Here is a 225,097-nt window from a genome sequence, read left to right on the forward strand (position 1 = left end):
CTCGGGCACCAGCACCTCGCCCTCCTCGCCCAGCGTGCAGGTGAGCAGGGTGACCGAGGCCCCCTCGGCGACGTAGCGGGCCATCGTGGCGCCGCAGTTGATCGTCTCGTCGTCGGGGTGGGCGTGCACCAGCAGCAGCCGTCGATCGGAGGTCACCCGCAGATCTTCCCGGATCGCCGGAGACGCGGAACGGGGGGTCGGCCCGTTGGCCGACCCCCCGCTCCGTGGACTGCTGGTGCTACCAGGTCACTCGGTGAAGCCGATGTCCTGGTACTTCACCGAGGCGAACCCGAAGGCACCGAAGTTCGCCAGCTTCTCGTTCGCACCGATCAGGTCGGGGCGCTGGTAGAGGGTCAGCGAGTGCACCTCTTCCCAGATCAGGGCGTCGATCTCGTTGGCGGTCTCGCGGGCCGCCTCCGGGTCGAGCTCCTGGTTGACCTGGGTGTACAGGTCGTCGATCTCCTGCGAGCCGATCCGGGCGTAGTTCTGCTGGATGTCCTCGCCCTGCGGCTGCTCGTAGATCGAGGACGTCGAGCTGATCGGGAACTGGGTGCCCAGCCACGCGAAGACGGTGAAGTCGAAGTCACCGGTGTTCACGTACTGCTCGAAGAAGTCGCCGGAGGGGACGGTCTCGATCTCGACCCGGGCGCCGACCTGCTCCAGCATGCCCTGGATCAGCTGCGACTCCTGGGCGCTGGAGGCCACACCCGACGGGATCACCATGCGGACGACCAGCTCCTGGCCGTCCTTGGTGCGCGTCGCGTCGCCCTCGCGGGTCCAGCCGGCCTCGTCGAGCTGCGCGTTCGCGCCCTCGACGTCGACGCTCTCCAGGTCACCGGCGTTGCTCTGGTAGCCCTCCTGGTTGGACATGAAGATGTGGTTGTCCAGCTTCTGGGCGTTGCCGCCCAGCGGGCCGAGCAGCGCGTCGGCGATGGCCTGCCGGTCGATCGCCTTGGCCAGCGCCTGGCGGACGTTGACGTCGGAGAGCACCGGCGAGGTGCCGTTGATGGTGAGGTGCCGGAAGTTCGGCCCACCCGCACGGCGGATCTCCACGCCCGGGGTCGAGGACGCCCGCTGGTAGGTGTTCACGTCCGAGGAGATGTCCACGAAGTCGATCTCACCGTTGGCCAGCGCGTCGGCCTGGGCGTCGATGCTGATGACCCGGTAGATGATCCGGTCCAGCAGCGGCGCGTCGCCCCACCAGTCGGGGTTCGGCTCGAGGGTGATGGTCTGCGCCGTCCGGTCGATGCCCTCGAGCTGGAACGGGCCGGCGGTGACCTGCGGCTGCTCGGTCCAGCCGGTGTTGAACACGTTCGGGTCGGAGTTCGTCGACGCCGGGTACAGCGGGCTGAACAGCGCCTGCCAGTCGGCGTACGGCTGCGCGAAGGTGACGACGGCCTGCTTCTCGTCCTCGCCCTGCTCGACGGAGGCGATCTCCTCGTAACCGGTGGTCGAGGAGACGTTGTACTCGGTGTTGCTGCCGTTGAGCGCCTGCCACTGGGCGGCCATGTCCGCCACGGTGATCGGCGTCCCGTCGGACCAGGTGGCGTCCGGGTTGATCGTGTAGGTGATCGTCTGCGGGTCCTCGGACGTCAGCTCGATGCTGGTGAAGTAGTCCTCGTTCACCGTGGGGCTGGCGTCGGCGGCGAAGTCGTACGCCGCGGGCATCAGGGCCTCGATGACGTCGGCGTTGTCGGCCAGCGTGCCGTCGAGCTGGTGGTAGTTGAAGTTCGGCGGCAGCTCGCTCAGCGCCCAGCGGAGGTCGCCGCCCGGGGTCAGCTCGTCGCGGTCGACGGGGTTGAGGTCGTTCTCGGTGGCCGACTGCGGCTCACCACCACCCGAGCCGCCACCGGAGTCCGAGTTGCCACCACCGCAGCCGGACACGACGAGGGCGACTGCGGTGACTGCGGCAGCCGCGCTCAGTGAGCGAAGTCGTCTCAAGGGTTCACTCCGTAGGGGTGTAGGGCGGCCGCTCACCGGTCAGCGAACGGTCCGTGTCCCAGGGATGTACGTGAGGTTATGCAGCACGGCTAAAGATCGGATCACGCGCGGGTAACGATCGGCCACCGTCCGCAACCCCCTCTGGTCAGGAGGGGACGACGTGCCGTTCCTGGGCCCAGTGGCAGGCCGCCTGCAGCCCCGGGACGTGCTCCTCGAGCCGCGGGTCCAGGTCGATGCACTTCTGCTGCCGCGCCGGGTCGAGCTCGGCGAACAGCGGGCACCGCGACCGGAAGTGGCAGCCCGAGGGCAGGTTGGCCGGGTCGGGCAGGTCGCCGCGGACCAGGATCCGCTGGCGCTGCCGCTCGGCCACCGGGTCCGGGATCGGCACGGCCGACAGCAGCGCCTGGGTGTAGGGGTGCGTCGGGCGCTCGAAGACGTCGTCGGCCTCCCCCACCTCGACCAGCCGGCCCAGGTACATGACCGCCACCCGGTCGGCGATGTGCCGGACCACCGACAGGTCGTGCGCCACGAAGAGGTACGCCAGGCCCAGCCGGACCTTCAGCTCCTCCAGCAGGTTCAGCACGCCGGCCTGGATGGAGACGTCCAGCGCGGAGACCGGCTCGTCGAGCACCAGCAGCTTCGGCTCCAGGGCGAGCGCCCGGGCGATGCCGATCCGCTGGCGCTGACCGCCGGAGAAGTCCGCCGGGTAGCGGTTGGCGTGCTCGGGCGCGAGGCCGACCAGCTCCAGCAGCTCGCTGACCCGGTCCCGGCGCGCCTGCTCCTCGACCCCGAAGGCCCGCAGCGGCTCGTCGATGATGTCGCCGACGGGCAGCCGGGGGTCCAGCGAGGACAGCGGGTCCTGGAAGACCACCTGGATGTCGCGGCGGAGCTCCTTGCGCTGCTTGCGCCCCAGCGAGCCGACGTCCTTGCCGTGCACGGTGATCGAGCCCTCGGCCGGCGCCTCCAGGCTGAGCACCTGCATGATCGTCGTCGTCTTGCCCGAGCCGGACTCCCCGACCAGGCCCAGCGCCTCGCCCTCGCGGATGTCGAAGGTGACGCCGTCGACCGCGCTGACCGACCCGATCTTGCGCCGCATCACCACGCCCTTGGTGATGTCGAAGCGCTTGGTGAGGTCGCGGACCTCCAGCACGACCGGCCGGTCGGTGCGCTGCCGCACCGACCGCGCCTCGGGGAGCTGCGGGACCGGGAACACCGGGACGCCGTCGATCAGCCCGTGGTCGATCTCGGCGGCCCGGTGGCAGGCGGCCGCCGAGCCGCTGGCGGTCGGGATCAGCTCCGGCTCGATCTCCCGGCAGACCGGCAGGACGACGGGGCAGCGGCTGCTGAACGGGCAGCCCGGCGGGAGCTTGCTGACGTTGGGCGGCGAGCCCTCGATCGGGGTCAGCGCCTGGCCGGGCCGGTCCAGCCGCGGCACGGAGCCGAGCAGGCCGATCGTGTAGGGCATCCGCGGGTCGGCGTAGACCGGGCCGACCGCGCCGCGCTCGACCGCCTTGCCCGCGTACATGACGACGACCCGGTCGGCGATCCCGGCGACCACGCCGAGGTCGTGGGTGATCATCACCGTCGCGGCGTTGGTCAGCTGCCGCGCGGTCTCCAGCAGCTCGAGGACCTGGGCCTGGATGGTGACGTCCAGGGCGGTCGTCGGCTCGTCGGCGATGAGCACGTCGGGGTCGTTGGCGATCGCCATCGCGATCATCACCCGCTGGCGCATGCCACCGGAGAACTCGTGCGGGAACGCCTTGGCCCGCTGGGTGGCGTTGGGGATGCCGACGGCGTCCAGCAGCTCGACGGCGCGCGCACCGGCCGGCCCGGCCGCGAGGCCCTGGTGGATGCGGATGGTCTCGGCGATCTGGTCCCCGACGGTGTAGACGGGGGTCAGCGCGGACAGCGGATCCTGGAAGACCATCGCGATCTTGTTGCCGCGGATCCTCGCCAGCTCCCGGTCGGAGCGGCCCAGCAGCTCCTCGCCGTGCAGCCGCACGCTGCCGGTGACCCGCGCGGAGTCCGGCAGCAGGCCCATGACCGCCAGCGAGGAGACCGACTTGCCCGAGCCGGACTCGCCCACGATGCCCAGCACCTCGCCGGGGGCGAGGTCGTAGCTCACGCCGCGCACGGCCGGGACCGGGCCGTCCTCCCCGCCGGGGAAGACGACCGTCAGGTCGCGCACCGACAGCAGCGGTGCGGTGGGGTTCGCCGGGCGGCTGCCGGCGGTGGTGGAGATGTCGAACGAGCTCACTTGCTGCTCCCTGCCCGGCTGGAAGAGGGGTCGAGGGCGTCCCGCAGCCCGTCACCGACCACGCTGACCGCCAGGGTCGTCGCGACCAGCAGGCCACCGGCGAACATGAACAGCCACGGGAAGGTGAAGGCCGAGGCGGTGCCCGCGGCGATGAGGTTGCCCAGCGAGACGTCCGGCGGCTGGATGCCGAAGCCGAAGTAGGACAGCCCCGACTCGGCGATGATCGCGCTGGCCACGGCGATGGTCGCGTCGATGATCAGCAGCGAGGACATGTTCGGGATCAGGTGCCGGAAGATGATGCCGGCCGAGGAGACCCCGGAGAACTTGGCCGCCAGGACGAACTCGCGCTCCTTCAGGCTCAGCGTCATGCCGCGGATGATCCGGGCGGTGATCATCCAGGCGAAGACGGCGATGAGGAAGACCAGCACGATCCAGCCGGCGTCGCGGAAGGCCGGGCTGATGATCGCCACGATGAGGAACGACGGGATGACCAGCAGCAGGTCGACCATCCACATCAGCACCCGGTCGACCCACCCGCCGAAGTAGCCGGCGCAGGCGCCGACGACGGCGGCCAGGCCGGTGGAGATCAGCGCGACCAGCAGGCCGATCAGCAGCGACTTCTGCAGCCCGCGCATGGTCTGGGCGAACACGTCCTGGCCGATCTGGGTGGTGCCGAACCAGTGGCTGCCCGAGGGCGGCTGGAGGAACGCCGAGTAGTCCTGGTCGGTGTAGGTCCACCCGGTGATCGCCTTGTAGACGACCGGGCCGAGGAAGGCCAGCAGGAACATCAGCACCAGCACGGTGAGCCCGGCCATCGCGGCCTTGTTCCGGCGCACCCGGCGCAGCACCAGGCTGCGGCGGCCGCGCACCACGACGGCGCTGGGCGCCTTCTGCCCGGGCTCGCCGGAGACGGCGACGTCGTCGGCGACGACGAGCGGGTCGGCAGGGAGAGATGACATCTGGACCCCTCGCGTCAGACCCGCACGCGCGGGTCGAGGACGGCGTAGATGACGTCGGACAGGAAGCCGGAGATCAGGATGAACACGGCGGTGAACAACGTGACGGTGGCGACCACGTTGATGTCGTTGCGGGTGATCGAGTCGACGACCCACTCGCCCATGCCGTGCCAGCCGAAGATCTTCTCGGTGAAGGTGGCGCCGACGGCCAGGGTCCCGAAGGAGTAGGCCAGCAGCGTCGCCATCGGGATGAGCGCCGTCCGGAGCCCGTGCTTGTACAGCGCCTTGCGCCGGGTGAGCCCCTTGGCCTCCGCCGTCCGCAGGAAGTCGCTGTTCATCACGTCGAGCATCGCGTTGCGCTGGTAGCGGGAGAAGAAGGCGATCTGGCCCAGCGCGATCGACAGGGTGGGCAGGATCAGGTGCCCGATCTGGTCGGTGAGGTGGCCGAAGAAGCCGGCCTCCAGCCCCGGTGTCTCGTAGCCGGTGTAGTACAGCAGCGTCGAGCCGGCGGCGTTGTTCACCGACAGGGCGCCGTACTTCAGCAGCACGGCGGTGAAGAAGACCGGCGTCGCGATGAAGAAGAAGGCGTAGGCGGTGATCAGCCGGTCGGTGGGCCGGTACTTCTTGATCGCGCTCACCACCCCGGCCAGCACGCCGACGACCGCGCCGATGATCGACCCGACGATCAGCAGCCGCAGGCTGACCAGCGCCCGCGAGCCGAGCTCGTCGTTGATGTCACCGCCGGTGACGGTCTGGCCGAAGTCACCGTGCAGCAGCACCCCGCCGATCCAGTCGGCGTACCGGCCCAGCAGCGGGTCCTGGTCGTTGATGCCGTACTCGGTGAGCTGCTGGTCCACCACCGCGGCCGGCGGAGGGGGGTTGCGCCCCTCGTAGGCCGACCGCGGGTTGAGCACGAGCGACGCGACGATGTAGGCCAGGGTCGTCGCGACGACGACCAGCACCAGGTAGTTGGCCAGGCGCTTCAGCAGGAAACGACCCACGGTGGTCCACCTCTGCTCGGTGTCGGGACGGCATGCTGACGCCGGAGCGAGCGGGGCCGTACGGGTGGTGGTGCGAGGGCGGGCCGGTCTCAGAGGACCGGCATCGCCTCCGCGTAGTGGCAGGCGTTGAGGTGCCCGGCTCCGCGGTCGGCGAGGACCGGGTCGTCGGTCATGCACTTCTCCCGCTGCCCGTCGGTGAGGACGTTGGCGAACTTCTGGCAGCGTGTGCGGAACCGGCAGCCCGAGGGCGGGTTCGCGGGGCTGGGCACGTCTCCGGAGATGATGATGCGCTGCCTCGCGCGCTCGCGCCGCGGGTCCGGGAGTGGGATGGCCGACAGCAGCGCCTGGGTGTACGGGTGCGCCGGGCGGTCGAACAGCTCGTCGCGCTCGGCGATCTCGATGATCCGGCCCAGGTACATGACCGCGACCCGGTCGGAGATGTGCCGGACGACCGACAGGTCGTGGGCGATGAACAGGTAGCTCAGGCCGAGGGAGTTCTTCAGGTCCTCGAGCAGGTTGATGACGCCGGCCTGGATCGACACGTCCAGCGCGGACACCGGCTCGTCGAGCACCAGCACCTTGGGCTGCAGGGCCAGCGCGCGGGCGATGCCGATGCGCTGCCGCTGCCCGCCGGAGAACTCGGCCGGGTAGCGGTTGGTGTGCTCGGGGTTGAGCCCGACGGTCTCGACCAGCTCGCGGACCCGGGCGCGCAGCTCCTCGTTGTCCTTCGTCAGCCCGTGGATCACCAGCGGCTCGGCGACGATGTCGAACACCGGCAGCCGCGGGTTGAGCGAGGCGTAGGGGTCCTGGAAGACCAGCTGGATGTCCCGGCGCAGCGGGCGCATCTGCTTGCGGTTGAGCCCGACGATCTCCCGGCCCTGGAAGACGACCGACCCGCCGGTGGCCGGCTGCAGGTTGAGGATCGCCCGGCCGGTCGTGGACTTGCCGCAGCCGGACTCGCCGACCAGCCCGAGCACCTCGCCCGGGTAGAGGTCCAGGTCCACCCCGTCGACCGCCCGGACGGCGCCGACGGTCCGCTTGACCAGCCCCCCGCCCTTGATAGGGAAGTGCTTCTCCAGACCGCGGACGCTCAGGATCGGCTCGCCGCGCTGCGCGGCGCCGCCGGTGCGCTCGGTGGTGGGAGCGCTCATGCCCGGTCTCCGTCCGTGGGGTCGCGATGGGTGCTGAGGATGCTGCCGGTGTCGCGCTGGGCACCGGTGACCGGCTCGGTCTGGTCCGGCGGCGGGGCGTCGGCGGCGGTGGCGTCACCGGCGCCCTCGCCCAGCGCCAGGTCGGCCGGGAGGGCCTCCCCGGCCAGCACGGCGTCGGTCGCGGTCTCGCTGAACACCTCGGCCGCGTGCCCGTGGGCCCGCTCGACCTGCTCGGTGCGGATGCACGCGGCGTCGTGGCCGGGCCCGACCGTGAACAGCGGCGGCTCGGCCGCGTCGCACTCGGCGATGTGCAGCGGGCAGCGTGGCGCGAACGGGCAGCCCGGCGGCATGTTGACCAGCGAGGGCGGCGAGCCGGTGATGGGGGTGAGCCGCTCGCGGGTCGGGGCGTCCAGCCGCGGCAGCGAGCCGAGCAGGCCGAGCGTGTAGGGCATCCGCGGCTCGTAGTAGATGTCCTCGACGCTGCCGATCTCCACCGGCCGGCCGGCGTACATGACCAGCACCCGGTCGGCGATGCCGGCGACGACGCCGAGGTCGTGGGTGATCATCACCATCGCGGCGCCGGTCTCGGACAGCGCCGTCTGCAGCACCTCGAGGATCTGCGCCTGCACGGTGACGTCGAGGGCGGTCGTCGGCTCGTCGGCGATGATCACCTCGGGCTGGTTGGCCATCGCGATGGCGATGACGACGCGCTGCCGCATGCCGCCGGAGAACTCGTGCGGGTAGGAGTGCACCCGCTCGACGGCGTTCGGGATGCCGACCAGCTCCAGCAGCTCGACCGCGCGGGCCTCGGCGGCCTTGGACGACAGCTGCTTGTCGTGGATGCGCAGCGTCTCCTCGATCTGCGCGCCGACCTTGTAGACGGGGTCCAGCGAGGTCATCGGGTCCTGGAAGATCATCGACACGCCCTTGCCGCGGATCCGCGACATGCTGCGGTCGTTCTGCCCGAGCAGCTCCTGGCCGCGGTACTTGACCGAGCCGGTGACCCGGGCGTTGCTGGGCAGCAGGCCCATCACGGCCAGCGAGGTGACCGACTTGCCGGAACCGGACTCGCCGACGATGCCGAGCACCTCGCCCGAGCGCAGCGTGTAGTCGACGCCGCGGACGGCGTGCACCAGCCCGTCCTCGGTCGGGAAGCGGACGTTGAGGTCGGTGACCTGCAGCAGCGGCGCCGAGGCGTCGAAGCCGGGGAGGCTCTGCGTGCGGCCCCGGCTCAGCGTGCCGGAGGAGGACACGGCGGTGGCGCCGTTCGTGGACATGACGTTGCCTCTCAGGCCCGCACGCGGCGGTTGCTCGGGTCGAACGCATCGCGGATCCCGTCGCCGATCAGGTTGATCGACAGCACGATGACCAGCAGGACGATGCCGGGGAAGTAGAAGAGCCAGGGGCGGGTGCTCGCGGCCTGGACGCCGTCGGAGACCAGCCGGCCCAGCGAGGTCTCGTTGGTGCCGTTGACGCCGAAGCCCAGGTAGGTCAGCGAGGCCTCGAGGATGATCGCGTTGGCCGCGGCCAGCGTCGTCCAGACGATGAGCGAGCCCAGGGCGTTCGGGATCAGGTGCTTGAAGATGATCCGCGAGTTCGAGGCACCCAGCGAGTGCGCCGCCTCCACGTACTCCTTCTCGCGCAGCGACAGGAACTGGCTGCGCACGATCCGCGCCAGGTCCAGCCAGCCGAACAGGCCCAGGATGATGCCGACGCCCAGCGGGGTGCGGGAGCCGGGGAAGTTGCTGGCCACGACGATCAGCACGACCAGCAGCGGCACGGTCAGGATGAGGTCGACCAGGCGCATCAGCACGCTGTCGACCCACTTGCCGAAGTAGCCGGCCAGCGCGCCGACCAGCAGGCCCAGCGGCAGGGCGATGGCGATGAACAGCGCCACGATGAACAGCGACCGCTGGACGCCGGACATCAGCCCGGCCAGCAGGTCGCGGCCGATCGCGTCGCTGCCCAGCAGGTAGCCCTGGTTGCCCGGGGACACCGACTGCGCGCTGGAGTCCAGGTCGGAGTAGCTCTTGCCGTCCAGCAGCGGGCCGATGAAGCCGAAGACCAGCAGCGCGACGAAGATGACCAGGCCGGTCATCCCGACCTTGTTGTGCAGGAAGCGCCGGACGATCTGCTGCCGCTGGCTGCGGGCCTTGACGGTGAACTCGCGCTCGACGCCGCCGCTGCCCTGAGGGGTGCCCGGCACGGCCGGCTGGACCCCGCCGGCGGTGCCGGTGGTCGCCTGGGTGGTGGCCATGGTGGTGGTCCTTCTCTCTACGGGGAGCGGCCGCTCAGGACAGCCGGATCCGCGGGTCGAGGACCGCGTACAGGATGTCGGCGACGAGGTTGAAGAGGACGACGAAGACCGCGCTGACCAGCAGCCAGCCGAGCACCACGTTCACGTCCTGCTGACCGATGCCGTTCTCCAGCAGGTACTCGCCCATGCCGTGCCAGACGAAGACGGTCTCGGTGATGACCGCACCACCGAAGAGCGTGCCGATGCCCAGCGCGACGACGGTGGTCAGCGGGATCAGCGCGTTGCGCAGCCCGTGCTTGAGGACGGTGCGCCGGTAGGTGAGGCCCTTGGCCCGCGCCAGCCGCATGTAGTCCGACCCCAGCACGTCGAGCATCGAGGCGCGCTGGAACCGGCTCCAGGCCGCGAAGGACAGCAGCGCCAGGCTGACCGTGGGCAGCACGAGGTGCCCCAGCCGGTCCGACCACAGCTCCCAGCCGCCGGCGTACAGCGACAGGCCGGGGGTCTCCTCACCGATGGTGTAGAGCACCTGGCTGCCCAGCAGGTCGTTGATGCCGCCCGCCACGAACTCCTTCAGCAGCGCGGCGAACCAGAAGGTCGGCAGCGCGATCAGGATGTAGGCGATGAAGGTGAAGGTGTAGTCCGAGGGCTTGTACTGCCGCACCGCGCCGATCACGCCGACGATGACCGCCAGCAGCACCGCGATCACGATCGCCGCGAGGATCATCCGGCCGGTCACCATGAGGCGGCCGGGGAGCTGGTCGGCCACCGGGGTGCCGTCGACGGTCACGCCGAAGTCGCCGTGCAGGACGCCGGTCAGCCAGTTCCAGTAGCGGACGAGGAACGGGTCGTTGAGCCCGAACCGCTCGCGCAGCTGGTCGAAGAACTCCTGCGGCGGCCGGGGGTTGCGGCTGTAGTACTGGGCCAGCGGGTCGAAGCTCGCCGCGCAGAGCGCGAAGACCAGGAACGAGCTGACGACCAACACGAGGACCGACGCCAGGACGCGCCGGATCGTGAAGAAGAACATGCGGTGACCTTACGCCGACAGCGGAAGTCGTCCGGGTGGAACGACCAGTGCAGCGAGTTCTCCTGCGGGCCCCGCAGGGCCTGTCTCGCGGGCCCGCCGGAGGGGGCCGGGTGGGGGTGGCGACGGTGCGCACGGGAGCGTCACCGGGACGACACAGCGGTGTCACGTCGTCGCCGGACACAGCACGGCCCCCGGGGTGCTCCCAGGGGCCGTGGCTGCCGGGGCCGGCGCCGCCGGAGCGGCACCGGGCCGGTGTGCAGGTGGTGCCCCGCCGTACCGGGCAGGTGCCCGGTACGGCGGGTCGAGCTCAGTGCCGGAGGACCCGGCAGGTCACTGCTGGAGCGACCAGGTGGAGGCGTTCCAGAGCGGCCCGGCCTGCGTCGGGTTGTCCTCAGCGCCCTCGATCGTGCTGCTGTAGGCGATGAAGGTCGGCTTCTGGTACAGCGGCAGCGTGGCCATCTGGTCCCAGAGCAGCCGGTCGATCTCGTTGCCGGTGTCGGCGATCTCGCTGTCCTCGGTGAGGGTCAGCCACTCCGCGAACAGGGCGTCGATCTCCGGGGTGCCGATGCGGGCGTAGTTCTGCCCGATCGCGTCACCCTGCGGCGCCAGGTAGATCGGCGGGGTGCCCGAGATGAACGGGCTGCCGACCCAGGCGAAGAGGGCGACCTGGAAGCCCCCGGCCTCGAGGGAGGTCGGCTTGTCCGCACCGGCGAAGATGTCCGGGTTGGCGTTGAAGCTGGCCTCGATGCCGGCTTCCTTCAGCTGCGGGATCATGACGTTGATCGTCTGCTCGCGCAGCGGGTTGTTCGCCGTGGTGTCGATGCGCAGCGAGAGCCGCTGGCCGCCCTTGGCGTAGACGCCGTCCGAGCCGAGCGCCCAGCCGGCCTCCTCGAGGAGGGCCTTGGCACCCGCGACGTCAGCGCTCTTGTACTGCTCCGGGGCGGTGTCCTCGTACTGCGGCTGGGTGTTGAGCCAGATGCGGTTGTCGAGGACCTGCGCGTCGGAGGAGAACTGGCCGACGGTCTGGTCGACGATCTCCTGGCGGTCCAGCGCCATCGCGAACGCCTGGCGGACGCGGACGTCGGACAGCAGCGGGTCGGTGGTGTTGAAGTCCACGTGCTCGAAGCTCAGGCCGAAGTTCACGTCGCTGACGACGTTGGGCTCCAGGTCGGCGATCTGGTCGACCAGGTCCAGCTGCGGCTGCGGGTAGATCATGTTCAGCTCGCCGCTGGACAGACCCTGGACGGCGGTCGTCGGGTCGTTGCCGATGCCCTGGATGACCAGCTGCTCCAGCTTCGGCTTCTCGCCCCAGTAGTTCTCGTTCGGGGTGAGGACGACGATCTGCTGACCGTTGTTGATGTTCTCCTTCTTCAGCTGCCAGGGGCCGCCGGAGATGTCGCTGGGGATGCCCTCGGCGATCGGCCAGCCGGTGGTGATGGCCTCGCAGTTGGCGGCCGGGTCGCCCTTGTCCATGACGTGCGACGGGAAGACCGGGTTGTTGGAGCCGGAGAACAGCGCCTTCCAGTCGGCGAACGGGGTGCCGAGGGTGACGGTGACGGTCTTGCCGTCGTCCGCGCCCTCGACCCCGGTGACCTGGTCGTAGCCGGTGGTGCTGAGCAGCGAGGCGCAGCCGCCCTCGGCCGGGTCGGAGGACTTCTGCAGGTTCCAGCTGAACTCGAAGTCGTCAGCGGTGATCGGCTCGCCGTCGCTCCAGACCGCGTCCGGGTTGATCTTGTACGTGACGGTCTGGGTCTCGCCGGTGACCTCGGAGGTGGGCTCCTCGGTGAGCAGCTCGTCGTTGTACTCGAGGCTGAGGTCGGGCTGGACCAGGTAGGCCTGCGGGAAGAGCTGCGCCTCGATGTTGGCCACCGAGGTCGCGTTGCCCGCCGCGATGAGGGGCATCAGGTTCTCGGGCCAGTCGGTGGACTCGCCGTAGACGACGCGGCCTGAACCGCCGCCCGAGGCCTCGTCGTCGCCGCTGTCGCTGCCGCCGCCGCACGCCGTCAGTGCCATCGCACCGGTGACCCCGGTGGCGATGAGCACTGCGCTGCGCTTGCTCAACTTCACGTTCGAATGCCTCCTCGACCCGCGCGAGCGGGGGGAAAGTTCTCGTCTGACCGCCCCGGGATCGCCGGGCGGGCTGGCTGGCCTGCGTGAACGCGCCTTGTCCGGCAGCTGTCGGGACGCTGTCGGACAGGGTGCGACGGGCAGACCCTAGGCAGGACCCCGAGAGGCAGTCCACGGCCGTCATCATTTTGTGACCTGGGCTCAGAACCGCCTGATGACGCCCGAAACACGTCCGCAACGACGGGGCCTTGACGGCAACATTTCCGGTGTACCGACGGGTAGGCGGGAACAGTTGACCGGGCCGCGAGAACCCGGCGCCCGGATGGGTGTGCCCTGCCCCACCCCGGGTACCCCTCCCCCGAAGACGACGGACCGAGGAGGCCCACATGAGCGGTATGGACAAGCTCCAGAACAAGGCCCAGGAACTCGCCGGACAGGGCAAGGAGGCCGCAGGCAAGGCCACCGACGACAAGGACCTGCAGGCCGAGGGCCACAAGGACCAGGCCGCCGGGAACGCCAAGCAGGCCGGCGAGAAGGTCAAGGACATCTTCAAGTGACACCGCGCGGTGCGTGAGCACCGCGGTCGAGAGCGCCGCCCCCGCCTGCCGGGGGCGGCGCTCTCGTGCGTCCGGCCTCTTGTGACCACCTCCCGCGAGGCGCAGGATGCTGAGCATGGCTAATGACTGGGGCACTCCCCGTGGCTGATGCGCCCACCACCGTGGGCAGCACAGCCTTCGACGCCGCGGCCACCGCGGTCGAGGCGGCCCTCGCCGCCGGCGCCCGCTACGCCGACGCCCGGCTGGTCGACCGGCGGTACGAGTCGATGACCGCGCGCGACGGCGACGTCCGGGCGCTGAGCCAGACCACCGCCGCCGGGCTGGGCGTGCGCGCGCTGGTCGGCTCGTCCTGGGGCTTCGCCGCCCTCGGGGACCCGGCCGGCGACGCCGAGGCCCGCCGCACCGGTGCCCGGGCCACCGCGATCGCCCGGGCGTCCACCGCCGTCCCCGGCCCGCCGGTCGACCTGGTCGCCGTCCCCGCGGTGCAGGGCGGCTGGTCCAGCGAGTGCCTCGAGGACCCGTTCGCCGTCCCGCTGGCGGAGAAGGGCGACCTGCTCACCGGCGTCACCGCCACGATGCGGGCCGCCGGGGTCGCCGTCGCCGAGGCCTCGTCGCAGGCCTGGGACACCCGCACCGCGTTCGTCTCCAGCGAGGGTGCCCGGATCGGGCAGCACGTCGTCGAGTGCGGCGCGGGCATGCACTGCCTCACCGTGGGGGACGGCGAGACCCAGCGCCGCTCCTACCCCGCCTTCCGCGGCCAGTTCGGCACCCGGGGCTGGGAGCTGGTCCGGTCGCTGGACCTGCCCGGGCACGCCGAGCGGATCGCCGCCGAGGCCCAGGCGCTGCTGACCGCCCCGGCCTGCCCGTCGGAGGAGACGACCCTGCTGCTCGGCGGGGAGCAGATGTCGCTGCAGGTCCACGAGTCGGTCGGGCACGCCATCGAGCTGGACCGGATCCTCGGCTGGGAGGCCGCCTTCGCCGGCACCTCGTGGCTGGACCTGGACCAGCTCGGGTCGCTGCGCTTCGGCTCCGAGCTGATGAACATCACCATCGACCCGACCATCCCCGGCGCGCTCGGCTCGTTCGGCTACGACGACGAGGGCTCCCCGGCGGTCGCCCGCGACGCGGTGCGCGAGGGCATCTGGGTCGGCGTGCTGGCCGGCCGCGACTCCGCCGCCGTCGCCGGGCTCGACTACGCGGGCTCCGTGCGGGCCGACGGGTTCGCCCGGCTGCCCATGGTGCGGATGACCAACGTCGGGCTCGAGCCCGGGCCGCACACCCTGGAGGAGATGATCGCCGCCACCGACGACGGGGTGCTGATGGAGCACAACCGCTCCTGGTCCATCGACGACCGGCGGCTGAACTTCCAGTTCGGCTGCGAGATCGGCTGGGAGGTCAAGAACGGGCGCCGCGGCCGGATGCTGCGCAACCCCTCCTACACCGGCATCGGCCCGCGGTTCTGGTCGTCGCTGGACATGCTCGCCGGCCGGGACCCCGGCGAGTGGCGGGCGTGGGGCACACCGAACTGCGGCAAGGGCCAGCCCGGGCAGGTGGGGCACACCGGCCACGGCACCGCGCCGGCCCGGTTCTCCGGCGTCCGGGTGGGGGTGCGGGGATGAGCGACGCCCTCGACTCCCTCGTGTCGGCGGTGCTCGACCAGGTGCGCCGGCAGGCCGGTGCGGACGCCGCGGCCACGGTGCGCGCGGAGTCCACCGCGCTCGCGCTCACCCGGTTCGCCGCCTCCGCCGTGCACCAGAACGTGGCCGACGAGCGGGCGACGGTGCACCTGCAGCTGACCGTGGACGGCGGCCGGACGGCGAGCGCCTCGACCACCCGCGGCGACTCGGTCCCGGACCTGGTGGCCGCGACGCTGGCCGCGGCCCGGCTGCTCCCCCGCGACCCCTCCTGGCCCGGGCTGGGCACCCCCGCGCCGCTGCTGACCGCCGGCAACCCCGACCCGCCGACCGCGGAGGCCACCCCCGCCGAGCGGGCCGCCGCCGTCGCGGCGTTCGTCGAGGCCGCCGGCGGGCTGAGCACCGCCGGCTACGTGCAGACCTCGTCGATCACCGCCGTCCTGGCCGACACCGCCGGGCAGCACGTCCGGGGCGCGGCCACCTCCGCCGCGTGCGACGGCATCGCCCGGCTCTCCGGCGCCGACGGGGTGGCCCGGTCGGCGTCCCGCCGCTTCGCCGACCTGGACTGCGGGGCCCTCGGCGCCCGCGCGGCGGCGAAGGCCCGGGCCGGCGTGGACGCCGCACCGGTCGCGCCGGGCGGGTACCCCGTGGTGCTCGAACCGGCCGCGGTCAGCGACCTGGTCGCCGGGCTGGCGTCGGGCCAGTTCAACGGCAAGGCGGTCGTCGACGGCACCTCCGGGATCCGGCTGGGCGAGCAGCAGTTCGACCCCGCCGTCACCCTCGTCGACGACCCGGTGGGCCCGGACGCCACCGGGCTGCCGTTCGACAGCGAGGGCACGCCGGGCCGCCGCACCGAGCTGGTGCGCGACGGGGTGCCGGTCGGGCTGACCACCGACCGGCGGGTGGCCGCCGCGCTGGGCAGCCCGTCGACCGGGCACGCCTCCGACGTCTCGGCGACGTGGGGCCCGATCGCCGGCGACCCCGCCCTGGCGCCCGGGTCCGGCGGCACGGTCGAGGAGCTGGTGGCCGGCCTGGACCGCGGCCTGCTGGTGAGCGACCTCTGGTACACCCGCGTCGTCGACCCCAAGCGCTCGGTGTGGACCGGGCTGACCCGCAACGGCGTGTGGCTGGTCGAGGACGGGCAGGTGGTCGCGCCGGTGAGCACGCTGCGCTTCACCCAGTCCTACCTGGAGGCGCTGGCACCGGGGTCGGTGACCGTCGGCTCGGTCGTCGACCCGCAGCCGGCGCGGCTGACCATGGGCTACGCGGGCACCAACCGCTTCGCCGTCCCGGCGCTGCGGCTGGCGAGCTGGAACATCACCGGCAACGCCGCCGGCTGACCCTCACATGCCGCACTTTCGCGCGAACGAGTACGCGCGGTTTCGCGCGAACAAGTACGGCGGCTCAGTCGAGGACACCGGCATCGACGAGGGCCTCCCGAATGCGGACGACCACGGCGTCCAGGTCCCGGAGGTCAGCCGAACCCAGCCGGATGACCCGCCAGCCGGCTGTCGTCAGCCGGGCGTAGCGCTCGTCGTCCCTGACGATCTGCAGCCCCTCGAAGTGGTGCGCACCTTCGTACTCGACGACCAACTTCGCCTCGGGCCACGCGAGGTCCACCTGGCCGAGGAAACGGCCGTCGTCGTGGACGGCGTACTGCGGGACGGGGTGCGGCAGGCCGGCCAGGTGACAGGCGACCCGCACGCGTGACTCGGGCGGGCTCATCGCCCGGCCGTCCACGAGCGGTACCAACGACCCCGCCCGCCGGCTCCCCCACCGGCCGCGACGTCGGAGGAATTCCGACGCCAGCACCGCTTCGGTTAGACCGTGCTGCCGCTCCCGCCCGTCTCGGACCATGCCGTCGAGCAGGGCCACCGCCGCTGCGGTGGGTTCGAGCGTGGCGATGTCCCACGCCGTGCGTGCGGCTGTCGTGACGCGCAGCCCGTCCTCGGTCGTCCACGCCTCGTCCGGTCGGAGATCGGTCCGGTGCACCTGCACGCCGCTGGGCCCCTGCCACCGGCATCGATGCGGGACGACGACCACCACCGGCTCGGCGGCCAAGCTGAAGGGCGCACCGAACCAGGCAGCCGCCGAACGCCCGCCCAGCGCGGCGTCAGCCGGCATCAGCAGTGCAGCAGCCCGGGCTTTGAGCTCGTGGTCGTGGCGGCGTCCGGGGTCGGCGTAGACGTTCCGCAGCACGCGCCGGTAGCCGCCTGACTCGAGTTGCCGTTTGGTCAGCAGCCCCTCGGCCACGGCGTGGGAGCCGATGAAGAGGCCTCCGAGGAACTGGCGGGACGGCGTCACGGCCGCAGCGTGGCGCAGACGGCCCCGACCGCGCGCCCGTCGTCCACAGGCCGTACTTGATCGCGCGAAACCGCGCGTGGGAGCTGGAGAGGAGGGTCAGAGGTGGGTGAGGAGGGCGCGGACGGCGGGGAGGAGAGGGCGGTCGGCCGCGATCCAGTCCAGGTCCTCGAGCTCGTCGGCGCGCAGCCAGCGCAGCTCGGTGTGCTCGTGGGCGACCAGCTCGCCGCCGGTGATCCGCCCCCACCACAGCCGCATCGTCGAGGCCCCGGGGGTGCCGCCGGCCACGACGCCGTCCAGCGGCACCTCGCCCAGGAACGACTCGGGCCGCACCTGGACGCCGAGCTCCTCGGCGCACTCGCGCACCAGCGCCGACAGGTCGGCCTCCCCCGGCTCGACCTTGCCGCCGGGGAACTCCCACAGCCCGGCGAGCGACCCCGAGCCGCGCTGGGCCACCAGCACCCGGGCCCGGTCGTCGACCAGCGCTGCCCCCACCACCTGGACGACCTCCAGCGCCCGGCGGGCGGCGGCCGCGGAGTAGGCGTCGAGGTGGGCCTGCATCGCCCGGACGACGCGGCCGCGCAGCACCGCCCGGTCGAGCAGAACACCCAGCACGCCGGGCAGCCGGGGCTCCCACGAGACCTGCTCGTCGACGCGGGTGCCGGCGCTGGTGGCGGTGAAGTGGCGGGTGTGGGTCAGCGTCGGCCGGCCGCTGCGGGGTGCTGCCTGGTAGACGTCGCGGTACGGCCGCTCGGACTCCACCTCGCGCAGCGGCTGCGGCCAGGGGCGGCCCAGCGAGCGCGCGACGTCGAAGGCGACGGTGAGCGGAGCCTCCACCAACGTGGTGAAGCGCAGCTGGATCACGCGGTTCAGCTTCGCAGACACGGCAGGATGGCCTCCGTGCGCATCTCAGCCCGGGTCGACTACGCAGTGCGGGCGGCCGTCGAGCTGGCCGCCGTCGCCCCCGACTCGTTGACCTCCGACAAGATCGCGCAGGCGCAGGGGATCCCGGCCCGCTTCCTGCAGGCCATCCTCGGCGACCTGCAGCACGCCCGGCTGGTCACCAGCCAGCGCGGCCGCGAGGGCGGCTACCGGCTGGCCCTGCCGCCGTCAGAGGTGTCGATCGCCCGGGTCATGCGGGTCGAGCAGGGCTTCCTCGCCGAGGTGCACGGGCAGCGGCCCGAGGACGTCGAGTACCCCGGCGCCGCGGCACCGCTCGCGCAGGTCTGGGTCGCCGCCCGCGAGGCCTACCGCCGGGTGCTGGAGAACGTCACGCTCGCCGACGTCGTGGCCGGGACGATGCCCCCGCAGGTCGCGGAGATGATCGAGCTGGAGAGCGCCTGGCGTTCCTTCAGCAGCGTCGACACCGACTGAGCGGCTCGCATCCGGACGCGGTGTGGGACGATCGGGGAGTGACGGACTGCGGCGCTCTCCTCGTGGCGCGCCTGCACGTCGACCTGGCGCGGGTCTCCAGCGCCGCGTGTCGCGCTCAGCGCTGACCCCCGGCCCCCGCTCCCCTCGCAGCCACGCAGCGCTGCACCCAGCCCCGGCCGCGTCGCGCACGCCTCCCGTGCCGGCGCAGATGGAGAACCACTGACGTGTCGACCCCCACCCGCAGCAGCAGCCGGCCCCAGCGGGGCCAGGGCCAGTGGGCACTCGGCTACCGCGAGCCGCTGAACCCGAACGAGCGGATGAAGAAGGACTCCGACGGGCTCGACGTGCGGCAGCGGATCCTGGACATCTACGCGCACACCGGCTTCGACGGCATCGACCCGGGCGACCTGCGCGGGCGGATGCGGTGGATGGGCCTCTACACCCAGCGGGCGCAGGGCATCCCCGGCGGCAAGACCGCCGTGCTGGAGCCCGAGGAGCTCGAGGACTCCTACTTCATGCTGCGGGTGCGCATCGACGGCGGGCAGCTGAGCACCGAGCAGCTGCGGGTCATCGGTGGCATCAGCACCGAGTTCGGCCGGGACGTCGCCGACGTGACCGACCGGCAGAACGTGCAGCTGCACTGGATCCGGATCGAGGACGTGCCGGAGATCTGGCGCCGGCTGGAGCAGGTGGGCCTGTCCAGCACCGAGGCGTGCGGCGACGTCCCGCGCGTCATGCTGAACTGCCCGCTGGCCGGGGTCCTGGAGGACGAGATCGTCGACGCCTCCGCCGTCCTGGCCGAGACGGTGGAGAAGTACCTGGGCGACCGCGAGTTCAGCAACCTGCCGCGCAAGTGGAAGACGTCGATGTCCGGCTGCGTCGACCGCTGCACCGAGCCGGAGATCGACGACGTGTCGTTCAACGGCGTGGTCAACGCGGACGGCGAGGTGGGCTACGACCTGTGGGTCGGCGGCGGTCTGTCGACCAACCCGATGTTCGCCAAGCGGATCGGGGTCTTCGTCCGGCCCGAGCAGGTCTCCGACGTGTGGGCGGCCTGCACGTCGATCTTCCGCGACTACGGCTACCGCCGGTCGCGGAACCACGCCCGGATCAAGTTCCTGATGGCCGACTGGGGCCCGGAGAAGTTCCGCCAGGTGCTGGAGGACGAGTACCTGCACGCCAAGCTGCCCGACGGCCCCGCCGCCGCGCCGCCGAAGCACGAGGAGCGGGACCACGTCGGCGTCAGCAAGCAGAAGGACGGCGCCAACGCGCTGGGCTTCGCGCTGCGCACCGGCCGGCTCAGCGGCACCCTGCTCACCCGGATCGCCGACCTGGCCGAGGAGTTCGGCGGGCAGGGCGGGCGGATCCGGACGACGACGCAGCAGAAGCTGGTCATCCTCGACGTCCCCGACGAGCGGGTCGAGGAGCTGGTCGCGGCGCTGGCCGAGCACGACCTGCTGGTGCGGCCCAGCGCCTTCCGCCGCGGCACCATGGCCTGCACCGGGCTGGAGTTCTGCAAGCTGGCGATCGTCGAGACCAAGGCGCACGCCCAGGAGCTGTACGCCGAGCTCGAGCGCCGGCTGCCCGGCTTCGACGAGCCGATCGGCATCAACGTCAACGGCTGCCCGAACAGCTGCGCCCGGTTCCAGACCGCTGACATCGGCTTCAAGGGCATGATCGTCCGCAACGCCGCCGGCGAGAGCGTGGAGGGCTTCCAGGTGCACCTGGGCGGCCACCTCGGCGTCGAGGCCTCCTTCGGCCGCAAGTTCCGCGGCCACAAGATCACCAAGGAGGAGACGGCGGACTACTGCGAGCGGGTGCTCCGCGGCTACCTCGACCGGCGCACCGAGGGCGAGCGGTTCGCCTCCTACGTGGCCCGCGCCGAGGAGGAGTGGCTGCTGTGACCGACCCGGAGCCGGGTGGTGTGACCCAGCGCACGTCCGGAAGGACCCGCCAGCTGCCGGTGTTCCACTGCCCGTACTGCGGCGAGGAGGACCTCACGCCGCACGGCGAGGACCCGGACGGCTGGCACTGCGGTGCCTGCCTGCGCGCCTTCGCCGTCCGCCTGATCGGAACGGGGGTGCACCACCCATGACGATCGCCCTCACCACGGCGACGCCGGAGCTGGCGGCCGAGGCCGACGCGCGCTTCGAGGGGATCGCCGACCCGGTCGAGCAGGCCCTCGCGGTGCTCACCTGGGCCGGCGAGACCTTCGGCGACTCCTTCGCGATCACCTCGAGCATGGCCGACGGGCTGCTCGCCCACCTGGCCAGCCGCGCCGTCCCCGGCGTCAACGTGGTCTTCCTGGACACCGGCTACCACTTCGCCGAGACCGTCGGCACCCGCGACTGGATCACCAGCGTCCTGCCGATCACGCTGCACAACGTCCAGCCGCCGCGCACCGTCGCCGAGCAGGACCTCGAGCACGGCCCCCGGCTGTACGAGCGCGACCCCGACCTGTGCTGCTCGCTGCGCAAGGTGCAGCCGCTGGCGCAGGCGCTGGCCGGCTTCACCGCCTGGGGCTCCGGCGTCCGCCGCGACGAGGCCGTGACCCGGGCCGGCACGCGCGTCGTCGACTGGGACGCCAAGCGCGGCATGGTGAAGGTCAACCCGCTGGCCGCCTGGACCCAGGACGACGTGGACGCCTACATCGCCGAGCACCAGGTGCCGGTCAACCCGCTGCAGGAGATCGGCTACGCCTCCATCGGGTGCGAGCCGTGCACCCGCCCGGTCGCCCCGGGCGAGGACCCGCGGGCCGGTCGCTGGGCGGGCAAGAACAAGGTGGAGTGCGGCCTGCACCTGTGATGAAGGACCTCGTCCCACCCCACGACGCGCTTCGCACGCCGCGGGCCCCTGGGACGAGGCCGTTCCAGCAGGCATGATCAGCGCATGCCGCGTCCTCCGCGCCTGTCCCCCGACGACGTCGCCACCGCGCTCGCCGAGCTGCCGATGTGGTCCGGCGGCCCCGACGGGATCGAACGCACGCTGGAGCTCCCCTCCTTCCGGGCCGCCGTCGAGGCGGTCAGCGTGGTGGCCGACGTCGCCGAGCAGCTGGACCACCACCCGGACATGGACCTGCGCTGGACCAAGGTCCGGCTCGCCGTGGTCACCCACTCCGCCGGTGGCCTCACCGAGCTGGACCTGGAGCTGGCCCGCCGGGTCGACGCCCTCTTCCCCGCCCGGGACTGATCGCCACCCTCGGTGACGGCGCGCGGATCCCACTGCACGGCGTCCCCGGTGGACCGCCGCCCCTCGCGCCCGCGAGTAGCTTCCGGCGGGTGACCTCCACCGCCGCCGGCACCGCCGTCGACAGCTACGCCCGGGCCTGGCTGGAGACCGACCCGGCGGCCCGCCGGGCGCTGCTCGACCAGTGCTGGGCCGAGGACGGCGTCTACTGCGACCCGATCGGCCGGGCGACCGGGCGCGACGGGTTGTCCGACCACATCGGCGGGTTCCAGGCGGAGCAGCCGGGCGCCCGTCTCGAGGTGGTCAGCGGCGTCGACGAGCACGACGGCTACGTGCGGTTCGGCTGGCAGCTGCGGGCACCGGACGGCTCGGTGGCGCTGGAGGGCACGGACTTCGGGGAACTGGACGGCGACGGAGTGCTGCGCCGGATCATCGGCTTCTTCGGCCCCCTCCCCCCGGGTGGTCCGGCGAGCTGACCCCGACGCCGCCTCCACGGACGGAGGACGGCATGGCTGTGATCGTGGTGCTCGGCGGCGGTGTGTGTGGCCTGGCCACCGCCATGGTGCTGGCGCGGGACGGGCACGAGGTCCGCGTCCTGGAACGGGACGCCGGACCGGTCCCGGACTCCCCCACCGACGCGTGGCAGGGCTGGCACCGGCCCGGGGTGGCCCAGTTCGGCCAGGCGCACTACCTGCAGGCGAGGTCGACCCGGGTGCTCGACGCCGAGCTGCCCGACGTGCGGGACGCCCTGCTCGCCGCCGGCGCGCTGCGCTACGACCTGCTGGACAACGCCCCACCCACCGCCGGCGTGCTCGACCGGCGCCCGAACGACGACCGGTTCGTCAGCGTGACCGCGCGCCGGTCGACCCTGGAGCAGGTGGTCGCCCGCGCGGCGGCCGAGGAGCCGCGGGTCGAGGTGGAGCGCGGCGTGGAGGTCGACGGCCTGGTCACCCGCGCGCTGGACGGCGTCCCGCACGTGACGGGGGTGCACACCAGCACCGGCCGGCAGGTCGACGCCGACCTCGTGGTGGACGCCACCGGCCGCCGCTCCCCGGTGCCGGCGTGGCTGCGCGCGGCCGGTGGCCGGTCGCCGCACGAGGAGGCCACGGACTCCGGCTTCAGCTACTACACCCGCTTCTTCCGGTCCCGGGACGGCGGCGGCCTGCCACCGCTGCGGGGCGCGTTGCACACCGCGGTCGGCACCTTCTCGGTGCTGACCATCCCGGCCGACCTCGGCACCTGGTCGGTCACCCTCGTCGCCGACTCGCACGACCGCCCGCTGAAGGAGCTGCGCCACGAGGAGGTGTGGGCTGCCGTGCTGGCCGCCTGCCCCCAGCAGGCCCACTGGACGGACGGCGAGCCGATCACCGGCGTGCTGCCGATGTCGGGCGTGCTCGACCGGTACACCCGGGCGGTGGTCGACGGCGCACCGGTCGTCACCGGCCTGGTCTCCGTGTCCGACGCCTGGGCGTGCACCAACCCCTCGCTCGGCCGCGGCGTGAGCATGGGCTTCCTGCACGCGACCTGCCTGCGGGACCAGCTCCGGGAGGGGGTGGACGACGACCCGAGGACCTTCGCGCAGCGGTGGGACGACGGCGTCGAGCGCACGATGACGCCCTGGTACCAGGCGACCCTCGCGGTCGACCGGGCCCGGCTGGCCGAGATGCGGGCGCTCCGCGACGGCCAGGTACCCGAGCCCCCGCAGGGGCGGGCTGCGTTGGGCCCGGCGCTGCGCCAGGCCGCGCCGCACGACCTGGAGCTGTTCCGCGCGATGCTGGAGATCGTCGGCTGCCTGGCGCTGCCGGCCGAGGTGTTCAGCCGCCCGGGGCTGGCGGAGCGGGTGATGCGCACAGCGGCGGAGCACCCGTCTCCCGGCGCCCCCGGCCCGGACCGGGGGCAGCTGCTGGCGCTGCTGGCGGGCGTGCCGGTGCGCTGACCGGGGCGGTCAGCCGGGCGACGGCCCGGCGCAGGTCGGTGGCGGGCACGCCCACCGCGGAGATCTCCATGCGCGGGGTCTACTCCCGGCCACCGACAGGACGGCAGACTCGACGGGTGCGTCCCGTGCAGATCGTCATCGACGCCCAGGACACCCAGCGGCTGGCCGGCTTCTGGGCCGGCGCGCTGGCCGACCGGGGCTACCGGCTGCCCACCCCGCCCGACGGTGCCCCCGACTGGCCCTCCTGGCTGCGGGCCCAGGGTGTGCCGGAGGAGGAGTGGGGCGCCGGCTTCGCGCTGGACAACGACGACGAGACCCAGCCCCGGGTGTTCCTGCAGCGGGTGCCGGAGGCCAAGACCGCGAAGAACCGGGTGCACCTGGACCTGCAGGCCGGGGGTGGCCAGCGGGTGCCGCTGGCCGAGCAGGAGCAGCGGGTGGCGGCCGCCGTCGAGCGGCTCACCGCGCTGGGCGCGACGCACGTGGAGAGCAGGACCGAGCTGGGCACGCACTGGGCGGTGCTGCGCGACCCGGAGGGCAACGAGTTCTGCGCCTGATCAGCGCAGGCCCACCGCGTCGTGGCGCCAGAAGACGTCGGGGTACACGAAGGTCCCGGTCATCCACGGCTCGTGGGCCGGCAGCAGCACCGCCTGGAACGCCGGCTCGGGGATCCGCAGCGACGGCCGGCGGAACCCGAGCCCCGCACCGGCGACGAACCCCAGCCGGCCGTAGTACGCCGGGTCGCCCTCCAGGAAGACGGCCGGCACCCGCTCGCGGCGAGCTGCTCGAGGCCGGTCCGGACCAGGCTCGCGCCGAGCCCCTGCCGCTGCCGCTCGGGCAGCACCGCCAGCGGGCTGAGCGTCTGCACCGGCACGAGCTGCCGCGGTGCGTCGAGCAGCGCCGGGGAGAACCGCACGTGCCCGACGACGCGGCCGTCGTCCTCGGTCACCAGCGACAGACCCGGGGGCAGCTCGTCGAGCAGGCCGACCACCACGTCGCCGTGGTCGCCGAAGGCCGCGCGGTGCAGGGCGTGGAGCTCGGCGTGGTCGCCCAACCGCTCGGGGCGCAGCAGGACGGTCACGACGCCGCACCCTGCCAGCCGACGGGTCCCGCGTCGCGCGGGTTCTCAGTCGGTGACGGGCAGGACGAGCAGCCGCAGCAGGCGGTCGGCCTCGGCGTCGGGGTCGGCGGTGAGCCCGGTGTGCACCGGCCCGGGCTGGACGACGGTGCTCCGCGGGGCGGTGAGCCAGCGGAACCGCGACCCCAGCGCCTCCCGCCCGGCGGCACCCGCGACGACGGCGGCCGAGCACACGTCGGCGGCGGCCTGCAGCGCGGCGGTGATCGCGACCGGGTCGGCCGTGGGGTCCAGCGCGCGCAGCCGCTCGGGGTCCAGGTGCACCCGCGAGCCCAGGTAGTCGCGCTGCCGGCAGTACACGAGCACCCCGGCGTTCAGCGACTCCCCGCGCTCGACCCGCGGCACCACCCGGAGCACGGCGTACTCGAAGGTGTCCTTGGACGTCACAGCCCTCATCGCTGGGTCACCCCCTCCGGCGGGGGCGGGCCGAGCCAGGTCGGCCGGTTCTGCCCGCGGGGTGCGGTGCGCCGGCCGGCACCACCGGCGGCCGCCGCGGCCACCACGCCGGGCAGCCAGGAGTCGCGGGCGGCGAGCCGGTCCAGCAGCTGGGTGACGTAGCGCTCACGGACGTCGGCGGGGGCGTCGTCCGGCTCCGGGCCCTCCAGCCAGGCGTCGGGCACCTGGGCGAGCACGTCGGTCAGCGTCGCCCGGGTGACCAGCGGCGCGAGCGCGGCGTCGGCGGCCCGGACGTCGGGCTCGCACTCGATCAGCGCGTGCTGCACCGCGTCGTAGGCACGGGTCACCGCGGCGGCGGCGCCGGGCCAGCTGTGGTGGAAGGTCAGCGCGGCACCGTGGTCGATGAGGTGCAGCCGGCCGTGCCAGAAGAGCATGTTCGGGTTCCGCCACGACCGGTCGACGTTGCCGATCAGCGCGTCGAACCACAGCACCCGGCCGGCCAGCTCGGAGCCGACCTGCGCGGCGCCGGCCTCGAAGTCCAGCGCACCGGGGAGGTAGTCCATCCCCAGGTTCACCCCGGCGGAGTTGCGCAGCAGCTCCTGCACCTCCTGGTCGGGCTCGCCGACCGCCAGCTCGGGGGCGACGTCGACGGTGACCAGCGCGGGCACCGGCAGCGACAGCCGGCGGGCCAGCTCCCCGCAGACGACCTCGGCGGCCAGCACCTTCACGCCCTGGCCGGCCGCGCGCCACTTGACCACGTAGGTGCCGAGGTCGTCGGCCTCCATGAGCCCCGGCAGCGAGCCACCCTCGCGCAGCGGGGTGACGTAGCGGGTGGCGGTGACGGCGGCGAGCACAGTGGCCTGACCCTATGCGGTCCGCTGCGACTGGAGCTGCACCTCCACCGGGCAGACGTGCGCCGGCGTGCCGACGACCCAGCGGACGGCGTCGGCGACGTCCGCGGGCTGCAGCAGCCGCGCCGGCTCCACCCCGGGCGCCTGCAGCCCCGCGCCGGCCGCGACCAGCCCCGGGGACAGCAGCGTCACCGCGACGTCCCGGTCGCGGACGTCGAGGAAGACCGACCGCGCGAAGCCGGCCAGCCCGTGCTTGCTCGCCACGTAGGCCGGGTTGCCGGCGAACGCGGTGTGCGCGGCCGCCGACCCGAGGAGCACCAGCGACGACGGCGCCGCGGCCAGCAGGGCCGGCAGCACGCCGCGGGTCACCCGCATGGCCGCGGCCAGGTTCACCGCCAGCAGCTCGTCCCAGACGGCGGGGTCACCGGTGTCGGCCGGTGCCCAGTCGAACAGGCCGGCGGCGTAGACGACGACGGACAACCGGTCGGGCAGCTCGGCCAGCGCAGCGTCCACCTCGGCCGGCTCCCGCAGGTCGACCACCCGGGACCGGGCCGGCAGGCGCCGGGCGTCGCGGCCCCAGCCGAGGCAGTCGTGCGCCGCCGCCGTCAGCGCCCGGACGACGGCCGCCCCGATCTCACTGCTCGCACCCACCACCAGCGCCTGGCCCATCCGGCCCCGGTACCCCGCCCCGCGCACACTGACCCGGTGGGACTCCTCCGCCGCACGACGCTCCAGCAGCTGACCGACGCACCGTTCACCTACGACGAGCAGGGCGCCACCCGCGACGGCGTGCTGCCGGCCGGCTACGACCACGTCGAGCGTCAGCACGTCGTCGGCTCGGGGCGGGCGGACTTCGACCGGGCCTCGGCCGCGGTGTTCCGCTGGGCCGCCCAGCGCGGGGCGGGGCTGCGGATCCAGGCCGACGGCCCGGCCAGCACCCCGGGCACCGTGGTCCTGATGACCGCTGGGCTGCGCCGGCTCGGCCTCGACATCCCGTGCCGGGTGGTCTGGGTGGTCGACGAGCCCGACCGCCGCGGCTTCGGCTACGGCACCCTGCCCGGCCACCCGGAGAGCGGCGAGGAGTCCTTCGTCGTCTCGCTGCGCCCGGACGGCGACGTGGTCTACGAGCTGCGCGCGTTCTCCCGGCTGGCCACCCGGCTCGCCCGGCTCGGGGCGCCGGTGGCCCACCGGGTGCAGACGCTGGCGCTGGACCGCTACGTCGCGGCCATCCGCCGGGCCGCGGCCGGCTAGTCGTCGGCGCCGGCGGCCGCGCGCTCCCGCTGGATCATGTCCTTGCTGCGCACCAGCCGGAGCAGCGTGACCACCAGCAGCCCGCCGGCCATGTTCAGCAGCGTCGTGTACCAGAACCAGGCCAGCCAGTCGCCGTAGCCGAACGGCGCCCCGGCGTGCAGCGCCGCGAAGATGACCAGCGAGTCCAGGATCGAGTGGAACAGCTGCAGACCGGCGAGCACCAGGGCGCCGGCGAAGGCAGCGACGATCTTCGCCCCGTCCGACGTCGTCCCGTGCTGCATGCGGGTCATCAGCGTGATCGCGATGCCGGCGAGGAAGGCCAGCGCCGCGGACTCCAGGTCCAGCGGGGCGGTCACGAACGCCGTGGCGCTCTCGACCGCGGTGGCCCGCAGGTCGGGCAGCGCGTGGACGACCAGCCACATCAGCGCCCAGCCACCGATCAGGTTGCCGACCAGCGTGCCGCTCCACAGCTTGCCCAGCTGGCCGACGCTCGCCCGCCCGGCCACCACCGCGGTGACCGGCACCAGGAAGCCCTCGGTGAACAGCTCGCTGCGGGCCAGCAGCAGCGCGACGAAGCCGACGCCGAACGCCAGCCCGGCCAGCAGGTGGCTGCCGGTCTCGGCGTACACCGCGAACAGCACGACGACGCCGATGCCGATCTCCAGCCCGCCGGCGAGACCGGTGGTCAGCACCTCCCGCCAGGTGCGGTGCAGCCGCTGGGCCCCCTCGCTGACGATGGTGTCGAAGGCCTCCTGGAGCTGGTCCTCCGTCGGCCCCTCACTGTCCCCGAGCTCCTGCCGTGCGGTGTCCTGCCCCTGTGCCATGCGCCCCGGCGTACCCGGTCGGGCGCCGCGGAACCAGCGGCTCAGGGGTCGCGGCGGTCCAGCAGGACGGCGGCCAGCAGCCAGGTGCCGGCGGCCCAGGCGGCGGTCACCGCCAGCCCGACCGCCCAGCCGGGGCCGGCGACCAGGAACGGGTCGCCACCGACCCGCAGCAGCGGCAGCGCCTCGGCCAGCCGCTCGCCGGTGCGGCCGAACAGCGGCAGCAGCAGCGGGAGCAGGAAGACCAGCGCGGCGCCGGCACCGACCCCGCCGGCCGTCGAGCGCAGGAGCGCGCCCAGCGCCACCGCGAGCACCGCGGTCAGCGCGGCCGTGGCCACCTGGAGCAGCAGCGCCCGGCCCACCCCGGCGCCGACCAGCGGCACGCCGCCGTCGACCGCGGTCAGGGAGCGGGCGGCCAGCCAGCAGACCAGCGCCAGCACGCCGGTGAGCCCGGCGACCGCACCGGCGACCACCCCGGTCTTGGCGGCCAGCCACCGGACCCGCCGGGGCACCGCGGCGAGCGAGGCCAGCACCATCCCGGTGGCGAACTCGCCGGCGGCCGCCGTCACCCCGACGACGACCACGGCGAACTGGGCGAAGCCGAAGCCGATGAGGGCGATCCCCACCGCGTTGCCGGCGCTGTCGGCGGACGGCGTCGTCGAGGCCGCCAGCCAGCCGAACGCACCGGCGACCAGCACGTACACCGCCGCGGACCACCAGGTCGAACGCACCGAGACCAGCTTGGTCCACTCGCTGCGCAGCACGGCGGGGAACCGCACCGGGGCGCTCACCGCTCGCCCGTCCGGTACTCGACGTCCTCGCCGGTGAGCGCGTAGTACGCCGCCTCCAGCGAGGTGGTGGCCCGGGTCAGCTCGTGCAGCCGCACACCGGTGGCGAAGGCGACGTCGCCGACCTGCTCGGCGTCCAGCCCGCGCACCTGCAGGGTGCCGTCGGGGTCCCGCGCCACCCGGCCACCGGCCCGCTGCAGCGCAGCGGCGAGCGCCGCGGTCTGCGGGGTGCGCACCCGGACGACGGCGTCCGCGCCGAGCAGCTCGGCCATCGGCACGTCGGCCAGCAGGCGGCCGCGGCCGAGCACGACCAGGTGGTCGGCGGTGTCCTGCATCTCGCTCATCAGGTGGCTGGAGACCAGCACCGTTCGACCCTCGGCGGCCAGGTCGCGCACCAGCTCCCGCACCCAGCGGATGCCGTCGGGGTCCAGGCCGTTGACCGGCTCGTCGAACAGCAGCACCTCCGGGTCGCCGAGCAGCGCCACCGCGATCCCGAGCCGCTGCCCCATGCCGAGGGAGAAGCCGCGGACCCGCTCGTCGGCCACCGCCGCCAGCCCGACCAGCTCCACCACCTCGTCGACCCGGCTGCGGGGCAGGCCGTTGCTCTGCGCCAGCGCCAGCAGGTGGGCGTGCGCGGTGCGGCCGGGGTGCCGGGCGCGCGGGTCGACCAGCGCCCCCACCGCGCGCATCGGCGCGGGCAGCTGCGCGTACGGCACGCCGAGCACCGTCGCCGCCCCGGCGGTGGGCCGGGTCAGCCCGAGCACGCAGCGCATGGTCGTCGTCTTGCCCGAGCCGTTGGGCCCGAGGAAGCCGGTGACCCGGCCGGGCCGCACGGTGACCGTGAGGCCGTCGACCGCGGTCCGCGTCCGGTAGCGCTTGGTCAGCCCGACGAGCTCGATCACCGGCACCTCCGGCGGCCACCCCAGCAGATCCACGAGCCCCGGGGCCGCCGGACACGCGGTTCACACGGTGCGGATCGTCGCCATCATCGCCATGTCCTCGTGCTCGAGGTTGTGGCAGTGCACGACGTAGCGGCCGCGGTGGCCGGTGAACCGGACGGCGACCTCCACGACCTCCCGCGGCCGCACGTCGACGGTGTCCTTCCAACCGGCGTCGTAGGGGCCGGGGCCGCCCGGGCCGCGCCGCAGCACCTGGAAGCCGTCGAGGTGCACGTGCACCGGGTGGTGGACGTCGGTGCGGAAGCGCCAGGTCTCGGTCTCCCCGAGCGGCACGTCGGCCTGGGAGGCGTCCGGGTCGAACGGCAGGCCGTTGACCGTCCAGCCCGCGTGCCCGCCGACGCTGCCGCGCTCGAAGACGAACTCGCGGCGGACCCGCCCCGGCACCAGCGTCTCCACCTCCGCCAGCCGGTCGGGCACGCGGCTGTCGTCAGCGGCCCGGCGCACCACGCGGAAGCGCATGACCTCCCCGGTCCGCCCCTCCCCCAGCTCGTTCACCATCGTCACCTCCGTCCCGACCGGCACGGCCGAGAAGTCGACCAGGACGTCGAACCGCTCGGCCGGCGCCAGGGTGAGCGACCGGTGCTCGAGCGGCGCCGCCAGCAGCCCGAGGTCCGAGCCGATCTGGGTGAGCGGCAGGGCTCCCCCGCCCTCGACCCGGAGCGCCAGCTGGAACCGGCGGGCGTTGGCCGCGTTGAGCAGCCGCAGCCGGTACCGGGCGGCGTCGACCTCGTGCACCGGCCAGGCGGCCCCGTTGACCAGCACGACGTCGCCGAGCACGCCCTCCATCCACTCGTCGGCGACCCCCGGCTCGTGGCGCAGCGCCGGGTCCCGCGCGGGGTAGGCCAGCTCGCCGTCGGCGTCGAAGGCCCGGTCGCAGATCAGCAGCGGCAGCTCCCGGTCGCCGCGCGGGAGGGGCAGGGAGTCCTCGACGTCGTCCCGGACGAGGTGGAAGCCGGCCAGCCCGCGGTAGACCGCCGGGCCGGTGAAGTCCATCCGGTGGTCGTGGTACCAGAGCGTCGCGGCCCGCTGGTCGTGCGGGTAGCGGTGCTCGCGGACCCCGGCCGCGAGCGAGCCGGTGCCGTGGTGCGGCGTCCAGCCGGTCGTGTCGCCCACCGGGACGACGAGGTCCAGCGGCCAGCCGTCGTGCTCGGGCGAGGTGTGCCCACCGTGCAGGTGGACGACGGTGGGCACCGGCAGCTCGTTGCGGTGCCGGACGACGAGCGGGCGGCCCCGCCGCGCCTCGACCGTGGGGCCGGGGAAGACCCCGTCGTAGCCCCAGACCGTGGTCCGCACCCCCGGCAGCAGTTCTGCGGTGCCCCGGCGCTGGGTCAGCTCGACCAGGTCGGCGCCGTCCCGGGTGCCCACCACCCGGGCGACCGGGGGCACCGGCAGCGGCACCTGGAACGACCGGGGCAGCGGCACCGCGCTGGCCAGCTGCTCCCCCGTCTGCCCGGGCGGGGTGTCCAGGTCCAGCGCCCCGCAGCCGGCCACCGCGAGACCGGTCGCGCCGGCCAGGCCGAGGAAGCCGCGCCGGGAGAGCGCGCTCACCGCGCCCGCCGCGCGGCCGGGCTCCACGCCCAGCCGGTGAGCACCACCACGGCGGTCACCACGCCCGCACCGAGGGGCACGTGCACCGACAGGGTTCCGGCGTACCCGAACGTCAGCTGGACCACCTCGGCGGCGGCCGCCAGGACGGCGACCGGCAACACCCACCACCGGCCACGTCCGCCGAGCACGTAGGCCCCCGCGACCACGGCGGTGGTCACCCCGAGCAGCACGAGCAGGCCACCGGCGATGCCGTGCCAGACGACCGCGTCGACGTCGCCGCCCAGGAACAGCCCGGCCAGCACCGGCAGGGTCACCGCGGTGACCAGCTGCGCGGTGAGCGCGACCCGCAGCAGCCACAGCGAGACCCGGGGCCGGTGGGACCGGACCGGGGGCGCCGGCCGGAGAGCCAGGGAGTCCATGCCGCGAACGTAGGAGCGGGCAGCCGCCCCGGACATCGGGGAACACCCCGGTTCCCCGACGTCCGGCTACGCGTCTGGACGTACGCCGACCCGCCCGGGTCAGCGCTTGGGCAGCTCCAGCGCCGAGGGCCCGAAGCGCTCGACCCGCACCGAGGGCGCCGGGATGCCGAGCCCGACCAGCAGCTGGCTGGCGGCCTCGGCGAAACCGGCCGACCCGCAGACGAACGCGGTCTGGCCCTCCTCCCACAGCGGCAGCAGGTCCATCGCGGTCAGCCGGGCGGCCGGGCGGATGCCGTGCGCCTCCCGGGTGGTCACGACCAGCGCGCCGGCGTCGGCCAGCTCGTCGGCGTAGGGCAGCTCGGCCAGCGTGCGCGCCGACACCGCGACCCGGAGCAGGTCCAGCCGGCCGATGTCGCGGGCGTGCCGGACCATCGCCACCAGCGGGACGACGCCGGTGCCGCCGCCCACCAGCAGCGCGGGGGTGGTGCCGTCCCAGACGAACCACCCGCCGATCGGGCCGCGCACCTCCAGCTCGTCGCCGGGCTCGACGACGTCGGCCAGGTAGGTGGAGACCTCGCCGTCGTCCAGCCGCTCGACGAACAGCTCGACCAGCGGGTCGCCCGGCGCCGAGGCGACCGAGTACGACCGCTGCGCGGTGTAGCCGTCGTCGGCGGTCAGCCGGACGACGTAGTGCTGCCCCGGCAGGTGGTCGACCCGGTCGTGCACGTCGAGCCGGAGCTCGACCGAGCGCGCGATCGGACGGCGCAGCCCGGCCACCGTCGCGGTCGTCCACCCACCGGCCGGCGCCCGGCCCGGCTGCACGCCCGGCTCACCGATCGACGGCTCCACGGGGGCTGCCTCAGTCACCCTGGTACCGCTGCTGCTTCCACGGGTCGCCCCGGTCGTGGTAGCCGTTCTGCTCCCAGAAGCCCTGCTGGTCGCGCTTCAGGACGGTGATCCGGCTGATCCACTTGGCGCTCTTCCAGAAGTACAGGTGCGGCACCAGCATCCGCACCGGACCGCCGTGCTCGGCGGTGAGCGGCTTGCCGTCGAACTCCCAGACGATCCAGGCCTTGCCGCCGGTGACGTCCTCGATCGGCAGGTTCGTCGTGTAGCCGGTCTTGGAGGTGGCCATCACGAACCGGCCCTCCTCCTTCGGCTTCGCGACGTCGAGCAGCGAGTCGACGCTGATGCCGCCGAAGACGGTGTCGAACTTCGACCAGGTGGTCACGCAGTGGATGTCGCCGCGGTACTCGGCGCCGGGCAGCGCGTGCGCCTCGTCCCAGCTCCAGGTGGTCGGGTTCTCCACCTCGCCGTCGACGGTGATCGACCAGGTCTCCGGGGTGATCCGGGGGGTGGGCTCGGCGGTCAGCACCGGCCAGTCGCCGCCCACGTCGTACTGACCGGGGGGCAGCCGCGGGTCGCTGGCGGTGCGGCGGCGACCGAGGAAGCCGCGGGTGGGTCCAGGCACGTCGTCGTCCTCTCGGAGGCGCTCTCGGAGCACTCGACTGGGTCGCGGGCGATCTTCCTCCACCCCGGCCCCTGCTGTCAGCAGCGGGTGGCGAACGCCTCTCGACGGGCCCGGCGGGACGAACCCGCTGTTGAGGGTGCCCTTACATGAGGTGTGTCACGGCGGGTTCACCTGGGTGTCACGTGGGCAGTGGGCATACCGTGGCCCTGTGGCGACAGTGACGACGCAGCAGGCACCACGCAAGACCCCGAAGACCGGGAAGTTCAGCAACTCGGTCGTCAAGAAGGCCGTCATGGCCGTCAGCGGGATCATCATGATCCTCTACTTGCTGGCCCACATGATCGGCAACCTGCACGCCTTCGAGGGTGCCGACGAGTTCAACGAGTACTCGCACTGGATCCGCACGATCGGTGAGCCGGCCGTGCCCGAGGAGACGCTCCTCTGGATCATCCGGCTGGTGCTGCTGGTCTCGGTGGTCGCGCACTTCTGGGCGGCGATCTCGCTGTGGCGCCAGGCGCGCCGCGCCCGCCCGGTGCCCTACGTGACCAAGAAGCGGGTGCAGCAGAGCTTCGCCTCGCGCACCGTCCGCTGGGGCGGCCTGATCCTGGCGCTGTTCATCATCTGGCACATCCTCGACCTGACCTTCGGCGCGGTGAACCCGGCCGGCGGCGACTCGACGCCCTACGAGCGCCTCGTGGCCAGCTTCCAGAACATCCCGATCACGGCCTTCTACGTGGTCTCGATGGTGCTGCTGGGCCTGCACCTGCGGCACGGCATCTTCGCCGCCACCCAGACGCTGGGCCAGACCAACAAGCGCCGCGAGCGCGCCGTCAACGGGATCGCCTACGCCGTCTCGGGGCTGATCACCGTGGGCTTCCTGCTCGTGCCGCTGTCCATCGCCTTCGGCCTGATCGACTGACGGGAACCGCCATGACCCTCGAGCTCTTCACCGTCGGCGAGCCGATCGCCGACACCAAGGCCCCCCGCGACGTCCCCGTCCCGCAGATGTGGGAGGAGCGCAAGTTCCGCGCGCGGCTGGTCAACCCGGCCAACCGGCGCCGGCTGTCGGTCATCGTCGTCGGCACCGGCCTGGCCGGTGGCTCGGCCGCCGCCACGCTGGCCGAGGCCGGCTACCGGGTCAAGAACTTCTGGTTCCAGGACAGCCCCCGGCGGGCGCACAGCGTCGCCGCCCAGGGCGGGATCAACGCCGCGAAGAACTACCGCAACGACGGCGACAGCGTCCACCGGCTGTTCTACGACACGGTCAAGGGCGGCGACTTCCGCTCCCGGGAGAGCAACTCCTACCGGCTGGCCGAGGTCAGCGCGAACATCATCGACCAGGCCGTGGCCCAGGGTGTGCCGTTCGCGCGCGAGTACGGCGGCCTGCTGGACAACCGCTCCTTCGGTGGGGCCCAGGTGTCGCGCACCTTCTACGCGCGCGGCCAGACGGGCCAGCAGCTGCTGTACGGCGCCTACCAGGCCCTCGAGCGGCAGATCGGCCTCGGCAACGTCGAGACCCACGGCCGCACCGAGATGCTCGACCTGGTCGTCGTCGACGGCCGGGCCCGGGGCATCGTCGTCCGCGACCTGATCAGCGGCCAGATCAGCACGCACCTGGCCGACGCCGTCGTCCTCGCCTCCGGCGGGTACAGCAACGTCTTCTACCTGTCCACGAACGCCAAGGGCTCCAACGTCACGGCGGCCTGGCGGGCGCACAAGCGGGGCGCGTACTTCGCCAACCCCTGCTACACGCAGATCCACCCGACCTGCATCCCGGTCAGCGGCGACTACCAGTCGAAGCTGACGCTGATGAGCGAGTCGCTGCGCAACGACGGCCGCGTCTGGGTGCCCAAGGAGCGCGGCGACACCCGCGACCCGCGGGAGATCCCCGAGGACGAGCGCGACTACTTCCTCGAGCGCAAGTACCCCGCGTTCGGCAACCTGGTGCCCCGCGACATCGCCTCGCGCCAGGCGAAGAACGTCTGCGACGAGGGGCGTGGTGTGGGCCCGAACGGCCTCGGCGTCTACCTGGACTTCTCCGACGCCGTCCAGCGGCTGGGCCGCAGCACCATCGAGGCCAAGTACGGCAACCTCTTCGACATGTACAACCGGATCACCGGGGAGGACGCGTACGAGACCGGCATGCGGATCTACCCGGCGGTCCACTACACGATGGGCGGGCTGTGGGTCGACTACGACCTGGAGTCCAACATCCCCGGGCTGTTCGTGATCGGTGAGGCCAACTTCTCCGACCAGGGCGCCAACCGGCTGGGCGCCAGCGCGCTCATGCAGGGCCTGGCCGACGGCTACTTCGTGCTGCCGAACACGCTGGCCAACTACCTCGCCGACGGTCCGTTCCCCAAGGTCGAGGCCAGCCACCCGGCGGTGGTGGAGGCCGAGACGGCGGTGCGCGCGCAGACCGAGAAGCTGCTGTCGATCAACGGCACCCGCACGGTCGCCTCGTTCCACCGCGAGCTGGGCCGGCTGATGTGGGACCTGTGCGGCATGGAGCGCTCCGAGGAGGGCCTGCGCAAGGCGCTGGACCGGATCCCCGAGATCAAGCAGGAGTTCTGGACCAACGTCAAGGTCTCCGGCGAGCAGGGCATCTTCAACCAGAACCTCGAGCACGCCGGCCGGGTCGCGGACTTCATCGAGCTCGCCGAGCTGATGTGCGTCGACGCCCTGCACCGCAACGAGAGCTGCGGCGGCCACTTCCGGGCCGAGAGCCAGACCCCGGAGGGTGAGGCACTGCGCGACGACGAGGCCTTCGCCTACGTCGCCGCCTGGGAGCACACCCCGGACGGGACCCCGCCGGTGCTGCACCGCGAGGCCCTCGAGTACGAGTACATCCACCTCGCACAGCGGAGCTACAAGTGAATCTGACCCTGCGGGTCTGGCGGCAGAGGGACAAGACCAAGAAGGGCAAGATGGTGACGTACCACGTCACCGAGGTCTCGCCCGACATGTCCTTCCTCGAGATGCTCGACGTGCTCAACGAGAAGCTGATCCTCGAGGGCGACGACCCGATCGCGTTCGACCACGACTGCCGCGAGGGCATCTGCGGCTCCTGCGGTCTGATGATCGACGGCATCGCGCACGGCCCGGAGCAGGCGACGGTGTGCCAGCTGCACATGCGGTCGTTCAAGGACGGCGACACGATCGACATCGAGCCGTGGCGTTCCGGTGGCTTCCCGGTCGTGAAGGACCTGGTCGTCGACCGCTCCGCCCTGGACCGGATCATCTCCGCCGGCGGGTACATCAGCGTGCCCACCGGCACCGCGCCCGAGGCGCACGCCGTCCCGGTGCCGAAGAAGGACTCCGACGCGGCGTTCGACGCGGCCACCTGCATCGGCTGCGGTGCCTGCGTCGCGGCCTGCCCCAACGGCTCGGCGATGCTGTTCACCGCCGCCAAGGTGGCCCACCTCGGGCTGCTGCCGCAGGGCCAGCCGGAGCGCGACTCCCGGGTGCTGCGGATGGTCGGTCAGCAGGACGCCGAGGACTTCGGTGGCTGCACCAACATCGGCGAGTGCTCCGCGGTGTGCCCCAAGGGCATCTCGATGGAGACCATCTCCCGGCTCAACCACGACCTGCTCGGCGCGCTCCGGGCCGGAGCTGTCCCCGCCAGCTGACGAAGGACCCCCTGCCCCCCACTGCTCGCAGGCTCGCAGCGGGACCCTGCAGGGGGCCGCTCCAGCACGTCACCAGGTGACCGGGCCGGCACCCCTCGGGGGTGCCGGCCCGTTCGTCGTTCAGGTCGAGGGGACCTGGCTGCGCGAGCGCAGCCAGGCGGCGAGCTGCTCCGGCGGCAGCGGCCGGCTCACGTGGTAGCCCTGGACCAGGTCGCAGTCCAGGTCGCCGAGGGCCGCGACGGTCTCGGCGTCCTCCGCGCCCTCGGCGACGAGCACCAGGCCCAGCGACCGGGCCAGCTGCAGCGTCGAGGTGACGACCGCCTCCGCCCGCGGGCTGCTGGGCATGGAGGTGATGAAGGCGCGGTCGAGCTTGAGCTCGGTCACCGGCAGCGAGGCGAGGTAGGCCAGGCTGGAGTACCCGGTGCCGTAGTCGTCGATGGAGATGCCGACGCCGGTGTCCCGCAGCTGCTGCAGCACCCGGACGGCGCGCTCCCGGTCGGCCATCAGCAGGCTCTCGGTGACCTCCAGGACCAGCCGGGTGGGCGGCAGCCGGTGCAGGTGCAGCTGCCGGGCGACCTCGGCCGGGAAGGCCTCGTCCACCAGGTCGGTGGGGCTGATGTTGACCGAGACGTCGAGGACCAGCCCCGCGTCGGCCCACGCGCGGCACTGGGCCAGCGCCTGGTCCAGCACGGTGGCGGTGAGCCGCGACATCAGCCCGGCCGACTCGGCCAGGTCGATGAAGGAGTCCGGGGGCAGCAGCCCCCGCTCCGGGTGCTGCCAGCGGACCAGCGCCTCCACGCCGTCCACCTCGCCGGTGCGCAGGTCGAGCTTGGGCTGGTAGTGCAGCACGAGCTGCCCGGCGGAGATCCCGGTGCGCAGCTGCTCGACGGTCTCCAGCCGGTGCCGGCCCTCGCCGTCCCGGGTGTCGTCGTAGAGCGCGACCCCGCACCGGGAGCGCTTGGCCGAGTACATCGCCAGGTCGGCGAGCTGCAGCAGCTCCTCGGCCGAGGCCGAGTGCAGCGGGCCGATGGCGACGCCGACGCTGGCGTCGACGGTCAGCTCCATGCTGCCGAAGCGGAAGGGACGGCGGAGCTCGTCGCGGAGCCGGCCGGCCAGCGCGAGCGCGTCGGACGGCCGCACGTCGTGGGCGAGGACGACGAACTCGTCACCGCCCAGCCGGGCGAGCAGGTCGTCGCTGCGCAGGTGGGCGGCGAGCCGGGGCCCGACCTGCCGCAGCAGCTCGTCACCGGCGACGTGGCCGAGCGAGTCGTTGATCTCCTTGAACCGGTCCAGGTCGACCACCAGCACGGCGATCGGCTCACCGGCGGTCAGCCGGGCGTCGGCACGGGCCAGGGACTCGAAGACGCTGCGCCGGTTGGGCAGCCCGGTGAGCTCGTCGGTGCGTGCCTGCCGCCGGCTGTCGGCGAGCGCCCGCACCGCGCGGAAGGACAGCGACGCGCGGCCCAGCGCGGCCAGCACCGACCCCAGGGCCAGCGCACCGACGAGCGGGCCGCCGTCGTCCAGCGGCCCGTGGTCGAGGTAGCCGGCGTACATCAGCGCCAGCATCGCGACCGCGCAGGCCCCCGGCAGGGCGAGGCCGACCCGGCCGTCGACCCGGCTGGTGACCGCGGTGCGGGGGCGCTGGCAGGCGGCGGCGCCGAAGCTGATGAACGCCATGCCCCAGCCGAGGCCGAGCAGGCCGCTGAACGGGTCCGACCCGTCGGCCACCCGCAGGGCGTAGACGGCGTCGCTCGCGGCGAAGAACAGCAGGCCGAGGCTGAGCCACCACCAGGCGGCCCCGGCGCCGCGGCCGATCACGGCGAGCGCGCCGAGCAGCAGCACCAGCAGGAGGGTGTCCAGCAACGGGTAGGCGATGGCGGTCGCGACGGCGGCGGTGCTGCCCTCGGTGCCGCGCAGCACCCCGCCCACGGCGAACGCCGAGCCCAGGGTGGCGACGGTCAGGCCGACGACGACGCCGTCGAGCCAGGTCAGCGCGGACACCCGGGGCACCCGGGCACGCAGCATGGTCAGCAGCGCCAGGGCGGTGAGCGGGTAGAAGCCGAGCCAGCCCAGGTCGGCCCACGACGGCCGGTCGGCGCCGGTCGGCGAGCCGCCGCCGAGCGCGTCGACCAGGCCGCCGCAGAGGTAGCTCAGCAGCGCCAGGGCGACGAGCGCCCAGGCCCGCCGGTCCTCGCGGTACAGCCGGGCCCGCAGCAGGGTGACGACCACCAGGCCGCCGATGAAGGCGCTGTTGCCACCGGTCTGCAGGGCCTCGGACCACGAGGTCACGCCGGACCAGGCGACCAGGGTCGCCGAGACGTAGCCGACCGACAGCACCGCACCGGTCGCGCGCAGCGCGAGCAGTCGCCGGTCTCCCGGTGAGCGCTCGCGGAACGCGTCCGCGGCAGAGCGGATGGCTGCCATGCCCGGCGGATCGGCCCGGCGCACGCTGTGCTTGAGGCCACAGCGCGACCCACCCCTCGTCGGGGTGAGCCCGGCTCAGCCGGCGTTTATGCCGAGGCGCTCGGTGAGGAACAGGAAGGCGACGGCGAAGTCGTTGTCCGCCACCTCCTCGCGCAGCCGCTCCCAGTCCACCTGCTCGCGGACCGCGCGCACGTGCGGCAGCAACCGGCCGAAGTCGCAGTAGTGCTCGGTCATCGACCGCAGCTTGCTCGACAGCAGGTCGGTGGCGGGCAGCACCGGCAACCGGATGCCGATCAGGTCCATCTCGTCGGAGCGGTCGAGCATCTCCGAGCTGACCGGCTCCCCCACGATCCGGTGCAGCACGTCGACGACGACGCCGTCGGTGCAGGCCTTGAACAGCCAGTCCTCCGGCGGGCGGACCACCTCGAAACCGGCGTCGGCCAGCACGTTCGCGGCGCGCTCGGTGTCGTCCTCGGCGACGACGAAGTCGACGTCGTTCTCCGACTCCGGTGCGCCGTGCGCCCACAGCGCGTAGCCGCCGGCGAGGGCGAAGGGCACACCGTCGTGCTTGAGGGCGGACGCGGTGCGCTTGAGCGCGACCCGTAGGGCGTCCCGGTCGGCGGGCACGCGGTACTCCTCTGCTCGGGGATCGGGACCGGGTGTGGCACTACCCGAGCGGGTAGCGGTCACTCGTGCGACTCGCGACCTTCAACATCCTGCACGGACGCTCGCTGACCGACGACCAGGTGGACGTCGACCGCTTCGCCGCCGCGGTGCGGTCCCTGGACGCCGACGTCCTGGCCCTCCAGGAGGTGGACCGGGAGCAGCCCCGCTCGCACCACGCCGACCTCACCGCGGTGGCGGCCGAGGCGATGGGCGCGGTCGCGCACCGGTTCGTGGCGGCGATCGCCGGCACCCCGGGGGCCACCTGGATGGCGGCGACCGGGGAGGAGCAGCCCGGGACGGCGGAGTACGGCATCGCGCTGCTGTCCCGCTACCCGGTGAGCAGCTGGCAGGTCATCCGGCTGCCCCCGATCCCGTTCACCTTCCCGATGTGGCTGCCCGGCCCGCGCAAGGTGATCACGGTCCACGAGGAGCCGCGGGCGGCCGTCGTCGCGGTGGTGGAGACCCCGCACGGCCGGCTGACCGTGGTCAACACCCACCTGTCGTTCGTGCCCGGCTGGAACCGGCTGCAGCTGCGCCGGCTGCGCCGGGACCTCGCCGCGTTCCCCGGCCCGCTGGTGCTGATGGGCGACCTCAACATGACGCCGCCGACGCCGTCGTCGGTGACCGGCTGGCGGCCGCTGGCGGCCGGGGCGACGTTCCCGGTCGTCGAGCCCGACCGGCAGCTGGACCACGTGCTGCTGCGCGGGTCGCTCGGGCCCGTGACGGCGACGTCGGCCCCGGCGCTCCCGCTGTCGGACCACCGCGCGCTCACCGTCGACATCGGCGGGGCGGGGACGATGGGGGCGTGACCTCCGGAACGCTCGTCTTCGACGGCGACTGCGCCTTCTGCACCCGCTCGGCCGACCTCGCCCGGCGGGTGCTGCCGGCCGACTCCGACGTGGTCGCCTGGCAGCACCTCGACCTGGCCGCGGCCGGGGTGACGGCCGAGCGGGCGCAGCACGAGGTGCTCTGGATCGGCCGGGACGGCGCGGTCTCCGGCGGCGCTCCGGCGGTGGCGCAGCTGCTGCGGGCGGCCGGGCTGCCGTGGTCGCTGCTGGGGCGGGTGCTGTCGGCGCCGCCGGTGCGCTGGGTCGCCCCGGCCGTCTACCGGCTCGTCGCGGCGAACCGGTACCGGCTGCCCGGCGGCACCGCCGCCTGCCGTCTCCCGCCCCGCGACGCGGCCTGAGTCAGGCGGCGTCCTCGTCCGGTCGGCCGGCCAGCTCCAGCAGGTGCGGCGCCAGCGCGTCGGCGACCAGGGCGTAGCCGGCCGAGGACGGGTGGAACCGGTCGGCGGAGAACAGCGACGGGTCGGCGGCGAACCGCCGGGACACCTCGGCGGCGACCGGGGTCACGACGGCGCCCGCGGCCTCGGCGGCCAGGGTCTGCCGGGCCCGCTGCTGGTCGCAGATCGCGGCGACCACCGACCGGAACGCCGGCGGCACCCAGGCGACCGAGGACAGGTCGGGGGTCGGGACGACGAGCACCTCGGTGCCGCGCTCCCGCAGCTGCCGGACGGCGCTGCCCAGCGCCGCCGCGGCCTGCGCCGGCGGCACCTGGTGGGTGATGTCGTTGGCGCCGACCACCAGCAGGGCGACGTCGGCGGCGGGCGCGCGCCGGACCTGCGCGGCGAGGTCCAGCGACGTCGCGCCGGGGACGGCGACCACGTGCAGCTCGACGGTGCGGCCGGCGTCCTGCAGCACGCGGCCGAGCCGGGCGCCGAGGGTGTGCTGCGGGCTCGCGGCGCCGGTGCCGAAGGCCAGGGAGTCGCCGAGGACGAGGAAGCGGAGCGTCACACCGGGTGCAACGACACGACGCCGTCCGGTGTGCCGTGACGCGGCCCTCAACCGCCGACCTCAGCCGCCCTGGGCGAAGAGCGCGGCGGCTTGGGCGTCGTCCACGAACGGGTACTTGACCTTGAACTGGGCCAGCGCGTCCGGCACCGAGAGCACGTGGGTCTCCCGCCTCCCGGCGGCGTCGATCGTCTGGACGGTGACCATGTCGCCGTTGATGGGCACCCAGTGGGTCTCGGCGTAGTCGGTGAAGACGTTCACGCACCCATCCTCGCCCGAGCCGGCGGGTGCGCGTGGCCGTAGCGTCTGGGGATGGCCACCTGGGACGACGTCGCCCGGCTCGCGCTGGCGCTGCCGGAGGCGACCGAGGACCCCTCGCACGCGGCCACCCGCAGCTGGCGGGTGCGCGACAAGGCGTTCGCCTGGGAGCGGCCGCTGCGGCGGGCCGACGTGGCCGAGCTCGGCGACGCCGCACCGTCGGGCCCGGTGCTCGCCGTGCGGGTGCCGGACATCGGCGCCCGGGCCGCCCTCGTCGCCGACTCCCCCAGCGTCTACTTCGCCACCGCGCACTTCGCCGGGTACCCGGCCGTGCTGGTGTGGCTGGACGAGATCGGCGTGGACGAGCTGGCCGAGGTGCTGGACGAGGCCTGGGCGTGCCGGGCGCCGCGCCGGCTGGTCGCCGAGCACCGGGCCGGGCGCTGAGCTCAGCCCGCGTCGGCGGCGGCGACCGCCGCCAGGTGCCGGGCCTTGTCCGCGTCGGGCAGGAAGCTCGCCCGGAAGCCGTCCTCGGCCAGCTGTCGCCGCTGCGCGGCCGTGAGGCCGAGCGCGCGGCTGACCGCGGCGGTGTTGTCGTGCAGGTAGCCGCCGAAGTAGGCCGGGTCGTCCGAGTTGACCGAGACCCGGAGCCCCGCGTCGAGCATCCGGGCCAGCGGGTGGACCGCCAGGTCGGGCACGGCGCGCAGCGCCACGTTGGACAGCGGGCAGACCGTCAGGGGCACCTGCTCCTCGCGCAGCCGGGCCACCAGCGAGGGGTCCTCCAGGCTGCGGATGCCATGGTCGACCCGCTCGACGCCGAGGGCGTCCAGCGCCCCGGTGACGTAGGCGGGCGGCCCCTCCTCCCCCGCGTGCGCCACCCGGTGCAGCCCCTCGTCGGCCGCCAGCGCGTAGGCGCGCGCGAACGGCTCGGGCGGGAACCCGACCTCGGCGCTGTCCAGGCCGACACCGATCACCAGTCCGTGCCAGGGCCGCAGCCGCGGCACCAGCGCGTCGGCCTCCCGCGGGTCACGGTCGCGCAGGAAGCTGACGATCACCCGGGCGCTCAGCCCGTGCCGCTCCTCCGCCGTCCCGAACGCCTCGGCGAGCCCGTCCAGCACCACCTCCAGCGGGACGCCGCGGCTGGTGTGCGCCTGCGGGTCGACGAAGACCTCCGCGTGCCGCACTGCCTGCGCCGCGGCGCGCGCCAGGTACGCCTCGGCGAGGTCGGTGAAGTCCTGCGGCTCCCGGAGCACCGCGGTCAGCTCGTAGTAGAGATCGAGGAAGGACGGCAGGTCGGCGAAGGAGTAGGCGCGACGCAACGACGCCAGGTCGGGGTGGCGCAGCCGGACCCCGTTGCGCCGGGCGAGGTCGAGAGCCAGCTCCGGCTCGAGCGTGCCCTCGACGTGCACGTGCAGCTCGGCGGTGGGCAGGGCCGGGGGGTCGGAGCTGGGGTGCATGGCGGGCAAGGTAGCCGGGCGGTCAGTCCCCGGCCGGTCCGGGCACCGGACGACGGCGGACGTCCCGGACGGCGACGACCAGCGCCGCCGCGGCGAAGGCCACGCTGACCAGCAGGCTCACCGCGTAGCCGCGCCCGTGGTCGGCCTGCCGCACCGTGCCGCCGGCCGCCGCACCGGAGACCACGGCGTAGAAGACGGCGGTGATGACCGCCGCGCCGACGGCGTTGCCGATCCGCTGCGCCGTCTGCAGCACCCCGCCGGCCGTCGAGCCGCCGCGCACGTCGACGTCGGCCAGGGACAGCGCCTGGTTGGGGGTGATCACCGAGCCGCCACCGAGGCCGGCGACGAGCAGCGCCGGGGCCATCGCCAGCGCCACCGTCGCCGGCTCGGCGCTGCCGGCCAGCCGGTCGGCGAGCACCGCGGTGGCCGCGACCCCGACGGTGAACAGGCCGAGCGCGACGACCAGCACCCGCTGGCCCAGCCGGGGCACCAGCCTCCCGCCGACCGGGGCGGACACCGCGACCCCGACCGCGTAGGCCGACGCGGTGAGGCCGGACTGCAGCGGGGTGAACCCCAACCCGTCCTGCAGGAACAGGGCCAGCACCAGCGGCGTCCCGGTGTAGGCGCAGAAGAACAGGAAGGCGAGCACCGTGCCGTCGGAGAACGACCGGATCCGGAACAGGCCCAGGTCGACCAGCGGGTGGCCGCGGCGCCGGCCCGGCCCGCGCTCCCAGCCGACGAAACCGGCGAGCACGGCGAGGGCGGGCACCAGCAGCAGGAGCAGCCGCAGGTCGTGGTCGGCGTCGTACTGCACGAACGGGAACAGCAGCGCGAAGACGCCGACCGTGAGCAGGGCGGCACCGGGCAGGTCCAGCGGCCGGGGGCTGCCGCGGCGTGGCGCCGCGGGCAGCAGCCGGGCGCACAGCGCCAGCGCGGTCAGCCCGACCGGCAGGTTGACCAGGAAGCAGATCCGCCAGCCGAAGTCCTCGCCGCCGAGACCGATGAGCGCGCCACCCACGACCGGGCCGGCCGCCGTGGCGATGCCCACCGCGGCACCGAGGACGCCGAAGGCCCGGCCGCGCTCGTGCCGGGGGAACAACTGCTGGACCAGCCCGGCGACCTGCGGGTTGATCAGCCCGCCGGCGAGACCCTGCAGCACCCGGCCGGCGACCAGCACCGCGGGGGTCGGGGCCAGCCCGACCAGCGCGCTGCAGACGACGAACGCGCCGATGCCGACCAGCAGCACCCGCTTGCGGCCCCGGTCGTCACCCAGCCGCCCGCCGATGATCGGCACCATGCCGAAGGCCAGCGCGTAGCCGGAGACGACCCACTGCAGCTCCGAGGGGCCGGCGCCGGTGCTGGCACCGATCGAGGGCAGCGCCACCGCGACGATGCTGACGTCGAGCAGGGTCATGAAGACCGCCGAGACGCAGACCCCGAGCGCCAGCCAGCGCCGTGGGTCCAGCTGCTCGGTCTCCTCCCGGGCAGCGGTGGTCACGCCCGGCATCCTCCCTGGCCGTCACCGTCCCGCCGTCCGCGGGGTGGCGTCGTGTTGCTTTCTCCAACTCAGCGTCCGCCGGTGCTCAAGGAGTTCGCGCAGCGCGCCGACCTAGTGGTCGGGTCACCCGATCGGGTGACTGTCCAGCGGAAGGGACGCAGCGGAGATGGGCACCCAGGCAACCACCCGGCGGCAGGCCGCCGACCGGAGCACACGCCGGCTGGCCGGGCTCGTGGCGGCCGCCGCGGTCTGCCTCGTCGCGGTGCCGGCGACCGCCGCCGCGGCCCCGACCAGCCCGAGCGACACCCAGATCAGCCAGGCCCAGCAGGCGCAGGCCGACGCCGCCGCGCAGGTCGGCGCCATCTCCGCAGCCCTCGCCGACGCCCAGGTGCAGGTGGACGCTGCCCGTGCCCGGTCGGCGATCGCGCTGGACGCCTTCCAGGGCAAGCAGGCCGAGCACGAGGCGGCGCAGGTCGCCGCCCAGGCGGCCGCCGCCGCTGCGGAGCAGGCCCGCGCCGACCTGGCCGACGCCCGCGCCGACATCGCCGCCTTCGCCCGGCAGAGCTACCTGCAGGGCAGCACGTCCCCCACGCTCGAGGCGCTGATGACCGCCGACGGCCCAGCCCAGATGGTCGAGCGGGCCGCGCTGCTCGAGGCCGCCGGGTCGCACCAGGGCGACGTCGTCGTCCAGGTCACCGCCGCCGAGCAGTCGGCCACCGCCGCCGACGCGGCCGCGCAGACCGCCCTCGGTCAGGCAGCGGCGCTGGAGCAGGAGGCCGCGGACGCCCTCGCCGCCGCCGAGGCCCTCGAGGTCAGCGCCCGCTCGCTCGCCGCCGGGCTGGCCGGCCAGCAGGCCGCGATGCAGCAGCAGCTCCAGCAGGCCCAGCAGGCGCTGCTCGGCCTGGAGGGCGCCCGCGCGGCCGCCCAGCAGTACGCAACCCAGCAGTACACCGCGCAGCAGGCGGCCGCCTCCCGCGCGGCCACCGCCCAGCACCCGGTCACCTCCGGGTCGGCCGGCACCGCGACCACCGCGGGCGCCGGTCAGGCCTCCGCGGTGGAGACCGCCATCGCCGCGGCCCGCGAGCACCTCGGCACCATCTACGCCTGGGGCGGCGGCTCGCTGAGCGGGCCCAGCGTCGGCTGGGGCGTCGACGCCGGCATCGTCGGCTTCGACTGCTCCGGGCTGACCCGCTACGCCTACGCCCAGGCCGGCATCTCGATCCCCCGCAACAGCAGCGCGCAGTACTCGGCGCTGCCCAAGGTGTCCCGTACCGACCTGGAGCGCGGTGACCTGGTCTTCTGGGCCACCGACACGAGCCGCCCCTCGACCATCCACCACGTCGCGATCTACCTGGGCAACGGGCAGATCCTGGAGGCGCCGCAGAGCGGCTCGGTCATCCGGGTCACGTCGATGCGGTGGAGCGGCTTCATCGGCGGGGCGCGCCCCAGCGCCTGACGAAGGACCCTCCTGCCCCCCACGCCTCGCGAGCTCGGCGCGGGCCCCTGCAGGAGGGCCGATCAGGCCGCGACGGACTCCAGCGCCTCGGCGGTCAGGGTGACCGAGCGCAGCCGGCCCTCGGTGGTCGGCGACTGGTGGGCGACGATCAGCTCGTCGGCGTCCGCCTGCTGGCGGAAGCGCTCCAGGAAGTCGGCCACCTGGTGCGGCGTGCCGACGGCGGTGTGGGTCAGCATCGAGTGGACGTGGTGCCCGGCGCCCTGCTGCAGCAGCAGGTCGGCCTCGGCGTCGGTGAACGCCTGACCGCGGCCGAACAGCCCGACGGCCAGGTTCCGGCGCACCGCCTGCAGGGCCTCCTTCGCGGCCCCCTCGGTGTCGGCAGCGACGACGTTGACCCCGGCGATGACGTGGGGGGCGTCGAGCTCGGCGGAGGGCTTGAACTCCCGCCGGTAGGTGGCGACGGCGGACTCCAGGGCCTGCGGGGCGAAGTGGCTGGCGAACGCGTAGGGCAGCCCCAGCGCGGCGGCCAGGTGGGCACCGAAGAGCGACGAGCCCAGGATGTACAGCGGGACCCGGGAGCCCTTGCCGGGGATCGCGTCGACGCCGGGCACCCGCGACTCACCGGCCAGGTAGGCCTGCAGCTCCAGCACGTCCTGCGGGAAGGACTCAGCCGAGCCCGGGTCGCGGCGCAGGGCGTACATCGTGTTCTGGTCCGAGCCGGGCGCGCGGCCCAGGCCCAGGTCGATCCGCCCGGGGTACATCGCGTCCAGGGTGCCGAACTGCTCGGCGATCGTCAGCGGCGAGTGGTTGGGCAGCATGACCCCGCCGGCACCCAGCCGGATGGACGACGTCTGCGCTCCCACGTGCGAGATCAGCACGCTGGTCGCCGAGGAGGCGATGGTCGGCATGTTGTGGTGCTCGGCGTACCAGACGCGGCGGTAGCCGTGCTCCTCCGCCCGCTGGGCGAGGGCGACGCTGGCCGCGATGCTGCTGCTGACGGTCTCCCCGCGGGCGATCGGGGCGAGGTCGAGGACGGACAGCGGGATGCGCATGGAGGGGCCTTCCGGGTCGGTTGTCCAGGGCAACGCGCAGCGGCGGGCCACGCTTCCCGCTGCCCCGGTACGGCAGCTCTCGACGACGCGTGCCCGTGGTCGCGCGCCTCACCGCCGGTGCGCGGACGGCCGCATACAGTCCCGCCCGTGCCCGACCCGGAGATGACCGCGCTGGCCGGGGAGCCGTTGCCGGTCGAGTTCAGCCACGGCGACGTCTGGCACCCCGCCGTCCTGCTGGGCTGGCGGCACGCGGCCGACGGGACGTGCCAGCTGCGACTGCAGTTCGTCGTCGGCGGGCTCCGCCGGACCGCCTGGGTGCCGCTCCCCGACGCCCGGCTGCCCCGACCGGTCGGCCCGGTGCGGGCTCCCCGCCGGTCGACGGCGCCGCGCACCCGCCCGGACCTGCTGCTCCCGGACCGGGACCGGCCGCTCCCCTCGGTGCCGCGGCCGCGCGCCCACGACGACGACCTCAGCTGGGTCTGACTCCCTTCCGGAACCCTCCCGGGCGTGACAGGCTGGTCGGATCCCTCCCCGAGGAGCAGCCGTGTTGAGCCGGAGCACCTACGCGCAGGACTACATCGACCAGCGGCGCGCGGCCATCGACGCGCAGATCGCCGCCTACCGCGACCTCGCCGCCGCCGCCAGCTCCTCCCCCGGCGCGCTGCACGCCTTCGAGCCGGTCTTCTTCAACAACATGGTGGTCGCGCTGGAGAACGGCTTCGTCCACCGTGGCCGCGGGATCGAGGGCCGCGACGGCAACGCCCTCAACGAGGTCCGACTGATCACCGAGTCGCTCCAGCGCGGGACGACGCTGATCGTGGACCGGCAGATCCGGCTGGACCCCGAGCGCACCGTGCTGAAGTACCGGCCGGGTGACGAGATCGCCGTCCGCGAGGCCGACTTCACCGCCCTGGCCAAGGCGTTCTTCGCCGAGCTGGAGAGCCGGTACGGCTGACCTCCGGGTCGGCCTGGGGAGAGCTCAGCGCGCCGCTGCGGCCAGGCTGCCCTTCCGCTGCGCGCGGACCCGGTTGTCCAGCGCGCGGGACCAGGCACCCACCCAGCGCTCGGCGGTGTGCTCGGTCAGGTGACCGGCCAGCACCTTCTCCCGGGCGGCCGCCGCGACCTCGCGGCGGCGGTCGACGTCGGTGACCCCGGTGGCGATGAACTTGGCCCAGTCCTTGGGCGCGCGGGCCGGCATCCCCAGGCCCAGCCGCTCGTACTCGTCGGTGCGCGCCCGCACCGAGTAGACGCCGCGCGCCGCGTACTCCAGCGGCTTCAGCCAGCTCTTGCAGGTGTTGAACCGGTCGATCCGGAGCGGGGCGATCCCGACGTCGAACACCTCGCCGATCGCCGTCAGGTAGCCGTCGACGTCGTGGATGAACGGGATCTCGGTGGGCTCCTCGGACAGCCGCAGCCGCTCCCGGGCGTCCCACTTCTCCCCGATCACCACGAACTCGCTGCGGCCGCGGGTGCGGTCGAGCGCCTGCTGCAGGCCCGAGCCCATCTCCTGCAGGTCGTAGGGGTGCCCGAGCACGTTGCCGGTCCACCCGACCCGCACCACCTCCGGCTCCCGCTCGTAGGCGGGCGGCAGCTCCGCGATCCGGCGCGGGATCGCGTTCGGGACGACGACGCCCCGCCCGTGCGGCGCGTACTCCTCGAGCAGCGCCGGCGTGGTGGCCACCACCAGGTCGGCCTCCAGGGCGCAGGCCAGCGCCAGCTTGCCCAGCCCGGCCCCGACCAGGGCCTTGTGCGCCATGTGGCCGTACGGGACGCCGGACAGCAGGTCGTCGATCTCGACGACGACGGCCACGCCCTGCGCCTGCAGCACCCGGATGCACTGGAGCATCTGCAGCGTCCTGGGCAGCTGCAGCACGACGACGTCAGCACCCTGGGCGTCGACGGCGACGACCTCGGGCTCGGCGTCGGGCACCGGCGGCCGCATCGTCGTCGCCAGGCCCCGGCTGATCGTCACCGTGACGTCGGCACCGGACTCGCCCACGGCGCGGACCGGCTCGACGACGCGGTGGTAGTCCTGGGCCTTCTGGCCGGCGTTCATGATGAGCACGTGCATGGCTGTGGTGGCCTTTCGCGACTGCGCACCGCGATCCGGCGCCGCTGGCAGAGCTGGACCGGGCGGCCGACCGACGGAGACGAGGGACGTCCCCCTCACCATCGGCAGCTGTGAGCCCGGACCTGCCCCCCAGCCGCCGCTAGCTCACCGGCTCTGCAGCGCGTCGAGCGCGACGGCCATCGACGCCGCGACGCGGAAGTCCAGCCGCGGGTCGGGGACCGTCACGGTGTACCGGTCGCGGATGGCCTTCTGCCGCTCGCTGGTCAGCACCGGCTGCCCGGAGGCCTTGTCGGCGAAGTCGAAGTGGAAGACGAAGGGCACCCAGACGTCGCCGAGGTACGGGATCAGGTTCCACACCCGGCGCAGGACGGCGATGAAGAGGCGGCGCTCCTTGCCGACGGCCTCCAGCCCGGGAGCCGAGAGGTTCCAGGTCGACCGGAGCAGGCTGGCGCCGAACTCCTTCTTGAACATGCCCAGCGGCGTGCCGTGCTCGTCGAGGACGTCGTGCTCGGCGCTCACGTCCAGCCGCTGCCGCGCCTTGAAGGAGAAGACCTGCCGCGTCTTCGACTCGTCGGTGAAGAAGACGACCTCCTCCTTCAGCTTCATCCGCTTCTGCTCGGCGAAGGCGAGCAGCTGCCCCTCGGAGCCGTCGGGGTTGGCGGCGTAGACCTCGTAGCGGTTGACCATCACCGTGATCCGCTGCTTGACGAAGAACCGCGGCACCACCATCGGGGCGGGCGGCGGGAAGGAGGAGGGGTCGGTCACGGCTGTGCTCCCGTACTCGTCGGACGCTGCGGAGCGCCCATCCTGTCGCATCGCGGGGCCTGCGCCGCCCGCACGGTCCTGGGGACCGCTCAGCGGGCGTCGCAGTGGGTGACGTCTGCTGCCCCGCTACCGCTGCTGGCGGCGGGCGATGAGGACGAGGCTGCCGACCAGCACGACGAGCGGCGCCCAGGACGGCAGGTTGAACGGGCCGATGACGACCGCCACCAGGAAGAGTGCGAGCTGGAAGAGGAGCCAGAAGGCCACCGCGACCCCGATCCAGAAGAGCAGCGGCCGCTCGGTCCTCAGCTGGCGCAGGTAGTCCATGGCGTCTCCTCGGTCGTGCGGTCTCGATCAGCGGCCCGGTTCCCGGGTCGTCGGGCTCATCGGCAGTCGACGACCGTTCCTGGAGTGCAGTGTCCCCTCGCCCGCGCGCGGGTCAGACGTTGAAGCGGAACTCCACGACGTCGCCGTCCTGCATGACGTACTCCTTGCCCTCGATGCGCACCCAGCCCTTGGTCTTGGCCGCGGCCATCGACCCGGCCTCCATCAGCTGGTCGAAGCCGACGATCTCGGCCTTGATGAAGCCGCGCTGGAAGTCGGTGTGGATGACCCCGGCGGCCTCCGGCGCGGTGGCGCCGACCGGGATGGTCCAGGCCCGGGACTCCTTGGGGCCGGCGGTCAGGTACGTCTGCAGGCCCAGGGTGCGGAACCCCACCTGGGCGAGCTGGTCCAGGCCCGGCTCGTCCTGACCGATCGAGGCGAGCAGCTCAGCGGCCTCCTCGGCGGGCAGCTCGATCAGCTCGGACTCGGTCTGCGCGTCGAGGAAGATCGCCTCGGCCGGCGCGACCAGCGCGCGGAGCTCGTCCAGCTGCGCGGTGTTGGCCAGCTCGTCGGCGTCGACGTTGAAGACGTAGAGGAACGGCTTGGTCGTCAGCAGCGTCAGCTCGCGCAGCGGCTCCGGGTCGACGCCGGCGGCGAACAGCGTCTTCCCGGTGTTCAGCACCTCCTGCGCGGCGACGGCGGCGTCGTGCAGGACCTTGCGGTCCTTGTCCTTGCGCGACTCCTTCTCCAGCCGCGGGATCGCCTTCTCCAGCGTCTGCATGTCCGCGAGCACGAGCTCGGTGTTGATCGTCTCGATGTCGTCGGCCGGGTCGACCTTGCCCTCGACGTGGACGACGTCGGGGTCGGTGAACACCCGGATCACCTGGCAGATCGCGTCGCTCTCCCGGATGTTGGCCAGGAACTTGTTGCCCAGCCCCTGCCCCTCGGAGGCGCCGCGCACGATGCCGGCGATGTCGACGAAGGACACCGTGGCCGGGATGATCTTCTGCGAGCCGAAGACCTCGGCGAGCCTCGCCAGCCGTGGGTCGGGCACGCCCACCACGCCGACGTTGGGCTCGATCGTGGCGAACGGGTAGTTCGCGGCGAGCACGTCGTTCTTGGTCAGGGCGTTGAAGAGCGTCGACTTGCCGACGTTGGGCAGGCCGACGATCCCGATGGTGAGACTCACGGGAGACCAGCTTACGGGCGGCCGCCCGCTAGAGCGGTGGGCCGATCAGGATCTCGGTGCCGTCGGGCCGCCAGGTGCGCCACCGCCCGCCGGGATCTCGTTCGATGCGGAACCCGTGGTGGACCTTGGTGTGGTGGCGCTCGCAGAGCAGCGCTGAGTTGTGCAGCGAGGTGTCGCCGCCGTGCAGCCAGTGCACGAGGTGGTGGACGTCGCACCAGTGCGTGGGGGCGGTGCAGCCGGTGAACACGCAGTGCCCGTCGCGCTGCTCGACCGCCCGCCGGATGTGTGCGGGCACCACCCGGTGGGTGCGGCCGACGTCGAGTGGGAGCCCGTCGGGGCCCATCACGATCCGGGAGACGGTGCCGTCGCAGGCCAGCCAGCGGGCGCGGGCGGCAGAGATGCGTGCCCCGAACCCGGTCGCGGCCGCACCGGGGCCGGTGGTGGAGGTGTCGGCGAGGTCGTCGGCGTCGATGGTGACCACCACGTGCGGCTTCACCGTCCGCAGCGTCGGCAGGGTGCCGGCGGCCAGTTGGTTGTCGCACAGCTGGACGAGGGCGTCGGCGTTCTGCTGGCCGCGGGTCCGGGCGTCACCCTTCGGGCGGGAGGCCTGCACGATCGACTCGATCGCCGCCTGGACCTTCTCTCCACCGACCGCGTCCAGGTCGAACCGGCCGGTCACCGACCCGTCGGCGTGCCGGGCGATCGACAACCGCCGGCCCTCGGTCGGGTCCGGTTCGGGACCGTCGGGGTCGAGGGCGGCCGCGAAGGCCTGCACCGCGGTCTTCAGCACGTCGTGCGGTGCCTCGACCGCGATCGCGGTCCACGCCTGGTCGAACGGCGCCAGGTCGATGCCCTGCTGTTCGGCCCGCGCGACCTCGCCCGGGCCGACCGTGCGTGCGACGACGTCCACCTGATCGGCGGTGACCCCGCCGTCGGCGAACCCGGCCGCCAGTGCCGGGAATTGCTCCAGCGCCCGCCCTGACCGCACCACCTGGGACGCCTCCGCCGGCGCCAGCCGGGCGTGCCCGATCAGCCACGACCGCATGCTCTTGAGTCCGTCGTGCTCGGCCGCCTGGCGGACATCGGCATGCCGCACCGTGCGGGTCAGTTCTGCAGTCGCTTGGTTCACGACCGCCACCAGCAACGCAACCCGCTCGAGCACCTCACCGTCCGCCAGCTCGCCCAGGTCGTCGCCGGCCAGCGCGTCCAGGACCGACCGCAGCTCGCTCACAACACCTCCCGACCGACTCGAACACCTGTACGAAGTCTAGCCGAACAGGAGCGCCACAACCACCCATATCCGCAGGTCAGGCGCCTGTCCACAGATGCGAGAAGGGCCTTGACCTCAGCCGGCGGAGCCCGGGCCGGGGAGAAGCCCGCGTTCGACCGCCACCAGCACCGCGCGGGTCCGGTCGTCGACGCCGAGCTTGGCGAACACCCGCAGCAGGTGGGTCTTCACCGTCGCCTCGCCGATGAACAGCTCCCGGCCGATCTCGGCGTTGGTCAGCCCGCGCGCCACCCCGCCGAGCACCTGCAGCTCGCGCGCCGTCGGCGCCTCCACCGCCGGCGCCCGCATCCGGGACACCAGCCGCGCCGCGACCGGGGGCGCGAGCACGGTCTCCCCGCGCGCGGCGGCCCGCACCGCGTCGGCCAGCTGCGGCAGCGGGGTGTCCTTCAGCAGGTAGCCGGTCGCGCCGGCCTCCACGGCCCGCACGATGTCGGCGTCCGTGTCGTAGGTGGTCAGCACCAGCACCCGGACGCCGGGGTGTGCGGCAGCGATCCGGCCGGTCGCCGTCACGCCGTCCATCCGGGGCATCCGCAGGTCCATCAGGACGACGTCCGGCGAGTGCTCGGCCACCGCCGCCAGCGCCTCGAGCCCGTCGGCGGCCTCCGCGACGACGTCGATGTCCGGCTGGGCGGCCAGCCAGCCGACCAGCCCACCGCGCACCACCGGGTGGTCGTCCACCACGAGCACCCGGGTCATCGGTGCCACGGCTCGACTCCGGCCTCGATCCGCTCCTCGCTCGCTGGCGCTCGCTGCGATGCTGCCTCGGCCGTCGCCTTCGCGGCCGGCACCCGGACCGTCACGCGCGTCCCCCGCCCCGGCGCCGACGCGACGTCGACCGCCCCGCCGACCTGCTCGGCCCGGTCGCGCAGCCCGGCGAGCCCGACCCCCGCCGCGGTGGCCGGGTCGAAGCCCACCCCGTCGTCCTCCACGTGCACCGCGACGACGCCCCCCACCCGGCTCACCCGCAGCACCACCGCGCTCGCCGACGCGTGCCGCCGCACGTTGGCCAGGGCCTCCTGGGCGCCGCGCAGCAGCACGATCTCCTCGGTGCGGGTCAGGCCGCTGCCGCCGACGCCCAGCGCCGCGGTGTCCAGCCGGGTCGCCAGCCCGGTCTCCCGGCCGAACCGCTCGGTCAACCGCTGCAGGGCCTCGACCAGCGTCGCGGAGTCCAGCGCGACCGGGGCGAACGCCGCCACCATCGCCCGCGCCTCGGCCAGGTTCTCCCGGGCCACCTCCTCGATCAGCGCGACGCGCTCGGCGGCGGCGCCCGGATCGGTGGCCAGCTGGCCGGTCGCCGTCTGGGCCAGCACGACGATGCTGGTGTAGCCCTGCGCCAGGGTGTCGTGCACCTCGCGGGCCCAGCGCTCCCGCTCGGCGGTCACGCCCTGCTGGTGGTGGGCCTCGGCCAGCTCGGCGCGGGTCGCCTCCAGCTGCTGGATCAGGTCCGCCCGCTCCTGGCTCTTCGCCAGCAGGCCGTGCACCCACAGCCCCATCGCCAGGCTGAACACCATCCCGACCAGGGTCTCCCCCGGCCCCCACAGCGGTTCGTCGCCGCGCGCCCAGGCGAGGAACGGGCCGGCGGTGCTGGCGCCGGCCAGCACCACGGTCCACACCACGCCCGCCGGCACCGACGGGACGATGAACCACACCTGCGGATAGGCGAGGAACATCAGGAACAGCAGCGACGGCTCGATCCAGGCGACCACGCCGATCACCGCGACCAGCAGCGCGAGGTAGGCCGTCGCCCGGCGGGGGTCGCGGCTGGTCAGCGCCGGCGCACCCAGCGCGACCCAGCCCACCACCAGCGCCAGCAGGGCACCCACCAGCAGGGCCCGGGGGCCGCCGTCCGCGTCGACGACGACGGCAGCCCGGACCAGCGCCGTCCCGACCATCCCGGCGACGACGAGGTGCCAGACCACCACCGCCGTCCGCCAGCCGCGCTCGGACAGCGGCGGGCCGCCGTCGCCACCCCAGGAGGCGACGGCGGCGGCCCGCGACCGGGTCCTCACCCGTCGGCCCGGCGCCAGCGGAACGTGCGTGCGCAGATCACGAGGCCGATGATCACCCATGCGACCAGCACCACGGCAGTCCTGCCGTGCTCCCACCCGCCGGCCACCTCGAACGCGCCCGCCTCCTCGGGCAGGAACGCCGACCGCATCCCCTGGGTCAGCCACTTGAGCGGGAAGAGCGCGGCCAGCTGCTGCATCCAGCCGGGCAGCTCCGGGAAGGCGAAGAACACCCCGGAGAAGAACTGCAGCACGATCGCGAACGCCGAGACCGAGGTGGTCACCGAGCTCGCACTGCCGGGCAGCGCCGAGACGCCGATGCCCAGCACGGTGCCGGCCAGCGCACCGAGCACGGCGACCCAGAGGAAGGTCAGCCAGTGGCCGAGGTCGACCGGCAGCGGCACGTCGTACCCGTAGCGGGCCACCGGCAGCAGCACCGCCAGCTGCACGGCCGTGGTCACCAGCACCTGGCCGGCCTTGCCGGCGAAGTAGGCGGCCGGCGGGGTGCCCAGCAGCTGCAGCCGCTCCAGCTGACCGGCCTCCCGCTCGGCGGCGATCGCCGTCCCGACGGCCTGGAAGCTGCTGAGCATGATGCCGGTGGCGGCGATGCCGGCCAGGAAGTACTGAGGGAACGGCACCCCGCCGGGCAGCACGTCACCGCCGAGCACCGAGCCGAACACGACCATCATCACGACCGGGTAGGCGAAGGAGAACACCACCTGCTGCCGCTCGCGGGCGAACAGGCGCAGCTCCAGCGCCACCCTGGCCAGCGCGATGCGCGCGGCCGACGGCGGGGCGGGGCGGGAGGTTCCGACGGCGGTCATCGCAGCTCTCCTCCAGGGGTGGCGCCGACGAGGGCGAGGTAGACGTCCTCCAGGCCGGGGCGGGTGACGGTCAGGCCGGGCACCTCGTCGTGCGGTGTGGCCGCGAGCAGGTCGCGCAGCACGCCGGCCGGGGCGGCGGTGCGCACCTCGCGCCACCCGCCGTCCTCGCGCCAGCGGACGGTGGCCTCCCGGCGCAGCGCCGCGCCGAGCTCGGCCGGCGGGGCCACCTCGACCAACCGGCCACCGGCGATGACGCCGACCCGGTCGGCCAGCTCGGCGGCCTCGTCGAGGTAGTGGGTGGTGAGCAGCACCGTCGTCCCGCCGGCGCGAAGGTCCCGCACCAGCTGCCAGAACTGGCGGCGGGCGACCGGGTCCATCCCGGTCGTCGGCTCGTCGAGGAAGACCAGCTCCGGGTTGCCCTGCACGCCCAGGGCGACGGCCAGCCGGCGGCGCTGCCCGCCGGACAGCCGGCCGACCCGGGTGCTCGCCATCTCCTCCAGCCCCACGGCCGCCAGCAGCTCGTCGGTGGGCCGGGGCGTGGCGGTGTAGGCGGCGAAGTGGTCCAGCGCCTCGCGCACCGTCAGCGCCTGGGCAGCGCCCTCGCCCTGGCTGACGACGCCGATCCGGCCGCGCCAGCCGCGCCCCGCCGTCGCCGGGTCCTCGTCGAGCACGAGCACCGACCCGGCGTCGCGGCGGCGGACGCCCTCGAGCACCTCGATCGTCGTCGTCTTGCCCGCGCCGTTGGGGCCGAGCAGCGCGAAGCACTCCCCCCGGCGCACCTCGAGGTCGAGCCCGTCGAGGACGGCCCGCCCCCCGTAGCTCTTCCGCAGACCGCGGACGTGCACCGCCGGGGCGTCCCGGTCGGTGCCGGCGTCCGGCGGGGCCAGCTGTGTCGATGTCATGCACCGAGCCTGTCGGCGGGCGCAGCTGCCCGGGACCACCGGAGCGTGGGTCCGCCGTCCACCGATCGGTGGACGGCGGACCCCGGGGGCTCAGCCCGGCCCGGTCACCGGGACAGCGCCTGGAACCGGCGGACGCTCAGCGTCGCGAACACCACCGTGAGCACGACCGGCCAGCCGACGGCGAGCAGCGTCGCGTGCTCGGTCGCCCAGCCGCCCCCGGTGCCGACCGGCGAGCCGAACAGCTCGCGCACCGCGGTCACCGTGCCCGCCACCGGGTTCCACTCCGCCACCGACGACAGCCAGCCCGGCATGGACGAGGCGGCGACGAAGGCGTTGGAGAGGAAGGCGAACGGCCACACCAGGATCTGCACGGCCACCACCATCGACGGGTCCCGGGCCAGCAGGCCGAGGTGGATGCCGATCCAGAGGAACGCGAGCCGGAGCAGGAGGAGCAGCCCGACGGCGGCCAGCGACGAGCCCACGCCGGCCGGTCGCCAGCCGATGGCCAGCGCCGCCGCCATGAGCACCAGCAGCCCGACGAGCGAGGCGGCCATGTCGGCCAGGCAGCGGCCGGCGACCACCGCCGAGGGCGCCATCGGCAGCGACCGGAACCGGTCGGTGATGCCGCGGGCGGTGTCGGTGACGACCGCGGTCATCGTCGCCTCCACCCCGAAGACCATCGACAGCGCGAGCATCCCGGGCACCAGGAAGTCGCGGTAGTCGCCGCCGCCGGGCACCACCATCCCGCCACCCAGCAGGTAGGTGAACATCAGCAGCAGGAGCACCGGGAACAGCGCACCCACCAGGACGGCGGCCGGCTGCCGGCGCCAGTGGGCGACGTCCCGGCCGGCCACCGCGAGCGCGTCCGCGACCGCCCACCTCGCGCGGTCGGCGAGGCCCGGCTCGGCCGGCGACGGGTGCAGCGCGGTCATGCCGGCACCTCCGCGCGCTCGCCGGGCCGGCCGGTGATCCGCAGGTAGGCCTCGTCCAGCGTGGTGGGCCGGAGGACGACGTCGTCCACGGCGATCCCCGCATCGTCGAGCGCCCGCACCACGGCGCCCACCACCCCGTGCCGCCGGGCGACGGGCACCACCACGCGCTCCCCGCCACCTGGCTGCGCCGGCCCGGCCCCCGGACCCGCGACCCGCTCGGCCAGCCGCACCGCCTCCGCCGCCCGGGCGGGGTCGACCACCACGAGCTCCAGCCGGTCCCCGCCGATCGCCGCCGTCAGCTCGCCCGGCGTCCCCCGGGCCACCACCCGTCCGCCGTCCAGGACGCAGACGTCGTCGGCCAGCTGCTCGGCCTCCTCCAGGTGCTGGGTGGTGAGCAGCACCGTGGTGCCACCGGCCACCAGCGCGCGGACGGCGTCCCAGACGTCCCGGCGCCCGGCCGGGTCCAGCCCGGTCGTCGGCTCGTCGAGGAAGAGCACCTGCGGCGCGAGCACCAGCCCGGCGGCGATGTCCAGCCGCCGCCGCATCCCGCCGGAGAAGTCCCGCACGGGCTCGTCGCCGGTGCCGGTCAGGCCGACCTGGGCCAGCAGCGCCTCGGCCCGGGCGCGGGCGGCCCGCCGGTCGAGGTGGTGCAACCGGGCGAACAGCACCAGGTTCTGCCGCGCGCCCAGCACGTCGTCGACCGCCGGGTGCTGGCCGACCAGGCCGATCCGCCGCCGGACCGCCCGCGGGTCCCGCCGCACGTCGACCCCGGCCACCTCGACGCGGCCGCCGTCGGGCCGGACCAGCGTGGTCATGATCCGCACCGCCGTCGTCTTCCCCGCCCCGTTCGGGCCGAGCAGCGCGCACGTCGTCCCGCTCGCCACCTGCAGGTCGACGTCGTCCAGCACCACCTTCCCCCCGTACCTCTTGGTGAGCCCCACCACCGAGATCGCACTCGCCACGGTCGCCTCCGTACGCTGTACGCCATCACTGCCGACCGGCACCGTACGCCGTACGGAGACGATCCGCCACCACCGCTGCGGGAGAGTGAGGACATGGCCACCGAGTTCACCGGCACCGGCGACCCCGCCCGCAGCATGGCGCTGCTGTGGCGCACTCCCCCGGGCGGCGGGACCCGCCCCGGGCCGAGGCCGTCGCTGGACGTCGACCGGATCGTGGCCGCGGCGGTGCAGCTGGTCGACGCGGAGGGGCTGGCCGCGGTGTCGATGCGCCGGGTGGCCACCGAGCTCGGCGTCGGGGCCATGACCCTCTACGGCCACGTGCCGGGCAAGGGCGAGCTGGTCGACCTGATGCTCGACAGCGTCCTGGCCGAGCTCTACCCCGACGAGGCGGCGGTGACCTCGGGCAGCTGGCGGGACCGGCTCACCGCGGTCGCCCGGGCCAACTGGGACTTCTTCGTCCGGCACCCCTGGGCGCTGCACCTGGCCACCGGCCGGCCGCCGCTGGGGCCGCACCTGATGCGCAAGTACGAGCTGGAGCTGCGCGCCGTCGACGGGTTCGGCCTGCCCGAGGTGCAGATGGACCTGCTGGTGACGCTGGTCAACGGGTTCGTGCGCGGCACCGTGGGCGGGGTGCAGGAGAAGGCCGACGCCGAGCGGGCCACCGGCATCACCGAGGACCAGTGGTGGGCGGCGACCGAGCCCTACGTGGCCCGGGTCTTCGACGCCGAGCGCTTCCCGACCGCCGCCCGGGTGGGCCCGGTCGCCGGCGAGGAGCTGGGCGCCGGCGACCCGGCACGGTCGTTCGAGTTCGGGCTCGAGCGGCTGCTCGACGGCATCGGCGCGCTGATCGGCGACCCGCCCACCCGCTGATCACCACCGCGTCCGAAAACCGCCAGTCGCCGGCCCGGCACGGTGCCATGCTCGTGCCATGACGCAGACGCTGGAGCGCGGCCGGCTCGACGCGGAGCACTGCTACCGCGCCGTGGCCAGCAGGGACCCGCGCTTCGACGGGTGGTTCGTCACCGCCGTGCACAGCACCGGCATCTACTGCCGGCCCTCCTGCCCGGCGCGCACCCCGCTGCAGCGCAACGTCTCCTTCCACACCACCGCGGCCTCGGCGCAGTCGGCCGGCTTCCGCGCCTGCCGCCGCTGCCGCCCCGACGCCGTCCCCGGTTCCCCCGAGTGGGACGTGCGGGCCGACGTGGTCGCCCGGGCGATGCGGCTGATCGCCGACGGCGAGGTCGAGCGCGCCGGGGTCGGCGGGCTGGCCTCCCGGCTGGGCTACTCCGAGCGCCAGCTGCACCGGCTGCTCACCGCCGAGCTCGGCGTCGGCCCGCTCGCGCTGGCCCGGGCGCAGCGGGCGCAGACCGCCCGGCTGCTGATCGAGACGACGCGGCTGCCGATGGCCGACGTCGCCTTCGCGGCCGGCTTCGCCAGCATCCGGCAGTTCAACGAGACGGTGCAGTCGGTCTTCGCGACGACGCCGTCGGCGCTCCGGCCGGCCACCCCGCGCAGCGACGGCGGCACCCCGGGCTGGCTCACCCTCCGGCTCGCCGCCCGGGCGCCCTTCGCCGCCGACGAGGTGCTGCTGTTCCTCGGCGCGCACGCCACCCCCGGCCTGGAGGAGTGGGACGGGACGACGTTCTCCCGGGTGCTGGACCTCCCGCACGGCCCGGCCGTCGTCCGGCTCTCCCCCTCCCCCGACGGCGGGGCGGCGGTGACCGCGCGGCTGCGGCTGACCGAGCTGCGCGACCTGGGCGTGGCGGTGACCCGCTGCCGGCGGCTGCTGGACCTCGACGCCGACCCGGCCGCCGTCGACGCGGTGCTCGGCGCGGACCCGGCGCTCGCAGCGCTGGTCGCCGGGGCGCCCGGACGACGGGTGCCGACGGCCCCGGACGCCGACGAGCTGGCGGTGCGCGCCGTGCTCGGCCAGCAGGTCTCGGTCGCCGGCGCCCGCACCCTCACCGCCCGCGTGGTCGCCGCCGCCGGCCGCCCGCTCGCCGAGCCGGTGGGCACGCTGACCCACGCCTTCCCGCGACCCGAGGCGCTGGCCGACGCCGACCTCACCGCCGTCGGGCTGACCGGCGCCCGCCGCCGCACCGTGCACACGCTGGCCGCCGCGCTCGCCGACGGCTCGGTCGCCCTCGGCCCGGGGGCCGACCGGGACGACGCCCGGCGCCAGCTGCTGGCCCTGCCCGGCATCGGGCCCTGGACGGCGGCGCTCGTCGGGCTGCGCGGGCTGGCCGACCCCGACGTCTGGCTGCCCGGCGACCTGGCCCTGCGCAAGAGCCTCGCCGCCCTCGGCAGCTCCGACACCGACGCCGCCGCCCGCTGGCGCCCGTGGCGGTCCTACGCCGTCATGCACCTGTGGGCGCTCGCCGTCCCCTCGCTCTTCACCCGCGGTCCCCTCCACGATCGGAGCACGCCATGAGCACCGCCCCCGCCCGGTTCACCACCGTCGACACCCCGCCCGGCCCGTTCACCGTCGTCGTCACCGCCGGACCGGACGGCGAGGACGTCGTGCTCGCCAGCGGCTGGACCGACGACGTCAGCGAGCTGCTGCCCGTCGTGCACCGCGCGCTGCGACCCACCTGGGTGGAGCGCGCCGAGGACCTCGCCGTGCTGGAGGTGGTGGCCGCCTTCCACGACGGGGACGTCACCGCCATCGACGCGGTGCCGGTGCGGCAGCGGTCCGGCCCCTTCCTCACCGACGCCTGGGACGTGCTGCGCACCGTGCCGGCCGGGCAGCCGGACACGTACGCGGCGTTCGCGGCCCGCTGCGGCCGGCCCTCCGCCGTCCGCGCCGCGGCCGCGGCCTGCGCGCGCAACGCGGCGGCGCTGTTCGTGCCCTGCCACCGGGTGCTGGCCACCGGCGGCGGCATGGGCGGGTTCCGCTGGGGCACGCCGGTGAAGCGCTGGCTGCTCGACCACGAGGCCGAGCACGCCCCCGTCGCCGCCTGAGCCCCGCTGCGCGCGTCGCCGGGGGAACTGTCGGACCCGTCGGGCAGCCTGCCGGGCATGGACGCCGCTTCCCTGCTCCTCGGGCTCCTCCTCGGTGCGCTGCTGGCCACCGCCGTCACCCTCGGCGTCGTCGCGCTGCGCGGCCGCTCGGCGCCGCCGCCCGACGTGCTGGAGCCGGTGCACGAGTCGCTGGACCACCTGCACCGGCTGCTGGCCGGCATCGAGCGCGACCGCGCCACCGCGCACGGCGAGCTGCGCGAGCAGGTGGGCACCATCGGGCAGACCTCGGCGCTGCTGCGCCAGGAGACGGCGGCGCTGGTCACCGCGCTTCGCACCCCGCACGTCCGCGGCCGCTGGGGCGAGCTGCAGCTGCGCCGGGTGGTCGAGGTGGCCGGGCTGCTGGAGCACTGCGACTTCGTCGAGCAGCCCTCGGGCACGACCGAGGACGGCGCCCGGGTCCGGCCCGACCTGGTGGTGACGCTGGCCGACGGCCGGCAGGTCATCGTCGACGCCAAGGTGCCGTTCACCGGCTACATCGAGGCGGTGCAGGCCACCGACCCGGCGGTGCGCGCCCAGCGGGTCGCCGACCACGCCCGGCAGCTGCGCACCCACGTCGACACCCTCGCCGCCCGCCACTACCCCACCGCCTTCGGGTCGGCCGCACCGTTCACCGTGCTGTTCGTCCCCTCGGACGGCTTCCTGACCACCGCCCTGGAGGCCGAGCCCGCGCTGCTCGAGCACGGGTTCGCCCGCGACGTCATCGTGGCCACCCCCAGCACCCTGCTGGCGCTGCTCCGCACCGTCGCCTACTCGTGGCGGCAGGAACGGCTCGCCCAGGACGCCGGCGCGGTGCTCGAGGTCGGCCGCACGGTGCACGCCCGGCTGAGCACGCTGTCCGGCCACCTCACCCGGCTCGGGTCCGCGCTCGGCTCGGCCCTCACCCGGTACAACGAGACGGTCGGCTCGTACGAGAACTCGGTGCTCGTCGCCACCCGCCGGTTCGACGACCTCGGCGTGGCGGCCGCTCCAGTGCCCCGCCCGGCACCGGTCGAGGGCACCGTCCGGGTGCTCCGCTCGGTGCCCGACGAGGGCGCCGGCCCCTCGCCGGCGGAGCTCACGTTGCCCGGGCTCGCCCCTGCCGGGCCGGCGCTGCCCGACCCCGCCCTCGGCAGCGCCCCGCCCGGGCCCGGCCGGCACACCGCCGAGCGCGACGGCACCACCGGCTGAGCGCACCGCGCGCCGCCGCCCGCCGCGCTGCGCCGCCGCCACGCTGCACCGCCCAGCCCGCTGCCGCCGCCGCCCACCCTGACCCCGCCGACACGCGCGGGCTGCGGCCGGTGTGGGCGCTGGTGCGGGTGGGACCGGAGTCTGCACATCCCGCCAGACGAGGGCCCGGACACCGGCGACTTCTGGCCCGCCACTCCCCCGAGGTCCAGCGTCTACTCAGGGAGGGCCGATACCGTGGCCCGAACGGCGGGGTGCCCGAGCGTGCCCCACCGCTGACGAGGAGGTGCACCATCGCCCCGGTCGATGTCGATGCTCGAGCTCGAGACAGGCGGGAGGACGCCGTGCGTGCAGAACGGAGCGACGCCGGCCGTGCCGCTGGCCGTGGCTACCCCTCCCCGCGCGTGGGGAGCAGCCCGCCGCCGCGCGGCCGTGCACCGGAGCGGTCGGAGCGGGACCGGCCGGAACGCCCGCGCCCGCCCCGGGTGGCTCCCCCGCCCGAGCGCCGCGCCCCCGACCCCCGGGTGCCCGCCCGCTCCGGCGGTCGGCACTCCGGCGAGTTCCGCCGCCCCGTGCCCCCGGCCGACGAGCGCCGCACCGGTTCCTCGGTGGCCGGGCGCACGCGTACCGCACCGAGCTCCGGCTCCCGGCTGCGCGGCGCGGTGGCCGTCCTCGGCATCTTCCTGCTGACCCTGGCCGCCGCGGCCGCCGACTCCTACATCGGCCTGGGCCTCGGCATGATCACGCTGATCGCGCTGACCCTGGGCACCGCGGTCGCCGCGCTCGTGGTCCGCCGTCGCGACCTGTTCAGCGTGATCGTCGCCCCGCCGCTGGTCTTCGTCGCCGTCGCCGTGGTCAACATCGGGCTGGCCCCCTCGGCCACCCTGAACGCGCCGACGCTGGCCACGCTGCTGGTCCGCGGCTTCCCCGCCATGGGGGTCGCCACCGCGGTCGCCGTGGTCATCTCGCTGGGCCGGCTGGTCGCCAAGCGCTGACCCGCCTCCGACGCACGAACGGCCCGGCACCCCCAGGGGTGCCGGGCCGTTCGTCGTCCTGCGCTGGTGCCTACTCGGCGTCGACCGTGAGGGCCGTGCGGCGCTGCTTGAGCTCGTGCGGCAGGGCGAAGACCAAGCGCTCCTCGGCGGCCTTGACCGTCTCCACGTCCAGGTAGCCGCGCTCGGCCAGCCAGTCCAGCACGTCGCTGACCAGGATCTCCGGCACCGAGGCGCCGCTGGTGACGCCGACCGTGCCGACGCCCTCGAGCCAGGCCTCGTCGATCTCGGAGGCGAAGTCGACCAGGTGCGAGTCGCGGGCGCCGGCCTCGAGCGCCACCTCGACCAGCCGCACCGAGTTCGAGGAGTTCGTCGAGCCGACCACGATCACCAGGTCGCACTGCCCGGCCATCTGCTTGACGGCCTGCTGGCGGTTCTGGGTGGCGTAGCAGATGTCGTCGCTCGGCGGGCTCTGCAGACCGGGGAACCGGGCCTTCAGCGAGTCGACCGTGGCCAGCGTCTCGTCGACCGACAGCGTCGTCTGGGACAGCCAGACGACCTTCTCCGGGTCGCGGACCTGCACGGTGGCGATGTCCTCGGCGCCGTCGACCAGCTGGGTGTGGGTCGGGGCCTCGCCCATCGTGCCCTCGACCTCCTCGTGCCCGCGGTGGCCGATCAGCAGGATGTCGTAGTCGTCCTTGGCGAAGCGCTTGGCCTCCATGTGGACCTTGCTCACCAGCGGGCAGGTCGCGTCGATGGTGTGCAGCGACCGCGCCTCGGCCTCGGCCTTGACCGCCGGCGACACCCCGTGCGCGCTGAAGACGACGACCGCGCCCTCGGGCACCTCGTCGGTCTCGTCGACGAACACGGCGCCCCGGCGCTCCAGCGTGGCCACGACGTGCTTGTTGTGGACGATCTGCTTGCGGACGTAGACGGGCGCTCCGTGGATCTCCAGCGCCCGCTCGACGGCGATCACCGCCCGGTCGACGCCGGCGCAGTAGCCCCGGGGGTCGGCCAGCAGGACGCGTCCGCGCGGTTCAGCCATGGCACCCATGCTAGGCGGCCCTGCGGCGGTGGACCGGCAGCCGACGGCCCGACCGGGTGGCGCTGGACACGCTGCGGCCCCCGCACGGGCGGCCTCGCGCCCGGTCGGGCTGCCGGTGATCGCTGCGTGCGGCACGCTGGGGGCATGGCTCGAGAGATCCCCGAGGTGGTCCGCGCGGTCGCCGGACTGGCCGCCACCGTGCTGGACGAGGCGCGCAAGCTCCCCGAGACGCTCCCCGGGTTGCCGGTGCGGCTGATCGGTCAGGCGCTGCAGACCTCGCTCCGGCTGCAGCAGCAGTACTCCGGGCTGGTCGCCCGCGGCGACGAGGTGTTCACCGGGCTGCGCGGTGACGACGAGCCGGGGATGGCCACCTTCGACGACGACCTCCCCGCACCGGCCCGCCCGGCCGGCACCCCCGCGCCGCGCAGCTCCGCCTTCGACCGGGTGGCCGACCTGCCGGACGACGCCGTCGACGAGGAGCTGGCCGACGAGCTCGCCGACGACCTCGCCGTCGCCGACCTCCCGCTGGCCGACGCCGACGCGCTGTCGGAGGAGGCGGCCGCCGTCCTCACGCTGAGCGCGGAGGAGGACGGCGACCTCACCCCGACCCAGGTCGCGGACCTCCCGGCCGACCCGCCGGCCGACACGCTCACCGCGGTCGTCGACGAGCTGGCCGACGAGGTCGCCGACGAGGTGGCCGAGGAGATGCCCGACGCCGTCCCGGACGAGGTGCTCGCCGACGTCACCGCCGACGCGGTGGCCGAGCTCGCCGAGGAGGAGGCAGCCGTCGACCAGGCGGTCGCCGAGGAGCTCATCGCCGACGCCGCCGTCGGCGGCACCCCGCCGGCCACCGACGCCGTCCCCACCCTGGACGACGTCACGCCGGACGCGGCCCCCGAGCAGACCGAGCTGGTCGACGACGCCACCCCCGACCTGGCCGCCCTCGAGGACGCCGCCGAGGAGCTGGTGGACCTCGGCGGGCCGGAGGCCGCGGAGAGCGTGACCCCCGGCAGCGACGTCACCGACAGCGCCGCGAGCGACCCCCTCGTCGCGCCGGACGCCCCTGCTGCCGACGACGACGCCCCCGCGGCGCCGGCCGCCGAGGCCGGGCCGACCAGCCCGGTCGAGGGCTACGACTCCTTCAGCATCCCGGCGCTGCGCGGCCGGCTGCGCGGCTACCCGGCCGAGACCGTCGCCGACCTGCTCGACTACGAGCGAGCCACCCGTGCCCGGGCGCCGTACGTGACGCTGCTGCAGAACCGGCTGGAGAAGCTGAGCATCGACCGCGGATGAGCGTGTGACCAACCCTGACGCGCACCGGCCGGTCCGACGGCGGCGCCTCCGGGCGGCGGTGCTGGTGCTGGTGGTGCTGGCCGCCGTCGCCGCCGTGGTCCTGGTGGTCCGGGACACCCGCGGGCCGGGGTCCACGCCGGCGGCCGCACCGACGTCGGCGAGCGCGGCCGCTGCGACGACCTCCCCGCCTGCGCCGACCGCACCGGCCAGCACGGCGCCGCCGCCCGCCCCGCCGCCCGCCCCGGCGACGCCGACGTTCGACCGTGCCGGGCAGTCGATCGACGACCCGAACAGCACCTGGGTCGTGGTCAACAAGGCCCGGCCGCTCGCGCCGATCGACCACGCGCCGGCCGACCTGGTCACCATCGCCGGCGGGTACCAGCTGCGCGCCGAGGCGGCCCGGGCGATGACCGACATGCTCGCGGCGGCAGCGGCCGAGGGCCTGGGCATCACGGTGCAGAGCGCCTACCGCTCCTACGACTACCAGGTGGGCCTGTTCGGCAACCAGGTCGCCCGGTTCGGCCAGACCCAGGCCGAGGTGCAGGTGGCCCGCCCCGGCTTCAGCGAGCACCAGACCGGGCTGGCGGCCGACGTCGGCGGGGGCGGCTGCGACATCGAGAGCTGCTTCGCCACCACCGTCGAGGGCCAGTGGGTGGCCGCCAACGGCCCGCGGTTCGGGTACGTCGTCCGCTACCCCGACGGCCGGCAGGACGTCACCGGCTTCAAGTACGAGCCGTGGCACGTCCGCTACGTCGGCGTCGCGCTGGCCACCGAGCTGCAGCGCACCGGGGTGCCGACGCTCGAGGAGTTCTTCGGGCTGCCGCCCGCGCCGGGCTACACCAGCTGACGGAGGGGCCCGCCGACGCCGTGGCAGGCTCGGGGCGTGACCTCCCCGTCGTCCCCCGAGCAGCCGTGGCCGGTGCGCACCGTCGCCCGCAAGGTCGCCGAGTGGATCGGCCGGCTCGGCGAGGTGTGGGTGGAGGGGCAGGTCGCCCAGCTGTCCCGGCGCGGGAACGCCGCCACCGTCTTCCTCACCCTGCGCGACCCGGCGGCCGACCTCTCCATCCCGGTGACCTGCCCGCGCGACGTCGCCGACCGGCCCGGTCTGGAGCTGGCCGAGGGCGCGCGGGTCATCGTCCGGGCGCGCCCGGACTACTACGTCGCCCGCGGTTCCTTCTCGCTGCGGGCCACCGAGATCCGCGCCGTCGGCCTCGGCGAGCTGCTGGCCCGGATCGAGCGGATCCGCCGCCTGCTGGCCGCCGAGGGGCTCTTCGACGCGGTGCGCAAGCGCCCGCTGCCCTTCGCCCCGGCCGTCGTCGGGGTGATCACCGGCCGGGACAGCGCCGCCGAGCGCGACGTGCTGGTCACCGCCCGCCGGCGCTGGCCGGCCGTGCAGTTCGTGGTGCACAACTGCGCCACCCAGGGGCCGACGGCGGCCGAGTCGGTGATGGCCGGGCTGCGGAAGCTGGACGCCGACCCGACCGTCGAGGTGATCGTCATCGCCCGCGGTGGCGGCTCGGTCGAGGACCTGCTGCCGTTCTCCGACGAGGGGCTGGTGCGCGCGATCGCCGGCACCCGCACGCCCGTGGTCACCGCCGTCGGGCACGAGACGGACACCACGCTGGTCGACCACGTCGCCGACGTCCGGGCGGCCACCCCCACGGACGCCGCGCACCGGATCGTGCCCGAGATCGGTGAGCAGCGGCGGCTGGTCGACGGGCTCCGGGCCCGGGCCCGGCACCTGCTGGGCAGCCGGCTGGAGCAGCAGGAGCGGTGGCTGGAGCAGGTCCGCAGCCGGCCGGTTCTGGCCGACCCGCAGCGGCTGCTGGCCGGGCGGGCCGACGACGTGGCCGGGCTGCGCCGCCGGTCGACCCGCACCCTCACCACCCGGGTCGAGGGCGCCGAGCGGGACCTGGAGCACGCCCGGGCACGGGTGGCCGCGCTGAGCCCGGCGGCGACCCTCGAGCGCGGCTACGCGGTGGTGCAGCGGGCCGACGGTGCCCTGGTCCGCGACCCGGCCGACGTGGGCGACGACGAGCGGCTGCAGGTGCGGGTGGCCGGTGGCCGGCTGCCGGTGCGGGTCGACCGGCAGGATGGGGCCCGTGAGCGGACAGGAACGTGAGCATCGCAGCGAGGAACGAGCGAGGAGCGGAGCGTTCCGCGGAAGCGAACTGAGGACACCGTGAGCACCCCGGAGCCGACCGCCGAGCCCACCCAGACCTACGAGCAGGCCCGCGAGGAGCTCGCCGACGTCGTCCGGAGGTTGGAGGCCGGCGGGCTGACGCTGGAGGAGTCGCTCGCGCTGTGGGAGCGCGGCGAGCAGCTGGCCGAGCTGTGCCAGCACTGGCTGGACCGCGCCCGCGAGCGCCTGGCCGCCGCCGCACCCACCGACGACTGACCCCCCACCCCGGAGATGGCCATCTCCGGGCTCAGGGGGCGTAGGGCTGGAGCGAGCCGGCCAGCGCGTCGAGCTCCGCGTCGGACGCCGAGCCGGTGACGACCAGGGTCGCGGCGCCCTCGCTGCGGGTCAGCAGCGCCTCGCCGCGCTCGGTGGTCAGCCGCTGCCAGCTCTCCCCGCCCACCTGCTCGGTGCCGTCCTCGGTCGTGTCCTCGAGCAGGTCGGTGAGCGCGGTGGCCTCCGGGTCGTCGCTGACCACGTACTGCGCGAACTCCTGCTCGGGGGTCAGCCAGCCGATCTGCAGCGTGACCGGGTCGCCCACCGTGGCCTGCCCGGCGTTGGTGCGCACGCTGGTCGGCCGCCAGTCGTCGGACAGCCCGCGGGGCACGAGCAGCTCGTAGGAGGCCCGCTCGGCCGCCGTCCGCTCGGCGCTGGTGGTGTCGACCTCGCGCACCGGGTCGTCCGGGTTCTGCCGCAGCGCGGCGACGCCCACGACCAGCAGGCAGCCGAGGACCAGCGGCACCAGCGACCGGATCATGTTCGCGGCGGTGAACCGCTGCATCCGGTCCACCGCCGGCGGGGCGGGGACGTCGACGGGTGCGGTGGCCCCGGCCGGGGTGGGACCGGGAGCGCCGCCGGGCTGCTGACCCTGCTGGCCGGATTCGGGCATGCCCCTAGGATCGCAGCACTGCTCCCCCACCCCGCCGACAGCGTCGTCGACGGCCGTCAGGAGGTCCCGTGTCCCTGCCCCTGCCCGACGGACCGCTGCCCGCCAGCCCCTCCCGCGCCGCCCGGGGCGACCGGCCGCCGCCGGACCGGAACCTGGCGCTGGAGCTGGTCCGGGTCACCGAGGCAGCGGCCATGGCCGCCGGCCGCTGGGTCGGCCGCGGCGACAAGAACGGCGGGGACGGCGCCGCGGTCGACGCCATGCGCGCGCTCATCGGCACCGTCAGCATGCGCGGCGTCGTCGTCATCGGGGAGGGCGAGAAGGACGAGGCCCCGATGCTGTTCAACGGCGAGCAGGTCGGCGACGGCACGGGCAACGAGTACGACGTCGCGGTCGACCCGATCGACGGCACGACGCTGATGGCCAAGGGCATGCCGAACGCGGTCGCCGTGATGGCGGTGGCCGACCGGGGCGCGATGTACGACCCGTCCGCGGTGTTCTACATGGACAAGATCGCCACCGGGCCGATCGCCGCCGACGTCATCGACATCACCGCGCCGGTGGCCGAGAACATCCGCCGGGTCGCGAAGGCCAAGCGCGCCTCGGCCGGTGACGTGACCGTCTGCATCCTGGACCGGCCGAGGCACGACACGCTGGTCCGCGAGGTGCGCGAGGCCGGCGCCCGGATCAAGTTCATCACCGACGGCGACGTCGCCGGCGCGATCGCCGCGGCACGCGAGGGCACCGGCGTCGACCTGCTGATGGGCATCGGCGGCACCCCGGAGGGGATCATCACCGCCTGCGCGCTGAAGTGCATGGGCGGGGCGCTGCAGGGCCGGTTGTGGCCCAAGGACGACGCCGAGCGGCAGAAGGCGCTGGACGCCGGCCACGACCTGGACCGGGTGCTCGACATCGACGACCTGGTCCGCGGCGACGTCTTCTTCGTCGCCACCGGGATCACCGACGGCGAGCTGCTGCGCGGCGTCCAGTACCGGGCCGGCGGCGCCACGACGCAGTCCCTGGTGATGCGCTCGCGGTCGGGCACCATCCGGTCGATCGAGAGCCTGCACTCGCTGGCGAAGCTCAACGCCTACTCCGCCGTCCCCTTCGGCGACGACGAGTAGGAGCCGGACCGGTCAGAGCCGGGGCGGCGGGGGCGGCGGACGGCGGTCGGCCAGCCGGTCGAGCACCGCCCGCCACCGGCTCGGCGACTCCCCCGGCGCCAGGCTGCGCAGCCTGAGGTCGCCGAACAGCGTCCGGGCCCGGACGACGACCCGCGGCGTGCCCGCCAGCCGCGGCACCGCCGCCAGCTCGGTCTTCCGGTCGCCGAACACCGTCCAGCCGGCGATCTCGGCGGCGACGCCCTCGCTGACGATCACCTCGACGTCGCCGAAGACGGTGCCCAGCTCCAGCTCGACGACCTCGGCCGAGGTCCGCATGCCGCGCAGGTCGATGCGCACGTCGCCGAAGACGGTGCTGGCCCGTTCCGGGACCGAGGTGGTGGCGGCGACCTTGATGTCGCCGAACACGCTGACGACCGCCGCCGGGGTCCGCTCGCCGACCAGCTCCCCCACCGCGGGCGAGGCCGAGGCCGGCGCGGGCAGGTCGGCCAGCAGCGCGTCCAGCTCCGCGGTCGTCGCCGCCGCGTAGGCGGCCCCGGCCCGCTGACCGAACTCGTCGAGGTCGATCCGGCCCTCGCCGACGGCGGCCTGCAGCCGGGTGACGGTGGCCTCCCGCTCGGCGTCGCCGGCGCGGACGGCGGGGCTGTCTCGAGGGTCGGGCTGCTGCCCGGGCACCGGCTCCTGGGTCATGCGGCGACCCTAGCCAGGGCCGGCCGGGTCAGTCGCCGGACGAGCCCTCGGTGTCGGAGAAGACGTCGACGCAGAACGACCACTGCCCGCCCTCGCGGCGCCCGGCGCAGGTGTCGCCGTAGGCCTCGTAGTCCGAGTCCAGCGGGGAGTCGACGAACAGGTCGTCGCAGGCGCTCATCAGCCCGTCGTGGCACTCCTGCGCCAGCCGGTCCAGCGCCGGGTCGTCGCCCAGGCCGGTGGGCTCCTGGGTGGCTGCCGGCGCCGGCACCACGTCCTGCCCCTCGCCGTCGACGACGACGAGGATGCCGACCACCAGCGCGACGAGCGCGAGCGCGCCACCGAGGAACCACAGCAGCACCGTCCGGTCGCCCCGCGACGGCGCGGCGGGAGGGGGCGGGTACGAGCCGTACTGCGGGGCGCCGTACTGGGGTTGCCCGTACTGCGGAGCGCCGTACTGGGGCTGCCCGTACTGGGGCTGCCCGTACTGGGGCTGCCCGTACTGGGGCTGCCCGTACTGGGGCTGCCCGTACTGGGGCTGCCCGTACTGCGGAACGCCGTACGAGGGCTGCGCGTCCTGCGGCGTGCCGTAGCCGAAGGCGCCGTCCTGCGGCTGGCCCTGCTGCCACTGCGGGCGCTCCCACGGGGGCAGGGGTCCGGGCGGCTGGGACATCGGTGCTCCTGAGCGGTCGGGCCCGGCTCCCCCGCGGGCCGGTGGTCGGGCGCAGCGTAGGTCGCGCCGGCCGCTCGGCCCGGGCGGCTCCGGCAGAGGCCCCCCGGACCTCACCCCTGCGGGTGTCTAGGGTCGCTGCAGCAGCACCAGTCCCATCACCACCACACCCGGGAGCGCAGCGTGGCCACCGACACCGACGGCGCGGATTTCCGCATCGAGCACGACTCCATGGGCGAGGTGCGTGTCCCGTCCTGGGCCAAGTGGCGGGCCCAGACCCAGCGCGCCGTGGAGAACTTCCCGATCTCGGGCACCCCGATCGAGCGGGAGCTGATCGGCGCGCTGGCCGCCATCAAGGGCGCCGCCGCCGGTGTCAACGCCTCCCTCGGGGTGCTGCCGCAGGACGTCGCCGACGCCGTCACCGAAGCCGCTGCCGCCGTCGCGCAGGGCAACTGGGACGAGCACTTCCCGATCGACGTCTTCCAGACCGGCTCGGGCACGTCGAGCAACATGAACACCAACGAGGTCATCGCCACCCTGGCCACCGAGGCGCTGGGCAGCCCGGTGCACCCGAACGACCACGTCAACGCCTCGCAGTCCTCGAACGACGTCTTCCCCTCCGCCATCCACGTGGCCGCGACGGGTGCGATCGTCCGCGAGCTGGTGCCGGCGCTGGAGCACCTGGCCACCTCCCTGGAGCGCAAGGCCGACGAGTTCGCCGAGGTCGTCAAGAGCGGCCGCACCCACCTGATGGACGCCACCCCGGTCACCCTCGGCCAGGAGTTCGGCGGCTACGCGGCGGCGGTCCGCTACGGCATCGAGCGGCTGCGGTCCTCGCTCCCCCGGATCGGCGAGCTGCCGCTGGGCGGCACCGCGGTCGGCACCGGCATCAACACCCCGCCCGGCTTCGCCGCGGCGATCATCGACAAGCTCGCCGCCGACCTGGACCTGCCGCTGTCCGAGGCGCGCGACCACTTCGAGGCGCAGAGCTCCCGCGACGCGCTCGTCGAGGGCTCCGGCCAGCTCAAGACAATCGCCGTCGGGCTGATCAAGATCGCCAACGACCTGCGCTGGATGGGCTCGGGCCCGCGCACCGGGCTGGGCGAGATCGCCCTCCCCGACCTGCAGCCGGGCAGCTCGATCATGCCGGGCAAGGTGAACCCGGTCATCCCCGAGGCCGTCATCCAGGTCGGCGCCCAGGTGATCGGCAACGACGCCGCGGTCACCTACGCCGGCACCACGGGTGTCTTCGAGCTCAACGTGACGCTGCCGCTGATGGCCCGCAACGTGCTGGAGTCGATCCGGCTGCTGGCCAACGTCTCCCGGCTGCTGGCCGACCGCTGCGTCGACGGCATCACCGCCAACGTCGAGCAGTGCCGCACCTACGCCGAGTCCTCCCCCTCGATCGTCACGCCGCTGAACAAGTACATCGGCTACGAGGAGGCGGCGAAGGTGGCCAAGCAGTCGCTGGCCGAGCAGAAGACCATCCGCCAGGTGGTCGTGGAGCGCGGCTACGTGGAGCAGGGGAAGCTCACCGAGGAGCAGCTGGACGCCGCCCTCGACGTGCTCTCGATGACCCACCCCTGAACCACCCCTGACGCACCCCACCTGACCCCGGCCGCCCCCGCGTGGGGCGGCTGGGGTCCGTGGGGCCCACCGGGCCAGGCCTGACGGCTGGGACCCCGGGCGCCCGCCGGCGACGGCGCGTCGCCGGAACCGGGGCGCGCGCGGCGGAGAGGATCCCTCCCGTCCGGAGTGGCCGGGCAGGGCCCGCCCGGGCTCCTGCGACCGGCCCGCGTGGTCGGCGTGCGCTCGGCGCACCCGACCCCGGCACGCCGCCGGGACCGTCGGCGGCGTCCCGGGGTCCGCCCGGGCGGACCCCGTCAGGAGTGAGGAGCGCACAGGGTGATCGCGCACGAGCTGATCCGCTTCCAGTCGCCCGCGCTGCCCAGCCTGCGCGAGGTCGAGCCCTGGTTCGCCGAGGCCGAGCGGCTGCGCTGGTTCTCCAACGGCGGCCCGTGCGTGGCCCGGCTGGAGCGCGCCTGCGCCGACCGCCTGGGCCTCCGGCACCCCGGGGTCGCGGTGAACAACGCGACGTCCGGCCTGATGGTGGCGCTGCGCGCGTGCCTCGGCACCCCGGAGGGTGAGCGCCGCCTGGTCGCCGTGCCCTCGTTCACCTTCCTCGCCAGCGTCAACGCGGTCGTCTGGGCCGGCTTCGAGCCGGTGTTCGTCGACATCGACCCCGCTGACTGGCTGCCCTCCGAGGCCTCGCTGGCCGAGCTCCAGGACCGCCGCGGCCAGCTGGCCGGGGTCCTGCAGTGCTCCACGTTCGGCACCGCTCCCAGCGCGGCCCGCCGGGCCTCGCTGGCCGCCGCGACGCTGGCCCTCGACGTGCCGGTCGTCGTCGACTCGGCGGCCGGCTTCGGTGCCGTCGACGAGGACGGCCGACCGCTCGGCGACCAGGGCGACGTGGAGGTCTTCAGCTTCCACGCGACCAAGCCCTTCGCGATCGGCGAGGGCGGCCTGGTCACCTCACGGTCCAGCGCCGTCCTGGACGCCGTCGCCGAGCTGATCAACTTCGGCTTCGACCAGACCCGCACCGTCACCGGGCACCTGGGGATCAACGGCAAGATGCCCGAGCTGTCGGCCGCGATGGGCCTGGCCGTGCTCGACGGCTTCGACCAGGTCCTCGCCCACCGGCGCGCCGCTGCTGCCTGGCTCCGGGAGGAGCTCGAGCCGGTCGGCGCCGCGTTCCAGGCGGGTTCTGCCGGTTCGACCTTCCAGTTCGTCCCGGTCGCCCTCCCCACGCCCGCGGCGCGCCAGCTGCTGCTGCAGAAGGCCCACGACGCGCGGGTCGAGGTGCGGTCCTACTTCGACCCGCCGATGCACCTGGTCCCGGCGCTCGCCGGCCACCCCACCGCGGGCGGCCTGCCGGTGACCGAGTCGCTGGCCCAGCGGATCACGGGCCTGCCGATGGCCAACGACCTCAGCGGGGCCTCCCTGGAGCGGATCCGGGACCTGGTGCTCAGTGTCACCACGACGGCGCCGCGGGCGGCCGGTCGCCGCGCTGCGCCGGAGCCGGCCACCCCGGACGCCGCCGCGGGGGCCGTGACCGTCGTCCCCCGGCCGCGGGACCCGGGCCGGGCGACGGGCGCCGTGGACCGCGCCGGAGCCGGCCCGGTGGCCGCTCCCCGACCGGTGCCGTGAGCCGAGCGCCGCTGGACGGCGTCAGCGCGGAGAGCTGCTCAGCCCCGGCCCAGCGGGCGGGCCGGGTTCCCGGCGACCGTGGTCCCCGGTGCGACGTCGTGCACGACCACCGCACCTGCGCCCACGACGGCGCCGCGACCGATCCGGCGTCCGGGCAGGACGACCGCGCCGACCCCGAGGAACGCGTCGTCCTCGACCACCACCGCGCCCGCCAGCAGCACCCCGGGGCTCAGCGTGACGCGGTCACCGAGCCACCCGTCGTGGCTCACCTGGCAGCCGGTGTTGAGGTGGCAGTGCCGGCCGAGCGTCACGTTGGTGCTGACGTGGCTGCGCGGGAAGACGACCAGGCCCGGGGAGTCCCGCAGCACGTCGGGGACGGTGCTCAGCGGGCTCACCGCGCGGCCCGGCAGCAGCCCCCGTTCCTCGGCCATCGTCACGAACCGCCGCCGCAGCCCAGGGTCACCGACGGCCGGCAGGTAGTGCGTGGCGTCCGCCGGGAGGGCGTCGGCCACCTCGTAGCCGCGCTCCCGGACCAGGGCCGTCGCCGCGGCGGTGGTCACGCCGGGCTCGGCGAAGACGGTGGTCCGACCCGGCGCCTGCCCGTCGGGGAGGGACTCCAGGACGTCGAGCACCTCGCGCGCGTGCCCGCCGGCACCCATCACGACCAGTCGCTGCACTGCCACCCCACGGTCGTCCGATCGTCGCCCACCCTGCCGAGAGGGTATGGGCACACCGTGGCCGGTCCTCCCCCCGCCCGGGAGCACTCCCCGTGGCCGTGGCCGACCGACCACCACCACCGACCCGGCTGCACCGGCCGCGCGACGAGGAAGAAGCCCTGCTCGTGACAGATCCCCTGGTCAGCGTCCTGCTGCCGACGTACGACGGTGCGCGGTTCCTGCGCGCGGCGCTGCGGTCGGCGCTGGGGCAGTCCCACCGCGACATCGAGGTGCTGGTCGGTGACGACGGGTCGACCGACGGCACCGCGCAGCTGCTGGCCGCGGTCGCCGCCGAGGACCCGCGGGTGCGGGTGCTGCGGTCCGACCCCGCCGTCGGCCCGCGGGAGGGCTCCCGCCGGCTGCTGGCCCAGGCGCGGGGGGAGCACGTCACGTACCTGCTGCCCGACGACGTGCTGGCCACCGACTGCGTGCGGGACCTGGTCCGCGGCCTGCAGCAGCACCCCGACGCCACGATGGCCTTCTCCCACCGGGTGCTCGTCGACGAGCACGGCAAGCCCGTGCCCGGCCACGAGTTCCCCCAGCTGCGCGACCGACCCGGGCTCGTCGACGGCCGGGAGCTGGGCGACCACGTGCTGGTCAGCTGCGACAACGTGATCGGCGAGTCGACCGCGGTGCTGTTCCGCCGCGCGGACGTCGCACCGGATGACCTGGGGCTGGTCGACGGGCGCCCCGTCGACGTCCTCGACGACGTCCAGTTGTGGCTGCAGCTGCTCGCCCGGGGCCCGGCGTTCTACAGCCCGCGCCCGCTGAGCCGCTCGCGCCAGCACCGCGGGCAGGACCCCCACGGCCCCCGGGACCTCGGCCGGGCCGAACGGGACTGGTCCCGGCTGGTCGACTGGGGCGCCCGCCACGGGTTCCTCGCCGGCGAGGGGCAGCACCGGCGGGCCCAGGCCACCGCGCTGCTGCAGGCGGCCCGCCGCCTCGACCAGCTGATCGGCACCGCGGAGCACGGTGCGGCGCTCGAGGCGGCGTTCCTGTCCACGGCCGCCCTCGTGGAGCTGACCCGGCCGGCGCCGGCGAGCCCGTCCGCCGGGCTGCCGGAGCGGGCCCACGGCGCGCTCGCCGAGGAGCGGCTCGCCCAGGAGCTCGACGTGTGGACCCGGGAGTACCCGGTGGCCCTGGCCGTGCCCGCGCTCGAGCCGGCCGAGGTCGACGCGACCGTGCAGGCGTTCCGCGAGATCCTGGCCGCCGGGGTCGCCCGGCTGGCCGTGGTGGCCGTCCCGCCGGCCGACCTGGAGCGGGCCGTCCCGCTGCTGGAGACGGCCCTGGCTGCCGGACCGGACATCGACGTGGAGCTGGTGCCCGCCGAGGACCCGGCGATGCTGTTCGCGGACCCCTGGCTGGCGGTGGCACGCCGCGGGGACCACTGGCACGAGGGGCGTGCGCTGGCGACGTGGGCGTTCGACCTCGGCGACGAGGCCACCCCCGCCCCGGCCACTCCCGCCCCGGCGGCTCCGGAGCCGCCCGCCCTGACCCGCCTCCGTCTCCCGGAGTGCCGGGAGGTGCTCGCCGGGGTGCAGGAGCAGATCGGTGACCCCAGCGCCCGGTGGGCCGCCCTCGTCGAGGCGGAGTTCGAGCGGTCGGGGAGCCGGACCGGCCTGGTGTCCCGGCTGGACCAGACCTTCATCAACGACTTCGAGCGGCACCGAGCCGCCGTCCCCGCCGAGCGGCCGTACTTCACCGGCACCCTCGCCAGGGGCATCCAGTACCTGGGCGATGCCCGCGACTGGCCGTCGGCCCTGCACGCGGTCGACCCGGGGTGCAACAGCATCCTCATCGACGCGCTCCTCCAGGAGCTCTCCCGGCGTCCGGGGAACGTCGTCGACGTCGGCACCAACATCGGCGTGGTCGCGGCCAGCATGGCCGCGCACCTGGCGCCGACCTGGCAGGTCTTCGGCTTCGAACCGTCACCGGAGACCCTGCGGCTGGCCGCGTCGACGGTCGCGCTCAACGACGCGGCCAACGTGACCCTCTTCAACGCCGCGGCGAGCGACAGCGACGGGGTGCTCCTCTTCCACGCGACGCCGGGCAACAGCGCCATCGCCTCCGCGCGACGGCACGCCTTCGGCCTGCTCAACGAGTGGCAGCAGGTCACCGTGCCGGCCGTCCGGCTGGACACCCTGCACGCGGCCGGCGAGCTCCCCGACGTCTCCCTCGTCAAGATCGACGTCGAGGGCCACGAGCCGAGCGTGCTCCGCGGCGCCCTGGAGTTCATCGCCGCGGCCCGACCCACGGTGGTCTACGAGTACACGCCGGCGGCCGCCGCCGACCACGGCTGGACGCAGGAGGAGTCGATCGCGCTGCTGAGCGGCGCCGGCGACTTCGAGTTCACCGCGCTCAGCGAGAGCGACGGCCGCGTCCTGCCGTTCCCGCTGCCCGCCGGCCACCACGGTCAGGTCAACGTCTTCGCCCGCCCCGTCCCCTCGAAAGGCGACCCCCGAGCATGACCGATCCCCGAGTGAGCGTGCTGCTGGTCACCGACGACCACGAGCGGGTCGTCGAACGGGCCCTCACCTCGATCGAGAGCCAGGTGCTCGACGAGGCCGTCGAGGTGGTCGTCGCCGACGACCACTCCGGCGACCGGACGCCGGCGGTCGTCGCGGCGTGGTCGGAGCGGGTGGAGCTGGAGGTGCGCGTCCTCGGCGGCGAGGTGCGTCTCGGCGCCCCCCTGAACCGCCACCGCGGGATCGCCGCCTGCCGGGGTCGGTACGTCGCCGTGCTCGAGGGGCACGACGAGTGGTCCTCTGCCGACGAGCTCCGGCTGCAGGTGCGCCTCCTGGACGAGCACCCGGAGCTGTCCATGGCCGCCGTCCGCACCGGTGCTCCGGCACCCGCCGGCGGCAGCCACGTCGAGCTGACCCGCGCGGACCTGCTGGCCGCCGGGGAGCGCGCGCTGGGCCCCGCCGTCTACCGGGCCGAGCTGCTCGAGCGGCTGGACCCTGCGGTCTTCGAGACCGCGGACCACCGCCGGCTGGTCGACGAGGCGATGGCCGAGCACGGGAACGTGGGCGTGCTCCTGCCGCCCGGCGCCCGGACCGGCGTGCCGACCCGGCACGACCACGCTGCGCAGGACGGGGCGCCCTCGGGTCGGCGCCGGGGGGTCGTCGTCATCGACGACCACTTCCCGACGAAGGGGACCGGCTTCCGCATCGCGGAGTACGACTGGATGCTGCGCCACGGCGTCGTCAGCGAGGTGATGACGACGGCCCAGCCGCTCGAGCCGCTCGTCGCCGAGTACGCGCTCCTCCACCCGGAGACGTCGCGGCAGATCTCGGCGTACGACCCGCGCCGGCTCGCCGGCTTCGAGTGCGCCTCGGTGATGTTCCTGAACAACGCGGCACGCTTCCTGGCCGACCTGGAGCGCAACGAGCTCCCGTTCGTCCTGACCCTGTACCCGGGGGGCGGCCTCAACCTCGGCGAGCCCGTGACGGAGCGGAAGCTGCGGCGGGTGCTCGCCTCTCCGCAGCTCCAGCACGTGATCACGACCCAGCCGCTGGTCACCGAGCTCGTGCGCACCACGGGCGGCGGAGCCGTGCCGGTCACCGAGGTGCTCGGCGTCACCGTCAACCCGAGCTACCTCACCCCCGGCCCAGGCCTGCGCACCGACTACTTCGGCAGCGGCAAGGAGCACCTGGACGTCTGCTTCGTGGCGCACCGCTACACCGCCGACGGCTCCGACAAGGGCTGGCCGGTGTTCCTGCAGTCGCTGAGCCTGCTCCGCGAGACCGGCGTCCCCGTCCGCGGCCACGTCGTCGGCGGGTTCGGCCGGGCCGACGTCGGCGCCGAGTTCGCGGACCTCGACCTGACGTTCGCGCCGGTGCTGAGCACACCGCAGCTGCGCGAGTTCTACCTGGGCATGGACGTCATCGTCTCCCCGACGGCCCCCGGTCGGCTCGCCCCCGGCAGCTTCGACGGGTTCCCCACCGGGTCGTGCGTGGAGGCAGCGCTCTGCGGCGTGGCCCTGGTCGCCACCGACCCCATGGACCAGAACCGCCTCTACACCGACGGCCAGGACATCCACATGCCGCGGGCGGACGCCACCGACGTGGTGCAGCGGGTCCTGGCCATGCTCGGTGAGCCCGACGGCGTGCGCCGCGTCGGGCAGGCCGGCCTGCGGACGACGCGCCGGGCGTACGGCGTCGACGCGCAGCTGTCGAGCCGGCGGGCCGTCATCGAGGCCACGCGGGCGGCCGTGGCGGACCGACGCGACCGGGCACCCGCCCCGGCCCGCGAGCCCTTGGTCAGCATCCTGGTCCCGACCTACAACGGCGAGCGGTTCATCCGCGCTGCGCTGCGGTCCGCGCTCACCCAGAGCCACCGGACGATCGAGGTGCTCGTCGGCGACGACGGCTCGACCGACAGCACCCCGGAGATCCTCGCCTCCGTCGCCGCGTCCGACCCCCGGGTCCGGGTCATCCGGCACGAGACCAACGTCGGCGCCCTGGAGAACCCCCGGCGCCTGCTCGCCGAGGCGCGGGGCGAGTACGTCAAGTACCTGATGCACGACGACGTGCTCGCGACCGACTGCGTCCGCGTCCTCGTCCGGGGGATGCAGTCCTCGCCCGAGGTCGCGATGGCCTTCTCCCACCGTGCCCTCATCGACCAGGACGGACGCCGGGTGGCCGGTCACGAGTTCCCCAAGCTGCAGGACCGGCCGATGATCCTGGACGCCCGGAAGCTGGGCAGCCACGTGCTCCGCACGTGCACCAACGTCATCGGGGAGCCGACCACGGTCCTCTTCCGCCGGGACGACGTCCGGCCCGAGGACCTGTGGATGGTCGACGGACGCACCGTCGACGTGCTCAACGACGTCCAGCTGTGGCTCGGCCTGCTGGCGGTGGGCTCGGCCTGGTACACGCCGGAGACGCTCAGCCGCTTCCGTTGGCACCCGGGCCAGAACTCGCACAACCCCCGGTACGTCGGCCGTGCGGAGCGCGACTGGTCGCGGCTGGTCGACTGGGGGGCCCGGAACGGCTTCCTCCGTGAGGACGGCGAGGAGCACCGGGCGCAGGCGCGCGCGCTGTTGACCGCCGCCAACCGCGTGGCCCAGCTCGTCGACACCCCCGACTACGGGGCCGCCCTGGAGGCCGTCCACCTCTCCATCGCCCGGCTGACCGAGCTCGCCACCACGTCCCCGCCCGACCCCACCCGGCAGCTCACCGAGCGCGCCCACGCCCGGCCCGTCCTCGACCGGTTCACGCAGGAGCTCGACGTGTGGACCCGGGTCCACCCCTTCGCCCTGGCCTTCCCGGCGCTGGAGGAGGCGGAGGTCGCGGCCACCGTCCAGGCGCTCCGGGAGATCCGCCAGGCGCAGGTCGCGGAACGGCTGCTGATCGCGGTCCGCAGCGACCAGGTGGAGCGGGCCACGCTGCTGGTCGAGCGGGCGCTGGCCCAGGGCCCGGACGTGGACCTGGAGCTGGTGCCGACCGACGGACCGCCCGCGACGCTGCTGCGCGGACCGTGGCTGGCCGTCGTCCGGCGCGGTGCCCGCTGGCACCAGGACCACGCCCAGGCGACATGGACGGTCGAGCCGACGCGCAGATCCGTGGCCGAACGCAGTAGCGTGCTGAGCTGATGAGCGAGACAGCGAGCACCCCAGACGTGGCCCTGCGCTGGCCGGGCGGCGAACTGCCGCTGCGGGTCATCCCCTCGACCGAGGGGTCCCAGGGCATCGACACCAGCAAACTGCTGGCCACCACCGGTCAGGTGGCCCTGGACATCGGGTTCGTCAACACCGCGTCCTGCACCTCGGCGATCACCTACATCGACGGCGACCAGGGCATCCTGCGCTACCGCGGGTACCCGATCGACCAGCTGGCCGGCAAGGCCAGCTTCCTCGAGGTCTCCTACCTGCTGATCCACGGCGAGCTGCCCACCGCCGACCAGCTGGCCGCCTTCGACCAGGGGATCCGTCGGCACACGCTGCTGCACGAGGACCTGAAGCAGTTCTTCAAGGGCTTCCCGAGCGACGCGCACCCCATGCCGGTGCTCTCCTCGGCGGTCAGCGCCCTGTCGACCTTCTACCAGGACTCGCTGGACCCCTTCGACCAGCGCCAGGTGGAGATCTCCACGCTGCGGCTGCTGGCGAAGCTCCCCACGATCGCGGCCTACGCCTACAAGAAGTCCGTCGGCCAGCCGTTCCTCTACCCGGACAACTCGCTGGGCCTGGTGGAGAACTTCCTCCGGATGACCTTCGGGTTCCCGGCCGAGCCGTACGAGGCCGACCCGGAGCTGGTCAAGGCGCTGGACATGCTCTTCGTCCTGCACGCCGACCACGAGCAGAACTGCTCCACCTCCACGGTGCGGCTGGTCGGCTCCTCGCACGCCAACCTGTTCGCCTCGGTGTCCGCCGGCATCAACGCGCTGTTCGGCCCGCTGCACGGCGGGGCGAACCAGTCGGTGCTGGAGATGCTCGAGGCGATCAAGCGCGACGGCGGCGACATCGACCGCTTCGTGGCCCGGGTCAAGGACAAGGAGCCCGGCGTCAAGCTGATGGGCTTCGGCCACCGGGTCTACAAGAACTACGACCCGCGCGCCGCGCTGGTGAAGAGCACGGCCGACACGGTGCTCAACAAGCTCGGCGGCAACAACGAGCTGCTGGACCTGGCCCGCCGGCTGGAGGAGATCGCCCTCTCCGACGACTACTTCATCCAGCGCAAGCTCTACCCGAACGTCGACTTCTACACCGGGCTCATCTACCGGGCGATGGGCTTCCCGACCAAGATGTTCACGGTCCTGTTCGCCCTCGGCCGGCTCCCCGGCTGGATCGCGCAGTGGCGCGAGATGATCGAGGACCCGGCCACCAAGATCGGCCGCCCGCGGCAGGTCTACACCGGCGAGACCGAGCGCGCGTTCGTGGAGCTCGACCAGCGCTAGACGAAGGACCCCGCTGCCCCCCACCGCTCGCGAGCTCGCGGCGGGCCCCTGCAGCGGGGCCGTTCCAGCAAGTCACGAGGCCCCGCCGTCCACCCGGACGGCGGGGCCTCGTCGTGTCCGCACCCGCCTCCCCCCGATGGGGTGAGGCACACCCCCCGAACCGGTGACGGACCTACACCGGCCCCCCGGGCACGTCGATGGGATCAGGACACCGGCCGCCACCAGGCGTCCGGACCGATCCGAGCGACGAGCCAGGGGGGACCACGGTGCCGGCACCACGCGCGCAGAGCACTGCGCCCCGGCCCCGTCCCCGCACCCGGACCGGTGCGACGCCGCCGGCCCGTCGTCCCGCGGCCGGCCGCAGCACGTCCACCGCGCGCCCCCGCCCACCGGCGAACGGCCGCCGTCCGGCGCCCCGGAAGGGCCGCCCGGCCCCGCGCACCCGCACGCCCGGCGTCCTCCGGCACTGGGGACGGCGGCTCGCCGTCCTGGGCAGCTCGACGCTGGCGATCATCACCGTGCTGGCCGCCTTCGCGCAGCCGCCGACGGAGGCCGGCCAGGTCCCGCAGCCGACCGATGCCACCGGCCAGGCGCAGACCACCGCCGCCACGCTGGCCGCCGCCACCACCCGCTACCGCGCCGCGCTCGCCGAGGCGACCGCCTTCCAGACCCAGGCGCAGCAGGCGCGGGACGCCGGGGCCACCGCGGTCGCCGCGGTGAGCGCCGACCGGGCCACCGTCGGCGCCTACGCCGACGCCGCCTACCGGCGCACCGCCGACGAGCGCTGGCCGCTGGCCCAGCTCTCCGTCCGCTCCCCCGGCTCGACCACCGACGTGCTGCACGCCCAGGGCCTCGCCGAGCAGCTGACCCGGGCGCAGGACGCCCAGGTGGCTCGCACCGCCACGGCCGCGGTCCGGGCCGCGCAGTTCACCGACGCCGCCCGGGACGCCGAGTCCGCGGCCGCCGCAGCGCGCGCCGAGGCCGCCGCCGTCCTGGTGGAGGTGCGCGGCCTGGTCGCGACCCTCGACCCGACGGTCAGCGCCCAGTGGGCCGCCCTGGGCACCAGCCCGACCGCGACGGCCCAGCAGGAGCGCAACAGCGCGGCGCTGGCCGACTGGCAGGGCTACCTCGGCCTGCTCTCCGCCGCCGGCATCACCCCGCCGCCCGCGGCCGCGCTGCTGGACGCCGGCGCGCTCCCCGAGGGCCTGGCCCCGCTGCGCGACGGCACCGGCACGCCGATCGCCGGCGTGGCCACCGCCTTCGCCGGCGGGCGGCTGCTCACCGTGCTCCCCGCCGAGACCGTCGCCGCGGTCAGCGCCGCCTTCTCCCAGCTGGGCAAGCCCTACCTGGTCGACCGGGACGGCCCTGACGGCTACAGCTGCGCCGGGCTGACCTCGACCGTCTGGACCCAGGCCGGCATCGGCCTGACCAGCGACCTGGCCCAGCAGTGGGCGCAGGGGACCCCGGTCCCGGTCGGCCAGCTGCAGGTGGGCGACCTGGTGTTCAGCACCGACCCGCGCACCGGCCTGGACGACGTCGGCCTCTACCTCGGCGGCAGCAGCGTGCTGTCCGCGTCGGCCGACCGCTGGCAGGTCGCCGTCCGCGACGTGGTCGACCTGAGCGCCGCCGTCCGGGTCACCGTGCCCCCGGCGTCACCGGCCGCTCCCCCGGCCGCCGCCACCGGCGTGCCGCCGACCTGCAGCGCCCCGCTCCCCGCGCCCGGCACCACCGCCGGCCCGGTCAGCGGCGCCTGGGGCGGCTGGTCCAACGGCCAGATCCCCCGCGAGGAGCTGTGCTCCATCGGCGGCGGCCACCGGCTGCGCTGCGACGCCGCCGCGGCCTACAACGCGATGTCGGCGGCGTACGCGGCCGCCTTCGGGACCCCGCTGTGCATCACCGACTCCTACCGCTCGCTGAGCGCGCAGGTCGACGCGCACCACCGCAAGCCTAGGATCACCGCCGTCCCCGGGACGTCGAACCACGGCTGGGCGCTGGCGGTCGACCTGTGCGGCGGGGTGAACGTGTTCGGCACCGCGCAGACCGCGTGGATGCAGGGCCACGCCGGCGACTACGGCTGGGTGCACCCGGACTGGGCGCAGGCCGACGGGCAGAACCCCGAGCCGTGGCACTGGGAGTACGGCAGCCTCACCTGAGGCAGGCGGTCAGGCCCAGCCGAGGTCGGCGACCGCGCGCCACGGCAGGGTCGCGCAGGCGTCGGTGGCCTCGGCCACCAGCCGGCGGGCCACCGGCGCCTCGGCGCAGGCGACCGGGCGGTGCGGGGTGACCACCAGGTGGGCGTCGCGCAGCGGCAGGCCGCGGCGGGCGAGCTGGGCGAGCAGCGCCTCGGGCCGGACGAGCACGGCGCTGTCGATGCCGGCGGCGTCGGTGGAGGTCCACAAACCCACCGGGCCCTCGACCTGCAGCTCGCCTTCGACGACGGCGGCCCGGCCCAGCGCGGCGGAGCGGGTCTGGTGCACCGAGGGCAGGGTCGCGGTGCGCGAGGGCCGCCACGGGACGACGAGCGCGTCCCGCACGACGACGACGCGCCAGCCCAGCGTGGCCTGCCGGGTGTCGGTCCAGTCCAGGACGGCGATGCCCGAGGCGGCGGCGACGCGGTCGGGCACCGGGCGGCGGGCGAGCCACGCGGTCAGCGCGGTGCCCACCCCGTCGGAGGTGGCGGCGACCCGCGCGCGGGTCATCTCGACGGCCAGCTCGCCCAGCAGCACGCGGGTGCGGCGGCCGGTGTCGTCGAGCACCAGCATCGGGCCGCGCACGCCGTCCAGGACCGACAGCTCGACGTCGGGCCCCAGCCCGGCCGGGTCCAGCCGGTCGACGGCCGCGCGCAGGTCGGGGACCCGCACCTCGGACCGGTGCAGCCGCTGGAGCAGCCCGGCCGGGGCGCCGAAGAGCGCCTCGCTCATGCGCTGCGTCCCCCAGTCAGCGCCTCCCGGGCGACCGGGGCCAGGCCGGGCAGCGACAGCACGCTGGCCAGCTCGACGGCCGACAGCCGGACCGGGACGACGTCGGCGCCCCAGCCGGTGGCCCGGCGGACGCGCGCGGTGGGTGCCGGCCAGACGACCTCGCGTGCCGCGGCCACGTGCAGCTCGGTGAGCACCTCGGCGAGGTGCACGGCGGCGACCGGGTGGACCGGGGCGCCGTCGAGGGCGGCCTGCACGGCGCGCTCCACCTCCTGGCGGTCACCGGCGCTGAGCCAGTGCGGGACGAGGACGGCCTGCGCCGGGTCGTGGACGCTCATGCCCGGGCCGTCCGGCGGAGGGCGCCGGAGGTGCTCCGCGGGCCCGTCGGACGGCCGGTCGCCGCGAGGCGGCAGAGGCGGTCCGGTGCGGTCACAGGGAGGGTATCGGCAGGCCGGGGGCCCAGTGGACCCGTAGCGGCGCTCAATTGTGGGCTCGTCCCCCGGCCCCTGGACGACGACGGCCCGCCCTCCTCGCCCGGTCGTGCCGGGGAGGAGGACGGGCCTCGTGACGCGCTGGGACGGCCCCGCTGCGGGGGCCCGCCGCCGCTAGCCGGCGAGCTCGGCGAGCCGCTCCTTGAGGGCCTTCTCGGCGCGGTCGGCGTGCACGTTCATGTTGCGCACCGAGGTGCCCAGGTCGGCCGACAGCTGGGTCTTGGTCTGCCCGCCCCAGGTGGTGAGGTACCAGGTGGCCCAGCCCAGCACGTTCGGCTGGGCGGCCCGCTGGTCGCGGCGGGCGGTGGGGTCGGGGGCGCAGGCGGCGGTCAGTGCGTGGGAGAGCAGGGTCTGCTCCGCCTCGCCCATGATCTCGTCGGGCACCTCGGAGCTGTCCGGGAGCACGAACTCGACCGCGTCGGCCCCGCCGTCCAGCGACTGCAGGTTCCGCAGCCCGTTGAGCGTCGCGACGGTCTGGGAGTTGCGGCGCAGCGTGGCGACGCTCTGCCCCATGTAGGCGGCGAGCTCCTTCTCGCTGGGCCGGCGCTGGTGCTCGGCGGTGAAGGCGGCGATGGCCTTCTGCTGCTTGTTCTCCGTGTCCGCGGCGGTGCGCCCGTAGGCGTTGCGGCCCAGGTCGTGCACCCACTTGGACAGCTGGGTGGCGAGGAAGGCGCCGAACGGGACGCCCTTGGACTCGTCGTAGTGCGAGACGGCCTTGAGCACCCACTCGGCGACCTGCTGGTCGATGTCGTCGTTGTCGGGCAGGTGCAGCCGGATCGTCGACATGTTGCGCTGCAGCCGCTTGAGGCTGACCCGGCAGTAGTGCCGGCACAGGTCGGCGAGGAACGCCGGCGGCAGGTCGCGCGGGGCGCGGCGGCGGACGCCGGCCTCCGGGCGCAGCCCGACGGTGGTGTAGCCCTCGGCGGCGCACCAGCCGCGGACGAGCGCGGCGAGCGTCTCGCCCGAGCCCGGCGCGCCGTCGACGCGGTACAGGCCGTCGCCCTCGTCGTAGGTGACCGTGACGCCGGCCGGCAGGGCGCGCCGGAAGGCGTCCAGCGGCAGCTCGCGGTCGGTGCGGAAGTGCACCCGGTCCAGCGGGGCGATGGGCGCGAGCGTCCAGCCCTCGGCCTCGGGGATGCCCCCGAACACGAGCGGCTCGCGGAGGCGGCGCTCCTCGGCGGCGGCCTGGGCGGCAGCGCGCGGGGTCTGGTCGGCGGGGGCGATGGGCTGGGCGGCGAGGATGTTCTCGGACACCGGTCCTCCTGGGGGAAGTGCAGGTGGGCGGAGTGGGCGTGCGGGGTGCCGGGGGGCCGGCGGGCAGCTGCGGGTCAGGGCACCCGGGCTGCCGGTGCCTCAGACGAGGGCGGCGACGGGGGTCTCGCGGACGACGCCGGAGGGCGTGCGCGGCGAGGGGATGCGCGGGGCCGGGACGCGCGGCGCGGGGGTGCGCGGGCGGGGCGTCTCGGCGGCCTCGAGGACACCGGCGGCAGCGGCGCGCTCGGCCTCGCTGGGCTCGCCGACGTAGACCGGCATGTAGTCGTACAGGTCGGTGAACAGACCGTCGACGAAGGCGTAGGCGGCCTGGGCCTGGTCGGAGAACTTGGCGATCAGCTCGCGGGGGCCCAGCTCGACGCCGACCGTCACGCGGACCACCCGGTCGTCACCGCTCAGCCCGGTGAGGGCGAAGGGGACGGTGTCGTGCCGGGTGGCCAGCGCGGCGAGCGCGGCGAGGCAGCGGCGGGTCGAGGACCGGCGCGGCCGGAGCTGCACGTGGACGACGACGGTCTCGGGGTACACCGACGCGGGGCACACCGGCTCGAGGGCGTCGACGGCCGCGAGGTGCTGCAGCTCGTCGTTGCCGGACGTGTCGACGCGGAGGTTCACACCGGTGGCCGACTCGAGTGCGCGTGCGCTGAGTTCCATGTTCGTCTCCCCCTGTAACCGTGGCGCTGTGGGGAGAGACTTGCGCACTAACGAAGGTGCCAACGGCGAGACTCGCCGTCCTGTGACTAGTGAGGCGTACGAGTCGAGCGGTTATTGAGCCGTATCAGTCACGGTGTTGTCACATCTTGCTGAGGAGCGGGGTCGGACGCTGGTGCGAATGCTGCCAAGGCGCCCAGCGCGTCGGCAGCCACCTCGGCAGCGAGGCTGTTGGCCTCGGCGATCTGCCGGTAGACCTCCTCGCGGTGGATGGTCACCTCGCGGGGGGCCTTGAAGCCCAGCCGCACGGTGCCACCGCGGACCTCGACGACGTAGACCTCGATGTCCTCGCCGATCCGGATGCTCTCGCCGACGCTGCGGGTGAGTGTGAGCACTGGTACCCCTCCATGGGTTCGTGTGAGCCGTCCGTGGCATCGCCCCGCCCGGTGGCGGGGCCGGTGCGGGTCCACCCGGGTGGACCCGCCCCTGCTCTTCCTTCTCGGCAGGAGGGGCCCGGAATCGGGCCCCCTGCCGGCTGGTCAGCGCAGGAAGTCCAGCAGCGTCGGCTGGATCGCCTTCGCGGTGGCCCCCAGGGCCGCCTCGTAGCCGGTCTGCTGCATCTGCAGGTTCATGATCGTCTTGGCCAGGTCGACGTTCTCGATGTCGGCTGACCTGCTGGTGAGCGTCAGCTGGAGGTCGGCGTTGACCTGCTTGGCCGTCTCCATCCGGTTGGTCCGGGTGCCGATGTCGGTGGCCGCCTTCAGCATGCCGCCGAGCGCGGCGTCCAGCGCGGTCATGTCCGCGGCCAGCTTGGCCGGGTCGTTGACCACGTGGTCGGCGATGTCCCCGACGATCTGGAACAGGTCCCGGGTGACCGGGGTGACGCCCGCCGCGCTGGTGACCCCGAACGCCTCCAGCCCGGTGATGTCCACCCGGATGGTGTCGCCCTCGGCGACCTGCCGGTTGACCATGACCGTCGTGTCCAGCGGTCCGGCGGGCGCCCGGAACCCGACGTACGCGCCGGTGGCCGGGTCGTAGGCCGTGGTGCCGCTGGTGACGCCGCCGAAGACCGGGTGCCCCTGCACCTGGGTGTTCGCCAGGCCGAGGAGGCTCTCGCGGATGCCGCGGACCTCGGTCGCGATGGCCGAGCGCGCGGCCTCAGACAGCGCACCGTCGTTGGACCCGGTCAGCGCCCGGTCCTTGACCGTGTGGACCTGGGCGATCATGTTCTGCAGCGTCGAGTCGGTGATGTTCAGGACGCCGAGCCCGTCGGAGATGTTGCGCGCGTGCTGCGTCGCGCCGGCGATCTCCTGCCGGGTCTGCATCGCCGCGTTCGTCCCCGTCGGGTCGTCCGAGGGCTTGTTGATCGTCCGGCCCGAGGTCAGCTGCTGCTGCAGTTTGCTGATCGCGGCGAGGTTCTGGTTCAGCCCCTGCAGGCTGGTGGTGGCGACCGAGCGCTGGGTGATCCGCATCAGGTCACAGCCCCACTCGGCCGGTGCGGTTGATCAGCACGTCGAGGGTCTCGTCGATCGTGGTGATCATGCGGGCCGCCGCGGAGTACGCGTGCTGGAACTGCAGCATGTTCGTCATCTCCTCGTCGAGGTTCACCCCGGAGACCGACTCGCGGGAGGCGTCGACCTGGCTGGCGATCACCGTCTGGGTCTGCAGGCTGCTGGTGGCCACCGACGCCTCGACGCCGAGCGACACGATCAGCTGCCGGTACACCGTCGCGGCACCGCCGCTGGCGTTCTGCAGCTTGCTGATGGCCGCCGCGTTGCTGCCGTCCGAGGTCGGCCCCGGTCCGACGGCCGCCGCGGCGAGCTTGGCGGGGTCGGTGATCCGCAGCGTGAGGTTGCCCGCCGTGATGGCCGTGGTGCTGACCGGCAGCGTGCCGGAACCGTCGTCGAACATCGCCTCGCCGGCGACGCCCTTCTTGTCGTAGCCGGCCTGGTGGGCGGTGTTGAACTCGACGGCGATCTGCTGGGCGACGGCGTCCAGCTGGCCCTGGAAGCGCGGGATCGTGTCGGTGAGGGCGGTGATCTTCCCGCCGGCGGTGCCACCGACGGCGACCGGCGTGCCGCCCGGGTCGGTCACGAAGCGAGGCTTGTCGGTGCCGGCGCCCGCCAGGTCGAGGCTGCCGAGGACCTTCAGGCCGGTGGTCGAACCACCGGAGACCAGCGTCGAGCCGGCGACGACCACGTTCACCTGGCCGAAGTCACCCGGGGACGAGGTGGCGCCGATGGCGGCCGACAGCTCGAGCACCAGCCCGTCGCGCTTGTCGGCCAGCTCGTTCACCGGCAGGCCGGCCTGGGTGGCCCGCTTGATCGCGGTGTTCAGGCCGGCGATGGAGGCGGCCTTGGCGTTCACGTCCTGGGCGAGGGAGGTCAGGCTGTCCCGCGTCTGGGTCCACTGCTTGTCCAGGTTGGTGCTGGTGGTCCGCAGCTCGGCGACCAGGCTGGCGGTCGACTGCAGCACCGCAGTGCGCGCGCCGTCGGTGGTCTGGTCGTTCGGGTGGTTCGCGACGTCGCTCCAGGCCGAGAACACGGCGGTCAGCTTGGCCTGGATGCCCGTCGTCCCCGGCTCTCGGAACGCCTGCTCGATCTGCGCCAGGGTGTCGTCGGCGACGGTGAGCCGGGCGGTCGCCCCGCCCTCGGTCTGGGCGCGGCCCTCGAGGAAGGCGTCCCGGATCCGGATGACCTGGTCGGCGTTGACCCCCCCGCCGACCTGGTCGCTGATGGCGTACAGCGCCGGGACGGCGTTGCCACCGACCGACTGCAGCTCGGCCCGCTGCCGCGAGTAGCCGACCGTGTTGACGTTGGCGATGTTCTGACCGGTGACGTCCATGCCGCGCTGCTGCGCCCAGAGCGCGGTGCGGGCGGTGTTCAGGCCACCGAAGGTCGAGCTCACAGGGCACCGTCCAGGGTGACGGAGCGGTAGGCGTTGCCCGAGGCCCGGCCGCTCTGGGTGTAGGTGCCGGCCGTGGCGGCCGGCTGCGAGGAGGTCAGGGCGTCGTTGATGACGGCCAGGCCGCTCTCGATGAGCTCCTTGTTGGCGTCGGAGAGGCCGCGCAGCTCGGTGACGAGCACGAGCAGCGCCTCGTGGTGCTTGGCGTAGAGGTCGTTCCACGGCGCCGGCGCGGAGTCCGCGAGCTGGCGGAGGGAGGGGTTGGCGTCGAGCCCGAGGCGACCGGCGATCTGCTCGGTGGCCGCAGCGCGCTCGACCTCGAGGGTGCGCAGCTGCTCCAGGACCACCTCGATCTCGTGCGCGATCCGAGCCAGCCACCGGCTCTTGCCGGTGAGGATCAGGTACTGCTTCTCCTCGGCCTTGAACAGCAGGAGGTCGAGCAGTTCCTGCTCCCGCCAGAGCAACGTCGACAGGTGCTGGTGGTCCATGCCGGCCGCCTTTCCGTCGTCGTGTGCAGCCCGTCGTGCGGGCCTCGGCCCGCCGGGGTCCGGCGAGCGCTGTCGATCTCCCATCGGCACGGCGCGGCGCCCGATCAAGCCGAGAGGCCCAGGGGGCTCGCCGAAGATTCTCCGGCGCCGACGGTCCGGTGCGGGCCGGAACCCGCCGAGACAGGGGGTGTGACCCCAGCGAGCCCCGCCGTGAGTGAGCGCCGACAGCCCGACGTCGACGCGCTGGTGACCACCCATCTCCCGCTGGCCCAGTTCGCGGTGAACGCGGTGGCATCCCGCATCTCCCTGCCCAGCCACGTGAGCCGCGACGACCTGCTGTCCTGCGCGAGCGTCGCGCTGGTCGAGGTCGCCCGCCGGTTCGACCCGACCGCCGGCGCCAGCTTCGCCACCTACGCACTCCCGCGCCTGCAGGGGGCCGTGCTGGACGAGCTGCGCTCCGGTGACTGGGCCAGCCGCTCGGTCCGCGCCGCCGCCCGGCGGACCGACGCCGCCACCGACGCGCTCACCATCACGCTGGGGCGCCCGCCGACGAAGGAGGAGCTGGCGGCCAGCCTCGGCGTCGCGCGCTCGGAGCTCGACTCGCTCCAGATCGACGTCCACCGGGCCGTGATGGTGAGCATCGACGCCGAGACGGGTGCCGACGGCGGGTCGCTCGACCTGCCCGACGCCGGCGACTCCCCGGAGCGGGCGCTGCTGCGCAGCGAGCGGGTCCGGCACCTGCACGAGGCGATCCGGGCCCTGCCCGACCGGCTCGACGAGGTCGTGGAGCGCAACTTCTTCGGCGACGAGTCGCTGACCGACATCGCCGACTCCCTCGGCGTCACGCTCTCCCGGGTCTCCCAGATGCGCGCCCGCGCGCTGACCCTGCTGCACGCGGCGATGAGCGAGGTGTGGGACGGCACCGCGGTGCCGGCCGACGGTGGGGTGCGCGCCCGCAACCAGCAGCGCGCCTACATCGACCGGGTCGCCGCCCGCCAGCTCGCCGGCCGCAGCCCCGTGCCCGCCGCCGTCCCCCCGCCGTTCCCGGTGCCGCAGCCCCGACCGCGCCCGCGGCACGGCTGGCAGCTCCCGGAGCGGAAGGCCGCCGCGCAGACCGCCTGAGGCCTCCTTCCCGGTTCGGGTTGACACCGGGCCTCTTGGAGCCGTTGGAGAGACCGGTCCCACCGCACGGACGCGGTGGGCGAAGTCCCCGCCAACGGTCCACGGAGGGCCCGTATGAGCCTGGTCGTCACGACCAACGTCGCCGGGATGAACTCCCAGCGCGCCCTGTCGATCGCCGATCGGCAGCTCACCACCTCACTGGAACGACTGTCCTCGGGCAGCCGGATCAACCGCGCCGCCGACGACGCCTCCAACCTGGCGATCTCGGAGGGGCTGCGGGCTCAGATCGGCGGGTTCCGGGTCGCGCTGCGCAACACCCAGGACGGCATCTCGGTCCTGCAGACCGCCGAGGGGGCGCTCACCGAGACGCAGGGCATCCTGCACCGGATGCGCGATCTGTCGGTGCAGGCGGCCAACGCCGGCAGCCTGGACGACGACGCCCGGGGCAACCTGCAGTCGGAGATCGGGCAGCTGCGCAACGAGCTGGACCGGATCGCCGGCACCACGTCGTTCAACGGGCGGAAGCTGCTCGACGGCGGGTACCGGACCGTCTTCCACGTGGGCGCCGACGCCGGCCACACGATCGCCGTCGACCTCGGTCGCGGCACGAGCGCAGCGGCGCTGGGCGTGGACGGCATCGACGTCACCGGGCCCGGCCGCTACGGCCCCGGCGCGGTGACGCTGTCCACCGCAGCCGCACCCGGCACGGCCGCCGTGCTCACGATCGCCGCGGCCGGCGGGTCGGCGGGCTTCAGCGGGGGCACCGGCGGCGTCTCGGCGTACACCGACCTGGACGGCACGATCAGCGTCGGCGGCAGGTCCTTCGACCTGGCCTCGGTGCGCTACGACACCGCCGCGGACACCGACGGCAACGGGACCCGGGACGCCGCGGACCTGCTCGCCCAGCTCAACCGGGCCGCCATCGTCGCGCTCGGGCTCACCTCCCCTCCGTTCAGCAGCCCGACCCCCGGCACCCTGGCCTTCGCCGTGGCCGAGCCGCTGCCCGGGCACACCGGCACCGCCGGGGCCCCGCTGAGCGCTTCGGCCGCCGACCTGGCCCGGTCGACACCGACGTTCACCGCGGCCGGCGGTGCCTCCCGGGCGCTCACCGCGATCGACGCCGCGATCGAGCGGATCTCGACGGTGCGGGGCGACCTGGGCGCGGTGCAGAACCGGCTGGAGCACAACATCGCCAAGCTCGGGGTGGCGCTGGACAACACCGCGGCCTCGGACAGCCGGATCCGGGACACCGACATGGCCACCGAGATGACCGCCTTCACCCGTACCCAGATCCTTAGCCAGGCCGGCACCGCGATGCTCGCCCAGGCGCACGCCGCTCCTCAGGGGGTGCTGAAACTGCTGGTCTGACCGGGCTCCCCCCAACGAGGGACTCTCCGGAAAGTGCTCAAGGAACTCTGGGACGGCGCCGTTGAGAGGGCCAGAGCCCACCGCACGGATGCGGTGGGACCCCGTCCTTGGAGGAACACATGGGTCTGTCCGTGAACAACAACATCGCGGCGATGAACTCGTACCGCAACCTGTCGGCGACCGACAGCCAGATGAGCAAGTCGCTGGAGAAGCTCTCCTCCGGCTTCCGCATCAACCGCGCCGCCGACGACGCGGCGGGCCTGGCCATCTCCGAGGGCCTGCGCTCGCAGATCGGTGGCTTCAAGGTCGCCGTCCGCAACACCCAGGACGGCGTCTCGGTCGTGCAGACCGCTGAAGGTGCGCTCACCGAGACGCACAAGATCCTGCAGCGCATGCGCGACCTGTCGGTGCAGGCCTCCAACGAGGGCTCGCTGAACGCCGACGCCAAGAAGAACATCCAGTCCGAGATCGGCCAGCTCAAGTCCGAGCTGAACCGCATCGCCGACACCACGACGTTCAACGGCAAGAAGCTGCTCGACGGCAACTACGCCACCACCTTCCAGGTGGGTGCCAACTCCGGTGAGACCATCGCGGTCAACATCGGCACGGCCATGGGCGCTGCCGGCCTCGGCGTCAACGGCGTCGACGTCACCGGGACCGGTGCCTACGCCACCGGTGCCAGCGGCACCTCGGCGGCCGGCACCGCGGTGCTGACCACCGCCGCCAGCGACACCGCCAACGCCGCGATCACCTTCTACCAGGCCGACGCCACCCGGGACTTCGCCGCAGCCAGCGGCGGCAGCACCTACTCCGTGGAGGCCTTCCGCGGGCTGGACGGCACGCTGAGCTTCGGTGGCAAGACCTTCGACCTCGGCTCGGTGCAGTACGCCGACGCCGACACCGCCACCGAGGCGCTGGGCAAGCTGAACAAGGCCGCCGCCGACGCCTTCGGCCTGGCCGACACCGCCACGCCGTTCGCCGTCAGCGCCGACGACACCGACCTGGTCTTCACCACCCCGATCAACGTCACCGGCTACACCGATGGTGGCGGCGCGATCGACGCCACCGCGGCCAGCCTGGCCAAGGCGACGCCGACGTTCACCTCGGGCACCGGTGCCTCCGCGGCGATCGACGACATCGACAAGGCGATCAAGCAGGTCTCCACCACTCGCGCCGACCTGGGTGCCATCCAGAACCGGTTCGAGCACACCATCAGCAACCTCAACGTCGCCGTCGAGAACCTGACCGCCTCGGAGAGCCGGATCCGCGACACCGACATGGCCCAGGAGATGACGAACTTCACCCGTTCGCAGATCCTGACCCAGGCCGGCACCGCGATGCTGGCCCAGGCCAACCAGGCTCCGCAGGGCATCCTCCGCCTGCTGGGCTGACCCGCCTGAGCACCTGAACACCCGGTGAGGGGGACGGCCCCCGGGGCCTCCCCCTCACCGGCGTGCCCGTGGTCCTCCGGTCGACCGGGCGCCGAAAAACAGTCGCCCGTTCGGGTCAAGACCGGCCTCGTCCCAGCCGTAACAGGGAGAGCAACACCCCGCAGCACGGATGCAGCGGATGTCCCTGTAGGCCCCGTCCAAGGAGGATCACCATGGGTCTGAGCGTCAACAACAACATCGCGGCGATGAACTCGTACCGCAACCTGTCGGTCACCGACAGCCAGATGAGCAAGTCGCTGGAGAAGCTCTCCTCCGGCTTCCGCATCAACCGCGCCGCCGACGACGCGGCGGGCCTGGCCATCTCCGAGGGCCTGCGCTCGCAGATCGGTGGCCTGAAGGTCGCCGTCCGCAACACCCAGGACGGCATCTCGGTCGTGCAGACCGCTGAAGGTGCGCTCACCGAGACGCACAAGATCCTGCAGCGCATGCGTGACCTGTCGGTGCAGGCCTCCAACGAGGGCTCGCTGAACGCCGACGCCAAGAAGAACATCCAGTCCGAGATCGGCCAGCTCAAGTCCGAGCTGAACCGCATCGCCGACACCACGACGTTCAACGGCAAGAAGCTGCTCGACGGCAACTACGCCACCACCTTCCAGGTGGGTGCCAACTCCGGTGAGACCATCGCGGTCAACATCGGCACGGCCATGGGCGCTGCCGGCCTCGGCGTCAACGGCGTCGACGTCACCGGGACCGGTGCCTACGCCACCGGTGCCAGCGGCACCTCGGCGGCCGGCACCGCGGTGCTGACCACCGCCGCCAGCGACACCGCCAACGCCGCGATCACCTTCTACCAGGCCGACGCCACCCGGGACTTCGCCGCAGCCAGCGGCGGCAGCACCTACTCCGTGGAGGCCTTCCGCGGGCTGGACGGCACGCTGAGCTTCGGTGGCAAGACCTTCGACCTCGGCTCGGTGCAGTACGCCGACGCCGACACCGCCACCGAGGCGCTGGGCAAGCTGAACAAGGCCGCCGCCGACGCCTTCGGCCTGGCCGACACCGCCACGCCGTTCGCCGTCAGCGCCGACGACACCGACCTGGTCTTCACCACCCCGATCAACGTCACCGGCTACACCGATGGTGGCGGCGCGATCGACGCCACCGCGGCCAGCCTGGCCAAGGCGACGCCGACGTTCACCTCGGGCACCGGTGCCTCCGCGGCGATCGACGACATCGACAAGGCGATCAAGCAGGTCTCCACCACCCGCGCCGACCTGGGTGCCATCCAGAACCGGTTCGAGCACACCATCAACAACCTCAACGTCGCCGTCGAGAACCTGTCGGCGTCCGAGAGCCGGATCCGCGACACCGACATGGCCCAGGAGATGACGAACTTCACCCGTACGCAGATCCTGACCCAGGCCGGCACCGCGATGCTGGCCCAGGCCAACCAGGCTCCGCAGGGCATCCTGAAGCTGCTGGGCTGATCCACCCGCACCACCTGAACACCCGGTGAGGGGGGAGGCCCTCGGGCCTCCCCCCTCGCTGCACTCACCGTCCCGAGCACCGGAGGAACCCCATGGCAGGCATGAGCGTGAGCACCGGCCTGATCTCGGGCATCGACTACAGCACGATGATCACCCAGCTGATGCAGGTCGAGGCGAACCCGCAGAGCCTGCTCAAGAACCAGCTGACCGCCACCAAGTCCGACGCCACCGCCTACCGCGCGGTGAACACCCGGTTCGAGACGCTGCGCTCCGCCGCGGCCGCGCTCACCGCGGACACCGCCTGGACGGCGGTCAAGGCCAGCAGCAGCAACGCCAGCGTCGCCGCCAGCGCCGGCGCCACCGCCGTCGGCGGGTCGGTGACCTTCACGGTCAAGCAGCTGGCCACGGCGCACTCTGAGATCAGCGACCAGGCCTGGACCGGCACCGACCAGGCGTTCGGTGCCGGCACGTTCACGTTCACGCCCAAGGGCGGCACGGCCACCGCCATCGCGATCCCCACGACGAACGCCGGCGGCGCCACCCTCGCCGACGCCGTGGCCGCGATCAACGCCAGCGACAAGGGCCTCACCGCCGCCGCCGTCCGGGTCAAGGACGGCGAGTACCGCCTCCAGGTGACGGCCAAGGCCACCGGCGAGAAGGCCTCCTTCGTCGTCGGCGACGACACCGCCTGGAAGACCGCGGTGACCGGCCAGGACGCCAAGCTCACCCTCGGCGAGCTCGCGCTGGAGGTCTCCAGCGACACCAACACCTTCACCGGTCTGATGGCCGACACCAGCATCACCGTCAGCAAGACCGGCGAGACGGCCACGGTCGGCGTGACCAAGGACCCCAGCAGCGTCACCACCAAGGTCAAGGCCCTGGTCGACGCGGCCAACAACATGCTGCAGGCGGTCACCGACTACACCGACCCGGAGAACGACGCCGCCCTGCTGAAGGGCGACAGCACGCTGCGCAGCCTGGCGAACAAGGTGCTCGACGTCTTCTCCGGCGGCGTGGGCGGCGTCTCGGCGTCCAGCCTCGGCGTGAAGCTCACCAGGGACGGGAAGCTCGAGTTCGACTCGGCGGCCTTCACCGCCAAGATGGCCAGCGACCCCGCCGCGGTCAAGGACCTGCTCACCCGGAAGACGATCGTCTCGCCGGGCGCGGACCTGATCAGCGGCAACGCCGACGACGTCACGTCCCCCCTCGGCTTCGCGGCGAAGCTGGAGGCGCTGGCCAAGGGCGCCTCGGACACCACCACCGGTTCCCTGGTGCTGCTGGCCAAGAGCCAGGACGCCCTCGCCACCGACCTGCAGACCCGGATCGACAACTGGGACACCCGGCTGGCGCTCCGCAAGTCCTCGCTGACCGCCCAGTTCACCGCCATGGAGAAGGCGCTCGGCACGATGCAGAACCAGGCCTCGTGGCTGAGCTCGCAGATCGCCGGGCTGCCCTCCTGGTCCAAGTCCTCCAAGTAGTCCTGACCCCGCTGCCGCGTCTTCCCCTGGAGCCCCGTACCGATGAGCACCGCTTCCCTCCGCGCCCGCTACCTGGGCGACACGGTCACCACCGCCTCCCCGCAGCGGCTGCTGGTCATGCTGTACGACCGGCTGGCCCTCGACCTCGAGCGGGCACAGATGGCGCTGACCGAGGGCGACCGCGAGACCGGCACCGCCCAGCTCACCCACGCCCAGGACGTCGTCTTCGGCCTGCTGGAGAGCCTGCAGGTCGACGCCTGGGACGGCGCTCCCCGGCTGGCCGCGCTCTACAACTGGCTGATCTCCGAGCTCGGGCACGCCATCACCAAGGGCGACCTCCGCCGGGTGGCCGACTGCCGCAAGATCGTCGAGCCGCTGCGTGACGCCTGGCGGGAGGCTGCTGCCTCCCTCGCCTCGAGCCCGGCATGACCGGCGGCGGCACCTCCGGCGGCTCCGCGCGCAACCGGGTCGGGGACTTCCCCACCCTGGTCGGCGAGGCGCGGAACTGGCCGGCGGTGCTCAACGCCCTCGAGGGCGACGTCTACGAGGCCGAGGAGACCCTGGCCCGCGGCCGGGCCGAGGAGATCGCGGCCTGGGGACGCCGGCACACCGACTGGATCCCGCCGAGCAACCTCGGCCCGCTCCCCGACGACCTCCGCGAGCGCGCCGCCCGGTTGCTCCAGCACCAGCTGGCCGTCGCCGAGGCGCTGGTCGAGAAGATCACCCAGAGCCAGAAGCAGCGCGACGTCGCCGCCCGGATGTCCTACGCGCCCACCAGGCCGGTCGCCTCGTTCATCGACCGGGCCCTGTGACTGGCCTCACCCCGCAGTCCCCCGTCCCCGGGTCGAAGCCCCCGCTTCGACCCGGGGACGATTGCGTTGTGTGACCTCGTGCGCACGTTCGGGTGCAGATGGTCATGATCGGACCGCCGGGTGCCGATGACATGCCTGCACGGAACGCACCATCTCGCCACGGATCGGCGGCCCCTCACACTCCCAGGTTCCCCTGGGGGTGCGCCCCGCCGTCCCCGGAGGTACACGTGCTCCGTCGCTCCCTGCCGAGCGTCCGGTGATCACCGACTCGACCATGACGGCGCTGCACGCGTCCCTGACCGGTCTGCAGCAGCGTCAGCGGGTCACCGCCGACAACATCGCCAACGTCCAGACGCCGGGCTTCCTCGCCGGCCGGGTCGACTTCGAGTCGACGCTGGAGTCCGAGATCGCCAACGGCCAGGTGCCCGCGGTCGGCCAGCGCGCGGTCACCCGCTCGATGGACCCGACCCGGACCGACGGCAACAACGTCAACCTGGACACCGAGACGATCATCCAGACCGAGACCGGCCTGCGGTACCAGCTGGCGATCAGCGCCCTCGACGGCAAGTACTCGCTGCTGCGCTCTGCCCTGCGGACGCAGTGACCATGAGCACCTTCGACACGCTGCGCATCGGTGGGTCCTCGCTGTTCGTCCACCGCAAGTGGATGGACGCCGTCTCGGACAACATCGCCAACATCAACACCGTCGCCGCCCCCGGCGAGGACGCGTTCCAGGAACGCATGATCGTCGCCGAGGCCGTCCAGTACGGCTCCGGCCAGGGCGGGGTGCGGGTCGCCCGCAACGAACTGGGCAGCGCCGAGGGCCGGATGGTCTACGAGCCGGACAACGCGCTCGCCGACGACGAGGGGTACGTCCGCTACCCCGACATCGACCTGGGCGACCAGATGACCCAGCTGCTCATGGCGCAGCGCGGCTACCAGGCCAACCTCTCGACCATCAGAGCAGCCACCGAGGCCTACCAGCAGGCCCTCCAGCTCGGGAAGGGCTGACCATGACCTCGCCGATCAGCGGCATCTCCTTCGGCATGCCCAGCGCGGGCATCGCCGGGGTCACCGACGTCGCCGGTGTCGCCGGCGCCGCCAACGCCTCGGCGGTCCCGTCGGTCTCCGGCGACGGCGGCTTCGCCGCGATCCTCACCGGCCAGATCGACGGTCTCAACGCCGTGCAGGGCACCGCCGACTCCCTCGCCCTCCAGGCGGCCACCGGCGACCTGCAGGACGCCCACGACTACATGATCGCCAGCGCTGAGGCCCGGCTGGCCACCGACACCGTGGTCACCCTCAAGAACTCGGCGGTCCAGGCCTTCACCGAGATCATGAGGATGCCGATCTGATGCCCGCAGCCCTCGCCGGCCCGCTGAACCGGGTCAAGACCCTCCTGTCGACGATCAGCCTCGGCCAGAAGATCGTCATCGGCCTGCTCCTCGCCGGGCTGGTCCTCGGGGGCTTCATGTTCACCCGCTGGATCACCGCGCCGACGATGACGCCGCTGTTCAGCAACCTGGCCTCCGCCGACGCCTCGGCGATCGTCGAGGAGCTCAACGCCGAGGGCGTGAGCTACACCCTCGCCGACGGCGGCCAGACGATCATGGTCGCCAACGAGCGGGTCTACGACCTGCGCCTGGCGATGAGCGGCAAGGGCCTGCCGGCCGGCAACGAGTCCGGGTACGCGCTGCTCGACGAGCAGGGCATCACCACCAGCGAGTTCCAGCAGCAGGTGTCCTACCAGCGGGCGCTGGAGGGCGAGCTGGCCAACACCCTCAAGGCGCTGGACGGCGTCAACGCCGCCGTCGTCCACATCGCGCTGCCCAAGGACGAGGTGTTCGCCACCGACGAGGGCAAGCCGACCGCCTCGGTGCTGCTGGACCTGGCCCCGGGCACCTCGCTCGGCGGCGAGCAGGTGCAGGCGGTCACCCACCTGGTCTCCTCCAGCATCGAGAAGATGGACCCGGCCGACGTGACCGTGGCCGACTCCACCGGCGCCGTGCTCTCCGCGGCCGGCGAGGGCGTGTCCGGTGCGGCCACCGACGCCCAGTCGCAGCAGGAGCAGGAGTACGAGGCCCGGCTGGCGGCCAACGCGCAGTCGATCCTGGACACCGTCGCGGGCCCCGGCAACGCCAAGGTCTCCGTGCGGGCCGACCTGGACTTCTCCCAGCGCGACACCACCAGCGAGAGCTACACCTACAACGAGGGCACCCCGGCGCTGTCGGAGACGACCACCACCGAGACCTACACCGGCACCGGCTCGGCCGTCGGCGGCGTGCTCGGCGCGGAGGACACCGCGACCACCGGGTCCGGGGACTCCAGCTACGACAAGAACTCGACCACGTCGAACAACGCCGTCGGCAAGACGGTCGAGGTCGTGCAGGGTGCACCGGGTGCGATCAACCGGCTGACCGTCTCCGTGGTCATGGACGACGCCAGCGCCGGCGCGCTCAACCAGCAGCAGATCCAGGCGCTGGTCGGCAACGCGGTCGGCCTGGACGTCGCCCGCGGCGACGCCATCACCGTCGCCTCGATGGCCTTCGACACCACCGCCGCCGAGCAGGCCGCCGCGGAGCTCAAGGCGGCCGAGGAGGCCGAGAAGACCGCCCAGATGTGGTCGATGATCAAGACCGGTGGCATCGCGCTCGGCATCGCCCTGCTCGTGCTGATCGTCTGGCTGCGCTCCCGGCGCGGCCGCGAGGAGTACGAGGAGCTCGAGGACGACGAGCCGGTCGAGTACGAGCGGATCCAGGTGGAGAGCGTCCGCGACCCGGAGCTCGACGACCGCCAGGCCAAGCTCGAGTCGGCCAAGCGCGAGCGGGTGCGCGGCGAGATCTCCGAGATGGTCAGCGAGCGCCCCGACGAGGTCGCCACCATGCTGCGCGGCTGGTTCGCGGAGTCCAAGTGACCGGCGGGCCCTGGCGCCCGCACCGCACGTGAGTCCGGCACCCCGGGGCCGCACCCTGCCGGGTGCGGCCCCGGACTGCCGATGGAGTAGCTGGGCGCCGGTGGCGTCCGAGGACGAGGAGAACGAACAGTGAGCATCGCCAGCGTCGAGCAGCTCGTCGGTGTGCCGGCCCAGCGGTCGGCGCAGGTCGCCGTCCCGCGCAAGGAGCTCCCCGGCATCCGCAAGGCCGCGGTGCTCCTCGCCCAGCTCTCCAAGGAGGAGGCCGGCGCCGTGCTCGCGCAGCTGCGCCCCTCCGAGGTGGAGAAGCTGACCGGTGAGCTCATGCGCTTGGAGAACGTGGACGGCGGCGACGTCGACGACGTGCTCACCGAGTTCCACGCGCTGATGAACGCCCGGCGCTTCGTCGGCACCGGCGGTGTGGAGTTCGCCCGCGAGGTGCTCGCCGCCGGCCTGGGCGAGGAGCGCGCCGACGGCATCCTGTCCCGGCTCAACGTCGTCTACACCGAGCTGCCCTTCGCCTCGCTGCGCAACAGCGACGTCCGGCAGCTGGTCACCTTCCTCAAGGACGAGCACCCGCAGGTCGTCGCGCTGGTGCTCGCCCACCTGCCCGCGCCGCAGTCGGCCGAGGTGCTGTCGGGCTTCCCGCCGGACCAGCAGGCCGACGTCGCCTACCGGATCGCGATGATGGACCGCACCGCCCCGGAGATGGTCCGGATGGTGGAGGAGGAGCTGGGCCGCCGGATGGGCTCGCTGCTCGCCTACCAGGACATGGCCACCGTCGGCGGCGTCGAGACGCTGGTCGAGATCATCAACCGCTCCTCGCGGCCCACCGAGCGCTCGATCCTGGAGTGGCTGGAGAACAGCGACCCCGAGCTCGCCGAGCGGATCCGCTCCCAGATGTTCGTCTTCGAGGACATCGTCACCATCGACGACCGGTCGCTGCAGCTGGTGCTGCGCGACGTCGAGGCCAACGACCTGGCCACCGCGCTCAAGGGCGTCCGCCAGGACGTCCGGGACAAGGTGGTCCGCAACCTCTCCGAGCGCGCCGGGGAGAACCTGCTCGAGGAGATGGAGCTGCTCGGCCCGGTGCGCACCCGCACCGTCGAGGAGGCCCAGGCCAAGGTCGTCGCGGTCATCCGCACGCTCGAGGAGCAGGGCGCGCTGACCATCTCGCGGGGTGGTGAGGATGACTTCGTCGCCTGACGCCTCCCCCCGGGAGACCCTGCTGCTGCGCGGGGCACCCGCCGCCGGCGCCGTGCCCTACCAGCGCGCCGCGAGCGCCCCGGTGTGGGGCCGCCGGTCGGACCGCTCGCCGGCCGACGACGTCGTGACCCCGATGCCGGTGGCCGCCCCGCCGCCGCCGGCCCCGGCACCGCGGTCGGCCGCCGGCACCCCGGCACCGCACCTCCCGCCGGCCGCTGCCGCGGCGGCCGGCACCGTCCTGGACACCGGCAGCAGCCGGGCCGAGGCCGCCGCCGGTCGCGCCGGCCTGCGGCTGGGCGACGTCTACGCCGAGCAGCTCGGCCGGCTCCGCGAGGAGGCCCGCCGCGAGGGCTGGGCGGCCGGCCACGCCGAGGGCCTGGTCGCCGCCGAGCGGGTCGTCGCCGCCGCCGAGCAGGCCGCCGAGGAGCGGCTCGCCACCGTGCAGGCCCGCTGGGAGCGCCGCCTGGCCTCGGCGACCGCCGCGATGGGCGCCGCCGTCGAGCGGCTGGACGCCACCGCCGCACCGGTCGTGGACGAGATGCGCGACAGCATCCTCGACTCGCTGCTGGTGCTGGTCGGTGACCTGCTGGGCCGGGAGCTGGCGATGGCCGCCTCCCCCGGCCTGGACGCGCTGCAGCGGGCGCTGACCCTCTGCCCCGGCGACGTGCCGGTCGTCGTCCGGTTGCACCCGGACGACCTGGCCGAGGTGCCGGCGGAGGCGCTCGCGCAGCTGCCCGCCTCGGTCACCGTGGTCGGCGACGACGCCGTCGAGCGCGCCGGGGCCCTGGCCGAGGCGGGCAACCAGCGCGTGGACGCCCAGCTCGGCGCCGCCCTGGAGCGCGTGCGCGCGGTGCTCCGCTCGTGACCGCGCTGGACACCCGGGACCTGCTGGACCGGGCCCGCGCCGCGGCCCGCCCGCAGCTCACCGGGATCGTCACCGGTGCCATGGGCCTCACGCTGACCGCCGAGGGCGTCTCCGCCGCGGTCGGCGACCTGGTCGACGTCAGCACCGACAGCCGGCAGCTGCTGGCCGAGGTGGTGGCGGTGCAGAAGGAGCGGCTGACCTGCATGCCGCTGGGCGACCTGTCCGGCGTGCGCGCCGGCGCCCGGGTGCGGGCCACCGGCATGCCGCTGCAGGTGCCGGTCGGCGAGGCGCTGCTGGGCCGGGTGCTCGACGGCCTGGGCCGGCCGATGGACGGCGGTCCCCCGCTGGGCTCGCAGGTGCGCTACGTCGACCTGACCAGCGAGACCCCCAACGCGCTCACCCGCGCCCGGGTGCAGCGGCAGCTGGCCACCGGCGTCCGCGCCCTGGACACCCTCGTCCCGGTCGGCCGGGGCCAGCGCCTGGGCATCTTCGCCGGCTCCGGCGTGGGCAAGTCGACGCTGCTGAGCCAGATCACCCGCGGCACCGACGCCGACATCCGGGTCATCGGGCTGATCGGCGAGCGTGGCCGCGAGGTCCGCGAGTTCCTCGAGGAGGACCTCGGCCCCGAGGGGATGGCCAACACCGTCGTCGTCGTCGCCACCTCCGACGAGCCGCCGCTGGTGCGGCTCAAGGCCGCCTTCGTGGCCACCCGGATCGCCGAGGGCTTCCGCGACCAGGGCCGCGACGTGCTGCTGATGATGGACTCGATCACCCGGACGGCGATGGCCCAGCGCGAGGTGGGGTTGTCCGCCGGCGAGCCGCCCGCCACCCGCGGCTACCCGCCGAGCGTGTTCGCCATGATGCCCAAGCTGCTGGAGAAGGCGGGCACCTCGACCACCGGCTCGATCACCGGGCTCTACACGGTGCTGGTGGACGGCGACGACCACAACGAGCCGATCGCCGACACCGCCCGCTCCATCCTCGACGGGCACGTGGTGCTCACCCGCAAGCTCGCCACCGCCGGTCACTTCCCGGCCATCGACGTGCTCGAGTCGATCTCCCGGGTCGCCACCGCGGTGGTGCCCGCACCGCAGATGACCGACGCCCGCGAGGTCCGCCGGATGATGGCCGCGCTGCGCGACGTCCGCGAGCTCATCGAGATCGGCGCCTACCAGTCCGGCAGCGACCCGCTGGTCGACCGCGGCCGCCGCCTGGTGCCGCAGATCGACGCGTTCCTGCGGCAGTCGACCGACGACCTGACGACCCCCGGTGAGGCGTTCGCGCGCCTGCACGCGATCGCGACGGCCGCGTGAGGCAGCCGGCCTTCCGGCTGGAACCGGTGCTGCGGGTGCGCCGGAACGAGGAGCGCGCCGCCGCCCTCGCGGCGGCCGCCGCGGCCCGCGAGGCGACCGAGGCGCACGAGCGCGCCGAGCGCGACGCCGAGGCGCTAGCCGTCCGCCGCCCCCCTGCCTCGAGCACCGGAGCCGGTTTCGTGGCCGCGATGGTCGCGTCGGCCGCTGCGGCTGCCGATGTGTCAGCTGCACGGGCACTCGCCGTCGCCCGGGCCGAGCAGGCCGAGCTGGTGCGTGAGCGGTGGACCGCCGCCGCGCAGCGCACCAAGGGCCTCGAGCGCCTGAAGGAGCGGCACGAGGCAGACCTGCGCCGGGCCGCGGACGTGGCCGAGGCACGGGTCGTCGACGACCTGGTCACGCGCCAGCACGGGGCCAGCAAGCGAGAGAGGGAGGAGGGGCAGAGGTGGACGGACTGATGGCGGTGCAGAGCCGGATCGGGCAGATCCAGGCGCGCTTCATGGTGCCTCCCACGACCAACGCCTCCTGGGCGCGCGCCGCGTCGGCCGCCGGCCTCACCACCCCCACCTCGGCGACGAGTGCGACGGCGGGCCTCGCGGCCACCGGCACCGGCGCGGAGGTCGTCGGCGCGGCGACCAAGTACCTCGGCGTGCCCTACAAGTGGGGCGGCACCGACCCGGCGACCGGGCTGGACTGCTCCGGTTTCACCCAGCGGGTCTACGCCGACCTGGGCATCAGCATCCCGCGGACGTCGTCCCAGCAGGCCACCGCCGGCCGCCCGGTCGCCTCGCTCGCCGAGGCCCAGCCCGGCGACCTGGTGTTCTTCGACAACTCGTCGTCCCGGAGCGGCATCGACCACGTCGGGCTCTACATCGGTGGCGGCAAGATGATCGCCGCCCCGCAGGAGGGCGAGGTGGTCAAGGTGCAGGACGTCGGCAACCCGACCCTCATCCGCCGCGTCCTGCCCGACGGCGCGCGGCCCACCACCGCCGCGGCCTCCGCCGGCAGCAGCCTGGCCGGGGTGCCCTACGCCGACCTGTTCAGCCAGGCCGGGGCCAAGCACGGCATCAGCCCGGCGCTGCTCGCCGCGGTCGCGAAGACGGAGTCCGGCTTCAACAGCGCGGCGGTCTCCTCCGCGGGCGCGACCGGCCTCATGCAGTTCATGCCCGGCACCGCGAAGGGCCTGGGCGTCGACCCGACCGACCCGGCGTCCTCGATCGACGGTGCCGCCCGCTACCTCAGCAGCCTGACCCGGCAGTTCGGCTCGACCGAGCTGGCGCTGGCCGCGTACAACGCCGGGCCCGGCACGGTCCAGCGGTACGGCGGCATGCCGCCCTACGCCGAGACCACGTCCTATGTCCAGAAGGTGACCAGCGCCGCGGAGGCCTACTCATGACGACTCCCACCTCGATGCCGGTGATGCCGGCGGTGGGGCGCTCGACCGGCAGCCCCTCCCGGCCCGGCGCCGGTGACCGGGGCCCGGCCTTCGCCAGCGCCCTGGACGACGCCCTGACCGGCGGCCGCACCCCGTCCCGCGTCCCCGACCGCGCCGCCGACCGCGACCGCGGCAGCGACCCGGTGGCCGGGCGCGGGTCCGCCCGTGCCGCGGACCGCGCCGCCGACCGGGCCGTCGAGCGCTCGTCCGACCGGTCGGCCCTGCGCCGCCCAGCGACCGACGCGCCGGCCGACGAGGCCGCGAAGCCGGAGCCCGGCACGACCAGCGAGGAGCCGGCCGAGGACGTGACCGCGACCGCGACCCCCACCACCCCCGTCGTCGTCCCGCCGGGCCTGTGGGCGCTGCTGGCCGCCGCCGCCCCGCTGACCACCGACGCGGGCACCGACACCGCCACGGCGGCAGCCGGGCTGATCGGCGCCGTCACCGGCACCGGCACGCCGGCCGCCACCGTGCCCGGCACCGCACCGGTCACCGCCGCCACCCCGGTCCTGCCCGGCCTCCTGCCGGAGACCCCGGTCGTCGCCGTGACCCCGCAGCAGGCCTCCCCCGCGCCGGCCGTCACCGCGGCTGCGACCGCGCTGGCCGACGCCGCCGGGCTCACCCTCGTGCTCGACCCGGCGTCCGCCCCGGCCGTCCCCGCGGCGCCGGCCACCCCGGCCACCGGCCCGGTCGCCGGCGTCCCGCTGCTGCTCCCGGCCGCCGTGCCGGCGGACGCCTCCGGCGCCGGGGCCGACGGCTCGGCCGACGGCGCCCCGCTGAGCGCGCCGGCCGCGACCGAGGTGCCCGCGGCCGCCGACACCGACAGCGTCTTCACCCTCGCCGGCCCGGCTCCGGCCGCCCCCGGCGCCCCGGTGACCGCAGCCGCCGCAGCCGCACCGGCCGGCGGCGAGCCCGCGGTCGCCGAGCAGCTCGGCCGGCAGATCGCGGTGCTGCGCAACGCCCCGGACGGCAGCCAGACCATGACCGTCGTCCTGCGGCCGGAGAGCCTCGGCGAGGTGACGGTCGCGGTGACCGTCACCGACGGGAAGCTGGACCTGGTGCTGCACGGCGCCCAGGAGGCCGGGCGGCACGCCCTGCGCGAGGCCCTCCCCGAGCTCCGCCGCGACCTGGAGGCCGCCGGGCTGTCCTTCGACAAGCTCGAGGTCGACACCTCCACCCGCGACGGCGGCCCCGGCTCGCGCACCGCGCAGCAGCAGCTGCTCGACGCCCGCGCCGGCCAGCAGGGCGGCTCCGGCCAGCCCGGCCAGCAGGAGCCCCGCCCCCGCACCTGGGGCGCCGCACCCGACCGCCTCGGTGAGGGCGGCTCCGCCCTGACCGCCGACCAGTCCGCGTCAGCCGGCGTGGACGTCCGTGTCTGACCAGGAGACCGCTCGATGACCACCCCGATCGGCACCGTCGGCACGCCGACCACGACCGCCACCACCTCGGCGACCCGCAACGACCAGATGGGCAAGGACACCTTCCTCAAGCTCCTGGTCGCCCAGATGCGCTACCAGGACCCCAGCAACCCGACCAGCAGCAGCGAGTTCATGGCCCAGACGGCGACCTTCACCCAGGTGGAGAAGCTCGAGGAGATCGCCTCGCAGAACCGCGAGCTGCTCACCCTGCAGCGATCGCTCAGCGCCGGCGCGCTGGTCGGCAAGCACGTCGCGTACACCGCCGACGACGGCACCACGGTGACCGGCGCGGTCTCCTCGGTCGTCGTCACCAGCGGCAGCGAGCCCCGCGCGATCGTCGGCGACAAGGCCGTCCCGCTCGGCCGCATCACCGAGATCACCCTCCCCGAGGTCGACGCCCCGGCCACGGGCACCCCCGCCAGCTGACCCCGGCGTCCCCCGACTCCTGCACTCCCCCACCCCACCCGAGGAGCTCCTCGCATGCTGCGTTCCATGTTCTCGGCCATCTCCGGCCTCCGCGCCCACCAGACCAAGCTCGACGTCGCCGGCAACAACATCGCCAACGTCAACACCGTCGGCTTCAAGGGCAGCCAGACCGTCTTCGAGGACACCCTGAGCCAGGTGCTGCGCAACGGCTCCTCGCCCAACGGCACCACCGCCGGCACCAACCCGGCGCAGGTCGGACTGGGCGTCAAGGTCGCCGGCATCACCACCAACTTCGGCCAGGGCTCGACCCAGAACACCGGCCGGGCCAGCGACTTCATGATCAGCGGCGACGGCTTCTTCGTCACCAAGGTCGGCAACGAGCAGCTCTACACCCGGGCCGGCTCCTTCGACACCGACGGCGTGGGCAACCTGATCACCCCCGACGGAGCGAAGCTGCAGGGCTGGATGGCCAGCCCGACCGGCGTCGTCGACATGAACGGCCCGGTCGTCGACCTGCGCATCCCGACCGGCCAGGTGCTCGCCCCGGTGGCGACCACCGGGTCCTCGATCGCCGGCAACCTCTCCGCCTCGGCCGCCACCGGCACCGCGGTGACCTCGCAGGTCAACGTCTACGACGACCTGGGCAACGCCCACCCGGTCAGCGTCACGATGACCAAGCTCGCGGCCGCCGCCGGCCCCCCGGTGGTCGCGGAGAACAGCTGGAGCCTGCAGTTCGCCGACACCACCACGACGCCGCCCTCGCCGCTGGGCGGCACCACCCTGGTGTTCGCCGACGGGACCGTCGCCGGCCAGCCGGCCGGCACGCTGATCAGCGGCGACACGTACACGGTCGGCGCCGCCGGTGGCGCGTGGACCAAGCCCGTCGACTTCGACCTGACCTCGCTGACCCAGTACGGCGGCAAGAGCGACGCGGCGGCGAAGAACACCGCGGAGAGCGGCTCGGCGATGGGCGTGCTCGAGGGCTACTCGCTGAGCAACGACGGCACGATCGTCGGCATCTACTCCAACGGGCTGCGGCAGTCGATCGGCCAGCTGGCCCTGGCCACCTTCACCAACCCGGGTGGCCTGGAGAAGGCCGGCAACAGCTCGTTCCGGGCCGGCGACAACTCCGGCAACCCGCTGGTCGGCACCGCCGGCTCGGGCGGGCGCGGCTCGCTGTCGGCCGGCGCGCTGGAGATGTCCAACGTCGACCTGGCCGAGGAGTTCACCGGGCTGATCGTCGCCCAGCGCGGCTTCCAGGCCAACAGCCGCGTCATCACCACCTCCGACGAGATCCTCCAGGACCTGGTCCAGCTCAAGCGCTGATGACCGACCTCCCTCCCGGGGCCCACCACCCGCACCTCCGTGGCGGGCCCCGGGAGGGAGGCCGTTGAGCTCAAGCACCGGCGTCGACGCGCCGATGAACCCAGTGCGGCTGCGACGACGCCCGCACCGGCGACCGCCGTACCCGACCCCAGGAGCTCCCCCGTGATCCGTCTGACGCGCCTCAACGGTGAGCACTTCGTGCTCAACGCTGAGCTGATCCAGCGCGTGGAGGGCCACCCCGACACCGTGGTCACGCTCCGGGACGACACCAAGTACGTCGTCCTGGAGACCGTCGACCAGGTCGTCCGCGAGGTCCGCGACTACCGGGCGAGCATCCAGGCGGTCGCCTTCCAGATGGACCGCGGTGACCACCGCCCGCCCGCGACCACCGACCTGCAGGGCCCCGAGCGCGCCTCGGTCGTGCCCTTCCCGAGCCGAGAGGAGCGCTGACCCATGGACCCCGCCACCCTGATCGGGTTCGCGATCTCGATCGTCGCCCTGTTCGTCTTCATGACCATGGAGGGCGTCGCCCCGACCGCGCTGATCTTCCTCCCGGCGATCGTCCTGGTCATCATCGCCACCTTCGGTGCGGCGGCGGCCAGCCAGACGATGAACGACCTCAAGAAGATCCCGAACTGGTTCAAGATGGCCATGCTGCCGGCCAAGATCCCGCCGGTCACCGAGCAGATCCAGATCCTGGTCAGCCTGGCCGAGAAGGCCCGCAAGGAGGGCCTGCTGGCCCTCGAGGCCGAGGTCAAGAAGATCGAGTCGCCGTTCCTCAAGCGCGGTCTGCAGATGAGCATCGACGGCACCGACCCCGAGGACCTGCGCAGCATCCTCGAGGGCGAGATCTCGGCCAAGAAGGCCGAGGACAAGGTCGCCGCCAAGTTCATGAACAACATGGGCGGCTACGCCCCGACCATCGGCATCCTGGGCTGCATCGTCGGCCTGATGAACGTGATGAACAACCTCAGCAACCCCGAGGCGCTGGGCCCGATGGTCTCCGCGGCGTTCATCGCCACCCTGTGGGGCGTCATGGCGGCCAACTTCTGGTTCCTGCCGATGGGCGCCAAGATCACCTACATCAGCTCGCTGCAGGCCGCCCAGATGGAGCTGCTCGTCGAGGGCATCGCCGAGATCCAGGCCGGCACCAGCCCGCGCACCGTCCGGGCCAAGCTGACCTCGCTGATCCCGCCCAGTGAGCAGGGGCGCGAGGCGGCATGAGCAAGGGAGGCGGGCACGGCGGGCACGGTGGCCGCCGGGCCAAGAAGCACGAGGAGCACGAGGAGCACGAGAACCACGAACGGTGGCTGGTCTCCGGCTTCGACATGATGACCCTGCTGTTCGTGCTGTTCGTGGTGCTCTACGCGATGAGCTCGATCGACCTGGCCAAGTTCAACGCCTTCGCCGCGGGCGCCCGGACCGGCGAGGGCGCCCCGGTGACCATCCTCAACGACGGCGCGGCCATCGACGCGCCGATCGACAACGACAGCCCGCTGAAGCCGGTGCAGGTGGCCGCCGAGGCCGCCATCGACGGCACCGAGCAGACCGACGCCGAGAAGGCCGCGGCCGAGCAGTACGCAGCCGAGCTGGCCCAGCAGACGGCGGCCGAGGCCCAGGCGGCCTACGACCAGCTGGCCGCCGCCCGCGGGGCGCTGCAGGCCGCGCTGGCCGCCGCCGGCCAGTCCGGTGCCGCGCAGTTCGTCATCGACGAGCGCGGCCTGGTGGTGCACGTGGTCTCCGACCCGGTGCTCTTCGAGCCGGAGTCCGCCGTCCTGCAGCCCCAGGGCGCGGCCGTGCTGGACCTGCTCGCGCCCACCCTGGCCGGCCTGCCCAACCAGATCGAGGTCGAGGGGCACGCCAACTCGCTGCCGGTGACCCGTGGCGGGCCGTGGCCCTCCAACTGGGAGCTCTCCGCCATCCGGGCGACGACGGTGCTCCGGCACCTGACCGAGGTCGACGGGATCGGCGAGACGCGGCTGTCGGCGGCCGGCTACGGCAGCACCCGCCCGCTGGTGCCCGACAGCGACCCCAGCTTCGCCACCGTCAACCGCCGGGTCGACATCATCCTGCTCTCCGCGGCCTCGGCCGAGGCGAACGCGCTGCTGCCCGGCCTGGAGGCCGCCGCCCAGGCGCCCGCCGCCGGCGCCCCGACCACCCCCACGACCCCGACCACCGACAGCCACTCCGAGGGAGGCCACGGATGAGCAAGGACAAGAAGAAGGACGCGCCCGAGGACGAGGAGGGCGCGAAGGGCGGCAAGAAGAAGCTGCTGATCATCGCCCTCGCGGCCGTGCTGGTGATCGGTGGAGGTGCGTACTTCTTCCTCTTCAGCGGCAGCGGGGAGGCGGCCGCCGACCCGGCCACGGAGACCGGCACCGTCGTGCTGAGCATCGAGCCGGTGGCCATCAACCTGGCCGGCGGCAGCTACCTCAAGCTCGGCATGGCCCTGCAGATGTCGGCCCTCTACGACCTGCACGCCGGCGGTGGCCACGGTGCCGCCGCCGAGCCGGACGGCACCAAGGCGCTCGACATCGCGATCACCCAGTTCTCCGGTGCGGCGCTGGCCGACGTCCAGACCAACCGCGAGGCGCTGAAGGAGGCCCTGGAGCACTCGATCATCGAGGCCTACCACGGTGAGGTCTACGAGGTCCGCTACACCGAGTACGTCACCCAGTAGACGAAGCACCCCCGTGCCCCCCGGCACTCGCAGGCTCGCGCCGGGACCCTGCACGGGGGCCGCTCCAGCACGTCACGTGCGCCGCACCAGGCGCAGCTGCACCAGCCGGTGCCGGGTTCCCCGCACCGGCTGGTGCCCGGCGGTCAGGGTCGGCCGACCCTCCGCCGATGAGGACATGCGTGAGCCTGTCCGACACCGTGGCCGACGCGCCGAGCGTGCCTGCCCCCCGGAGCCCCGAGGGACAGGGCCGTTCCCGGCGGCGTGAGCCGCGCACCTACGACTTCCGTCGTCCGACGAAGCTCTCCCGCGAGCACGTCCGGATCCTGCAGATCACCCAGGAGTCCTTCGCCCGCCAGGCGACGACGACGATGACCTCGCTGCTCCGCACCGGGGTGCGGGTCGAGCTGGTCGGGATCGAGCAGTTCTCCTACGACGACTACATCGCGACGCTGCCGTCGTCCTACTTCGTCGCGACCTTCACCCTCGAGCCGCTGGCCGGCAAGGGCGCGCTGGCGTGGCCGCTGGACACCGCGATGGCGATGGTCGACCACATGCTGGGCGGCTCCGGCGCCGGCGACCAGCCCAACCGGCCGATGACCGGCATGGAGAGCGCCATCACCGGCCACCTCCTGGACCGGCTGCTCGACGAGCTCGGCCAGGCGTTCGCCCCGGTGACGCCGCTGTCCCCGGTGCTCGACAGCGTCGAGTACAACCCGCAGCTCGCCCAGGCCGCCTCCGGCTCGGAGACCGTCATGGTCGCGACGTACAGCATGCGGGTCGGCGCCCGGGAGCCCGACGTCACGCTGGTGCTGCCGTTCTCCTCCTTCGCCGCGCCGCTGAACAACGCCGCCTCCCCGCAGCTGTCGGACTCCGCGAAGCACAAGCGGCAGCGGGCGCTCGAGGCGATCACCGAGCGGCTCAACGACGTGCCCGTCGACGTCAGCGTCCGCTTCAACCCGCTCGAGGTCCCCTCCGGCGACCTGCTGAGCCTGGCCGTCGGTGACGTGCTGCTGCTGCGGCACGCGCAGGACAGCCCGCTGCAGGTCACCACGAACGACGTCACCTTCGCGCACGCGCTCCCCAGCAACCACCGGCGCCGCCTGGCCGCCGAGATCGTCCCTGACACCGCGACCGGCGGAAAGGACCCCGCATGACCACCGCCTTCGGCACAGACCGCTCCTCGGACTCCGAGACCATCGCCACGGCCGTCGCGGCCGCGGCGCAGGCGGCCGCGGCCGCGATGCCCGCCGAGCTGGACCTCCGCGCCGGTGAGACGGTGGCCGACCCTGACGCGGTCCCGCTGCCGCCGGCCCCGGGGGCCGCCGTCACCGCGGCGCTCGGCGGCGAGGTCAGCGGCGACATCGTGCTGGTGCTCTCCGAGGAGATCGTCAGCGCGCTGGCCAACTCCCCCGTCGGGCCGATGGACGTCGCCACCGCGCTGCGCCCGGCCCTGGAGGCCGCTGCGTCCGCGCTGGGCCGGGTCCGGGTCGCCGCCGAGCGGGTCGAGGACGTCGTCCCCGCGCTCGACGGGCTGCGGGACAAGGGCGTCTTCCTCGCCGTCCCGCTGATCAGCGGCGGCGAGGTCTCCGCGACGCTGGCCCTGCAGGTCACCCTCCCCCGGGCGCGCGAGCGCCGCGGCAGCCTGGACCTGCTGCGCAACGTCGCCATGGAGGTCACGGTCGAGATCGGCCGGACCCGGATGACGGTCTCCGAGCTGCTCTCCCTCTACCCCGGCGAGGTCATCGAGCTCGACCGCGCCGCCGGCGCCCCGGCCGACCTGCTGGTCAACGGCACGCTGATCGCCCGCGGCGAGATCGTCGTCGTGGACGAGGACTTCGGGCTGCGGATCAGCGAGATCGTCACCGACGCGACGGAGTACGGGAGCCCGGGCGCATGACGTGGATGGTCATCCGCCTGGTGCTGTGCCTGGCGTTCGTCGGCGGCGTGCTCCTCTTCGCCAGCCGGGTCGCCCAGAAGCGCGGCCTCGGCGGCACCACCGGGGTCATCGAGGTGGTCGCCCGCCAGCGCATGGGCCGCACCAGCAGCGTGTCGGTCCTGCGGGTCGCCGGCCGGGTCCTGGTCGTCGGCTCGACCGAGGAGCAGGTCACCCTGCTCGCCGAGGTCGAGGACGACGAGCTGGCGACGGCCCTGGCCTCGGCCACCGGTCCGGCCGCCACCGCGGTCGACGGTGAGGCCGGGCAGCTCTCCCCGGCCCGGCCGGCGATGGCCGCCCGCGGCGGCTCCGGCGCGCTCGCCGGTTCGGTGCTCGACCGCGGCACCTGGACGACGGTCGTGCAGGAGCTGCGCGAGCGGACGGTGCGCCGGTCGTGACCCGCTTCCCCAGCCTGCTGCCGGCCACCGCGCCCGCCGCAGGTACCTCAGCCGTGCCCCGGTTCCGCCGCTTCGCCTGGCTGCTGCCGCTGCTGGTGCTCGCCGCGGTGTCGGCGATGGTGCTGCTGGCCGACCCGGCCTCCGCCGCGCCGACGGCCCCCACCGCGCCCACCGCGCCGACCGCCCCGGTCTCCCCGGTGGTCGACAGCGGGGTGAGCATCAACGTCGGCGGCAACAGCCCGAGCACCGCCGTGACGCTGATCCTGGCGATCACGGTGCTGTCCATCGCCCCGTCGGCGCTGCTGCTGGTCACCTCGTTCACCAAGATCCTCGTGGTGCTGTCGCTGACCCGCAACGCCCTGGGGCTGCCGACCTCGCCGCCGAACCAGGTGCTCACCGGGATCGCACTGTTCCTGACGATCTTCGTGATGGGCCCGGTCTTCGGCGACATCAACGACCTCGCCGTCCAGCCGTACCTGGACGGGACGATCACCGCCTCGCAGGCCTACGACGCCGGTGAGGCGCCGCTGCGGAGCTTCCTGCTGGACAACACCCGCGACGACGAGCTGAAGCTCATGATCGGGCTCTCCGGGGAGGAGGCGCCGGCCGACGCGGAGTCGGTCAGCATGCTCACCCTGGTCCCGGCGTTCGTGCTCTCCGAGCTCAAGAGCGCCTTCATCATCGGGCTGGTCGTCTTCATCCCGTTCCTGGTGCTGGACATGCTGGTCAGCGCCGCGCTGATGGCGATGGGCATGATGATGGTGCCGCCGTCGGTCGTCTCCCTGCCGTTCAAGCTGCTGCTCTTCGTCGTGGTCGACGGCTGGGGCCTGATCGCGACCGCGCTCGTGGGGTCGTACTCGTGAGCGCCGCGATGACGACGGGCGAGCGAGCACCGCAGGGAGCGCCGGCGACCGAGGCGCGGAGCGAGCTCGGAGTCGAGCCATGAGCGACGCCGACGTCACCGAGATCGCCACCCAGACCATGCTCGTGGGGGCCAAGGTGGCCGCCCCGGTCCTGCTCACCGCGCTGCTGGTCGGCTTCATGATCTCGCTGTTCCAGGCGGCCACGCAGATCCAGGAACCGACCTTGTCCTTCGTGCCGAAGATGATCGCGGTGGCCATCGCGCTGCTGGTGACCGGCAACTGGGTGCTCTCGGAGCTGGTCTCCTTCACCAACCAGCTGTTCGAGTCGCTGCCGCGGTTGCTCGGTCAGAGCTGAGGCCGCGGTGGACCTCGAGGTCCCCTCCGCGACCCTGGCCGCCCTCCTGCTGGCCAGCGCCCGGGCGACCGGCTTCATCGCGCTCGCCCCGCCGTTCAACTCCAACGGGATCCCGGCCGCGGTCAAGGGCGCGCTCGGCCTGGCCCTGTCGCTGGTGGTCTTCCCGCACATCACCGGGACGCTGCCCGCGATCACCGCCGGGTTCCTGGTGGTCGCCGCGATCACCGAGGCGGTCATCGGCGCGGCGCTGGGCTTCCTGGTCCAGGTGCTGTTCACCGCCGTCCAGCTGGCCGGCGACATCATCGACGTCACCGGTGGCTTCTCCCTGCAGCCGGCCTACGACCCGATGTCGCTGTCGACGCACGGCGTGATCGGCAAGCTGCACTACCTGCTGGCGATCACCCTGCTGTTCACCAGCGGCGGGCACCTGCTGCTGGTGCGCGGTTTCGTCACCTCCTACGAGGGACTGCCGGTGGGCGGCTCGATCCCGACCGACCAGCTCGGTGAGGCGATGCTGACCGCGTTCACGATGATGTTCCTGGCCGCGCTGCAGATCGCCGGCCCGATGGTCGCGGTGCTGCTGCTGGCCGACGTGGCGCTGGCCCTGCTGTCCAAGGCGGCGCCCGCGCTGAACATCTTCGCCATCGGCTTCCCGGTGAAGATCATGATCACCCTGACCCTGCTGGGCCTGACCTTCCCGCTGCTGCCCTCCGCCCTCGACTCGCTGATGGACACCGCCGTCGAGGGCATCACCGCCCTGAAGAGCGGCTGACGTGACCGACCGGGGAGGTGACTGATGGCCAAGGACGGGCCTGGCGGGGAGAAGACAGAGAAGCCCACACCGCAGAAGCTCAAGCAGGCGCGCAAGGAAGGCCAGATCCCGCGCACCCAGGAGCTGGGCACCTGGCTGGGCGCCGCGGCGGCCAGCGTGCTGCTGCCGATGCTGGTCGGGAACGCGTTCGACGCCGTGCGGCAGCTGTTCGTCCAGGTGGCGGTGATCGCGAACGACCCCGAGCCGGCGGCGTTGTCCCAGCTGCTCGGCGAGGCGCTGATGGTCTTCCTGACCACCATGCTGCCGATGGCGCTGGCGATGATGCTGCTCGGCACGCTCGCGTCGGCGGCCCAGGGCGGCGTCACCTTCGCCACCAAGGGGATGAAGCCGACCCTCAAGAAGTTCAACCCGTTCCCCGGCATCAAGCGCATGTTCGGCACCCAGGGGCTCTGGGAGGCGGTCAAGGCGCTGATCAAGACGGTCGCGCTGGCCGTCGTCATCATCACCACCTCGGACAAGGCGCAGACCCTGGTGTCGGCCTCGGGTGCGCTGCCGCTGTCGGAGGTGGCCCGGGTCTTCACCGAGTCGGCCGTCTCGATGTTCCGCGTCGTCGGCTTCACCGGCCTGGCGATCGCGCTCGCGGACTACGTCGTGGTGCGCCACAAGATGATGAAGCAGCTCAAGATGAGCCAGTACGAGATCAAGCAGGAGCACAAGCAGTCCGAGGGCGACCCGCACATGAAGGCGCAGCGCCGCGCCACCCAGATGGCCATGTCGCGGAACCGGATGATGTCCGAGATGGCGGACGCCGACGTCCTGCTGGTCAACCCGACCCACGTCGCCGTGGCGCTGAAGTACGACCCGCTCAAGGGCGCGCCGCGGGTGGTCGCGAAGGGCGCCGGCGAGGTCGCGGCCCGGCTGCGCGCGCGGGCCGAGGAGTGCCGGGTGCCGATGGTCCAGGACATCCCGCTGGCCCGTGCGCTGCACTCCTCCTGCGAGCTGGGCCAGGAGGTGCCCGCGCAGCTGTTCACCGCCGTCGCCCGGGTGCTGGCCTTCGTCATGCACCTGTCCGCCCGCGGCGTGCGCGGCGGGATGCACCGCCCCGGCTTCGAGGCGCCCGCCCTCGAGGGGCTCCCGAAGGCAGGCCGCCGCCGCGCCTGAGCCCGCCCGCCCCGAGAGCCCCGCCGTCCACTCCCGCCGCCCGTCCTGGGGCCGCCGGAGCTGCTGTGACGGACGGGGCTGCCGGGCCTGCCCTCGCCCTGCCCTCGGTACGGACCGTTCCCGGGACTGCCGAGAACGGCACTGAGGGGCGCACCGCCTCAGCACCGGAGCGTCACCGCACAGGAACGAGGGCACGTGGGAAAGCTGACGAAGGCCGCCGTCCCCATCGGGGTCGTCTCCATCGTCCTGATGCTGGTCGTCCCGCTGCCGGCCACCGTGCTGGACCTGCTGATCGCCGTGAACATCGTCGGGTCGCTGCTGATCCTGCTGGTGTCGATGCAGATCAAGCGGCCCCTGGACTTCGCGATCTTCCCGTCGCTGGTGCTCATCGCCACGCTGATGCGGCTCGCGTTGAACGTCTCCTCGACCCGGCTGGTGCTCACCGACGGCTACGCCGGGAAGGTCATCGAGGCCTTCGGGCACTTCGTGATCGGCGGCTCGCTGATCGTCGGCCTGGTGATCTTCGTGATCCTGACGATCATCCAGTTCGTCGTCATCACCAACGGTGCCGGCCGCGTCGCCGAGGTCGGGGCGCGCTTCACCCTCGACGCGATGCCCGGCAAGCAGATGGCGATCGACGCCGACCTCAACGCCGGCCTGATCAACGAGAAGCAGGCCCGCAAGCGCCGCTCCGAGGTCACCGCCGAGGCCGACTTCTACGGCTCGATGGACGGCGCCAGCAAGTTCGTCAAGGGCGATGCCATCGCCGCGATCATCGTCACCCTGATCAACCTGATCGGTGGCTTCGCGGTCGGCGTCATGCAGAAGGGCATGGCCCCCGGCGAGGCGGTCTCGACCTACTCGCTGCTGACCGTCGGCGACGGCCTGGTCTCCCAGATCCCGGCCCTGCTGATCTCCACCGCGACCGGCCTCATCGTCACCCGCTCCGCCTCCCAGGGCGACATGGGCAGCGACCTGATCAAGCAGCTGGGCCGCAACAAGCAGCCCGTGCGGGTCGCCGGCATCGCCGCCATCGCGCTGTGCCTGATCCCGGGTCTCCCCAAGCTCCCCTTCCTGCTCGTCGGCGGGCTCTTCCTGTTCCTCGCCACGAAGCTCACCGACGAGGTCGAGACGGACGACGAGGCACCGGAGCCCGGCGACGCCGCCCCGGCCGAGGCCCAGCCCGACTCCCCCGAGGCGATCGTCGACCGGATGCGCGTCGACCCGCTCGAGCTCGAGGTCGCCTTCGACCTCGTCGAGCTGGTGGACACCGCCCGCGGCGGCGACCTGCTGGACCGGGTCAAGGCGCTGCGCCGCAAGGTCGCGATGGAGACCGGCCTGGTCATCCCGCTGGTCCGCACCCGCGACAACCTCGACCTGCCGGCGTCCCAGTACGTCATCTGGCTCAACGGCGTCCCCGCGGCCAAGGGCATCTCCCCGGCCGGCACGGTCCTCGCCATCGGCGACCACCTCGACGGGCTGCCCGGCAAGGCCACCCGCGAGCCGGTCTTCGGGCTGGCCGCCAAGTGGGTGCCCGCTGAGCTGCAGCGCCAGGCCGAGATGGCCGGGGCCACCGTCGTCGACCGCTCCTCGGTCATCACCACCCACCTGGCCGAGGTCGTGCGGCAGAACGCCGCCGCGCTGCTGGGCCGCGAGGACGTCAAGGTGCTGGTCGAGATGGTCCGCCGCTCGCACCCCGCCGTCGTCGAGGAGCTCACGCCCACCCTGCTCAGCCTGGGCGAGGTGCAGCGGGTGCTGCAGGCGCTGCTGGACGAGGGCGTCTCCATCCGCGACCTGGTCCGCATCTTCGAGGCGCTGTCACTGCGGGCCAAGGTCTCCACCGACGTCGACGGCCTGGTCGAGGCCGTGCGCGCCGCGCTCGGCGCCGCGATCAGCCACCCGTACGTCAGCGAGGACGAGCGGCTGCACGTCATCACCCTCGAGCCCTCGTTCGAGCAGCGGCTGCTGGAGTCCGTCCGGCAGACCGAGGGCGGCCAGGTCCTGGCGCTGGACGGTCACACCGTCGACGTCCTGGTCCGCGGCTGCACCGAGATCCTCGACGAGGCGGAGCGGATGAACCTGTCCCCCGTGCTCGTCTGCTCGCCGCAGGTGCGAGCCGCACTGTCCCGCCTGGTCCGCCAGGTCCTTCCCCGCCTGACGGTCATCTCGTACAGCGAGGTGTCCCGCACGGCACAGATCGAGTCCCTGGGAGTGGTGAGCGGTGCCCACGCAATCCGTTGAGGCCGCCACGCGTGACGAGGCGATCGCCGCCGCGCGTGACAAGTTCGGGCCCACCGCCCGGGTCGTCGGCGTCCGGCGCATCCGCTCCGGCGGCATGTTCGGCTTCTTCACGAACGAGCGGTTCATCGCCGAGGTGGAGGTCAGCAAGCCGGCCCCGGTCGGCGGCCCCGACTCCGGGACGCTGCTGAAGGTCGGCGCCCGCGAGGAGCGTCCGGAGGCGTCCATGGACGACCGGATGCGCGAGCTCGCCGACCTGCTCGGTGCCGCCCAGGAGCAGCCGTCGGTCGGCCTGTACGGCCGCTCGGGTCCCGCCGCCGAGCCGGCACCCGCCCGGGCCGCCGCCTCCGCCGGTCACCTGGTCGGCCTCGCCGGTGACGACCGCCCGGCCGGCCGCTCGACCACCCCGCCGTCGGGTCGCTTCGACGCCGCCGTCGCCGACCGGTTCGGCGCCCCGGCGTCCGTGCCGTCGCCGGCGCGGGTCGGCGCGGCTGCGTCCCCGGCCGGCCGCCGGTCCGCAGCTCCGCAGCGGGCCGCCGCCACGCCCAAGCCGTTCACCCCGGCCCGGCACACGCTGATGCTGTCGCCCGACGAGCTGGCTCCGGTGGTCCCCGAGCCGGCCGAGCCGGCGGCCTCGTCGGCGCCGGCCAAGCCGTCGCCGTTCGCTGCCGCGCTCACCCGGATGGTGGCCTCCAACCCCGTCCAGGCCGCCGCCGAGGCCGCTGCCGACGCCGCTGCCGCGGAGGCCGCCGCCACCGAGGCAGCCGCCGCGGACGCCGCCGCCGCCCAGGCCGCCGCGGTCGAGGCCGCTGCCGCGGAGGCCGCCCGGGCCGCCGCTGCCCGGATCGACGCCGCTGCCGCCGAGGCCGCCCGGCTCCGGGCTGAGGCCGCTGCCGCCGAGGCCGCCCGCCTGCAGGCGGCCGCCGCTGCCGCCGAGGCTGCCCGGCTCGAGGCCGAGGCCGCTGCCGCCGAGGCCGCCCGGCTCGAGGCGGAGGCCGCCGCGGCCGAGGCTGCTCGGGTCGAGGCTGCGCGCATCGAAGCCGCTCGTCTGGAGGCTGCTCGCGTCGAGGCTGCTCGGCTGGAGGCCGAGCGCCAGGAGGCTGCCCGGCTGGAGGCCGAGCGCCAGGAGGCTGCCCGGCTCGAAGCTGCCCGCATCGAGGCCGCCCGCGTCGAGGCCGAGCGCGCCGAAGCCGAGCGCGCCGAGGCTGCACGGCTGGAGGCTGCTCGCATCGAAGCTGCCCGGCTCGAGGCCGAGCGTCTCGAAGCCGCCCGCATCCAGGCCGCCCGCATCGAAGCCGAGCGCATCGAGGCCGCCCGCATCGAGGCCGCCCGCATCGAAGCCGAGCGCATCGAAGCCGAGCGCGCCGAGGCGGCCCGGCTCGAGGCTGCTCGGCTCGAGGCTGCTCGGCTCGAGGCTGCTCGGCTCGAGGCTGCCCGCATCGAGGCCGCCCGCATCGAGGCCGCCCGCATCGAGGCCGAGCGTGCTGAGGCCGCCCGGCTGCAGGCCGCCGCCGAGGCCGCCCGGATCGAGGCGGCCGCGGCTGCCGAGGTCGAGCGCCTGCGGGCCGAGGCAGCAGCCGAGGCCCGCGAGGCCGCGCCGCTGTCGATGGTCGAGTCCGTCCGCTCCGCCGACGAGGAGCTCGCCGCGCTGCTGGAGGAGGTGCTCGCCGCCAACGGTTCCGGCCGCGGCCGGCACCGGCTGCCCGAGTCGCTCGCGCACGCCGCCGAGGCCACCGCGAGCCCCGCCGTCGCCGCGACCGCCCCGGCCGCCGAGGAGCGGGTGCTCGACGTCCCCGAGCCGTGGGCCTACGCGACGGCCGCCGCGGAGACCAGCGCCTACGACACCGGCTCCTACCGGACCGACCACGTCGCCCACGCCTGGGCCAGTGACGCCCGCGTCGCCCAGCGGGCCGCCCAGGTCGCCGCCGCGCAGAGCTTGGTCGTGGACGCCGTCGTCGTCGACGAGACCCCGGCCGAGGAGGCCCCGCTGGTCGAGTCCCGCCCGGTCGAGGTGCCCGCGCCCGTCCCCGTCGAGGAGGACTTCTTCGCCGTGCCGGTGTCGCTGTCCCCGGCGATGGCGCGCACCGCGAGCGACCCGGCGCCGCTGCCGCTGGACGCCACCATGCACCTGCCCCGGCTGAGCATCACCGGCGGCTCGACGATGCTGTCCGGCCGCCCCGCCGTCCCCGCGCCCCGGCGCGGTCGCCCCCCGGTGCCTGCCAGCCGGAAGGCCGTCACCGGCAGGCCGCAGGTCGCGACCCGGCCGGTGCCGATCCCGGTGCCGATCGGCTCCCGGTCCACGGCCGGCGCGCTGCCCGGTGCCAGCGGCGACGAGCCCGGCTCGCGGCTGGCGACGGTGACCCGGCTGGTGCCGGCCACGACGTCGACCGCGCTGGCCCCGTTCACCATGAGCGGCGCCGAGGAGCTCGTCGTCCGGCTGCTCACCCTGGGCCTGCCGGACTTCATGCTCGGCCACGACTTCACCGCCGACGCCGCCACCCGCGGTGTGTACGCGGCGCTGACCCGGACGCTGGCCGAGCGGCTGCCCGCCGCGCCGCTGCTGCCGACCGAGCCCGGCGACGTGCTGATGGTCGTCGGCCCGGGCGCGGAGACCTTCGCCGCCGCCCGGTCGCTCGCGGTCTCGCTGCGGCTGCAGCCGGAGGACGTGCAGTGGGCCGCCTCGGGTGCACTGGCCGGGCTCGCCCCCGAGCCGAGCCGGATCACCTCGCTGGAGACCGCGGCCGAGCGCCAGCGGGTCAGCACCACCACCGGCACCGTCACCGTCGTCGCCGTGGACGCGCCGCTGCGCACGTCCGGTGGCCCGTGGCTCGAGCACATGCTGTCGGTCTGGGAGCCGACGGCGGTGTGGGCGGTCCTCGACTCGACCCGCAAGCCCGAGGACCTGGTGCCGTGGCTCGACGGGCTGCCCCGCCTCGACGCGGTCGTCGTCCAGGACACCGAGTCCACCGCCGACCCGGCCGCCGTGCTCAGCCACGTGCCGGTGCCGGTCGCCATGGTCGACGGTTCGCGGGCCACCGCGCACCGCTGGGCCTCGCTGCTGTGTGAGCGCCTGGAGGAGATGGACGCATGATCAGCCCGTTCCGCGGCGACGTCGTGCTGACCGGCTTCGTGCTGGCCATCCCGGTGCTGCTGCTCGGGATGCGCGGTGACTTCTCCGCGGACGACGTCATCACCCGGCTGCTGTGGTGCCTGGCCGCCGGCTGGGTCGCGGTCACCGTGGTGCGGCTGGCCAGCACCCCGCCGGTGCCGCCGAAGAAGACGGCGGAGCCGGCTGCGGCCGGCGCGGAGCCCGACGGCGAGCCCGCCCCCGCCTGATCCACCCGGCACGGTGCCGCAGTGCACGCGCTCCGGTCGCATCGCTCGTGCTGCGGCACGTGCACCGCGGCAGGAGGGCGTGCACTGCGGCGTCCACACCCTGGAGGTGCGTCCACAGTCGGCCGCGCACGGCACCACCGGCCCGGCCGTTCCCCGACGCTCCTGGGATGAGCACCGCAGCAGAGCCGCCGCGGCTCGTCACCAGGCCGCAGGCCCTGGCGGCCGGCCTCGTCGACGACGAGATCCGGCGACGGCGGCGACGCGGCCAGTGGACGACCCTGCAGCGAGGCGCCTACCTGGCCGGTCCCGGACGCCCGGACCGACGGCAACGCCATCTCCTGGCCGTCGAGGCCACCCTGGCAGGCCTCCGCGTCCCGGCCGTCCTCAGCCATGCTTCGGCCGCCGCACTGCACGGGCTGCCGCTCTGGGGCCTCGCCCTCAGCAAGGTCCATGTCACCCGGCAGCCACCGGCCCGCAGTGCCGACGAGGCCCGCCTGCGGTCGCACGTCGCCCGGCTCGGCCCGGACGACGTCGTGGACGTGGGCGGGACCACGGTCACCAGCCTCGCGCGCACCGTCACCGACCTGGCGAGGGCCGCCCCCTTCCCGGTCGCCCTCGTCATCGCCGACGCGGCACTCGCGAGCGGCCGGACGTCGCCCGACGAGCTGAGGGCCTGCCTCGCCGCCGGCGCCGGGACGCGCGGCACCCGGTCGGCCCGCAGGGCCCTGCTGGCAGCAGACGGGCGCAGCGAGAGCGTCGGGGAGAGTCGCAGCCGGGCACTGATGATCGACGCCGGCCTGCTCCTGCCCGATCTGCAGGTGGCGGTGGCCGGACCTGACGGGCGGCTCATCGGCCGCAGCGACTTCGGCTGGCGAGGTCACCGCCTGCTCGGTGAGTTCGACGGGCGCGTGAAGTACGGGCGGCTGCTCCGCCCGGGTCAGCACCCGGGAGACGTGGTGTTCGCCGAGAAGCTCCGCGAAGACGCGCTGCGGGCCGAGGACTGGGGCATGGTCCGCTGGGTCTGGGATGACCTGGCCGCGCCGGCCGGGCTCGTCGCCGGGTGGCAGCGGGCGCTCGACCGCGGAACGCACTGACCCCGCAGTGCACGACCTCCCTCTGCACTGCACGTGCTGCAGCGCGTGCAGTGCAGAGGAACGGCGTGCAGTGCGGGGTCAGCGCACAGCGTCGAGCGGGTCAGAGCGGGAGGTCCTCCAGCATCTCGGTCACCAGCGCCGCGATCGGCGACCGCTCCGAGCGGGTGAGGGTCACGTGGGCGAACAGCGGGTGGCCCTTGAGCGCCTCGATCACCGCGGTCACGCCGTCGTGCCGGCCCACCCGCAGGTTGTCGCGCTGCGCCACGTCGTGGGTCAGCACGACGCGGGAGTTGGTGCCCAGCCGCGACAGCACGGTGAGCAGCACCCCGCGCTCGAGCGACTGCGCCTCGTCGACGATCACGAAGCTGTCGTGCAGCGACCGGCCGCGGATGTGGGTCAGCGGCAGCACCTCGATCAGCCCGCGCGCCACGATCTCGTCCAGCACGTCGCTGCTGACCAGCGCACCCAGGGTGTCGAAGACCGCCTGCGCCCAGGGCGCCATCTTCTCGCCCTCGCTGCCGGGCAGGTAGCCGAGCTCCTGGCCCCCGACGGCGTACAGCGGCCGGAAGATGACCACCTTCTTGTGCGCCCGCCGCTCCATCACCGACTCCAGGCCGGCGCACAGCGCGAGCGCCGACTTGCCGGTGCCGGCGCGACCGCCCATCGAGACGATCCCGATCTCCGGGTCGAGCAGCAGGTCCAGCGCGATCCGCTGCTCGGCGGACCGGCCGTGCAGCCCGAAGGCGTCCCGGTCGCCGCGCACCAGCCGCACCTGCTTGTCCGGCAGCACCCGGCCGAGCGCCGACCCGCGGGCCGACAGCAGCACCAGCCCGGTGTGCGTGGGCAGCTCCGCGGCGGCCGGCAGGTACACCGACCCGTGCTCGTAGAGCGCCTGGATCTCCGGCTCGTCGACGGAGAGCTCGGTCATCCCGGTCCAGCCGGCGTTGACGACGCCGAGGCCGCGGTACTCCTCGGTGGCCAGCCCGACGGCGGCCGCCTTGACCCGCAGCGGCACGTCCTTGGTGACCAGGCAGACGTCGCGGCCCTCGGCCCGCAGGTTCAGCGCGACGACCATGATCCGGCTGTCGTTGCTGTCGTTGCGGAAACCGGCCGGCAGCACCGACGGGTCGCTGTGGTTGAGCTCGACGTGCAGCGTGCCCCCGGCGTCACCGATGGGCACCGGGGCGTCGAGCCGGCCGTGCAGCACCCGGAGGTCGTCGAGCATCCGCAGGGTCTGCCGGGCGAACCAGCCGAGTTCGGGGTGGTCGCGCTTGTCCTCCAGCTCACCGATCACCACGAGCGGCACCACCACGTCGTGCTCGTCGAACCGGGAGAGCGCGCCCGGGTCGGAGAGGAGCACGGAGGTGTCGAGGACGTACGTACGGCGAGTGCTCACGAGTCGGCTCCCGTGGGGCGCACAGCGCGCCCCGGCTCGAAGGTGGCCGGGTCCCGGCGCAGGGGCCGGGACGCGGCCCCCTTGGTGAACGATCTCCGTCGCACCAACCGGGCCTCCCGTGGACGACGAGGTGAGCTCGTCCTCCACCGCGGACGCTAGGCCCTCCTGCCGACAGAAGCACCAGCGGGACACGCCAACGAGTGACGTGTGTTGTCAGTTCGTCAGCTGGACTCCTGCCGGAAACGTCGGACGCCGAACCACCAGCCGACGACCCCCATGGCCACGGTCAGCCCGGCGCCCCACCACGCGGTGCCGCTGCCGTAGTCGCCCTCGAAGAAGGCCCGGGTGCCCTCGACGACGTGCTTGAGCGGGTTGACGTCGCTGACCGCCTGCAGCCAGCCGGGCGCCAGCGTCATCGGCAGCAGGATGCCCGACAGCAGCAGCACCGGCAGGACGACGGCGTTCAGCAGCGGGGCGAACGCGTCCTCGCTCTTCAGCGTGAGCGCCAGCGCGTAGGAGACCGAGGCGAACGCCGCGCCCAGCAGCGCGATGACCACCAGGGTGAGCACCACGCCGAGCACCGGTGCGCGCAGCCCGAGCGGGATGGACACCAGCACCAGCAGGGTGCCCTGCACGAGCAGGACGACGACGTCGCGCAGCACCCGCCCGAGCAGCAGCGCGGTGCGGCTGGCCGGGGTGACCCGCTGGCTCTCGATCACGCCGGCCCGGTACTCGGCGATCAGCCCGAAGCCGACGAACAGCGCGCCGAAGATGCCCAGCTGCACCAGGATCCCCGGCACGAACAGCTGGTAGGCGTTGCCGGAGCCGAGCTGGCCGGACAGCGGCTCGAGCAGCGGGCCGAACAGCAGGATGTAGAGGATCGGCTGCAGCAGGCTGATGACCAGCCAGGCCGGGTTGCGCAGCGACATCCGCATCGCCCGGGCGAAGACCGTGTACGTGTCGCGCACCAGGTTGCTGCGCGCGTCGGTCGCCGCCGGGGCCTGGGCGCGGGTCGTGCTCATCGGGTGGGCTCCAGCTGCTCGGTGGGGACGGTGGTGGGCGCGCCCTCTTCGCGCAGCGACCGGCCGGTGAGGCCGAGGAAGACGTCGTCCAGGCTGGGCCGGCGGCTCTCGATCCCGGCGACGGCGATGCCCGCGGCGTCCAGCTCGCGGACCAGGCTGACCAGCGCCGCACCGCCGGAGGGGGCGCGGCCGACCACCCGGGCGTCGAGCACCTGCGGGGTCTCCGCGCCGGGCAGCGCGCCCATCAGCGCGGCGACCCGGCCGGCGTCGGCGGCGTGCTCGACGGTGACGGTGAGGACGTCACCGCCGACCTGCGACTTGAGCTCGTCGGGGGTGCCCGAGGCGACGATCCGGCCCGAGTCGATGACCAGGATGCGGTCGCACAGCGCGTCGGCCTCGTCGAGGTAGTGGGTGGTCAGGAAGACCGTCGTCCCGCGCTCTTCCCGCAGCCCGCGGATGTGCTGCCAGAGGTTGGCCCGCGCCTGCGGGTCCAGCCCGGTGGTGGGCTCGTCGAGGAACACCAGGCCGGGGACGTGCACCAGGCCCAGGGCGATGTCCAGCCGGCGGCGCTGGCCGCCGGACATCGTCTTCGGCTGGCGCTCCCAGAGCCCGTCGAGGTCCAGCTCGCGGAACAGCTGCTTGCCGCGGGCGGTGGCCTCGGCGGTGCTGATCCCGTACAGCCGGGCGTGGTCGACGACCTCCTCCCCCGCCCTCGCCTCCGGCGCGGTCGAGCCGCTCTGCGACACGTACCCGATCCGCCGGCGGACGCCGACCGGGTCGGTGACCAGGTCGCAGCCGGCGACCGTGGCGGTGCCCGCGGTCGGCGCCAGCAGCGTGGTGAGCATGCGCAGCGTCGTGGTCTTGCCGGCGCCGTTGGGGCCGAGGAAGCCGACGATCTCCCCGGCCTCGACGTCGAGGTCCACGCCGGCGACGGCGTGCACCTCCTGCTTCTTCTTCCGGAACGTGCGGGCCAGACCGCGGGCGTGGATCACGGCGCGCAGTGTCCACCGGGGCGGTGACAGGAGTCGACCGGGTTCTGCCCTCAGCGCTCCCGGCGCGGCCGGACGGCCACCGCGGCCCAGACCAGCGGCACCAGCAGCACCGGCCACTGCAGCGAGAGGTCGCCCAGCCAGAGCAGCCCGACCAGCAGCAGCACCGCCAGCCAGCCCGCCGTCCAGAGCCCGAGCAGGCGCCGTTCCCGCGGCGTCGTCGGCACCACGACGGTCAGGCGGCCGCGAGCTCTGCCGCGACGACCGCCGGGGTCAGCGGCTCGTCGAGCAGCCGCAGGAAGCGGTCGGCCACCGACTGCTCCGCCGGGCGGGCGGCCAGCCAGGTGGACAGCAGGTCGAAGCCCTCGACGTAGGTGGAGATGTAGGCGCGCCACAGCGGGTCGGTGAGGAACCGCAGCTGCTGGGCGGCCCGGTCGTGGCTGACCAGCGCCCAGCGCTGCAGGTGGGCGATGACCTCGTCGGGGTCGGCGCCGCGGTCGTGCAGCAGGATCGCGGCGTCCTGGCGGACCCGGTTCAGCGGGGCGGCGGCCGCCGCGACCCGCTCGGCCAGGTGCCCGTCGAAGCGCAGCCCCAGGTCGCCGAGGACGTCGGCGGCCCACGGCCCCCACCCCGCACCGATGGAGGCCTCCACGCCGAGGTCGGCGAGCCCCTCGGCCATCAGGCACTCGGGGGTGTTCACCAGGAAGACCGTGTGCTCCAGGTGCTGGTCGCGCTCGACCAGCCCGCGCTCCTTGCGGCAGTGCTCGGTGTGGTGACCGGGGTAGGACTCGTGGGCCACCAGGTGCGGCAGCTGGGCGAGGCGGTGGGGCAGGTCGGCGTTGATCGCCACCCGGGAGCGGTAGTCGCCCTCGTAGTAGTTGAAGCCCGACCACGGCTTGTCGGTGACCACCTCGTACTGCACCGTCTCGGCCTCGGGCAGCCCGTACTGGCCGCGCACCCGGTCGCGCAGCGCCGAGGAGAGCGCGTGCACCGCGGACTCCAGCTTCGCCGGCGGGCACTCCTCGCGCCGCCGGTGCACCGCGTACCGCTCGGCGAGCGTGCCGCCGCCGGGCAGCAGCTGCTCCAGCTCGGCGTGCGCGGCGGCGTACTCCGCCGGGTCGCCGAGCGTCACCTGCACCTGGAAGTACGCCTCGACCTCGGCGATGAAGCCGACCGGCTCGCCGCCCATCTTGCGGGCGGTGCACTCCAGGCCGGTCAGCTGGCCGCGCAGGTAGGCGGTCCGGTCGGCCGGCAGGGACGCCGAGTCGAGCTCGGCGAGCAGTGCCCGGGCCTGGTCGCGCAGCCGCTGCGGGGTGGCCGCGGGCTCGTCGGCGACGGCGGCGCGCAGCCGCGGGTCACCGGTGTAGGCGTCGACGAAGCCGGACTCCAGCCGGTCGAAGCGCAGGCCCAGCCGCACGTACTCCAGGGGGACGTCGACCGCTCCGGCTGCCATGCGACCGATCTTCTCAGCCGCCGCGACACAGGCGGCTCCCGCCCCGGTTCCGCTCCTCGGTCGCTGTGCGACCAGTCGCCTCCGCGCTCGCTCCGCTCCTCGGTCGCTGGCGCTCCCTGCGATGCTCACTCGCTGTCGGCTCCTGCGCTCCCTGCGATGCTCGCCGGAGCGTCAGCCGCCGAAACGGCGGTGCCGGGCGGCGTAGTCGCGCAGCGCCCGCAGGAAGTCCGCCCGCCGGAAGTCCGGCCAGTACACGTCGGTGAAGTGGAACTCCGAGTTCGCCGTCTGCCAGAGCAGGAAGCCCGACAGCCGCTGCTCGCCGCTGGTCCGGATCACCAGGTCCGGGTCGGGCTGGCCGCGGGTGTAGAGGTGCTCGGCGATGTGGTCGACCTCGAGGGCCTCGACCAGCTCGGGCAGCGTCGTCCCCCGCTCGGCGTGCTCGGCCAGCAGCGACCGGACGGCGTCGGCGATCTCCCGGCGACCGCCGTAGCCGACGGCGAGGTTCACCGTCGCCCCCGGGCGGCCCTGGGTGTCGTCGGCGGCCTTCTTCAGCACCGCGGCGGTCTCCGCCGGCAGCAGCTCCAGGGCGCCCATCGGCCGCAGCTGCCACCGGCGGTCGGGCCGGGACAGGTCGGTGGCGACGTCCTCGATGATCGACAGCAGCGCGCTCAGCTCGGGCTCAGGGCGGCTCAGGTTGTCGGTGGAGAGCAGGAAGAGCGTGACCACCTGGACGCCGGCGTCGTCGCACCAGCCGAGCAGGTCGACGATCTTCTCCGCGCCGCGGCGGTGGCCGTGGGCGACGTCCTCCAGGCCGATGGCCCGCGCCCAGCGGCGGTTGCCGTCCATGATCACACCCACGTGCCGGGGGGTGTCGGCCCCCAGGAGCGCCCGCGCCAGGCGGCGCTCGTACAGCACGGTGAGCGTCTCGCGGACCCACGCGCGCACCCCCACGCCGCCACCCTAGGACCCGGGGGTCGCTCCGGCCGACCCCAGGCCCGGACGCGCCCAGGAAGCTCACAGCTCGTCCGAGATGACGCGCTACCTACGGCTCCGTAACCTCGGTCGCATGACCGTCTCCTCAGACCGCGAGGACCACGTCCGGGTCAGTGCCGACGGCGCAGAGCTCGAGGCCCCGCTGGCCGAGGCGCTGCGCACCGTCCACGACGAGGGCGAGCACGTCGACGGCATCGCCCGGCAGGGCGAGTGGGCGCTCAGCGACTACGGCGACCGCGACTACGACCACCCCGACTCGCGGCCCCGGATGCGCGGCTGGCTGCACCTGTTCGCGTTCTTCGGCTCGATCGTGGCCGCGGCGGTGCTGATCCCGCTGGCCTTCGTCGAGGGCCCGCGCGCGGGCTTCCCGGTGAGCGTCTACTGCCTCACCATCCTGGGGCTGTTCGGGGTCAGCGCGCTGTACCACCGGCGCCGCTGGTCGCCGCGCGGGTGGGCGCTGATGAAGCGCGCCGACCACTCGATGATCTTCCTGTTCATCGCCGGCACCTACACGCCGTTCTCCTTCCTGGCGGTGCCCGAGCCGACCGGCTGGTGGCTGCTCGGCGGGGTGTGGACCGGCGCCGTGCTCGGCATCGCGCTCAAGATGGTCTGGCCGCACGCGCCGCGCTGGCTCGGCGTGCCGATCTACCTCGGGCTGGGCTGGGCGGCGGTGTTCGTGCTGGTCGACATCCTCGACCTGGTCGGCGTCACCGTGCTGGTTCTGATGGCGGTCGGTGGCCTGCTCTACAGCGTCGGCGCGATCGCCTACGCGTCCAAGCGGCCGAACCCCTGGCCGGGTACCTTCGGCTACCACGAGGTGTTCCACGCGATGACCATCGTGGCGGCGACCTGCCACTACATCGCCGTCTACTTCGCGATCTACAACTCGCCCTTCGTCTGACGAACGACCCCCTCGCCCTGCGAGGGGCCGCTCAGCTGAAGGGCGCGCGGTGGTCCAGCCGCACCGAGGCCCGGCCGGCCAGCCGCCAGACCCGGGCGACGACGTCCCGGTCGGCGTCGGTGACCAGGTTGCCCATCACCCGCAGCGCCACGGTCATCAGCGCCTTGGAGCGCATGCCGACCGGCCCGGCCGCCGGGAGCAGCCGTGGCACGGTGAGCAGCCCGGCCAGCCGCCGGGCGATCGAGAACGCCTCGCCGTAGTGCCGGCGCAGGCCGGCCGGCCAGGCCCGTGACCAGTCGTCCTCGTCGAACAGCTCGACGACGCTGCGGCCGGTCTCCAGGCCGTAGTCGATGCCCTCCCCGTTGAGCGGGTTCACGCAGCCGGCCGCGTCACCGACCAGCGCCCAGTTGCGCCCGGCGACCCCGGAGACCGCCCCGCCCATCGGCAGCAGCGCGCTGGCCGGCGCGCGGACGGCGCCGTCGAGCTGCCACTCCTCGCGCCGCTGGTCGGTGTAGAGCTCCAGCAGGCTGCGCAGCCGGACGTCGGCCGGGCGGCGCTCGGTGGCCAGGGTGCCGACGCCGACGTTGACCTCCCCGTCGCCCAGCGGGAACACCCAGCCGTAGCCGGACAGCAGCTCGCCGTCGCCCCCGCGCAGCTCCAGGTGCGAGGAGATCCACTCGTCGTCGCTGCGCCCGGACCGGATGTAGCCGCGGGCCGCGACCCCGTAGGCGGTGTCCTTGTGCCACTCGCGGCCGAGCACCCGGCCCAGCGGAGAGCGCGCGCCGTCGGCGACCACCAGCCGCCGGCAGCGGACGGTGCGGGTCGAGTCGTCGGGACGGCGGAACACCACGCCGGTCACCCGGTCGCCGTCCCGCTCGACGTCCACCGCGCGGGCCCCCTCGAGCGGAGCGGCCCCGGACTCCAGGGCGACGTCGCGGATCCGGGCATCGAGCTCGGTGCGCGGGACGGCGCCGCCGTGGTCGGGCAGCGAGCCGCCCGGCCAGGGCAGCAGCAGCTCCTGGCCGAAGCCGGCGGCCCGCAGCCCGCGGTTGCGGCCCTTGGACCGCACCCAGTCGCCGAGGCCCAGCAGGTCGAGCTCGCCCATCGCCCGCGGCGTGAGGCCGTCGCCGCAGGTCTTGTCGCGGGGGAACACGGCGGCGTCGGCGAGGACGACGCCCACGCCGCTGCGGGCGGCCCAGGCGGCCGCGGCCGAGCCGGCCGGACCGGCTCCGACCACCAGGACGTCGGTCTCGGTGGGCTCGACGTCAGTGGTCACACGGTCCAGTGTCCCAGGTGCCGCGGGACGGCCGACCGATCATCCGAAGAGGGGGAAACGACTGGCGCCGGGGCCGAGCTCCAGGCGGTCGGAGGCGGTCAGCCGCTCCCGGCCGGTGCCGCGCAGCGCCGCCGTGACGTCGTCCCAGCGGTCCGGCAGCGACCCGCCCAGCAGGCCCTCGAGCACCCGGCGCACCTCGGCCAGCGGCTCGGCCGAGGGGCCCGGGCGGTCCAGCTCGCGGACCAGGTCGAGGTGGTGCACGGCGGCCTCCACCACGAGCGTGGAGAGCAGGTCACCGACCCGCAGCACCCGGTCCTGGGTGCGCACCGTGTCCGCGGTGCGCACCCGCCCGGCGGCCACCACGACGGCTGCTGACGTCTCGGCGTACTGCGCGGCGATCGCGGCGATCCCGCCCTGCGTGCTGGCCGCGATCCGGGTGCTCCACAGCTCCTCGTCGTCGCCGGCGCCGGGCGGCTGCCACCCGGTCCAGTAGCTCACCGCGTCGGTGTCCGCCGGGCCGGGCGCGGGGGTGCACAGCGCGACCAGCGCCCGGCGGGCGTCCCCGAGCAGGTGGAACCCGAGGTCGACCGGGCCCCAGCCGGCACACCCGGTGGGCTGGAACGACTCCTCGGCGCTCAGCGACCCGAGCACGCCGGCGAGCTCGCCGTACGTGGTGCACAGGAGCGGGACGGCGGTCACCCCGCCACCCTGGCAGACCTCAGTCGACGCGGGGGCCCTGGGCCCGCACCTGCTCCACGCCGGCCATCGCCTCGCGCAGCTGGGTGAGCCAGTCGTCGGTGTGCTGCCCGACCAGGCGGACCGCCCAAGCCAGCGCCTCGGAGCGGGACCGGGCGACCCCGGCGTCGACCAGGGTGTCCAGGACGAGCCGCTCGGGCTGCCGCAGCCGGGTCATCACCGGCACCGACAGCGTGGTGAAGAGCTCGCGCTCGCCCCCGCAGCTGGCGCCCCAGGCGACCGACCGGCCGTAGCGCTCCTGCGCCGCGTCGGCGATCGCCATCCGCTGGGTGCGGGTCTGCTCGCGGAACCGGGCGATCCGGCCGGCCCGGGCGGCCACCGGGTCGCCGTCACCGGCGTCGGGCTCCGGGACGGCGCCGATGACGGTGATCTCGTCGCGGTCGATGACGAGCTCGACCGGGCCGGTGAACCACTCGTCGGGCAACCGGCCGGCGAACCAGCCGGCGACCTCGGCGCGCTCGACGGGCGGCGGGGCGTCAGCGGCGCGGCCGCGGGCGCGACCCCGGCCGGGGAAGCCCTCGGGTGGGAAGCGGTGGTGTGCGTGCACGGTGTCCTCCTCGGGACGACGACCTGAGGTGCACCACTGTAATCGTGTAATCAATCCGCAGGCTGGGTCATCGCTGCGCTCAGAGCGGACACCTCGGTCACCGGCGCGGAGCAGACGAAGCCGCGGCAGACGTAGGCCGCCGGGGCGCCGCCGACCAGCGGCCGGTCGGCCAGCAGCGGGACGCCGGGCGCCCCGGGCTCCCCCACCACCACGACGGCGCCCGGGCTGGTCGACGAGCGGGCGGCCCGGGCGAGCGCGTCGCGGGCCGGCCCGGCCGGACCGCTCACCGCCACCTCGAGCGGGCCGGCGACCAGCGCCTCCCCCACCGCGGCCGCCCACCCGGCGGCCTGCGGGGCGTGCTCGACCAGCCGGGCGAGGGACGCCAGCGCCTCCTCACCGCGCGCCCGGTGCTCGGGCGAGCCGGCGAGCGCCGCGTACCCCACGAGCGCCCCGGCGGCCGCGGCGATGCCCGCCGGGGTGGGGCCGTCGGCGGGGTCGAACGGCCGGTGCACCAGCGCCTCGGCGTCCGCGGCGGTGTCGTGCCAGGTGCCGTCGGCGTCGACGAACTGGTCGGTGACGACGTCCAGCAGCTCACCGGCCCAGCTCAGCCAGCGGGGGTCGGCGGTGGCGGCGTGCAGGGCGAGCAACCCCTCGGCGAGGTCGCCGTAGTCCTCGAGCACGCCGGCGTGCGCCCCCGCCGCCCCGTCGCGGGAGGCCCGGCGCAGCCGCCCGCCGACCCAGTGCGTGCCGTGCAGCAGCTCGGCGGTCCGCACCGCGGCGGCCACCAGGTCGTCGTCGCCGGTCAGCGCCCCGTGGTCGGCCAGCGCCGCGATCGCCAGGCCGTTCCAGGCGGTCACCACCTTGTCGTCGCGGGCCGGCTGCGGCCGCCGCGCCCGCGCCTGCGTGAGCGCGGCCCGCACCCGGGCCAGCCGCTCGGTGTCGTCGGGGTCGCGGCGCAGCTGCAGGGTCGAGCTGCCGTGCTCGAACGTGCCCTCGGGGGTCACGGTGAACACCTCCGCGGCCCAGGCGCCGTCGTCGTCCCCGAGCACCTCGCACAGCTGGTCCGGCGTCCAGGCGTAGGTCAGCCCCTCGACGCCGTCGGTGTCGGCGTCCAGCGCGGAGGCCAGCCCGCCCTCGGGGGTGCCGAGGTCGCGCAGCAGGAAGCCGGCGGTCTCGTCGGCGACCCGGCGGGCCCAGCCGGCGCCGGTGGTGCGCCACAGGTGCGAGTAGGTCCGCAGCAGCAGCGCGTTGTCGTAGAGCATCTTCTCGAAGTGCGGCACCACCCAGCCGGCGTCCACGGAGTACCGGGCGAAGCCGCCGGCCAGCTGGTCGTAGATGCCACCCCGGGCCATCGCCTCCGCCGTCGTCACCGCCATGCCCAGGGTGTTGGCGTCGCCCCGGCGGGCGTGCGCGCGGAGCAGGAACTCCAGCACCATCGACGGCGGGAACTTCGGGGCGCCACCGAAGCCGCCGAGCTGCCGGTCGTGCCGTTCGGCCAAGGCACCGACCGCGCGGTCGAGCAGGTCGACCGACAGCGGGCTGGGCGCCCCCAGGTCCAGCCGGCTGGAGATCCCCTCGACGATGTCCCCGCCGGCCGCCTCGAGCTCGGCCCGGCGGTGCACCCAGGCGTCGCTGACCGCGTCGAGCACCTGCCGGAAGGACGGCATGCCCGGGTGCGGGCGGGGCGGGAAGTAGGTGCCGCAGTAGAACGGCGCCCCGTCGGGCGTGGTGAACACCGTCATCGGCCAGCCGCCCGCGCCGGTCAGCGCCTGGGTGGCGGCCATGTAGACGCTGTCGACGTCCGGGCGCTCCTCGCGGTCGACCTTCACGCAGACGAACCCGGCGTTGAGCTGCGCCGCCGTCGCCTCGTCCTCGAACGACTCGTGCGCCATCACGTGGCACCAGTGGCAGGCCGCGTAGCCCACGCTCACCAGCACCGGCACGTCGCGCTCGCGGGCCTCGGCGAACGCGTCGGCGCCCCACTCCCGCCAGTCGACCGGGTTGTCGGCGTGCTGGAGCAGGTAGGGCGAGGTGGCGGTCGCGAGTCGGTTCGGCACGGCACCCCCCTACCCGGTGCGGGGCGTCAGCTCCCCTCGTCCGGCTCCCGCTCCTTGACCCGCAGCGCCCAGGCGGTGCCGCCGAGGAGCACGACGAGGACGCCGAGCACCGCGATCTCGGTGATCCGGTCGTCGAACTCCGCACCCTTGCCGATGACGCCCGCGGCCTCGACGGAGAGGACGACGATCTCCTTGATCGAGGCGATGATGCCGACCAGCAGGAAGGGCTCGGCGACGAGCTCGCGGCGCTCGACGGTGGTGCGCACGGCGAACAGCAGCTCGACGACGATGAAGACCAGCAGCAGGACGTCGAGCACCTCGAGCACCGGGGTGGTCGAGAAGTCGCCGATCAGGCCCCAGCTGGTCTTCGCGGCCACGCCGAGCAGCAGCAGGGCGCTGACCACCAGGAACACCGCGATGCCCGCGTAGACGACGTTCTCCGCGAGCTCCAGCGCCCGGGTGCCGAAGCGCCCCAGGGGCCGCGGGGGCTCGCGCTTCTCGGGGTCGCGCGTGCTGCGCTCGGTGGCCACCCGGTGATCATGGGGCCCGGACGGCGTCCGCGCGCTCAGGACGCGGCGGCCGGCCCCTCCTGCGGGTCATCCCCCGCCGTCGCCCCGGCGCCGACGGGTGCGGTCGGTCAGGCCTGCGGGCCCGGCCGGCCGTCGTCGTCCCGGCGGGGCGGCTCGATCGCCAGCGGCGCACGCCGCAGGGTGTCCAGCAGCTCCTCGCCCGGGTCGCGGACCGGGGTGGGCACGAGCTCGGCCGGGGTGTCGGGCACCTGGTCGGCCGGGTCGAAGCTCACCGGCACCCGCTTCAGGTGCCGGCCCATCGACCGGCCCAGGAAGATCACCGCGATCAGCAGGACGACGATCAGCAGCAGCCCCAGCGGGCCGGACTTGCCGACGTCCTCGGGCAGCTGCGGCTGCTCGGCGGCGAGCAGCACCAGGGCGCCGGTCACGAGACCTCCGCCGAGCTGCGGATGCCGGCGAACAGGTCGTCCTCGGGCGTGGTCGAGTCGACGAGCGAGCGGGCCAGCTCGTAGTCCTCGGTCGGCCAGGCGTTGCTCTGCACGTCCAGCGGCACCGAGAACCAGCGGCCGGTCGGGTCGATCTGGGTGGCGTGCGCGATGAGCGCTGCATCGCGCACCGCGAAGTACTCCGCGCACGGCACCTGGGTGGTGACCCGGTGGGAGATGTCCTTCTCCGCGTCCCAGTCGGCCAGCCACTCGGTGTAGGGCGACTCGGCACCGGTCGCCAGCACCGCCTCGTGCAGCGCCTTCGTCCGGGGCAGGGTGAAGCTCATGTGGTAGTAGAGCTTGCTCACCTGCCAGGGCTCGCCCAGGTCGGGGTAGCGCTCCGGGTCGCCCGCCGCCTCGAAGGCGTACACGGAGATGTCGTGGGTCTTGATGTGGTCGGGGTGCGGGTAGCCGCCGCGCTCGTCGTAGGTGGTCATCACCTGCGGCTTGAACCGGCGGATCAGCTCGACCAGCGGAGCGGCGGCCTCCTCGATCGGCACCAGCGCGAAGCAGCCCTCGGGCAGCGGCGGCAGCGGGTCGCCCTCGGGCAGGCCGGAGTCGACGAAGCCCAGGAACTCCTGCTCGACGCCGAGGATCTCGCGCGCCCTGGCCATCTCCTCGGTGCGGATCTCCGCCATCCGCTCCCACACCTCGGGGCGGTCCATCGCGGGGTTGAGCACCGAGCCGCGCTCGCCACCGGTGCAGGTGGCCACCATCACGCGGACGCCTTCGGCGACGTACTTGGCCATGGTCGCGGCGCCCTTGCTCGACTCGTCGTCGGGGTGGGCGTGCACCGCGAGCAGACGCAACTGGTCCGGTTCGGTCACCTGCTCATTGTGACCCTCCTGCGGCGGCGCCGGTGCAGCGCCCGGGACATCGGGGGTGTGCCGGTCGCCACGCCGGGGCGGCCAGTTCCTGCCCGGTGCCGTTCCGCAGGCCGCTGCGGGAGGGTGCTCCGCGGTGTTAGGTTGCCCGGATTGACCACCGGTGGCCCTCCTGACGGAGGGTCGCGCTGACGAGCACCAGGAGTGATCCCGTGTCCACCCCGACTGACCAGCAGGACCAGGGCGTCTGGCTGACGCAGGAGGCCCACGACCGGCTGCGCGCCGAGCTCGACCAGCTGATCGCGAACCGTCCGGCGATGGCCAAGGAGATCAACGACCGTCGCGAGGAGGGTGACCTCAAGGAGAACGGCGGTTACCACGCCGCCCGCGAGGAGCAGGGCAAGCAGGAGGGCCGGATCCGGCAGCTCACCGACCTGCTGCGCAAGGCCCGGGTCGGCGCCGCGCCGACGACGGCGACCAACGCCGCGCTCGGCACCGTCATCACCATCGCCTTCGACGGCGACGAGGACGACACCGAGAAGTTCCTCCTCGGCTCCCGCGAGATCGCCGGCACCACCGAGCTCACCGTCTACTCCCCCGAGTCGGCGCTGGGCGCGGCGATCGTCGGGGCCGCGCCGGGCGCGACGGTCACCTACACGGCTCCGAACGGCAAGGAGATCTCGGTCAAGGTCCTGGCCGTCGAACCGTTCGTGCCCTGATCGACCGCATGACCAGCACGACCGACGGCGGGCGGGCGCGGGGCCGGCGGGCGGAGAACACCGACTTCGTCTGCGGGCACTGCGCCACGCTCGTCCCCGCGAACACCGACGGCCACTACCGCAACCACTGCCCGTGGTGCCTGTGGTCGCTGCACGTCGACGAGCTGCCCGGCGACCGGGCCAGCGAGTGCCGGGCGCTGATGGAACCGATCGGCCTGGTGGAGAAGTCCGGCAAGGGCTGGCAGGTGGTGCACCGCTGCACGCAGTGCGGCCACCGCCAGCCCAACCGGCTGGTGCGGGACGGCGCGGCCCCCGACGACCTGGACCTGGTGCTCGAGCTCCCCTGGCTCTGAGGCCGGCGCTCGAACCCGACCGCCACAGCTCCCGTCCGACCGCACCGCCCGTCTGAGGGCACCGCCGTCCGCCCGCAGTGCACGCGTTGCGTGCGCACTGCCCGTGCTGCAGCCCGTGCACTGCGGGCGGTCGGCGTGCGACGAGGGCGGCCGGCCGGGCAGCCGCCCTCGTCGCACCGCGGCTCAGGCGGCCGGGGCCAGACCGCGACGGCGGAGCAGCGGGCCGGTGTCGGCGTCCCGGCCGCGCACCGCGCGGAACGCGCCCAGCGCGTCGACCGAGCCGCCCCGGGACAGCAGCCGGCTGCGGAAGACGTCGCCGTTGGCCCGGTTCAGGCCGCCGTTCTCCTTGAACCACTCCACGGTGTCGGCGTCCAGCACCTCCGACCAGATGTAGGAGTAGTAGCCGGCCGAGTAGCCACCGGCGAAGACGTGCTGGAAGTACGTCGTCCGGTAGCGCGGCGGCACCAGGTCGGAGGCCACCCCGGCCGCCCCCAGCGCCCGCGCCTCGAACGCCTGCGGGTCGTCGACCACGGTGTCCGGCCCGATCCGGTGCCAGGCCTGGTCGAGCAGCGTCGCGGCCAGGTACTCCAGGGTCGCGAAGCCCTCGCCCCACAGCGAGGCCGCCTCGATCGCCTGCACCGCCTCGGTGGGGAGGGGCTCGCCGGTCTCGACGTGTGTGGCGTAGTGGGTGACGATCTCCGGCCACAGCGCCCACATCTCGTTCACCTGGCTGGGGAACTCGACGAAGTCGCGCGGCACGGCGGTGCCGGAGAAGCGCGGGTAGGTGACGTCGGAGAACAGCCCGTGCAGCGCGTGCCCGAACTCGTGGAACAGCGTGGTGACCTCCGACAGCGTCAGCAGGGTGGGCTGCCCGGCCGCCGGGCGGTTGACGTTGAGGTTGTTGAAGACCACCGGCTGGGTGCCCAACAGCCGCGACTGGGTGACGAACGCGCTCATCCACGCCCCACCGCGCTTCCCCTCGCGGGCGTAGAAGTCGCCGAGGTAGAGCCCGACCGGCTGGCCGTCGGGACCGGCGACCTCCCAGACCCGGGTGTCGGGGTGGAAGCCGACCAGGTCCGGGCGCGGGGTGAAGGTGTACCCGTAGAGCAGCTCGGCGGCGCGGAAGACGCCGTCGACGAGCACCCGGTCCAGCTCGAACCACGGGCGCAGCGCGGTGCTGTCGACGGCGTAGCGCTCGGCCCGCACGCGCTCGGAGTAGAACGCCCAGTCCCAGGCGGCCAGCTCGACGCCGTCGGCGGCGGCGAGCTCGCCGAGCACCTCCGCCTCCGACCGCGCGTTGGCGACCGCGGGGGCGACCAGCTCGCCCAGCAGGGCGTCGACCGCGGCCGACGTCCGGGCGGTCTGGTCGGCGGCGATGAGGTCGGCGTGGGTGTCGAACCCGAGCAGCCGGGCGCGCACCGCGCGCAGGTGGGCCATCTCCGCGGCGACCGGGCCGTTGTCGTGCTCGCCGGCCGACGCCCGGGTCACCGAGGCCTCGTACAGCCGGCGGCGCAGCGCGCGGTTCCGCAGCTTGGCCAGCGCCGGCTGGCCGCTGGGCAGCACCAGGGTGAGCAGGTGGGAGCCGGGGCGGCCGCGCTCGGCTGCTGCCCCGGCCGCGGCGGCGATCTCCGCGTCGGACAGGCCGTCGAGCTCGGCGGCGTCGTCGACCACCACGGCAGCGGCCTCGGTGGCCAGCTGCAGGTTCTGGTCGAAGGTGGTGCTCAGCTCGGCCAGCCGCTGGTTCAGCTCGCGCAGCTGCTCGCGGCCGGGCTCGTCGAGCCCGGCGCCGGCCAGCACGAAGTCGAGGTGGTAGCGCTCGACCAGCCGCACCTGCTCCTCGTCGAGCCCGGCGTCGTGCCGGGCGGCGTGCACGGCGTCGACCCGGGCGAACAGCGCCGGGTCCAGCCGCAGCGCGTCCTCGTGGGCGGCGGCCAGCGGGGCGAACTCCCGCTCGATCTCCCGGACCCGGGGGCTGGAGACCGCCGAGGTCAGGTTGTAGAAGACCCGCTCGGCGCGGGCCAGCAGCTGCCCGGAGAGTTCCAGGGCGACCACGGTGTTGTCGAAGGTGGGCTCGGCCGGGTCGGCGATCACCGCGGCGATCTCCGCGCGGTGCTCGGCCATGCCGGCGAACAGCGCCTCGCGGACGTGCTCCGGGGTGATCTCGGCGAACGGCGGCAGCTGGTAGGGCAGCTGCGACGGCGCCGCCAGCGGGTTCGACGCGGACAGGGGCGCGGAGGCGGGTGAGGCGGTCATCCCCTCCATCCTCACCCGCCGCCCCGCCCCGCACCCGACGGCCCGTCCACCGGCCGCGCCGTCAGCCCTTCCGGCCCCTCTGCAGGGGCCCGCCGCGAGCTCGCGAGCGGTGGGGGGCAGAGGGGTCCTTCCTCAGCGGCTGGCCGTGCGCAGGTAGGCCCGCACCGACAGCGGCACGAAGACCGCCAGGATCGCCACGGCCCACAGCAGCGTGTAGAGCACCGGGTTCTGCAGCGACCAGGCGTCGGGCTCGGGCATCCCGGCCGGGATGTTGCCGAACAGCTCGCGGGCGGCCTGGGTGACCGTCGACACCGGGTTCCACTCGGCGAACCCGCGCAGCACCGCCGGGAAGCTCTCCAGCGGCACGAACGTGTTGGCGACGAAGGTGATCGGGAAGATCACGATGAAGCTGGCGTTGTTGACCACCTCGGGCGTGCGGACCAGCAGCCCGACCATCGCCATCAGCCAGGAGATCGCGTACGCGAACACCAGCAGGATCACGAAGCCGCCGATGGCCTCCACGACGGAGGAGTTGATCCGCCAGCCGACCAGCAGCCCGGTCACCGCCATGACGACGATCGAGATCAGGTTGAGCCCGAGGTCGGCGACCGTGCGGCCGATGAGCACCGCCGAGCGGGACATCGGCAGCGACCGGAACCGGTCGATGAGGCCCTTCTGCAGGTCGTCGGCGATGCTCGCGCCGGTGATGGTGGAGCCGAAGACCACCGTCTGGGCGAAGATCCCGGGCAGCAGGAACTCCGCGTACGTGATGCCCGGCGGCAGGTTGATCGCGCCGCCGAAGACGTAGCGGAACAGCACCACGAACATGATCGGCGACAGCGTGGCGAAGACGATCAGGTCGGGCACCCGCTTGACCTTGATCAGGTTGCGCCGGGTGATGACGACGCTGTCGGAGACGGTCTCGGCCAGGGTGCTCATCGGGAGGCTCCAGCGCTGACGGTGGTGGCGGGCGCGGCGTCGTCGGAGGGCGGGGCGTCCTCCGCGGCGTGCCCGGTGAGGGTGAGGAACACGTCGTCCAGGTCGGGCCGGCGCAGCCCGATGTCCAGCACGTCGACGTCGACGCCGGCCAGCCGGCGCAGCGCCTCGGCGAGCGTGTCGGTGCCGCCGGTGACCGGCACCGACAGCCGCCGGGTCTGCTGGTCGGCGTGCACCTCGCCCTGGGACAGCGGGCGCAGCACGTCGGTGACGACGGCGAGCTGCTCGACGGTGCGGACGGTGAGCTCCAGGCGCTCGCCACCGACCTGGGCCTTCAGCTCGTCGGCGGTGCCCCGGGCGATGACCTCGCCCTTGTCGATGACGACCATCCGGTCGGCCAGCCGGTCGGCCTCCTCCAGGTACTGGGTGGTGAGCAGGATCGTCGTCCCGTCGTGGACCAGGTCGGCGATGAACTCCCACATGCCCAGCCGGCTGCGCGGGTCGAGCCCGGTGGTCGGCTCGTCGAGGAAGAGCACCTTGGGCCGGGCGATCAGCGAGGCGGCGATGTCCAGCCGGCGGCGCATGCCGCCGGAGTAGGTCTTCGCCGGCCGGTTGGCCGCGTCGGTGAGGTCGAAGCGCTCCAGCAGCTGGCCGGCGCGCAGCCGGGACTCCCGCTTGCCCAGCCGGTAGAGCCGCCCGACCATCTCCAGGTTCTCGGAACCGGTCAGGTACTCGTCGACCGCGGCGTACTGGCCGGTGAGCCCGATCGTGGCGCGCACCTGGTCGGCCTGGGTGGCGACGTCGAGCCCGGCGACCTCCGCCCGCCCCGCGTCGGGCTTCAGCAGCGTGCTCAGGATCCGGACGACGGTGGTCTTGCCGGCGCCATTGGGCCCCAGCAGCCCGAGGACGGTGCCCTCGGACACGGTGAGGTCGACCCCACCGAGCGCGGTGTTCTCCCCGAAGCGCTTGACGAGCCCCTCGACGACGACGGCGTTGGTCATGCCGCGCACGCTAAGCCGGTCCTACGACAGTTCTCGCGTCCATTTCCGGTGACCCGGCAGGTCCGTCCCATGTGCACTCCTCCGACGACGCGCGGTGCCGACCGCCGTCGCGGCGGTCCACGGTCCAGACCGGCGCCGGCCGGGGAACTCATCGGTCGGCCCTCACCGCCACCGGTACTCCAGCTCCGGCCGCCCCGTGCCGCCGTAGCGCGGGGTGCGGGCGACCACCCCGGTGTCGGCCAGGTGCTCGAGGTAGCGGCGGGCGGTGATCCGGGAGGCGCCGATCAGCTCGGCCGTCTCGGCCGCGGACAGCCCGGCGTCGGCGCGGGTGGCGGCCCGCACGGCGGTGACGACGGCGTCCAGGGTCTCCCGGGCCAGTCCCTTCGGCAGCGGCGCCGGCCGCACCGGGCGGGCGGCCTCCAGCACCCGGTCGACGGCGTCCTGCCCGGCGACGTCACCCCCGGCGCGCAGCTGGGCGCGGTAGTCGACGTAGGCGGTCAGCCGGTCGCGCAGCGCCGCCTGGCTGAACGGCTTCAGCAGGTAGCCGACGACGCCGTGGGCGGCCGCCGCGCGGACCGTGGTCAGCTCCCGCGCCGAGGTGACCGCCAGCACGTCGACGTCCCGCCCCGACGCCCGCAGCCGCCGGCACAGCTCGATGCCGTGGGTGTCGGGCAGGTTCATGTCCAGCAGCACCAGGTCGACCCGGTGCCGGGCCAGCGCCTCCCAGGCCGCCGCGCCGGTTCCGGCGACCGCGACCACCGCGAAGCCCGGCGTCCGGTCGACGTAGGCGCGGTGGGCGTCGGCGGCGACCGGCTCGTCCTCGACCACCAGCACCCGCAGGTCGCTCACCGGGGCGTCCCGGCCGGCGCCCGGACCGGCAGCGACACCTCGAACAGCCCGCCGGGCCCCGGCCGGACCGTCACCGTGCCCCCGTTGCGCCGGACCGCCTGGGCGACCAGCGCCAGCCCCAGTCCGCGGCCCAGACCCCGCGGGGCAGCCGACTCCTTCGTCGTCCAGCCGCGCTCGAAGACCCGGTCGGGGTCGCTGACGCCGGGGCCGGTGTCCTCGACGCGCACGTGCAGCCGCTCGTCGACGACCCAGAGGGCCAGCTGCACCTCGCGCGGCGGGTCGCCGAGCAGCGCCGCGTCGATCGCGTTGTCCAGCAGGTTGCCGACGATGGTCACCAGGTCACCGCCCGGGATCCCGGTGGCCCCCACGGCGGTCTCCGGGTCGATCTCCAGCGCCACGCCCCGCTCGTGGGCGGTCGCCGCCTTGCCGAGCAGGAGCGCTGCGAGCACCGGCTCGCCGACCGCGGCCACCACCCGGTCGGTGAGCTGCTGGGCCTGGGCGAGCTCGGCGGTGGCGAACTCGACGGCCTCGGCGCCGCGGCCCAGCTCGACCAGCGACACGGTGGTGTGCAGCCGGTTGGCGGCCTCGTGCGCCTGGGCGCGCAGCGACTCCGCGAACGACCGCACGCTGTCCAGCTCGCCGGTCAGCGCCTGCAGGTCGGTGTGGTCGCGCAGGGTGACCACCGTGCCCACCGAGCTCCCGCCGGGCCGGGCCGGCGCCTGGTTGACCACCAGCACCCGCGAGCCGCTGACGTGCACCTCGTCGGTGGCCGGCCGCTGGTCGGCGAGGGTGGCGGCGAGCTCCGCGGACAGGCCCAACTCGCTGACGTGCCGGCCGGTGACGTCGGCGTCCAGCTCCAGCAACCGGCGGGCCTCGTCGTTGACCAGCTGCACCCGCCCGTCGCCGTCGAGCAGCAGCAGGCCCTCGCGGACGGCGTGCAGCACGGCGTCGTAGTACTCCAGCATCCGCACCAGCGGGACGGCGCCCAGGCCGTGGGTCTGCCGGTGCAGCCGCCGGCTGATCGCCCAGCTGCCCAGGACGCCGACGGCGAGCACGGCCAGCACGGCGACGAGCAGGCCGGGCAGCGCGGCGGTGACGTCGTCGCCGATCGCCGCCACGGTGATGCCCACGCTGACCAGGGCGACGACCTCGGTGGAGCTGCCGGTGGCGAAGACCGGGGCGACGGCGCGCACCGACGGCCCCAGCGTGCCGCTGTAGGTCTCGGTGAAGGTCCGCCCGGCCAGCGCCGGCTCGATGGTGCCCAGGAAGGGCCGGCCGATCTCGGCCGGGTCGGGGTGGGTGAACCGGGTGCGGTCGGGGGCCAGCACGGTGATGAAGGAGATGCCGGTGTCGGCCCGGACCTGCTCGACGTAGGGCTGCAGCACCGTGGTGGGGTCGGCGCCCACGACGGCGTCCCGGACCAGCGGGGAGTCGGCGATCGCCTCGGCGGTGCTGCGCGCCTCGGTGGTCGCCCGGCTCTCGACCGCGGCGCCCGCCTGGCGCCAGGCGACCCACCCGAGCCCCAGGACGACGACCAGCACGACCAGCCCCTGGAGCAGCAGCAGTTGCCGGGCCAGGCTGCCGGGATCGCGGCGCCGCACCAGCGCCGAGGGGGTGCGCACCGGCCGAGTGTGCCCCGGCGCCCGGGTGGGCGGGCACCGGCGTCGCACGGACGGGTGGTGACCACCGCCGAACGCAATGAACGAATCAGTGACCCCGGTCACCACTGCGGCGCACAGTGCAACCGTCGCCGTCCCCCGGCGGCGTCCCCGGCGGTCCCCAGCCGCCAGCCACCGACTCCACAGGAGCAGTCATGGCCGCCCCCACGGCACCCTCTGCGCGCCCGGCACCGTCCGGCCGGCGCGACCGCACCCACTGGCTCTACATCGCGGTGATCGTCGCCGTGGTCCTCGGCATCGCCGTCGGCCTGGCCTTCCCCGACTTCGCCGTCGAGCTCAAGTGGCTGGGCACGGCGTTCGTCGGGCTGATCCGCATGATCATCGCGCCGGTCATCTTCTGCACCATCGTGCTGGGCATCGGGGCGATCCGGCGGGCGGCGCAGGTCGGCCGGATCGGCGGGCTGGCGCTGGGCTACTTCATCGCGATGTCGACGGTCGCGCTGGCCATCGGCCTCGTCGTCGGCAACGTGCTGCACCCCGGCGAGGGCCTGGAGCTGACCGAGCAGGTCCGTGGCGCCGGTGAGGAGCTGCTGGCCGAGGCCGAGGAGACCGCACCCGAGGGCACCACCGGGTTCATCCTGTCGCTGATCCCGACCACCCTGCTGTCCTCGCTCACCTCGGGCTCGGTGCTGCAGGCCCTGCTGATCGCGCTGCTGGTCGGCTTCGCGCTGCAGGCCATGGGCAGCGCCGGTGCCCCGATCCTGACCGGCATCGGCCACCTGCAGCGGCTGGTCTTCCGCATCCTCGCGATGATCATGTGGGTCGCCCCCATCGGCGCGTTCGGGGCCATCGCCGCCGTCGTCGGGGCCACCGGGATCGACGCGCTGAAGAGCCTCGGCATCCTGATGCTCGGCTTCTACGCCACCTGCGCCGTCTTCGTGTTCGTCTTCCTCGGCGCGATCCTCCGGGCGGTCGTGGGGATCAACGTCTTCTCGTTCCTCAAGTACCTGGGCCGCGAGTACCTGCTGATCGTCTCCTCGTCCTCCTCGGAGACCGCGCTGCCCCGGCTCATCGCCAAGATGGAGCACATCGGGGTGAGCAAGCCCGTCGCCGGGATCGTGGTGCCGACCGGGTACTCGTTCAACCTCGACGGGACGGCGATCTACCTGACGATGGCCTCGCTGTTCATCGCCGAGGCGCTGGGCGACCCGCTGAGCATCGGCGAGCAGATCAGCCTGCTGGTCTTCATGATCATCGCCTCGAAGGGCGCGGCCGGCGTCTCCGGGGCGGGCCTGGCCACCCTCGCCGGTGGGCTCTCCTCGCACCGCCCCGAGCTGCTGGACGGCGTCGGCCTGATCGTCGGCATCGACCGGTTCATGTCCGAGGCCCGCGCGGTCACCAACTTCTCCGGCAACGCCATCGCCTGCATGCTGGTGGCCACCTGGACCAAGGAGCTGGACCGGGAGCAGATGAAGGCCGTGCTCGCCGGCGACCGCCCGTTCGACGAGACCACGATGCTCGACGACGGCCACGGGGCCGCGGCGCCGGAGGACGAGCGGGCCGCCGCTGCGCCGGAGGCAGCCGTCGCCCGCTGACCCCCTGGTCGGCCCCGGTGCCCGCGTCCCCTCCGGGGGCGCGGGCACCGCTGCGTCAGTCGACCCGTGGGGCGTAGCCGGCCGCGGCCAGGGCGCCGAGCACGTCGCGCTCGTGGTCGGGCCCGCGGGTCTCCAGGTGCACGCCCACCTCGACCTCACCGAGGTCCAGCCGGGCCGTCGTCCGCTCGTGCTCGACCGACAGCACGTTGGCCGAGAGGCCGGCCAGCTCGCGCAGCAGGGCGGCCAGCGAGCCCGGCCGGTCGGGCACCTGCACCCGCAGCGAGAGGTAGCGCCCGGCGGCGGCCATGCCGTGCTGGACGACCTTCATCATCAGCACCGGGTCGATGTTTCCGCCGGAGACGACCGCGACCACCGGCGCGCGGAAGGCCCCCGGGTCGGCCAGCAGCGCGGCGACCGCGGCGACGCCAGCCGGCTCGACCACCAGCTTGGCCCGCTCCAGGCAGAACAGCAGCGCCCGGGACAGGTCGCCCTCGGTGACCGTGCGGACCTCGTCGACCAGCCCGGCCACGTGCGCCAGGGTCAGGTCGCCGGGCGCGGCGACGGCGATGCCGTCGGCCATCGTCGCCATCGTCGCCAGCGGCACCGGCCGGCCCGCGGCGAGGGAGGCGGGGAAGGCGGCGGCGGTGGCGGCCTGGACCGCGACGACCCGGACGTCGGGACGGCGGGCCTTGACCGCCGCGGCGATGCCGGACACCAGCCCTCCCCCGCCGGTGCAGACGACGACGGTGGCCACGTCGGGGCACTGCTCGAGCAGCTCCAGCCCGACGGTGCCCTGCCCGGCGATGACGTCGGGGTGGTCGAAGGGGTGGATGAGGACCTTGCCTGTCGCCGCCGCGAACTCGATCGCGGACAGCAGCGCCTCGGTGAGCGTCGCCCCACCCAGCCGGGCGTCCGCGCCGTAGCCGCGGGTGGCGGCGACCTTGGGCAGCGGCGCGCTCTCCGGCATGAAGACGGTGGCCGCGGCGCCGAGCTCGCGGGCGGCGAGGGCGACGCCCTGCGCGTGGTTGCCGGCGCTGGCCGCCACGACTCCGCGGGCGCGCTCCTCGGGGGTCAGCCGGGCGATCCGGGTGTAGGCGCCGCGGATCTTGAACGACCCGGTGCGCTGCAGGTTCTCGCACTTGAGCCACACCGGTCCGCCGACCCGCTCACCCAGCGCGCGGGAGTGCTCCAGCGGGGTGCGGCGGACGACGCCGTCCAGCAGCGCGGCGGCCGCCTCGACGTCGGCACCGCTGACCAGGGGCACTGCACCGGGGTCGGACACGCGACGATCCTCGCAGCCCGCCACCGGGCGGGACGACGGAGCACCCGCCTGTCACATCCCCGTCGTACCGTGGTCGAGGTGACGGACGCCGCACCGCTGGGGACCTCGCAGTCCCCCACCCCTCCCGCTCCCACCACCCTGGGCGAGCTCCGCGCGAGCGGGGCCACCCCGAAGCCGGTCAAGGCCGAGATCCGCGACAACCTGCTCGCCCGGCTCGCCGCCGGTGAGCCCTCGCTGCCCGGAATCGTCGGGTTCGAGGACACCGTCGTCCCCGAGGTCGAGCGCGCGCTCATCGCCGGGCACGACCTGGTCCTGCTCGGCGAGCGCGGCCAGGGCAAGACCCGGCTCATCCGCACCCTGGTCGGCCTGCTCGACGAGTGGACGCCGGTGCTGGTCGGCAGCGAGCTCAACGAGCACCCGCTGCAGCCGATCAGCGTCTGGGGGCGCCGGCAGGTCGCCGAGCACGGCGACGCCACCCCGGTCGGCTGGCTGCACCGCAGCGAGCGCTTCGGCGAGAAGCTGGCCACCCCCGACACCAGCGTCGGCGACCTGATCGGCGACGTCGACCCGATCAAGGTGGCCGAGGGCCGCACCCTCGGCGACCCGGAGACCGTGCACTATGGCCTGGTCCCGCGCACCAACCGCGGCATCTTCAGCGTCAACGAGCTGCCCGACCTCGCCGAGCGGATCCAGGTGGCGCTGCTCAACGTGCTGGAGGAGCGCGACATCCAGATCCGCGGCTACCGGGTGCGGCTGCCGCTGGACCTGCTGCTGGTCGCCAGCGCCAACCCCGAGGACTACACCAACCGTGGCCGGATCATCACCCCGCTCAAGGACCGGTTCGGCGCCGAGGTGCGCACCCACTACCCGATCGAGCTCGCCGACGAGGTGCGCCTGCTCGAGCAGGAGGCGCAGACCGGCTGGCTGAGCGGCACCGGGGCCGAGGCGCCGCTGGTGCCCGCGCACCTGGTCGAGATCGTCGCCCGGTTCACCCGGCTGGTCCGCGAGTCCAGCCACGTCGACCAGCGCTCCGGGGTCAGCGCCCGGTTCGCGATCGCCGGGCTGGAGACGGTCGCCGCCTCCGCCGTCCGCCGGGCCGCGGTGGCCGGCGAGTCGCGGCCGGTGGCCCGGGTCGTCGACCTGCCGAGCGTCGTCCCGGCCAGCCGCGGCAAGGTCGAGTTCGCCGACGCCGGCACCGACAACGACGACGACCGCGACCTGGAGGTGCTCGAGCACCTGCTGCGGCAGGCGACGGCGCAGACGTTCCGGGCCCGCTGCGGCGGCCTGGACCTCACCGGGCTGCAGGAGCACTTCACCGGTGGCGACACGGTCGAGTCCGGTGACCTGGTGCCGGCAGCGGCGCTGCTGGGCCAGCTCGGCACGATCCCGCACCTGGCCCAGCTGCTCGGCCGGCTCGGCGTGCCCGAGGGCGAGCAGTCCGCCGAGCAGGCGGCCGCGGCGGTGGAGTTCGCGCTGGAGGGGCTGTACCTCACCCGGCGGCTGGCCAAGGACACCGACGGCGGCCGCACGATCTACGGGGCCTGACGTGGCCGGACGCCGCCCGAAGGGCTACCGGTACGGGCAGTGGCGCGGCGGGCCGGACCCGCTCGCCCCGCCCTACGACGTCGCGGCCGCCGTCGACGAGATCGGCGACCAGGTGCTGGCCGGCAGCGGCGTGCGCGAGGCGATGCGCGACCTGCTGCGCCGCGGCATCGACGGCCGGCGCGGGCTGGACGCGCTGCGCCGGTCGGTCCGCGACCGGCTGCGCGAGGCCCGCCAGGCGGGCCGGATGGACGGCACCCTGGAGCAGGTCCGCGAGCTGCTCGACCAGGCCGTGGAGGCCGAGCGGAGCGCGCTCTTCCCCGACCCGGACGACGCCGCCCGGCTGGCCGAGGCCGAGCTGGACTCCCTGCCGCAGGACACCGCCGGTGCCGTGCGCGCGCTCAAGGACCACCAGTGGCGCTCGCCGGAGGCCGCCCAGGCCTACCAGCAGATCCAGGACCTGCTGCGCCAGGAGGTGCTCGACAGCTCCTTCCAGGGGATGAAGCAGGCGCTGCAGCAGATGCAGGACGGCGACGGCGCCGCGATGCAGGCCGTCAAGGACATGGTCGCCGACCTCTCCGCGCTGGTCGACGCGCACAACCGCGGCGAGGACACCGACCAGCAGTTCGCCGAGTTCATGGCGAAGCACGGGCAGTTCTTCCCCGACGACCCGCAGTCGGTCGAGGAGCTGATCGACTCGCTGGCCCGCCGGGCGGCGGCCCAGGAGCGGATGCTGGCCGGCCTGTCCGCCGAGCAGCGCGCCGAGCTGCAGGACCTCATGGGCCAGGCGATGGGCGACCTGGGGCTGCAGAGCGAGATGGCCCACCTGTCCGACGCGCTGCGCCAGGCCCGCCCCGACCTGCCCTGGGGCCAGCGCGGCCCGGTGCCTGACGGCGAGCAGGGCCTGGGCATGGGCGACGCCACGACCGCGGTCGCCGAGCTGGCCGACCTGGAGTCGCTGTCCCAGCAGCTGTCCCAGGGCTACGCCGGGGCGTCGCTGGCCGACGTCGACGAAGAGCTGCTGGAGCAGGCGCTGGGCCGCTCCGCCGTCGACGACCTGGCCGCGCTGCGCCGGCTGGAGCGCGAGCTGGAGCGGCAGGGCTACCTGCAGCGCTCCGACGGGGCGCTGCAGCTCTCGCCCAAGGCGGTGCGGCGGCTGGGCGCCACCGCTCTGCGCCGGGTGTTCGCGAAGCTCGACGCCGCCGGCCGGGGCGAGCACGACGTCGCCGACGCCGGGGCGGCCGGTGAGCTGACCGGGGCCTCGCGGGAGTGGCGGTTCGGCGACGAGCAGCCGCTGGACGTCGTCCGGACGGTGCGCAACGCGGTGCTGCGCAACGCCGGCTCGCCGCGCGGCGACGGGCAGCGGCGGGTGCAGATCGCCGTCGAGGACTTCGAGGTGGTGGAGACCGAGCGGCGCACCGGCGCGGCCGTGGCGCTGCTGGTCGACCTCTCCTACTCGATGGCGCTGCGCGGCACCTGGGGCGCGGCGAAGTCGACCGCGATGGCGCTGCACTCGCTGGTGACCACCCGGTTCCCGCAGGACGCCATCGAGATCATCGGCTTCTCCTCCACCGCGCAGGTGCTGCGGCCGGAGACGCTCGCCGAGCTCAGCGTCGACACCCTGCAGGGCACGAACCTGCAGCACGGCCTGATGCTGGCCCGCCGCTTCCTGGGCCGGCACCGCGACGCCGAGCCCGTGGTCCTGGTGGTCACCGACGGCGAGCCGACGGCGCACCTCGAGGACGACGGGACGCCGTACTTCTGCTGGCCGCCGATGCCGGAGACGATCGCCCGCACGGTCGCCGAGGTGGAGCGGGTGGCCCGCTCGGGCGCGACCCTCAACGTGTTCGCGCTGGACCCGGAACCGGCGCTGGTGGAGTTCGTGCACGACATCACCGCGCGGGCCGGCGGCCGGGTGTTCCAGCCCGACAGCGACCGGCTGGGCGAGTACGTCGTCGCCGACTACCTGCGCGCCCGGAGGGGGCGGCGATCTCGGTGAGCTGAAGGACCCCGCTGCCCCCCACGCCTCGCAAGCTCGACGCGGGCCCCTGCAGCGGGGCCGTTCCGGCAACGCGCACAGCGGCGCGGGACAATGGACCGGTGAGCAGCGAGGCGCCTACCGGGACGATCACCATCGAGCAGGTCGACGCCGCGGCGACCTACCCGCTCCGCGCCCAGGAGCTGCGCCAGGGCCGCCCGGTGGAGATCGACGAGGACGACGCCCCCTACACCCTGCACCTGGCCGCCCGGCTGGACGGCGACGAGATCGTCGGCGTCGTCCGCTTCCACCCCCGGGACTGCCCGTGGCGGCCCGGCGAGGGCTCCTGGCAGCTGCGCGGCATGGCCACCGACCCGCGGGTGCGCGGGCTCGGCGCCGGCCGCGCGCTGGTCGCCGAGGGGCTCACCCGGGTCGCGGCGCGGGGCGGCGACCTGGTCTGGTGCGACGCCCGGAAGGCCGCCGTCGGGTTCTACGAGCGGATCGGCTTCACCGTGGTCACCGACGAGTACGACCTGCGCCCGGTCGGGCCGCACCGCGGGATGGTCATCGAGCTGCCGATCCGCTGACCCGGCTCAGCGGATCGGGTGCGCCCCGCTGGAGCTGATCCCGGGGATCTGGCCGGCCCGGAACGCGTCGACGAAGAGCCGGTGGTCCTCGCGGGTGCGCTGGGCGTAGCCGTGGGCGAAGTCGACGAGGTCGGCGATGAACTCGTCGCGGCGCCCGCCGATCATCGTGCTGATCGCCTCCTCGGTCTGGAACGGCACCAGGGTGTGGTCGCTGTCGGCGTCGCCCACGCAGTGCAGCTTCGCCGTCGCCCGCCCGAGCTGGGCCAGGACGGGTGAGATCTCGTCGGGCTCGGTCAGGTCGTCCCAGTCCAGGTCCACCTCGTAGGGCGACAGCTCGGCGACCACGAAGCCCACGCCGTCGATCTCGGTGTGCCCGAGGAACTGGGAGGCGTTGGCCTGCAGCGCCCGCTGGCTGACGGCGGTGCGGTGGCCCTCGTGCTCGAAGTAGGCGCGGATCTCGGGGTCGCGCACGATGCGGCTCGGCGCGGCCACGTTGCCCTGCTTGACCGACAGCACGACGTCGTTCTCCAGCGCCTGGTCGTACCCCTCGAGCAGCACGTTGTAGGCGGGCAGCCCGGCGCTGCCGATGCCGAAGCCCCCGGTGCCCACCACGTCCTTGACGTCGTAGGCGACGTCCCGGCGCCGTCGGGGCGGGTGCACGGTCTCCCGGTAGCGGTCGATCGCGGCGAGCACGACCGCGCGCTCGTCGTCGTCCAGCCGCCGGTTGCGCGGGCGGTCGGCGAACCGGCGCTCGTAGTTCTCCACCACGGTCAGCCGGCCCAGCAGGTCCAGCCGGGTGCGGGCGGTGGTGGCCAGGACGACGTCGTGCACCGCGCCCTCGGTGTTCTCCCGGAGGAGGGCGAACGACCGGTCGTCGTCGGAGCGGGTGAACGCCTCGACCTGGTCGAGGTAGGAGCCCAGGAAGGTGCCGAGCATGTCGCCGATGACGTCGTCGCCGAGGGCCTTGCGCCAGGCCAGCAGCGCGAAGCTGGCCGCGAACCGGCGCAGGTCCCAGCTCACGTGGCCCAGGTAGGCCTCGTCGAAGTCGTTGACGTCGAACACGATGCGGCCGGCGCCGTCCATGTAGGTGCCGAAGTTCTCGGCGTGCAGGTCACCCTGGATCCACACCCGCGACGTCCGCTCGTCACACCAGCGGTCCTCCAGCGTCGCCATGTCGGCGTAGAACAGGCAGGCCGAGCCGCGGTAGAACGCGAACGGGTCGGCGGCCATCTTGCGGAACTTGGTGCGGAACGCGTCGGCATCTGCCTGCATCAGCACCGAGAAGGCGTCGACGAGCACGTCGACGATCTGCTGCTGGCGCTGCGTGTCGTCGGGGTTCTCGCCAGCAGGGGTGAGGTCAGCTCGGTCGGCCACGGCCCCACGGTAGGGGGTGGATAGCCTGATGATCAGCTCCCAGCCGCAGGACGCGGTCCCGGGGGCCGGAGGAGAGGACGGGGCCGGGTGACGCGAGCGAGCAGAGCGCGGCGGCTGGCGACCGGCGCCGTGTACGGCGGCGGCGGCGTGGGGCTGGCGGGGGCCGCACTGGTGACCCTCCTGCGCGAGGAGGCCCGGGCCGCACGGCGCCGGGTGACCGCCAACCGGGCCCAGGCCGACCCGCCCACCGGCAACGGCGTCTACGGGCGTGGCCGGGGCAAGCCGATCGTCTTCGCGGTGCTGGGCGACTCCAGCGCCGTCGGGCTGGGCGTCGACGCCGCCGGCGAGACCCCCGGCGTGCTCATCGCCGCGGCGCTGGCCGAGCTGGCCGAGCGGCCGATCCGGCTGGTCAAGTTCGCGAAGTCGGGCGCCGTCTCCCGCGACCTCGCCGCCCAGGTCGAGCAGGCGCTGCCCGAGCGCCCCGACGTCGTCCTGATCATGATCGGCGCCAACGACGTCACCAGCCGGGCCCGGCCCGCGGAGTCGGTCCGGGCGCTCGCCGAGGCGGTCCGCACGCTGATCGACGCCGGCTGCCAGGTCGTCGTCGGCACCTGCCCCGACCTCGGCACGATCCGCCCGATCGCCCAGCCGCTGCGGGTGCTGGCCCGGCGGTGGAGCCGCCAGCTCGCCGCCGCGCAGACCATCGCCGTCGTCGCCGAGGGCGGGCGCACCGTCTCGCTGGGATCGGTGCTCGGCCCCTCCTTCGCCACCGACCGCACGCTGTTCAGCAACGACGAGTTCCACCCATCGGCGGCCGGCTACGCAGCCGCCGCCGCGTCGCTGCTGCCCTCGATCGCCGACGCGCTCGGCGTCTGGCCGGCCGCGGCCGACCGGGGCCTGCGGCTGCGGCGGGACACCGTCCGCCCGGTCGCGCGCGCCGCGGCCAAGGCGGCCGGGCGCACCGGGACCGAGGTGCAGCCCACCGAGGTCCGCGGCGCGGAGAGCGGGCCGCGCGGCCCGTGGGCCCGGCTGCGCCGGCGTCGCCCGGTCGAGATCCCCACGGCCGAGCAGGCCGACGAGGCTGCGCGCACCGCCGTCCCCTCCTGAGCGGGTGCGCCGCGCCCGCTGGGCCGCGGCGTACCCGGGGGTAGCTTGAGGACGACCCGACGTCCGTCGCCGCCCGCGGGGTGGCGCGCCTCATCGTGGAGGACCCCATGCCCGAAGCCGTCATCGTCGCCGCCGCCCGCTCACCCATCGGCCGCGCGTTCAAGGGGTCGCTGAAGGACCTGCGCCCCGACGACCTGGCCGCCACCATCACCCGCGCCGCGCTGGACCAGGTGCCGCAGCTGGACCCGACCGACATCGACGACCTGATGCTCGGCTGCGGTCTCCCCGGTGGCGAGCAGGGCTACAACATGGGCCGGATCGTCGCCGTCCTGATGGGCATGGACCACCTGCCCGGGACGACGGTCACCCGCTACTGCTCCTCGTCGCTGCAGACCACCCGGATGGCGCTGCACGCGATCAAGGCCGGTGAGGGCGACGTCTTCATCTCCGCCGGTGTCGAGATGGTGTCCCGCTTCGTCAAGGGCAACTCCGACGCCATCCCGGACACCCAGAACCCGCGCTTCGAGGCCGCCGCCGCCAAGGTGGCCAAGGCCGCCGAGAGCGGCGCCGACTCCTGGCGCGACCCGCGCGAGGACGGCGAGCTGCCCGACGCCTACATCTCGATGGGCCAGACCGCGGAGAACCTGGCGCTGGTCAAGGACGTCTCCCGGCAGGAGATGGACGAGTTCGCCGTCCGCAGCCAGAACCTGGCCGAGCAGGCCATCGCCGACGGCTTCTGGGAGCGCGAGATCACCCCGGTGACGCTCCCCGACGGCACCGTGGTCAGCACCGACGACGGCCCGCGGGCCGGCACCACGCTCGAGGGCATCGCCGGCCTCAAGCCGGTGTTCCGCCCCGACGGCCGGGTCACCGCCGGCAACGCCTGCCCGCTCAACGACGGCGCGGCCGCCCTGGTGATCATGAGCGACCGCAAGGCGCAGGACCTGGGCATCACCCCGCTGGCCCGGATCGTCTCCACCGGCGTCACCGGGCTCTCGCCGGAGATCATGGGCTACGGCCCGGTCGATGCGACGAAGCAGGCGCTGGCCCGCGCGGGCATGTCGATCTCCGACATCGACCTGGTCGAGATCAACGAGGCCTTCGCCGCGCAGGTCATCCCGAGCTACCGGGACCTGGGCATCGACATCGACAAGCTCAACGTGCACGGCGGGGCGATCGCTGTCGGCCACCCGTTCGGGATGACCGGCGCCCGGATCACCGGCACCCTGCTCAACGGCCTGCGCGCCCGCGACGGCCAGTTCGGCCTGGAGACGATGTGCGTCGGCGGCGGGCAGGGCATGGCGATGGTGCTCGAGCGCCTCTCCTGAGCCCCCGGCCCGGCCCGTTGATCATGGGCGTCTGACCGCCGGACACGCCGCCCACCGGCATGTCAGCGGCATGACGCCCATGATCAACGAGCGAGGTGTGAGTGCACCCCCGGACACGACCGTGGCCCGGCCCCCTCGCGGGGACCGGGCCACGGTCGTGTGGTGCAGGTGCTCAGATCACTCGCGGAAGTAGCTCAGCAGCCGCAGGATCTCGATGTACAGCCAGATGACCGTGACGAGCAGGCCGAAGGCGATGTACCAGGCGAACTTCGGCGCGACGCCGCGGCGGATGGCCTCGTCGGCAGCGTCGAAGTCCAGCAGCAGCATGAACGCCGCGATGCCGATCATCAGCAGGCTGAAGCCGATGGCGACCGGGCCGCCCTCGCGCAGACCCAGCGCGTCACCGTCGCTGAACAGGCCGACCAGGAAGTTGACCAGCAGCAGCACCAGCGCGCCGACGGCGGCACCGACGACCCAGCGGGTGAGCTTCGGGGTGACCCGGATGGCACCGGTCTTGTAGACGACCAGCATGCCGGCGAAGACGCCGAACGTGCCGATGAGCGCCTGCATGACGATGCCGGGGTAGATGTCGTTGAAGGCCTCGCTGATCGCGCCGAGCGCGACACCGTAGAGGATCCCGTAGGCCAGCGTCGCCGCCGGGTTGGCGATCTGCTTGAACGAGATCACCAGGCCGAGCACGAACGCGACGAGGACGGCCGGGATCGCCAGACCCCACGCCAGCGACTGGGGCAGCACGGCCCAGGTGACGGCGGCGGAGAGCACCGTCACCAGGAAGCTGATGCCGGTCTTGGCGACGACGTCGTCCATCGTCATGTAGGCGCGGCCGGTGGCCGCGTAGGGCGACGGAGCCGAGTACGGGTCGTACTGGGTGGGCGCGCCACCGTACGTCTGCTGCGGGCCTGCGCCCCAGCCGCCGGACTGGCTGCCGGCCGCGGGGAAGCCCCGACTGAAGGCCGGGTTGCTGCTGGGCATCGTCATCTCCTCGAGGTGACTGGTCGGTCGGTGGGGCACAGCTTGGTCCACCCCACGCTGTCTGGTCCAACGCCAGGTCGGCCCGGCGAGTTCCCACGTGGCCGGCACCACCCGGACGGGTGCCCCCGGTGGGGGTCGAACCCACACTGTGACCCTTTTAAGGGGCCTGCCTCTGCCGGTTGGGCTACGGGGGCCTCAGCGGTCAGAGCTTGCCAGCTCCGTGGCGCGGCCGAGCACGGCGTCCAGCATCGGCTCGGTGAGCCGTCCGGTGAAGGTGTTCTGCTGGCTCACGTGGTAGCTGCCCAGCAGGGTGAGGGTCCCGTGCGGGCCGGTCAGGGTCACCTCCGCCCCGTGCCCGAACGCCGGCCGCGGCCGGGGCAGCGCGTACCCGGCCGCGCTGAGCACCGGCCACAGCGCCGTCCAGCCGAAGCCACCGAGGACGACGACCACCCGCAGCCGCGGCAGCAGCGCCAGCTCCCGGGCCAGCCACGGGGAGCAGGTGTCCCGCTCCTCCGGGGTCGGCGCGTTGGCCGGCGGGGCGCAGCGCACCGCGGCGCAGACCCGGACGTCGGTCAGCTCCAGGCCGTCGTCCTTGTGCACCGACGTCGGCTGGTTGGCCAGACCCGCCCGCCAGAGCGCGGCGAAGATCCAGTCGCCGCTGCGGTCGCCGGTGAACACCCGGCCGGTCCGGTTCCCGCCGTGCGCCGCCGGGGCCAGCCCGACGACGGCGATCCGCGCGTCGGCCGGGCCGAGCCCGGGCACCGGGCGGCCCCAGTAGTCCTCCTCGCGGAACGAGGCGCGCTTGACCTGGGCGACCTCCTCGCGCCAGGCGACCAGCCGCGGGCAGGCCCGGCAGCCGGAGATCCGCTCGTCGAGCACGGTGAGCGCGCGGGTGCCGGCGGCCGCGCGCAGCACGCCGGCCGCGCTGCGGGTGACGGGGAAGCCGTCGGCGTCGCGTGCCACGCCCCCAATAGACCAGATGGTTCCCGGCGCCCCTCCGGCGGGCATGATCACCGCCGTGGCGACGAAGACGAAGGCCCCGAAGGTGAAGACCCCGCTGCTGTACAAGCTGCTGGGCCCGGCGATGGCGATCCCGGCCGGCATCGTGGTCAAGAAGGCAGCCGACACCGCGTGGCTCAAGGTGCGCGGCTACCCGCCGCCGAAGAACCCGGCCGCCCCCGGCGTCACCTGGCCCGACGCGCTGGCCTGGGCCGCGGTGTCCGGCGTGCTGTACGCCTCGGGCCGGCTGGTCGCCGCCCGCGGCGCAGCAGCGGCCTACCAGAAGCTGACCGGGCACCTGCCGCCCGGCGTGAACACCGACAGCGCGGCCTAGCCGCCGCAGGCGGCGTCAGGGCCGGGCGAGGCGGAGCGCGATGCCGTCGAGGATGTCGTGCTCGCTGACCACGACCTCCTCCAGGTCGAAGGCGTCCATGACCACCCGAAGCACCAGGGCGCCGGCGCCGATGACGTCGACCCGCCCCGGGTGCATGACGGGGTGGGCGGCGCGCTTGGCCCGGCTGGCCGTGAGCAGCCCGGCGCTGACCGAGCGGACGGCGGACACCGGGATGCGGGAGCCGTGGATGGCGACCGGGTCGTAGGCCGGGAGCCCCAGGGCCAGCGCGGCCACGGTGGTCACCGAGCCGGCCAGCCCGACCAGCGTGGCCGCCTGGTGCACGGGGACGTCGGCCACCACCTGCTCCAGCGCCGCGCGGATGTCGGCCTCGGCGGCCTGCACCTCGTCGGGCGGGGGCGGGTCGCTGCGCAGGTGCCGCTCGGTGAGCCGCACGCAACCGACGTCGACCGACCGCGCGGCGCGCACCCCGCCTGCGTCACCGAGCACGAACTCGGTCGACCCACCGCCGATGTCGACGACCAGGAACGGCGGGCGGGGCGGCTCGGCGCCGTGCACCCGGGCCGCGGCGGCCAGCGAGGCGGTCGCCCCCAGGTAGGAGAGCTCGGCCTCCTCCACCCCCGGGACGACGTCGGGCAGCTGGCCCAGCGTCGCGGTCACCATCGCCTCGAAGTCCGCCCGGTTGGCGGCGTCCCGGCTGGCGCTGGTGGCGACCATCCGGACCCGCTCCGCGCCGAGCTCGCGCGCCTGGGCGGCGTACTCGGCGAGCACCACCCGGGTGCGCTCGATCGCCTCGGGCGCGAGCCGCCCGGTCGCGTCGACCCCCTGGCCGAGCCGGACGACCTCCATCCGGCGCAGCAGGTCGGTGTGCGCACCCTCCGGCGGCACGTCGGCGACCAGCAGCCGGATCGAGTTGGTGCCGCAGTCGATGGCAGCAACTCGCGTCATCTCACGTCCTCGGGGTCCTGGGCGGACGGCTGGGCGCAGGGGCCGGCGGCCCACCACTCCCCCATCTCGGCGACCGCCCGGTCGCCGATGGGGTTCACGCCCGGGCCGGCGGCCAGCGCGTGGCCGGCGAGCGCGTGCAGGCACTTGACCCGGTCGGGCATGCCGCCGGCGCTGGCCCGGGTGGGCAGCACGTCGCGCGCGTCCCGGGTGGCCAGGAACGACTCGTGCGCCGCGCGGTAGGCGGCGGCGAGCTCCGGGTCGGTGCCGAGCTCCTCCTGCCACTCCCGCATCCGCCCGGCCGACTCCAGCCGGCTGGCGGCGGCGGTGGCCCGCGGGCAGGTCAGGTAGTACAGCGTGGGGAACGGGGTGCCGTCCTCGAGCCGGGGCGAGGTCTCGACGACGTCGGGCTGACCGCACGGGCAGCGGTGCGCGACGCCGACCAGGGCACGCGGCGGGCGCCCGAGCTGGCGGCCGATGACGGCGCGCTCGGCCTCGGTGACCGGCGGCGAGGGCGGGGCGACGGCCGCGGGGTCGGGACTGGGCACCCGATGAGTGTCCGTCAGCCGGCTAGCCGGCCGGCGCAGGGGGGTCGCCGTCGGCCGCGGCGACGGAACCGAGCAGCGCCTCGTACCAGGGCACGTCGGTCTGCTCGTCGGCGCTCTCGGCCGGTGCGTCGGCGGTGTCCCCCGGGCCCCCTGCGTCACCGACGATGATCAGCCGGTCGCCGGGCAGCACCATCGTCAGCCGTTCCCGGGCCTCCTGGGAGATGTAGGCCGGGTCGGACTGCCGGTCCAGCTGGGACTGCAGCTCGGCCGCCCGCTGGGTCAGCGCGTCGCGCTCGGCGGCCAGCTCGGCCAGCTCCTGCCGGCCGGCCACGTACTGGCGCAGCGGCCCGGCCAGGGTCAGCGCGAGCAGCAGCACGAGGGCGCCGAGCATCACCGCCCGGCCGGTGAACCGCGGTCCGCGCCGCGGGGTGGTGCTGCGCGCCGGACGGCGGGTGGTGCGCCGCCCGGGCCGGCTGTCGGCCTGGGCGCGCGCACCGGCCCGCACCGGCCGCGACGGGGTCCGGCGGCGGCTGCCACCGGACCTGCCGCGGCGCGGGCGGGCCTGGCTCATGCTCCGGTCAGCCGCGGGCGAGGCGCGGGAACGCGGCGGCGCCGGCGTAGCGGGCGGCGTCGTCGAGCTCCTCCTCGATCCGCAGCAGCTGGTTGTACTTGGCCACGCGCTCGCTGCGGGCCGGGGCACCGGTCTTGATCTGCCCGCAGTCCAGCGCGACCGCGAGGTCGGCGATCGTGGTGTCCTCGGTCTCGCCCGAGCGGTGGCTCATCATCGAGCGGTAGCCGCCCCGGTGGGCCATGGTCACCGCGTCGAGGGTCTCGGTGAGCGTGCCGATCTGGTTGACCTTCACCAGCAGCGCGTTGGCCGCACCGCGGGCGATGCCGTCGGCCAGCCGGGCCGGGTTGGTGACGAACAGGTCGTCGCCGACGATCTGCACCCGGTCGCCGAGGGCCTCGGTGAGCGCCACCCAGCCGTCCCAGTCCTCCTCGGACAGCGGGTCCTCGATCGAGACGATCGGGTAGGCGTCGACCAGGCCGGCGTAGTACTCGGTGAGGTCGCCGGAGCTCAGCGTCTTGCCCTCGAAGGCGTAGCCGGCCTCGCTGTGGAACTCGGTGGCGGCGACGTCCAGGGCGAAGGCGATGTCGGTGCCGACGCCGTAGCCGGCCTTCTCCACCGCCTCGACGATGAGGTCCAGGGCGTCCCGGTTGCTCGGCAGCGAGGGGGCGAACCCGCCCTCGTCGCCCAGGCCGGTCGACAGCCCGCGCTTCTTCAGCACCGACTTCAGCGCGTGGTAGGTCTCGGTGCCCACCGCGAGCGCCTCGGCGAAGGTCGCCGCGCCGATCGGGGCGATCATGAACTCCTGCACGTCGACGTTGCTGTCGGCGTGGGCGCCACCGTTGAGGATGTTCATCATCGGCACCGGCAGCAGGTGCGCCGCGGGGCCACCGACGTAGCGGAACAGCGGCAGGCCCGCGGACTCCGCGGCGGCCTTCGCGACGGCGAGGCTGACGCCGAGGATCGCGTTGGCGCCGAGCCGGGACTTGTCCGGGGTGCCGTCGAGGTCGATCAACCGCTGGTCGACCAGGCGCTGCTCGGAGGCCTCGAAGCCGACGAGCTCGGGGCCGATGACGTCCAGGACGCCGTCGACGGCCTGGGTCACGCCCTTGCCGTTGTAGCGGTCACCGCCGTCCCGGAGCTCCACCGCCTCGAAGGCGCCGGTCGAGGCGCCGCTGGGCACGGCGGCCCGGGTGATCGTCCCGTCGTCGAGTGCGACCTCGACCTCGACGGTGGGGTTTCCGCGCGAGTCGAGGATCTCCCGCGCGCCTACTGCATCGATGCTGGCCACGGGCTGCAGCCTAGCCAGCCCGGTGGGGTGCGCGGGACACCCCGGCGGGGACGCCCCGGCACACGGCGGCAGAACACCCGGGTCCAGCTGGGACGATGGCCCGCGATGACCCCGCCGCCGACCTCCCCGACCACGCCCCGCCCGCACCGGCGCGCGGCCCGCCAGCTGCTGCTGGGCCTGCTCCCGGTGCTCGCGGTGGGCGTCGTCCTGCTGGTCGTGCTGCCGCTGCGGCTGGCCGACGTGAGGGCCCCGCTGAGCGCCGCCACGGCCACCGCGACGGCGACGGTCACCGAGGTCGGCACGGCGCCGGACGGGCGCGGGCTGGACCTCACCTTCACCGGCGAGGACGGCGCGGAGCGCACCGGCACGGTAGAGCTGGACCGGGCGCTTGACGTGCCGGTCGGCGCGGAGCTCCCGGTGCGCTACGACCCCGGGACGCCGGACGGGTCGCTGGTGCACACCGACGGGGACGCCGCCTCCGCCGCGGTCGGCGACGTGCTGTTCGGGCTGTTCGCCGTCGTCGTGGTGCTGCTGGCGACCGCCGCCCTGACGCTCGCCCGGCTGCTCGGCCGGCCGCGGCTGCGGAACCGCCCGGTCGTCCGGCTCACCGCGACCCACGTCGTCGTCCGGCAGGGCCTGCTGGTGCGCAGCTGGCTGGAGCTGGACAGCTCCGCCGGACTGCGCTGGGTGCCGGTGCACTGGACGCCCGAGCTGGACCGGCTGGCCCCGGGCACCCGGCTGGAGGTGCACGGCGACCCGGCGCGGGACCGGCTGGTGCTCCCGGTGGTCGACGGCGCCGAGGTGTGGCCCTCCGGCCGGGTGCGGGACCGCGAGCCGCGCGGCGACCTCCGCCAGGCCGCGGTCGACCCGCAGGCCACCGACGTGGGCCTCGCCCGGCAGGTCCGCGCCGACGGCGTCTTCCCGCTGCTGGCGCCGGTGCTCGGCCTGCTCTGGGCCTACGTCGACAGCAGCGGGGTGGCCGGCTTCCTGGTGGCCACCGCGCTGGTCGCCCCGGTGCTCTTCTGGCTCCCCCAGCTGCTGGGCTCCGACCCGCGGGCGCCCGGTCACGCCTAGCTGTCAGTCGGCCCTGGCGAGCGCTGCGGCGTCCAGCTCGCCGGCGTAGCGGCGCACCGCCTCGCGCAGCGCGTCCTCGACGTCCCAGCCCCGCTCCGCGGCCGCGACGACGACCCCGAGCAGCCGCTCCCCCAGCGCCTCGGGGCTGTCCTCGGGCAGCTCGGCCGGCGGCGGGGTCGGCAGCCCGGCGCGGGCGGCCCGGCGGGCCAGCGCGGCACCCCACGAGGTGGCCGGCTGCGAGCGGGACACCCCCTCGGTCGGCGACCGGCGCTGCTTCTCGGTCTTCTTGATCTCGTCCCAGCCGGCCTCGACCTGCGCCACGTCCCGCGGGCCGGCGTCGGCGAAGACGTGCGGGTGCCGGCGGACCAGCTTGTCGACCAGGTCACCGGCGACGTCGTCGACGTCGAACCGCCGCGCGGGGTCGGCCTCGGCGGCCACCCGGGCGTGGAAGGCGACCTGCAGCAGCACGTCGCCGAGCTCCTCGCGCATCGCCACCGGGTCGTCGTCGACGATGGCGTCGTAGGCCTCGTGCGCCTCCTCCAGCAGGTAGCCGCGCAGCGAGGCGTGGGTCTGCTCGGCGTCCCAGGGGCACCCACCGGGCGAGCGCAGCCGGTCCATCACCGCCACCACGTCCAGCAGCCGGACGCCGGGCGGCTCCGGTGCGCCGTCGACCCGGGGCACCGTCCAGCCGGCCGCCTCGTCGGCGGTGGCCAGCAGGACGGCGTCGGTGGTGCCGGCCGCGGCACCGGCGGCCGCCTCGGGGTCGGCGACGCCGGTGACCGCGAGCCCCTCGGCGCGCAGCGCAGCAGCGGTCGCGGCGGCCCCGGGGAGGGCGAGGACGAGCGGGGAGGTGGTGACCGCCCGCCAGCCCACCGGGGCGAGCAGGCCGGGCAGGCGGGGGCTGACGGTGACGAGGAGCGCGACGGGCACCCGGTCAGTCTCCGGCAGCGCCCGCACCGGCGTCAGCGGCACCCGCCCCGCCGGCGTCCTCGAGCAGCTGCACGACCCCGCCCTCGCCGGCCACCACCCGGTCCTCGTCCAGCACGCCGTAGCGCGGGTTGACGTCCAGGTCGAGGTCGTCGCGGACCGCGGTGACCCGGGCGGCCCCGGCCTCCTCCGCCTCACCGGCGGCCTGCTCGGCGAGCTGGTCGCGGACGTCGGCGAAGGCCGGCACCGTGACCGCGCGGACGAAGCCGACCACCACGCCGCCGGCCTCGGGCACCGCCCGGGTGAAGCCCTGCCCGGCCGCCGTGCCGGCGACCTGCTCGGCCAGCACCTCGGGCACGTCCGCGCCGGCGAACGGCTCGACGGCGGGCAGCGTGTTGCCGCCGGCGAACTGGGTGGCCAGCGCCGGGTAGGTGCCCGGGTCGGCGGTCAGCTGGGCGAGCACGCCGTCGGCGGTCGGCTGGTCGGGCACGGTGATGATGCCGAGCTCGGTCTGGGTCAGCTCATCGGCCGACTCGTCGTAGCGCGCCCGCAGCGCGGCGTCGGAGAGGTCGGCCTCGCCCTCGGCGACGGCGACCCGCTGGCGGACCAGCTGCTGGCGGACGTTCTCGAACACGTCGTCGCGGTTGGCCCCCTGCTGCTGGGCGACCTGGGCGTAGACGGCGTCCGGGTCGTTGTCGCCCAGGAGCTCGGCCAGCCGGTCGCGGACCTCGGCGTCGGTGACCTCGACGTCGTAGCGGCGGGCCACGGCGGCGTAGACCTCCTCGCCCACCTGGAGGCTCAGCACCTGCCGGGTGAAGCCGGTGCGGTCGGCCTCGGCGTAGGCGGCGATGTCCGGGTCGGCGAGGCGTTCGGCCACCGCGTCGTCCAGCTCGGCGACGGTGACCTGCTCGTCACCGACGTAGGCGGCGACGTTGGGCGAGGTCCGGCAGCCGGCCAGCCCACCCAGGCCAGCGGCACCCACGAGCAGGACGGCGAGGAGTCTGCGGCGCTGCACGCGGGCGAGCGTGCCACACGGGTGTGACCCGTGTCGCACACCGCGCTCCGTTCGCTAGGCGACGGCGACGGCTTGCTCGAGGACGGCGGACAGCAGCGCGTGCAGCTTCTCCAGCAGGGCGACGTCGCGCAGCGGCGTGCGCCGGTCCGGGCCCACCGGCACCTTGATCGACACCGTGCGCACCGCCTCCTTGAAGGTGGCGCCGTCGGCCAGCCGGGCGAGCTTCATCACCTGCGACTCGCGCAGGTCCACCGGGCCCACCCGGATCGACTTGCCCTGCATCGACACCTCGGTGACGCCCAGCGCCCGCATCGCCGCCCGGAACCGGGCGACCGCGAGCAGGTTGAGCACCGGGGCGGGTGCGGCGCCGTACCGGTCGGTGAGCTCGTCGAGCACCGCCTGCGCCTGCTCGTCGTCCTGCACGGCGGCGACCTTGCGGTAGGCCTCCATCCGCAGCCGCTCGCCGGTCACGTAGTCGTGCGGCAGGTGCGCGTCGACCGGCAGGTCGACCCGGACCTCGGCCGGCTCCACCGCCGGGGACTCGCCGGTGGCCTGGGCGCGGTAGTCGCTGACCGCCTCCCCGACCAGCCGGACGTAGAGGTCGAAGCCGACCCCGGCGATGTGCCCGGACTGCTCGCCACCGAGCAGGTTGCCCGAGCCGCGGATCTCCAGGTCCTTCATCGCCACGGCCATGCCGGCCCCGAGGTCGGTGTTGTGCGCGATGGTGGTCAGCCGGTCGACCGAGGTCTCGGTCAGCGGACGGGACGGGTCGTAGGTGAAGTAGGCGTACGCCCGCTCCCGGCCCCGGCCGACCCGGCCGCGGATCTGGTGCAGCTGGGAGAGGCCGAAGGTGTCGGCCCGGTCGACGATCAGGGTGTTGGCGTTGGGGATGTCCAGCCCGGACTCGACGATCGTGGTGGCGACCAGGACGTCGTACTCCTTCTCCCAGAAGCCGACCATGATCTCCTCGAGCTGGTGCTCCTTCATCTGGCCGTGGCCGACCGCCACCCGGGCCTCGGGCACCAGGGCCCGGATCTTGGCCGCCGCCTTGTCGATCGACTGCACCCGGTTGTGGATGACGAAGACCTGGCCGTCGCGGAGCAGTTCGCGGCGGATCGCCGCGGCCATCTGCTTGTCGTCCCAGGCCCCGACGTAGGTCAGCACCGGGTGCCGCTCCTCGGGCGGGGTGAGGATCGTCGACATCTCGCGGATGCCGGTGAGGCTCATCTCCAGGGTGCGCGGGATCGGGGTGGCCGACATCGACAGCACGTCGACCGCCGTCCGGACGCTCTTCAGGTACTCCTTGTGCTCGACCCCGAAGCGCTGCTCCTCGTCGACGATGACCAGGCCGAGGTCCTTGAACCGGGTGGTCGGCTGGAGCAGCCGGTGGGTGCCGACCAGGATGTCGATCTCCCCGGCGGCCAGCTGGCGGAGCACCTCGGTGCTCTCGGACGCGGACTGGAAGCGGGAGAGCACCTTCACGGTGACCGGGAACTGCGCCATCCGCTCGGCGAAGGTCTTGTAGTGCTGGTTGGCCAGCAGCGTCGTCGGCACCAGGACGGCGACCTGCTTGCCGTCCTGCACCGCCTTGAACGCGGCGCGCACCGCGATCTCGGTCTTCCCGTAGCCGACGTCGCCGCAGATGATCCGGTCCATCGGCACCGGCTGGGCCATGTCGGCCTTGACCTCGTCGATCGCGGCCAGCTGGTCGGGGGTCTCCTGGAACGGGAAGGCGTCCTCGAGCTCGCGCTGCCAGACGGTGTCCGGGCCGAAGGCGTGGCCCTTGGTCGCCATCCGGGCCGAGTACAGCCGGATGAGCTCCGCGGCGATCTGCTTGACCGCCTTGCGCGCCTGGCTCTTGGTCTTCTGCCAGTCGGCGCCGCCGAGCTTGGACAGCGCCGGGGCCTCGCCGCCGACGTAGCGGGTCAGCTGGTCGAGGGAGTCGGTCGGCACGAAGAGCCGGTCCGGCGGCTGGTTCCGCTTGCCGGGGGCGTACTCGACGATCAGGTAGTCGCGCTGGCCGCCGTGCACGGTGCGGCTGACCATCTCCACGTAGCGGCCGATCCCGTGCTGCTCGTGCACCACCAGGTCACCGGGCTGCAGCTGCACCAGGTCGACGGCGTTGCGCCGCCGGGCCGGCATCTTGGTGGCGTCCTTCATCGAGGTGCCGCGCTGGCCGGTGAGGTCGCCTTCGGTGACCAGCGCCAGGCCGACCGACGGGAAGGCGAAGCCGGACTCCAGGTTGCCCTGGGTGATCAGGGTCGGGCCGGGCTCCGGGGCGGCCTCGATGCCGGGCACCAGCCGGGCGCCGAGGTCGGCCTCGGTGAGCTGGTCGGCGGCGCGCTGGGCGGGCCCGGGACCGGCGAAGGTGAGCACCACCCGCCAGCCGTCGCGGCCCCAGCTGCGCAGCTGCTCGAAGGCCCGCTCCTGGTCGCCGTGGAACCGCTCGACGCCGGTGGCGTCCAGGGTCACGTGCGCCTCGTCGTCGTCCGGGCTGAGGGTGAACACGCCCGTCGTCCACCACGGCAGCCCGCGGCGGCGGGCGGCGGACTCGACGTCGGCGAGGTCCTGGAAGGACGACGCCCCCAGGTCGATCGGCGCCTGCCCGGCCTCGGCGGCGGTCTGCCAGGACGCGGCGAGGAACTCCTCGGCGGTGCGCACCAGGTCCGCCGCGCGGCTGCGCACCCGCTCGGGGTCGCACACCAGCACGTGCGTGCCGGCCGCGACCAGGTCGGTGAGCAGCTGCATCTGCTCGCCACCGATGAGCGCCGGGATGAGCGACTCCATGCCCTCGACGGCGATGCCCTCGGCCAGCTTGCCGGCGACCTCGGCCAGCTCCGGGTGGTCGACCGCCAGCTGGGTGGCGCGGGCGCGCACCTCGTCGGTGAGCAGCAGCTCGCGGCACGGCGGGGCCCACAGCCGCTCGGGGCGCTCGTCGAGGGAGCGCTGGTCGGCGGCGGAGAAGTAGCGCAGCTCGTCGACCTCGTCGCCCCAGAACTCCACCCGCACCGGGTGCGGCTCGGTGGGCGGGAAGACGTCGAGCAGGCCACCGCGGACGGCGAACTCGCCGCGCTTCTCGACCAGCTCCACCCGGCTGTAGGCGGCGTCGGACAGCGCCTGGGCGACGACGTCGAGGTCGGCGGAGGCGCCCGGCCGCAGCTCCACCGGCACCAGGTCGCCGAGCCCGGGGGCGAGCGGCTGCAGCACGCTGCGCACCGGCGCGACGAGCACGTCGATGGTGCCGTTCTCGCCGGGGTGGGTCAGGTCGCGGAGCACGGCCAGCCGGCGACCGACGGTGTCCGCGCGCGGGCTGAGCCGCTCGTGCGGCAGCGTCTCCCAGGCCGGGAAGACCTCGACCCGGTGGTCGGGGACGAAGCAGCGCAGCAGGGTGGCCAGCGCGTCGGCGTCCCGCTCACCCGCCGTCACCACCAGCACCGGCACGCCGGCGCCCGGCGCGCGGGCGGCCAGCGCCGCGGCGACCAGCGGCTGGACCGGCGGCGCCGCGGTGACCGCCAGCTCGGCGGAGCCGGCCTGCGCGACCACCTGCGCCAGGCCGGGGTCGGTCAGGACGACGTCCAGCACGCCGCGCAAGCTCACGGAGGCCACTCCCAGATCTGGGGGCCGCAACACGACGCGCCGGGTGCGCGCGGGGGCCCGTTTCCCAGGTTAGCCCGCGGATCCGACGGTCGCGCCCGAGGTCGGCCGGGCCCGGGGGCCCCTGCTCCCGACCCCGGCACGCGCTCCGCGGCCCACCGGCAGGGTGCCGGTGGGCCGCGGAGCGGGAGGGGTCAGTACGCGCCGGAGGCGGTGACCACGGCGCGCGCGGTCTTCCAGAGGATCTGCACGTCGAGGGCGAGCGACCAGTTCTCCACGTAGCGGAGGTCCAGCCGGACGGCCTCCTCCCACGGCAGGTCGCTGCGACCGGAGATCTGCCACAGGCCGGTCAGGCCGGGCTTCACCAGCAGCCGGCGGCTGACCGAGGTGTCGTAGCGGGCGACCTCCTGCGGCAGCGGGGGCCGCGGGCCGACCAGCGACATGCTGCCGGTGAGCACGTTGACCAGCTGCGGCAGCTCGTCCAGCGAGAGCCGGCGCAGCCACCGGCCGACCGGGGTGACCCGGGGGTCGTGCCGGATCTTGAAGAGCAGGCCGTCGGCGTCGTTCCCGTCGGAGAGGCCGGCGACCTGCTGGTCGGCGCCGGGCACCATGCTGCGGAACTTGAGCATGGTGAACTCCCGACCGTTCAGGCCGACCCGCTGCTGGCGGTAGAAGACCGGGCCCGGGCTGGACACCCGCACCGCCAGCGCCAGGGCGCCGAAGACCGGGGCGAGGAAGACCAGGGCCGCGAGGGCGACCGAGCGGTCGATGGCGCCCTTGACCACCCGGCGCCAGCCCTCGAAGCGGGGCTGCTCGACGGAGAGCAGCGGCAGCCCGTCGAAGGGGCGGATGTGCAGCCGCGGGCCGGCGACCTCGACGAGGCCGGGGGCGACGAGGAGCTCCATGCCGGTGCCCTCCAGCTGCCAGGACAGCGAGCGCAGGTACTTGGAGGCGGTCTCGCTGGCCGAGGTGACGGCGATGGTGTCGGCGTTCATCCGCCGCGCGGTCTCCAGCACGTCGTCCAGGCCGGCGACCGGCAGGTCGACCGCCCGGGCGACCCGGGCCCGGTCGTCGGGGGTGACGCAGGCGGCCACCACCTCCAGGCCGGCGTGGGAGGTGCGGCGGAGCCGGTCGACGAGCTCGAGCACGGCGCCGCCGCGGCCGACGACCACCACGCGCTTGACGCAGCGACCCTGCACCCGCTGGCGGTGCAGCGACCGCCGGGCGGCGTAGCGCCCGACGAGGGTGACCAGGGCGAGCGAGGGCACCGCGACGACGACGAGCGCGCGGCTGAGGTCCAGGTCGGCGGCGTAGCTGACGAACCCGAGCCCGGCGAGCAGGAGCAGCCCGGCGCGGGAGACGCGGTGGAACTCGTCGCTCCCGATGCCGAAGGACCGCTCCTCGTAGGCGCCGGTGATGGCGAGCAGCGCCGGCCAGGCGAGGACGACGGACGCGCTGGCCCAGAACAGGCCGCTGGCCACGGGGACCGGGCCGTCGAGCGCGAGGAGCACGATGGTCGCCGCCGCAGCGGCCAGCAGCGTCTCGGTGACCACCAGCCGGACCCGGTGCCGGGTGGCCCAGCGGTCGGGCCGGTGGACCGGAGGGGCGGTGACGGAGAGGTGCCGCGGTGCCGACCTGGAGCCGGCGGGAGCCGGAGTTGCGTGGTCGACAGCACGGACCTGCTCAGCGCGTTCGAGAAGCAACGTTCCCCCCAGGACGAGACGGTGACTGCACGTGATCGCATCAACACGGACGAGCGGCCCAGCTGGCGATTTGCACCAGGTCGGGCTCGTTTCGTGGCGACGCTGAGTAACCATCACAGATAGTCACTGCGGGGGCAATCACTTCCGGCCGCGTTCACCCGATGGGGCACCCCGGGCGCCTGCGGCCACCCGTCCGTGCGACGCCCGCGGACGGCGGGTGCTCAGCTGCGGGGGTGGACCGTGTTCTGCGCGGCTTCCAGGCCCCGTTCGAGCAGCAGCTCGGTGGCGTCGGCTGCCTCGACGACGAGCAGGTCGAGGGTCTTGCGCTCGGTGGCCGAGAAGTCCTTGAGCACGAAGTCGGCCGGGTCCTGCCGACCGGGCGGGCGGCCGATGCCGACGCGCACCCGCAGGTAGTCGCGGGTCCCGGTGGACCGGGAGATCGACCGCAGGCCGTTGTGGCCGCCCTCTCCCCCGCCGCGCTTGAGCCGCACGGCCTCGAAGGGGATGTCCAGCTCGTCGTGCACCACGACCAGGTCGGTGGCGGGCAGGTGGTGGTAGTCGAGCAGCCCCCGCACCGGCCCGCCAGACTCGTTCATGTAGGTCAGCGGCTGGGCCAGCACGACCCGGCGGCCGGCCAGCCGGCCCTCGCCGGACAGCGCCCGGGCCCGCGGGCCCTTGCCCGCCGACAGCCGCACGCCGGCCCGGGACGCCAGCTCGGCCAGCACCATCGCCCCGACGTTGTGCCGGTTGCCGGCGTAGCCGGGCCCGGGGTTGCCGAGGCCGACGACCAGGAATGGCCCCTCGGACACGGGGTCGGGAGACGCCGCAGGGGCGCCGGCGGTGCCGGCGCCCCTGCGGGTCGTGCTCTCGCTCAGCTCAGTGCCCCGGTGTGCGCCGGGCTCACTTGTCGTCGCTGTTGGCGGCCTCGATGGACTCGCCGCCGCCCTGGTCGGACGGCTCGCCCACGACGTCGCCGTCGGCGTCGGACTCGTCGCGCTCGATGCCGGCCTCGGCCTCGGCCTCGGCGAGCTCCTCCTCCAGCTGGGCAGCGGTCGGGGCGCCCAGGAAGCCGATGACCAGCGCCTCCGGGTCGGTGATCAGCGTCGCGCCGGCCGGCAGCGGCAGGTCGCCGGCGGTGATGCCGTTGCCCGCGGTGCGGCCGGTGATGTCGACCTCGATCGACTCGGGCAGGTCGGTGGCGTCGGCCTCGAGGGACACGGTGTTCAGCTGGTGGTTGCTGATCGTGTCGGGGGCCGGCTCGCCGACGATGATCACCGGGACGTCGACGGTGGTCTTCTCGCCGCGGCGGACCAGCAGCAGGTCGACGTGCTCGTGCACGCGGGTGATCGGGTCGCGCTGCACGGCCTTGGTCAGCGCGAGCTGGTCCTTGCCGTCGAGCTCGATGGTCAGCAGCACGTTGGTGCCGCCGTTGCGCAGGGCCGCGGCGAACTCGCGGGCCGGCAGCGACAGGTGGACGACGTCCTGGCCGTGCCCGTACAGGACGGCGGGGACGCGACCGGCCCGGCGGGTGCGGCGGGCGCTGCCCTTGCCGAACTCGGTGCGGGGCTCGGCGACGAGGCGGAAGTCAGCCACGGTGATTGCTCCTCAACAGGGTGGATCGGGTCTGTGTGCTCGGCGCGAGCGCGGCACACCCCTGGAGGGCAGACGCACGTCGATAACGGAGCAGAGCTCCCTCGCCGGGCAGTGCCGACCAGATTACACGAGGGCGTCAGCCCGAACTGACGTCACCAGCAGAGGGGCCGGACCGCGGGCGACGGCTCAGCGCCGGGCACGGCTCCTGGCCGCGGTGCGATCCATCAGGATCGCGATGTCACGAAGCCCCGCCGAACAGGCTGGTGACCGACCCGTCCTCGAAGACCTCCTTGATCGCCCGGCCGAGCAGCGGGGCGATCGAGAGGACGGTGAGCTTGTCGAACCGGCGCTCGGGCTCGATCGGCAGCGTGTTGGTGATGATGACCTCGCTGACCTGGCTGTTCTTCAGCCGGTCGACGGCCGGGCCGGAGAGCACGCCGTGGGTGGCGGCGATGATCACGTCGGCGGCGCCGGCGGCGAAGAGCGTCTCGGCGGCCTTGGAGATGGTGCCGCCGGTGTCGATCATGTCGTCGACCAGGATGCAGACCCGGCCCTCGACCTCACCGACGACGCGGTTGGCCACGACCTCGTTGGGCCGGGTGACGTCGCGGGTCTTGTGGATGAAGGCCAGCGGCGTGCCGCCGAGCTTGTCGCTCCAGCGCTCGGAGACCCGGACGCGGCCGGAGTCGGGCGAGACGACGGTGAGGTCGCGGTCGCCCCACTTGCGCTTGACCTCGTCGATGAGCAGGTCCATCGCGAAGAGGTGGTCGACCGGGCCGTCGAAGAAGCCCTGGATCTGCGCGGTGTGCAGGTCGACGGTCATCAGCCGGTCGGCGCCGGCGACCTTGAACATGTCAGCGACGAGCCGGGCGGAGATGGGCTCGCGGCCGCGGTGCTTCTTGTCCTGGCGGGCGTAGGGGAAGAACGGGGCGACCACGGTGATCCGCTTGGCCGAGGCGCGCTTGAGCGCGTCGACCATGATCAGCTGCTCCATGAGCCAGGTGTTGATCGGCGCGGTGTGGCTCTGCACCACGAAGGCGTCGCAGCCGCGCACCGACTCCTCGAACCGGACGAACAGCTCGCCGTTGGCGAACTCGTAGGCCGCGGTCGGGGTGGGCGTGACGCCGAGGTGCCCGGCGATCTCCGTGGTGAGCTCGGGGTAGGCCCGGCCGGAGAAGAGCATCAGGCTCTTGTTGGTGGTCTGCCGGATGGCGCTCATGGCTGTCCCTGCTGCTCGTCGTCCGTGGCCGGAGCCGCGGAGGGGGCCGTGGACCCTGCGTGCTGAGTGTCGGTCGCGGGCTCGGGGGCCGCACCACCGGCCGCTGCTGCGGCCTCGGCTGCGGGTGTGCCCGGACGCCGTCGTCCGACCCAGCCTGCCACATTGCGCTGGCGTGCCCGGGCGACGGCCATGGCCCCCGGGGGGACGTCGGTGGTGATCACCGACCCGGCCGCGGTGTAGGCGCCGTCGCCCACCGTGATCGGCGCCACGAGCATCGTGTCCGACCCGATCCGGACGTGGTCGCCGATGGTCGTGCGGTGCTTGGCGACGCCGTCGTAGTTCACGAACACCGTCGCGGCGCCGACGTTGGTGCCCTGCCCGATGGTCGCGTCGCCGACGTAGGACAGGTGCGGGACCTTGGAGTCCTCGCCGACCGTGACGTTCTTGGTCTCGACGAAGGCCCCGACCTTGGCGCCGCGGGCCAGCTGGGTGCCCGGGCGGCAGAAGCTGAACGGGCCGACCGACGCGGCCGGGCCGATGACCGCGAGCTGGCAGTGCGAGCGGACGACGGAGGCCCCCTCCCCCACCTCGGTGTCGGTGAGCGTGGTGTCCGGGCCGACGACCGCGCCGGCGCCGACCGTCGTCGCGCCGAGCAGCTGGGTGCCCGGGTGCAGCACCGCCTCGGCGGCGACCTCCGCCGTCACGTCGACCCAGGTGGTCTGCGGGTCGATCACGACCACGCCGGCGCGCATCAGGTCGTCGAGCACCCGGTCGTTGAGCGTGCGGCGGCGCTCGGCCAGCTCCCGCTGGTCGTTGCAGCCGAGCACGTCGTCGGCGTCGTCGGCCCGGACGGCGGCGGTCGGCGCGCCACCGGCGACGAGCGGGGCGAGCGCGTCGGTCAGGTACTGCTCGCCCTGCGCGTTGGACGTGCCCAGGCCGGCCAGCACCCGGCGCAGCGTCCCGGCGTTGGCGACGTAGACGCCGGCGTTGATCTCGCGGATCGCGCGCTGCTGCTCGGTGGCGTCGCGCTCCTCGACGATCGCCTGGGGCGCGCCGCGCTCGTCGCGGACGATCCGGCCCAGGCCGGTCGGGTCCGCGACCTCGGCGGTCAGCACGGTGAAGACGCTGCCGGTGGCCTGGTGCTCGGCCACCAGCGCGGTGAGGGTGCGGCTGGTGAGCAGCGGCGCGTCGCCGTTGACGACGAGCACGGCGCCCTCGAGGTCCGGCACCGCGGCCAGCGCGACCGCCGCGGCGTGCCCGGAGCCCAGCTGCTGCTCCTGGACGACGGCGGCGGCGTGCGGCGCCACCTCGGCCAGGTGCTCGGTCACCGCCTCGCGGCCCGAGCCGACGACGACGACCGTGCGCCCGGCGGCCAGCGGCTCGGCGGCGGCCAGCACGTGGCCGAGCATCGAGCGGCCGCCCAGGCGGTGCAGCACCTTGGGGGTCGCCGACCGCATCCGGGTGCCCTGCCCGGCGGCGAGGACGACGACGGCGGCGACGCCCCCGGCGACGGTGGACGGGGTCTCCTGCTGGCTCACGTGGCTCCTCGTGACGACGGGTGGTGCGGACCGCGGCTGCCCCGTCCGGCGGAGCCCAGGTCAGCCGTCCACGGCGTGGGACTGGCTGGGGGACTCGGACTCGAACCGAGACTGCACGGCTCCAAAGGCCGGCGGGCTGCCGATTACCCCATCCCCCATCGCGGCTCCGTCGTGGAGTTCCACGGCGGCCCCCTGAGCCTAGGGCCGCGTCCGGGTGCGAGCACCCAGGGTGGGCCGTCCGGGGTGCCCGCGCAGGGCACGATGGGTGCATGACCCCCTCCGCGACCGCCCCGGACGGCCCCCCCGGCAGCGGCCGGCCGCGGGTGCGGATGACCGGCGCCCAGCGGCGGCAGCAGCTGCTGGACGTGGGCCGGGAGCTGTTCGCCCAGCGGGGCTACGAGGCGACCTCGATCGAGGAGATCGCGTCCCGGGCCGACGTCTCCAAGCCGGTGGTCTACGAGCACTTCGGCGGCAAGGAGGGGCTGTACGCCGTCGTCGTCGACCGCGAGATGCAGCGGCTGCTGGACCGGTTCGCCTCCGCGCTGTCCATCGGCGGGCACCCCCGGGAGCTGCTGGAGCGGGCGGCCCTGGTGCTGCTGGACTACATCGAGGACGAGACCGACGGCTTCCGGGTGCTGGTGCGCGACTCACCGGTCGCCGGCACCGACGGCGGCTTCTCCTCGCTGATCAGCGAGGTGGCCAGCAAGGTGGAGCACATCCTGGGCGACCAGTTCCGCGAGCGCGGCTACGACCCGCAGCTGGCCGAGCTGTACAGCCAGGCGCTGGTCGGCATGGTCGCGCTGGTCGGCCAGTGGTGGCTGGACACCCGCTCGCCGGGCAAGCGCGAGGTCGCCGCGCACCTGGTGAACATCGCCTACAACGGCCTGTCCCACCTGGAGACCGCCCCCGGGCTGCTCGGCCGTCCCTGACTCACCCGACGAGGCGGGCGCCGTGCACCGGGCCGTGCACCGCGCGCACCGTGCGGAACACCCCGGCGCCGGCCAGCTCCGCGGCCAGCCGGACGGCGGCGTCCTCGTCGTCGGCGAGCGCGGCCACGGTCGGACCCGACCCGCTGACCAGCGCGGCCCGGGCACCCGCCTCGGTCGCGGCCCGCATCGCCCGGCGGAGCTCCGGGCGCAGCCGCAGCGCCGGGGCCTGCAGGTCGTTGCCCAGCGCGGCGGCCAGCGCCGTCACCGGGCCGCTGCGCAGCGCGGCGATGACCGGCTCGGTGGAGGCCGGCACCTCCCCGTCGGGCAGGGCCCCGGCGGCCCGCAGCTCGTCGAGCTCGGCGTAGACGGTGGGGGTGGACAGCCCCTCCCCGGCGATGCCGAGCACCCAGTCCCAGCGCCGGCGGGCCAGCACCGGCGAGAGCCGCTCGCCGCGGCCGGTGCCCAGCGCGACGCCACCCAGCAGGCTGAACGGGACGTCGCTGCCCAGCTGGGCGGCGAGACCGGCGAGGTCGCCGCGGGTGGCCCGGGTGCCCCACAGCGCGTCGAGCGCCACCAGGGCGGCCGCGGCGTCGGCGCTGCCGCCGGCCAGGCCGGCCGCCGCCGGGATGGTCTTGTCGATCTCCAGGTGCGCCTCGGCCGGCACCCCGGCGTGCCGGGCCAGCAGCTCGGCGGCCTGCCACACGAGGTTGCGCCGGTCGGCCGGCACGCTCGCCGGTCCGCGGCCGGTGTCGGTGCCCTCGCCGCGGACGGCCAGCGAGATCCCCTCGGCCGGGCGCACGGTGACGGTGTCGAACAGCGAGACCGCCATGAACACCGTCTGCAGCTCGTGGAAGCCGTCGGGCCGCAGCGGGCCCACGCCCAGGTGCACGTTCACCTTCGCGGGGGCGCGCGCCGCCACCGCGCCGTTGCCGGCGAGCCGGCCGGGGCCGCCCGAGGTCGCGTTGCTCACCGACCCACCCTGCCTGCCGAGCCGGTCACGCGCCAACGACGGGATCGGTGGCGGCCAGCCGGGCGAACTCGGCCACCGACAGCCGCTCGCCCCGGGTCGTGGGGTCGATGCCGGCGGCGCGCAGCCGGGTCTCAGCCGCCGCGGGGCTGCCGGCCCAGCCGGCCAGGGCGGCCCGCAGCCCCTTGCGCCGGGTGGCGAACGCGGCGTCGATGGCGGCGAAGGTGGCCGCCCGGTCACCGGGGGGCGACGGCCGGCGGGTCAGCGCGACCAGCCCGGAGTCGACGTTGGGCACCGGCCAGAACACCGGCCGCGGGACGTTGCCGGCCCGGCGCACGTCGGCGTACCAGGCCGCCTTGACGCTGGGCACCCCGTAAGACTCGGTGCCCGGTGCCGCCGCGAGCCGGTCGGCCACCTCGGCCTGCACCAGCACCAGCGCGGTGCGCAGCGTGGGCAGCAGCTCCAGCAGGTGCAGCAGCACCGGCACCGCGATGTTGTACGGCAGGTTGGCGACCAGCGCGGTGGGCGGCGGGCCGGGCAGCTCGCGGACCCGCAGCGCGTCGGCGGTCACCACGGTCAGCCGGTCGGCCAGCTGCGGCGCCCGCTCGGCGACGGTGCGCGGCAGCTGCTCGGACAGCCGGGGGTCGATCTCCACGGCGGTGACGTGCGCGCAGGCCGGCAGCAGCCCGAGGGTCAGCGACCCCAGCCCCGGGCCGACCTCCAGGACGACGTCGTCCGGCTCGAGGTCGGCGGTGCGCACGATCCGCCGGATCGTGTTGGCGTCGTGCAGGAAGTTCTGGCCGAGCGTCTTCGTCGGGCGCAGGTCGAGGTGCTGGGCCAGGTCGCGGATCGCGGCCGGGCCCAGCAGCCCGTCGGCCTGCTCAGCTGCGTTGCTCAGCGCTGTCGCTCAGCTGAACAGGCGGGAGCCGCAGTGCGGCCACTGCCCCGCGCCGGACCGGGCGTACAGCATCTGGGCCCGCATCGTCTGCTCCTCGGCCGACGCGGCGGCCGGGTCGCCGCTGCCGCCGACCGCGGCCCAGGTGCCGGTGGAGAACTGGTACATGCCGCGGTACTTGCCGCTGCCGCTCACCGCGTTCGGCCGGCCACCGGACTCGCAGGCGGCCAGCGCCGCCCAGTTCAGCCCGTCGGCGGAGACGACCGCGGTCTCCGCGGGCTTCTCCTTGGTGCCGACGGTGACCTGCTCGTCGACGGCCGGGGTGGTGACCACGGCACCGAGCTGCTCGCGGCTGGTCTCCACGCCGTCGGTCACGGTGACCCGCCAGGTGACGGTCTGCTCGCCCTCGACGCCCTCCTGGGTGACCTCGCGGTCGCCCTCGAAGGCCTCGGCGTCCGGCGTCTCCACGGTCTGGTAGTCCACCGGCCGCACCTCGGTGACGTCGGTGACCTGCACCCGGGTCACCCGCAGGACCATCGAGTCCAGCAGCGGCTGCGTCGGGTAGAGCGAGGTGCGGTCGGTCGCCGACAGCGCGATCCCCTGCTCGGCGAGCAGGTCGCCGGCGGTCGGTGCGGTGGTCTGGACGACCCGCTGCTGGCCGTCGGCGATCAGCGTGACCGACTTGTTGGTGGCGATCGTGAGGTCCATGCCGTCCAGCGGCAGGCGCTCGCTGCGGCTGGCGGAGAGCACCAGGTTGTCCGCGCGGTAGCCCAGCTCGGCCAGCGCGCCGTCGACCGACAGGGCGGTCGTGTAGACGTCGCTGCGCACCCCGTCGACGGTCAGCGACAGCGGTCGCGCGCGGTTGAGGACGATCGTGTCCCCGTCGCCGACCGCGGAGTCCGGGGCCGGGAGGACGACGTCGTGCGAGGCAGGCTGCAGCCCCTCGTCGGCGAGCACCTCACCCGCCGTCGCGGCGTAGGTGCGCACCTCGCTCGACTGGCCGTCGACGGTCACGGTCACCGTCTTCTGGGCGAGGTAGTAGGCAGCAGAACCACCCACCAGGCCCAGCAGGACCAGGGCGAAGAGACTGAACTTCAAGGATCGGCGCACAACACATCCACGGGTCACTGGACCCGGGCAGGGGAACGGGGGCAGCAGCCCACGGACCCCACCCGGAGTGGCGTCCGTCGCCGTGCTGTGCCCGACGTGCCCGCAGGGCCAGGGGTCACCTGGACTGGCGGACGTCGCGCCCAGGTGTTCCCCACCCCGGCTTGTCGGTCACGACACGATAACGAACGCGCTACGGAAGACAACGGTGCTGACCAAGGAAACCAACATGTCGACCCAGCGCAGAGCAGGCGCGCCGACACGCACCGTCACGCACACGCCGCGCTGGACGGTCTCGCGCCAGATCGTCCAGGTGGGCAACGCCACAGCACCAGCTGCCCGCAGTCGGACGTACCGGGCGGCGGGGCCTCCTAGGCGAGCGCGTGCGAGGTCTGCCGGACCGGCTTGAGCCAGGTGAGCAGGAACCCCGCGACGGTGATCCCGGCCAGCAGCGCGGAGAACCCGCCGGCGACCAGGGCGACCGGCAGCAGGCCGGCGCCGTCGGAGGCCACCCGGTCGTCGAGGTCGATCGCCGCGCGCAGCAGCAGCGCCCCCAGCGGGAGGACGGCGCCGACCGTGGCAGCGGCGACCACCAGGTGGGCCGTCCAGGTCCGCTGGGCCTCGTCGACCGGGACATCGGCGCCCTCCGCGGGCAGCGGGCGCAGCAGGATCCGCAGCAGCGCCACCTCGGCGAGCACCCAGGCGCCGAGCGGCACCGCGAGCGCGATCGCCGTCCCGGCCGTGCCCAGGTCGTCGGCGAGCAGCACGGCGGCCAGCACGGCGCCGGCGACGATCGCGCGCATGGTCCACAGCAGCCAGGGCGAGATCTGCTCGCCGCGGCGCTGCCGGCGCGGCGGGTCGGACAGCGCCCAGCGCGGCCGGGGGCGGGTCGCCTCGGCGAGCAGGACGCCGGCGAGCAGCCCCGCGGCGAGGGCCGGCACCCACAGGAACACCGACGCCTCGGCGAAGAGGACGACCGAGACGACCACCAGCGCGACGCCGAGGGCGAACCCGACCCTGCGCAGCCGGCGTCCGTGGGCGGCCTGGCGGGCCAGCAGCGCCGTGGCGGTCGCGGTCGCCGGCACGAACTCGACACCGGCCGACGCCGCGGCCCGGCGTTCGGCCGCGCGGGACCAGCCGCGGGCGAGCAGCCCCGCGGGGATCAGGAGGGCGACGAAGAGCACGACGGCGATGAGGCGGCCCACGGTGCCAGTGTGCCCCGGATCCGCGCCGAGGGTGGCGGCCGCCGGCACCGGACCGGTGCGCAGCCGTGCCCGGTCACTCCCAGGGGCCGAAGACCCGCTCCGCGGTGCTGGTGAGCGCGGCGCACAGCTGCGCCAGGTCGGTGCCGGTGACCTCGGCCAGCGCGCGCACGGTGTGCGGCACCAAGCGGGCGGCGTTGGGGCGGCCGCGCAACGGGACCGGGGTGAGGAACGGTGCGTCGGTCTCCACCAGCAGCTGGTCCAGCGGGGTGATCGCGGCGGCCTCGCGCAGGTTGCCGGCGCTGCCGAAGGTCAGCGTGCCGGCGAAGGACAGCACGTAGCCCCGCTCGATGCACTGCCGGGCGAACGACGCGTCGCCGGAGAAGCAGTGCAGCACGGTGTGCTCGGGGGCGCCCTCGCCCTCCAGCACCCGCAGCACGTCGTCGTGGGCGTCCCGGTCGTGGATGACCAGCGCCAGCCCGTGCCGCTTGGCGATGTCGATGTGCGCGCGGAAGGACGCCTCCTGCGGCGCCCACCCCTCGGCGCCGGTGCGGTAGCGGTCCAGCCCGGTCTCCCCCACCGCGCGCACCCGCGGCTCGGCGGCCAGCCGGTCGATCTCGGCCAGCGCCGCCTCGGTGGCCGAGCCCGCCCCGGCCTCGTTGGGGTGCAGCGCCACGGCGGCCAGCACGTTCGGGTGCCGGGCGGCGAGCGCGGCCGACCAGCGCGAGGAGGCGACGTCCACCCCCACCTGGACCAGCCGGGGCACCCCCACCGCCACGGCGGCGGCGACCGCCTCGTCCACCTCGGCGTCGGTGGGCTCGCGGTCCTCGCCCCCGACGGCGATGTCGAAGTGCGTGTGGCTGTCGACCGCCGGCGCCGGCAGCGGCTCCGGGGACGGCGGCGGCTCGCCCCGCCGGTTGGCGCGGGAGGAGGCCGAGCGGCTCATGCCTCGCCGTCCGCCTTGCCGCTGCCGGCGTCCTCGAGCCGGGCCAGCTCGTCGGCCACGATCGAGGGGTCGAGCTTGGTGAAGACCGGCTTCGGCGGCGCCAGCGGCGTGCCCGGCGGCGGCAGCGGCGTGGATGCCCAGACCGCCTGCGACTCGCCGTAGGGCCCGGTGATGATCGGGTACGGGGACCCGTCGTCGAGGTCGGTGACCTCTTCGATCCGCGGCGCCACCGACCAGACGCCGGTGCCCCCGAGCAGCTCGTGGACCTGCTGCGAGGAGTGCGGCAGGAACGGCGTCAGCAGGGTGTTGCAGTCCTTGATCGCCTGGAGCGCGGTGTGCAGGACGGTGTCCCGGCGGGCCGGGTCCTCCTTGAGCTTCCACGGCGCCTGGTCCGACAGGTACTTGTTGGCCTCGCTGACCACCCGCATCGCCTCGGTGGCCGCGGCCTTCTGCCGGTTGCGGGACAGCAGGTCGCCGACCGGCCCGAACGCACCGGACGTCGTGGCCAGCAGCGCGCGGTCGGCGTCGGTCAGCTCGCCCGGCGTGGGCACCGCACCGACGTTCTTGGCCGCCATCGACACCGAGCGGTTGACCAGGTTGCCCCAGCCGGCGACCAGCTCGTCGTTGTTGCGGCGCAGGAACTCCGCCCAGGTGAAGTCGGTGTCCTGGTTCTCCGGGCCGGCGACCGCGATGAAGTAGCGCAGCGCGTCGGCGTCGTACCGGGCCAGGAAGTCGCGCACGTAGATCACGACGTTGCGCGAGGAGGAGAACTTGCGGCCCTCCATGGTGAGGAACTCGCTGGAGACCACCTCGGTGGGCAGGTTGAGCCGGCCGTAGGAGCCCGGCGTCCCGCCCTTGTCGCCCTCGCCGTTGTAGCCGAGCAGCTGGGCCGGCCAGATCTCGGCGTGGAAGACGATGTTGTCCTTGCCCATGAAGTAGTAGGCGTCGGAGTCCGGCGTCTGCCACCACTGCCGCCAGGCCTCCGGGTCACCGGAGCGGCGGGCCCACTCGATAGACGCCGACAGGTAGCCCACGACCGCGTCGAACCAGACGTAGATCCGCTTGTCGTCGCGGTCCCGCCAGCCGTCCAGCGGCACCGGCACGCCCCAGTCGATGTCCCGGGTGTAGCTGCGCGGCTTGAGGTCCTCCAGCAGGTTGACGCTGAAGTTCAGGACGTTGGAGCGCCAGTTGGTGCGGGTGGCCAGCCAGTCGCCGAGCGCCCGGGCGAACGCCGGCAGGTCGAGGAAGTAGTGCTCGCTCTCGACGAACTTCGGCGTCTCACCGTTGATCCGGCTGACCGGGTTGATCAGGTCGGTCGGGTCGAGCTGGTTGCCGCAGTTGTCGCACTGGTCGCCCCGCGCGCCGTCGTAGCCGCAGATCGGGCAGGTGCCCTCGATGTAGCGGTCGGGCAGGGTTCGGCCGGTCGACGGGCTGATCGCGCCCAGGGTGGTCTGCGGGAAGACGTAGCCGTTCTTCAGCAGCCCCAGGAAGATCTCCTGGCTGACCGAGCGGTGGTTGGCCGTCGTCGTCCGGGTGAACAGGTCGTAGCTCAGCCCGAGGCTCTGCAGGTCGTCGACGATGACCCGGTTGTTGCGGTCGGCGATCTCCCGGGGGGTGACCCCCTCGGCGTCGGCGGCGACGGTGATCGGCGTCCCGTGCTCGTCGGTGCCGCTCACCATCAGCACCTTGTCGCCGGCCATCCGGTGGTAGCGGCTGAAGACGTCGGAGGGGACGCCGAACCCGGAGACGTGCCCGATGTGCCGCGGGCCGTTGGCGTAGGGCCAGGCGACGGCGGTGAGGATGTGCCGATCTGTCACGGCCTGAGGGTAGTGACCCCCGTCCAGCCTGTTCGGCCCCCGGGTCAGGGGGCGACGACGGAGGCGGTGGTCGGCGGGGTCGCCGGGTCGGCCGGGCCGCCCAGCAGGGCCAGGCCGGTCAGCGCGAGGCCGATGCAGGCCAGCGTGGCCACCCGCAGCCCGGGGTGCTCGACGACCGGGGCGGTCCGCCGGGCGCGGGGCCGGCCACCGGCCTCGACCCAGGCCACCGCGCCGGGCGCGGTCGCGAGCAGCAGCTTGGCCGTCGGCACGCCCAGGCCCAGCAGCGCCAGGGCGGGCACCGGCAGGGCACCGAGCGGGCCGAGGGCGATCAGCCAGACGCCGTCGGCGCCGAGCACGCCGGCCACCACCAGGACGAGCAGCAGCACGATCTCGCCCCAGGCGACGGCCACCATCAGCTGGCGGCCGGCCCCGTCGACGAGGCTGGCCCCGCCGCCGGCGCAGAGCACGACCCAGCCGGCGAGCAGCAGCAGGGTGATCACGACCATCCCGCCGTCCGGCCGGATCCCGGTGCCGAAGACGCCGTCCAGGCTGGTCAGGCCGAGGGCGAGCAGCCCCAGCGACTCCAGCACGGCCAGCGTCGCGGCGGTGACCACGGGCACGGGCAGGTGCTGCGGGCGCTCGGCGACCGGGCGCGGTGCGACCGGTGCGGCGGGCGCGGCGGCGCGCGGCACGGCGGGGACGACGCGGGGGGCGTCGACGAGGGCGCTCGGCACGGTGGATCTCCTGACCGGGGACGGGTGTCACCGATCAGGTCGGGCGTTCGGACCTCCCTCAGGAGGGTGGGACGGCCGGCCTCACCCCCTGGGGTGAGGCCCGCTCAGCGCTCCCCGCCGGCCCGCTGGCCGGCTGCTGCCCGCTCGGCGGCGCCGCGCTGGGAGAACCGCGAGCGCCCCCGCCCGTAGAGGAAGTAGACGACGAAGCCGAGCAGCATCCAGGCCCCGAACCGCGCCCAGGTGTCCCCGGGCAGGTTGAGCATCAGGTAGATGCTCGCCAGCGCGGAGAGCGCCGGCACGAACGGCACCAGTGGGACGCGGAAGGAGCGGGGCAGCTCCGGGCGGGTGCGGCGGAGCACGATCACCGCGATCGACACCAGCACGAAGGCGAACAGCGTGCCGATGTTGACCAGCTCGGCGAGCACGTCCAGCGGGATGAACCCGGCCAGGACGGCGACGAACGCCCCGGTGATGATCGTGATCTTGTACGGCGTCCCGAACCGGGGGTGGACCGAGGCCAGCGCCGGCGGCAGCAGGTGGTCCCGGCTCATCGCGAACAGCACCCGGGACTGGCCGAGCATCAGGATCATCACGACCGAGGTGAGGCCGGCGAGCGCACCGACCGAGATCGCCCCGGACAGGAACGGCAGGCCCACGCTGCGGAAGGCGTCGGCCAGCGGGGCCGCCGTCGACAGCTCGGTGTACTGCTGCATGCCGACCACGACCAGCGAGACGGCGACGTAGAGGACGGTGCAGATCACCAGCGAGCCGATGATGCCGCGGGGCAGGTCGCGGCTGGGTTCCTTGGTCTCCTCCGCGGCGGTGGCCACCACGTCGAAGCCGATGAAGGCGAAGAACACGATGGCCGCACCGGCCAGGATGCCGCCGACGCCGAACGTGCTGGGCGCGAACCCGAAGAGGGTCTGGATGAGCGGCGCGGTCCACCCGCTGCCGGTCTCGGTCGGCTCGGCCGGCGGGATGAACGGCGAGTAGTTCGCGGCCTTGACGTAGAACAGGCCGACGACGATCACCAGCAGGACGATCGCGACCTTGATCGCCACGATGATCGAGGTGACCCGCGAGGACAGCTTGATGCCCAGCACCAGCACCGCGGTCATCACCGCCACGATGACGATCGCCGGGATGTTGACCGTCGCCTCGTCGCCCGCGATCGAGGTGGGCAGGGCGAGGCCCAGGTCACCGAGCAGCTGGTTGAGGTAGCCCGACCAGCCCACCGCCACCGTCGCCCCGCCCAGCGCCAGCTCCAGGACGAGGTCCCAGCCGATGATCCAGGCGACCAGCTCACCGAGCGTGGCGTAGGAGAACGTGTAGGCCGACCCGGCGACCGGCACGGTCGAGGCGAACTCGGCGTAGCAGATCGCGGCTAGGCCGCAGACGATCCCGGCGACGACGAAGGAGAGCGCCACGGCCGGGCCGGCGGTGTCCTTGGCCACCACGCCGGTGAGCACGAAGATCCCGGTGCCGATGATCACCCCGACGCCGAAGACCGTGAGGTCCAGCGCGGAGAGGTTCTTCTTGAGCTGGTGCTCCGGCTCCTCGGTGTCGCGGATCGACTCCTCGACGCTCTTGACCCGGGCCTTGTTGGTGGCCACCCCGGTCCCCCTCTCGAGCGGCCGGCGTGCGCGCCGCCGTCCGGCTGGTGATCATCTGTGCGGCGAGCGTCCCACGAGGCAGCGCATCCCGCAGACCTAGGCTCGGCCCGCCACCCGCCCGGTCGCGGACGGGTCGACGACAGACCAGGAGACCCCGGTGACCAGCACCGACAGCACGTCCGGCGCCCGCTCACGGCTGCCCCAGGTGCGGCGCCGGCCGCGGCCGGTGGGTGCGCCGCCCCCGCCGGTGGACGCGCGGCCCGGCACCGACTTCATCGTCGACTGCGCGGTGTACGTCGACGGCCGCCGCCAGGCGCCGGTCGCCTACGACGAGGCCCTGCACGCGGCCGTCGAGCAGGACGGTTTCGTGTGGCTGGGGCTGCACGAGCCCACCGAGGCCGAGCTCGCCGGCGTGGCCGCCGTCTACGGGCTGCACCCGCTGGCCGTCGAGGACGCCGTCGAGGCCCACCAGCGGCCCAAGCTGGACAGCTACGACGACTCGCTGTTCATGGTGCTGAAGACCGCGCGGTACGTGGAGCACGACGCCCTGACCGCCACCAGCGAGGTCGTGAACACCGGCGAGGTGATGGTCTTCCTCGGCAGCCACTACGTGATCACCGTCCGGCACGGCGACCACGGCGGTCTCAAGGACCTGCGGAACAGCCTCGAGGGCCAGACCGAGCTGCTGCAGCTGGGCCCGTCGGCGGTGCTCTACGCCGTCGCCGACCTGGTGGTCGACCACTTCGTCGAGGTGGCCGAGGCGGTGGAGGACGACGTCGAGGAGCTGGAGGCCTCGGTGTTCAGCCCCTCCCGCACCGACGACACCCCGCGGATCTACCAGCTCAAGCGGGAGATCATGCAGCTGCGCAAGGCCGTCCAGCCGCTGGAGGTGCCGCTGTCCACCCTGGCCGACCGGCCGGACGAGCTGGTGCCGGACGCGATGCGCTCCTACTTCCGCGACGTCCAGGACCACGCGCTGCGGGTGCGGGACCAGGTCGGCGGGCTGGACGAGCTGCTGTCGAACATCCTGCAGGCCGCGCTGGCCCGGATCTCGGTGTCGCAGAACGACGACATGCGGCGGATCTCCTCCTACGCCGGCCTGATCGCCGCGCCCACCCTGATCGCCGGGGTGTACGGGATGAACTTCGAGCACATGCCCGAGCTGGGCTGGTCGTTCGGCTACCCGTTCGCGCTGCTGCTGATGGCCGGCCTCTGCTGGCTGCTCTACCGCGGCTTCAAGCGCAGCGGCTGGCTCTAGCCCCTCCTCCCTCCCCCGCGCGCCGTTGTGCGCTGATCGTCGGTCTGCTCGCGGCAGACCGACGACAGGCGCACAACCGCGTGGGGCCTGTGGACGGCGCCGCTGCGGCGGCCGCCGATCCGGCACGGTTCCCCGGTGCTCGCCGTCCCCGATCAGTTGCTGCACGGACCGTTCCGCGGGGCCGACGCCGTCGCGCGTGGCCTGCTGACCCCACGTCAGCTGCGTGGTGCGTCCTGGCGTCCCCTCTTCCCGGGCGTCCTCGTGCACAGGGACGTCGAGGTGACCCACGCGGTGCGCGCCCTCGCGGCGGGCTCCCTCGTGCTCCCCGACTCGGTCGTCAGCGGCGCCAGCGCAGCGGTCCTGTGGGGCGTACCGCTGGCCGGCGCGGACGACGACGTCGAGCTGACCCGGTGGCCGGGCGCGCACCCGGTGCGCGTGGCGGGTCTGCGGGTCCGTCGCGCGGACTTGTCGGAGCGGACCGTCGTCTGGCACCGCGGCGTCCACGTCACCACCCGCGAGGCCACCGCCGTCCGGTTGGCCGGCGCGCTGCCGCCAGGCGCCGCGGTGGCCGCCGTCGACCAGCTCGTCCACGTCGCGGGCGCCGATCTCGACGAGATCCGCTGGCTCGCAGGGAGCGCGGACGGCCCGAACCGCCGGCGTGCCCGGGTCGCCTGCGCCCTCGCCGACGGCCTCGCCCAGTCGCCGAAGGAGACCGAGCTGCGGCTCCTCCTGCACCGCAGCTCCTCCCGCGCCCGGTCGCCCAGTACACGGTGCGGCAGCACGGGCGGTTCGTCGCGCGGGTGGACTTCGCCTGGCCGGCACAGCGGGTGGCGGTCGAGTACGACGGCCTGTGGCACCGCGACCCGCGCCAGTTCGCCGCCGACCGGGCCCGGCTGAACCGGCTGACCGCGGCGGGGTGGCGGGTCGTGTTCGTGACGGCGGCGGACCTGCACCGGCCCGGTGACGTCATCGCCCGCGTCGCGGCCGCGCTCGCTGTTGTGCGCTGATCGTCGCTCTGCGGGCCGGAAAGCGACGATCCGCGCACAATCGCGGGGGTCAGGGGGTCTTCGCGGCGACCACGGCGTCGTAGACCACCCGGCGCGGCAAGCCGGTGCGGCCGACGACCGTGCGGATCGCCTCCTTGCGGTCGGCCCCGGCGGCCTCCTCCGCGGCGACCTCGGCGGCGAGCTCAGCGGGCGACATCGACACCGGCCCGGCCACCGCCCCGGCCACCACGACGGTGATCTCCCCGCGCACGCCCTCGGCGGCCCACTCGGCCAGCTCGCCCAGCGGCCCGCGGCGGACCTCCTCGTGGGTCTTGGTCAGCTCCCTGCACACGGCGGCGGCCCGGTCGGCGCCGAGGACCTCCGCGGCGTCGGCCAGCGCCTCGGCCAGCCGGTGCGGCGACTCGTAGAACACCATCGTGCGGGGCTCGGCGGCCAGCGCCGCGAGGGCGGCCCGGCGCTCCCCGCCCTTGCGCGGCAGGAACCCCTCGAAGCAGAACCGGTCGGTGGGCAGGCCGGAGACCGCGAGCGCCGTGACGACGGCCGACGGCCCGGGCACCGAGGTGACCTCGATGCCGGCGTCGATGGCGGCCCGCACCAGCGTGTACCCGGGGTCGGAGACCGACGGCATGCCCGCGTCGGTGAGCAGCAGCACGGTGGCGCCGTCCTGCATGGCGGCCACCAGCCCGGGCAGCCGGGCCTGCTCGACCGACTCGTAGAAGCTGACCAGCCGCCCGGTGAACGTCACCCCGAGGTCGGCGGCGAGGCGGTGCAGCCGGCGGGTGTCCTCGACGGCCAGCACCTCGGCGGTCGCGAGCACCTCGCGCAGCCGGGGGCCGACGTCGCCGGGCTGGCCGAGCGGCGCGCCGCCGAGCACGAGTCGTCCGCTCATGACGTCGAGCCTGTCACGACGGGCCGGCCAGGTCGGCCACATACCCTGGCGCCATGGCGGTGCTGACCCCCGAGCGGACGGAGTCGGCTCCCGAGGACCCCGGGCCGCGCCGCCGGGTGCCGCTCCCGCGCCCGCTCCGCCAGCCCACGCCGCCGCTGCCCGGCGACCGGCGGCTGGCCGCGGTGCTCACCGCGCTGCTCGGGGTGGCCACGCTGGTCACCCGGCTCTGGGACATCCGCTACCCCGCGGACCTGGTCTTCGACGAGGCGTACTACCCGCCCGAGGCGCTGGAGGTGCTGGAGCTCGGGTACGAGTACAACCGCGGCTACACTTTCATCGTCCACCCGCCGCTGGGCAAGCTGCTCATCGCGGCCGGCGAGCACCTGTTCGGCTACGACTCCTTCGGCTGGCGGTTCCCCAGCGCCGTCGCGGGCACCATCGCCGTCGTCGTCCTCGCCCGGCTGGCCCGGCGGCTGACCGGCTCGACGCTGCTCGGGCTGGTCGCCGGCCTGCTGCTGGCGCTGGACGGCTTCTCCTTCAGCGTCGGCCGGATCGGCCTGCTCGACGTCTTCCTGCAGATGTTCGTGGTCTGCGCGGTGGCCTGCCTGGTCGTCGACCGCGACCGGGTGCGGCAGCGGGTCCGCGAGGGCAGCGACCGGATGACCGACCGGATGGCCCGGCAGGGGTTCCGGCTCGGCCCGCGGGGCTGGCGGATCGCGGCGGGCGTGCTGTTCGGCAGCGCCTGCGCGGTCAAGTGGAGCGGCGTCTACTTCCTCGCGCTGTTCGCCCTGCTGTCGCTGTGGTGGGACCGCGCGGCCTGGCGGGACGCCGGCGTCACCCGCCCGACGAGGGTGGCCCTGCGCCGCGGGCTGCCCGGTGCCGCGTGGGCGCTCGGCGTCCTGCCGGTGCTCACCTACCTGGCCACCTTCACCGGCTGGTTCCGCGGCGAGAACTCCCAGGGCCGGCACTGGGCCGACCAGCACCCGGACACCGCCTTCCCGTTCGTCCCGGGGGCGCTGCGCTCGCTGTGGCACATGCACGGCGAGTGGCTGACCTTCCACAACGGCCTGTCCACGCCGCACCCGTGGGAGTCGGGCCCGTGGTCCTGGCTGGTCGACGGCCGGCCGATCCTGCTGTGGAACCCGCAGGGGCTCACCGACGCCGACGGCAACCAGGTGATCCGCTACATCCTCATGCTCGGGACGCCGACCCTGTGGTTCCTGTTCGCCCCGGCGATGCTGTGGCTGCTGTGGCGGGCCGTCGCCCGGCGCGACCCCGCCGCGGTCACCGTCGGGGCCGCGATCGCCGCGGGCTGGCTGACCTGGTTCGTCAACCTCGACCGGACGATGTTCATCTTCTACATGGCCCCGGCGGTGCCGTTCTTCGTGCTGGCGGTGACGCTGGTGCTGCAGGACGTGCTGGGCCGGCCGCAGGCCAGCGCGCTGCGCCGGCAGGTGGGCCTGGGCGTGGTCTCGCTGTACCTGGCCGTGGTCGCGATGACGTTCGCGTTCTTCTACCCGGTGCTCACCGGCGCGCCGCTGACGCACGGCGAGTGGCTGCAGCGGATGTGGTTCCCCTCCTGGTTCTAGGAGGACCCTCGTGCCCCCCACTCCTCGCTCCGCTCGGAGCGGGCCCTGCACGAGGGCCGGGACAGCACGTTGCGAGCGCGGGTAGTTGGGTAGTACAACGGTTGTGGACGTCGACCGAGCGGGCACTGGAGCAGCCGGCCGACCCGGGACCTGACCTCCCCGTGGACGGAGACACCGTGAGCGCGCGCGGCGCGAGCAGCACCAGCATGTTCCAGCAGCCCAGGGCGGTCTTCGCGGTCGCCTTCGCCTGCGTCGTCAGCTTCATGGGCATCGGGCTCGTCGACCCGATCCTCCCGGCGCTGTCGGCCCAGCTGGACGCCACCCCGAGCCAGGTGAGCCTGCTGTTCACCAGCTACCTGGTGGTCACCGCCGTGGCGATGCTCGGCACGAACTGGGTGTCCAGCCGGATCGGGGCCAAGCGGACGCTGGTCACCGGCCTCGCGGTCATCGTGGTGTTCTCGGCGCTGGCCGGGCTGTCCGGCTCGATCAACGGCATCGTCGGCTTCCGGGCCGGCTGGGGGCTGGGGAACGCGCTGTTCATCGCCACCTCGCTGGCGGTGATCGTGGCGTCGGCCTCCGGCGGCTTCGCCGGCGCGATCGTGCTCTACGAGGCCGCCCTGGGCCTGGGCATCGCAGCCGGCCCGCTGGTCGGCGGGCTGCTCGGCGACCTCAGCTGGCGCGGGCCGTTCTTCGGCGTCGCCGTGCTGATGGCGATCGCGCTGCTGGCCACCGTCGTCCTGCTCGACGCCACCCCGACGCCGACCGAGCCCACGCCGCTGAGCGCGCCGCTCAAGGCGCTGCGGCACCGCAGCCTGCTGACCATGAGCCTGACCGCCCTGTTCTACAACTGGGGCTTCTTCACGATGCTGGGCTACGCGCCGTACCCGATGGAGCTCTCGGCGGTCCAGCTCGGCTTCGTCTTCTTCGGCTGGGGCCTGCTCGTCGCGTTCTTCTCCGTGGCCGGCGCCCCGCGGCTGCAGGCCCGGTTCGGCACCGCGCCGTCGCTGTACGGGGCGCTGGGCTTCTTCGCCGTGCTGCTGCTGCTGATCGGGCTGTTCACCGACGTCCGGTGGGCGCTGATCACCTGCGTGATCGCCTCGGGCATCGTCGTCGGGATCAACAACACGCTGACCACCCAGGCGGTCATGCTGGTCTCGCCGGTGCCCCGCCCGGTCGCCTCGGCCGCCTACGGGTTCGTCCGCTTCCTCGGCGGCGGCCTGGCCCCCTACGCCGCCGGCAAGCTGGCCGACCGCTTCGACCTGCACGTGCCGTTCGTCGTCGGCGCGATCGCCGTGGTGGTGGCCATCGGGGTGCTCGTCACCGGGCACCGGATGCTCGCCCGGGCCGACGCGGAGATGGCCGCCAGCGGCCACGGGGACGACGACGTCGCCGGGGAGGTCGCCGACGAGTTCGGCGGCGCGCCCGGCGCGATCGACCAGGAGGTCGAGCCGGAGCTCGCGGCCCGGAGGAAGACCGCCGCGCGTTCCTGAGCACCCCTCCTGCACACAGACGACGCCCCGGTCACCGACGACCGGGGCGTCGTCGCGTTCCCGGCCCGCAACACGGCACCGCTAGCGTGCGGCCGATGAGCGAGCAGGTGCGGATCGCGATGTGGTCGGGGCCGCGGACGTTGTCGACGGCGACGATGCGGGCCTGGGAGAACCGGCCGGACACCGTCGTCGTCGACGAGCCGCTGTACGCGTACTACCTGGCCGCGACCGGCCTGGACCACCCCGGCCGGGACGACGTGATCGCCAGCCAGCCCACCGACTGGCGCACCGTCGTCCGGGAGCTGACCGCCGGCCCGCTGCCCGACGGCGCGACGATCAGCTACCAGAAGCACATGACCCACCACGTGCTGCCCGAGGTCGACCTGGCTGCCTTCGCCGGGTTGCGGCACGCCTTCCTCCTGCGCGACCCGCGCCAGCTGCTGGCCTCCTACGCCCGGGTGCGCACCGAGCCGACGCTGGCCGACCTCGGGATCACCCAGCAGCTGGCGCTCTTCCGCCGGTTCGGCGGCCCGGTCGTCGACTCCGGCGACCTGCTCCGCGACCCCGAGGGCGTGCTCCGGGCGCTGTGCGCCGAGCTGCAGGTGCCCTTCGACCCGGCGATGCTGTCCTGGCCGGCCGGACCGCGGAGCTCGGACGGCGTGTGGGCGCCGCACTGGTACGCCTCGGTCGAGGCCTCCACCGGCTTCGGGCCGTACCGGGAGCCGGTCGTCGAGCTGCCCGCCCACCTGGCGGACCTGGCCGAGGAGTGCCGGGCCGCCTACGACGAGATGGCCGGTCACCGACTGGCCGCGCAGAGGAGCTGAACCGTGCTGCAGCAGTTCGACGAGCGGAACCGGGACCTGGTGGTCAACGTCGCCGGGCGGCTGACCCACCGCGACGAGGCCGCGGTCAGCCCGTTCGACTCGGTCGTGCAGGGCGGGGACGCGGTCTGGGAGGGGCTGCGGCTCTACCAGGGCCGCATCTTCGCCCTCGACGAGCACCTGGACCGGCTGCGGCGCTCGGCCCAGGCGCTGGCGTTCGCCGAGGTGCCCTCCGACGAGGAGATCGTCGAGGAGATCCGGCGGACCCTGGCCGCCAACGCGATGACCGACGGCGTGCACGTGCGGCTGACGCTGACCCGCGGCGTGAAGGTGACCAGCGGGATGGACCCGCGGCTGAACCAGAGCGGGCCCACGCTGATCGTGCTCGCCGAGTTCAAGCCCCCGGTCTACGACGCCGGCGGGATCACCCTGGTCACCTCCAGCGTCCGCCGTCCGACCCCCGACGTGCTGGACCCGAAGATCCACTCGAACAACCTGCTGAACTCGATCCTGGCCAAGGTCGAGGCGAACGTCGCCGGCGCCGACGACGCGCTGATGCTCGACTCCCGCGGGCACATCGCGGAGACCAACGCCACGCACCTGTTCTTCGTCGTCGACGGCGTGCTCTGCACCTCCACCACCGCGGCCTGCCCGGAGGGGATCACCCGCTCCACCGTGCTGCGGCTGGCCGCCGACGCCGGCATCCCCTACGAGGTCGGCGACTTCTCGCTGCCGCAGCTGTACTCGGCGAGCGAGGCGTTCGTCACCGGGACGATGGGCGAGCTGACCCCGGTGCTGGTGGTCGACGGGCGCCGGATCGGCGACGGCGAGCCCGGCCTGGTCACCCGCCGGCTGGCCGCCGACTACGCCGCGCTGACCGCGACCAGCGGGACGCCGGTCGTCTGACCGGGCCGGGGCCCCCGGCTCGCCCTAGCGTGGAGGCCCGACGGAGGGAGGACGGTCATGACCGCACCGGCTGCACGGGTGACGACCGCGCTGGACGGCGACGTCTGGCGGATCAGCCTGGACGCCGCGGACACCGGCAACCCGGTCGACCGGGTGATGGCCGGGCAGCTGGCCGAGGCGCTGGACCGCCGCCCGGCAGAGGCCCGCGTCGTGCTGCTGCTGAGCACCGGCCGGGACTTCTGCGTGGGCGCCGACCTCCGCGGTCTCGCCGCCGGCGAGGACCTGCCGGCGTCGGTCCGCGCGCTGTCCGCGGCCTGGCACCAGGTCGTCCGCTCGGTCCTGCACTGCCCGGTGCCCGTGGTCGCCGGGGTGCGGGGGTCGGTGGCCGGCGCGGGCATCGGCCTGCTGGGCGCCTGCGACCTCGTCGTCTGCGGCCGGTCGACCAAGCTGCACCCGGCCTACGGCTCGCTCGGCCTCTCCCCGGACGGCGGCACGTCCTGGGCGCTGACCCGGGCGCTCGGGGCGCCGCGGGCGCTGGAGCTGCTGCTCACCGACGGGGTGCTGCACGCCGCCGACGCGCACACCTTCGGCCTGGTGGCGCGGCTGGTGGACGACGAGACGCTGGTGGAGGAGGTCACCGCGCTGGCCCGGTCGATCGCGGCCGGCCCGGTGCGGGCGATGGTGCGCACCCGCGGGCTGGTCCGCCGGGCGGCGATCCGCACGCTGGACGAGCAGCTGGAGGACGAGGAGCGGCTGCTCGTCGAGTCGGCGGCCGACCCGGAGGGCCGGGAGGGCGTGGCGGCCGCGCTGGCCGGCCGTCGTCCGGACTTCCGCGGCGCGCGCTGAGCCACCCGGAGACACGTCAGGCCGGGCCCTGGTGGGCCCGGCCTGACGACGGGTGGAGCTGAGGGGAATTGAACCCCTGACCCCCTCGATGCGAACGAGGTGCGCTACCGGACTGCGCCACAGCCCCGTCGAGGAACGAGGATACCGCCCCTCCCCCGCGCGGTGCGCACCACCCTCCCGAGCCCGCGTCGGCGGGTCAGGACCCGAGGCCCGCCGGTGACCCGACGTCCGCCTCGGCCCGCCGGATGATCCCGATCGCCTCTGCCGCGAGCGCCGCGCCGTCGGTGTAGGGCTCCCGCCAGATGCCGAGCAGGTCGCTGGCGAACTCCGACAGCACCGACCGCGAGAACGCCTCCACCCCGACCCGGCCCCGGTACCCGGCCTCGACGGCCGCCCGGACCGCCGCCGCGGTGTCGACCGACCCCGACCCGAGCGGGCCGCGGCCGGACTGGCCGAGCTCCAGGTAGCCCAGGACGGGCACCGCCGACCGGATCGCGGCCAGCATGTCGGCCTCCTCGACCGCCATGTGGAAGGTGTCCAGGTGCACCCGCAGGTGCGCCGACCCGCTGGCGGCGAGGAACGCCAGGGCCTGCTCGGCGGTGTTGAGCAGCGGGGTCTCGTACCGGTTGAGCACCTCGAAGGTCACCGTGACCCCGCGCTCGTGGGCCTGGTCGGCGACCCGGCCGAGGTGCCCCGCGGCGCGCTCGAGGGCACCGGGCGGCGCGGCCGTGGGCGACCGGCCGAACAACCCGTAGGAGACGCCGTTCATCTGGTCCCCGCCGAGGGCGGCGGTGGCGTCGACCATGCGGAGCAGCGCGGCCACCCCCGCCTGCTGCTCGTCCTCGTCGGGCGAGGAGACGTCGGCGCCGGGGGCCTGCCCCGCGATGGTGATCGGGGCGAGCCCGTGGTCGCGGAACAGGGCTGCCCACCCCGCGAGCGGGTCACCGTCCGGGTCGATCGGGGGCAGGACGACCGAGGAGTACCCGAGGTCGGCCAGCGTGCCCAGCGCCCGGCCCAGCGCGGGCTCCGCGAGGTCGGGGACCAGGACGTTCAGGTGGCAGGCGGCATCGATCGGCACGTCGGCCCCTCAGAAGGTCGGCAGGTCGAGGCGCTTCTTGAACACCGAGTACCCGTCGTCCACGTGCACGACGGTGCCGTTGATGACGTTGGCCTCGTCGGAGGCCAGGAACGCCACGACGTCGGCGATCTCGTGCGGCTCGGTGAGCTTGTTGCGCAGCTGCTCCGAGGCGAAGGTCGTCCGCAGCTCCTCGCTGAACTGGTTGATGATCGGGGTGCCGACCCGGCCGGGGGTGATCGCCACCGCCCGGATGCCGTACTCGGCCAGCTCGTAGGCGGCCGACCGGGTGAAGGAGATGACGGCGGCCTTGGCGGCGCTGTAGGTGAACGCCAGCTCGGCCGCCTGCTCCCCGTAGATCGAGGAGGTGCTGATGATGACGCCGCCGGTGCCCTGGTCCCGGAACTGCCGGCCGGCGGCGAGGATCCCGTAGTACACGCCGTCCTGGTCGACCCGGATCATCGGCTGGTAGTCGACCGCGGGGTCGTGGTCCAGCAGCGGCTTGCCACCGGCGATGCCGGCGTTGTTGAAGATCACGTCGAGCTTGCCGAAGGCCTCGACAGCCCGCCGGACCACCGCCTCGACCTGGTCGTACACCGAGACGTCGACCTGGGCGGCCACCGCCTGGCCCGGGTGGCCGTCGGCCTCGACCTCGGCGACGACCTTCTCCGCCCGCTCGAGGTCGATGTCGGCGACGACCACCTTCGCGCCCTCGCTGATGAACTTCTGGACGGTCGCGTGGCCGATGCCGCTGGCACCGCCGGTGATGATGGCGACCTTGCCTTCCAGGCGCATGGGGTACTGCCTTCCGCTGGGGTGGAGGGGTGGGGGGTGGTCGGGGCCGGGAGCGTCCCGGCCCCGACCGGGGGTGGGGCCGGCTACCCCAACTTGTCCGACGGCGTGATGGTGGAGGCGTTCTCGGCGGTGACGATGGTGGTGTCCACCGCCTCGTAGTTCTCCGACGGCAGCTCGCCGGTCTCCTGGTAGGCCGTGACCTGCTCGATCACCGAGTCCAGCACCTCGGGCCACGGCTGGTTCGCGGTGGCCACGAACGTGCCGCCGGACAGGATCTGGGCGATCGCCTCGCTGGTGGCGTCCGACCCGGTCACCTTCGCCGTCGAGCCGGCCTCGGTGATCGCCTGCGACGCACCCAGCGCCGCGTCGTCCCAGCCGACCCAGACGGCGTCGAGACCGCCGGGGTTGGCGGTCAGGTAGTCGGTGACCAGGGCCAGCGCCTCGGTGCGCCCGGTGGCCGGGGACTTCACCTTCTGCACGTCACCGCCGGCGATGGTGGCTCCGGCGGCCTCCAGGTCCTCGAGCGCCAGCTGGGCGCGCATCCGGATGCCGGGGTGCGGGTCGTGGCCGATGACCATGACGTTCTTGCCCTCGAGCGAGCCGCCGAGCGATGCCGTCAGCGCCTCCAGGGTGCCGTCCACGATGCCCTGCTGGTCGGTGGTGATGTTGAGGGCGAAGGCGTCCGTGGCCTCGGTCGCGGCGTCCATCGCGAAGATCGGGATCTCCGAGTCCCGGGCGGCCGTCACGATCGAGCCGATCGCCGCGACGTCGGTGTAGCCGTCCAGGATCACGTCGGCGCCCTGGCCGATCGCGCTCTCCACCTGCGGGTTCATCTTCTGGAAGTCGAAGTCGCCCTGGATCATGGTGAGGTCCCAACCGAGCTCGTCGGCCTTGGCCTCCACGGCCTTGACCCACCAGGCGCCGATCGGGGTCTGGTTGCCCGAGGTGAAGGCGACCACCCGGAACGGGTCGTCACCCCCGCCACCGCCGCCGCCACCGCCGCCGTCCCCGGACGAACAACCGGCCAGCACCATCGTGAGGACTGCGACGCTGGCGCCGAGCCCGGTCCATCTGCGCATGAGCTACTCCCTTGTAGGACGTGCGGCCTGCCGTTGCCGGCCGGGTGGGGTGGGGTGTGCTGTTCCGGTGACCAGGGCGTGGACCGCCCTGGTCAGCGCTCGCGGGTCCTGACCGAGGAGAGCGTCACGGCGGCGATGATGATCAGCCCCGTGACGACCTGCTGGACGTAGGAGTTCACGCCGAGGATGTTGAGCCCGTTGCTCATCACGCCGATGATCGCGACGCCGACCATCGTGCCGACGAGGTTGGCCCGGCCCGACCGGATGACGGTCATGCCCAGGAAGACCGCCGCCACCGAGAACAGCAGGTTGTCGCTGCCCTGGACGGCGCTCGCGCTGCCGAGGCGGGCGGCCAGCAGGATGCCGCCGACCGCGGCGATGAGCCCCGCCGCCGCGAAGGCCAGCAGCCGGCCCCGCTGGACGTTGATCCCGGACAGGCGGGAGACCTCGACGTTCCCGCCGATGGCGTACCACTTCCGGCCGGTCGTGGTGAAGCGCAGCAGCGCCCAGAGGACGACGCCCAGGCCGATCGCCACGTAGACCGGCACCGGGATGTTCAGCGCCCGCCCCTGCCCGAGCGAGTTGAACCCCGCCGGCAGGTTGAACAGCGTCGTGCCCTCGGTGACCAGGTAGGCCAACCCGGTCACCGACGTCATCGTCGCCAGCGTCGCCACGAAGGCGGAGAGGTTGAGGTAGGCGACCAGGGCCCCGTTGGCGGTGCCGATGAGCAGCCCGACGGCGAGCGCGGCGAGGATGGCCGGCCAGGTCGGCCGCCCGTCCAGCATCAGCGACGCGGCCACGGCGCCGGCCAGGCTGGAGGTCGCGGCGAGCGACAGGTCGAAGTCGCCGACCACCATGACCAGGGTCTGCGCCCCGGCGATGATCGCCAGGATCGAGACCTGGAAGAGGATGTTCCGGACGTTGGTGAACGTCAGGAACACGTCCGGGCGCATCGCGAAGAAGAAGACGATGAGCAGCAGGAGGGCGATCGTCGTCCCGCCCTGCACGAGGAACTTCCCGATCGAGGTGCGCTGCCGGGCCGGGACCTCGGCCACCGTCGTCGTCGTCGTGGTCTGGGTGGTCGTCATCGGGCAGTCTTCCCGTAGCAGTAGGTGAGCAGCAGTTCCTCGTCGGCGTCCTCGGAGCGGGCCTCGCCCGAGATGCGCCCCTCGTGCATGATCAGCACCCGGTCGCTCATCCCGATGAGCTCCGGCAGCTCGGAGCTGACCGCGATCACGGTCGTGCCGTTGGCGGCGAGGCGTCGGACCAGCCGGTAGATCTCGGCCTTGGTGCCGACGTCGATGCCCCGGGTCGGCTCGTCCATCAGCAGGACGGCGGGGTCGCGGGCCAGCATCTTCGCCAGCACGACCTTCTGCTGGTTCCCGCCGGACAGCTCGCCGACCGGCTGCCGCGGGCTGCGGGCCTTGACCTGCAGGTCCGACATCCCGCGCCGGGTGATGTCGGCGATGCGCCCGCCGTTCACCATGCCCAGCGAGCTGACCGTGGCGATGTTGGCCAGCGCCACGTTGTCCTGGATCGACGCGCTGAGGATCACCCCCTGGCTGCGCCGCTCCTCGGGGACGAGCGCCATGCCCGCGTCCAGCGTCTTCGCGACGCCGGCGGAGTGGGGCAGCTCGGTGCCGTTGATCGTGATCGTCCCGGACACGTGCTTCTGGGCGCCGGCGAGGATCCGCAGCAACTCGCTGCGCCCGGAGCCGGCCAGGCCGCCGATGCCGAGGACCTCGCCGCGGTGCGCGGTGAACGAGACGTCCTGGACCCGGCGCCCGGTGAGCTCGCTGACGGTCAGGGAGACCGTCGAGGTCGCGGTGCCCCGGTCGGGGAACAGCTCGCCGGGCGAGCGGCCGACCATCGTGGAGATGACCTCGTCGATGGTGGAGTCGGCGACGTCCTTGGTCAGCACCGTCTCGCCGTTGCGCATGATGGTGAGCCGGTCGCAGAGCTCGAAGACCTCCTCGAGCCGGTGCGACACGTAGACGATCGCCACGCCGTCTGCGCGCAGCGCGCGGAGCACCGCGAACAGCTCGGTGATCTCGGTGTCGGTGAGCGACGCGGTCGGCTCGTCGAGGATGAGGATCTGCGCGTCGTTGGCCAGCGCCCGGGCGAAGGAGACCATCGTCTGCTGGACCGGGGAGAGCTCGCCGGCCAGCTGGCGCAGCGGGATCTTCTGGTGCAGGCGGTCGAGCTGCTCCTTCGCCCGCCGGCGCAGCGTCGACCACTGCACGATGCCGCCGCGGCTGGGGATCCGCTCACCGAGCAGGATGTTCTCGGCCACGCTGATCGTGGGGATGATCGAGAGCTCCTGGTAGAGCGCGACGATGCCGGCGCGGTTGGCGACGCGCACGTTGGCGAGCTCGAGCTCCTCGCCGGACCGGAGCACCTGCCCGGCATCGGGGTGGTAGACGCCGGTGAGCACCTTGACCAGCGTCGACTTCCCCGCGCCGTTCTCCCCGAGGAGCGCGTGGATCTCGCCGGGCCGGACCGACAGGTGGGCGCCGTTGAGCGCGAACACCCCGTCGAAGTGCTTGGAGATGCCGACGGCCTCCAGCGCCGGCGCCGCGGCAGCGGCCGTCGCCGTGCTCATGCCGCGGGTCCCTCGTCGAGGTCGTTGCAGCGGATGAGCACCTTCGGGTGCTCGCCGCTGAGATGCGCGGCGAACGCCTCGACCGCCTGGTCCAGCGGGAACACCGTGCCGGTCAGCGCCGCGAGGTCCAGGTGCGGCAGCAGCTGCACCGCCCGCGGGAAGGCGTAGGGCGAGACGAAGACCCCGGTGAGGGTGAGCTCCTTGAGGTAGAGAAAGTCCGACAGGTTCAGCGGCATCTCGAAGTCGTGCGGGTACATCGCCCCGTAGACGACGGTGCCGCCCCGGGCCGCGAGGTCCAGCAGCCCGCGGACCGCGCGGGTCGAGCCCGACGCGTCGACGACCACGTCGTACCCGCGGCCCCCGGTGATCTCGGCGGCGCGCGCGGCCTGGTCCTCGGCGAGCGGGTCGATCACGTGCTCGGCACCGGCGGCCAGCGCCATCTCCCGCCGGGCCGCGATCGGCTCGATCAGGGTGAGCGAGGTGGCGCCGTGCAGCCGCATCACCTGCAGCGCGAGCTGCCCGATCGGGCCGCCGCCGCAGATGGCCACCCGGTCGCCGACCCGGAGGCGGGTCTTGTCCGCGATCCGGACGGCGACGGAGGTGGGCTCCAGCAGGCACCCGTCGCGCAGGCTCACCGAGTCCGGCAGCACGTACACCTGCGACTCGTGCCAGGTCACCGTCTCGGCCATCCCGGGGCGGTTGTAGTCGGCGATGTGCTCGCAGAACTGCTGACGCCCGTCCCGGCACGGCCCGCAGCTCCCGCAGAACCGCAGGAAGTTGCCGGCGATCCGGTCACCCACCCGGACCCCGGTGCGGACGCCGTCGCCGACCGCCTCCACCACGCCGGAGAGCTCGTGGCCGAGACCGATCGGCACGTCGGTGCCGAAGAAGCCCTCCGCCAGGTGCGGGTCGGACCCGCAGATCGCCGAGTAGGCGACCCGGACCCGGACGTCCTCCGGCCCGAGCGGCTGGTCGGGCATCTCGACGATGCCGATCCGCCCGCGGGCGGACTCGTCCGGGTCGCGCAGGCTGCCGATCTTGGTGACCGCGACTGTCCTCATCGGTGTCTCCGCCGCCGTCAGTGGGAGGTGGGCCAGGACGGCTGCGCGATGACCCGGCGGGTGGCCGCGACGGTGGCCGCGAGGCCGTAGCCGTGCTTGTCGCGCAGCTCCTCGTCGTCGCCGAAGCCGGCGTAGACCTGCGGGATGCCGAGCCGCTCGAAGCCGTTGAGCCGGATGCCGCGGTCGGCGACGACGTCGGCGATGCGCGAGGCGAGGCCGCCGTAGGCCAGGTGGTCCTCGAGGACGACGAACTTGCCGCCGGTCTCGTCGGCGCACTGGGCGATCAGCGCCTCGTCGATCGGCTTGAGCGTGAACATGTCGACCACCCGCACCGAGCGGCCGTCCGCGGCGAGCTCCTCGGCGGCGTCCAGCGCCTGGGCCACCGTCGTCCCGTGGGTGAAGATCGTGGCGTCGGTGCCGTCCCGCGCGACGATCCCCTTGCCGATCCGGACGTCGTGCTCCCCCTCGGCGTAGAGCACCTTGTCCTTCTTGCCGACGGCGAGCCGGATGTAGATCGGCCCCGGCATGGACATCGACTGGCGCAGGACCTCCCCGACCATGTTCGGGTCGCCGACGGAGGTGACGGTCATGTTCGTGAGGGCGCACATCAGCGCGAGGTCCTCGACCGCGTAGTGCGTCGACCCGCCGTTGCCCACGAGCCCGCCGTGGGTGCCGATGATCTTGACCGGCAGGTTCGGGTAGCAGACGTCGGTGCGGATCTGCTCGAGCGCCCGCATGCTGAGGAAGGGCAGCATCCCCGACACCACGGGGATGTTCCCGTCGTAGGCCAGGCCGGCGGCGATGCCCACGCAGGCCTGCTCGGCCAGGCCGACGTCCAGGAACCGCTCCGGGTACTTGTCCCGGAACTCCACCAGCGTCGCGCCGATGTCGGGGGTGAGCACCCAGAGGTTGTCGTGGGTCTCGCCGAGCTCCGCCAGCGTCGTCCCGATCACCGACCGGGCCGACAGCATCTCGCCGAACGTGAACGTGACCGGCATCAGACCGTCTCCTTCTTCCGCGTCGACTCGAGCGCGGCCAGCGCCCGTTCCAGGTCCGCCGCACCGAGCGAGCCGGCGTGCCAGGCGAGGTTGTGCTCCATGAAGTCGACGCCCTTGCCCTTGACCGTCTCGCAGATGACCACGGTCGGGCGGTCGCTCTGGGCTGCCGGCAGCCCGTCGATGGCCGCCACCAGCGAGGCCATGTCGTGGCCGTCGGCCTCGACCACGTTCCAGCCGAAGGCCCGCCACTTGTCCGGGTAGGGCTCGAAGGCCACCCGCTCCTCCGCGAAGCTGGTCATGAGCTGGCGGTTGCGGTCGACGAAGGCGACCAGGTTGCCCAGCTCGTTGCTGCGGGCGGCCATCGCGGCCTCCCACACCGAGCCCTCGCCGGTCTCGCCGTCACCGAGCAGGCAGACGACGCGGTGGGTCTCGCCACGGTGCCGGGCGCTCAGCGCCATGCCCACCGCGAGCGGGAGCCCGTGCCCGAGCGACCCGGTGGAGGCCTCGACCCCGGGCAGCTGCACCTTGCACGGGTGCATGCCGTAGGCGCTGTCGAGCTTCCCGTAGGTCTCGACGATCCCCTCGTAGGAGAAGAAGCCGCGCATCGACATCGCGATGTACATGCACACCGCCGCGTGGCCCTTGCTCAGCAGGAACCGGTCCCGCCGCGGGTTGCTGATGTCGCCGGGGTCGACGTCGAGCCCGTAGTGGAACAGCGCGGTGAAGATGTCGGCCGCCGAGAGGTCACCGCCGATGTGCACGGCCCCCTCGTAGGTGCCGCACAGGTGCAGCAGCTTGGCGCGCAGCTCGTAGGCCCGCTCCTCCAGCTCGGCCACGGAGGGTCGTTCGCCCTCCGGCCGCACAGCGTCGTCATTCATCTCAGGACCCCTCGTCGGTGACCGTCGGGTGCGCTCGGGCCGGGCCCGCCGCCGTGAGCGGGGGTGGTCCGGCGAGCCTCAGGTGGAGTGACCTGCGTCACAGTAGCGCTTGTTCGTTTACTTGTGAACCATGTGGTGCGGGCCACATTAACCATCTAGGGTTCACATGTAAACCGTGGCTCTCGGATAGGTTCCGTCGGGCCGCCAGGCAGCTTCAGACGGACAGACACAGAGAGGTGGCGTTCCGCATGACCAGCACGACGAGCACGACCGCCCCGGTGACGACGGGGCTCTACATCGGTGGACAGGAGCGGACGACGACCGACGTGCTCGACGTCGTCGACCCGGCACGGCCCGGCGTCGTCGTCGGTCACGCCGCGGCCGCCACGCGGGAGGACGTCGCCGACGCGGTCGCCGCGGCGAAGGCCGCCTACCCCGCGTGGTCGGCGCTGTCGGCCACCGAGCGCGCCGCGCAGATGGCCGCCGCCATCGAGGGCCTCGCCGACGAGCGCGACGAGGACGCCCGGGTGCTGTCCCTGGAGAACGGCAAGATCGTCCACGAGGCGTGGGTCGACGCGCTGGTCTTCGAGATCCGGTGGCAGCTGGCGCTGTCCCTCGCCGAGGAGGTCGACGCCACCAAGGTGCTGCCCCCGGCACCCGGCATCCCGGTCCAGACCACCGTCGCGTACCAGTCGATCGGCGTCGTGACGCTGATCGTCCCCTTCAACTGGCCGATCGCGATCCTCGCCGCCGCGCTCCCCCACGCGCTGCTCGCCGGCAACACCGCGATCGTCAAGCCGCCGCCCTCGACGCCGCTGGCGACCACTCGCCTGGTGCAGCGCGTTGCCGAGAAGCTGCCCCCGGGCGTGCTCAACGTGGTCACCGGCCGGGACAGCGAGATGGCCGGCCTGATCGACAACGCCGACATCGCGAAGGTCTGCTTCACCGGCAGCGTCAACGGCGGCAAGAAGATCATGGAGATGGCCTCGCGCAGCCTCACCCGGGTCACCCTCGAGCTGGGCGGCAACGACCCGGCGATCATCCGGGCGGACGCCGTCCTGGACGACGACCACCTCGACCGGCTGTTCGGCGCCGTCTACGACACCACCGGCCAGATCTGCATGAACGCCAAGCGGCTCTACGTGCACCGGTCCCGGATGGACGAGCTCGTCGCCGGGCTCACCGCGCGGCTGGAGAAGGTCGTCCTCGGCCACGGTCTGGCCGAGGGCACGACCATGGGCCCGCTGCACCAGCCCGCGCAGAAGGCCTTCGTCACCGAGATCATCGAGGAGGCCAAGGCCTCCGGGGCGACCGTGCTGGAGTTCGGCGAGCTCCCGGGCGGTGAGTTCGCCGAGGGGAACTTCCTGCGCCCGGCCGTCGTGGTGGACCCCGACCCGTCACTGCGGGTCGTCACCCAGGAGCAGTTCGGTCCGGTGATCCCGGTGATCCCGTTCGACGACGACGCAGAGGCCGTGCGGCAGGCCAACGACACCTGGGCCGGGCTGTGCGCGTCGGTCTGGACCGCCGACACCGACTCCGCCAACCGGATCGGCGCGCAGCTGGAGTGCGGCTACGTCTGGGTCAACGACCACGGCGCCGCGCGGCTCGACCTCCGGGCGCCGTTCGGCGGCATGAAGGCCTCGGGCATGGGCCGCGAGCAGGGCATCGAGGGCGTCCGCGCCTTCCAGGACACCCGCTCCATCGCCCACGCGGCCGACGAGACCGAGCAGGCCGGGGCCGCGCACTGACAGCCGGTCGCGGGCCGGCGGGGCACTCCCCCGCCGGCCCGCACCTGCGCGTGGCTAGGCTTTCCGGACAGGCGGGAGTCGTATCCAGCCCCGACGAGGCCGCGCACCGTGCCGCCGTGACGAGGGACGCAACCATGGAGCTGCCGCCGGATGCCATCGCCGAACCCATGGCGACCGTGATCGACAGCAACGACTTCACGCCGCGGCTGATCTCCCTGCTGTCGAACAGCCTCGTGTGGCGCGAGTCGCGCGCACTGCGCACCCGCTTCGGCCTGGGCACCAACGACTGGCGGGTCATCTCCGCCCTCGCCATCCGGCCGGGCGCGACGGCCAGCGAGATCTCCGAGTTCGTGGCGATGAACAAGGCCATCGTCTCCAAGAGCGTGACCGTGCTGACCGCCCGCCGGCTCGTCGTCCAGGGTGAGGACGGCGGCCGCTCACGGCCGCTCTACCTGACCCCGGCCGGCGCCGAGATGCACGACGCGATGCTGCCGATCTCGATGCGCGGCCAGGAGATCATCCTGGCCGACATGTCGCCGGAGGAGGTCACCCGGCTCAACGACCTGCTCCGCCGCCTCCTCGGGCACGTCCGCGAGCTGCTGGCCGAGGACGCGCTGGACGAGGCGGCCCTGGACGACGAGCAGGTCTGACGAAGGCCCCACTGGAGGGGCCTCCCTCGGCGCCGCTCCACGGCGGCGCCGACCGGTCAGCCGTTGACCACCCGGGCCGGGGAGTAGACGTCGATCTCGGCGAACCCGATGTCTTCGTCGTCCAGCCCGACGACCGCGCTCTGCTGCCAGCCGGCCGAGACCGGCACGCGGGCGGCGACGACCCGGCCGGGACGCAGCGGGTGCACCGGGGCGAGCGGCAGGCTCGGGTGGATCGGGCCGGTCTCGGCGACGACCACCGGGGCCGGGCGGGCGGCCGGCACGACCGGGCGCTCGGCGGGGCGCTCGGCCGGGCGCCGGCGGACCGGGCGCTCCTGCTCGACCCGGGCACGGTGGGCCAGCCGGGCGTTGCGCCGGGCAGCGGCCCGCCGCTCGCGGTCGGCGGCGGCCTTGATCACCATCAGGTAGCCCACGACGGCGACGTCCAGCAGCAGCTGCGGAGCCCACAGCCACGAGCGGTAGGTCAGCGCACCGACCAGCGCCAGGACGGCGAGGGCCACCAGGCCGGCCAGCGTGCGGCGGCGCACCGCGTGCACGTCGACCCGCAGCTCACCGCTGCTCACCAGCGCGGCGCGGTCGATCGTCACCCGCTCGGTCTCCGCGTGGACCACGGGGTCCACCGGACGACGTCGCTGCAGGGTGCGACCTGAGTCCGCCGCGCCGGCTGTCGCGTGCGCGTCGCCCCGGGTGACCACCATCGGCACCAGGACCACGAACCACAGCACGACGAGAGCGGCCAGCAGTACGCCCGATCCCATCACTCACACCCCGATCCATCCGTGGCACTACAGACCGACCCCATCCCTGGGGCCACACGAGTCACATCCGTCACTCGGGAGTCAAGGTAAGGGCGCGGACTGCCGATGCCAGGGAGGTCTCCCGGTGTGTCGGCGCAGTCTGCCCGACCCACCGGCGTGTCGGCGTTCCCCGCGGGTCTCGAAGCGGTAACAGACCGTCAGCGGGTGCGGACACGCCGTGCAGGAGGCCGCAGTCAGCCGGGGATGCGGGACTGCCAGCGCGCGAGCGCGCCGCCGGGGAGGTCCTCGGCCAGCAGCGCGTAGGCCAGGTGGTCGCGCCACCCGCCGTCGATGTCGAGGTAGCTGCGGAACAGCCCCTCCTGCCGGAAGCCCAGCCGCTCGACCAGCCGCCGGCTCGGCCGGTTCTCCGGGCGGATGTCGGCCTGCAGCCGGTGCAGCCCCACCGGGCCGAACGCGTGGTCGCAGACCAGCGCCACGGCCAGCGAGGCCACCCCGCGCCCGGCGACGGCGGAGTCCACCCAGTAGCCCAGGTGCCCGGAGCGCAGCGCGCCGCGGACGACGTTGTCCACGGTGACCTGCCCGACCAGCCGGCCCTCGTAGTGCACCGCGAAGGGCAGCGACATCCCGACCCGGGCCCGCCGGGACGCCGCCCGGCGCATCGCCCGGTAGGCCGCCGGGGTGTGCCGGTCGCGCCACGGCACGGACGCGGAGGGCTCCCAGGGGGTCAGCCACGCCTCGTTCTCGGTGCGCACCCGGGCCCAGTCGCGCGCGTCGCCCCGCTGGAGGGGCTGCACCACGACCGGCCCGTGGCCCAGCCGGGCCGGCCAGCCGGGGTGCGGCGCCGGGTCCAGCTCAGCCCCCGAGCAGCATCGGCATGACCGTGACCAGCCCGCCGGCGGAGACCTCGGTGACGTCCTCGTCGACCACGATGAGGCAGTTCGCGCGCGCCATCCGGGCCAGCATCGCCTGGTCGCCGTCGCCGATCGGCTCCACCACGTAGCCGCCGTCGGGGTGCCGCATGACCTGGCCGTGCAGGTACTGCCGGTAGCCCAGCGGGGAGAGCAGCTGCTGGGCGGAGACCGCCTGCACGGTGCGCCGGAACAGCTGCCGCTTGCCCAGCATCAGCCGGATGGCCGGGCGGACGAAGACCTCGAAGGCGACCAGCGCGGCGACCGGCTCACCGGGCACGCAGATGACCGGGACGTTGTTGGGCCCGAGCTTGCCGAACGCGTGCACCGGGCCGGGGTGCATCGCGACCTGGGTGAACGACAGCCCGCCGAGCTCGTCGAGCGCCTCCTGCAGCAGGTCCGGGGCGCCGGTGGCGAAGGTGCCGGCGATCAGCACGACGTCGCTGCGCAGCGTCTGGCCCTCGATCAGCTCGACCATCCGGCGCTTGTCGTTGGGCATGATGCCGGCGCGGTAGGCCTCGGCACCGGCGTCCCGGGCGGCGGCGGCCAGCGCGTAGCTGTTGACGTCGACCTGCTGGCCCGGGCCGACGGTGGCGCCGACGTCGACCAGCTCCTCACCGGCGCACAGGACGGCGATCCGGGGGCGCGGCCGCACGGCCACCCGCTCGCGGCCCACGGCGGCGAGCAGGCTGATCTGGGCCGGCCCGATCGGGGTGCCGATCTGCACCGCGGTGTCGCCGGGGGCGACGTCGTCGCCGATCCGGCGCACGTAGCTGCCCGGCGCGAGCGCGGCGTAGACCTGCACCCGGGCGGCGCCCTGGTCGGTCCAGGCAGCCGGGACGACGACGTCCGCGCCGGCCGGCAGCATCGCGCCGACGGCGACCTTCTGCGCCAGGCCCGCGCCGATGGAGGCCACCTGCGCCGAACCGGCCGAGGTCTCCCCCACCACGGCGAGGTCGGTGGGCAGCTCGACGGTCGCGGTGGCGATGTCGGCCGAGCGCACCGCGTAGCCGTCCAGCCCGGCCTGGTCGAAGGCCGGCAGCGCGCGCGAGCTGGTGACCAGCTCGGCGCAGAGCAGGCCCTGGGCGTCGAGCACGGCCAGCTCGATCGGCGCCGGCTGCGGCACGGCGCCGAGGATCTCGTCCAGGTGCTGCTCGACGGTGCGCAGGCGCACCCCGGAGACGTCGACGGAGCCGGTGTCGGCCATCGGGTCGGGGGTCCGGTCGCCGGTCGCGATGGCCGGGGAGGGCACCCGCTCGGAGGCGAACATGCCGCGGTCGACCTGGACCGTGTCGTGCCCGGCCGGCACCGGGCGCTCCGCCGTCGCCAGCTGCCGGTCCCGGGGCGGCGGCACCAGCGAGCCCTGCCCGAGGTCCAGCTGGGAGGTGTCCCGGCCACCTCCCGAGAACCACCCGCGCGTGCTGTCGTCGCTCATCCCCACCACCGTCGTCCTCCCGTCGTCGGGCCTGTCCCCACGGCCGGACCTGCCGGCCACGGCCGCCGTCGACGGACCTGGCTCCCGATGGTGCCCTCTGGGAGCCCCGGTCAGGCGGGCGACGCGCCCTCGGCGGGCAGGTCGGCGACGAAGTCACGCAGCCAGGGCCCGAACGACGGGCCGAGGTCCTCGCGCTCGACGGCGAGCCGGACGACGGCCTTGAGGTAGTCCAGCTTGTCGCCGGTGTCGTAGCGGCGGCCGGAGAAGACGACGCCGTGCACCGGCACCCCGTCGTCGACGAGCCGGAGCAGCGCGTCGGTCAGCTGGATCTCGCCGCCGCGCCCGGGCGGGGTCTGCCGGATGGCCTCGAAGACCTCGGGGGGCAGCACGTAGCGGCCGATGATCGCCAGCGTGCTCGGCGCCTCGTCGGCCGGGGGCTTCTCGACCAGGCCGGTGACCCGGAAGACGTCGTCGCCGGCCGCGTCGCCGGAGACCCGGGCGTCCTCCACCGCGACGGCGCCGTACTTGGAGATGTTCTCCGCGCCCACGTCCAGCAGCGCGATCACCGCGCCCCCGTGCTCGGCCTGCACGGCGAGCATCTGCTCGAGCAGCAGGTCGCGGGCGTCGATGATGTCGTCGCCGAGCAGCACCGCGAACGGCTCGTCGCCGACGAACGCCGCGGCCTGCAGCACCGCGTGCCCGAGGCCCTTGGCCTCGCCCTGGCGGACGAAGAACACCTGCGCGACGTCGGTGGACTCGTGCACGGCGTCCAGCCGGGACGTGTCGCCCTTGGCCTCCAGGGCCGTCTCCAGCTCCGGGGTGCGGTCGAAGAAGTCCTCGATGGCGCCCTTGCCGCGGCCGGTGACCATGAGCACCTCGGGCAGGCCCGCGCGAGCGGCCTCCTCCACGATGTACTGCAGCGCCGGCCGGTCGACGACCGGCAGCAGCTCCTTGGGCACCGCCTTGGTCGCGGGCAGGAACCGCGTGCCCATCCCGGCCACCGGGATCACCGCCTTGGTGGCGGCCCGGGGCGTCGTCGAGTGGTCTGCGGACGGGCTCGGCATGCGGCGCAGCCTAACCAGCGGCACGCCGTGCCCGACTCCCCCGAGACGGTGAACGACGTGGCGATCTTGCGCACACACCAGGTGTCCGGACGGGTGCGCCCCGCCCCGCTTGCCGGCAGGTGGCAGCGGGGCTGACGCCCCGCTCGGCCCGGTGAGAGGGTGGCGGACGTCTCTGTCGTCTGGTTGGAAGGACCCCGACTCACGTGAGTGGCCCCCTGGACGGCGTCCTCGTCGTCGACCTGACCCGCGCCCTGGCCGGACCGCACGCCGGGATGATGCTCGGCGACCTCGGCGCCCGGGTGATCAAGGTGGAGAGCCCCGGGAGCGGGGACGACAGCCGCGGCTGGGGCCCGCCGTTCGTCCAGCCCGAGGGGGCGGGCCGCGAGTCCACCTACTTCTTCTCCGCCAACCGGAACAAGGAGTCGATCACCCTCGACCTCAAGGACCCGGGTGACAAGGAGGTGCTCACCGAGCTGGTGCGCCGGGCCGACGTCCTGCTGGAGAACTTCCGCCCCGGCACCCTGGCCCGCCTCGGCTTCGGCACCGACGTGCTGGCCGAGCTGAACCCGCGGCTGGTGACCCTGGCGATCAGCGGCTTCGGCCACGACGGCCCGGAGGGACAGCGGGCCGGGTACGACCAGATCGCCCAGGGCGAGGCCGGGCTGATGTCGCTGACCGGCTCGGGCCCCGAGGACCCGCAGAAGGTCGGCGTCCCGATCGGTGACCTGCTGGCCGGCATGTACGGCGCCTACGGCGTGCTCGCCGCGCTGGTCGAGCGGGAGCGGACCGGGCGCGGGCAGGTGGTGCGCACCTCGCTGCTCGCCGCCGTCGTCGGCGTGCACGCCTTCCAGGGGACCGCGTACACCGTGGGCGGCCAGGTCAACCGCGGCCAGGGCAACCACCACCCCTCGATCGCCCCCTACGGCCTGTTCCGCTGCGCGGGCGGGAGCGTGCAGCTCTCCTGCGGCAGCGAGGGCCTGTGGCGGCGGCTGTGCGCCGAGTTCGGCTTCGACCCCGAGGCGCCGGGGATGGCGACCAACGGCGAGCGGGTGGGCAACCGGCAGCAGGTGATCGAGCTGCTGGAGACGGCGTTCGCGGAGATCCCGGCCGCGGAGCTGCTCGCCCGGCTGGACGCCGCCGGGGTGCCCGCGGGCAAGGTGCGCACCCTGGACGAGGTCTACGCCTGGGAGCAGACGCTCTCCCAGGGCCTGGCGATCTCCGTCGACCACGCCACCGCCGGCCCGCTGACGCTGCCCGGCCCGCCGCTGCGGTTCTTCGCCCCCGGCGCCGAGGGCGAGGTCGAGACCACCCGCCGCGACCACACCCCGCCGCCGGTGCTCGGCGCCGACGGCGACGCGATCCGCGCCTGGCTGTCCGGTGCGCCCGACGGCGTCCCCCAGCCGGCCGGTGACGACGTCGAGGACGGGCACGCCACGTGAGCGGGCCCGCGGGCACGGCCGCGCCGACCACCCGGCCGGCCCGGATGGACGCGCGGGCGCTGCGCGACCTGGTGCTCGACCCGGGGTCCTGGCGCTCCTGGGACACCCCGGTGCCCCCGCGCGCGGTCGACGACGACTACGCCCGCGACCTCGCCCGGGCGGCGGAGAAGACCGGGCAGGACGAGGCGGTGGTCACCGGGGAGGGGACGCTGCGCGGCCGCCGGGTCGCCGTCGTCGCCGGGGAGTTCGGCTTCCTGGCCGGCTCCATCGGGGTGGCCACCGCCGAGCGGCTGATGACGGCGGTCGAGCGGGCCACCGACGAGGGCCTGCCGCTGCTGGCCTCACCGGTCTCCGGCGGCACCCGGATGCAGGAGGGCACCGTCGCCTTCCTGCAGATGATCGGCATCACCGCGGCGATCGCCCGGCACAAGGAGGCCGGGCTGCCCTACCTGGTCTACCTGCGCGGGCCGACGTTCGGCGGGGTGCTGGCCTCGTGGGGCTCGCTGGGTCACGTGACGATCGCCGAGCCGGGGGCCGCCGTCGGCTTCCTGGGGCCGCGGGTCTACGAGGCGCTGTACGGCGAGCCCTTCCCCGAGGGCGTGCAGACCTCGGAGAACCTCGCCGCGCACGGGCTGATCGACGGGGTCGTCCCGGTCGACGAGCTGGCCGACGTCGCCGACCGGGCGCTGCGGGTGCTGGCTGCCCGGGAGACCTGGCACCGCGGCACCGCGGTGGAGGGGCCGGTCGAGGGCGACGGCACCGACGCCGACGACCCGGAGGACGGGCGCACCGCGTGGGACGTCGTCACCGCCTCGCGGCGGGCCGACCGGCCGGGGGTGCGGCAGCTGCTGCGCACCGCGGCGACCGACGTCGTCACCCTCAACGGCACCGGCGCCGGCGAGTCCGACCCCGGGTTGCTGCTGGCGCTGGCCCGGTTCGGCGGGGCGCCGTGCGTGGTGCTGGGCCAGGACCGGCGCGGGCAGTCGCTGTCGGCGCCGCTGGGCCCGGGGGCGCTGCGCGAGGCGCGGCGCGGGATGCGATTGGCCGACGAGCTCCGGCTGCCGCTGCTCACCCTGATCGACACCCCGGGGGCCGCGCTGTCGGTGGCCGCCGAGGAGGGCGGGATGGCCGGGGAGATCGCCCGCTGCCTGCAGGACCTGGTGGTGCTGCGGGCGCCGACCCTGGCGGTGCTGCTCGGGCAGGGCACCGGCGGGGGCGCGCTGGCGCTGGTGCCCGCCGACCGGGTGCTGGCCACGGCGAACGGCTGGCTGGGGCCGCTGCCGCCGGAGGGCGCCTCGGCGATCGTGCACCGCACGGTCGACCGGGCCGACGAGATGGCGGCGTCCCAGGGCGTGCGGGCCACCGACCTGTGGCGGGCCGGCATCGTCGACCGGGTGGTGCCCGAGCGGCCCGACGCCGCCGACGAGCCGGTGGAGTTCTGCCGCCGGCTGGGCCGGGTGCTCGCCGAGGAGCTGGCCGGGCTGCTGGGCCGGGACGACGTCGAGCGGCTGCGCAGCCGGACCCGGCGCTGGCGGCACCTCGGCCGCTGACGCCGGGTGTCCCACCCGGCCGCCAGGATGGCGGCGTGGACACCCGTGCGATCCGCCGGTTCAAGCCCGACCCGGGCGCCCCGCCGCCGACCCGCGCGCAGCGGGGCACCTGGCCGCTGACGGTGCCGGCGGTGGCCCAGCTCCTCGCCGAGGGGCTGGAGCTGCCGGCCGGGCCGCTGGTGCTGGTCGGCGAGAACGGGTCGGGCAAGTCCACGGTGATGGAGCTGCTCGCGGTCACCCTCGGGCTCAACCCCGAGGGCGGCTCGGTCAACACCCGGTTCAGCACCCGGGCCAGCGAGCCGGAGTCGCAGGGCCTGGTGGTCGAGCGGAGCCCCGGGGCCTCCCGCTGGGGGGTGTTCCTGCGCGACGAGACGCTGCACGGGCTGTACTCGTACCTGGAGAGCCTGCCCGGCGGGCCCGACGTCGACTACCACGCGCTCTCGCACGGGGAGGCGTTCCTGGAGGTGCTCACCCGGCGGGCGCGGGGTGGCGGCACCTACCTGCTCGACGAGCCCGACGCGGCGCTGTCCTTCGGCGGCAGCCTGGCGCTGGTCTCGGTGCTGCTGGACCTGGCGGCCGCGGGTGCGCAGGTCGTCGTCGCCACCCACTCCCCCGTCGTCGCCGCCCTGCCCGGCGCGCAGCTGCTGGAGGTCGGCGACTGGGGCCTGCGGCCGGCCCGCTGGGAGGACCTCGAGCTCACCCGGAGCTGGCGGCACTTCCTCGACGAGCCGGCGGCCTACCTACGCCACCTGCGCTGACGCCGCCGGAGCCAGACCCCAGGCGTCGGCGAGCAGCTCCAGGCTGCGCACCCGCTCGGCCACCCCGTGGGTCGACGCGGTGACCATCAGCTCGTCGGCACCGGTGTCGGCGGCCAGCTGCCGGAGCTCCGCGACGGCCCGCTCCGGCCCGCCGATGATCGCGTTGCTCGGCATCGCCTCGGCCGCGGCCCGCTCGGGGTCGTCGGCCGCCTCGGCCAGCGAGGGCACCGGGCGCAGCCGGTTGGTGCGGATCGACAGCCGCATCAGCTGCCCGGGCAGCGCCAGCCGGCGGGCCTGCTCGTCGTCCTCGGCGACCAGCGTGTTCGCCGTGACGATCGCGTACGGGCGGTCCAGCACGGGCGAGGCCTGGAACGCCTCCCGGTAGAGGGTCAGCGCGGCCACCGTGTTCGGGCTGCCGAAGTGGTGGGCGAAGGTGAACGGCAGGCCGAGCTGACCGGCCAGCTGCGCGGAGAAGCCGCTGGACCCGAGCAGGGTCACCCGGGGCGCGGAGACCGCCGCCGGCGTGGCGGTGAACCGCTCGGCCAGCCCGCCCTCGACCCGCTCGTCACCGAACAGGCCGAGCAGGTCGACCACGTTCTGCGGGAAGTCCTCGGCCGACAACGCCTTCGGGTCGCGGCGCAGCGCCAGCGCGGTGTGCTGGTCGGTGCCCGGCGCCCGGCCGATGCCCAGGTCGATCCGGCCCGGGTGCAGCGCCTCCAGCAGCGCGAACTGCTCGGCGACCACCAGCGGGGCGTGGTTGGGCAGCATCACCCCGCCGGAGCCGACGACGATCCGCTCGGTGACCGCGGCCAGGTGCGCGATGAGCACCGGCGGGTTCGTGCTGGCCACGGCCGGCATGTTGTGGTGCTCGGCCACCCAGATCCGGCGGTAGCCCAGCCGGTCGGCGGTCTGCGCGACGGCGACCGTGCCGGCCAGTGCGTCGGCGGTGGTCTGCCCGGACCCGACAGTGGCCAGCTCGAGCACGGACAGCGGCAGCGGGGTCTCGGTCATCACCGACCGCAACGCCGGGCCGGCGGTGCGGCTTCCCGCGCGATCAGCCGACCTCGGGGACCCGCAGCGTGTGGTCGGGGTCCAGCCGCTCCAGGACGACGGTCAGCACGTCACCCAGCGCCTCGGTCTGCGCCGGGGTCAGGCCGGCGAACAGCGCCTCCCGGACGGCGGAGACGTGCCCTGGGGCGACCCGCTGGACGACGTCCCAGCCCTCGTCGGTGAGCACGGCGAGGTTGCCGCGGCGGTCCTCGGTGGCCCGCTCGCGCCGCACCCAGCCGCGCTCCTCGAGCCGGGCGACGGTGTGCGAGAGCCGGCTCTGCGACTGGTTGGCGGTGCGGGCCAGGTCGCTCATCCGGCGGCTGCGGTCCGGTGCCTCCGACAGCATGGCCAGCACCACGTAGGCGGCGTGGGTGAGCCCGGCGTCGCGCTGCAGCTGTGCGTCGAGGGTGTGCGGCAGCAGCTCGGTGACCGCCAGCCAGGCGCGCCAGGTGCGCTGCTGCTGCTCGTCGAGCCACTCCTGCGCCACGGCTGGACCGTACCGGCCGTGCCCGGGCGGGCGCCGGTGTGAGCGGGCGCACTCACCCGCCACGGGTCCCCGGCGTGGACGGCGGGTGGGCCGACGGCGCATCATTGGCAGTCGCCAGGGCCGAGTGCCAGCCCCGGCTCGGACACCGACGAGGAGTTCCCAGCACCGTGCCCACCTACCAGTACGTCTGCACCAACCCCGAGGGCAAGCACGAGTTCGAGGTCGTGCAGTCGTTCACCGACCCCGCGGTGGCCACCTGCCCGGAGTGCGGCGCCCCGGTGCGCAAGGTCTACGGCTCGGTCGGCGTGGTCTTCAAGGGGTCGGGCTTCTACCGCACCGACAGCCGCAAGGCCGAGAGCTCCTCCGCCCCCGCGGCCAGCAAGGAGTCCTCCACCACCAAGGAGTCCTCCAGCAGCAGCAACGGCAGCAAGGAGTCCTCGAGCTCCAGCTCGTCGACGAGCTCGTCGACGACCCCGAGCACCGGCGGCAAGGCCGCCAACTGACCCGGCACGGACGACGGCGGCGCGCTGCCGCGCGTCCACAGCGGGCACACCGGTCCACAGACCGGCGCTGAGGCCCCGCGCTCCCCGCCGCACCGCCCACGCTGGTCGGGTGCCCCGCCTCCGCCGCCCCCGGTCGCCGGTGCACCTGCTCCGGCAGGTCGCCGCCGCCTCGCTCGCCTGCCTGGCGCTGGTGCTCGCGCTGCGGCCCCCGCCGCCGGCCACCGGCGCCGAGCCCACCTCGCCGGTCGCGGTCGCCGCGGCCGACCTGCCCGCCGGCACCGTGCTGGCCCCCGGCGACCTGGCGGTCGTCCGGCTGCCGGCCGGGGTCCTGCCGGGTGGGGCGGCTGCCGACGCCGAGGAGCTCACCGGTCAGCTGCTCGCCGCCCCGGTGCGCGCCGGAGAGCCGGTCACCGACGTCCGCGTCGTCGGCCCGGGGCTGTGGTCCGCGGTGCCGGCCGGGCTGGTCGCCGCGCCGGTGCGGCTGGCCGACCTCGCGGTGGCCGGCCTGCTCCGCGCCGGCGACCGGGTCGACGTGCTGGCGGCGCCCGGCGACGCCCTGACCGCGACCGGCGACGCTGCCGCAGCGGGGGTGCTCGTCGTGGCCGAAGGCGCGCTGGTGGTCGCGGTCCCGGCCGGCGAGGCGCCCGGCGCGGTCGCGGACGGCGGGCTGCTGGTGCTCGCCGTCCCACCGGACACCGCGCAGCAGCTCGCCGCTGCCGGGGCTGCGGGCTCCCTCACCGTTACGCTCGGCCGGCCGTGATCATGGGGCCACGCGCCGTCGCCCCCACGACCGAGGGGTACCGCGTTGCTCAAGAACGTCGCCAAGGGCTTCAAGGACTTCCTGCTCCGCGGGAACGTCGTCGAGCTCGCCGTCGCGGTCGTCATCGGCGCGGCCTTCACCGCCGTGGTCAGCTCGTTCACCGAGTCGTTCCTGCAGCCGCTGATCGGCCTGGTCGGTGGCGGCGGGGTCACCGGCGGCACCAGCACGGTCAACGGGCAGGTCTTCCGCTGGGGCGACTTCATCAACCAGGTCATCACCTTCGTGCTGACCGCGGCGGTCATCTACTTCATCGTCGTGCTGCCGCTCAAGACGATCGCGGAGCGCCGCAGGCGCGGCGAGGAGGCCGGTCCCGCCGCGCCCACCCAGGTGGAGCTGCTGGCCGAGATCCGTGACCTGCTGCGCGCCCAGCAGGGGCTCGACCCCGCAACCGAGGAGGAGAGCGGCCGGCACGCCTCCACCGGCGAGTTCCGCCGCCCCGTCCAGCCGTAGGCGACGGGCTGGAACGGCCTCGCTGCAGGGGCCCGCGCCGAGCTCGCGAGGCGTGGGGGGCAGCGAGGTCCTCCTACCAGTGCGGGGGGCGGTCCTCCAGGTAGCGGCGGTCGTCGTCGTCCGGGTCGGCCGGCCGCTCGCCCCAGCCGACGTCGCTGTCGTCGGGCGCCCGCTCCGGGCGCACGCTCGACGTGGTCTCGTCCCGCCGCGGCTCGACCGCCGGCTGCTCGGGTGCTGACTGCGCGGGTGCTGGCTGCTCGGGTGCTGGCACGCCACCGACGATAGGTGGGCCAGGGGTCAGTCCAGCGGCTGACCCAGGCCCTCCAGCACCTCGGCGCCGGGCAGCGCGGCGAGCACGGCGCCGGGCACCGCGAGCTTGCTGCCCCGGGTGCCCGAGCCGATGACGACCAGCTCGCTGGCCGCCACCGCGGCGTCGACCAGCACCGGCCAGGACGACGGCAGGCCGACCGGGGTGATCCCGCCGTAGGCCATGCCGGACTCGGCGACGGCCACGTCCTGCGGCGCGAACGACGCCTTGCGGGCACCCAGGTGCCGGCGCACCAGCCCGTTCACGTCCGCCCGGGTGGTGGCCAGCACCAGGCAGGCAGCGAGCGTCGTCTCCCCCGCACGCCGGGCGGCGACCACCACGCAGTTCGCCGACGCCGCGGCCGGCACGCCGTAGACGTCGGTGAAGGCAGCGGTGTCGGCCGCGTCGTCGTCGATGGCGGCGACCCACACCGGGCCGGCGAGCCCGGGGACCGCGGCGGCGACCGGGCCGCCGAGCAGGTCCAGGTGCTCGTGCGCCGGCAACCAGGTGAGCGAGCCGAGCTGCGGTGCGGTCATGCCCTGATCGTGCGTCACCGGTCGGTCGCCCCGCCGCCCGGGTCAGCACCTCCCCGCGCTGTCGTCGCGGGGCGGTCCGGGTGAGGATGGCGGCCATGATCGGTCAGCTGCACTCCGTGGTCATCGACGCCCCCGACCCGCACGCCCTGGCGACCTTCTACGCCGGCGTGCTGGGCATGGAGGTCAAGGGCCAGCCGGGCGACGACTGGGTGGTGGCCACCGGCGCCGGCTACCGGCTCGCCTTCCAGGCGGCGCCGGACCTCACACCCCCGGACTGGCCCGACCCGGCCCGCCCGCAGCAGTTCCACCTCGACATCCGGGTCGCCGACGTCGACGTCGCCGAGCCGCAGGTGCTCGAGCTGGGCGCCCGCCGGCTGCCCGGGGGCGGCGGCGACTTCCGGGTCTACGCCGACCCGGTCGGGCACCCGTTCTGCCTCGTCTGGGACGCGGCGTGACCGACCCGACCGCGACGAGCGCCTTCGTCGACGCCACCGGCCTGGAGCTCACCGAGGTCACCGGCACCCGGGTGGCCGGGCAGGTCGAGGTCGGCCCGCAGCACCACACGCCCTGGGGCGTCGTGCACGGCGGCGTCTACTGCACGATCGTGGAGTCCGCGGCCAGCCTGGGGGCGAGCGCCGCGGTGGCCGACCGCGGTCAGTTCAGCGTCGGCGTCTCGAACAGCACCGACTTCCTCCGGCCGATGACCGCCGGCCGGCTGGACGTCGTCGCCGAGCCGGTGCAGCAGGGGAAGACGCTGCAGCTGTGGCTGGTCACGATGACCCGCGAGGACGGCAAGCTCGTCGCCCGCGGGCAGGTCCGGCTGCAGAACGTGCCGCTGCCCGGGGCGTGATCGACCGCGTCGACCGGGCGGTCGCCGCCGCGGTGGCGGTGGCCGGCGCGCACGGGGTGGTCAGCGCCGACCCGGTCGTGCTGTCCGACGGGGTGAACCTCGTCCTCCACCTGCGACCGGCGCCGGTGGTCGCCCGGGTCGCCACGCTGACCCCGCTGCTCCGCCCGGACGTCGCCCGCCAGCCGCGCCGCGACCTCGCGCTGGCCGCTGCCCTGGCGGCGGCCGGGGCACCGGTGCTCACCCCGTCGGACCTGCTGCCGCCCGGGCCGCACGAGCACGGCGGGCTGACCCTGTCGTTCTGGCGGTACGCCGAGCTGCTGCCCGAACGGCCCACGCCGGCCGTCGCGGGCCGCACACTCGCCGAGCTGCACACCGTGCTCGCCGACGTCGTCCCCGGCTGGGACGGCGACCCGCTGGACACCCCGCTCGGCGACCTGGCCGTCTTCCTCGAGCGCGGGGTGGAGCTCGGCGCGCCCGCACCGCTGGTCGCCGCCACCGGGGAGCTGCTCGGCGAGCTCCGGCCCCGGCTGGCCGGCCCGGTGCAGCCGCTGCACGGCGACGCCCACCCGGGCAACCTGCTGCGGACGGCGGGCGGCTGGGTGTGGGCCGACCTGGAGGACACCTGCCGGGGCCCGCGGGGCTGGGACCTCGCCTGCCTGCTGCGGACCAGCCGGCTGGACGGCCGGGCGGCGCTCGACGCGGTGCCGGACCGCCCCGGCGACGACGAGGTGGCTCCGTTCGGGTGGCTGCGCGCGCTGCACGCTTCCGCCTGGTGGTTCGTGCACGCGGTGCGGGTGCCCGAGCACCTGCCGGCGGCCCGGGAGCAGCTGACCGCCGCCGTGGCGGAGGTCAGCGCAGGCCTGCGGGGAGCGCCTCCGGGTCGAGGGTGACCCGGAACAGCGCGCGGGGGTCCTGCAGGGTCGCCGGTGGCCGGGCCGCCGAGCGGGGCACGACGTGGGAGAACCGGGCCGGCCGGCGGTGCGGGAGCAGCTCGCGGCCGGCGAAGGCGTAGCCGCCGACGACCTCGCCCAGCAGCAGCCCCGCACCGTGCTCGACCGGCAGCCCCACCAGGTCACCGGGGGCCATCTCGTCGAGCAGCGCCGAGAGCTGGCGCAGGTCCTTGGCCGGGCGTCGTCCGGAGAGCTCCTTGGACAGCGCCCGCAGCTCGGCGGCCGAGAGCCCAGTCGCGTCGACGTCCACCCCGGACTGGACGCCCAGCCCGACGATGCCGCTGGCCAGCGCGGCCCCCAGCTCGTTGTGCGCGCGGGGCCGCACGACCCAGACCGGCGTGCCCTCCGGTGCGGGGGCGGGCGGGACGTCGTCCGAGCCCGGCCACCTGTACGGCAGGTCGTCGGGGTCGCCCGGGAACCGGGAGCGGTAGAACTCCGGGTCCTTGGCCAGCAGGTTCGAGCGGTGCGAGAGGTGCAGCTGCTCGTCGCCGACCCAGCTGGGCAGCAGCCCGGCGGCGGCAGCCTCCTGCTGGGTCATCCCCGCCGCGTCGGGGGCGAACTCGGCGATGAGGGTCTCGGTGGTGTCGGCGAAGCCGCGCTCCCGCCAGACCCGCACCATCGCCAGCGAGTACACGACCAGCCCCGCGGTGTGCCCGCGCCACATGGTGACGACCGGGTGGTTGGCCCAGCCGTAGTCGGGCAGCTCGAGCGCGCGCAGCACCTGCAGGCACTCGACGCGCTGCTTGCCGAGCCGGGGGTTGTCCAGGAGGCGGGCGGACTCGGTGAAGTCGGCGACCGGCAGGAAGGTCTGCATCGCCGTCCAGTCTGGTTCAGCCGTCGAGCTGGTGCAGTGCGGTCTCCCAGCGGTCGCGCCGCTGCACCTCGTCCTGCTCCCACCAGGCGGTGCCGCGCTCGCCGAGCCCGGTCTTGGCCAGCTGCACCCGGGCCCGGGCGGCGGCCACCGCGGCGTCGTCACCGCGGGAGGTGCGCACCGCCGAGCGGGCCACCCCGAGGTGGTGCAGCAGCCGGGCCCGGACGTCGTCGGGCAGCGCCGGGTCCGCCGTCCGCCAGCGCCGCCCGTCGACGACGATCCAGCGGCCGTCCTCGGTGTGCTCGACCTCGCGGCTCACCCGAGCCGGCGGGCCAGCTCGGGCAGCACCGCACCCAGCGGGGCGTCCACCTTGACGTCGGCCTTCGCGTCGCCGCGGGTCGGCCCGGAGTTCACGATCGCCACCGGGATGCCGCGCTTGGCGGCGGCGATGACGAACCGGTAGCCGCTCATCACGGTCAACGACGAGCCCAGCACCAGCAGCGACCGGGCCCGCTCGACCAGCCCGAAGCAGTGGTCGACCCGGTCACGGGGCACCGTCTCGCCGAAGAAGACGACGTCGGGCTTCAGCGGGCCGCCGCCGCAGGCCAGGCAGTCGACCATCACGAACCCGTCGAGCGCCTCGTCGGGCAGCTCGACGTCACCGTCGGGGTTGACCTCGTCGGTGACGTCCGGCCGGAACCCGGGGTTGGCCGCCCGGAGCCGGACGTCGAGGGCTGCCCGGTCGGCGACGTCGCCGCAGCCCAGGCAGACGGTGCGGTCCAGCCCGCCGTGCAGCTCGACGACGTCGCGGGCACCCGCGGCCTGGTGCAGCCCGTCGACGTTCTGGGTGATCACCTCGCCGACCGCACCGCACTGCTGGAGGGCGGCGACCGCCCGGTGGCCGTCGTTCGGGCGGGCCTCGCCGATCTGCCGCCAGCCGACGAAGCTGCGTGCCCAGTAGCGGTGCCGGCCACGCGGGTCGCGGGTGAAGGTCTGCCAGGTCATCGGGGTGTGCCGGCGCAGCGACCCGGTCACGCCCCGGTAGTCGGGGATGCCGGAGTCGGTGGAGAGGCCCGCGCCGGACAGCACCAGCGCACCGCCGTCGGCGAGCAGGTCGGCGAGGGCGGGCACGCCCTCGACCGTGGTGGGGACTGCGGTCACGCCCCCCATGGTCCCTGCGTAACGGTGCCCGCGCCCGCCCGTCAGCAGACGGGGGTGAGCACCCCGCCGCCGACCAGCAGCGCCGTCACCCGGTCGGCGTCCAGGGCCGGGGCGAACAACCAGCCCTGCGCGGTGCGGCAGCCCAGCCGGAGCAGCGCGTCGCGGTGCTCCTCGGTCTCCACGCCCTCGGCGACGACGGAGAGGCCGGCGGCCTCGGACAGCGCCACGACCGCGCGCACGATGCCGACCCCCAGCGGGCGCGCTCCGGCGTCCCCACCGAGGTCCCGGACGAAGGAGCGGTCGATCTTGAGGGTGTCGACGGGCAGGTCGCGCACGTGGGCGAGGTTGGAGTAGGACACCCCGAAGTCGTCGAGCACAAGGCTCACCCCGGCGTCCTTGAGCCGGTGCAGCTCGCGCAGCTGCCCCGGCGTCCGCTCCAGGTTCTCGGTGACCTCCAGCCGGAGGTGCCCGGCCGGCACGCCGTGCCGGCGCATCGAGGCGACCACCCGGTCGACGAAGGCCGGGTCGTCGAGCTGGACCGCCGACAGGTTCACCGAGGCGCGCAGCTGCTCGGCGTCGGGCAGCGCCCGCCAGGCCGCCAGCTCGCGGCAGGTCTCCTCGACCACCCAGTCCCCGATGGCCGCGATCACCCCGGTGTCCTCGGCCAGCGGCACGAAGACGTCCGGCGGGACGTCGCCCAGGGTCGGGTGCCGCCAGCGCAGCAGCGCCTCGACACCCTCGATGCGGCCGCCGGCCAGGGCCACGATCGGCTGGAACTGCACCCGCAGCTCCTCCCGGGCCAGCGCGCCCTGCACCTCCTGGCGGAGCGCGAGGCGCTCGACCGACCGCTGCGCGGCGGCGGCGTCGAAGACCTGCACCCGGCCGCGGCCGGCCCGCTTGGCCTCGTACATGGCCGCGTCGGCGTCCCGCAGCAGGTCGCTCACCGCGCCCTCGCCCACCCGGTCACCGAGTGCGCCGCCGACGCTCGCGCCGATCCGCACCGGGTCGCGGCCGAGGTCGCCGCCCAGGCAGAAGGAGCGGCGCAGCGCGGCGAGCATCCGCTCGCCCACGGCGGCCAGCACCTCGCGGTCGGCGTCGTCGGCCAGCACGACCACGAACTCGTCACCGCCGAGCCGGGCCAGCAGGTCACCCGGGCGGACGCACTCGCGCAGCCGGTCGGCCACCTGGCGGAGCAGGTCGTCGCCGGCCTCGTGGCCGAGCCGGTCGTTGACCGCCTTGAACTCGTCGAGGTCGCAGAACAGGACGCCGACCGTGCCCGGCGGCCGGGTCGCCAGCCGCTCCTCGAGCACCCGCCGCACCAGCGCGCGGTTGGCCAGGCCGGTGAGCGAGTCGTGGGTGGCCTGCACCCGCAGCTCGTCCTCCAGGCGCCGGCGCTCGCCGATGAACCGGGAGGAGAGCACGGTGCTGCCCTCCTCGCCGGACGACACCGACAGGCCGGTCTCCACCCACGCCCACTCGCCGTCGTCCCCGCCGGTGCTGCCGGCCGCGCCCTGGCGGAGGCGGTGCTCGACCCGGCTGACCCGCGGCCAGGACCCCAGCGCCTGGCGCACCGCGGCCCGGTCGTCGGGGTGGACCCGCTCGACCCAGTCGCAGCCGACCAGCTCGTCGGTCGGCACCCCGAGCCCGCGGGTGTAGGATGGCGAGACCCAGCGCACCGTGCCGCCGGCCTCGACCACGGCGACCATGTCGCTGATCGCGTCGGTGAGCACGCGCAACCGGGCCTCGCTGCCCGCCAGCGCGCGGTAGAGCCGGGCGTTGACCAGCGCGGCGGCGAGCGCCCCGCCCAGCAGCGCGGCAGCGTCGACCGCGGCGGTGGTGAACGCGCCCGGGCGCGGGTCGACGGCGTAGAGCAGCGCCACCGGCTCGCCCTCGACCAGCACCGGGATGCACATCATCGACCGTGCGGCGCCGCGCAGGTCCGTCCCCAGGCGCTCCGGGCCGTCGGCCAGGTCGTGCACCACGGTGGTCTCCCCGCGCAGCGCAGCGGGCCAGGACACCAGGTCGGTCACCGGCCGGGGCCAGCGGGCCTCGTCGTCGACCACCCAGTCGCCGGTGGTGGTGAGGTCGGCGATGCCGTCCTCGACGGTGACCACGCTGGTCCACGCGGCGTCGGAGATCTCGGTCAGCGCGCCGACCGCCTCCGCCAGCAGCGCCTGGGGCTCGAGGTGGCGGGCCAGCCGCGCCCCGGCGACGGCCAGCCGCTCGACGGTCTGCCGGCGTTCGGCGTCCTGCACCGCCGACTGCAGCCGCTCGGCGATCGAGCGGAGCATCAGCAGGTCGGTCGACTGCAGGCCGGTGCCCTCGGCGTACGTCAGCACGAGGGCGCTGCCGCCGGCCGGCTCGCTGTCGACGGGCACGTGGGCGACCCTCCGGACGGCGACCCCGGCCACGACCGGCGCGGGCGTGCCCGCCGGCGGTGACCAGGTGCCCGGCGACCGGGTGCCGAGGAAGCCGGACGCGAGCAGCTCCGGGGGCAGCGTGGCCGGGTGCCCGTCGCCGAACCCGCAGGACGCGACGACCTCCATGCCGGTGGCCGCGGTGCGGCCCCAGAGGACGAGGTCGGCCGAGAAGATCTCCGACAGCGCCTCGACCGCCCGCTCGGCGAGCTGCTCGGGGGTGCCGCCGCGGCCGATCAGGTCGAGCATCCGGACCAGCCCGGCCGACCGCCGGTAGGCCTCCTGGGCGGCTGCCTGCGCCTGCAGCAGCAGGACCCCCTGGGGGTCGCCGGCGGAGCCCGGCCCCGAGGGGGCACCGGGCGCCCACGGGCGCGGGGGCGGGACGACGGCCGCGGTCATCAGAGCGCGAGGGCGGTCAGGGTGGCGTTGTGGACACCACCGGCGCCCCGGGAGCGGGAGAACTCGCCGTAGGTGTACAGGCCGAAGACGGTCGCCTGCCCGGCCTGCTGCTGCAGCCGCTCGATCTCGGCGCCGACCTGCTCGGCCAGCAGCGTCTGGCGGGCCGCGCAGTCGAAGGTCAGCAGGACCCGCTCGTTGCCGGTGACCAGCGACTGGGCGGCGATGTCGTCGACGACGGCCAGCAGGGTGGGCCGGTCGGCGCTCATCACCTGGACGGCGGCGAAGGTGGGCACCGGCTCGAACGTGTTCAGCTCGCCGGACGGCGCGGTGTAGACCGCGCGGACCAGGTGGGAGCCGTCGGGCTGGATCAGCCCGAGGGCGTAGGAGCTCTCGACCACGGAGCCGGCGACGCCCTGCTGCCGCGCGTCGTCGAGCCCGGTGGCCGCGGCGAAGACCTCGGCGGCCGGGTGCCCGCCGAGCTCGTGGACGACGAGGTCCTCGGCCCGGGTGACCAGCAGCGGCGGGCCGACCGCCGTCCAGCCGTGCGCGGTGGCGACCCGCAGCGGGTGCGGGGAGGCGATCCAGACGCCGATCGCGGCGTCGGTGAGGGCGGTGTCGCCCAGCAGGACGCTGGTCGAGGAGAGCTGCCAGTCGTCGGCGGCCACGCCACCGACGATCGGGACACCGGCGCCCGCCGCCCGGTGGGCACCGGCGACGACGGCCTGCTGGCCGCCCACCAGCCCGTCGGTCAGCAGGAGCAGCGCGGCGTGCGGCAGGTCGTGCTCGCCGGTCGCGGCCCGGGCCTGGCGCACGAGCTCGGCGCCGACCTCGGTCGGCCGTGAGCTCATCCCGCGCGCGGAGCCGACGCCGAACCGGTACTCCCCGCCGGACAGCGCCAGCACGGCGACGCCCCGGCCGGGACCGGTGACGGTGGAGCCGACGAAGTGCCCGACGCTCGTCGACCCGACCAGGGGCGCGTCGCCGGTCACCGACCGGATGCCGGCCAGCAGCTCGGGGAGGTCGTACCGGACGGAGGTGAACACCAGCACCAGGTCCGGGGTGCCGGGCAGCCCGGCCACCGCGGCGGTCGCGGCAGCCCGGCCGGCGGCCAGGGCGGACGGGTCCTCGCTGGCGCCGGTGCCGTGCAGGAGTGTGCTCACCCCTCAGGAGTCGACAGTTCCCGAACTCGGCTTGACGGAGGTCATCCGCTGGGGGGAGGCCCGCTCACCCCAGCGTGCCGGCCAGCCGCTCGAGCAGCGCACCGTGGATGCGGGCCAGGCCGCGGGGTGCGAACGTGCGCTCGAAGAAGCCACCGATGCCGGTCGCGCCGGTCCAGGTCGTGCGCGCGCGGACGGTGCTCGCGCCGCCGTCGGCCGGGTGCACGCTCCAGGTGGTGACCATGCTGGAGTTCGCGTCGCTCTCCACCAGCGTGCCGTCGGCCCCCTGGGTGACGACGACGTCCTGCTCGCGCACCCGCTTGGAGGTGGCCTGCAGCCGCCAGTGCACGCGGGTGCCCGAGCCCTGACCGCCCGCCTCGACGCGGTACTCGCTGTACTGCTCGGGAAGCACCGCGGGGCGGGTGGTGGTGTAGTCGGCGAGCGCGGCGCGGACGACGTCCGGCGGTGCCTGCACGACCCGTTCAGCTGTGGCGACGACCTGACCCATGC

General features: G+C 74.2%; 221 protein-coding genes, 3 tRNA genes and 1 pseudogene (1 of these 225 cut by a window edge). 101 read left to right on the forward strand and 124 right to left on the reverse strand.

Annotation, left to right across the window (positions count from 1 at the left end):
• From mshB to FHX36_RS10795, 10 genes are all read right to left on the reverse strand, one after another.
• Positions 1-156 carry the start of an N-acetyl-1-D-myo-inositol-2-amino-2-deoxy-alpha-D-glucopyranoside deacetylase gene (gene mshB, locus FHX36_RS10750; RefSeq protein ID WP_110551045.1) on the reverse strand. The gene continues 741 nt to the left of window position 1, outside the view, so only the first 156 of its 897 coding nucleotides appear in the window; its start codon is at positions 154-156; its stop codon lies beyond the left edge, outside the window.
• A gap of 90 nt (positions 157-246) precedes the next feature.
• Complete coding sequence (locus FHX36_RS10755) at positions 247-1,884, reverse strand: ABC transporter family substrate-binding protein (RefSeq protein ID WP_110551044.1); 1,638 nt, start codon at positions 1,882-1,884, stop codon at positions 247-249.
• Between the two features lie 202 nt (positions 1,885-2,086).
• Positions 2,087-4,198 (reverse strand): ABC transporter ATP-binding protein, encoded by a 2,112-nt coding sequence (locus FHX36_RS22880; RefSeq protein ID WP_110551043.1) that lies wholly within the window; start codon positions 4,196-4,198, stop codon positions 2,087-2,089.
• Entirely contained in the window at positions 4,195-5,157 is a 963-nt protein-coding gene (locus tag FHX36_RS10765; protein WP_110551042.1) for an ABC transporter permease, read from the reverse strand. The genes FHX36_RS22880 and FHX36_RS10765 overlap by 4 nt, the downstream gene beginning before the upstream one ends.
• 14 nt (positions 5,158-5,171) lie before the next feature.
• Positions 5,172-6,155, reverse strand: coding sequence for an ABC transporter permease (locus FHX36_RS23925; protein WP_110551041.1), 984 nt, complete (start codon positions 6,153-6,155; stop codon positions 5,172-5,174).
• An 89-nt stretch (positions 6,156-6,244) separates the two neighbouring features.
• Positions 6,245-7,306, reverse strand: a complete 1,062-nt coding sequence (locus tag FHX36_RS10775) for an ABC transporter ATP-binding protein (protein ID WP_110551040.1) — start codon at positions 7,304-7,306, stop codon at positions 6,245-6,247.
• The gene (locus FHX36_RS10780) at positions 7,303-8,583 is read right to left on the reverse strand and encodes an ABC transporter ATP-binding protein (RefSeq protein WP_110551039.1); all 1,281 of its coding nucleotides are present in this window, start codon (positions 8,581-8,583) and stop codon (positions 7,303-7,305) included. Before FHX36_RS10780 ends, FHX36_RS10775 begins: the two co-directional genes overlap by 4 nt.
• A gap of 11 nt (positions 8,584-8,594) precedes the next feature.
• Positions 8,595-9,563 carry an ABC transporter permease gene (locus tag FHX36_RS10785; protein ID WP_110551038.1) on the reverse strand — a complete coding sequence of 323 codons (969 nt, stop codon included), beginning with the start codon at positions 9,561-9,563 and terminating at the stop codon, positions 8,595-8,597.
• Between the two features lie 34 nt (positions 9,564-9,597).
• Entirely contained in the window at positions 9,598-10,587 is a 990-nt protein-coding gene (locus FHX36_RS10790) for an ABC transporter permease (RefSeq protein WP_110551037.1), read from the reverse strand.
• Positions 10,588-10,917: 330 nt separating this feature from the next.
• Positions 10,918-12,654, reverse strand: coding sequence for an ABC transporter family substrate-binding protein (locus FHX36_RS10795; RefSeq protein ID WP_146251528.1), 1,737 nt, complete (start codon positions 12,652-12,654; stop codon positions 10,918-10,920).
• Between the two features lie 386 nt (positions 12,655-13,040).
• Between FHX36_RS10795 and FHX36_RS10800 the strand changes: the two genes are divergently transcribed.
• From FHX36_RS10800 to FHX36_RS10810, 3 genes are all read left to right on the forward strand, one after another.
• Entirely contained in the window at positions 13,041-13,211 is a 171-nt protein-coding gene (locus FHX36_RS10800; protein WP_110551035.1) for a CsbD family protein, read from the forward strand.
• A gap of 161 nt (positions 13,212-13,372) precedes the next feature.
• Entirely contained in the window at positions 13,373-14,830 is a 1,458-nt protein-coding gene (locus FHX36_RS10805; protein ID WP_343056594.1) for a TldD/PmbA family protein, read from the forward strand.
• The gene (locus FHX36_RS10810) at positions 14,827-16,185 is read left to right on the forward strand and encodes a TldD/PmbA family protein (protein ID WP_110551033.1); all 1,359 of its coding nucleotides are present in this window, start codon (positions 14,827-14,829) and stop codon (positions 16,183-16,185) included. Before FHX36_RS10805 ends, FHX36_RS10810 begins: the two co-directional genes overlap by 4 nt.
• 64 nt (positions 16,186-16,249) lie before the next feature.
• On the opposite strand, the gene FHX36_RS23930 is transcribed toward FHX36_RS10810, so the two are convergent.
• Both FHX36_RS23930 and FHX36_RS10820 read right to left on the reverse strand, forming a co-directional pair.
• Positions 16,250-17,149, reverse strand: coding sequence for an endonuclease domain-containing protein (locus tag FHX36_RS23930; RefSeq protein WP_110551032.1), 900 nt, complete (start codon positions 17,147-17,149; stop codon positions 16,250-16,252).
• A 96-nt stretch (positions 17,150-17,245) separates the two neighbouring features.
• On the reverse strand, positions 17,246-18,010 hold the full coding sequence (locus FHX36_RS10820) for a (deoxy)nucleoside triphosphate pyrophosphohydrolase (protein ID WP_110551050.1): 765 nt from the start codon (positions 18,008-18,010) through the stop codon (positions 17,246-17,248).
• Positions 18,011-18,037: 27 nt separating this feature from the next.
• On the opposite strand from FHX36_RS10820, the gene FHX36_RS10825 reads away from it, so the two are divergent.
• The 8 genes from FHX36_RS10825 (at position 18,038) to FHX36_RS10860 (ending at position 24,196) form a co-directional block, all read left to right on the forward strand.
• Entirely contained in the window at positions 18,038-18,520 is a 483-nt protein-coding gene (locus FHX36_RS10825) for an RrF2 family transcriptional regulator (RefSeq protein ID WP_221202855.1), read from the forward strand.
• Between the two features lie 224 nt (positions 18,521-18,744).
• Positions 18,745-20,424 (forward strand): nitrite/sulfite reductase, encoded by a 1,680-nt coding sequence (locus tag FHX36_RS10830; RefSeq protein WP_110551031.1) that lies wholly within the window; start codon positions 18,745-18,747, stop codon positions 20,422-20,424.
• Positions 20,421-20,615, forward strand: a complete 195-nt coding sequence (locus FHX36_RS10835) for a hypothetical protein (protein WP_220035825.1) — start codon at positions 20,421-20,423, stop codon at positions 20,613-20,615. Before FHX36_RS10830 ends, FHX36_RS10835 begins: the two co-directional genes overlap by 4 nt.
• Entirely contained in the window at positions 20,612-21,325 is a 714-nt protein-coding gene (locus FHX36_RS10840) for a phosphoadenylyl-sulfate reductase (protein WP_110551030.1), read from the forward strand. Before FHX36_RS10835 ends, FHX36_RS10840 begins: the two co-directional genes overlap by 4 nt.
• 84 nt (positions 21,326-21,409) lie before the next feature.
• Positions 21,410-21,709 (forward strand): 4a-hydroxytetrahydrobiopterin dehydratase, encoded by a 300-nt coding sequence (locus tag FHX36_RS10845; RefSeq protein WP_110551029.1) that lies wholly within the window; start codon positions 21,410-21,412, stop codon positions 21,707-21,709.
• A gap of 89 nt (positions 21,710-21,798) precedes the next feature.
• Positions 21,799-22,182: a nuclear transport factor 2 family protein gene (locus FHX36_RS10850; protein WP_110551028.1), complete on the forward strand. Its 384-nt coding sequence runs from the start codon at positions 21,799-21,801 to the stop codon at positions 22,180-22,182.
• A 32-nt stretch (positions 22,183-22,214) separates the two neighbouring features.
• Positions 22,215-23,642 carry an FAD-dependent oxidoreductase gene (locus FHX36_RS10855; RefSeq protein ID WP_110551027.1) on the forward strand — a complete coding sequence of 476 codons (1,428 nt, stop codon included), beginning with the start codon at positions 22,215-22,217 and terminating at the stop codon, positions 23,640-23,642.
• 116 nt (positions 23,643-23,758) lie between these two features.
• On the forward strand, positions 23,759-24,196 hold the full coding sequence (locus FHX36_RS10860) for a VOC family protein (protein ID WP_220035824.1): 438 nt from the start codon (positions 23,759-23,761) through the stop codon (positions 24,194-24,196).
• Here the strand turns inward: FHX36_RS10860 and FHX36_RS22895 are convergent, their stop codons facing one another.
• From FHX36_RS22895 to FHX36_RS10880, 5 genes and pseudogenes are all read right to left on the reverse strand, one after another.
• Positions 24,197-24,406: a hypothetical protein gene (locus tag FHX36_RS22895; protein ID WP_246405456.1), complete on the reverse strand. Its 210-nt coding sequence runs from the start codon at positions 24,404-24,406 to the stop codon at positions 24,197-24,199.
• A gap of 50 nt (positions 24,407-24,456) precedes the next feature.
• Positions 24,457-24,720, reverse strand: a pseudogene (locus tag FHX36_RS24160) (GNAT family N-acetyltransferase); the annotation flags it as partial.
• Positions 24,721-24,765: 45 nt separating this feature from the next.
• Positions 24,766-25,170: a DUF3037 domain-containing protein gene (locus FHX36_RS10870; RefSeq protein ID WP_181428653.1), complete on the reverse strand. Its 405-nt coding sequence runs from the start codon at positions 25,168-25,170 to the stop codon at positions 24,766-24,768.
• Entirely contained in the window at positions 25,167-26,024 is an 858-nt protein-coding gene (locus FHX36_RS10875; RefSeq protein ID WP_110551024.1) for a HipA family kinase, read from the reverse strand. Before FHX36_RS10875 ends, FHX36_RS10870 begins: the two co-directional genes overlap by 4 nt.
• A gap of 12 nt (positions 26,025-26,036) precedes the next feature.
• Positions 26,037-26,690 (reverse strand): SDR family oxidoreductase, encoded by a 654-nt coding sequence (locus tag FHX36_RS10880; RefSeq protein WP_146251527.1) that lies wholly within the window; start codon positions 26,688-26,690, stop codon positions 26,037-26,039.
• Positions 26,691-26,726: 36 nt separating this feature from the next.
• Between FHX36_RS10880 and FHX36_RS10885 the strand changes: the two genes are divergently transcribed.
• Positions 26,727-27,272 (forward strand): DUF1990 domain-containing protein, encoded by a 546-nt coding sequence (locus tag FHX36_RS10885; RefSeq protein WP_110551022.1) that lies wholly within the window; start codon positions 26,727-26,729, stop codon positions 27,270-27,272.
• Here FHX36_RS10885 and FHX36_RS10890 read toward each other — a convergent pair.
• The 7 genes from FHX36_RS10890 to FHX36_RS10920 form a co-directional block, all read right to left on the reverse strand.
• On the reverse strand, positions 27,269-28,096 hold the full coding sequence (locus FHX36_RS10890) for a formate/nitrite transporter family protein (RefSeq protein ID WP_110551021.1): 828 nt from the start codon (positions 28,094-28,096) through the stop codon (positions 27,269-27,271). The two genes, FHX36_RS10885 and FHX36_RS10890, sit on opposite strands and share 4 nt — an antisense overlap.
• A gap of 41 nt (positions 28,097-28,137) precedes the next feature.
• Positions 28,138-28,884 (reverse strand): hypothetical protein, encoded by a 747-nt coding sequence (locus FHX36_RS10895; protein WP_183513728.1) that lies wholly within the window; start codon positions 28,882-28,884, stop codon positions 28,138-28,140.
• Entirely contained in the window at positions 28,881-29,783 is a 903-nt protein-coding gene (locus tag FHX36_RS10900; RefSeq protein ID WP_110552341.1) for an ATP-binding cassette domain-containing protein, read from the reverse strand. Before FHX36_RS10900 ends, FHX36_RS10895 begins: the two co-directional genes overlap by 4 nt.
• A gap of 60 nt (positions 29,784-29,843) precedes the next feature.
• Positions 29,844-31,415: a multicopper oxidase family protein gene (locus FHX36_RS10905; RefSeq protein WP_220035941.1), complete on the reverse strand. Its 1,572-nt coding sequence runs from the start codon at positions 31,413-31,415 to the stop codon at positions 29,844-29,846.
• Complete coding sequence (locus FHX36_RS10910; RefSeq protein WP_110552342.1) at positions 31,385-31,807, reverse strand: hypothetical protein; 423 nt, start codon at positions 31,805-31,807, stop codon at positions 31,385-31,387. Before FHX36_RS10910 ends, FHX36_RS10905 begins: the two co-directional genes overlap by 31 nt.
• Positions 31,808-31,906: 99 nt before the next feature.
• The gene (locus FHX36_RS10915; RefSeq protein ID WP_258372734.1) at positions 31,907-32,656 is read right to left on the reverse strand and encodes an FAD-binding oxidoreductase; all 750 of its coding nucleotides are present in this window, start codon (positions 32,654-32,656) and stop codon (positions 31,907-31,909) included.
• 10 nt (positions 32,657-32,666) lie between these two features.
• Positions 32,667-33,278: a sulfite oxidase-like oxidoreductase gene (locus tag FHX36_RS10920; RefSeq protein ID WP_110552343.1), complete on the reverse strand. Its 612-nt coding sequence runs from the start codon at positions 33,276-33,278 to the stop codon at positions 32,667-32,669.
• A gap of 208 nt (positions 33,279-33,486) precedes the next feature.
• On the opposite strand from FHX36_RS10920, the gene FHX36_RS10925 reads away from it, so the two are divergent.
• The 3 genes from FHX36_RS10925 to FHX36_RS10935 are packed head-to-tail and all read left to right on the forward strand — an operon-like array spanning position 33,487 to position 36,907.
• Entirely contained in the window at positions 33,487-34,197 is a 711-nt protein-coding gene (locus tag FHX36_RS10925) for a succinate dehydrogenase cytochrome b subunit (protein ID WP_110552344.1), read from the forward strand.
• A gap of 11 nt (positions 34,198-34,208) precedes the next feature.
• The gene (locus FHX36_RS10930; protein ID WP_110552345.1) at positions 34,209-36,155 is read left to right on the forward strand and encodes a fumarate reductase/succinate dehydrogenase flavoprotein subunit; all 1,947 of its coding nucleotides are present in this window, start codon (positions 34,209-34,211) and stop codon (positions 36,153-36,155) included.
• Positions 36,152-36,907 carry a succinate dehydrogenase/fumarate reductase iron-sulfur subunit gene (locus tag FHX36_RS10935; RefSeq protein WP_110552346.1) on the forward strand — a complete coding sequence of 252 codons (756 nt, stop codon included), beginning with the start codon at positions 36,152-36,154 and terminating at the stop codon, positions 36,905-36,907. The genes FHX36_RS10930 and FHX36_RS10935 overlap by 4 nt, the downstream gene beginning before the upstream one ends.
• Positions 36,908-37,027: 120 nt before the next feature.
• Here FHX36_RS10935 and FHX36_RS10940 read toward each other — a convergent pair whose 3' ends face one another.
• Positions 37,028-39,331, reverse strand: a complete 2,304-nt coding sequence (locus FHX36_RS10940) for a putative bifunctional diguanylate cyclase/phosphodiesterase (RefSeq protein ID WP_181428767.1) — start codon at positions 39,329-39,331, stop codon at positions 37,028-37,030.
• Positions 39,332-39,406: 75 nt separating this feature from the next.
• Positions 39,407-39,958, reverse strand: a complete 552-nt coding sequence (locus tag FHX36_RS10945) for a nucleotidyltransferase (RefSeq protein ID WP_110552348.1) — start codon at positions 39,956-39,958, stop codon at positions 39,407-39,409.
• A 65-nt stretch (positions 39,959-40,023) separates the two neighbouring features.
• Between FHX36_RS10945 and FHX36_RS10950 the strand changes: the two genes are divergently transcribed.
• On the forward strand, positions 40,024-40,806 hold the full coding sequence (locus tag FHX36_RS10950) for an endonuclease/exonuclease/phosphatase family protein (protein ID WP_110552349.1): 783 nt from the start codon (positions 40,024-40,026) through the stop codon (positions 40,804-40,806).
• Positions 40,803-41,183: a thiol-disulfide oxidoreductase DCC family protein gene (locus FHX36_RS10955; RefSeq protein WP_110552350.1), complete on the forward strand. Its 381-nt coding sequence runs from the start codon at positions 40,803-40,805 to the stop codon at positions 41,181-41,183. The genes FHX36_RS10950 and FHX36_RS10955 overlap by 4 nt, the downstream gene beginning before the upstream one ends.
• A 1-nt stretch (position 41,184) precedes the next feature.
• Here the strand turns inward: FHX36_RS10955 and FHX36_RS10960 are convergent, their stop codons facing one another.
• A complete protein-coding gene (locus FHX36_RS10960) occupies positions 41,185-41,790 on the reverse strand; it encodes a GDSL-type esterase/lipase family protein (protein WP_183513729.1) in 606 nt (201 codons plus the stop codon).
• 60 nt (positions 41,791-41,850) lie between these two features.
• A complete protein-coding gene (locus tag FHX36_RS10965) occupies positions 41,851-42,048 on the reverse strand; it encodes a hypothetical protein (RefSeq protein WP_110554023.1) in 198 nt (65 codons plus the stop codon).
• Between the two features lie 51 nt (positions 42,049-42,099).
• Between FHX36_RS10965 and FHX36_RS10970 the strand changes: the two genes are divergently transcribed.
• Positions 42,100-42,489: an MmcQ/YjbR family DNA-binding protein gene (locus tag FHX36_RS10970; RefSeq protein ID WP_110554022.1), complete on the forward strand. Its 390-nt coding sequence runs from the start codon at positions 42,100-42,102 to the stop codon at positions 42,487-42,489.
• Positions 42,490-42,491: 2 nt separating this feature from the next.
• Here the strand turns inward: FHX36_RS10970 and FHX36_RS10975 are convergent, their stop codons facing one another.
• Both FHX36_RS10975 and FHX36_RS10980 read right to left on the reverse strand, forming a co-directional pair.
• Complete coding sequence (locus tag FHX36_RS10975; protein ID WP_110554021.1) at positions 42,492-43,499, reverse strand: adenosine deaminase; 1,008 nt, start codon at positions 43,497-43,499, stop codon at positions 42,492-42,494.
• Positions 43,500-43,521: 22 nt separating this feature from the next.
• Positions 43,522-44,997, reverse strand: coding sequence for an MFS transporter (locus tag FHX36_RS10980; RefSeq protein WP_220036077.1), 1,476 nt, complete (start codon positions 44,995-44,997; stop codon positions 43,522-43,524).
• A gap of 166 nt (positions 44,998-45,163) precedes the next feature.
• On the opposite strand from FHX36_RS10980, the gene FHX36_RS10985 reads away from it, so the two are divergent.
• Positions 45,164-46,453, forward strand: a complete 1,290-nt coding sequence (locus FHX36_RS10985) for an NlpC/P60 family protein (protein WP_183513730.1) — start codon at positions 45,164-45,166, stop codon at positions 46,451-46,453.
• 62 nt (positions 46,454-46,515) lie between these two features.
• On the opposite strand, the gene FHX36_RS10990 is transcribed toward FHX36_RS10985, so the two are convergent.
• Positions 46,516-47,505, reverse strand: coding sequence for an LLM class flavin-dependent oxidoreductase (locus tag FHX36_RS10990; protein WP_110552477.1), 990 nt, complete (start codon positions 47,503-47,505; stop codon positions 46,516-46,518).
• Between the two features lie 147 nt (positions 47,506-47,652).
• Between FHX36_RS10990 and FHX36_RS10995 the strand changes: the two genes are divergently transcribed.
• Together FHX36_RS10995 and FHX36_RS11000 are read left to right on the forward strand one after the other, a co-directional pair.
• Complete coding sequence (locus FHX36_RS10995; protein WP_110552478.1) at positions 47,653-47,988, forward strand: hypothetical protein; 336 nt, start codon at positions 47,653-47,655, stop codon at positions 47,986-47,988.
• 61 nt (positions 47,989-48,049) lie between these two features.
• Positions 48,050-48,460, forward strand: coding sequence for a hypothetical protein (locus tag FHX36_RS11000; protein WP_110552479.1), 411 nt, complete (start codon positions 48,050-48,052; stop codon positions 48,458-48,460).
• A 24-nt stretch (positions 48,461-48,484) separates the two neighbouring features.
• Here FHX36_RS11000 and FHX36_RS11005 read toward each other — a convergent pair whose 3' ends face one another.
• From FHX36_RS11005 to FHX36_RS11055, 11 genes are all read right to left on the reverse strand, one after another.
• Positions 48,485-49,576 carry a glycosyltransferase family protein gene (locus tag FHX36_RS11005; RefSeq protein ID WP_110552480.1) on the reverse strand — a complete coding sequence of 364 codons (1,092 nt, stop codon included), beginning with the start codon at positions 49,574-49,576 and terminating at the stop codon, positions 48,485-48,487.
• A 144-nt stretch (positions 49,577-49,720) separates the two neighbouring features.
• Entirely contained in the window at positions 49,721-50,341 is a 621-nt protein-coding gene (locus FHX36_RS11010; RefSeq protein ID WP_258372762.1) for an LURP-one-related family protein, read from the reverse strand.
• 126 nt (positions 50,342-50,467) lie between these two features.
• Positions 50,468-50,665, reverse strand: coding sequence for a hypothetical protein (locus FHX36_RS11015; protein ID WP_110552481.1), 198 nt, complete (start codon positions 50,663-50,665; stop codon positions 50,468-50,470).
• A 112-nt stretch (positions 50,666-50,777) separates the two neighbouring features.
• Entirely contained in the window at positions 50,778-51,851 is a 1,074-nt protein-coding gene (gene ychF, locus FHX36_RS11020; RefSeq protein ID WP_110552482.1) for a redox-regulated ATPase YchF, read from the reverse strand.
• Between the two features lie 28 nt (positions 51,852-51,879).
• Positions 51,880-53,082: an HNH endonuclease signature motif containing protein gene (locus tag FHX36_RS11025; RefSeq protein ID WP_110552483.1), complete on the reverse strand. Its 1,203-nt coding sequence runs from the start codon at positions 53,080-53,082 to the stop codon at positions 51,880-51,882.
• A gap of 114 nt (positions 53,083-53,196) precedes the next feature.
• A complete protein-coding gene (locus FHX36_RS11030) occupies positions 53,197-53,835 on the reverse strand; it encodes a response regulator (RefSeq protein WP_110552488.1) in 639 nt (212 codons plus the stop codon).
• On the reverse strand, positions 53,832-55,148 hold the full coding sequence (locus tag FHX36_RS11035) for a sensor histidine kinase (protein WP_258372763.1): 1,317 nt from the start codon (positions 55,146-55,148) through the stop codon (positions 53,832-53,834). The genes FHX36_RS11030 and FHX36_RS11035 overlap by 4 nt, the downstream gene beginning before the upstream one ends.
• Positions 55,145-55,969, reverse strand: coding sequence for an ABC transporter permease (locus tag FHX36_RS11040; RefSeq protein WP_110552484.1), 825 nt, complete (start codon positions 55,967-55,969; stop codon positions 55,145-55,147). The genes FHX36_RS11035 and FHX36_RS11040 overlap by 4 nt, the downstream gene beginning before the upstream one ends.
• Positions 55,966-56,871, reverse strand: a complete 906-nt coding sequence (locus FHX36_RS11045; RefSeq protein ID WP_110552485.1) for an ABC transporter ATP-binding protein — start codon at positions 56,869-56,871, stop codon at positions 55,966-55,968. Before FHX36_RS11045 ends, FHX36_RS11040 begins: the two co-directional genes overlap by 4 nt.
• 104 nt (positions 56,872-56,975) lie before the next feature.
• A complete protein-coding gene (locus FHX36_RS11050) occupies positions 56,976-57,803 on the reverse strand; it encodes an ABC transporter permease (RefSeq protein ID WP_183513732.1) in 828 nt (275 codons plus the stop codon).
• On the reverse strand, positions 57,800-58,765 hold the full coding sequence (locus FHX36_RS11055) for an ATP-binding cassette domain-containing protein (RefSeq protein ID WP_183513733.1): 966 nt from the start codon (positions 58,763-58,765) through the stop codon (positions 57,800-57,802). Before FHX36_RS11055 ends, FHX36_RS11050 begins: the two co-directional genes overlap by 4 nt.
• A gap of 93 nt (positions 58,766-58,858) precedes the next feature.
• Between FHX36_RS11055 and FHX36_RS11060 the strand changes: the two genes are divergently transcribed.
• From FHX36_RS11060 to FHX36_RS11080, 5 genes are all read left to right on the forward strand, one after another.
• The gene (locus FHX36_RS11060) at positions 58,859-59,635 is read left to right on the forward strand and encodes a TetR/AcrR family transcriptional regulator (protein WP_110554321.1); all 777 of its coding nucleotides are present in this window, start codon (positions 58,859-58,861) and stop codon (positions 59,633-59,635) included.
• Positions 59,636-59,693: 58 nt separating this feature from the next.
• The gene (locus tag FHX36_RS11065) at positions 59,694-61,196 is read left to right on the forward strand and encodes an AlkA N-terminal domain-containing protein (protein WP_183513735.1); all 1,503 of its coding nucleotides are present in this window, start codon (positions 59,694-59,696) and stop codon (positions 61,194-61,196) included.
• A complete protein-coding gene (locus tag FHX36_RS11070) occupies positions 61,193-61,726 on the forward strand; it encodes a methylated-DNA--[protein]-cysteine S-methyltransferase (RefSeq protein ID WP_110554381.1) in 534 nt (177 codons plus the stop codon). The genes FHX36_RS11065 and FHX36_RS11070 overlap by 4 nt, the downstream gene beginning before the upstream one ends.
• Positions 61,727-61,783: 57 nt before the next feature.
• A complete protein-coding gene (locus FHX36_RS11075) occupies positions 61,784-62,953 on the forward strand; it encodes a DNA recombination protein RmuC (protein WP_246405457.1) in 1,170 nt (389 codons plus the stop codon).
• Positions 62,954-63,435: 482 nt separating this feature from the next.
• Entirely contained in the window at positions 63,436-63,945 is a 510-nt protein-coding gene (locus tag FHX36_RS11080; protein WP_183513736.1) for a DUF6542 domain-containing protein, read from the forward strand.
• A gap of 70 nt (positions 63,946-64,015) precedes the next feature.
• On the opposite strand, the gene FHX36_RS11085 is transcribed toward FHX36_RS11080, so the two are convergent.
• Complete coding sequence (locus tag FHX36_RS11085; RefSeq protein ID WP_110552835.1) at positions 64,016-64,987, reverse strand: 4-hydroxy-3-methylbut-2-enyl diphosphate reductase; 972 nt, start codon at positions 64,985-64,987, stop codon at positions 64,016-64,018.
• A gap of 144 nt (positions 64,988-65,131) precedes the next feature.
• On the opposite strand from FHX36_RS11085, the gene FHX36_RS11090 reads away from it, so the two are divergent.
• From FHX36_RS11090 to FHX36_RS11105, 4 genes are read left to right on the forward strand one after another with little or no spacing between them, the layout of a single operon-like run.
• Positions 65,132-66,280, forward strand: a complete 1,149-nt coding sequence (locus tag FHX36_RS11090; RefSeq protein WP_146251635.1) for a lipid droplet-associated protein — start codon at positions 65,132-65,134, stop codon at positions 66,278-66,280.
• Between the two features lie 4 nt (positions 66,281-66,284).
• The gene (locus FHX36_RS23935) at positions 66,285-67,127 is read left to right on the forward strand and encodes a M15 family metallopeptidase (protein ID WP_220035985.1); all 843 of its coding nucleotides are present in this window, start codon (positions 66,285-66,287) and stop codon (positions 67,125-67,127) included.
• Between the two features lie 36 nt (positions 67,128-67,163).
• On the forward strand, positions 67,164-68,402 hold the full coding sequence (gene xseA, locus FHX36_RS11100; RefSeq protein ID WP_110552833.1) for an exodeoxyribonuclease VII large subunit: 1,239 nt from the start codon (positions 67,164-67,166) through the stop codon (positions 68,400-68,402).
• Positions 68,403-68,462: 60 nt separating this feature from the next.
• Positions 68,463-68,678, forward strand: coding sequence for an exodeoxyribonuclease VII small subunit (locus FHX36_RS11105; protein WP_110552832.1), 216 nt, complete (start codon positions 68,463-68,465; stop codon positions 68,676-68,678).
• 31 nt (positions 68,679-68,709) lie between these two features.
• Here the strand turns inward: FHX36_RS11105 and FHX36_RS11110 are convergent, their stop codons facing one another.
• Positions 68,710-69,348, reverse strand: a complete 639-nt coding sequence (locus tag FHX36_RS11110) for a DUF4245 domain-containing protein (protein ID WP_110552831.1) — start codon at positions 69,346-69,348, stop codon at positions 68,710-68,712.
• A 68-nt stretch (positions 69,349-69,416) separates the two neighbouring features.
• Between FHX36_RS11110 and glpX the strand changes: the two genes are divergently transcribed.
• Positions 69,417-70,469 (forward strand): class II fructose-bisphosphatase, encoded by a 1,053-nt coding sequence (gene glpX, locus FHX36_RS11115; protein ID WP_220035984.1) that lies wholly within the window; start codon positions 69,417-69,419, stop codon positions 70,467-70,469.
• 12 nt (positions 70,470-70,481) lie between these two features.
• Here glpX and FHX36_RS11120 read toward each other — a convergent pair whose 3' ends face one another.
• Positions 70,482-71,156, reverse strand: a complete 675-nt coding sequence (locus tag FHX36_RS11120; RefSeq protein ID WP_110552830.1) for a DUF1707 SHOCT-like domain-containing protein — start codon at positions 71,154-71,156, stop codon at positions 70,482-70,484.
• Positions 71,157-71,184: 28 nt separating this feature from the next.
• Positions 71,185-71,826, reverse strand: a complete 642-nt coding sequence (locus tag FHX36_RS11125) for a hypothetical protein (protein ID WP_110552829.1) — start codon at positions 71,824-71,826, stop codon at positions 71,185-71,187.
• Between the two features lie 180 nt (positions 71,827-72,006).
• Here FHX36_RS11125 and FHX36_RS11130 point away from each other — a divergent pair, with 180 nt between their 5' ends.
• A complete protein-coding gene (locus tag FHX36_RS11130) occupies positions 72,007-73,410 on the forward strand; it encodes a class II fumarate hydratase (RefSeq protein ID WP_110552828.1) in 1,404 nt (467 codons plus the stop codon).
• A 318-nt stretch (positions 73,411-73,728) separates the two neighbouring features.
• The gene (locus FHX36_RS11135) at positions 73,729-75,030 is read left to right on the forward strand and encodes a DegT/DnrJ/EryC1/StrS family aminotransferase (protein ID WP_183513738.1); all 1,302 of its coding nucleotides are present in this window, start codon (positions 73,729-73,731) and stop codon (positions 75,028-75,030) included.
• Positions 75,031-75,068: 38 nt separating this feature from the next.
• Here the strand turns inward: FHX36_RS11135 and FHX36_RS11140 are convergent, their stop codons facing one another.
• Positions 75,069-75,713: a DapH/DapD/GlmU-related protein gene (locus tag FHX36_RS11140; RefSeq protein WP_183513739.1), complete on the reverse strand. Its 645-nt coding sequence runs from the start codon at positions 75,711-75,713 to the stop codon at positions 75,069-75,071.
• A gap of 158 nt (positions 75,714-75,871) precedes the next feature.
• Here FHX36_RS11140 and FHX36_RS11145 point away from each other — a divergent pair, with 158 nt between their 5' ends.
• From FHX36_RS11145 to FHX36_RS11160, 4 genes are all read left to right on the forward strand, one after another.
• On the forward strand, positions 75,872-78,214 hold the full coding sequence (locus FHX36_RS11145) for an FkbM family methyltransferase (protein WP_146251643.1): 2,343 nt from the start codon (positions 75,872-75,874) through the stop codon (positions 78,212-78,214).
• On the forward strand, positions 78,211-81,342 hold the full coding sequence (locus FHX36_RS11150) for a glycosyltransferase (RefSeq protein WP_110553005.1): 3,132 nt from the start codon (positions 78,211-78,213) through the stop codon (positions 81,340-81,342). Before FHX36_RS11145 ends, FHX36_RS11150 begins: the two co-directional genes overlap by 4 nt.
• Positions 81,342-82,643, forward strand: coding sequence for a citrate synthase (locus FHX36_RS11155; protein WP_110553004.1), 1,302 nt, complete (start codon positions 81,342-81,344; stop codon positions 82,641-82,643). Before FHX36_RS11150 ends, FHX36_RS11155 begins: the two co-directional genes overlap by 1 nt.
• Positions 82,644-82,909: 266 nt before the next feature.
• Entirely contained in the window at positions 82,910-84,796 is a 1,887-nt protein-coding gene (locus FHX36_RS11160; protein WP_183513740.1) for an NlpC/P60 family protein, read from the forward strand.
• Between the two features lie 9 nt (positions 84,797-84,805).
• Here FHX36_RS11160 and FHX36_RS11165 read toward each other — a convergent pair whose 3' ends face one another.
• The 8 genes from FHX36_RS11165 to FHX36_RS11200 all read right to left on the reverse strand — a co-directional run bounded on the left by FHX36_RS11165 (position 84,806) and on the right by FHX36_RS11200 (position 91,364).
• A complete protein-coding gene (locus tag FHX36_RS11165) occupies positions 84,806-85,564 on the reverse strand; it encodes a hypothetical protein (RefSeq protein ID WP_110554148.1) in 759 nt (252 codons plus the stop codon).
• Complete coding sequence (locus FHX36_RS11170) at positions 85,561-85,899, reverse strand: hypothetical protein (RefSeq protein WP_110554147.1); 339 nt, start codon at positions 85,897-85,899, stop codon at positions 85,561-85,563. Before FHX36_RS11170 ends, FHX36_RS11165 begins: the two co-directional genes overlap by 4 nt.
• A gap of 267 nt (positions 85,900-86,166) precedes the next feature.
• A complete protein-coding gene (locus tag FHX36_RS11175; RefSeq protein WP_246405459.1) occupies positions 86,167-87,306 on the reverse strand; it encodes a sigma-70 family RNA polymerase sigma factor in 1,140 nt (379 codons plus the stop codon).
• Between the two features lie 99 nt (positions 87,307-87,405).
• Positions 87,406-87,975 carry a hypothetical protein gene (locus tag FHX36_RS11180; RefSeq protein ID WP_246405461.1) on the reverse strand — a complete coding sequence of 190 codons (570 nt, stop codon included), beginning with the start codon at positions 87,973-87,975 and terminating at the stop codon, positions 87,406-87,408.
• A 128-nt stretch (positions 87,976-88,103) separates the two neighbouring features.
• Entirely contained in the window at positions 88,104-88,367 is a 264-nt protein-coding gene (csrA, locus tag FHX36_RS23520) for a carbon storage regulator CsrA (protein ID WP_110551983.1), read from the reverse strand.
• Positions 88,368-88,511: 144 nt separating this feature from the next.
• Positions 88,512-89,444, reverse strand: coding sequence for a flagellar hook-associated protein FlgL (gene flgL / locus FHX36_RS11190; protein ID WP_110551984.1), 933 nt, complete (start codon positions 89,442-89,444; stop codon positions 88,512-88,514).
• Between the two features lie 4 nt (positions 89,445-89,448).
• Entirely contained in the window at positions 89,449-90,879 is a 1,431-nt protein-coding gene (gene flgK, locus FHX36_RS11195; RefSeq protein ID WP_110551985.1) for a flagellar hook-associated protein FlgK, read from the reverse strand.
• On the reverse strand, positions 90,876-91,364 hold the full coding sequence (locus tag FHX36_RS11200; RefSeq protein ID WP_110551986.1) for a flagellar protein FlgN: 489 nt from the start codon (positions 91,362-91,364) through the stop codon (positions 90,876-90,878). Before FHX36_RS11200 ends, flgK begins: the two co-directional genes overlap by 4 nt.
• Positions 91,365-91,574: 210 nt before the next feature.
• Between FHX36_RS11200 and FHX36_RS11205 the strand changes: the two genes are divergently transcribed.
• From FHX36_RS11205 to FHX36_RS11370, 34 genes are all read left to right on the forward strand, one after another.
• Positions 91,575-92,486 (forward strand): sigma-70 family RNA polymerase sigma factor, encoded by a 912-nt coding sequence (locus FHX36_RS11205; protein ID WP_258372686.1) that lies wholly within the window; start codon positions 91,575-91,577, stop codon positions 92,484-92,486.
• A 114-nt stretch (positions 92,487-92,600) separates the two neighbouring features.
• Positions 92,601-93,854: a flagellin N-terminal helical domain-containing protein gene (locus tag FHX36_RS11210; protein WP_110551988.1), complete on the forward strand. Its 1,254-nt coding sequence runs from the start codon at positions 92,601-92,603 to the stop codon at positions 93,852-93,854.
• 119 nt (positions 93,855-93,973) lie between these two features.
• Positions 93,974-95,245 carry a flagellin N-terminal helical domain-containing protein gene (locus tag FHX36_RS23525; RefSeq protein WP_110551989.1) on the forward strand — a complete coding sequence of 424 codons (1,272 nt, stop codon included), beginning with the start codon at positions 93,974-93,976 and terminating at the stop codon, positions 95,243-95,245.
• A 212-nt stretch (positions 95,246-95,457) separates the two neighbouring features.
• On the forward strand, positions 95,458-96,729 hold the full coding sequence (locus FHX36_RS23530; RefSeq protein WP_110551990.1) for a flagellin N-terminal helical domain-containing protein: 1,272 nt from the start codon (positions 95,458-95,460) through the stop codon (positions 96,727-96,729).
• A gap of 101 nt (positions 96,730-96,830) precedes the next feature.
• Complete coding sequence (fliD, locus tag FHX36_RS11225) at positions 96,831-98,207, forward strand: flagellar filament capping protein FliD (RefSeq protein WP_181428744.1); 1,377 nt, start codon at positions 96,831-96,833, stop codon at positions 98,205-98,207.
• 42 nt (positions 98,208-98,249) lie between these two features.
• Positions 98,250-98,636 carry a flagellar export chaperone FliS gene (gene fliS / locus FHX36_RS11230; RefSeq protein ID WP_110551992.1) on the forward strand — a complete coding sequence of 129 codons (387 nt, stop codon included), beginning with the start codon at positions 98,250-98,252 and terminating at the stop codon, positions 98,634-98,636.
• On the forward strand, positions 98,633-99,019 hold the full coding sequence (locus FHX36_RS11235) for a hypothetical protein (protein WP_110551993.1): 387 nt from the start codon (positions 98,633-98,635) through the stop codon (positions 99,017-99,019). Before fliS ends, FHX36_RS11235 begins: the two co-directional genes overlap by 4 nt.
• A 256-nt stretch (positions 99,020-99,275) precedes the next feature.
• Complete coding sequence (gene flgB / locus FHX36_RS11240) at positions 99,276-99,623, forward strand: flagellar basal body rod protein FlgB (protein WP_220035918.1); 348 nt, start codon at positions 99,276-99,278, stop codon at positions 99,621-99,623.
• A 2-nt stretch (positions 99,624-99,625) separates the two neighbouring features.
• Positions 99,626-100,030: a flagellar basal body rod protein FlgC gene (locus FHX36_RS11245; protein WP_110551994.1), complete on the forward strand. Its 405-nt coding sequence runs from the start codon at positions 99,626-99,628 to the stop codon at positions 100,028-100,030.
• A gap of 2 nt (positions 100,031-100,032) precedes the next feature.
• Positions 100,033-100,374: a flagellar hook-basal body complex protein FliE gene (gene fliE, locus FHX36_RS11250; RefSeq protein WP_110551995.1), complete on the forward strand. Its 342-nt coding sequence runs from the start codon at positions 100,033-100,035 to the stop codon at positions 100,372-100,374.
• Positions 100,374-101,933, forward strand: coding sequence for a flagellar basal-body MS-ring/collar protein FliF (fliF, locus tag FHX36_RS11255; RefSeq protein WP_110551996.1), 1,560 nt, complete (start codon positions 100,374-100,376; stop codon positions 101,931-101,933). The genes fliE and fliF overlap by 1 nt, the downstream gene beginning before the upstream one ends.
• Positions 101,934-102,062: 129 nt before the next feature.
• Positions 102,063-103,136, forward strand: a complete 1,074-nt coding sequence (gene fliG / locus FHX36_RS11260) for a flagellar motor switch protein FliG (protein WP_110551997.1) — start codon at positions 102,063-102,065, stop codon at positions 103,134-103,136.
• Positions 103,120-104,001 carry a FliH/SctL family protein gene (locus FHX36_RS11265; protein ID WP_183513742.1) on the forward strand — a complete coding sequence of 294 codons (882 nt, stop codon included), beginning with the start codon at positions 103,120-103,122 and terminating at the stop codon, positions 103,999-104,001. Before fliG ends, FHX36_RS11265 begins: the two co-directional genes overlap by 17 nt.
• Positions 103,998-105,314: a FliI/YscN family ATPase gene (locus FHX36_RS11270; RefSeq protein ID WP_110554395.1), complete on the forward strand. Its 1,317-nt coding sequence runs from the start codon at positions 103,998-104,000 to the stop codon at positions 105,312-105,314. The genes FHX36_RS11265 and FHX36_RS11270 overlap by 4 nt, the downstream gene beginning before the upstream one ends.
• Positions 105,311-105,769, forward strand: a complete 459-nt coding sequence (locus FHX36_RS11275; protein ID WP_183513743.1) for a flagellar export protein FliJ — start codon at positions 105,311-105,313, stop codon at positions 105,767-105,769. The genes FHX36_RS11270 and FHX36_RS11275 overlap by 4 nt, the downstream gene beginning before the upstream one ends.
• Positions 105,757-106,707 carry a transglycosylase SLT domain-containing protein gene (locus tag FHX36_RS11280; RefSeq protein ID WP_220036138.1) on the forward strand — a complete coding sequence of 317 codons (951 nt, stop codon included), beginning with the start codon at positions 105,757-105,759 and terminating at the stop codon, positions 106,705-106,707. Before FHX36_RS11275 ends, FHX36_RS11280 begins: the two co-directional genes overlap by 13 nt.
• Entirely contained in the window at positions 106,704-108,125 is a 1,422-nt protein-coding gene (locus FHX36_RS11285) for a flagellar hook-length control protein FliK (RefSeq protein WP_183513744.1), read from the forward strand. The genes FHX36_RS11280 and FHX36_RS11285 overlap by 4 nt, the downstream gene beginning before the upstream one ends.
• A 15-nt stretch (positions 108,126-108,140) precedes the next feature.
• A complete protein-coding gene (locus FHX36_RS11290; RefSeq protein WP_110553442.1) occupies positions 108,141-108,590 on the forward strand; it encodes a flagellar hook assembly protein FlgD in 450 nt (149 codons plus the stop codon).
• 54 nt (positions 108,591-108,644) lie between these two features.
• The gene (locus FHX36_RS11295; protein ID WP_110553443.1) at positions 108,645-109,916 is read left to right on the forward strand and encodes a flagellar hook protein FlgE; all 1,272 of its coding nucleotides are present in this window, start codon (positions 108,645-108,647) and stop codon (positions 109,914-109,916) included.
• A gap of 162 nt (positions 109,917-110,078) precedes the next feature.
• Positions 110,079-110,366: a flagellar FlbD family protein gene (locus FHX36_RS11300; RefSeq protein ID WP_110553444.1), complete on the forward strand. Its 288-nt coding sequence runs from the start codon at positions 110,079-110,081 to the stop codon at positions 110,364-110,366.
• A gap of 3 nt (positions 110,367-110,369) precedes the next feature.
• Positions 110,370-111,140: a motility protein A gene (locus FHX36_RS11305; RefSeq protein WP_110553445.1), complete on the forward strand. Its 771-nt coding sequence runs from the start codon at positions 110,370-110,372 to the stop codon at positions 111,138-111,140.
• Positions 111,137-112,123 (forward strand): OmpA/MotB family protein, encoded by a 987-nt coding sequence (locus FHX36_RS11310; RefSeq protein ID WP_110553446.1) that lies wholly within the window; start codon positions 111,137-111,139, stop codon positions 112,121-112,123. The genes FHX36_RS11305 and FHX36_RS11310 overlap by 4 nt, the downstream gene beginning before the upstream one ends.
• Complete coding sequence (locus FHX36_RS11315; RefSeq protein WP_110553447.1) at positions 112,120-112,596, forward strand: flagellar basal body-associated FliL family protein; 477 nt, start codon at positions 112,120-112,122, stop codon at positions 112,594-112,596. Before FHX36_RS11310 ends, FHX36_RS11315 begins: the two co-directional genes overlap by 4 nt.
• Before the next feature lie 179 nt (positions 112,597-112,775).
• Complete coding sequence (locus FHX36_RS11320) at positions 112,776-113,750, forward strand: flagellar motor switch protein FliM (RefSeq protein ID WP_110553448.1); 975 nt, start codon at positions 112,776-112,778, stop codon at positions 113,748-113,750.
• A complete protein-coding gene (gene fliN, locus FHX36_RS11325) occupies positions 113,747-114,493 on the forward strand; it encodes a flagellar motor switch protein FliN (protein ID WP_110553449.1) in 747 nt (248 codons plus the stop codon). Before FHX36_RS11320 ends, fliN begins: the two co-directional genes overlap by 4 nt.
• Entirely contained in the window at positions 114,490-114,927 is a 438-nt protein-coding gene (locus tag FHX36_RS11330) for a FliO/MopB family protein (RefSeq protein WP_183513745.1), read from the forward strand. Before fliN ends, FHX36_RS11330 begins: the two co-directional genes overlap by 4 nt.
• Positions 114,924-115,790, forward strand: coding sequence for a flagellar type III secretion system pore protein FliP (fliP, locus tag FHX36_RS11335; RefSeq protein WP_343056595.1), 867 nt, complete (start codon positions 114,924-114,926; stop codon positions 115,788-115,790). The genes FHX36_RS11330 and fliP overlap by 4 nt, the downstream gene beginning before the upstream one ends.
• A 79-nt stretch (positions 115,791-115,869) precedes the next feature.
• On the forward strand, positions 115,870-116,145 hold the full coding sequence (gene fliQ, locus FHX36_RS11340; protein ID WP_110551688.1) for a flagellar biosynthesis protein FliQ: 276 nt from the start codon (positions 115,870-115,872) through the stop codon (positions 116,143-116,145).
• Positions 116,146-116,152: 7 nt separating this feature from the next.
• Positions 116,153-116,917, forward strand: coding sequence for a flagellar biosynthetic protein FliR (gene fliR, locus FHX36_RS11345; protein ID WP_110551687.1), 765 nt, complete (start codon positions 116,153-116,155; stop codon positions 116,915-116,917).
• 24 nt (positions 116,918-116,941) lie between these two features.
• Positions 116,942-118,078 carry an EscU/YscU/HrcU family type III secretion system export apparatus switch protein gene (locus FHX36_RS11350; protein WP_110551686.1) on the forward strand — a complete coding sequence of 379 codons (1,137 nt, stop codon included), beginning with the start codon at positions 116,942-116,944 and terminating at the stop codon, positions 118,076-118,078.
• A gap of 195 nt (positions 118,079-118,273) precedes the next feature.
• Positions 118,274-120,319, forward strand: coding sequence for a flagellar biosynthesis protein FlhA (gene flhA, locus FHX36_RS11355; protein ID WP_110551685.1), 2,046 nt, complete (start codon positions 118,274-118,276; stop codon positions 120,317-120,319).
• Positions 120,300-123,407: a hypothetical protein gene (locus FHX36_RS11360; protein WP_183513746.1), complete on the forward strand. Its 3,108-nt coding sequence runs from the start codon at positions 120,300-120,302 to the stop codon at positions 123,405-123,407. Before flhA ends, FHX36_RS11360 begins: the two co-directional genes overlap by 20 nt.
• Positions 123,404-123,652 (forward strand): hypothetical protein, encoded by a 249-nt coding sequence (locus FHX36_RS11365; protein ID WP_110552270.1) that lies wholly within the window; start codon positions 123,404-123,406, stop codon positions 123,650-123,652. The genes FHX36_RS11360 and FHX36_RS11365 overlap by 4 nt, the downstream gene beginning before the upstream one ends.
• Before the next feature lie 167 nt (positions 123,653-123,819).
• A complete protein-coding gene (locus FHX36_RS11370; RefSeq protein WP_110552269.1) occupies positions 123,820-124,746 on the forward strand; it encodes a hypothetical protein in 927 nt (308 codons plus the stop codon).
• A 100-nt stretch (positions 124,747-124,846) separates the two neighbouring features.
• Here FHX36_RS11370 and phoH2 read toward each other — a convergent pair whose 3' ends face one another.
• The 6 genes from phoH2 to FHX36_RS11400 all read right to left on the reverse strand — a co-directional run bounded on the left by phoH2 (position 124,847) and on the right by FHX36_RS11400 (position 130,557).
• Complete coding sequence (phoH2, locus tag FHX36_RS23940; protein WP_110552268.1) at positions 124,847-126,142, reverse strand: RNA 5'-3' helicase PhoH2; 1,296 nt, start codon at positions 126,140-126,142, stop codon at positions 124,847-124,849.
• Positions 126,143-126,363: 221 nt separating this feature from the next.
• Positions 126,364-127,164: an ABC transporter permease gene (locus tag FHX36_RS11380; RefSeq protein ID WP_110552267.1), complete on the reverse strand. Its 801-nt coding sequence runs from the start codon at positions 127,162-127,164 to the stop codon at positions 126,364-126,366.
• Positions 127,161-128,156, reverse strand: a complete 996-nt coding sequence (locus FHX36_RS11385; protein WP_110552266.1) for an ATP-binding cassette domain-containing protein — start codon at positions 128,154-128,156, stop codon at positions 127,161-127,163. Before FHX36_RS11385 ends, FHX36_RS11380 begins: the two co-directional genes overlap by 4 nt.
• Before the next feature lie 50 nt (positions 128,157-128,206).
• Positions 128,207-128,383, reverse strand: coding sequence for a hypothetical protein (locus tag FHX36_RS11390; protein WP_181428765.1), 177 nt, complete (start codon positions 128,381-128,383; stop codon positions 128,207-128,209).
• Positions 128,384-128,388: 5 nt separating this feature from the next.
• Positions 128,389-129,606, reverse strand: coding sequence for a DUF885 domain-containing protein (locus FHX36_RS11395; RefSeq protein WP_110552265.1), 1,218 nt, complete (start codon positions 129,604-129,606; stop codon positions 128,389-128,391).
• 171 nt (positions 129,607-129,777) lie between these two features.
• On the reverse strand, positions 129,778-130,557 hold the full coding sequence (locus FHX36_RS11400) for an isoprenyl transferase (RefSeq protein WP_110552264.1): 780 nt from the start codon (positions 130,555-130,557) through the stop codon (positions 129,778-129,780).
• A 115-nt stretch (positions 130,558-130,672) separates the two neighbouring features.
• Between FHX36_RS11400 and trhA the strand changes: the two genes are divergently transcribed.
• Complete coding sequence (gene trhA / locus FHX36_RS11405) at positions 130,673-131,500, forward strand: PAQR family membrane homeostasis protein TrhA (RefSeq protein WP_110552263.1); 828 nt, start codon at positions 130,673-130,675, stop codon at positions 131,498-131,500.
• A gap of 31 nt (positions 131,501-131,531) precedes the next feature.
• Here trhA and FHX36_RS11410 read toward each other — a convergent pair whose 3' ends face one another.
• The 7 genes from FHX36_RS11410 to mca form a co-directional block, all read right to left on the reverse strand.
• Complete coding sequence (locus tag FHX36_RS11410) at positions 131,532-132,776, reverse strand: geranylgeranyl reductase family protein (RefSeq protein ID WP_110552262.1); 1,245 nt, start codon at positions 132,774-132,776, stop codon at positions 131,532-131,534.
• A 39-nt stretch (positions 132,777-132,815) separates the two neighbouring features.
• Positions 132,816-133,475 (reverse strand): maleylpyruvate isomerase N-terminal domain-containing protein, encoded by a 660-nt coding sequence (locus tag FHX36_RS11415; protein ID WP_110552261.1) that lies wholly within the window; start codon positions 133,473-133,475, stop codon positions 132,816-132,818.
• Positions 133,476-133,494: 19 nt separating this feature from the next.
• Complete coding sequence (locus tag FHX36_RS11420; RefSeq protein ID WP_110552260.1) at positions 133,495-134,079, reverse strand: hypothetical protein; 585 nt, start codon at positions 134,077-134,079, stop codon at positions 133,495-133,497.
• Positions 134,080-134,129: 50 nt separating this feature from the next.
• Positions 134,130-136,136, reverse strand: coding sequence for a DUF255 domain-containing protein (locus FHX36_RS11425; protein ID WP_183513747.1), 2,007 nt, complete (start codon positions 136,134-136,136; stop codon positions 134,130-134,132).
• A 26-nt stretch (positions 136,137-136,162) separates the two neighbouring features.
• Positions 136,163-136,666 (reverse strand): phosphate-starvation-inducible PsiE family protein, encoded by a 504-nt coding sequence (locus FHX36_RS11430; protein ID WP_110552444.1) that lies wholly within the window; start codon positions 136,664-136,666, stop codon positions 136,163-136,165.
• A gap of 107 nt (positions 136,667-136,773) precedes the next feature.
• Positions 136,774-137,094 carry a hypothetical protein gene (locus tag FHX36_RS11435; RefSeq protein ID WP_110552443.1) on the reverse strand — a complete coding sequence of 107 codons (321 nt, stop codon included), beginning with the start codon at positions 137,092-137,094 and terminating at the stop codon, positions 136,774-136,776.
• Positions 137,091-137,978: a mycothiol conjugate amidase Mca gene (gene mca, locus FHX36_RS11440; RefSeq protein ID WP_110552442.1), complete on the reverse strand. Its 888-nt coding sequence runs from the start codon at positions 137,976-137,978 to the stop codon at positions 137,091-137,093. Before mca ends, FHX36_RS11435 begins: the two co-directional genes overlap by 4 nt.
• Before the next feature lie 209 nt (positions 137,979-138,187).
• Between mca and greA the strand changes: the two genes are divergently transcribed.
• Positions 138,188-138,694: a transcription elongation factor GreA gene (gene greA, locus FHX36_RS11445; protein ID WP_110552441.1), complete on the forward strand. Its 507-nt coding sequence runs from the start codon at positions 138,188-138,190 to the stop codon at positions 138,692-138,694.
• An 8-nt stretch (positions 138,695-138,702) separates the two neighbouring features.
• On the forward strand, positions 138,703-139,047 hold the full coding sequence (locus FHX36_RS11450) for an RNHCP domain-containing protein (protein WP_110552440.1): 345 nt from the start codon (positions 138,703-138,705) through the stop codon (positions 139,045-139,047).
• A 183-nt stretch (positions 139,048-139,230) separates the two neighbouring features.
• On the opposite strand, the gene FHX36_RS11455 is transcribed toward FHX36_RS11450, so the two are convergent.
• The 5 genes from FHX36_RS11455 to FHX36_RS11475 form a co-directional block, all read right to left on the reverse strand.
• The gene (locus FHX36_RS11455) at positions 139,231-141,300 is read right to left on the reverse strand and encodes a M3 family metallopeptidase (RefSeq protein ID WP_110552439.1); all 2,070 of its coding nucleotides are present in this window, start codon (positions 141,298-141,300) and stop codon (positions 139,231-139,233) included.
• A gap of 132 nt (positions 141,301-141,432) precedes the next feature.
• On the reverse strand, positions 141,433-142,239 hold the full coding sequence (locus FHX36_RS11460; RefSeq protein WP_110552438.1) for an ABC transporter permease: 807 nt from the start codon (positions 142,237-142,239) through the stop codon (positions 141,433-141,435).
• Entirely contained in the window at positions 142,236-143,237 is a 1,002-nt protein-coding gene (locus FHX36_RS11465) for an ATP-binding cassette domain-containing protein (protein WP_110552446.1), read from the reverse strand. The genes FHX36_RS11460 and FHX36_RS11465 overlap by 4 nt, the downstream gene beginning before the upstream one ends.
• A 162-nt stretch (positions 143,238-143,399) precedes the next feature.
• Entirely contained in the window at positions 143,400-144,086 is a 687-nt protein-coding gene (locus tag FHX36_RS11470) for a response regulator (protein ID WP_110552437.1), read from the reverse strand.
• The gene (locus FHX36_RS11475) at positions 144,083-145,708 is read right to left on the reverse strand and encodes a sensor histidine kinase (protein WP_220035951.1); all 1,626 of its coding nucleotides are present in this window, start codon (positions 145,706-145,708) and stop codon (positions 144,083-144,085) included. Before FHX36_RS11475 ends, FHX36_RS11470 begins: the two co-directional genes overlap by 4 nt.
• Positions 145,709-145,899: 191 nt before the next feature.
• Between FHX36_RS11475 and FHX36_RS11480 the strand changes: the two genes are divergently transcribed.
• The gene (locus FHX36_RS11480) at positions 145,900-147,300 is read left to right on the forward strand and encodes a cation:dicarboxylate symporter family transporter (RefSeq protein WP_183513748.1); all 1,401 of its coding nucleotides are present in this window, start codon (positions 145,900-145,902) and stop codon (positions 147,298-147,300) included.
• A gap of 55 nt (positions 147,301-147,355) precedes the next feature.
• Here FHX36_RS11480 and ilvA read toward each other — a convergent pair whose 3' ends face one another.
• A complete protein-coding gene (gene ilvA / locus FHX36_RS11485; RefSeq protein WP_343056596.1) occupies positions 147,356-148,582 on the reverse strand; it encodes a threonine ammonia-lyase in 1,227 nt (408 codons plus the stop codon).
• Positions 148,583-148,660: 78 nt separating this feature from the next.
• Between ilvA and FHX36_RS11490 the strand changes: the two genes are divergently transcribed.
• From FHX36_RS11490 to FHX36_RS11500, 3 genes are all read left to right on the forward strand, one after another.
• Entirely contained in the window at positions 148,661-150,127 is a 1,467-nt protein-coding gene (locus FHX36_RS11490) for a sigma 54-interacting transcriptional regulator (protein WP_181428956.1), read from the forward strand.
• Position 150,128: 1 nt separating this feature from the next.
• Positions 150,129-152,123 (forward strand): VWA domain-containing protein, encoded by a 1,995-nt coding sequence (locus FHX36_RS23945; protein WP_183513749.1) that lies wholly within the window; start codon positions 150,129-150,131, stop codon positions 152,121-152,123.
• A 101-nt stretch (positions 152,124-152,224) separates the two neighbouring features.
• Positions 152,225-152,689, forward strand: coding sequence for a GNAT family N-acetyltransferase (locus FHX36_RS11500; RefSeq protein WP_110554233.1), 465 nt, complete (start codon positions 152,225-152,227; stop codon positions 152,687-152,689).
• 6 nt (positions 152,690-152,695) lie between these two features.
• Here the strand turns inward: FHX36_RS11500 and FHX36_RS11505 are convergent, their stop codons facing one another.
• On the reverse strand, positions 152,696-154,063 hold the full coding sequence (locus FHX36_RS11505) for a DUF2252 domain-containing protein (protein ID WP_110554234.1): 1,368 nt from the start codon (positions 154,061-154,063) through the stop codon (positions 152,696-152,698).
• 87 nt (positions 154,064-154,150) lie between these two features.
• Here FHX36_RS11505 and FHX36_RS11510 point away from each other — a divergent pair, with 87 nt between their 5' ends.
• Together FHX36_RS11510 and FHX36_RS11515 are read left to right on the forward strand one after the other, a co-directional pair.
• Complete coding sequence (locus FHX36_RS11510; protein WP_183513750.1) at positions 154,151-155,170, forward strand: GDSL-type esterase/lipase family protein; 1,020 nt, start codon at positions 154,151-154,153, stop codon at positions 155,168-155,170.
• Positions 155,171-155,277: 107 nt separating this feature from the next.
• Complete coding sequence (locus FHX36_RS11515; RefSeq protein WP_110553804.1) at positions 155,278-156,498, forward strand: acetyl-CoA C-acetyltransferase; 1,221 nt, start codon at positions 155,278-155,280, stop codon at positions 156,496-156,498.
• Between the two features lie 177 nt (positions 156,499-156,675).
• On the opposite strand, the gene FHX36_RS11520 is transcribed toward FHX36_RS11515, so the two are convergent.
• From FHX36_RS11520 to FHX36_RS11530, 3 genes are all read right to left on the reverse strand, one after another.
• Positions 156,676-157,491: a Bax inhibitor-1/YccA family protein gene (locus FHX36_RS11520; protein ID WP_110553802.1), complete on the reverse strand. Its 816-nt coding sequence runs from the start codon at positions 157,489-157,491 to the stop codon at positions 156,676-156,678.
• 120 nt (positions 157,492-157,611) lie between these two features.
• A tRNA-Leu gene (locus tag FHX36_RS11525) sits at positions 157,612-157,685 on the reverse strand.
• Between the two features lies 1 nt (position 157,686).
• Positions 157,687-158,454, reverse strand: coding sequence for a uracil-DNA glycosylase (locus tag FHX36_RS11530; RefSeq protein WP_181428903.1), 768 nt, complete (start codon positions 158,452-158,454; stop codon positions 157,687-157,689).
• Positions 158,455-158,509: 55 nt separating this feature from the next.
• Between FHX36_RS11530 and FHX36_RS11535 the strand changes: the two genes are divergently transcribed.
• Positions 158,510-158,824, forward strand: coding sequence for a DUF4235 domain-containing protein (locus FHX36_RS11535; protein WP_110553799.1), 315 nt, complete (start codon positions 158,510-158,512; stop codon positions 158,822-158,824).
• A gap of 15 nt (positions 158,825-158,839) precedes the next feature.
• Here the strand turns inward: FHX36_RS11535 and FHX36_RS11540 are convergent, their stop codons facing one another.
• The 4 genes from FHX36_RS11540 to eno are packed head-to-tail and all read right to left on the reverse strand — an operon-like array spanning position 158,840 to position 162,194.
• Positions 158,840-159,790: a Ppx/GppA phosphatase family protein gene (locus FHX36_RS11540; RefSeq protein ID WP_110553797.1), complete on the reverse strand. Its 951-nt coding sequence runs from the start codon at positions 159,788-159,790 to the stop codon at positions 158,840-158,842.
• Positions 159,787-160,335, reverse strand: a complete 549-nt coding sequence (locus FHX36_RS11545) for a DUF501 domain-containing protein (RefSeq protein WP_110553795.1) — start codon at positions 160,333-160,335, stop codon at positions 159,787-159,789. Before FHX36_RS11545 ends, FHX36_RS11540 begins: the two co-directional genes overlap by 4 nt.
• A 22-nt stretch (positions 160,336-160,357) precedes the next feature.
• Positions 160,358-160,906, reverse strand: a complete 549-nt coding sequence (locus FHX36_RS11550; protein WP_221202864.1) for an FtsB family cell division protein — start codon at positions 160,904-160,906, stop codon at positions 160,358-160,360.
• 7 nt (positions 160,907-160,913) lie between these two features.
• The gene (gene eno / locus FHX36_RS11555) at positions 160,914-162,194 is read right to left on the reverse strand and encodes a phosphopyruvate hydratase (RefSeq protein WP_110554344.1); all 1,281 of its coding nucleotides are present in this window, start codon (positions 162,192-162,194) and stop codon (positions 160,914-160,916) included.
• Positions 162,195-162,299: 105 nt separating this feature from the next.
• Between eno and FHX36_RS11560 the strand changes: the two genes are divergently transcribed.
• Entirely contained in the window at positions 162,300-163,268 is a 969-nt protein-coding gene (locus FHX36_RS11560) for a DUF3592 domain-containing protein (RefSeq protein WP_183513751.1), read from the forward strand.
• A 3-nt stretch (positions 163,269-163,271) separates the two neighbouring features.
• Here the strand turns inward: FHX36_RS11560 and FHX36_RS11565 are convergent, their stop codons facing one another.
• From FHX36_RS11565 to FHX36_RS11605, 9 genes are all read right to left on the reverse strand, one after another.
• Positions 163,272-164,198 (reverse strand): MazG nucleotide pyrophosphohydrolase domain-containing protein, encoded by a 927-nt coding sequence (locus FHX36_RS11565; RefSeq protein ID WP_183513752.1) that lies wholly within the window; start codon positions 164,196-164,198, stop codon positions 163,272-163,274.
• 4 nt (positions 164,199-164,202) lie between these two features.
• The gene (locus FHX36_RS11570) at positions 164,203-165,210 is read right to left on the reverse strand and encodes a peptidylprolyl isomerase (RefSeq protein ID WP_181428919.1); all 1,008 of its coding nucleotides are present in this window, start codon (positions 165,208-165,210) and stop codon (positions 164,203-164,205) included.
• Between the two features lie 54 nt (positions 165,211-165,264).
• Positions 165,265-168,807 (reverse strand): transcription-repair coupling factor, encoded by a 3,543-nt coding sequence (gene mfd, locus FHX36_RS11575; RefSeq protein WP_110553929.1) that lies wholly within the window; start codon positions 168,805-168,807, stop codon positions 165,265-165,267.
• 191 nt (positions 168,808-168,998) lie between these two features.
• Positions 168,999-170,357, reverse strand: coding sequence for a sugar transferase (locus tag FHX36_RS11580; protein ID WP_110552642.1), 1,359 nt, complete (start codon positions 170,355-170,357; stop codon positions 168,999-169,001).
• A 371-nt stretch (positions 170,358-170,728) separates the two neighbouring features.
• Entirely contained in the window at positions 170,729-171,316 is a 588-nt protein-coding gene (gene pth, locus FHX36_RS11585; protein WP_110552641.1) for an aminoacyl-tRNA hydrolase, read from the reverse strand.
• A 91-nt stretch (positions 171,317-171,407) separates the two neighbouring features.
• Positions 171,408-172,100 carry a 50S ribosomal protein L25/general stress protein Ctc gene (locus FHX36_RS11590; RefSeq protein WP_110552640.1) on the reverse strand — a complete coding sequence of 231 codons (693 nt, stop codon included), beginning with the start codon at positions 172,098-172,100 and terminating at the stop codon, positions 171,408-171,410.
• Between the two features lie 238 nt (positions 172,101-172,338).
• On the reverse strand, positions 172,339-173,319 hold the full coding sequence (locus tag FHX36_RS11595; RefSeq protein WP_110552639.1) for a ribose-phosphate diphosphokinase: 981 nt from the start codon (positions 173,317-173,319) through the stop codon (positions 172,339-172,341).
• A complete protein-coding gene (gene glmU / locus FHX36_RS11600) occupies positions 173,316-174,857 on the reverse strand; it encodes a bifunctional UDP-N-acetylglucosamine diphosphorylase/glucosamine-1-phosphate N-acetyltransferase GlmU (protein WP_258372781.1) in 1,542 nt (513 codons plus the stop codon). The genes FHX36_RS11595 and glmU overlap by 4 nt, the downstream gene beginning before the upstream one ends.
• 82 nt (positions 174,858-174,939) lie before the next feature.
• A tRNA-Gln gene (locus FHX36_RS11605) sits at positions 174,940-175,015 on the reverse strand.
• Between the two features lie 111 nt (positions 175,016-175,126).
• Here FHX36_RS11605 and FHX36_RS11610 point away from each other — a divergent pair.
• Entirely contained in the window at positions 175,127-175,786 is a 660-nt protein-coding gene (locus FHX36_RS11610) for a TetR/AcrR family transcriptional regulator (protein ID WP_110552638.1), read from the forward strand.
• 1 nt (position 175,787) lies between these two features.
• On the opposite strand, the gene FHX36_RS11615 is transcribed toward FHX36_RS11610, so the two are convergent.
• From FHX36_RS11615 to FHX36_RS11655, 9 genes are all read right to left on the reverse strand, one after another.
• Positions 175,788-176,756: a 4-(cytidine 5'-diphospho)-2-C-methyl-D-erythritol kinase gene (locus FHX36_RS11615; RefSeq protein ID WP_183513754.1), complete on the reverse strand. Its 969-nt coding sequence runs from the start codon at positions 176,754-176,756 to the stop codon at positions 175,788-175,790.
• A 25-nt stretch (positions 176,757-176,781) separates the two neighbouring features.
• Positions 176,782-177,513 (reverse strand): 16S rRNA (adenine(1518)-N(6)/adenine(1519)-N(6))-dimethyltransferase RsmA, encoded by a 732-nt coding sequence (gene rsmA, locus FHX36_RS11620; RefSeq protein ID WP_258372780.1) that lies wholly within the window; start codon positions 177,511-177,513, stop codon positions 176,782-176,784.
• 147 nt (positions 177,514-177,660) lie between these two features.
• Entirely contained in the window at positions 177,661-178,746 is a 1,086-nt protein-coding gene (locus tag FHX36_RS23540; protein ID WP_281371847.1) for a resuscitation-promoting factor, read from the reverse strand.
• A gap of 180 nt (positions 178,747-178,926) precedes the next feature.
• Entirely contained in the window at positions 178,927-179,082 is a 156-nt protein-coding gene (locus FHX36_RS11630) for a hypothetical protein (RefSeq protein WP_181428800.1), read from the reverse strand.
• Between the two features lie 44 nt (positions 179,083-179,126).
• Complete coding sequence (locus FHX36_RS11635; protein ID WP_343056597.1) at positions 179,127-179,960, reverse strand: hypothetical protein; 834 nt, start codon at positions 179,958-179,960, stop codon at positions 179,127-179,129.
• A gap of 73 nt (positions 179,961-180,033) precedes the next feature.
• Positions 180,034-180,903 carry a TatD family hydrolase gene (locus FHX36_RS11640; RefSeq protein ID WP_110554164.1) on the reverse strand — a complete coding sequence of 290 codons (870 nt, stop codon included), beginning with the start codon at positions 180,901-180,903 and terminating at the stop codon, positions 180,034-180,036.
• Entirely contained in the window at positions 180,900-182,720 is a 1,821-nt protein-coding gene (metG, locus tag FHX36_RS11645; RefSeq protein ID WP_110554163.1) for a methionine--tRNA ligase, read from the reverse strand. The genes FHX36_RS11640 and metG overlap by 4 nt, the downstream gene beginning before the upstream one ends.
• Positions 182,721-182,764: 44 nt before the next feature.
• Positions 182,765-183,454 (reverse strand): hypothetical protein, encoded by a 690-nt coding sequence (locus FHX36_RS11650; protein ID WP_183513756.1) that lies wholly within the window; start codon positions 183,452-183,454, stop codon positions 182,765-182,767.
• A 104-nt stretch (positions 183,455-183,558) separates the two neighbouring features.
• A complete protein-coding gene (locus FHX36_RS11655) occupies positions 183,559-185,067 on the reverse strand; it encodes an amino acid permease (RefSeq protein WP_110551372.1) in 1,509 nt (502 codons plus the stop codon).
• A 157-nt stretch (positions 185,068-185,224) separates the two neighbouring features.
• Between FHX36_RS11655 and corA the strand changes: the two genes are divergently transcribed.
• Complete coding sequence (gene corA / locus FHX36_RS11660) at positions 185,225-186,325, forward strand: magnesium/cobalt transporter CorA (RefSeq protein ID WP_110551373.1); 1,101 nt, start codon at positions 185,225-185,227, stop codon at positions 186,323-186,325.
• 770 nt (positions 186,326-187,095) lie between these two features.
• Complete coding sequence (locus FHX36_RS22955; protein ID WP_246405463.1) at positions 187,096-187,332, forward strand: endonuclease domain-containing protein; 237 nt, start codon at positions 187,096-187,098, stop codon at positions 187,330-187,332.
• 49 nt (positions 187,333-187,381) lie between these two features.
• Here FHX36_RS22955 and rsmI read toward each other — a convergent pair whose 3' ends face one another.
• Complete coding sequence (rsmI, locus tag FHX36_RS11670; protein WP_110551374.1) at positions 187,382-188,221, reverse strand: 16S rRNA (cytidine(1402)-2'-O)-methyltransferase; 840 nt, start codon at positions 188,219-188,221, stop codon at positions 187,382-187,384.
• Positions 188,222-188,274: 53 nt separating this feature from the next.
• Between rsmI and FHX36_RS11675 the strand changes: the two genes are divergently transcribed.
• The 5 genes from FHX36_RS11675 to FHX36_RS11695 all read left to right on the forward strand — a co-directional run bounded on the left by FHX36_RS11675 (position 188,275) and on the right by FHX36_RS11695 (position 193,873).
• A complete protein-coding gene (locus FHX36_RS11675; RefSeq protein ID WP_110551375.1) occupies positions 188,275-189,810 on the forward strand; it encodes a dolichyl-phosphate-mannose--protein mannosyltransferase in 1,536 nt (511 codons plus the stop codon).
• A 176-nt stretch (positions 189,811-189,986) separates the two neighbouring features.
• Positions 189,987-191,300: an MFS transporter gene (locus tag FHX36_RS11680; RefSeq protein WP_258372624.1), complete on the forward strand. Its 1,314-nt coding sequence runs from the start codon at positions 189,987-189,989 to the stop codon at positions 191,298-191,300.
• A 95-nt stretch (positions 191,301-191,395) separates the two neighbouring features.
• Positions 191,396-192,124: a sulfotransferase-like domain-containing protein gene (locus tag FHX36_RS11685; RefSeq protein WP_110551389.1), complete on the forward strand. Its 729-nt coding sequence runs from the start codon at positions 191,396-191,398 to the stop codon at positions 192,122-192,124.
• A 3-nt stretch (positions 192,125-192,127) separates the two neighbouring features.
• Positions 192,128-193,027 (forward strand): aminotransferase class IV, encoded by a 900-nt coding sequence (locus tag FHX36_RS11690; RefSeq protein ID WP_110551376.1) that lies wholly within the window; start codon positions 192,128-192,130, stop codon positions 193,025-193,027.
• A 57-nt stretch (positions 193,028-193,084) separates the two neighbouring features.
• A complete protein-coding gene (locus FHX36_RS11695) occupies positions 193,085-193,873 on the forward strand; it encodes an enoyl-CoA hydratase/isomerase family protein (RefSeq protein ID WP_110551377.1) in 789 nt (262 codons plus the stop codon).
• A 53-nt stretch (positions 193,874-193,926) separates the two neighbouring features.
• On the opposite strand, the gene FHX36_RS11700 is transcribed toward FHX36_RS11695, so the two are convergent.
• The 9 genes from FHX36_RS11700 to FHX36_RS11740 all read right to left on the reverse strand — a co-directional run bounded on the left by FHX36_RS11700 (position 193,927) and on the right by FHX36_RS11740 (position 202,319).
• A tRNA-Ala gene (locus tag FHX36_RS11700) sits at positions 193,927-194,000 on the reverse strand.
• A gap of 69 nt (positions 194,001-194,069) precedes the next feature.
• Complete coding sequence (locus tag FHX36_RS11705; RefSeq protein ID WP_110551378.1) at positions 194,070-194,951, reverse strand: sugar phosphate isomerase/epimerase family protein; 882 nt, start codon at positions 194,949-194,951, stop codon at positions 194,070-194,072.
• A 9-nt stretch (positions 194,952-194,960) separates the two neighbouring features.
• Positions 194,961-195,743, reverse strand: coding sequence for an SDR family NAD(P)-dependent oxidoreductase (locus FHX36_RS11710; protein WP_110551379.1), 783 nt, complete (start codon positions 195,741-195,743; stop codon positions 194,961-194,963).
• Between the two features lie 83 nt (positions 195,744-195,826).
• Complete coding sequence (locus tag FHX36_RS11715) at positions 195,827-196,822, reverse strand: sugar ABC transporter substrate-binding protein (RefSeq protein WP_110551380.1); 996 nt, start codon at positions 196,820-196,822, stop codon at positions 195,827-195,829.
• 92 nt (positions 196,823-196,914) lie between these two features.
• Positions 196,915-197,910 (reverse strand): ABC transporter permease, encoded by a 996-nt coding sequence (locus FHX36_RS11720; protein ID WP_110551381.1) that lies wholly within the window; start codon positions 197,908-197,910, stop codon positions 196,915-196,917.
• The gene (locus tag FHX36_RS11725; RefSeq protein ID WP_110551382.1) at positions 197,907-199,424 is read right to left on the reverse strand and encodes a sugar ABC transporter ATP-binding protein; all 1,518 of its coding nucleotides are present in this window, start codon (positions 199,422-199,424) and stop codon (positions 197,907-197,909) included. The genes FHX36_RS11720 and FHX36_RS11725 overlap by 4 nt, the downstream gene beginning before the upstream one ends.
• Positions 199,421-200,485 carry a zinc-dependent alcohol dehydrogenase gene (locus FHX36_RS11730; protein WP_110551383.1) on the reverse strand — a complete coding sequence of 355 codons (1,065 nt, stop codon included), beginning with the start codon at positions 200,483-200,485 and terminating at the stop codon, positions 199,421-199,423. The genes FHX36_RS11725 and FHX36_RS11730 overlap by 4 nt, the downstream gene beginning before the upstream one ends.
• A gap of 17 nt (positions 200,486-200,502) precedes the next feature.
• Positions 200,503-201,483: a transketolase family protein gene (locus FHX36_RS11735; protein WP_110551384.1), complete on the reverse strand. Its 981-nt coding sequence runs from the start codon at positions 201,481-201,483 to the stop codon at positions 200,503-200,505.
• Positions 201,483-202,319, reverse strand: coding sequence for a transketolase (locus tag FHX36_RS11740; RefSeq protein WP_220035855.1), 837 nt, complete (start codon positions 202,317-202,319; stop codon positions 201,483-201,485). Before FHX36_RS11740 ends, FHX36_RS11735 begins: the two co-directional genes overlap by 1 nt.
• A gap of 290 nt (positions 202,320-202,609) precedes the next feature.
• Here FHX36_RS11740 and FHX36_RS11745 point away from each other — a divergent pair, with 290 nt between their 5' ends.
• Complete coding sequence (locus FHX36_RS11745; protein WP_110551386.1) at positions 202,610-204,109, forward strand: aldehyde dehydrogenase family protein; 1,500 nt, start codon at positions 202,610-202,612, stop codon at positions 204,107-204,109.
• A 116-nt stretch (positions 204,110-204,225) separates the two neighbouring features.
• Positions 204,226-204,759: a MarR family winged helix-turn-helix transcriptional regulator gene (locus FHX36_RS11750; RefSeq protein ID WP_146251537.1), complete on the forward strand. Its 534-nt coding sequence runs from the start codon at positions 204,226-204,228 to the stop codon at positions 204,757-204,759.
• 56 nt (positions 204,760-204,815) lie between these two features.
• Here FHX36_RS11750 and sepX read toward each other — a convergent pair whose 3' ends face one another.
• The 4 genes from sepX to FHX36_RS11770 form a co-directional block, all read right to left on the reverse strand.
• Positions 204,816-205,535, reverse strand: a complete 720-nt coding sequence (gene sepX, locus FHX36_RS11755) for a divisome protein SepX/GlpR (protein WP_183513757.1) — start codon at positions 205,533-205,535, stop codon at positions 204,816-204,818.
• A gap of 233 nt (positions 205,536-205,768) precedes the next feature.
• On the reverse strand, positions 205,769-206,332 hold the full coding sequence (locus FHX36_RS11760; RefSeq protein WP_258372967.1) for a GNAT family N-acetyltransferase: 564 nt from the start codon (positions 206,330-206,332) through the stop codon (positions 205,769-205,771).
• 55 nt (positions 206,333-206,387) lie between these two features.
• On the reverse strand, positions 206,388-207,878 hold the full coding sequence (gene glp, locus FHX36_RS11765; RefSeq protein WP_220036046.1) for a molybdotransferase-like divisome protein Glp: 1,491 nt from the start codon (positions 207,876-207,878) through the stop codon (positions 206,388-206,390).
• 110 nt (positions 207,879-207,988) lie between these two features.
• Positions 207,989-208,942, reverse strand: a complete 954-nt coding sequence (locus FHX36_RS11770) for a UTP--glucose-1-phosphate uridylyltransferase (protein WP_110553600.1) — start codon at positions 208,940-208,942, stop codon at positions 207,989-207,991.
• 203 nt (positions 208,943-209,145) lie between these two features.
• Between FHX36_RS11770 and FHX36_RS11775 the strand changes: the two genes are divergently transcribed.
• The 3 genes from FHX36_RS11775 to FHX36_RS11785 are packed head-to-tail and all read left to right on the forward strand — an operon-like array spanning position 209,146 to position 212,689.
• A complete protein-coding gene (locus FHX36_RS11775) occupies positions 209,146-210,381 on the forward strand; it encodes a CaiB/BaiF CoA transferase family protein (RefSeq protein WP_110553599.1) in 1,236 nt (411 codons plus the stop codon).
• Positions 210,378-211,931, forward strand: coding sequence for a carboxyl transferase domain-containing protein (locus tag FHX36_RS11780; protein WP_343056598.1), 1,554 nt, complete (start codon positions 210,378-210,380; stop codon positions 211,929-211,931). Before FHX36_RS11775 ends, FHX36_RS11780 begins: the two co-directional genes overlap by 4 nt.
• Positions 211,932-211,966: 35 nt before the next feature.
• Positions 211,967-212,689, forward strand: coding sequence for an AAA family ATPase (locus FHX36_RS11785; protein ID WP_220036094.1), 723 nt, complete (start codon positions 211,967-211,969; stop codon positions 212,687-212,689).
• Here the strand turns inward: FHX36_RS11785 and FHX36_RS11790 are convergent.
• Together FHX36_RS11790 and FHX36_RS11795 are read right to left on the reverse strand one after the other, a co-directional pair.
• Positions 212,672-213,700 carry an LLM class flavin-dependent oxidoreductase gene (locus tag FHX36_RS11790; protein WP_110554175.1) on the reverse strand — a complete coding sequence of 343 codons (1,029 nt, stop codon included), beginning with the start codon at positions 213,698-213,700 and terminating at the stop codon, positions 212,672-212,674. The two genes, FHX36_RS11785 and FHX36_RS11790, sit on opposite strands and share 18 nt — an antisense overlap.
• A gap of 43 nt (positions 213,701-213,743) precedes the next feature.
• Positions 213,744-214,226 carry a MarR family winged helix-turn-helix transcriptional regulator gene (locus tag FHX36_RS11795; RefSeq protein WP_220036093.1) on the reverse strand — a complete coding sequence of 161 codons (483 nt, stop codon included), beginning with the start codon at positions 214,224-214,226 and terminating at the stop codon, positions 213,744-213,746.
• Between the two features lie 167 nt (positions 214,227-214,393).
• On the opposite strand from FHX36_RS11795, the gene FHX36_RS11800 reads away from it, so the two are divergent.
• The 3 genes from FHX36_RS11800 (at position 214,394) to mscL (ending at position 215,999) form a co-directional block, all read left to right on the forward strand.
• The gene (locus tag FHX36_RS11800; RefSeq protein WP_110554174.1) at positions 214,394-214,729 is read left to right on the forward strand and encodes an FmdB family zinc ribbon protein; all 336 of its coding nucleotides are present in this window, start codon (positions 214,394-214,396) and stop codon (positions 214,727-214,729) included.
• Positions 214,730-214,838: 109 nt separating this feature from the next.
• Positions 214,839-215,489 carry a Flp pilus assembly protein CpaB gene (gene cpaB / locus FHX36_RS11805; RefSeq protein ID WP_183513759.1) on the forward strand — a complete coding sequence of 217 codons (651 nt, stop codon included), beginning with the start codon at positions 214,839-214,841 and terminating at the stop codon, positions 215,487-215,489.
• Between the two features lie 45 nt (positions 215,490-215,534).
• Positions 215,535-215,999 carry a large conductance mechanosensitive channel protein MscL gene (gene mscL / locus FHX36_RS11810; protein ID WP_110550294.1) on the forward strand — a complete coding sequence of 155 codons (465 nt, stop codon included), beginning with the start codon at positions 215,535-215,537 and terminating at the stop codon, positions 215,997-215,999.
• 73 nt (positions 216,000-216,072) lie between these two features.
• Here mscL and FHX36_RS11815 read toward each other — a convergent pair whose 3' ends face one another.
• Both FHX36_RS11815 and FHX36_RS11820 read right to left on the reverse strand, forming a co-directional pair.
• Entirely contained in the window at positions 216,073-216,270 is a 198-nt protein-coding gene (locus FHX36_RS11815) for a hypothetical protein (RefSeq protein ID WP_146251484.1), read from the reverse strand.
• Positions 216,271-216,296: 26 nt separating this feature from the next.
• Positions 216,297-216,842 carry a YbaK/EbsC family protein gene (locus FHX36_RS11820; RefSeq protein ID WP_110550295.1) on the reverse strand — a complete coding sequence of 182 codons (546 nt, stop codon included), beginning with the start codon at positions 216,840-216,842 and terminating at the stop codon, positions 216,297-216,299.
• A 95-nt stretch (positions 216,843-216,937) separates the two neighbouring features.
• Here FHX36_RS11820 and FHX36_RS11825 point away from each other — a divergent pair, with 95 nt between their 5' ends.
• From FHX36_RS11825 to FHX36_RS11835, 3 genes are read left to right on the forward strand one after another with little or no spacing between them, the layout of a single operon-like run.
• On the forward strand, positions 216,938-217,297 hold the full coding sequence (locus tag FHX36_RS11825) for a VOC family protein (RefSeq protein WP_110550296.1): 360 nt from the start codon (positions 216,938-216,940) through the stop codon (positions 217,295-217,297).
• The gene (locus tag FHX36_RS11830; protein WP_110550297.1) at positions 217,294-217,692 is read left to right on the forward strand and encodes a PaaI family thioesterase; all 399 of its coding nucleotides are present in this window, start codon (positions 217,294-217,296) and stop codon (positions 217,690-217,692) included. The genes FHX36_RS11825 and FHX36_RS11830 overlap by 4 nt, the downstream gene beginning before the upstream one ends.
• Positions 217,689-218,582: a phosphotransferase gene (locus tag FHX36_RS11835; RefSeq protein WP_110550298.1), complete on the forward strand. Its 894-nt coding sequence runs from the start codon at positions 217,689-217,691 to the stop codon at positions 218,580-218,582. Before FHX36_RS11830 ends, FHX36_RS11835 begins: the two co-directional genes overlap by 4 nt.
• Here FHX36_RS11835 and FHX36_RS11840 read toward each other — a convergent pair.
• From FHX36_RS11840 to FHX36_RS11865, 6 genes are all read right to left on the reverse strand, one after another.
• Positions 218,542-219,456, reverse strand: a complete 915-nt coding sequence (locus FHX36_RS11840) for an MSMEG_6728 family protein (protein ID WP_110550299.1) — start codon at positions 219,454-219,456, stop codon at positions 218,542-218,544. The two genes, FHX36_RS11835 and FHX36_RS11840, sit on opposite strands and share 41 nt — an antisense overlap.
• Before the next feature lie 16 nt (positions 219,457-219,472).
• Positions 219,473-219,772, reverse strand: coding sequence for a biopolymer transporter Tol (locus FHX36_RS11845; RefSeq protein WP_110550300.1), 300 nt, complete (start codon positions 219,770-219,772; stop codon positions 219,473-219,475).
• Entirely contained in the window at positions 219,769-220,623 is an 855-nt protein-coding gene (locus FHX36_RS11850) for an NAD-dependent protein deacetylase (protein ID WP_110550301.1), read from the reverse strand. The genes FHX36_RS11845 and FHX36_RS11850 overlap by 4 nt, the downstream gene beginning before the upstream one ends.
• Positions 220,624-220,655: 32 nt before the next feature.
• Positions 220,656-223,430 carry a putative bifunctional diguanylate cyclase/phosphodiesterase gene (locus FHX36_RS11855; protein WP_110550302.1) on the reverse strand — a complete coding sequence of 925 codons (2,775 nt, stop codon included), beginning with the start codon at positions 223,428-223,430 and terminating at the stop codon, positions 220,656-220,658.
• A complete protein-coding gene (locus FHX36_RS11860) occupies positions 223,430-224,590 on the reverse strand; it encodes an FIST signal transduction protein (protein WP_110550303.1) in 1,161 nt (386 codons plus the stop codon). Before FHX36_RS11860 ends, FHX36_RS11855 begins: the two co-directional genes overlap by 1 nt.
• 64 nt (positions 224,591-224,654) lie before the next feature.
• On the reverse strand, positions 224,655-225,095 hold the full coding sequence (locus tag FHX36_RS11865; RefSeq protein WP_110550309.1) for an SRPBCC family protein: 441 nt from the start codon (positions 225,093-225,095) through the stop codon (positions 224,655-224,657).
• Positions 225,096-225,097: the final 2 nt, after the last annotated feature.

The sequence above is a fragment of the Modestobacter versicolor genome (assembly GCF_014195485.1).
Lineage (GTDB): Bacteria > Actinomycetota > Actinomycetes > Mycobacteriales > Geodermatophilaceae > Modestobacter > Modestobacter versicolor.

What these genes read in the sequence shown, in the direction of transcription:
- FHX36_RS10765 (WP_110551042.1), bottom strand. Translation starts at nt 5,157, where the DNA reads ATGTCATCTCTCCCTGCCGACCCGCTCGTCGTCGCCGACGACGTCGCC.
- FHX36_RS10775 (WP_110551040.1), bottom strand. Translation starts at nt 7,306, where the DNA reads ATGAGCGCTCCCACCACCGAGCGCACCGGCGGCGCCGCGCAGCGCGGC.
- FHX36_RS10780 (WP_110551039.1), bottom strand. Translation starts at nt 8,583, where the DNA reads ATGTCCACGAACGGCGCCACCGCCGTGTCCTCCTCCGGCACGCTGAGC.
- FHX36_RS10785 (WP_110551038.1), bottom strand. Translation starts at nt 9,563, where the DNA reads ATGGCCACCACCCAGGCGACCACCGGCACCGCCGGCGGGGTCCAGCCG.
- FHX36_RS10790 (WP_110551037.1), bottom strand. Translation starts at nt 10,587, where the DNA reads ATGTTCTTCTTCACGATCCGGCGCGTCCTGGCGTCGGTCCTCGTGTTG.
- FHX36_RS10800 (WP_110551035.1), top strand. Translation starts at nt 13,041, where the DNA reads ATGAGCGGTATGGACAAGCTCCAGAACAAGGCCCAGGAACTCGCCGGA.
- FHX36_RS10810 (WP_110551033.1), top strand. Translation starts at nt 14,827, where the DNA reads ATGAGCGACGCCCTCGACTCCCTCGTGTCGGCGGTGCTCGACCAGGTG.
- FHX36_RS10825 (WP_221202855.1), top strand. Translation starts at nt 18,038, where the DNA reads ATGGCCTCCGTGCGCATCTCAGCCCGGGTCGACTACGCAGTGCGGGCG.
- FHX36_RS10840 (WP_110551030.1), top strand. Translation starts at nt 20,612, where the DNA reads ATGACGATCGCCCTCACCACGGCGACGCCGGAGCTGGCGGCCGAGGCC.
- FHX36_RS10845 (WP_110551029.1), top strand. Translation starts at nt 21,410, where the DNA reads ATGCCGCGTCCTCCGCGCCTGTCCCCCGACGACGTCGCCACCGCGCTC.
- FHX36_RS10855 (WP_110551027.1), top strand. Translation starts at nt 22,215, where the DNA reads ATGGCTGTGATCGTGGTGCTCGGCGGCGGTGTGTGTGGCCTGGCCACC.
- FHX36_RS10870 (WP_181428653.1), bottom strand. Translation starts at nt 25,170, where the DNA reads ATGAGGGCTGTGACGTCCAAGGACACCTTCGAGTACGCCGTGCTCCGG.
- FHX36_RS10880 (WP_146251527.1), bottom strand. Translation starts at nt 26,690, where the DNA reads ATGGGCCAGGCGCTGGTGGTGGGTGCGAGCAGTGAGATCGGGGCGGCC.
- FHX36_RS10890 (WP_110551021.1), bottom strand. Translation starts at nt 28,096, where the DNA reads ATGGCACAGGGGCAGGACACCGCACGGCAGGAGCTCGGGGACAGTGAG.
- FHX36_RS10910 (WP_110552342.1), bottom strand. Translation starts at nt 31,807, where the DNA reads ATGGACTCCCTGGCTCTCCGGCCGGCGCCCCCGGTCCGGTCCCACCGG.
- FHX36_RS10930 (WP_110552345.1), top strand. Translation starts at nt 34,209, where the DNA reads ATGACCCTCGAGCTCTTCACCGTCGGCGAGCCGATCGCCGACACCAAG.
- FHX36_RS10940 (WP_181428767.1), bottom strand. Translation starts at nt 39,331, where the DNA reads ATGGCAGCCATCCGCTCTGCCGCGGACGCGTTCCGCGAGCGCTCACCG.
- FHX36_RS10970 (WP_110554022.1), top strand. Translation starts at nt 42,100, where the DNA reads ATGGCCACCTGGGACGACGTCGCCCGGCTCGCGCTGGCGCTGCCGGAG.
- FHX36_RS10975 (WP_110554021.1), bottom strand. Translation starts at nt 43,499, where the DNA reads ATGCACCCCAGCTCCGACCCCCCGGCCCTGCCCACCGCCGAGCTGCAC.
- FHX36_RS10985 (WP_183513730.1), top strand. Translation starts at nt 45,164, where the DNA reads ATGGGCACCCAGGCAACCACCCGGCGGCAGGCCGCCGACCGGAGCACA.
- FHX36_RS10990 (WP_110552477.1), bottom strand. Translation starts at nt 47,505, where the DNA reads ATGCGCATCCCGCTGTCCGTCCTCGACCTCGCCCCGATCGCCCGCGGG.
- FHX36_RS11005 (WP_110552480.1), bottom strand. Translation starts at nt 49,576, where the DNA reads ATGCACGTGCTCATCATGAACGCCGGCCAGAAGGCCCAGGACTACCAC.
- FHX36_RS11015 (WP_110552481.1), bottom strand. Translation starts at nt 50,665, where the DNA reads ATGGACTACCTGCGCCAGCTGAGGACCGAGCGGCCGCTGCTCTTCTGG.
- FHX36_RS11030 (WP_110552488.1), bottom strand. Translation starts at nt 53,835, where the DNA reads ATGACCCGGGTGCTCGTGGTGGACGACCACCCGGTGGTGCGCGGTGGG.
- FHX36_RS11040 (WP_110552484.1), bottom strand. Translation starts at nt 55,969, where the DNA reads ATGACCGCCGTCGGAACCTCCCGCCCCGCCCCGCCGTCGGCCGCGCGC.
- FHX36_RS11045 (WP_110552485.1), bottom strand. Translation starts at nt 56,871, where the DNA reads ATGACATCGACACAGCTGGCCCCGCCGGACGCCGGCACCGACCGGGAC.
- FHX36_RS11050 (WP_183513732.1), bottom strand. Translation starts at nt 57,803, where the DNA reads ATGACCGCGCTGCACCCGTCGCCGGCCGAGCCGGGCCTCGCCGACCGC.
- FHX36_RS11060 (WP_110554321.1), top strand. Translation starts at nt 58,859, where the DNA reads ATGGCCACCGAGTTCACCGGCACCGGCGACCCCGCCCGCAGCATGGCG.
- FHX36_RS11065 (WP_183513735.1), top strand. Translation starts at nt 59,694, where the DNA reads ATGACGCAGACGCTGGAGCGCGGCCGGCTCGACGCGGAGCACTGCTAC.
- FHX36_RS11070 (WP_110554381.1), top strand. Translation starts at nt 61,193, where the DNA reads ATGAGCACCGCCCCCGCCCGGTTCACCACCGTCGACACCCCGCCCGGC.
- FHX36_RS11075 (WP_246405457.1), top strand. Translation starts at nt 61,784, where the DNA reads ATGGACGCCGCTTCCCTGCTCCTCGGGCTCCTCCTCGGTGCGCTGCTG.
- FHX36_RS11085 (WP_110552835.1), bottom strand. Translation starts at nt 64,987, where the DNA reads ATGGCTGAACCGCGCGGACGCGTCCTGCTGGCCGACCCCCGGGGCTAC.
- FHX36_RS11090 (WP_146251635.1), top strand. Translation starts at nt 65,132, where the DNA reads ATGGCTCGAGAGATCCCCGAGGTGGTCCGCGCGGTCGCCGGACTGGCC.
- FHX36_RS11110 (WP_110552831.1), bottom strand. Translation starts at nt 69,348, where the DNA reads ATGCCCGAATCCGGCCAGCAGGGTCAGCAGCCCGGCGGCGCTCCCGGT.
- FHX36_RS11120 (WP_110552830.1), bottom strand. Translation starts at nt 71,156, where the DNA reads ATGACCCAGGAGCCGGTGCCCGGGCAGCAGCCCGACCCTCGAGACAGC.
- FHX36_RS11125 (WP_110552829.1), bottom strand. Translation starts at nt 71,826, where the DNA reads ATGTCCCAGCCGCCCGGACCCCTGCCCCCGTGGGAGCGCCCGCAGTGG.
- FHX36_RS11150 (WP_110553005.1), top strand. Translation starts at nt 78,211, where the DNA reads ATGACCGATCCCCGAGTGAGCGTGCTGCTGGTCACCGACGACCACGAG.
- FHX36_RS11155 (WP_110553004.1), top strand. Translation starts at nt 81,342, where the DNA reads ATGAGCGAGACAGCGAGCACCCCAGACGTGGCCCTGCGCTGGCCGGGC.
- FHX36_RS11165 (WP_110554148.1), bottom strand. Translation starts at nt 85,564, where the DNA reads ATGAGCGAGGCGCTCTTCGGCGCCCCGGCCGGGCTGCTCCAGCGGCTG.
- FHX36_RS11170 (WP_110554147.1), bottom strand. Translation starts at nt 85,899, where the DNA reads ATGAGCGTCCACGACCCGGCGCAGGCCGTCCTCGTCCCGCACTGGCTC.
- FHX36_RS11180 (WP_246405461.1), bottom strand. Translation starts at nt 87,975, where the DNA reads ATGGAACTCAGCGCACGCGCACTCGAGTCGGCCACCGGTGTGAACCTC.
- flgL (WP_110551984.1), bottom strand. Translation starts at nt 89,444, where the DNA reads ATGCGGATCACCCAGCGCTCGGTCGCCACCACCAGCCTGCAGGGGCTG.
- FHX36_RS11200 (WP_110551986.1), bottom strand. Translation starts at nt 91,364, where the DNA reads ATGGACCACCAGCACCTGTCGACGTTGCTCTGGCGGGAGCAGGAACTG.
- FHX36_RS11210 (WP_110551988.1), top strand. Translation starts at nt 92,601, where the DNA reads ATGAGCCTGGTCGTCACGACCAACGTCGCCGGGATGAACTCCCAGCGC.
- FHX36_RS23525 (WP_110551989.1), top strand. Translation starts at nt 93,974, where the DNA reads ATGGGTCTGTCCGTGAACAACAACATCGCGGCGATGAACTCGTACCGC.
- FHX36_RS23530 (WP_110551990.1), top strand. Translation starts at nt 95,458, where the DNA reads ATGGGTCTGAGCGTCAACAACAACATCGCGGCGATGAACTCGTACCGC.
- fliD (WP_181428744.1), top strand. Translation starts at nt 96,831, where the DNA reads ATGAGCGTGAGCACCGGCCTGATCTCGGGCATCGACTACAGCACGATG.
- fliS (WP_110551992.1), top strand. Translation starts at nt 98,250, where the DNA reads ATGAGCACCGCTTCCCTCCGCGCCCGCTACCTGGGCGACACGGTCACC.
- FHX36_RS11235 (WP_110551993.1), top strand. Translation starts at nt 98,633, where the DNA reads ATGACCGGCGGCGGCACCTCCGGCGGCTCCGCGCGCAACCGGGTCGGG.
- FHX36_RS11245 (WP_110551994.1), top strand. Translation starts at nt 99,626, where the DNA reads ATGAGCACCTTCGACACGCTGCGCATCGGTGGGTCCTCGCTGTTCGTC.
- fliE (WP_110551995.1), top strand. Translation starts at nt 100,033, where the DNA reads ATGACCTCGCCGATCAGCGGCATCTCCTTCGGCATGCCCAGCGCGGGC.
- fliF (WP_110551996.1), top strand. Translation starts at nt 100,374, where the DNA reads ATGCCCGCAGCCCTCGCCGGCCCGCTGAACCGGGTCAAGACCCTCCTG.
- FHX36_RS11265 (WP_183513742.1), top strand. Translation starts at nt 103,120, where the DNA reads ATGACTTCGTCGCCTGACGCCTCCCCCCGGGAGACCCTGCTGCTGCGC.
- FHX36_RS11285 (WP_183513744.1), top strand. Translation starts at nt 106,704, where the DNA reads ATGACGACTCCCACCTCGATGCCGGTGATGCCGGCGGTGGGGCGCTCG.
- FHX36_RS11290 (WP_110553442.1), top strand. Translation starts at nt 108,141, where the DNA reads ATGACCACCCCGATCGGCACCGTCGGCACGCCGACCACGACCGCCACC.
- FHX36_RS11295 (WP_110553443.1), top strand. Translation starts at nt 108,645, where the DNA reads ATGCTGCGTTCCATGTTCTCGGCCATCTCCGGCCTCCGCGCCCACCAG.
- FHX36_RS11305 (WP_110553445.1), top strand. Translation starts at nt 110,370, where the DNA reads ATGGACCCCGCCACCCTGATCGGGTTCGCGATCTCGATCGTCGCCCTG.
- FHX36_RS11310 (WP_110553446.1), top strand. Translation starts at nt 111,137, where the DNA reads ATGAGCAAGGGAGGCGGGCACGGCGGGCACGGTGGCCGCCGGGCCAAG.
- FHX36_RS11315 (WP_110553447.1), top strand. Translation starts at nt 112,120, where the DNA reads ATGAGCAAGGACAAGAAGAAGGACGCGCCCGAGGACGAGGAGGGCGCG.
- fliN (WP_110553449.1), top strand. Translation starts at nt 113,747, where the DNA reads ATGACCACCGCCTTCGGCACAGACCGCTCCTCGGACTCCGAGACCATC.
- FHX36_RS11330 (WP_183513745.1), top strand. Translation starts at nt 114,490, where the DNA reads ATGACGTGGATGGTCATCCGCCTGGTGCTGTGCCTGGCGTTCGTCGGC.
- fliQ (WP_110551688.1), top strand. Translation starts at nt 115,870, where the DNA reads ATGAGCGACGCCGACGTCACCGAGATCGCCACCCAGACCATGCTCGTG.
- FHX36_RS11350 (WP_110551686.1), top strand. Translation starts at nt 116,942, where the DNA reads ATGGCCAAGGACGGGCCTGGCGGGGAGAAGACAGAGAAGCCCACACCG.
- FHX36_RS11365 (WP_110552270.1), top strand. Translation starts at nt 123,404, where the DNA reads ATGATCAGCCCGTTCCGCGGCGACGTCGTGCTGACCGGCTTCGTGCTG.
- FHX36_RS11370 (WP_110552269.1), top strand. Translation starts at nt 123,820, where the DNA reads ATGAGCACCGCAGCAGAGCCGCCGCGGCTCGTCACCAGGCCGCAGGCC.
- FHX36_RS11380 (WP_110552267.1), bottom strand. Translation starts at nt 127,164, where the DNA reads ATGAGCACGACCCGCGCCCAGGCCCCGGCGGCGACCGACGCGCGCAGC.
- FHX36_RS11395 (WP_110552265.1), bottom strand. Translation starts at nt 129,606, where the DNA reads ATGGCAGCCGGAGCGGTCGACGTCCCCCTGGAGTACGTGCGGCTGGGC.
- trhA (WP_110552263.1), top strand. Translation starts at nt 130,673, where the DNA reads ATGACCGTCTCCTCAGACCGCGAGGACCACGTCCGGGTCAGTGCCGAC.
- FHX36_RS11450 (WP_110552440.1), top strand. Translation starts at nt 138,703, where the DNA reads ATGACCAGCACGACCGACGGCGGGCGGGCGCGGGGCCGGCGGGCGGAG.
- FHX36_RS11455 (WP_110552439.1), bottom strand. Translation starts at nt 141,300, where the DNA reads ATGACCGCCTCACCCGCCTCCGCGCCCCTGTCCGCGTCGAACCCGCTG.
- FHX36_RS11460 (WP_110552438.1), bottom strand. Translation starts at nt 142,239, where the DNA reads ATGAGCACCCTGGCCGAGACCGTCTCCGACAGCGTCGTCATCACCCGG.
- FHX36_RS11465 (WP_110552446.1), bottom strand. Translation starts at nt 143,237, where the DNA reads ATGACCAACGCCGTCGTCGTCGAGGGGCTCGTCAAGCGCTTCGGGGAG.
- FHX36_RS11480 (WP_183513748.1), top strand. Translation starts at nt 145,900, where the DNA reads ATGGCCGCCCCCACGGCACCCTCTGCGCGCCCGGCACCGTCCGGCCGG.
- FHX36_RS11515 (WP_110553804.1), top strand. Translation starts at nt 155,278, where the DNA reads ATGCCCGAAGCCGTCATCGTCGCCGCCGCCCGCTCACCCATCGGCCGC.
- FHX36_RS11520 (WP_110553802.1), bottom strand. Translation starts at nt 157,491, where the DNA reads ATGCCCAGCAGCAACCCGGCCTTCAGTCGGGGCTTCCCCGCGGCCGGC.
- FHX36_RS11540 (WP_110553797.1), bottom strand. Translation starts at nt 159,790, where the DNA reads ATGACGCGAGTTGCTGCCATCGACTGCGGCACCAACTCGATCCGGCTG.
- FHX36_RS11550 (WP_221202864.1), bottom strand. Translation starts at nt 160,906, where the DNA reads ATGAGCCAGGCCCGCCCGCGCCGCGGCAGGTCCGGTGGCAGCCGCCGC.
- FHX36_RS11560 (WP_183513751.1), top strand. Translation starts at nt 162,300, where the DNA reads ATGACCCCGCCGCCGACCTCCCCGACCACGCCCCGCCCGCACCGGCGC.
- FHX36_RS11595 (WP_110552639.1), bottom strand. Translation starts at nt 173,319, where the DNA reads ATGAGCGCCATCCGGCAGACCACCAACAAGAGCCTGATGCTCTTCTCC.
- FHX36_RS11610 (WP_110552638.1), top strand. Translation starts at nt 175,127, where the DNA reads ATGACCCCCTCCGCGACCGCCCCGGACGGCCCCCCCGGCAGCGGCCGG.
- FHX36_RS11640 (WP_110554164.1), bottom strand. Translation starts at nt 180,903, where the DNA reads ATGAGCCGCTCGGCCTCCTCCCGCGCCAACCGGCGGGGCGAGCCGCCG.
- rsmI (WP_110551374.1), bottom strand. Translation starts at nt 188,221, where the DNA reads ATGAGCGGACGACTCGTGCTCGGCGGCGCGCCGCTCGGCCAGCCCGGC.
- FHX36_RS11675 (WP_110551375.1), top strand. Translation starts at nt 188,275, where the DNA reads ATGGCGGTGCTGACCCCCGAGCGGACGGAGTCGGCTCCCGAGGACCCC.
- FHX36_RS11685 (WP_110551389.1), top strand. Translation starts at nt 191,396, where the DNA reads ATGAGCGAGCAGGTGCGGATCGCGATGTGGTCGGGGCCGCGGACGTTG.
- FHX36_RS11695 (WP_110551377.1), top strand. Translation starts at nt 193,085, where the DNA reads ATGACCGCACCGGCTGCACGGGTGACGACCGCGCTGGACGGCGACGTC.
- FHX36_RS11710 (WP_110551379.1), bottom strand. Translation starts at nt 195,743, where the DNA reads ATGCGCCTGGAAGGCAAGGTCGCCATCATCACCGGCGGTGCCAGCGGC.
- FHX36_RS11715 (WP_110551380.1), bottom strand. Translation starts at nt 196,822, where the DNA reads ATGCGCAGATGGACCGGGCTCGGCGCCAGCGTCGCAGTCCTCACGATG.
- FHX36_RS11720 (WP_110551381.1), bottom strand. Translation starts at nt 197,910, where the DNA reads ATGACGACCACCCAGACCACGACGACGACGACGGTGGCCGAGGTCCCG.
- FHX36_RS11725 (WP_110551382.1), bottom strand. Translation starts at nt 199,424, where the DNA reads ATGAGCACGGCGACGGCCGCTGCCGCGGCGCCGGCGCTGGAGGCCGTC.
- FHX36_RS11730 (WP_110551383.1), bottom strand. Translation starts at nt 200,485, where the DNA reads ATGAGGACAGTCGCGGTCACCAAGATCGGCAGCCTGCGCGACCCGGAC.
- FHX36_RS11735 (WP_110551384.1), bottom strand. Translation starts at nt 201,483, where the DNA reads ATGCCGGTCACGTTCACGTTCGGCGAGATGCTGTCGGCCCGGTCGGTG.
- FHX36_RS11745 (WP_110551386.1), top strand. Translation starts at nt 202,610, where the DNA reads ATGACCAGCACGACGAGCACGACCGCCCCGGTGACGACGGGGCTCTAC.
- sepX (WP_183513757.1), bottom strand. Translation starts at nt 205,535, where the DNA reads ATGGGATCGGGCGTACTGCTGGCCGCTCTCGTCGTGCTGTGGTTCGTG.
- glp (WP_220036046.1), bottom strand. Translation starts at nt 207,878, where the DNA reads ATGAGCGACGACAGCACGCGCGGGTGGTTCTCGGGAGGTGGCCGGGAC.
- FHX36_RS11770 (WP_110553600.1), bottom strand. Translation starts at nt 208,942, where the DNA reads ATGCCGAGCCCGTCCGCAGACCACTCGACGACGCCCCGGGCCGCCACC.
- FHX36_RS11790 (WP_110554175.1), bottom strand. Translation starts at nt 213,700, where the DNA reads ATGACCGAGACCCCGCTGCCGCTGTCCGTGCTCGAGCTGGCCACTGTC.
- FHX36_RS11820 (WP_110550295.1), bottom strand. Translation starts at nt 216,842, where the DNA reads ATGACCGCACCGCAGCTCGGCTCGCTCACCTGGTTGCCGGCGCACGAG.
- FHX36_RS11825 (WP_110550296.1), top strand. Translation starts at nt 216,938, where the DNA reads ATGATCGGTCAGCTGCACTCCGTGGTCATCGACGCCCCCGACCCGCAC.
- FHX36_RS11840 (WP_110550299.1), bottom strand. Translation starts at nt 219,456, where the DNA reads ATGCAGACCTTCCTGCCGGTCGCCGACTTCACCGAGTCCGCCCGCCTC.
- FHX36_RS11850 (WP_110550301.1), bottom strand. Translation starts at nt 220,623, where the DNA reads ATGGGGGGCGTGACCGCAGTCCCCACCACGGTCGAGGGCGTGCCCGCC.
- FHX36_RS11855 (WP_110550302.1), bottom strand. Translation starts at nt 223,430, where the DNA reads ATGACCGCGGCCGTCGTCCCGCCCCCGCGCCCGTGGGCGCCCGGTGCC.
- FHX36_RS11865 (WP_110550309.1), bottom strand. Translation starts at nt 225,095, where the DNA reads ATGGGTCAGGTCGTCGCCACAGCTGAACGGGTCGTGCAGGCACCGCCG.